This is a genomic window from Olivibacter sp. EAT-5 (assembly GCF_044784325.1).
Lineage (GTDB): Bacteria > Bacteroidota > Bacteroidia > Sphingobacteriales > Sphingobacteriaceae > Olivibacter > Olivibacter oleidegradans.
In genome coordinates this window covers 1,903,158-2,133,843 of the sequence record NZ_CP173028.1, presented here as the reverse complement: position 1 = coordinate 2,133,843, position 230,686 = coordinate 1,903,158, and the positions used below count along the sequence as shown (strand labels likewise).

Genomic DNA, 230,686 nt, shown 5'->3' with positions numbered 1-230,686 from the left:
CTTGGCAAGTTTCTATAGTTTGCCCGGGTAAACAAGCTGCGCCAATAATTCAACGAAAGGTTCTTGATGATCATTTAATATAGACATTCTCAAAAAAAAGCGGTTGAATAAATTCCAACCGCTTTTTAAAAGATAAGCTTTTTATTAAATGCCCAATAATAAACGAGCAGGGTCTTCCAACAATTCCTTCACCCGAACCAAGAAACTAACAGATTCCCGTCCGTCAACGATGCGGTGGTCATAAGACAGGGCGACATACATCATTGGGCGAATCACGACCTCACCATTAATGGCTACCGGACGTTCCACGATGTTATGCATTCCTAGGATGGCTGATTGAGGGGCATTGATAATCGGTGTAGACATCATGGATCCGAACACACCACCGTTGGTGATGGTAAAGGTACCACCGGTCATTTCATCAATAGTCAATTTGTTATCCCGCGCTTTCAAGGCCAAATCGCGAACTGCTTTTTCGATTTCGTCTAGGGTCATGGACTCTGCATTACGGATTACCGGTACCACTAAACCTTTCGGTGCAGAAACCGCGATAGAGATGTCCGCGAAATTGCTATATACAATCTCGTTATCCTCGATCCGTGCATTTACTGCAGGCCACTCCGCCAAGGCCGTCGTTACGGCTTTCGTGAAGAATGACATAAAGCCGAGGCCCACACCATATTTATCTTTGAATTTATCCTTATACTTTGCACGCAGATCCATGATCGGCTTCATGTCCACTTCGTTGAAAGTAGTCAGCATAGCCGTTTCATTTTTAACAGAAACTAAACGCTTGGCTATCGTCTTACGGAGTGAAGACATTTTCTCCCTACGTTCATCTCTCGAACCGGCAGCAGCTTTAGGTGCTGTTGTCGATGGTTCAGCCTTAGGAGCCGACGCTGTCGCTGACAGTTTTGGCTCAACGGCCTTTTTCTCCGCTTTTAAGGCATCTTCTTTTGTAATACGTCCGTCCTTCCCGGTTCCTTTAATGGTACTTGGGTCAATTCCTTTTTCCTTTAAAATCTTAGCAGCAGCGGGTGAAGGTGTTCCGGCAGCATAGTTTTGTTCCTTTTCTTCTTCCTCTTCTTTTGCTGTAGCCGGAGCTGACGCGCTGCTTGGGGCAGCAGCTGCAGCGCCCTTACCAGACGGAATAATCTTACATACTACTGCACCTATAGCAAGGGTATCACCCTCTTGTGCAACAATCTGTAAAGTCCCTGCTACCTCAGCAGGCAGTTCGAAAGTTGCTTTATCAGATTCCAGTTCCGCCAAATCTTCATCCATCTCTACGTAATCACCGTCCTTTTTCAGCCATTGCGACAAGGTCACTTCGGTGATCGACTCGCCCACAGTCGGCACTTTAATTTCAACAGGAGCTCCGGTTGAACCATTATCTTGAGTGGCCGGTTTTGCCTCCGGTGTAGCCGTTGGTGTAGTATTATTTTGTGTTGTGCTTGCGCCTTTACCATCTGCCTCTTCAATGGTGCAGACAACCGCACCGATCTCCAAGGTATCCCCTTCTTTAGCAATAATACGGAGTATCCCAGCCTTTTCAGCCGGTAATTCAAAGGTGGCTTTATCGGATTCTAATTCAGCCAAATTTTCATCCATTTCTACATAGTCGCCATCTTTTTTCAGCCATTGAGATAAGGTAACTTCCGTTATCGACTCGCCTACGGCTGGAACTTTTATTTCTATTGCCATAATCTTTTATGTTAGTCTACTTTTGCTGCTTCTTTAGTTGTCTTTTTTACTTGTTTTTTTGCTTCTGTTCCTGCGCTGTCGTCGGCGAAGGCGCGACTGATCAACGACAGTTGTTGTGCATTGTGTTGTTTCGAATAACCGGTAGCCGTACTGCTGCTCTCTTTACGCGAGATTACGTCCAGCTCCACGCTTGTTTTGCGATATTTACGGCAAATGTGTGGCCAAGCGCCCATGTTTTCCGGTTCTTCTTGCACCCAGTAGAACTTGGTTGCATTCTTATATTTCTGGCGGATAGCGCGTATTTTATCAGTAGGTGTCGGATAAAGCTGCTCCACTCGTATGATAGCAACATCCTTCCGTTTATCATCTTGCTGTTTTTGCAGCAAATCGAAATAAACCTTCCCTGTGCAGAAAAGCACACGTTTTACATCGGCTGTTTTTACGTAACTATCATCGATAATCTCCTGAAATTGACCTTCAGTAAAATCTTTCAGCTTACTCACCACCTTCGGATGTCTCAACAGACTCTTTGGTGTAAATACGATTAATGGCTTTCTGAAATCACGATGCAGTTGACGTCTAAGTAAGTGGAAAAAGTTTGCGGGCGTTGTGCAATTGGCTACTTGAATGTTATTTTCAGCGCAAGCTTCCAAGAAACGTTCGATACGTCCTGAAGAGTGTTCAGGGCCTTGTCCTTCATAACCATGAGGCAATAACATCACCAATCCGTTAGAACGCTTCCATTTTGTTTCAGCACTTACTAAGTATTGGTCAACGATGATCTGCGCTCCATTGAAAAAGTCGCCAAATTGAGCTTCCCAAATAGTGAGGCATTGGGGGTTTGCCAAAGCATAACCATACTCAAAGCCTAGCACACCATATTCAGAAAGTAAGGAGTTATAAATATCGAACTTAACATCGCCCTTGTTAATCGCTTTTAAAGGTATATACTCCTCTTCCGAATCTTCCAGCGTAATCACTGCATGACGGTGCGAGAAAGTACCGCGTTCAACATCCTGTCCGGAAATACGAACTCGAGATCCCTCTGCTAATAACGTTCCATAGGCCATTAGCTCTCCCATCGCCCAGTCGTACGAATCTTCTTCAATCATATTATAACGTGCTTCGAACAACTTTGCAGTTTTGCTGAAGAATTTTTTATCCTTTGGAAGCAGCGTAATTAATTTGGCGATTTCGATGAATTTCTTTTTATCAACCGCTGTATTGGCCGGCTTAAAGATATCTTCATACTTAGCAGGCTTTAATCCTTTCCAAGCGCCGGAAAACATTGGGTTGGACTCGCTCAGGTTTTCTGCCTCTTTCGATTCATCCAAGCGTTGTTGTAATAAGGCTTTGAAATCTTTCTCCATCTCCTTCGCCAAGTTAGCATCCACGCTGCCTTGTTCCATTAGCTTTTTATTATAGATTTCGCGGGGATTTGGATGTGAAGCAATCGCCTTATATAATTTCGGTTGGGTAAATTTAGGCTCATCTGCCTCATTATGTCCATAACGGCGGTAACATAACACGTCGATATAAACATCCGTATGGTAACGCTGGCGATATTCCACCGCCATATTGATTGCAAATATTAAGGCTTCCACATCATCACCGTTTACATGGAAGACAGGGGAAAGGGTCACCTTTGCTAAATCTGTACAATAAGTAGATGAGCGTGCATCTTTAAAATTGGTGGTAAAGCCGATTTGGTTATTGATTACCAGGTGAATGGTTCCTCCGGTAGAGTATCCATCTAATTTTGACATTTGCGCCACTTCGTATACAATACCTTGACCTGCAATTGCAGCATCACCATGAATTAAAATAGGGGCAATTTTCAATTTATCCCCATCGTATTTCATATCGATTTTAGAACGCACCAAGCCTTCTACCACTGGATTGACAGTTTCCAAATGGGAAGGATTTGGACATAAACTTAAATGGACGTCCTTGCCGGTATTTGTTTTGATATCCGTTGAGAAACCCAGGTGATATTTTACATCTCCTCCGAAATCGGGTTCATCACCCTGTGCAGCATAGGTTTTTCCTTCAAACTCAGAGAAAATATCTTTGTAGGTTTTTCCCATGATATTGGCCAGTACATTGAGTCGACCGCGGTGCGCCATACCAATCACGAATTCCTGAATACCAAGATCAGCACCTTTCTCAATGATAGAATCCAGCGCTGGAATGACCGTTTCAGCTCCTTCCAGCGAAAACCGTTTCTGCCCCAAAAATTTGGTACCTAAAAAGTTTTCAAAAACTACGGCTTCATTCAGTTTCTGAAGAATTCTTTTTTTCTTCTCAATAGGAAAATTTGGCTGGTTGCGTGTACTTTCCATATACTCTGTCAACCACTTCACTTTTTCAGGATGCCGAATATAGGTGAATTCAGCGCCGATCGATTGACAATAAGTTTCTTCGATAAGCTGACGAATGTCGCGTAATTTAGCCGGACCTAAGCCAACTTCTACCCCGGCATTAAAAACGGTGTCCATATCCGCTTCCGATAAGCCGAAGGTTTCCAGCTCCTTTCCCGGATAATACGGTCTCCGTTCACGAACGGGGTTAGTTTTTGTAAACAAGTGTCCACGGTCACGGTAACCGTGAATCATATTTAATACCCTTATTTCTTTCAGAGAATGCTCAGAAACGTCGCCGCCTTCCACCGGTTGCCCATGGCCTCCCGCCTGCTCTCCGAATTCAAATCCTTCAAAAAATTTCTGCCATCCAAAATCGACCGAATCGGGGTCTTCCTTATACGCTTTGTAGAGCGATTCTACGTAACTTGAGTCTGCGTTACTAAGATATGAAAGTCTGTCCATTTACTTTATAATACGATGTGCTGACAAAGTTATAAAATATCTGACGGAATGCACATTAAATCAAATTTAATTATAACGTCAGCACAAAAATTTGCTTGATAGTTACCGCACGGTGACGCACATTTTTTCTCAACAAGTTAAGCATGGAAATGTTTAGCTCGAATAAGACAATTGGGGGGTCCCCCAGCGTTTGACATATTCGCCTTGGGCGTCTAGTAAATTTTGCAACTTCTTGATATCGCGAATACCATTATCCTTGGTACTGCTGCCAACACCGGCAATATGTGCCCAATTGCCATAATTGGAGGCAGGGTTGTAATCAACCAGTTTGTCTTCAAAATAGGCAGCACCTAGCAGGTGGCTGATATTTAAGTTGCTTACGAGGTAATGTGCTACCAGCATCCGGGCAGTATGGGATATAAAACCTATTGTATTCAGCTGGTGCATGGCGGCATCGACGAAGGGATCGCCCGTCTCTCCTCGCTTCCACCGGTCGAATAAAGCGTCCCCCACCAGTTCATAAGCGGGTATTTCATTAGAGAAACCTTGCTGTAAAAAGAACTTGTTACCATGCTTTTTAAACATGAAGCGAAAGTAATCGCGCCACAACAAGCCGGTAATAATAGCTGCTGCTTGTTTTTTCGGCAGGCTCTTATCCTCATATTTTTTCACCGCATGATACACGGTATGCACCGACAAACATCCCATTGCTATCCAGGGCGACAAGACGGTTCCTTCTTCAGAACCAAAAGAGCCTGTCAATGATGCCGTATCAGCACCTGCCAATAAAGTCTCCAGACGCCTCAATCCCTCAGTTTCTCCGCCTTTAAAAGGCGATTGATCTGCTATTCCGATTAGATCAGCCGAAAAGCCGAGCGATGCCAAGGAAGGAATCTCGCTCGCTTCCAAATTATCGGGAACCTCAATTTTCACCGGCGTTTCTACCGAAGGTCGGATAGTTGTTTCCCGTTCTATTTTCTTTCTGAAGGTTGCAAAAGCATCGGGAATATCTTTAATTGGAAAGGGTAAATCTTCTTTATGATATAACGTGTGTCCTATAAAATGGCGTAGATTAAGTCGCTTCTTCCACAACGCTTCCTCTACAAGTGTCGAGATATGCGTTTCTTCCTTGGCAACCTCGCGATGGTGATATACTTCCTTTACCTGATATCGCTCTGCCAAGGTTGGCAGTATTTCCTCAGGATAACCGGAAACGACTAATAAGTCGGCACCCAATGAACGCAGGGAAAGTCGGAGGTCCTGTACACTTTCCAAGATAAATTTTGCACGAATAACACCGGTTTTATGCATTCCATTTTTTAAAGGAGTAAATTGACGGGGGTCAAAAACATATACCGGCACCACCCTGTCTGCCTTAGCAAGCGCCTGCCATAATATTTCATTATCACGCACGCGTAAGTCATTTCTAAACCAAACAAGGATTGTATCTTTATTCATTCTTAATATAGGAAACTTTTAATCTCAAATATACTGGTTTTTAAATTCATAAAACAAAAATAGCGGGATTCTCCGCAAGCTTTTACACCGCGTTAACAAACCTTGTTTAAACATGGTGTTTTTTAATGCTTTCCTTATGAAATACTTATTTCATTTTAAACTAAACAGAAAGAACGATATAATTGTAGTTATAAACGTGACATAGGCCTTGCGAAATGAATATACTAATTACCGGACTGAACAATTATTTGGGGAAGCGATTGGCGTGGCATCTTGCCGATGAAGGGTACCAAACATCTTGCTTGGTGCGGAATGAGAAGCATTTCTTGGAAACGACGGAAGAGCATCCGAATGTATCCGTTATACGTGGAGACTTAGTACGCGAACGCTATACACCGACGATTGCGGAACAGATAGATGTGGCCATTTACCTCAGTCAGGATTCTGCCGAATGGAGCGAGCAATACAAAAACCTCGAGCTTCTCTCGTTGATCAACTTTATTAAGCAAGCGAGAAAAAGCAATAGCCAACAACTTGTTTATATTACGCGTTTGCGTACACCTTTTATAAAAGAAGTGCAACAGATTTTGACGGATAGTTATATTTCTTATACCATTGTTAGGATCAGCAATATTATCGGAAAAGAGTCTATCTTGATGGAAATGATGAAAAAGGTGTCGTCGCGCTTCATTATCTTTGCCAATCAGCGTTTGGTAAAAATGCGTGCCCAACCGATTGCTCTGCAGGATTTGTTAACTTATCTAAGCTTTATCGTGCTTAATCCTGCCGCCTTTAATCAAAGCTTCGACATTGGTGGGCCCGACGTTCTGAGTTATAAAGAGATGCTGAAGGCTTACATGAAGCAGATACATATCAATAGGCCGATTGTTTCAGTACCAAGCTTTAATAACCGTCTGTCCGCTTTTTTTATCAGTCTCACAACAGGTGTAAGCGTATCCACAGCGCGCGCCTTCGGCGAGAATATTACGCAAGATTTATTGTGCGAAAACAATCACATCCGTGATTTGTTTCCTCATGAATGCCTGACATTTGAACAAGCGCTCAAAGCGGCGCTTGCTTAAAGTTTAATACCGTACACATGAAGAGAATATTAATCACCGGGGCCTCGGGTATGGTCGGTGAGCACCTAACAGCAGCACTTACGAAAAAGGGGTACATCGTTCACGCCCTCGTACGCAAGCCACAACGGGATAGCGAACAGGTAAAATACTTTACCTGGAATGTGGAGGAGGGTATAATAGACAAGACTTGTATAGAAGAGGTGGATGCGATTGTTCATCTCGCCGGTGAAAATATTGGAAAAAGACCGTGGAGTAAAAATGTACGAACGAAGATCCTAAAAAGCCGCACCGATAGTATCGGACTTATTTATAAATTATTATCAACCGGTAATCACCAGGTAAAGCAGGTGGTATCGGCTTCCGGAACGGGCTATTACGGCAATAAACGGGACGAATTATTGAGTGAAGACCGTGTTCCTGCGGACGACTTCCTGGGTCAGACTTGTTTTGCCTGGGAGATGGCCGTAGCAAAAGGTCGGTCGCTCGGGCTTCGTACGGTTTCTTTGCGGTGTGGTGTGGTGTTCGCCAAAGAAGGCGGTGCCTTATCCAAAATAGCTGCACCTATTAAACTTGGACTTGGGGCTACTTTAGGAAGCGGAAAACAATATATTCCTTGGATCCATATCCAGGATGCCGTTAATATGTATATCTACGCTTTGGAGCACCCGGGATTACAGGGAGTCTACAACATGGTAGCTCCGGAACCTGTCACCAACAAACAATTAAATCAACAGATTGCAAAGATTTTAGGTAAACCGCTGTGGCTGCCGCCTGTCCCTGCTTTCGTCCTGAAATCCATTATGGGTAAAATGAGTGAGTTACTATTGGATAGTGCAAAAGTATCGCCCGACAAAATACTTAACGCTGGCTTTCGGTTTACCTATCCCACCATAGAAACTGCTTTAAAACATATTTTTGAAAGAGAAAAGAGGGATGAGTAGGAAAGAGCGCCCCTGTATATTCTGGTTCAGACGAGATCTACGCCTACAGGATAATCATGCGCTGTATGAGGCGTTGCGTAGCGGATACAAAGTCCAACCCGTATTCATTTTTGACACTGCGATATTGTCGAAGTTGGAAGATCGCGATGATGCCCGAGTTTCATTTATCCATCGTGAGCTGAGAGCCATAAACAAACAGCTGGAACAACAAGGCTCCGGCATCGCCTTTTACCATGATGAGCCAAATAAAGCTTGGGAAGAAATTGTAAAAGAATTCGACCCCATAGCGGTATATTTTAATCATGATTATGAACCTTATGCGCGAAAGCGAGATAAAGAAATAAGTGATTTTCTTAGGCAATACCATATTGCCGTTTATACCTTTAAAGATCAGGTCATTTTTGAAAAGGAAGAAGTCCTGAAGAGTAATGGCGAACCTTATACCGTATTTACCCCTTATAGAAATTGTTGGCTCGCTCAATTAGGTGAATCCCATCTTAAAAATTATCCAAGTGAGCGTCACTTAGCGGCACTCCGATCTCATTGGCAAACGATTCCCACACTAAAAGAGCTAGGATTTGTTGCTACCAAACAAACTTTTCCGAGTAAAAGCTATAAGACGGTTATAGACGATTATCACCATACACGCGATATCCCTGCGGACGAAAAAGGCACAAGCCATTTGAGTGTACACCTCCGTTTTGGGACGGTCAGTATTCGTTCACTGATAAAGGATGCACGACAAGCGAGCGAAAAAACATGGCTAAATGAGCTGATCTGGCGCGAGTTCTATATGATGATTTTATGGCACTTTCCTGAAACAGTTAACAAGGCCTTTAAATCTGCTTACGACCGAATTCATTGGCGTAATAATGAAAGCGAATTTGACGCGTGGTGCCAAGGGAAAACCGGTTATCCGCTGGTAGATGCCGGTATGCGGCAATTGAATGAGACGGGCTTTATGCATAATCGAGTACGGATGGTGGTGGCTAGTTTTTTGTGTAAACATTTGCTGATCGACTGGCGATGGGGAGAAGCCTATTTTGCGCGAAAATTACAAGATTATGAACAAAGCAGTAATGTAGGAAACTGGCAGTGGGCTGCCGGATCAGGCAACGATGCGGCTCCTTATTTTAGGGTATTTAATCCGGAGATACAATTAAAAAAATTTGACCCCAAGCTCGTTTATGCAAAACGCTGGATTCCCGAATTGGATGACCCCTTTCGCTATCCTAGCCCCATTATAGAACATAAAAAAGCCCGCGAGCGGGCTTTGGAGGTGTATAAAAGTGCTTTGAAGGATTAGTCATCGTTCTCTGTCTTCCTCACAGAAATTTCGAAGTCCAACGCCGAAAATGGTGCTATCGAAGACGATCCGGAATATCCGTACGCTTGCGTTGAAGGTGTAAGAAAACGGACCGTTCCTCCCTGATTTATTTTGGGAAGAACTTCCTTCCAAGCATTAACTGTATTAGATATTAAGACTGTCGCAGAGTCTGCACTTTGAAATTCGGTACCGTTCATTAAATGCAATTTATATGAGCAAGTAATTGTCGAATCAACCGTAATTGGATTACCGTCACCCTGCTCAGTAATTTGATAATATATTCCAGTCTCGGTTTTTGTAAAATCGGCAGTATCTAGTCCTGCAGCCTGCATTCTCTTTCGTATGGACAAGTCCTCATAAGCCGGCATACTCGCACTATCAATGACCCGAATCACATAATCCATCGAAGCATTGGAAGGTATCCCCAAATCGGTGTTTCCATTTCGACCGTAAGGCAATAAGCGTGACGGGATAAGCACCCGGATTTGACCATCCGTCTTCTTCAACATGCTTCGGATAGCCATTTTTAAGCCTTCTTCTCGTTCAATTTGCTGCTGATAGGCAGGGCTCGTGGAAATCGCGGTGCCCTGCGGAGCGGCCCCCAAGAAATAGCCCAAATAATCAAAATAACGACTGGCGGAAGCAAAGGTATCGGTTACGCTATAAACACCATCCAATGAGCGCACGGTATAGACCAATGCGTACCGACCGGTATAGTCGATATCATTCCCCTTTCCCTCTTCCAATATTTGATAATACATACCGGTATTGCCAAGCGGTTGAACCGTTAAGTTGTTAGCCCGTATATAGGAATCAATACTGACCGCATCAAGTTCTTCGATGCTTTGGTACTCCTGTTTCTTACAGGCTGCGAAAAGGCTCATGCCCAATAAACTTAATAAGGATATTCTTTTGATAGAAAGGTTCATTTATACTTTATCTCTTGTCTCTAAATTATGTGAAAATCAATTCTTACGCATTGTTTTGGGTTTGTCGGCATCGGTGATATCCAAGACCTCCAGTTCATAGTCAAGTGGCGAATTTTCCTTAACAATACCATAGGGACGGTCTTGATAGGCATATACGGAAGGTGTGATGATTCTGATTTTAGCGCCGATACGTAAACCACCTTCCAATAATCCGCCAACACTTTTTGGATAAAAGGCAATTTTCCAAGCCAAAATCCGCCCGGTATCGGTTTCGGAAGTTAGCAACGGTTTATAAGGAATGGAATCCAAGCTTGTGTTTTCTTCAAAGATCGTGCTATCCAACATACGTGCTGTATATTTTACCTGGATCAGTTTATTTTTCAGCTGCTCTTTGTTTGTTGTCGAATCGATCGTCAGGTAATCGACAGCCGTAGTCCCCGAATCGCTCAAGACATACCAAATACCGGTCTCCTGATGAAGCTTGGCCGAATCGGACAAGCCATGTGCCGTAATATAAGAAGCGATCATAGGCGCTTCTCGCTCCAACACCAGCTGTTGATCATAGACATAGACCTCCTCCTTATCGCATGAAACTGCCATAAGCCCCATTATAATAAAGAAAATGAGGGTGTAGAGTCTGCCCATAAAATTCAATACAATGCTATTTGCAAAGTTATTGAATTAATTGGTTAAATGCATGTATTAACATTTTTTAACATTGATGCAAGCAATAAGCTTTAAGCCATAGGCGAGCGCCATTCAACACTCGCCTTTTTGAACTTTTACTTTTTATTTTTGAATTTTTACTTTTTACTTTTTAATGCACATTCGACATATCCAGTTTAGCTTTCGCATTTTTCAACATAAGGATAAAAGGCACACAGATTAAGAACATGATACCGATATATAAGAACACGTCCATGTAAGAAAGCACTGAGGCCTGGTTCATAAGCGACCCATCCATCGCTTTCAGCGCGGCAGCTTTAGCTTGGTTGGGTGCCATACCATGTTGCATAAAATTACTTACCATCCCTTGATATCGCTGTTGAAACAAGGGATTGTTCGGGTTGATATGCTCAATTAAATTATTACGATGTAGGGCATTTTGCCGGGTCATAAAGGTAGTAATCAAAGCGATACCGAAGGAACCACCTAACTGCCGCATCATCCCGGTGAAGGCTGCTCCTTGACCGATCTGCGCCCCTTTTAAGGTGGAAAGTGATAGGGTACTTACCGGAATGAATAGCATACTCATGGCTAAACCGCGCAGCATCAGCATCCAAAAGAAATTGCCCTCCCCTGTATCCGGCGTTATAATACGAAAACCCCAAAAACAGAACATAAAGAAGAGAAACATTCCCATAGCGGCCAGGTATTTTTGTTTCACCCCCCGCTGCAGGACCTGTCCGATGATCGGCATCATAAAGGCCGTGACCAATGAAGACGGCACCATCAAAAGACCCGCCTGATAAGCCGTCCAACCGAGGTTGTTTTGTGTATAAAGCGGAATAATGAATGTTGATCCGTACAAACCAAACCCCATAATAAAGGAAAGGATCGTGCCCACCCGTAAATTGGCATCTTTCAGTACGCGCAACTCGACAATCGGGTTTTTGACCGTGAGTTCGCGCCAGATAAATAAATAAACACAAGCCGCGCAAAGAATGGTAAAGGCCAAAATCATACTGTTATTGAACCAATCTTCTTCTTGTCCGCGTTCCAATACAAACTGCAACGATCCGACGGCCCCGGCCAGAAATACAATCCCCCACCAGTCAATTTCCCGCGCCGACCGCTTCTCGCCGTACTTAGGACTTTTAACGAACTTAAGTGTCAGCATGGTTGCAATTACACCAATTGGAATATTGATATAAAAGATGTAAGGCCAGCTATAATTTTCAACGATATACCCACCGAGCGGAGGTCCCAGCGTAGGTCCGACGATGACTCCCAAACCATACAAAGCCTGAGCCATGCTTCTCTTTTCAATCGGGTACACTTCCGTGATAATGGTTTGAGAGGTTACCAACAGGGCACCACCCCCTACCCCTTGTAGAAACCGGAATAAAATCAATTCCCACATGGCGGTTGAATTACCACACAGAAAAGAACATATGGTGAAAAGAATAACCGAGGCGGCGAAATAATTGCGCCGACCGAATTGTTGAGAAAGGAAACTCGTTAGCGGCACTACGATGACGTTACCAATGGCATAAGCCGTAATGACCCAACCAATCTCGCTCAGCGTAGCGCCCATATTACCGCGCATCTCATTGAGCGCAACATTGATGATGGTGGTATCCACAATCTCCAAGAGCGCACATAAAATAGCTGTTATGGTAATAATTGCCCGCCGCCAACCATATTCAACTAAAGAATTTTGTTCCATATATTATAAGGTTTTAGCTATTAGGCATTAGGAATTAGCAGTCTAAAGGCTAAACACTAACAGCTACTATCTAACATTACAAGCTTTTAGCTGTTAGACATTGGAAATTAGCAATCTAAAAGCTAAATACTAACAGCTACTCCCTAATTAAGATGCACATCTACCAATACGTTCATTCCGGTACGGATTTTTTGAATCAATTCAGGACTTTGTCCCTCGTTAAAATCGATCCTCACCGGAATGCGCTGTACTACTTTCACAAAGTTACCGGAAGCGTTGTCGGGCGGTAACAAAGATTGAGCGGCACCGGTTGCCGGGGAGAAAGAAGCAACCACGCCTTCTAAGGTAGAGTCAGGATAAGCATCCACTTTAATAGACACTTTTTGTCCCGTTTTCATTTTAGTGAGTTGTGTCTCTTTAAAGTTCGCGATTACCCATTTTTCGGTAGTTGGAACAATGTTGAAAAGCGATTGCCCGGCTCCTAAAAATTGTCCCGGTTGCAAGTTCACTTTACCTACCTGACCGTCAATTGAAGCCGTAATCACGGTATAAGAAACATTTAATTTAGCTGCTTCCACTTCTGCTTCCCGTTGCTTAATGGTTGCCTCCGCTACCGATGCCTGTCCGGCACTAACGGATTTCTGCGTACCAACTGCAGCGGCTTGTCTTGCGGCCGATTGTTTCTGTGTTTGTAAGACATCGAGCTGTCTTTGTGCCAACTGTTTGGTGGCTAAAGCCTCTTCATACTGTTGTTGCGTAATGCTATGATCCTTAATCAGATTCTCGTAACGCTTAAAATCATTTTCTGCCCGCCAAAGATTAACTTTTGCTGATTCAATCTGCGCTTCTACCGTGTTCACATTCACCTGAGAAGTACTGATATTGGCTTGGGCCACTTGAATACCCGCACCTGCTACATGGGCATTGCTCCGTGCGCTAGCCAATGAAGCCTCAGCCTGAGCTAAACTAACCTGATAATCCCGATCATCCAGGATCACCAAGGTATCTCCTTTATGCACCATTTGGTTATCGCTTACGCGGACCTCCTTGATATAACCGGATACGCGCGGAATAACCGGACTGATCGTCGACACGATCTGTGCATCATCTGTTTCTTCGTGTTTCTGAGCGTGTAAATATTTAATTACACCATATGTTCCTCCCACTAGGATGAGCAGAACGAAAACAATCGCAAAACCCTTATTTCCGGATTTTTTTTCCGGTTCTTTTGCCGTAGTTTGATTATTGGTTTCCATATTTTATTGCTAATACCTTTAAATCTCTTATTTGTTTATTCCCCTACGCTTACACCAGCGCTTTCATACAATTTATTATAAGCTACTACCGCATCGGCCTTTGCATATTCATAATCAATGCCTGCCTGTAAACGAGCCACATCGGCGTCCAACAAGTCGGTGGTAGTGGCTAGGCTGTTATCATATTTATTTTTAGTAATGCGATAATTCTCATTGGCCTGTTCCACGGCCTTTTCATATACTTGAATTTTTTTCAGGCTTTGCGTATAATCCTGATATGCTTTATGTATATCGATCCGTATCCCATCTTTCAATTGTTCCTGATTCCATGCCAATTGTTCCTCCTGCGCTTTAGCCTGTTTAACTTTTGCTCCTGCTTTGTAAAGCGAAGCTAAATTATAACTCAAACCTACCCCGGCATTTAGGGCGTTGGTAACGGTTAGTGCGTGTGGAACATTGATACCGACATATCCCGCCGAAACCGCAAAAGACGGGTAGTACGATCCTTTTGCTACTTTCACATTCGCATGTGCAGCATCTTGTCGGCTCGAGAGCGCCTTGAAATCGGCGCGATTGTCCAAAGCCAGGCTTTCCCAGTCGGCTAGCGACTTGACTTGAGGTTTAACAGAAAGACCGGTGGTGTCTAAAACCAACCTGGTGCTTTCATCTAACCCCAGCATTAAATCAAAATTAAAATTTGTTATCTTCTCATTGTTCTCGGCATTCAGCAGCGCCAATTCCAAATTGCTTTCCTGAAGTTGAACTTTTAAGAGGTCATTTCTAGCCACCAGACCGTTCGCCTCCATATTAGCGAAATCTTTTACGCGCTGCTTTGAAGTATTCAGGTTTTCTGTCACCAGTTTTACCGCTGCTTGTGCTTTATATAAATTATAATACGCAGCAATGGTATTTTGTATCACCTCTTGTTTGTTCCGTTCGACATCCAGTTCAGCTGCTTTTTCCAAATATTTAGCCGAAGCAATGCCATTAGTAATTTTACCACCGGCGAAAATCGGCAAGCTAGCGGTAGCCATCCCAAACATAGCTTGGCTAACATTCGGCATTTCGCTACCCGAACCTTCCCCTGATTCTTCCGATCCGGATCCCTGTAACTTAAAATCCACATTCGGTTTATTAACCCGCATGTATTGTCCGGAAATATCAATATCGGGCAGGCGGTTATCCTTCGCTTCTTGCAAAGAAGCTAAGGCCTGTTTAACCTTACTACCGCTCACTTTCAATTCTTTACTGTTTTCCAAGCTTAAATCAATCGCTTGTTGTAAAGTGAGCGTTCTTTGTTCCTGTGCTAACACCGTATTGCCTGCTATAACCAGCAAGCAACACCCTACTAAAAGTTTATTCACTTTATTTATTATATTATCCATTTTTGCTCTTATCTTTTAATTCCGGTTGGGTCAGGTAAGCAATGAACATTTGCTTGAGATGATTCCGCAGTATTTTGATTTTTTCCTGTTGAAAATTCTCGGCTTCCGAGCCTTCCAGCTTGGCATTTTGTGCTTCGTAGCGACAATTGGCTAGCATCTGATTCACACTTCCAATCAATACGGAGGATAAAAAGAACACGTTTACATCCTTACGAAAAACACCAAGCCGCTGTCCCGCCTTTACAGCTCGCTCCATGAGCTTCCGGTTTTTGGTTTTCATCTCAAAAATCATATCAAACAGCGGTCCTTCCTGTAAAATACTGGCTTCGCGGGTCATAAGTCGATTAAATCGTTGCCTACTGTAGAGCGTGTCAATAAATACATCGATTATCTGTTCGACTTTTTCAAAGGCTGTACTGTCCTTTTCATACAGAATACTCTCTAATTTGCCCGTAATAAACGTAAAGTGCTTTTTAAAAAGGGCTTCCAGCAATTTTTCTTTCGATCCGAAGTAGTAGGACACCATTGCTACATTGACTTCCGCGGCCTGTGCAATATCGCGGATGGAGGTCTTATCATATCCCTTCTCTGAAAATAAACGAAGGGCGGTGTCCATAATCAAAAGCTGCTTCTCACTGTATTCAGTCATCACTTAATGAATTAATGGGCGCAAAGTTAAACAAACGTTTAATTCAAACAAGCGTTTAACTCATTTGATAACATTAACGTAACACAGATTTGAAATAATTTTTTGAAAATCAACAACTTATGAATTGTCTTTTTTTTGTAAAACGATTTCTGTTGTTGAGTGACGGAATTAATGATGAATAACCGAACAAAGTGTGTTCATGAACACTTAAAAAACAGATAGTGAATAACTAGCTAATGGGATAATTATTCATTAGTGTTAACTTCAAAGGGTATTATTCATAGTCGATTACTTTTTTATTGGCATTCATGAGCTCATTGCACTCGGTTCATGAGCTTCCCTAGGGTCGGTTAGCCAATGTAAGCAGAAAACCATTGCCAATCGCTGCTAAATAAGCCTTCCTTTAATCACTAAAGTGCGCGCTAATTTGTCGTGGGCACACTGTTGCTTACGATCCATAAAGCCAATTAAATAACTCACGCCTAAAGTCAGCAAGCCTGTAATTTTGGCCATATTTCTCCAAAGCGCTCTTCCAAAGCCGATGGGATTGCCTTTCGTGTCGGTTACTTTAATTTGCAACAGCAATTTTCCAGGTGAAGCGTTTTTAGCGGAGCCCTCACCGATCACACATATAATGAATTTGAATAAAGGAACTGTCAATAGGCCGAAAAGGAGGTAAGTCCATTGCTCCTGTTTATGCTCGGCTTTGATCACAATCGCCAGGGCGAAACAACAGTAAATGAGAAAAGCGAAAAAATAGTCGATGGCCGCAGCTAGTAGCCTAACATCTAAGGTAGCATAGTATTGAGGCAGCGCCCGTTCGTATGCTATGCCCAATTTTGCACTGAGATCCGGAATTTCCCTCAGTTCTTTGTAATCATCCCAACCGTCTTCCTTGATAAAGTCTGTACCCACTAATCCCATCGTCCTTAGTTCCGATAAACTAAGTGGTCCAAATGGTTTGCCATTTTTTACTATGTAGTATGATGTCAAATTAAAAATTCAAAATTAAAAATTCAAAAAGCCTCGCTCCCGGAAGATGGCCCGCCTCCAGCAGGGATGACCTGTCTCCCGGAGGGATGATAAAAAACATCCTACCTTACACCAATCTCATCCAACAGCTCATACCTAAAATCTAAAACGTTATGCGCTAAACCGCTAACGCCTAAAACCTAATACCTTAATACCTTATGCCTAAGCCCTAAAGCTCATGCCCTAAACCCTGCACCTCCACTAATATCTTTTTACCGAAAATGAACTAAGCCCACCCTTTAAATCAATTAAATATTTATTTCCTGCCTGTTCAAAGCCTTCCGTTATATAAGACCCATCGTTCTGTTTAATAAATCCGGGAAATTCCTTAGAAGATAATCCGGACTTCACATCAATCCGGGCAGCGGCTTCCTTGGGAATTTCTATTTCTACGCTTGCTACACCTGACTCTGCGTCAATGATTGACTCGCCAATCGGCATACCCAGTTTTGTCTCAAAAGAAGCAGCGCCTCCTTTGAGCGTAAGGCGTTCAATTTTATATCGGCTTAAGTCGAAATCGACGGCTCCGGCTCCGACATCCACTCTGATAGTCCAAAGCGGGTTGGTATTCAAAGACATCTCAACCTCATTGTTCCCCTCACCATCGATATTCCAGTTCTTTTTCTTTACATCCTTCATTCTAAAGGTCAATTCAGCCACCGAGTCTTTGGTAGTCGTTTGAAGTACATGCCCCGAAAAAACACCACGCGAATGCGCGCTAAACAGTTCCGCGGCCTCCCCATCCATCTTGTATTCAACGGCACCACCTTTGATTTCGAGGTGGGCTTTTCGAATGCTTGGGCTATAGGGGCTCGAAAAATCCGCATTTTTCACCTCCCCGGCGATGTCGTTATCCTCCCGGTCTTTATTATCACCGTCGTCTTCATAGCTTATATGCCCTCCCCATATTCTACTCGGTTTTGATACCTGAAAGCCTATAAAAATCAAAACCGCAATAGTTGCAACCACTGAGATGGCATTGCCTACCCCATGTTTAGGTAACAGCAAGTTAACCCCTAGAATGATCAGAAACACCGGCCAAAAACGCCATAGGCTCGACCAATAAAAAGAGATAACTCCCGTGTTACTTAATAGCCACATGACGCCGATAAAAAGCAGCACCAATCCCCAATTTAATCTTTCTCTATTCATATTCAATATATCTTAACGGTCGACACCAAGGAGCACGACCTATTGCTCCGTTTTATACCACAGCGTTACAGTTTGTTTTATGTACGCAGCTACGAAGGTTGTTCCGATTCCCCCTCTTCCGGTTTTTCCTTATCCTTAGGTTGTGCTATCAGTGGATCTTCCGCTGCCTGACCTTTTCCGAGCTTGAAAGAGCTAAAGATGCTTATCAGTCCACCCACCACAAAAACAAGCGGCCAGTACTTAATAAGCTCTTCCCAGGTAATAAAGTCTAGTTGCAGCAACAAAAAGAAAGTACCAATAAGAAGCAACGCGACGCCTACCGACCTTCGTTCCCTCTGTTTTCGCCGTTCCAAGTGATGGAATACATCCTCTCCTCCTACCGTAAACGTCTTCTCCATGTGCGGCCGGCCGTAGGGTTCCTGAAACCCGGGAAAAACAAAAGGCTTACGAGGTACTACAATCCACATAATCACATAGGCGATCGGACCTATCAGGCCAATCCCCGCGGCACTAAAAAATATGCTGAGTACAAAAATCACCCGTATCCAGGCCTTATCAATACCCAGATATTCCCCCAGGCCAGCACAGACGCCACCAAGCATGCCTTCCTGTTCATTTCTCCTAAGTTCCTTTTCCATGGTTATAAGCTATATGCTGTAATTTTTAGCCATCGGAAATCAGCTTCACTTTAGGCTTGAGCCATAGACGATAAGCTTTAAGCTTGCCCATCATCACATTGGCTAATCATTGGCTCATCGCCACATCACCGCTTCCAACACCCAACTAAATCTCCAAATCGAGCGGCCTGATAACGATTTCATCCACATTAGCTCCTTTGCTCATCTTTAAGCAAGTCACTACGGCATCTGCAATATCCTCCGCTGCTACAAATTTCTCAGAAGGGATATCCACACCCTCCCAAGAAGAAGTATACGTAGAGCCCGGAATAATTTCTGTAACCTTAACCCCATATGTTCCAAGCTCTTGCCTCAATATAGCTGTTAGACCATGTACTGCATACTTTGTTACACTGTATGAAGCAGCTTTTACAAAAGGCGATTTACCGGCTACTGATCCGATATTGAAAACGTGTCCACTCTTTCTTTGACACATTTTCTTACCAAAATAAACAGCCAAATAATGCGTACACAGCACGTTAACCGCCAAGTGATCGGCCAAAGACTCGGGTGATTCCTCCAAAAAGCCCCCCGGTACAAAAAGTCCGACGTTATTCACTAAGACATCCAAGTGAGAAAAAAAAGCATCGGTTTGCAGGGCTAGTGCTTTCACTTGCTGCTGATCCTTACAATCTGCAACTTGATAATAAAAACGTTGATTCGGATACCGGGATTCAAGCGCTGATTGTAAGGTAAGTAAGTCATTTTCTGTTCTGGCAGACAGCAAAATATCAAAGCCTTCTTTTGCCAAAGCACAGGCAATGCTCTTTCCAATTCCTTTGGTGGCACCCGTAATGAGCGCACATTTTTTCATATCGTTATAAATTATTAATGTTGATTGTTCGCTTTAGGCTCTTTGCCCAACAAACAAATATATCAAATTGCTGTTTGTATTTCTGTTTAGCCAGCCGAATCGCTAAATTGCATATGAATGCAATTTTATATAAGTTTGGTGATAATATATTTTCTTGAGACACATATATGTTTTTTACGAGCTTCGGCAAATATCTTTTACTGTTAAAATCAGTTTTTAAAAAACCTGAAAAAGCGAGTATTTACTGGAAAGAGATTATGCATGAGATGAACAGTATCGGCGTAGGCTCTTTGGGCTTGATCGCCATTATTTCTACGTTCATAGGTGCGATTATGACCATGCAGATCGCTTTTCAATTAGTGTCTGATCTTATTCCAAACTCCATCATAGGCCAAATCAACCGCGACTCGAGTATATTGGAATTAAGTCCTACCATCTCTGCGCTCGTTTTGGCAGGAAAAGTAGGTTCGTCCATCTCTTCCCAAATCGGTTCTATGCGTGTTACCGAACAGATTGATGCCTTGGAAATCATGGGAATTAATGCTCCCGGCTACTTAATTTTACCAAAGATCTTAGCGGGCATTACCATGGTACCGGTTCTGGTTATCCTATCTATATTTTTGGCACTGAGTGGTGGCTTGATCGGTGGCGCCCTTTCCGGAGCTGTAACTCCAGCTGATTATATTATGGGTATTACAGGAGACTTCAACGGCTATACCGTGGCGGTAGCCTTGGTAAAGGCATTTGTATTCGGTTTTGTGATTACATCCGTAGCTGCTTATCATGGTTTCTATGTAAAAGGAGGCGCTTTGGAAGTTGGGCAAGCAAGTACGAAAAGTGTCGTCGTCAGCTGTATTATGATCTTGGCTACAGATTATGTAATTACAGCGTTAATGCTCTAAAAAGCGATTAGTTATTACCATTAGCCCTTAGCTAAACGAGCTAATATATAAAAGCTAACGGCTAAAAACCAAAAACAATGATTAACGTTCAGGACATATATAAATCCTTTGGTGACAATGATGTGCTTAGAGGCATATCTGCCAAATTTGAAGCCGGTAAAATCAGTTTAATCATCGGAGGCTCCGGCTCAGGAAAGAGCACCTTGCTCAAGTGCATGGTTGGTTTGCATGAGCCAAACAAAGGAAAAGTGCTTTATCAGGACCAGGACTTTACCCGGATGAATTTTGAAGAGCGTATTCCAATCCGAAAGGAAATTGGCATGCTTTTTCAAAACTCAGCCCTATTCGATTCGATGACAGTAGAGGAGAATATCACTTTTCCTTTACAGATGTTCAGTGACATGAGCAAAAAAGAGCGCATTGAACGCGCTAATTTCTGTTTAGAACGTGTAAATCTGGAAGGGCGGAATAAACTTTATCCTGCAGAACTTTCGGGCGGGATGAAAAAACGGGTTGGGATTGCCCGAGCCATTGCCATGACGCCCAAATACCTTTTTTGCGATGAGCCCAATTCCGGTCTGGATCCACGTACTTCCATTGTCATTGACGAACTAATCCAAGACATTACAGAAGAATACAACACAACAACCGTTGTTGTTACACATGATATGAACTCGGTAATGGGCATCGGTCAATATATATTATTTCTATATCAAGGAGAAAAGAAATGGGAAGGATCGAACAAAGAAATTGCCCATACCGACGTTGAGGAGCTAAACGATTTTGTTTTCGCCAGTCCATTCATGAAAATAGCCAAGGAGAAGTTTTAGTAAAGCTGTAGGCTATATGCATTAGGCCTTAGGAGCGTAAGATTCTAGGCTTATTGCTTTGTAGCTTAGAACTTATCGCTTCCACCTAGCCTATAGCATAAAGCTTAATGCCTCTTATAACCAATAACAAATCATTATCTTTGCCAAAAAATTAACGCTTTGACACAGACATCCAGCATACAGCTTTTGACTCCTCAATATTGGAAAGACTATGAATTGATTGATTCCGGAAATTTTGAAAAATTAGAACGCTTCGGTCAGCTTGTACTGATTCGTCCGGAACCGCAAGCAGTTTGGCCAAAAGCGTTGAATGAAGGAGAATGGAACAAACTTCACCATATCCGTTTCAAAGGCCGTTCGGCTACTACCGGAGACTGGCTCAAGAAGGATGCTAAAATAGCTGATAGATGGCATATCACCTATAAAAATCCTGACGTAGAAATTAAGTTCCGGCTGGGACTTACCTCCTTTAAACACGTAGGCATATTCCCCGAGCAAGCGGTTAATTGGGACTATATCTCATCGACTGTCAAATCCTTTAAAACGCCAAAGCCAAAAGTTTTAAACCTCTTTGCTTACACCGGCGGAGCTTCGTTGATCGCTCGGGCCGCAGGCGCCGATACGACTCATGTTGACTCCATTAAACAAGTGGTTACCTGGGCAAATGAAAACCAGGAACTCTCGGGTTTAGCAGATATACGCTGGGTTGTAGAAGACGCTTTAAAATTTGTTAAGCGCGAACTAAAAAGAGGGAATAAATATAATGGTATTATCCTTGATCCACCAGCTTACGGCCACGGCCCCAAAGGGGAGAAATGGAAATTAGAAGACCACATTACCGAAATGATGTTGGATGTGGTTAAGTTATTAGACCCCAAGGAACATTTTTTAATCCTCAACACATATTCCCTAGGTTTTTCCTCTGTAATCGTGGAAAATCTTATCAAAAGCGCTTTCCCTTCGGTCAAAAATTTAGAGACGGGCGAATTATTCCTTCAAGCCACTGCTGGAAGTAAATTACCTTTAGGCGTATTTGGAAAATTCAGAAGCTAACGTGAAATAGCACAACCTACAGTTGCTTACGATTAATACTTAAGTCGCGGCCCTTTTTTCAGTCCGGATAATATCCCTTTTATTATTGTCGTTACTTTTATTTTGGAAATCAGTAGGACTTTATTCGGACCTTGTTCGGATCTTATTTGGATAAAAGCAAATAAAATCCTAATTTTTTCCGAATTTTAACAAAATAGTTACTAGTTTAGTAATATAAATCGTATATCAACATTTCTAAAGTTGATATCGTATCTAGGAACCTTTAATGATAATCCGTCATGGGAAGAGTAACTAATGGAGCTAACGGCCCAATTTCAGGAAAAGTAGGAAGCGTTGTATTCTGCAAGTGGAAGGGAATCGACTATGTTCGTGGATTACCGCGTATCAACAAAAACCGAAAACCTACCAAATCACAAGCCAAGCAGCGCAGCAAGTTTAGCTTTATGCAAGAAAAGTTGAAGCCCATAGTTCCTCTTGTCCGTTTAGGTTTTATGAACTACGCGACTAATAGAACCGGTCACAATTCAGCCATGTCATATAACTTGAAGGAAGCTGTTTTAGAAACAACCGATGGTTATGAATTGGACTACGAAAAGTTCTGTTTTAGCAAAGGAATACTTCCACCACCCGAAGGTGTTCAGGTAGAGCAGAAGAATAAGAAGCTTTATATTAGTTGGAAAAATACATCCATAGACTCTAAACTGAACCGCAACCGAACCATGCTGCTCTTATATCCGGAAGACAGGTTAACTTTCGCAGAAGCAAAACAATTCGGGAATTGTAGGTTTGAACTGCATGACGAGATCGCACTACCTGCAGGACTTAAAATTGGCACGAAGCTTCACCTTTATTTGTCATTTTTTGCTACGGATGGTAGCAACAATAGTTCAGATAGCGTATACGCGGGCGTTATAGAAATTCAATAATTTTCCTACCTTTACTTTAAGCAGGTTCTTATTCCCTGTCGAATAACATTATTTGGCACGACGGTCCTCTTTTGTTGCTAAAACGGTAACAAGACACTCCTTTGTACGTCTTAATAATCATGGAACACAACGAAATCCCAAAAAAGAATAAATTCATTGTCTGGCTTAAACGGCTTGGTTTCTGGGGTTTTCTTTTCTTTTTACTGAAAGGAATTTTGTGGCTGATATTGGGCTACTGGGTGTTTAAGCAATAGTAAAGCCAGCTATTTTTTAATTTTTAGTTTTTTATGCTTACTATTGCTATGAACAAACCTAATGCATATCATGATTCATTCACACGAAGAGGAAAAAAGTCTAATTCTTCTTATCAAGGATGGGAATGAAGTTGCCTTTCGCCAAATTTATGATCGCTATCGAACAAAAATTGTCAGTTTTGCCTATCGGTTTCTAAAAAATGAAGAAGATGCAGAAGAAGTCATGCAAGAAACCTTCATTCGCTTTTGGCAAGCAAGGGATAGATTGGATCATAGCTTTACCGCAGCACCACTTTTATTTACTATTTCCCGTCGACTTGTATTAAATGAATTGCGAAAAATTGCCCAATCGGAGAAGGCTATTGCGGAGTTATTGGAAAAATCCGACAGACTAGATCATCTTTCGCAGGATATCATGGCTGCAAAAGAAATCGATGAAAAATCTAAAGAAGCGCTGAATCAACTTTCACCACAACAGAAAACAATTTTCTGCCTCAGTAGGTATGAAGGACTAAGCCATGATCAAATTGCCGAACGATTACAAATCTCTCCTCATACGGTTAACAATCATTTGGTAGAAGGCCTGAAAAAAATCCGAAAACATTTGTTACGATACGGCTTAATCCATTTTTTTCTCCTTTTCTATTTTTGATTTAAAAAATTTTCCCGGTAGCCTAGTTATCCTTTAGCTTTCCTGTGTATTGACTTATAAAGAGCTTTGACGAAGCTTCAAAAAGGTCACATATGGATCAAACACGCCTACGCGAATTATTGGAAAAACTAGCGAGTGATCGCATTACGGCAGAGGAGCTACATAGGTTAATGCAGGCTGTTCAGGACGACACCTATACAGAGGAGCTTGACCAGGCATTAAGGCGGTTTCAGGACTTACCGATCATCCCCCACTTGGATGACCAAGAACAATCCCTCAAAAGTTATCAGCGGATTATTTCCGATAAGCGATTTTTACAAGCTCGCAAACAAAAACGCCTCTATCTGACTTGGGTTGCGGCTTCACTGGCCTTGATATTAGTCGGTGCGCTACTTTATCAAAGGCTGTCTTCTCCACGGGAACATTTACGGAATGCATTTACCACTACCTGGACAGCCCCATTGGGCGAGCAACGACAAATTGAATTGCCTGACGGTACCTCCGTTTGGCTAAATGCAGGTAGCCGATTAGATATTCCGCGCAACTATAACGATAACGATAGGCGCGTGGTTTTAGCCGGAGAAGCTTATTTTGATGTTCAATCCAACAAACAAAAGCCATTCACTGTGGAAACAGGTTCTCTTATCACTAAAGTATTGGGAACCGCATTCAACATTAACAGCTTCGATGCATCGCATATCGCTGTAACAGTCCGGCAAGGGAAAATAGCCGTTCAGCATGAGGCTGAAACTGTATCCTTGTTAACTGCAAATCAACAGTTGATTTATAATGTCCATACCAATCATAAGCAAGTACATGATGTAAATGCCACCGCTATAATTGCTTGGATTCATCAGCGATTGCGCTTCGATAACATAAGCATGGCAGATGCAGGAAAGGCCTTGGAAAGATGGAGTAACAAGACCTTCATTTATCGTAATGACGCCATCCGCGGTTGTCATTTTACCGTGTCCTTCCATGAAGGAGAGAATTTGCGGGAAATGTTAAATGTCATTAGTGCACTGAACAACTTTAAATATGAAATAAAAAATGACACCGTGTACCTCGATGGTAATGGCTGTGAATAGCGTTCCGCTTAAACCCTAAAAAAAAATGATGAACAGACGAACATATCCTCCCTAAAAAGGCAGTCACATTGGCGGCAACCAATGTGACTACACATGCAAATAAGGGATTCTTGCGGCAATCCCTCAGTATTAAACCCAATCTTAACTAGAGATAAGCTTAATTATGCAAAATTATGAATTTTAAACCAACCTATCTCATTTTTATTATGAGAACAGCCAGTCTTATAGCCTTTTTGATACTTTTTTCTTTTGGCCTGTTGCTAGCTGAAAAAACCAAAGGCCAATCCATTTATAAGGACTACATTTCCTTTTCTCATCAAGGCTCGCTGGAAAGCGCCCTTTTAAAGATCGAGTCGCTCAGCAACTATCGTTTCGCCTATAAAGCCAAAGAGGTAAAAAACTACCAAACGATATCGATATCACCCGCCAAACGTTCAGTTGCCAATGTTCTGGATAGGTTATTAAAAGGCACCTCTTTATCATATCAATTGCAAGGCGATTATATCCTGCTGAAAGAGAAGAAGGAAGGTCTGCCAAAGTCCATTAGTGATCAGCAGGATTTTCCTGTTAGCGGAAAAGTGCTTGATGAGGCAAAACAGCCCTTAATTGGCGTATCCATTAAAGTAAAAGGCACCAATGTAGCCAGTCGTACCGACGATCAAGGCCACTTTATGGTCAACGCCACTCCTCAATCCATTCTGTCTATTAGCTACTTAGGCTACGAATCCCAAGAAGTGGCAGTTGGAAATGGGCAAGACTTACAGATTGTACTTAAATCAATAGAGGCCGCTTTGGACGAAGTGGTGGTAGTTGGCTATGGAACACAACGTAAACGCGATTTAACCGGTGCCGTTGGTCAAGTGAGCGGCACGGACCTCCGTAATATGCCAATTCGAAATGCGACAGAGGCCCTACAGGGTCAAACGGCAGGTGTACAAATCACTTCTACCGGCGGAAGCCCCGGCACACCTCCTGCTGTTCGAATTCGTGGAATAGGTACGGTAAACGATAACAATCCGCTCTATGTGGTAGATGGACTTCCTCAGAATGACATCGGTTGGTTAAATCCCAATGATATTGTGTCCATTGAAGTTTTAAAAGATGCGTCGGCTACCGCCATATACGGTTCAAGGGCAGCCAATGGGGTCGTTATGGTTACCACGGCGAAGGGGAACGCTGATGGTGACAAGCTAAACAGCCAAATATCACTGGATAGTTATATCGGCATCCAAAATCCGATAAAAACTTATGAGATGATGAACGCTTCGGAGTTTATGGACTACAAGAATCTAGCAAATATCAATGCAGGTTTAGATCCCTATTTTTCGGAACAAAACAAGGCAGAGGTGTTACAATTTCTGCGTGCCAACACAGGAAGTGAAGCGGGTACCAATTGGTGGCAAGCGATCAATAATAAGAATGCCTTAGTGCAAAATCATGATATCGCCATTTCCGGTGGTGTTAAAGATTTAGCCTATCGGACCAGCTTGAGTTATATGGATCAAGAAGGGATTATCAATGGATCGGACTATGATCGATTATCTTGGCGGACTAATTTCAACCATAATTTACGCAGCTGGCTAAAACTATCGGGGAATATTGGACTCATTAATGAAGGTAGAGGCAATGTGCTTGAAAACAGCCCAGGTTTCAATACCGCTTTTATCGCTTTCGTAGCCGATCCGATCTCACCCGTGTATCGGACTAATTTAGTAGACGTTCCCGACTTTTTACGATCGGGATTGTTCCTTGATCGCATTGATCAAAACAATCCATGGTCGTTTTACAGTCCCATTTTAATGACTAACAAGGAGAATCCAGTAGCCCAGACCGAGATCTACAAAAACAATCGATGGAAGGGAACGGCTATTAAGGGAGGTGGATCAATTGACATACAGCCCTTAAGCTGGTTAAAACTGAGAAGTAACTTTGGCGTGGATTTAGCCAGAGGGACCTCGGATTATTTTTCACCGAAATATTATTTAGATGGCGATCAATTCAATGTGGACGCCACGGTAAGTAAATCCAATTCAAAGACGGATTACTATGTGTGGGAGAACACAGCCACATTTGATAAAGAATTCGCCGATCACCACGTAACGTTCTTGGTGGGTACCTCGGCGGAACAATGGAAAAGCGAATCCTCCAGCGCCTCGAAACAAGGGTTAGTATCCAATGATCCCAGTCAGTGGATCATTGATGCCGGCACCATTAATCCGCAGGCATCCGGCACCAAATGGGAGATGGCACTTAATTCTTACTTCGGTCGGCTTTTCTACGCTTATAAGGACCGCTATATGCTTACGGCAAATTTCCGCTACGATGGTTCCTCCAACTTTGGCGAGGATAAAAAATGGGGAGCTTTTCCTTCACTTTCCGCTGGATGGAATTTTGCTGAAGAAGACTTTATTAAGCAATGGTCGTGGCTCAATTTAGGGAAGCTTCGGGTAAGTTGGGGAAAGATAGGTAACCAAAACATCAGTCGAGGTGCTTATCTAACCACCTTTTCGGGCAATATGGGCTATTATCTATTCGGTCCACGCAATCCACAGTTAATCGGTGGCAGTAATTACATCGGAAATGCGGGGATAAAATGGGAGCAGACTGAGCAGCTGGATATTGGCTTAGATTTAGCCTTCTTGAACAACAAGCTGAACCTAACAATAGATGCCTATCGCAAAACCACGGATGGGATGTTACTGAATGTTCCTTTGCCGGCTTACCTCGGCTTTCCGAATAGTCCCTGGTCCAACGCCGGTGGCGTCCGTAATAGCGGATTGGAATTCGATCTTTCGTACCGTAATAAAATCGGAGATTTTGGTTATTCCATTGCTGCCAATGCATCAACCTTTAAAAACAAGGTCTTGAGTTTAGGTGGGGGTGAGCCTATTACCGGTGGTGGTTGGATCAGCTACACAACTACCCTGACCGAAGAAGGCATGCCGATCGGTTATTTCTACGGCTTCAGGACAAATGGCATTTTCCAATCGCAACAAGAAGCCGATGATTATATTCAAGAAGGCGCCCGTCCAGGAGATTTGCGTTTTGTAGATGTCAACGGTGACGGGACCATCAACAATGCCGATCGCACGAATTTGGGTGATCCCTTTCCTGATCTGACCTACGGACTCCGTTTAGGAGCAGATTATAAGCACTTCGACTTTCAGCTGTTAATGCAAGGTACCTTAGGCAATAAAATCATGAACATTGCTAAGATCGACATGAAGTCGGGAGTAGGCTGGTACAATGCGCCGAAAGAGTTGTTAACCGAGGCCTGGTCACCAAGTAATCCAAGTCACACGCAGTTCGCGATCAACGCTTCCAATCAGAACAATTTGCAAATATCCGATTGGTTAGTGGAAAATGGGTCATACCTACGGATAAAGAGTGTGCAATTAGGGTATACGCTGCCGGATGCTTGGCTAGCAAAGGCCAAAATTCAACGTATTCGCGTGTGGACAGGAGCGTACAACCTCCTCACCTTCACTTCCTATTCAGGTCTCGACCCTGAGATTGGCAGCGGTTCCCCCTTAAGTATGGGAGTAGATCAAGGTTATTACCCACAGGCAAGATCATTTATGTTTGGTATCAATGCAAACTTTTAGACAATGAAAAGAACGATAACGTATATAGTCATAACGGCTTTCGGCCTTATCGCCAGCTGTAAGCGTGACTTTTTGGAAAGAGACCCTTACGGCGTACTGGACGAAACAGATTATTTTAAGACCGACGGTGCCGGCTTAAAGTTGGTGACGGGCTGTTACCAACCAATGCAAGACGGATGGGGTTACACCGTTAACAAAGTAGCGATTGGCGATGAAAGTGTCGATAATGCCGATGCGGGAGGTTCCGATCCCGGCGATCGGCCGCAAACAACGGAAGTAGGGCGCGGTCGACCTCTTTCTTCCAATCCCCTATTATTTGAAACGTGGAGTAATCGATATCGTGGTATTGGCAGATGTAATATCGCCCTTGATGCGCTGAAACGAGAAGGAAGTAACTTAGTGGAAAACGGAGCACCCCTTCCAAGTGAAGCACTTGCCCGTTATTTTGCCGAAATAAAGTTTTTGCGCGCTTGGTATTATTTCGATTTAATTACTGTATTCAAGGAAGTTCCCCTCTTAGTTGCTGTTGAAGACCCTTCTACACGAAAGGGGAAGGCCAGCATCGAAGAGCTCCGCAACCAGTTGTACATCGATTTAGACGAGGCTATTGCCGAGCCCAATTTTCCACGATCGTCCGAATTACCCGACAATGAAACCGGACGAGCCACCAAAGATGCAGCTTATACGCTTAAGGCACGAGCTGCACTTTTTTTTGCCGGATTAATGGAACAGGGCAAAATGGAGGGAGATGCATTAGGTGAATATCTCATCGCAAAAGAAATGGCGGGAGAGGTCGTTAACAACGGACAGCTCCAATTGCTACCCGATTTTCAGGACTTATTTAGAGGTGATTATCAAGTCGGCCCCTTCTCAAAGGAATGCATTTTCGGTGTGCTGCGAAAATTCGATCCAGCTTTTGGCTTAGCGGGCGACCCCTTTGCTATTATGAATGTAGGCAGAAATAATGTAGGCGGCTGGGGAGGAAATACCCCAACGCGCGATCTGGCAGCGGCATATGATCCGGCTGATCCACGCAAAATGTTTACCATTATCAGTCATAACGACATTTTCAAAACTTCCAGCGGAGGAGAGGAAATACACAACTATCGCGGTTATTTTAACGACTATAATTTGCAACAGAGTCGTAAAGCCTTTGTACCACAAGCCTATCGGCAACAAAACGACTTGCAACGTAGCAATTGGCAGCCGTATTGGATCCGCTATTCCGAGGTATTGCTTATCTATGCAGAAGCCATTATACGAACAGGTGGCAATCACGCAGAAGCATTGAACTACCTGAACGAAGTACGTCACCGTGCCTACGTAACGACCTCCAAAGTTGATGAACCCGCTATTTATCGCTTGTTTGCAACCGGTCTCAAAGCCATCGATGAGGCTACTTTTGCAAGCCGTTACGCCATAAAGACCTCTGATGATATCTTGCAAGCCATAAAGAAGGAGCGTCGATTCGAATTAGCCCTCGAGGGATTCCGACTATACGATCTAATACGTTGGGGTGAATACGCGAACACTATGAAAGCCTTCCACCAAAAATACGGCTTTGCCGATAAAGGACGTGATGCCAGTGAAAACAGCTGGCCTTTCCCTATACCTCAAATTGAAATTGATCGCTCCAATGGAGTATTAGTACAAAACAGCAATTACTAACATGGATTTAACACGAAGAAAATTTATAAAAGAAAGCACCGCCTTGGCGGGATTCACCATTGTTTCCAGTCATGTCTTGGGTAAAACTTTGGGATACGTGGCGCCTAGCGACAAGCTGAATATAGCCGGCATAGGTGTTGGCGGCATGGGTCGCCGCAATTTAGCTAACATGAACACTGAAAATATTGTCGCCCTTTGCGACGTAGACTGGAAATATGCACAAAAGACTTTTCAGGATTACCCGAAGGCAAAACAATATAAAGATTGGCGGAAACTATTTGATGAAATGGGAAATTCTATTGATGCCGTTATGGTAGCAACTCCCGACCACAATCATGCCGTCATTACTGCCCATGCTATTACTTTGGGAAAACACTGTTACACGCAAAAGCCGCTTAGCCATTCTGTATATGAATCGCGTCTCTTAACCAATCTAGCCTCTAAGTATAGAGTAGCCACACAGATGGGTAACCAAGGCAACTCTTTTGACTGGTGCCGACAGGTTGCCGAATGGATTCAATCCGATATTATCGGAGAAGTGGAAGAAGTACACTGTTGGACCAATCGCCCGATTTGGCCACAAGGATTGATGCAACCCGGCGATGCCATGCCTGTGCCAGATACCCTTTCCTGGGATCTTTTCTTAGGCCCCGCCAGCAAACGTCCGTACCACAGTGTTTATACGCCCTGGAACTGGAGAGGTTGGTGGGATTTCGGTACCGGCGCATTAGGCGATATGGCCTGCCATATTATGGATCCCATTTATTGGGCTTTAGATTTAAAGTACCCCATTAAAGTTAATGGCAGTTCAACGCTCAGTAATTTGTATTCACCACCTCATGCACAAATGGTGCAGTATACTTTTCCGGAGCGACCGAAAAAAAGAAAAGTAAAAATGCCGGAAGTAAAGGTTCATTGGTATGACGGGGGATTGATGCCCGAAAGACCGGTGGAACTCAGTCCCGGCATGATGTTAGGCGACGAGAATGGTGGTATTCTCTTCATTGGTAAAAAAGGAAAAATCATGACCGGATGTTATGGCATGAACCCAACCCTTTTACCAGTGAGCGAAATGGAACATTTTGAGCAGCCGACGCCTTGGATTCCGCGGATTAAAGGTGGAAATGGAGATATTTGGAGTACCAATGCCCACGAGCAGGAATGGATTCGCGCAGCCAAGGAATCTCCGGAAAATCGCACGGAGGCCAGTTCGCATTTTGGATTCTCCGGACCATTTAATGAGATGGTGGTGATGGGTGTATTAGCTGTTCGACTACAGGGCCTACACCGCGACCTGCTGTGGGATGGTGAAAATATGACCTTTACCAATATTGGAGATCAGGATAAAATCAACATCGTTTCGGTGGACGAGTTTAAAGTAGTTGATGGTGATCCCCGATTTGATCGTCGTTTTACGGAGTTCGGAGCTAAATCCATTGCAAACGAATGGATAAAGCATACTTACCATAACGGATTCCAATTGCCCGAAATGCCGATCGACTAATATGGTTTAATAAGTAATCGCCGGTGTCGTTGATCTGTTATGCGATCGACGGTACCGGTCTTAAATATAAGAGAATTCATCATGAAAAGATTAGAAAGGAACCTGATAACCGTATTTTTTACCGCCTGCTTAATTCTATACAATTTTCATTACGCGGCAGCACAATCCCCAGAGGTAAAGACCGATTGGAAACTTGCCGTCCAGTCGTATACCTTCCATAAGTTTACACTGATGGAAACCTTAGATAAAGTACAAACTTTGGGACTGCACTACCTTGAAGTTTACCCGGGGCATCCCTTGGGCGCAGGGTTTGGCGAATTAAACTTTTCGCCGAGTTTATCAAAAGAAAATCAAGAGAAATTAAATCAAGAGGCTGCAAAACGAGGTATAAGGATCATTGCCATGGGAGTGGTTGTAACGGAAGCTGCCGAATGGGAAGCTTATTTTTCCTTTGCCGCAGCCATGCATATGGAGTACATTAGTGCCGAACCGGCCTTGGCCGATTGGGACTTGGTCGAAAAGCTTGTCAAAAAGTATAATATAAAACTGGCTGTCCATAACCATCCCAAGCCTTCATTGTATTGGAGTCCTAACGATTTATTGAAGGTGATCGGTCACCGCGATGCGAGGATCGGCTCTTGCGCAGATGTGGGCCATTGGAGACGAGAAGGGCTGAATCCGCTGGAATGCCTTAGGAAGTTAAAGGGGCGTATACATGCACTCCATTTCAAAGACATCACCTCTGGTAAGCGTTCAGCGCACGAGGAAATGCCCGATACAATCTGGGGTACCGGCATACTCGATGTAAAAGCTATGTTAGCTGAACTAAAACAACAAAATTTCAAAGGAACCTTGGCCATCGAATATGAAAACAATTGGGAAAATTCGGTACCTGATATACAAAAAAATTTAACTTATTATTCCCAGGCTTTAAAGGAAATTAATCCATAAAGGCACAAGCTAAGCATCTGTAACAGGAAATAACTAAATTGCTGCAGGTATCATTATAAACAAAAAGAGCATGAATATATCGGGGAAGGCGAAAGCGCAGCACACGTATGATGTCATTGTAATCGGTTCGGGCATCAGCGGTGGTTGGGCGGCCAAAGAATTTTGTGAGAAAGGGTATAAAACGTTGGTATTAGAACGGGGTCGAATGGTCAAACACCTGGAAGATTATCCTACGGCGATGCAGGATCCTTGGCAATTCACACATCGAGGAGAGCTACCGGAAGCGGTGACGACTAACAATCCCATTGTGTCCCGTTGCTATGCTTTTGACGAAACAACACAACACTTTTTTGTAAAAGATCAGGAACACCCATATGTGCAGGAGAAGCCGTTCGACTGGATAAGGGGCTATCAAGTTGGCGGCAAGTCCCTACTTTGGGCACGACAAACGCAGCGTTGGAGTGATTATGAATTTGAAGCCCCGGCACGGGACGGTTTTGCGATAGACTGGCCCATTCGCTATAAAGACCTGGCACCATGGTACAGTTATGTAGAAAAGTTTGTTGGAATCAGCGGGACCAAAGATCAGATTCCGAACCTTCCCGATAGCGAAGTGCTTCCTGCTTTCGAGATGAATGCTCTAGAGAAGCACCTTAAAGAACGAATAGAAGCCTCTTATCCCGATCGCCATGTCATCATTGGTCGTTGTGCCCACCTCACGGCACCACAAAAAGTTCATGTAGCCCAAGGAAGAGGCCAATGTATGGCTCGGCACCTCTGCCATCGGGGATGCCCATTCGGTGCTTACTTTAGCAGTAATTCATCCACACTACCCTGGGCCGATGCTACAGGTAATCTGACCTTATTGACCAATCAAGTGGTGGAATCTATTCTGTACGATGAACAAAAGGGCAAAGCAATCGGTGTGCGTACTGTGGATAGCAAAACAAAACGTGTAGAGGAGTTTTATGCACGCGTTATTTTTGTTAACGCATCCGCTCTTAACACCAATCTTATCCTATTAAATTCGAAGTCAGCCCGCTTCCCCCAAGGGTTGGGCAATGACAACGGCTTACTTGGCCATTACATTGCCTTTCATAATTATCGTGGCAATATATTGGCCAGCTTTGATGGGCTTCGCGATCAATATTATTACGGACGACGCCCCACCAGCATTTTTATGCCTTCCTTTCGCAATGTATTCCGGCAGGAGACCGACTTTCTACGAGGTTATATGATCGCCTTCAGCGCTAGTAGAGCAGGATGGAGCCAACAGCTGGAAGGAATTGGAAGTGATTATAAAGATCAACTCACAGAGGCCGGTCCGTGGCAGGTTTTCATGATGATGCAAGGAGAAACCATCCCTCGATATGAAAATCATGTCCGCTTAAGTAACCATGAAAAAGATCCGTGGGGCATTCCGCAATTGATTACATCCGTTGACTATACGGATAATGACCTAAAACTTATGCACGATTTTCTGGAACAGGGCTCTGCTATGCTCGAGCAATCCGGTTGTAAGATCACAGCAAGGATTGACCGTAAAGATGCACCAGGCTTGGATATACATGAAATGGGCGGGGTACGCATGGGAAAGGACCCCAAAACATCGTTGTTGAATAAGTGGAATCAACTTCATCAATGTAAAAATGTATTTGTTACCGATGGTGCCTGTATGACCTCAACCGGTAATCAAAATCCATCCCTGACCTATATGGCACTTACAGCAAGGGCAGTAGATTATGCCGCTACGGCACTTCAAAAGAACGATGGAACCGTTTGACATCCATAAATTCCAAATATGAAAAGACGAGATTTTATAACAGGCATCACTATAGGCAGCACCTTTTTAGCCAATATCCCTTACCTATCAAATGCATCAGCTCATGCGCATGAAAAGCACAAACAGAAAGAGCTTAAGTCCGACATTGTCATCGTTGGCGGAGGCTTAGGCGGATGCGCGGCAGCTTTAGCCGCGCTGCGCCATGGATTGCGCGTTACACTGAGTGAAGAAACCGATTGGTTGGGAGGTCAGCTCAGTCAACAAGGCGTACCTCCCGACGAGCACCAATGGATTGAAACCCATGGTGCACCCGCCTCATACCGCGCTTTTCGTGATCGCATACGTACGTTTTATAAACGCAATTATCCATTAACGGCCGAAGCAAAACAGCGCACCCATTTAAATCCCGGAGATGGTTCCGTTTCACGCCTATGCCATGAGCCTAGAGTGGCTGTTGCCGTCCTATTGGAGATGTTAATGCCTTATTTAAGCTCCGGTAAATTAACCTTACTCACGGATTATCGAGTTATAAAAGCCGCTGTTCATCAAGATCAGGTCACCGCAGTACTTGTGAAACATCGGCATGAGGATCATGAACTTACTTTAAATGGTCATTATTTTATCGATGCTACCGAGCTCGGTGATCTGCTCCCATTAACCGGTACCGAATACGTTACAGGTACCGAATCCAAAAAGGAAACGAACGAGCTGCATGCCCCGGAAGTCGGCAAGCCTGAAAACCAACAGGCTTTTACTATGTGTTTGGCTATGGACTATCAACAAGGAGAAAACCACGTGATTGATAAGCCGGAACAATATGATTTTTGGCGTGATTTCATACCGAAGATGGTCCCCTCCTGGTCGGGTAAATTGTTGGATCTCTCCTATTCCAATCCGCGCACATTGCAGGCCACTACACTCGGCTTCAATCCAACCGGTGAAGCGACCAATAAAGCGTTAAACCTTTGGAATTATCGAAAAATCATCAACAGACACAATTTTTTACCCGGGACCTTTGGCGGTGACCTCAGTATAATGAATTGGCCACAGAACGATTATTTTTTGGGTAACTTGATCGATGTACCGCCCCCCGTATATGCAAAGCACCTGAAAGCAGCAAAGCATTTAAGTTTATCCCTATTTTACTGGTTACAGACGGCCGCTCCAAGGTCCGATGGTGGTGAAGGATGGCCCGGCCTTCGTTTACGGGGTGATGTATTAGGGACCGCTGACGGGTTAGCTAAGTACCCGTATATACGCGAATCGAGACGAATAAAAGCAACCTTTACCATTCTCGAAGAACATGTGGGAAAGGAAAACAGAGGTTTGGTTGCCGGACAATCCGCAGCTAGTAAAGCCGCTGATTTTTTTGACAGCGTGGGTATCGGGTACTATCATATCGATCTCCACCCGAGCAGTGGTGGCGATAATTATATCGATTTTAGTTCGCTCCCCTTTCAAATTCCTTTAGGTGCATTCCTTCCCATACGCATGAAAAACCTGCTCGCCGCCAATAAAAATATTGGAACCACTCATATTACAAACGGCTGTTATCGTTTGCATCCCGTGGAATGGAGTATCGGAGAAGCCGTTGGTTTGTTAAGTGCCTATGTTATTCGAAATAAATTAACACCCCATCAGGTTAGAAACGATCAGCAGCTATTGAACGATTTTCAGCGTTTCGTTCGAAAGGAAGGGATAGAAACCAATTGGCCGGGTTAAAGAAGTTATCAATGGAGTAACCATAATGCAAAAAATAAAGCGGATATCTCACGACAACCGCTTTACACTAACTAAACTAAACAACTATATAAACAATCTATATAGATACTTTATGAACAAAAAAACCTAACGTTTATAACCTTAACTCGGAATAAAAGAATCCGGCTTCTACAATGTGTTATGAAACCGGAAACTTTAACCAACCAAACCAAACATGAACCATGTAATTTTTCAAGCCTACAAACTTCTTTTATTTAGAACGATTATTGATAGTGCAAGTATAAAGTTTATTTAGAACAAGTACAAATAATAAAGTTATTTTCATGATATCCCCTTCATTATCAATATCATTCATTCTACTACATAGGTATGCGGTAATATTATTTTATTTTTGTATTACCTTACCGTTTCTATTCTAAACTTTATGATTAAAATAGGTTTTCGATCGCCTTTTAGGCTATTGCTTTTCATCCCTGCCTTGCTAGCACTTGCGGGTTATTCCTGCACTCAGGTTAATACGGTAAGCGACAAGCTGGCGCTCGCAGATACCTTACAAAGCCAAGCAAGCTTCGATGATACGACAGTGGATAGTATCAGTTACTACCAAAAGTTACTAGCACTTGCCAATGGCGATACGGCAAACCGATGGCCGGTGAGTCCACAGCCCTTGCCTTTAAAAGGCGCTTTGCTTCCCGAACATCGGATTATCGCTTACTATGGAAACCTATATTCTAAGCGCATGGGAATACTAGGTGAACTTCCACCGAAAGAAATGATCAGGCGGCTCAATGAGGAAGTTGTACGTTGGAACGATGCCGATAGCAGCACCAAAGCCATTGCCGCCCTGCATTATATCGCGGTAACCGCCCAAAGTGACGCCGGTAGAGATGGTAAACACCGTCTGCGCATGCCAGACAAACAAATAGATTCCGTTCTGAATATTGCTCGGCAACATGGTAACTTGCCTGTATTTTTAGATATACAAGTCGCCTTAAGTACTTTGCAGGAAGAGATTCCGAGGTTGGAAAAATACCTGCGACTGCCTCAGGTACATTTGGGAATCGATCCGGAATTTTCAATGAAGGATGGGAGCAAACCCGGTACCCGGATCGGCAGCTTCGATGCTAAGGATATCAATTATGCGGCCGATTTTTTAGCTCGTTTAGTAAAAGAAAGCCAATTACCTCCAAAATTACTCGTTGTACATCGTTTCACTGCCGGTATGGTGCGAGACTATAAGAACATTAAATTACGCCCCGAAGTGCAGGTTGTTATCGAGATGGATGGCTGGGGCCCTCCCGCCCTAAAGAAAGCAACTTATCGCCAATTTATCTACCGGGAGCCTGTGCAGTTTACCGGTTTTAAATTATTTTATAAAAACGATTTAAAACAGGCTCCAAAAAGAATGCTGACTCCAACTGAATTATTGCAGTTGAAGCCAGCACCAAGTTATATACAATATCAATAATACGTGCCTAATTGATCGATCACTTAGGCTTTTTCCAAGCTCTTAAGAAATTTTTGCAATTTGGGTTGTATTACAGCCGCGCAATAAGGATTATCAGGGTTATTATTAAAATAGTCGTGGTGATAGTCCTCTGCTTCATAAAAAGTTCTAGCCTCTACCACTTCGGTTACAATGGGATCGTCAAAAATCTTTTCTTCTGTCAGTTTGTTGATTAAGGTCTCGGCCTCAAACTTTTGTTCCGGGCTATGATAAAATACCGCTGAACGGTATTGCGTTCCTATATCGTTCCCCTGTCTGTTCAAGGTAGTGGGGTCATGGGTTTTAAAAAATATGCCCAATAGTTTCTTATAAGAGATCTTTTGCGGATCGTAGTCAATCTGTACTACTTCTGCATGCCCGGTTTCTCCTGTACAAACTTCCTTATAAGTGGGATTTTCTTTATGTCCTCCCATATAGCCGGGTAGCACGGAATTAACGCCGTCAAGCTGCTGAAAAATAACCTCTGTGCACCAGAAGCAGCCTCCTCCAAATGTCGCCTTCATAAACCTAAATTAAGAATCCAAAGTAAATACCATCCCACCGGGACGGTCGTAAGCTGCCAGCCGTAAGCTATCAGCTTTCATTATTGTTATCAATTTATAAAATTTTTCACACTTTAAGCCAGTTGGTATAACATATGACTTAAGGCTTGCATTTAAACCGCTTAGTCATCGATCTTATACTTTTGCTCTTAGTAACAGGCAATTTGCAGGAGATCATTAAAACAATGATTGTTGTCCACTATCATCCAAGTCGATATCATCCGGATTGGTAATTTCCAAGTCAATTTTTGGCTTTGGCTTCTCGGATGGCTCCGAAGGAGCTACCGTTTCGTCCTCTACCCTTTCCTCATCCGGGTCTGCTATTGCATCTTCCCTCTTTTTCTCTTCATCATGTCCGGTTACATACGCTTCTTCTCCAGACAACAACGTAACTTTTTTGACATCGTGTGAACTAAGCCTATTTCCCTGTGCCTTCATTCCTTTCACATCAACAATTTCATTCAAATGTTGTTCGATTGTTTCCGGAATTTGCGTCTTTCCTTTCAATACATCCAATTTAATGATTGGATCCTTTCCATTTGTAAGAAGTACCAATTTAGAACCAGCCTCCTCGTTGATAATGGAGGTTGTTTTACCGACGGGTGTATTTTCGAAAACGAATCGTTTTACGAGGTAGTTTCCGGTCTTGCCATCGATATGTATTGCAGTAAAAACTTGCTCCGGATTATATTTCTCAATTCGCAGCATTTTCGGATCGAAATGATTCGTAAGCTCAAAACTGCTTAAGCTATAGGTGCCATCGGGCATTACGATCAATATGCGATCATCCCCATCAAATTCGCCTAAATACTTCCCTCGGCCATCTACATTCAACCGATTCAGCACCTCATCGAACCAAATTTTTCGTCCGGCTAAGGTAGAGACACCCTTTGATTTCAGGATAATCTTCTTAATGGGATATTTGCTAACAATGTTGCCCTGCGAGGCCCTACCCTTAATCGCAATTTCGGCAAAGTCTAGATCAAACTGGAGTTTTCTCAGTTTGGAATGCGGTTTAAGCTGTACATTTACTATCTCAGCCTCCCCGTTCGGATTTGCAGTAAAATAAAGCACCTTTGATCCTTTACTTCCTTTGGTCAGATCGTATTCCTTATCTCTCGTAACACCTAGTATCGAAAAGCGTTTGACATAGGATATACCTGTTTTTGCGTCCCTATAGATCATGTTATAGACCGTACGCTCATCTCCCTTTTTGAAAACACCAACATGAATGATATCCTTCCCAACAAACACTTTATCCTGCACTTTGGTTACCAGGCAAGTACCGTTCTCTAGGAATGTGATAATATCATCGATATCCGAACAATCACCAACATATTCATCTTTCTTTAAACCTGTTCCAACAAAACCATCTGCTCGATTTACGTATAGCTTAACATTGGCTAAGGCCACTTGTGAAGCTTCGACTTTTTCGAATATGCGAATCTCTGTTCTCCGCTCACGACCTTTACCATATTTATCCTTCAATTTTTGGAACCAGGCGATTGCATAATCCGTTAGATGCTTAAGGTTGTATTTGACTTCCTTTATCTCATCCTCTAAAACTTTCATCTGCTCATCCGCCTTTTTCACGTCGAAGCGGGTGATGCTACTCATCGGTTTATCGATTAGTTTTTTATAATCCTCAGGAAGTATTTCGCGATAGAAGCGGTCAAAGAAGGGTGTGAACAAACGATTTAAGACGTCCACAACAATCTCAAAATTACCCGCGTTCTCATAATCAGGATGCTTATACATCCCTTCCTGAATAAAGATCTTTAGTAAGGAGCTGAAGAAAATCTTTTCCAGCAATTCATTTAGGCGAATCTCCAATTCCTGCTTGAGTAGACCTTTTGTATGTTTTGTATTTTCGATAAGCACATCATTAACGCTCATAAAATGTGGCTTATCATCACGAATGACACAGGTATTCGGTGATATAGAAACTTCGCAATCAGTAAAGGCATAAAGCGCATCAATTGTTACATCCGGAGAAATCCCGGGGGCTAAATGCACTACAATTTCCACTGTTGCGGCTGTATTATCTTCTATTTTTTTGATTTTGATTTTACCTTTATCGTTTGCAGCGATTACGCTATCGATCAAACCTCCGGTTGTAGTTCCATAAGGGATTTCAGTAATAGCTAGGGTCTTTTTGTCGCGCTCTTCAATGCGTGCTCTCACTTTTACCTTTCCACCGCGCATGCCTTCGTTATAGGCGGAGACGTCAGCCAATCCACCTGTCGGAAAATCCGGCACAAGGTTGGGGCGTCCGCCACGAAGAACTTCAATCGATCCATCCAGCAATTCTACAAAGTTATGAGGCATAATTTTCGTAGCCAAACCGACCGCAATACCTTCAGCACCTTGAGCTAATAATAAGGGGAATTTAACCGGTAAGGTAACCGGTTCACGATTTCTACCATCATAACTCAATTGCCACTCGGTGGTATCCGGGTTGAAAACAACGTCATTGGCAAATTTACTCAGACGTCCTTCTATATAACGAGGCGCTGCTGCAGAATCACCCGTTGTAGGATCCCCCCAGTTTCCCTGACAATCGATGAGCAGATTTTTCTGCCCGATCTGAACCATGGCATCACCAATTGAGGCATCGCCATGTGGATGGTATTTCATGGTATTACCGATCACATTGGCGGCCTTGTTAAAGCGGCCGTCATCCATTTCTTTTAATGAATGGAGAATACGACGTTGTACCGGCTTTAAACCGTCGTTGATATGCGGCACCGCCCGATCAAGTATGACATACGAAGCATAATCCAAAAACCAATTCTCGTACAAACCGGATATTGGAATCGTTTGGTTATGGCTTAAAGCCTCGTCGTTATTTCCTGAAAGTTCGTTATTGTCTGTTTCTTCGCTCATTTTTTTATAGCCTTTAGGTATTAGCTTTTAGCAATTTGCTTACTATTTCCGATGCCATTTTTTGTCATTGTGACGGTAATAACTCCTTAAAGCTATTCATGACATCATTAAGCGCCGTAAAAATACTAAACATTTTGGTATTTAAGAGAGGAATTATGGGTAGCAAGTTCAGCATTTCAAAAGGAACTTTTATTTAGTTACTTTTATTCGTTATCGTTTGTTTTAAAAGGCACTCATGCTACTTCGTGGTTTTTTCGCTAATTCATTCTTTTTAAAGGAGCTCAAGCTTTTTCAAGGTCCGTAAAAGGTAACCAAAACCGACCGTAGGAAGCTCATGAACACCTTTAAAATAAGCAATGTGTGAATAAACTCATCGCTTGGAACTTTGCTACAGACAGACGTAAAATCATATCCGTCCAAAACGTTAAATAATAATTAGGAAATATGGGAGCTCCGTTGGTCGGTTTACTTAAAAAATAGAACGATTATTTTATTCAACTTTTCTTGATAAAAGTTGAGCAAAATCAAGGCGTGTGTAGGCTACCTTGCATCTGATGGCAAAGCATTCATGCCGCGTATTGGAGCCGTTTCACTTCCTCAATCCGCTTGGGTAGTGCAACATGATCAGCGATGCAAATGCTTTGCTGCTCGTTGCTTCGGTATCCTCCAAGGCCATTTTACCCACGCGCAGGGCTATATTAGGGCTGAAGATAATAATACGTCCGGTTAAAAGTAAAAGCCCTACGTTCTAAAAAATGCCGCCTCCAAAATTTACAAATAGCACGAGGAGGCACGATCCGTTCCTGTAAATTTTAAAGCGGCGAGCTTTCTTTGCTTCTTTATTTCGCGGAGAAAGAAAGAAGTTAAAATAATCGTTCCTTTAATATAAACAATTTATCTATGTGTTAAATTGATCCCTGTTTTAGGTTAGAAAGCCGATAGTCATATTAAATTTATACCAACACCCATGGAAACTTTTGCTTTCCCAATAAAAATAGAGCCTCTTATAGCCGAAAACCTCCTCTTTTTTGTCCAGAAAATTTATTTTGGACAGGTGTGACGTAAAATAAAATTGACTAAAATAAACGTTTTTAATACAAACACCATCGTAGATGCTAAAAGCGAAACGCCTGTTTTAGTGAAAAAGCCAATAATCACATTCCTTTATTTGTATCCTATGCCCGAATGGGTTAAATTTAAATTTTATTTTACGACATGAAGAAAACTGTATACGCATTAGCGCTTATTATTCCCTCTTTATTCGCTTGTAACAGCGGAGAAAAAGGGGCTGGTACAACCGATTCAGCGGCTTTTAAACAAATCGATGAAGCAAGTCTTGCACAATATGTGAAGGATTTATCGAGCGATAGCCTCGAAGGTAGAAAGCCATTTACCAAGGGAGAAGAAAAGACCATCCAGTATATCAAACGGGCTTTTGAAGACATAGGCCTCGAACCGGGGAATAAGGATAGTTATTTCCAGGAAGTGCCTATGGTGGAAATTAAATCAAATCCGAAAGCCATTCTGTCCTTTACGGGATCTAAAGGGAAAGTAGATTTTAAATTGCTAGACGAAGTTGTTTTAGGTAGTCGAAGAGTTCAGCCTGCTATTGAAGTTAAAAGCTCGGATGTGGTATTCGCCGGATTCGGTATCGTTGCTCCGGAGTTCAACTGGAATGATTATGCAGGACTCGATGTAAAAGGAAAAACAGTTGTGGTCATGGTAAATGATCCCGGATTTTACAACAAGGACCTATTCAAAGGAGAAACGATGACTTATTACGGTCGTTGGACTTATAAATTCGAAGAAGCGGCCCGGCAAGGTGCGACAGGCGTGTTGATTATTCATAATACAGAAGCTGCAAGTTACGGGTGGAACGTGGTAAGAAGCGGCTGGAGTGGACCGCAGCTCAATCTACAAACCGAAGACAATGGCGCTTCGAGATGTGCTTTTGAAGGTTGGTTAACTGCCGATGCCACCAAAAGGCTATTTGAACTTGCCGGCGTGTCCATGGATGTTTTGGAGCAAGCTAAAAAGCCGGGGTTCAAGGCGGTAGACTTAAAGCTAACGACAGGCACCACCATTACGCAAGAAACGAAAAAGTCCATGTCCAATAACGTAGTAGCAAAATTAAAAGGAAGTAAACGTCCGGATGAATACATTATATACTCGGCACATTGGGATCACCTAGGCATCGGAGAGGCCATCGAAGGCGATTCTATTTATAACGGTGCGGTTGATAACGCCACCGGCGTAGCAGGTCTATTTGAGATTGCAAAAGCCTTTAAAGCTGCAAAGACAGCTCCTGAGCGTTCGGTACTTTTTATTGCTTTGACAGGCGAGGAAGAGGGATTATTGGGATCCGAGTTTTACGCAACCCATCCGATTTATCCATTGGCAAAGACAGTAGCCAACATTAATATGGATGCTTTAGCACCCATTGGCAGGACTAAAGATCTCATTGTAACCGGGCTCGGACAATCGGAAATGGACGACTATGCGGCAGTTGCAGCAAAAAAACAGGGAAGAACAATTAAACCGGATTCGAATCCATCTGCCGGACATTTCTTCCGTTCAGATCATTTCAATTTTGCAAAGGTTGGTATACCCGCATTATATCCAAGTACCGGCGATGATGTATTAGGAAAGGGCGAAGAATTTGGTTTAGCACAAAAAGAAGCATATAATGAAAAACGCTATCATCAACCTGCTGACGAATTCGATGACGCATGGAAGTTGGATGGTATGGTAGAAGATTTACGCTTATTCTTTGATGTGGGCTATACGCTGACTCAGGAAAGCAGCTTTCCAAAATGGAAAGAGGGCTCGGAATTCAAAGCGGCCGGTGAGAAACGCTAATTGCGTGTTGCCAGTTATGGGTTGAAAGCTTTTCGGAAACTTGTAACCCGTAACTGGCAACTAACTTATACTTAATATTCCGGCAATAGCGGTGCCGTTCCCATAATATCATCAATTTTCGCCAATAACTCAGGTGTTAATTTTGGAAGGATTTCCAAGGCCTTTAGATTTTCTTGAAGCTGGCTATCCTTTGTTGCACCAAGAATCGCGGTTGTCACATTTGAATTCGTAAGCGTCCAGGCAATGGAAAGAGTTGCCAAACTGGCCCCTAATTCATCGGCTACCTTTTTCAGGTTCTTCACAGCTCCGAGCTTTTGATCCGTATAGGACTTATCTTTCAGCCATTCATAGCCTTCCAGTGCCAAACGCGACCCCTCCGGAATGCCTTCATTGTACTTCCCGGTTAATAGCCCCGAAGCCAAGGGGCTCCAGATGGTAGTTCCCATGCCAAGATTACGGAAGATAGGCAAATAATCAACCTCTATTTTTTGTCGATGGAATAAGTTGTACTCAGGCTGCTCAACGGCCGGCGGTTCCAAGTTCAATTTGGCAGCAACGGCATAGGCCTCTACAATTTCCGCAGCGCTCCATTCACTGGTACCCCAATAGAGAACCTTCCCCTGCTGAATTAATGTGTTCATAGTACGAACCACTTCTTCCATCGGTGTATTTTTATCAGGACGATGGCAATAATAGAGATCAAGGTACTCAACCTGTAAACGTTGCAAGGCTTCGTGACAAGCTTCCACGATATGCTTGCGGCTTAATCCATACTGATTTGGCTTTTTATCGGGTCCTTTCCAGCCGAAGAAGACTTTACTGGAGACAACATAGGAAGAGCGCTCCCAGCTTTTTGCTTTTAACACCCTTCCCATCATTCTTTCTGATTCACCTCGTGAGTAAACTTCCGCATTATCAAAAAAATTAACCCCGGCGTCATAAGCGATACCCATTAGACGGTCACTTAAGGTATCATCCACTTGCCGCGCAAAGGTTACCCAAGAACCAAAGGACAGTGCACTTAACTGTAGCCCCGTACGGCCCATTCTTCTATATTCCATACTGTTATTGTTAACTGATTTCTGTAAAACTAATGAATGGCCGTAAAAGTTTTGAAAAAAACGGAAATGATGACAGGAAGCTGATTCGTTAGTAGAGAAATAGTTGAATGGGGAACTAAGCGTTTAAAAAAAATCACCCAGCCGAATAGTGACTGGGTGATCCATTTTCCGAGGTCTCTTTTCGTTAAAAATTAGTACCCTGGATTCTGTACTAGCTTTGCATTTCGATTCATTTCGTCGCGATGGATACTAATAAAGTACATTTTATCTAACCATTGGCGGTTTTCGATACCGGGATCGAGCTCCGAGGGCGTATACGTGTAATTATAATTTTCGGGGTCGTACTTATAAACACGCACCTGCTTACCATCTTTCAGCGTTCCAAATATGCGGATGATTCTGATTTTGTTTCCTAAAGTTGTAGGCGCAATCATCCATCTTCTCGCATCAAAGAAGCGATGTTCTTCGTAGGCTAACTCTACCCGTCTTTCATTTCTATAACGTTGCCGCAGTGCATCACCGGATTCGGTTACTGCCGGCATGCCTGCACGGAAACGAATTTTATTTAACCAGTTACGCGCCTCTCCATCTTCGCCCAATTCTATACAGGCTTCTACGTAGTTTAATACGGCTTCTGTGTACTTCAATACCGGCCAGGGGATAAATTGACGCGTGTTTTGGTCAACCACAGCCGGATCCGGATCGGTAAATTTGCGGAAGTAATAACCGGTATGCGTGCCGTTCCAATCTTCAATTGGACTGTTTCTGGTATCCAATCCATATTGCGTCACCACTTGTCCGGAAGCATTAGTTACCTGATACTGCCCTGTCTGTATCTGATTATTAGGATCGCGTCCTTTCACATCATCCGTACGTGGTTTCCAATCCGATCCATCGTGTAAAATGGTGGCATACATTCTGGGATCCCTATTTTGGTAAGGGGCGGCTTTATGTACGGGGTTATCCCAACTAAAGCGCGAGCCATCGATCATCTCGTAATCGTCTACCAAATTCTGTATTGGCGTATTTCCTGCCCAGTTATGATAACCATTCGGTCCATTATTTCTTCCGAGCCAGTTACCTGCCTCGTCTTTCAGGTCGACGAAAAAGCGTCCCAATAGTATTTCTCGTCCACCATCTCCCGCAACGGCCCTGCTACCACCCCCCAACGACAACACCATGTAGTTTTCCGTTCCTTCTTCCGGACTAACGGGACCCGTTAAGTCCATTTTATAGGCAAATGCCGACTGGTCCACTACGGCCTTTGCAGCATCTTTCGCTTTTTGCCAGCGCTCCATCCGATTTCCACTTACATAGCCCAAGTATTCCTTATTACTATAACCTGCTATGGTTGGGGATTTAGCGGAGGCCGTAGGTATATCATGTAAATCGCTCGCAGCATATACCAGTACTCGAGCCTTCAATGCCATCGCCGCCACATTGGTTGCCCTACCCGTGCTCGCTGTGAGCCCGTTCAATAAATTAATCGCCGTATCACAATCCGCTACGATGAAATTGACGCATTCCTCATACGTATTACGAGGAACGGTATAATCTGCTTCCCCTAATTCATAAGGACGATTAATGAGTGGCACTGCTCCATAAAAACGAAGCAATTGCTGATAATAATAGGCTCTTAAAAAGTGTGCTTCTCCCTTTAAACGCTCTACCAGGTTATTGGTATTTTCAAACTGTGGCGTCGCTAGATTTTTCAAGGCAATATTGGTTGCCCGGATGCGCATGTAGAGCGAATCCCATAGATACGTTCTCTTGATCATCCCTTGATCAGCGGGGTTTGAACGAGATTCTGTAATGGTATTTATTCCTCTTCCGGGATGGGTAAACATCGATTCGTCGGTCATGGACGACTGCATTTCTTCTTCAAAGCCCCCCTGCCCGATTCCATTATACATCTCAAGGATAAATGCTTCTGCCAGACCGGCATCACTCCATACCACTTGTTGAGGCACTTCGGTCATCGGCTCCGTGTTCAAAAAATCAGTTTTACAGGAGACTATTCCCAGTAAAAACAAGGCTATAACACCTAATATTCTATATGACTTCTTCATGATTTCTTTCATTAAAAGGTTACCGCCAATCCTGTATTAATAATGCGTGATTGCGGATAATACTGTCCCAATACGTTGGTTGATTCCGGATCATAAGCCTTCATTTTACTGAAGGTTAGCAAATTGAATCCACTTACGTATACCCTCAGGTTACTGATCCCTATTTTTTCGCCGATTGTGGTTGGCAGGGTATAGCCTAATTCCAGATTCTTCAAGCGGATATAGTTAGTGCTTTGCAACCAATAGGTATTGTTATAGGAATAGTATTGATCGCTCCGATCTGTAATGCGTGGATGTTCGCTGCTTGGGTTGTCAACCGTCCATCTGTTTTCGTAAAATTCCAATAAGTAGTTCCCGATGGCCCCCGATTCGTCCGAACCGACCCGGAGTTCACCACCCATAGCACCTTGGAATAAGATAGTCAGGTCGAAGTTTTTATATTGCATACCAATATTCAAACCACCCTGAAAAGTAGGCTGTCTATTCTTATCACGCCGAACACGGTCGTCCGGTGTAATTTTTCCATCTCCGTCAAAATCTTGATACTTCATGTCCCCCGGACGTAGGTTATTGGTAATCGCACTATAATCCAATGTATTAGCCGCAATATCAGCCTCATCGCGGAACACACCGTCATAAATATAATATAGTTGAGCATCTGTTACCCTTCCCGTTGTACGCTGCCATTCAGGTGCCCCCGGTGCTTCGTCCCAAAACTTGATTTTGTTTTTGGTATAACCTCCATTGACGTTAATGTTATACTTAAAATCTCCTGCTGCACCATTATAACCAATATTGAACTCCCATCCTTTGTTATCCACTTTTCCGATATTTTCAGCAGGTAGTGTCATACCGGTACTTTGCGGTATCGAAGCATTTCGCTGCCATAAAATATTCGAACGTTTATTCATAAATACATCAAACTCAAAATTGATCTTACCATCGAGGAGCTGACCGTCCAAACCTAAGTTATAATTATCAGCAACTTCCCATGTTACCATTGTGTTAGGAACACGCGATTCATATAATGATTTAACCAATAAACCATCAACGATATAGGTGCCGTATCCATAGGTTGAGTAATACTGGTATTCTTGCAATCTAGCGTCATCCTCTAAGTATTGCCCTTCTGCGTAGTTATTTTTGAAGTATATATTATCATTACCCATTCGACCCCATGAACCGCGGAGCTTTAAATAGTTGATGAAAGAAATATTCTCTTTCCAGAAATTCTCTTCTGAGATTCGCCAACCTGCGAGAACACCCGGGAAGAAGCCGAAACGACTGTTTTCCGGGAACATATAAGAGCCATCGTATCGCCATAGAAATTCAGCAATATATTTTTCTTTATAGTTATATCCAACCCTACCAAAATAATTCAGTCTTGCGCGTTTCCAGGCTCCGCCGTTGTTATTCTTTTCGCGCTCTCCTCCTGCGATCAGCTGATCAATAGCGGTTGAAATAAAATAGCGTCTGTAGGCATTGAAGTTTTCGTTATCGATCGTTTCGCGGTTCACCCCTGCCATTACATTAAAGGTATGATCACCGAAAGAGCGGTCGTAATTCAAAACACCTCCGAGAAGAATGTTTAATTGATCTTCGTTTGCCTGTGTCAAGCGAGGATCGGCAGGGCCACGTCTACCACGCACCAGTTGCGGTGTTACCCCATCGTCTTCATATGCTCCTTGCCAAGTATAAAGATTCCAGGGAGTCTCCCATTTCTTCGATTGCTTGATATATTTATCAATGGCCGCCGTACCTGTAAATTTCAACCCTTCAATCCAAGGGAAGGTAATATCGACCTGGCCATTTGTTTGAAAAAAGTACTGCTTATTATTGTCGTAACCGGTTTGGTCGGTTGTGATCACTACGGGATTCTCTCCGTTTTCTATATCAGGACCGGGTAAACCATTTGGCCAAAAGGCAGGCATGGTAGGATTACCACGCATCAACATCCTGAAAATAGTTCCGGCGGATTTAGTTGGGTAATTCCTGTTTTCCTGACGTCCCAATACACCGATTTTCGTTGTCACATACTTACTGATTGTTGCGTCGAGGTTGATCCGCAGATCATATTGCTTATAGCCGGTAGCTGAATTTTTGTAGTAACCATCTTGATTTTGATAACCGATGGACGTTAAATATTTAAAGTTATCAGAACCACCGGTCAACTGTACATTATGTCTTGCCTGAGGCGACCAATTTTTCAGCGTAGCATCGTACCAATCGGTATTGGGATGTCCCCATGGGTCGGACCCATCTTTGAATTTTTCGAAATCTGCCGGAAGAAATGGTGCGGTAAGAACCGATCCGTTGGAGCGCGTGTAGGAGCCTGTTTCTCTAAAGGCGCTGTTTGCTGCCTGCCATTCGTTCACAGGAAGTTTAAAAACCTCCAGTTCATTCCGCATTTCGGCATACTGCGCAGCGTCTGCCAATTCGGGGATCACCGTTGGTTGCGCAAAGCCTTGATTGTAGGTATAAGATAGAAGAGGTCGGCCGGACTTACCTCTTTTGGTTGTTACTAGTATGACCCCGTTAGCAGCACGAGCACCATAAATAGCTGCTGCAGCATCTTTCAACACCGAAATGTTATCTATATCTGCCGGATTCAGCCGTTCAATCCCCCCTTGTCTTGCCGGTATACCGTCAATAACAATGAGCGGGCTACTATTTCCCAAGGTATTTGTTCCCCGGATCTTAATGTTAGAACCATCACCTCCCGGCTCGCCGCTGCTTTGAGTTGCGATGACACCAGGCATTCTACCTGCCAATGAATTTGAGACATTGAGCGAAGGTGACTTGACCAATTCTTCACTTTTTACTGATACGACCGAACCGGTAACGGTTTCTTTCTTTTGTGTTCCATAACCCACCACCACGACCTCGTCGAGATTGGCAATATCGTCCTGAAGGGTGACGGTTATTGATTTGCGGTTATTTACGGGCTCTTCCAGTGTTTTATAGCCCACCATGGTAAAAACCAAGGTAGCATTAGCCGGCACCCCCTCTAAGCTAAATTTCCCGTCGACATCGGTAGTTGTTCCTTTTTGTGAGCCCTTTACCAATACACTTACACCGGGTATTCCCTCGTTGCCTGTCATGGAATTGACTTTTCCGGTGATTGTTGATTGTTGCTTAACGGCCGAGAGATTATCCTTAACTTCCCTCGCTAGCCAATTGGTTTTTGCCAAAGCTTCATAAGGTGCGTGAAATCCCGCTACCAAAAGAGCCCCGCATAATACACGCTTAAAATCACTTCGATTTAAGTTCATAATAGCTGGTTTGTTTATAATGTTAAAAGTCTATAATTGTACTAATCACAATTATTCCGCGCGACTAGTAGAATCATATGTTAGTTTATTGGTTTTTGTAAATTCTAATAAAGTTCTAATTCGGTTGCCGTAAACATAAACAATGATCCTATAGGATGCAAGAAAAAATTAGAAATTGTGTATAAGTTACAATAAGTAGTAAAGAAGTATTTTTACTTATGGAAAAAAGAGAAACGTCCTGTTCGAGGGATTGGAAAATATCTACAAAAAAAAGCGATTCGTGGATGAATCACTTTGCAGAAAGGAGGGCCTTTGGCTTACATAAGGCGCACCTTAACAATTAATTACTCAAAAACAACCGTTTTATTACCGGTTACAAAGACTCTGTCCTCGATAATCAACGACAGTGCTTTACTTAAAACCGCCTTTTCTATTTCTTTTCCTGCTTTGCGCATATCGTCAGCTGTATACGTATGGTTGACCGGTTTTACGTCTTGTGCAATAATCGGTCCTTCATCCAGATCGTCTGTTACAAAATGGGCCGTAGCACCGATAATTTTTACCCCGCGGGTATATGCTTGCTGATAGGGGTTCGCTCCAATGAAGGCCGGTAAGAAGGAATGATGAATGTTGATGATCTTTCCTTGATAATGCGCGATAAAAACAGGTGATAAAATGCGCATGAACTTGGCTAATACAACATAATCCGGACTGTAGCTATAAATTGTTTTATGCAGCTCCTTTTCAAATTCATCCTTTGTTTTCCCTTCATGGCTTACAAAGTGATAAGGTACATTAAAACGCTCGGTAAAAGACCGCAGGTGATCGTAATTTCCGATAACGCAACAGACATCGGCACCCAGTGTATTGAAAAAATAGCGCACCAGTGTATCGCCCAAGCAGTGCGGTTCTTTGGTGACCAGTATGGCAAGGCGCTTCTGTTTTGGCGGATTCACCTTTACAGAAGCACCTTTAGGTAGGATCATCAATAACTCCTGCATTAATTTTTCAGGGTCAACGGCCTTTCCCATGCAAACGATGCGCGAAAAAAAACGTTTGGTACTTTCGTCCACATACTCACGCATGGTAGTTATATTCAAACCATATTTTGCTACGACGTGTGCGATGGACGAAACTAAACCGACCGCATCGGTACAGTGAACAAGTATCAGGGTCTGTTCCATTTCGTTAAACCGCTGCCTTCAATTCATCGGCAAGCTTAGCGGCCGCAGCCTCTTCTTCTAAAACATCCTGCTCGATACGTAGGTTGTTCACGATATGTTTTTGCCGATCCGGCGTATTTTTACCCATATAGTATTCAAGCAATTGCTGAATTTTCTGATCTTTGGACAAGATCACAGGATCTAAGCGCATGTCTTTACCAATGAAAAGACCAAACTCATCGGGCGAAATCTCTCCCAATCCTTTAAATCGGGTAATTTCCGGCTTGCCACCTAATTTTATAATCGCCCGTTGACGCTCTTCATCACTATAGCAATAGATCGTTTCCTTTTTGTTTCTCACCCGGAATAAAGGGGTTTGCAAAATAGAAACATGTCCTGCCTTTACCAAATCAGGAAAAAATTGCAGGAAAAAGGTCATTAACAATAGGCGTATGTGCATTCCGTCAACATCTGCATCTGTTGCAATCACAATATTATTGTAGCGGAGACCGTCTATACCATCCTCAATATTCAGGGCATGTTGGAGTAAATTAAACTCTTCGTTCTCATACACCACCTTTTTCGTTAGCCCAAAGGCGTTCAAGGGCTTCCCCTTCAAACTAAATACCGCTTGTGTTTGTACGTCCCTGGATTTGGTAATAGAACCACTGGCAGAATCACCTTCGGTTATAAATAAGGTAGTTTCCTGATTACGCTCGTTTTTATCGTCATAGTGAATCTTACAGTCGCGTAACTTTCTATTATGCAGGGAGGCTTTTTTTGCCCGCTCGTTGGCCAATTTCTTGATGCCGGCTATGTCCTTACGTTCCCGTTCAGATTGTAGAATACGCTTCAATAAAGCGTCCGCCGTATCGGGATGTTTGTGCAAGTAATCGTCCAGCGATTTCTTTACAAAGTCGTTAATAAAGGTGCGCACGGTTGGTCCATCGGGGCCGATACTTTGCGATCCCAGTTTAGTTTTCGTTTGCGATTCAAAAACAGGTTCCTGCACTTTGATGGCAATGGCCCCAATTACGGAAGCCCTGATATCCGATGCATCAAATTCCTTTTTATAGAACTCACGTACGGTTTTCACGACAGCCTCTCTGAAGGCAGCCTGATGCGTACCCCCTTGCGTAGTATGCTGCCCATTTACGAAAGAGTAATACTCTTCTCCATATTGTTGCCCATGTGTCAACGCGATCTCAATATCCTCTCCCTTTAAGTGAATAATGGGATAGCGCATACCTTCCACATCAATATTACGCTCTAATAAGTCGCGCAAGCCATTTTCCGAAACAAATTTTTGTCCGTTGAAATTTACCGTCAATCCCGTGTTCAGGAACACGTAATTCCAAATCATATTTTCAACGAACTCGGGCCTATATTTATAGTTTCTAAAGATGCTATCGTCTGGAACAAAGGTGACCGCGGTGCCATTGCGCTGCGTGGTTTCTTTTTCCTCATCTTTCAAGAGTTCTCCTTTGCTGAATTCAGCAATACGCGTACGACCCGCTCGATACGATTGTACGACAAAGGATGAAGAGAGCGCGTTGACTGCTTTCGTACCGACTCCGTTTAGTCCCACCGATTTTTGAAAAGCTTTGCTATCATATTTTCCACCTGTATTGATCTTGGAGACAACATCAACCACACTTCCGATCGGAATACCACGACCGTAATCGCGTACGGAGACTTTTAACTCACTGACACTGATATCGATTGTTTTTCCCGCCCCCATTACAAATTCATCAATGGAGTTATCAACCACTTCTTTCAAAAGCACATAAATTCCATCATCGTATGCTGATCCATCGCCCAACTTACCGATATACATACCTGGCCGCAACCGGATATGTTCTTTCCAATCGAGCGAGCGTATACTATCTTCGTTGTAATTTGTCATATTTTAGTTATCAGTTATCCGCAACCAGCCATCAGCTGTATTACTTCATTACTTTATTGACTACTAAATATCAATCGACCATTGGCTAATAATTACATAGCTCATTGGCTAATTGTACCTATCTTCCAAAATCATCTTGCACCCGTACGATATCATCTTCATCCGAAGGATTATCGATATCTGTATGTTGCCATATTTCTGCCAACACACCCCATCCGTCTAAGCCTACCAAACGATGGCGCTCTCCTTTTTCAAGCTTGATGACATCACCGGGATGTTTTGTCTTCACTTCATTCTCCACGTCTGTATCACTTATTACCACACCAACGTCTCCTTTAACAACTTGCCATATCTCCGCACGGCGGTGATGGTATTGCCATGACAAACGTTTTTGTGGTGCTACAACTAATATTTTTGGACTTAATTTTCCTGATATTTTTAGGTCTTGCACATTCAGCCCGTTGAAGTATGTATCTGCAAACTGTTGCGCCTGGTTCTCGTCGATCACAAAAAAACCACCCCATGGACGTGTCTGATCCTGTTTATCGATGTGAAAACCCTGTTTTTTAAGTGTTTCTTCTATTTCGGCAAAAATTTCCTGTTTAGCTATGTCTGTCATGGTTCTTATTTTTTGCTAAGATAATGAGTTTTTTTGAATTCAAAGGTTATCTTCCCTACACCCCAGGTTAAGGTTTGCGTCTTAATTCGTTTTGCTCGTATTCGTATTTCAAAAATATTATGCTTGCATAATAAAAAATCAGTAAATTTGGAACAAACCCTAGCATTATGAATTTCGAATTAACTGAAGAACAATTGCTTATCAGAGACGCAGCACGCGATTTTGCTCAAACTGAACTAAAACCCGGTGTAATAGAACGTGATGAAAAACAACAATTTCCAGCAGACCAAGTCAAAAAACTTGGCGAATTAGGTTTTCTTGGGATGATGACCGATCCTGCCTATAATGGGGCAGGACTTGATACAGTCTCTTATGTGCTCGTTATGGAAGAATTGTCTAAAATTGATGCATCGACTTCCGTTGTCGTATCAGTAAACAATTCCCTGGTATGTTACGGCTTAGAGAAATTCGGATCAGAAGAGCAGAAAGAAAAATACCTAAAGCCACTGGCTGCGGGAACACAGATCGGTGCTTTTTGTCTCTCCGAGCCCGAAGCCGGCTCGGATGCCACTTCGCAAAAAACGATTGCGGAAGATAAGGGAGACTACTACCTACTTAACGGAACTAAAAATTGGATTACCAATGGGAGCAACGCTGCTGTGTATCTCGTAATCGCACAAACACACCCCAACCTTGGGCATCGCGGGATCAACGCTTTCATCGTAGAAAAAGATTCCCCTGGATTCACAATTGGGCCCAAGGAAAATAAGCTGGGAATACGGGGCTCAGACACCCATTCCTTACAATTTTCGGATGTCAAAGTACCAAAGGAAAACAGAATTGGAGCAGACGGTTTTGGCTTTAAATTCGCCATGAAAACGTTAGAAGGCGGCCGAATCGGCATAGCAGCGCAGGCATTAGGTATTGCCTCCGGTGCTTACGAGCTAGCGCTCAAATACGCAAAGGAAAGAACAACCTTTGGAAAACCCATTGCCGAGCATCAAGCCATTCAATTCAAGTTGGCAGACATGTATACGCAAATAGAAGCTGCACGTTTGTTGTGCCTGAAGGCCGCATGGCTGAAAGATCAGCATCAACCCTATGCGGAAGCTGCGGCGGTGGCTAAACTTTTTGCCTCTGATACGGCCATGCGCATAACCGTAGAAGCGGTACAGATTCATGGAGGCTATGGTTTTGTGAAGGAATATCATGTTGAGCGGCTCATGCGCGATGCCAAGATAACGCAAATCTATGAGGGCACCTCAGAAATCCAGCGTATGGTGATTGCTCGGTCTATATTAAAAGAGGGCTTTTAGTATCACTTCTAATAATAAGCGAAAGATTAGTATTTTAGCGGCATGGATATTGAACGATATCCGAATGCTTAATAATAATACGATGAATATTGCGCGTTTTCTTTTCCTTAGCTTGTTCACAGCCCTCGCTTTTACAAGTTGCACAGACAAAACAAACCAGCTTACCAACGGTGTGTGGAGAGGTGCTTTACAAACGGATAATTCGGTGGATATCCCCTTCAATTTCGAAATATATGATTCCTTGGGGGTTAAACAAATGGCCTTTTTGAACGGGAAAGAGCGTTTGAATATCAATGAGATAGAAGAAACCGCTGATTCCGTTTTTATAAAGACCCCACTTTATGAAAGTGAGATCAGGGCTGTAAAAACGGCAAATGGATTACAGGGAAAATGGATTAAGCATTTACCAAACAAAACGATTTCCATGCCCTTCATGGCTGAATCCAACCAATCGTTTCGCTTTGTGAAGGAAGAGAATTCAGGTGTCATTAATATGACGGGCAGATGGTCTGTTCAATTTTATAAAAATAATGGCACCGATACGACTTTTGCGGTAGGCGAATTTGAGCAATCCGGCAATCAAGTGAATGGATCGTTTCTTACAACAACTGGAGACTATCGTTTTCTAAGTGGTGTAGTGGATAACAAAACATTTATGGTATCCGCTTTCAGCGGCTCTAGCCCTGTATTATTCACGGGAGATCTAACTGATGGCAGTGATATTATTAAAGGCAAGATGTATGCCGGACCGAGCTCCGTGATGAATTGGTCGGCCAGACGTGACGAAGATGCGATGTTGCCCGATGCTTACAAGATTGCCGGGCTAAAACCCGGAAACGATCGCATAACGTTCAGCTTTCAGGATCTTGACGGCAATAAAGTCTCGTTAAGCGACGATCGTTTTAAAGATAAAGTGGTAGTGGTTCAGTTTTTGGGATCGTGGTGCCCCAATTGTATGGACGAGACCGCTTTTCTAGCACCGTTCTATGAAAAATATAAGAACAAAGGTTTGGAGATTATCGGCTTGGCCTATGAACGTTATAAAGAAATGGACAAGGCCAAAGCAGCTGTTTTGAACTTAAAAAATCGATTTAAAGTGAACTATCCGATCCTCTTAACCGGTTATACAAACGATAAAGGGCAAGTGGAAGAAAGTATACCGGCATTGGATAATTTTTCTGCCTTTCCTACCACCATCATCATCAAGAAGGACGGCACGGTTGATAAAATCCACACCGGCTTCAGCGGGCCAGCAACAGGAAAACACTATACCGAGTTCACTCAAGAGTTCGAAAAAGAAATCAATAAACTGTTAGCTGAATAAAGTCGTATATAATGTCAAGAAACTCCCTCTTCATTTCTATTACCTGTTTGCTCTTGAGTTGTTGGTCTTGCGCAACAACGAAACATGTCGATATTCCTCCGGTTAATATATACGCCAACGCACCGAACGCGGATGTTTACCACGCTTCTTATCCGCTTAAAATAAGTATAAAGCATACCGACTTAGACCTTCGTTTCGACTGGGAACGGGCGCGCGTATTCGGAAAGGCAACACTTACGCTACAAAGTTATTTTTACCCACAAGATTCGGTCATACTGGATGCCAACGGCTTCGAAGTAAAAGCGGTCATGCTGCTGCAAGATGCGGCGAGGAAAAAGTTACCTTTCACCTATGACGGAAAGAAGCTTGCCATTGCCTTGGATAGAAAATATAACCGTGATGAGCTCTTTAAAATATTTATTGAATATACCGCCAATCCCAATCAGTTGGAAGTAGGAAAAGATATTGCTTCGCCCGATGATCGAGGGTTATACTTCATCCAGCCCGATGAACTAGCAGGCATTCCAAGACAACTATGGTCTCAGGGCGAAACCGAATGCAATTCTAATTGGTTCCCGACGATTAACAACACCATGCTGAAAATGACGCAACAAATTGCGCTAACGGTTCCTGATTCGATGATTACCCTATCAAATGGCTTATTAAAGCAATCGAAAAGAAATAACGATGGTACGAGAACCGATATTTGGAAGCAGGAGCTGCCACACGCGCCGTACTTGGTCATGATTGCGGCAGGAAACTTTAAAATTGTCAAAGATCAATGGCGCGGAAAGGAGGTGAGCTATTACATGGAACCGAAATACGCGCCATATGCCTCCATGATTTTTGGAAAAACACCTGAAATGCTCGAATTCTATTCGAAAAAATTGGGCGTGGATTATCCCTGGGATAAATATGCTCAGATTGTCGTGCGGAACTTTGTAAGTGGGGCCATGGAGAATACATCGGCTTCGGTATTCTTTGATCGAATGAATATGACGCCGGCTGAATATAAGGATGAAACGTATGAAGATATTGTTGCTCACGAGTTATTCCATCACTGGTTCGGCGATTTAGTAACCGCTGAATCCTGGGCCAATTTACCACTCAACGAGTCGTTTGCCACCTATGGCGAATACTTATGGCTGGAACACAAGTATGGAAGAGAAGAGGCGGATATGCATGCATTGAATGACGAGCTAGCTTATTTTGCGAAGGACAAAAACAAAGAGCTCGACCTTATTCGATTTAACTATGCGGATCGGGAACAGATGTTTGATGAAGTGTCTTACCAAAAAGGAGGGCGTATTCTTCATATGTTAAGGGAAACCGTTGGCGATGACGCCTTTTTTGCGTCACTTCAACTTTATTTAAAAAAACATGCCTATCAGTCTGTTGAGGTCCATGATTTACGCCAAGCTTTTGAGCAAGTCACAGGACAAGATCTTAATTGGTTTTTTGATCAGTGGTTTTTGGCCGCCGGTCATCCGCTTTTGGAAATAAAAACGCACTATCAAGACAGCACAAAACAGGTGATTGTACAAATTGCTCAAAAGCAGGACTTAGCTAGTATGCCGCTCTATAAACTACCTATTGCGATTGACATCTATGTAGATGGTCATGTTGATCGTCAAACGGTTACACTAACTAAACAGGAGCAAACTTTTCACTTGCCGGCCACTAAAAGTCCACAATTAATTAATTTTGATGCAAAAAAGTGTATCCTTGGGAAGAAAGAGCAAAGTAAATCGCTTGACGAATGGGCTTATCAATACAAACACGCCCCCTTGTTTATGGATCGCTTTGAAGTATTGGAAAACCTGAATGATGTATTGGATAGTGCTAAAGCGAAGGAGATCGTTGTTGCGGCTTTAACCGATAGTGCCTGGATGATACGCTTGATGGCGCTTGGCGCGATTGAAAAATTCACAAAGGACGAGTTAAAGCAGATTTACCCTACCGTAAAAAAAATGGCAACAGCCGACGAACGTTCTTATGTTAGAGCCAGTGCTGTGATGCTGTTACGCACCCTCTTTCAAAACTATGATAATAAAGAGATATTTAAGATAGCATCTCAAGATGATGCACCAAGTGTACAGCAAGCACTTCATATGAAATAATCGAGAGCTAGGCGAGCGTGCCTGTTTTTGTCGCTTGCCGCAAGGCTGCCTGTGCAATGCGTATTTCATGAAATTCTACTTGCCGATCAAGCAGCTCGCGAATTTCGGTAATTGTTTTTTGAGGATATTGCTTCAACAAGGGTATGATAATTTCAAGTTTACGGGTAGACATGAGATCACTCGCCTGCAAATCGGTGCCGATGAAATTTGTTAAATGCGCTATAACGGTACCGGTTGTAAGTCCTCTCAGCGTAGCTATCTCATCAATTGTATGTCCGTTTTTAAAGAGTTTGAGACTAATCTGTTTCGTTTCACCAACGACCGACTTGTTCTTTTTGGGTTGTTGTTCATTTTTTACCTGAAGATGTTGTTGTTGGTGCTTGGCCACCTCATAGATCAAATCTTGTATATTTCTTCCTTCACGAATGGCTTGCGTAATAAACGTGCTTTGCCTGATTTGTTCTTGTTTCCGCCGGTAGGTCAACAATAAGTCTGCCAACTCTTTCTGATATTTTTTATTCTTCTTTTTAGCAGCCCATGCATCCATATGTTGTTGAAGGGGGGTGATAAGCTCCTCCTCTAAACTTTTGAGGAACCAAGCAGCGGCCTTTTGAGTACGTTCATGAATGAGTTCAATGTTTAAATCATCTAAATGCCGGAATTCCTTATTTAACCAGGCATTAAACTTCTCTGCAACTTCAAATTGCTGATTGCAAGTATAGCATATGGCGTCGATTTTCTTATATGCAAGGCTCTTATCGGGAATGTTCTTGGTTAGTACATCGTTTTTGAAGGTATTAGTTTCAAGCGCCAAAGTACCCCAGGAAAAAGCTTTGCTAAGATTATTCAAAAGATAGGATTTCTGCTCTTGCAGTAGCACTTCTGCAATCTCATCCTCCGATAAAACACGACTGGAAAAGGCCACGACATGTGGATCCGTATGGATACTTGCCGGCGAAATCTTTGATCGGAGGACCAATCCTTCCAATCCCGTTAACCGACTTAGCGCAACGTACACCTGCCCGGCGGCAAAGCTGCATCCGGCATCAATAACCGCCTTATCAAAGGTTAGGCCCTGACTTTTATGAATAGTGACGGCCCAAGCTAAACGAATAGGATATTGCTTGAAGGTTCCCAGTGTTTCTTCGCTGATTTTATCGCTTTGCTTATCGTAATTATAACGAAGGTTTTTCCATTCCTCTTGTTCGACCGTGAATAGTTCCTTCTCTCCGGGAAAACGAACTTTTATTTCTCCATGTCGAGCATCAATTTTGTCGACTACGCCAATTTTTCCGTTAAAGTAACGTCGGTCTTCTCCTTTGTCATTTTTTATAAACATAATTTGGGCACCTTCTTTAAGGTACAATCTACCCTCGGTAGGAAAAGAGTTCTCTGAAAAATCACCTTTGATGGCAGCTTCGAAGCAAACAGCGTGCCCCGGTAAGGACTCTAATTTACGTTGATTGATTTGCTCCGCAATATGGTTATGCGAACTCAAAGTAATGAAGGTTTCGCTCGGCGAAGGACTAAAGTCGGGCTTATAATGCGCATTCAACCTATCCAGCTCCTCTCCTGAACAGCAGTTGTTTCGAATATTATTGAGCAGAGAAATAAAACGTGCATCTTTTTGTCGATAAATCTTATTCAGTTCCAACAAAACCGGTGGAGCTTCCTGCATAACATGGGCATCAAAAAAGAAAGGACTTCTGTAATGCTGATATAGCAAGTTTTGCTCATGACTCTTAACCACAGGAGGCAATTGGTACAGATCACCAATGAATAACATCTGAACGCCACCGAAAGGACTTGCATTGCGTCTGGCCCATCTCAAGATTGTATCAATAGCGTCAAGTGTGTCAGCCCGCAACATAGATACTTCATCAATGATTAATAGATCGAGTTCCTGTAAAATGGCTCGTCGTTGTTTAGTGAGTTTTACTTTTCCGAAAAGGCGTTGTTTGTTGTAGATCAAATCGCTCGGATCGTTCCAATCAAGTGTATAATCAGCCAAATACATACCGAAAGGCAAGAAAAAAAGCGAATGGAGTGTGGTTCCGCCCGCATTAATAGCCGCTACACCCGTAGGAGCTACCACGGCAAGCTTCTTATACGTATGTTCTTTTATATACCGAAGGAAGGTGGTTTTTCCCGTCCCCGCTTTGCCGGTTAGAAACACCGGACGATTGGTGTGGTTGATAAAGGAAACCGCTTGCGCGAAGGTGGTATTATGGGCATCGAAATTCGACATGATTGGGTAAATGTTGATGAATGCGGCTCTTAAAATAAGGAAATTTTACCAACTTACCTAAAAGATGGGAATAATAAAGCAAACTCCGTATAGCTACCCAGTGCTGAGCGAACGGTAATTTGGATGCGATGTAAGTCGAATATCTGCTTACTCAAATGCAGCCCGATACCGTGTCCCGGTATGGCCTGATTCTTCGGACTGCGATAAAACAAGTTAAAGATCTGCGCTAATTCGCTCGGATCTATTCCTGTTCCCCTGTCTTTGATTATCAGCTGTAGATGCTGTTCATGCTCGCTTAATTGTACGAAAACAGGTTGATTGTCTGAAAACTTAAGTGCATTGTCGACCAAGTTGCCGATTGCGATCATTAGCAAGTCGCGATTACCCGACACTTCCAATAGGTGGGGCTTTTGTTCCACTTGATCCAAGTCGATGTGTATAAATGCCTCGGGATGGGTAATACTTGTTTTTTCCAGTAGATCCCATAATAATTCATCCACACGAAGGGGGGCAAATGGCACATCGGAAGAAGCTTCCAAGCCCGATAGAAGTAGTAAACCTTCCAAAATAGATTTAATATGAAGGGCATCGACATGTATTGAACCCATCTGTGTCCGGTACTCGTCCGGTGTCCGGGGACGCGATAAGGTGATCTCCAGGTTGCTAATAATCGCTGCCAAAGGTGTTTTCAATTCATGCGAAGCGTGTTTTAGAAAGCTGCGTTGGCTGTCTACCCCCTTTTCCAATCGTTCCAGAAAGCGATTAAACGCTTCGGTTAGTGCGGTAAGCTCGTCTTTCTCTTTTGTGCCTACAGCCAACCGGGCGTGTAAATTCTTCGCCGTAATAGAATTTACGTCCTGAATTAGCTGAGAAAAAGGGCGGAATGTTTGCTTCGCCAGTAAGTGCGTAAACAGGAAGCTTAGGCAAACACCCAATAATAAGGATATCAAGAGATAGCGTTTTAATTTATCGAGCTGAGCCAACCCCTCCTTATCCGTGTCGGAAGCAACAACAACATAATCCCCCTCATTGTCGCGATAAAAGATACCTGCAAATTGACGTTCATTATCAGTGAAATATAAAACTTTCTTTTGTCGTACATGACCGAGTACTTCATCTGATAGTTGATATTGAAGGGTATCGTACTCGAAGACCATGCGGTTGCTTTTATCGAAGAATCGAATAGATTCTCGGTGAATTTCACGATATCGCTGCTCAATCAGCTCATATTTTTGCGCATTTAGTTCATCCTTCTCCAAATGAAAAAAAGCCGCTGTGAAGGCCCTCGATTGTAATTGTTGAAAAAATGAATGCTTAACATGTTGCCTGAATAGTAGATAGGTCCCCGTAAACGTGATTCCTAAAATAAGCGTAACAATAAGCGTTGAGTTCCAAGCGAGTTTTAACCTCAGCGTCATTCTTCTTTTTGTTTAAGCATGTACCCCCTCCCCTTCACAGTATGGATGAGGGGCGCGGCAAAGCCCTTATCAATTTTATTTCGCAGATAATTAATATATACATCTACCACATTGGTATGCGTATTAAAATGGATATCCCATACCGCTTCTGCAATCTGCGTGCGGGAAACCACTCGTTCTCGATTGTTTAGCAGGAATAGTAAAAGCTTATATTCACGAGGTGAAAGCAGAATATTCTTCCCGGCACGTTTTGCTCCCTGTTCCGCAATATTGACTTCAAGATCTGCGTATTTTTGTACATCCAGAATACCTTTTTCAAAAGATTTTCGTCGTAATTGCGCGTTAATGCGTGCAAGTAGCTCTTCGAAATGAAAAGGCTTTCCGAGGTAATCATCCGCTCCTGCCTGGAGTCCTTTTACCTTTTCCTCCGGATTATCCAAAGCGCTCAAAATAATTAAAGGACTTGTAATTTTTCGTTCGCGAATAGCAGTGCATATCTGGAATCCGGATACGTCGGGAAGCATGATATCCAGTATAATCAGATCAAAGTAAATATCTTGCGTCACTGCCAGGGCTTCGTAGCCGCTCGAAACACATTTTACGGAGAAAAGCTGTTCCTCCAATCCCTTTCGAATAAAACTAGCCAAGCGCCTGTCATCTTCTATCAGCAATATTTTTACCATATGCTTCCTTTTGTATAATGCAAAGTAATCACATTGTGAACTTAAATCAAATTAGATTATTCTAATAATAAAGGCTTAGCGATTGCATCATTGAACAGCGAAAAAGTTAGTGGGACGATGAAAACTATTTCACTAGTTTATTATTATGGTCCGGAAAAACCAAAATCGGTTCGTGCTTTTTGGCTTCCTCCATAGGGAGTTGGCAATAAGAAATGATAATCACAATGTCGCCTACTTGAACTAAGCGCGCGGCAGCTCCATTCAAACATACAATACCGGAACCACGTTCGCCTTTTATAACATAGGTTTCAAAGCGTGCACCGTTGTTATTATTTACGATCTGCACCTTCTCGTTCGGAATAATATTAGCCGCCTCTATTAAATCTTCATCAATCGTAATGCTACCCACATAGTTGAGTTCTGCCTGAGTAACCTTTACGCGATGAATTTTCGATTTCAACACCTCGATAATCATGGCACAAAGATACGCATTTTGTTATTTAATCTATCACAGATGCGCTGCTATTCGGAAATATGATCTATAGATTACCATTAGAGGTGTAGGGTGGGAGGTGGGAGGTATAAGGTTTTAGGCATTAGGCTTCAGGAGTTAGAACGCCAAAGCTAACAGCTAACACCTAAGAGCTTATAAAAGCCTTATTTCAACACTATATTATCAATTAAACGGACACCATCCACCCAAGCGGCCAATATAACCACAAGCGGCCTTAGGTCCTGTTGTTTTCTATCAATTTCCGATAAGTCACTCGGATTACAGATTGCGAAGTATTCCAATTCAACACCTTCCACTTTATCCAGGAAACTTAGTGCTTCCTCCTTTGCCTGTAAGGGGCCTGTGCCCTTTTCAAACGCTTGTTTTATCATGAACAATGCTTTTGATAAAGAAAGTGCTTGTTTTCTACCATTGGATGAGAGTCGTACATTGCGGGAGCTTTTCGCCAATCCATCCGCATCCCTTACGGTATCCACCATTTGCAGGCGCAGCGGTAGATGAAGCTTATCCACCATATACTGAATCACCATACACTGCTGAAAATCTTTCTGTCCAAAAAAGGCGATCGAGGGCTTAACAATATCAAAGAGTTTGTACACCACCTGTGTAACGCCTTGATAATGTCCGGGTCTTTTTGCTCCCTCCCAGATTTTGTCGAGTCGACCCAGATCGAAGAACCAAGGTTCGTCATTCGGTGGATACATCTCTTCCACCGTAGGTAAAAACAGGACATCACAGTTCACCGATTGAAGGAGTGCCACATCCTTTTCGATAGGTCTCGGATACTTTTCCAAATCAGCCGGATCATTAAACTGTGTTGGATTAACAAATATACTACAAACGGTAATATCGGTTGCGCGCTTGGAATGCTCAATCAAAGTTAAATGACCTTCGTGTAAAGCCCCCATGGTAGGCACGAAACCTATTGTTTTATCCTTTGAACTGAACGCTGATAGATGGGCTTTCAGCGCAATTTTTGTAGTAAAGATTTCCAATTTTTTTGTTATTAAAACAAGGAGGTAAAGTTGAACATTTTAAACCTAACTACAAAGGTTTTTTTATAAATCGTTGATATATCATAAGATAATGCGTATATTTGCAGACCGATTTTCATTAGAGCAATTATTTTAATGACTAATAAACTATCAAAAATAGGTTTAGCTGGCTCATACCGGTATGATTCATTGTGTTTGATAGTCTCACATTTCAAAAATTCTAAAATATAATTTATTGGAGATGGCAAAAACGAAGATATTGTACATTACCCACGAGATGTCGCCTTTCCTCGAACTAAGCAAAATTTCTGAGATAACAAGAGAGTTACCCCAGGCCATGCAGGAAAAAGGGTTTGAAATACGGATTTTAATGCCTCGCTTTGGCAATATTAATGAGCGCAGGAACCGTTTACATGAAGTGATCAGGCTTTCGGGGATGAATATTGTAGTGGACAATAACGACAACCCCCTTATTATCAAAGTTGCATCCATCCCAGCTGCCCGTATGCAGGTTTACTTTTTGGATAACGAAGAGTATTTCCAACGTAAACATGTATTTACCGACAAAGAGGGTAAGTTCTTTAAGGATAACGACGAGCGTGCCATCTTTTTTTGTAAAGGGGCATTGGAGACTGTTAAAAAATTGGGATGGTCTCCCGATGTAGTGCATTGTCATGGCTGGATGACGGCTTTGATTCCTGCCTATGTGAAAACGGCCTATAAAGATGATCCAACCTTTAAAGACACAAAAATCATCTATTCGCTGTATGCAGATAAATTTGAGCATGCTTTGCACGAGCGTTTTGCAGATAAAGCACTTACGGGAAACATGCATGCAGAAGATTTATCAAGCTATGATTCATCAGACTATTATGGTTTGTACAATGGCGCACTTCACTATACCGATGCGGTTGTTTTATCCGAAGAAAACATCGATGAAAAACTGTTAAATATTGTTAAAAAGAGCGAAATTCCGATAACTGACTGCAGAAATGATGCAGAATTCGAAAATTATTCCAACCTTTACGAGCAATTTTCCAATGAAGAATTGGAAACTGTGGCTTAGCGAGGAAGGCTGAACTGCAGCAAGGCGGAAGAAATAAGCCCTTGTAACTTTATCTGTATCAGGCAAGCGTTATAATGGTTTTACACAGCTTTATAGAACATATTATTTTATAATGAAGTATTATACTCGAGACTTATTGACGCTGTTAATAAGTCTCTTTATTTTAAGTAGTTGCAAGAATCCGGCGGGAATCGGGTTAGATAACAATCCGGGAGATTCCTTTTATGGCACCCTAAATGACACGTTAACGCTCAAAACAGTTACACTCCGTGATGATAGTGCCCGATCAGTCATAAGGGTTGCCAATAACAACAGTAATATCCCGAGCATCAATATCAATCAGCTTCCATTTGGGTATTATAAAGATCCGGTTTTCGGTGAAACGCAAGCGAACATCGCCCTTGCCATTTTGCGGCCTGAAAGTGGCGATATACGTCTCCCCCAAAACGCTCAGATCGATTCGGCTGTGCTGGTTGTTCGATATGGAAACTCTTTTGTCGGTGATTCACAGTCATCCACCTACCTGCTTAAAGTAAGACAGTTGGATGAGGTGTATAGTCCCAACACGATCTATTATAGTACGAAAAATTGGAGTGTAAAGAGCGACGATATAGCAAGCACCCAACTGCGCCGGTTCAACCTCAAAGACAGTATCAATGTAATTGTGAGAGGAAGTAACGGCCAAGATAGTACGGTAAAACGCTATCCTGAACTGCGTGTACGGCTAAATAACAGCTTTATCGGCAGCCTTTTATCGCATACACTGGATTCAGCCACTGTAAACTCGGAGACCGGATTTTTGAATCATGCAAAAGGTCTTTACTTGACAATCGACAAGAATGCACAGCAAGGTATAGGTGGACTTGCGACTTTAAGTCCGACCAACCCGCAAAGTTCAGATTCGCCGAACTTCATGGAAGTCACCTATCGTGTTACGGATGCAGAGGGTGATACGGACACTTTAACCAAAGTCTTTCCAATCCCGGTTCCTACATCCAGCAGCAGCACCGGCGCTCCTTTTATGTATATGTCAGCCAGTATAAACAGGAGTTTCTCTCCGGTTATCCAAAGCCAACTGGCCAATACCGCTGTTAATCAGACTACTGTTTATGCACAAGCTATGGGTGGCTTGAGGACAAAAGTATCTTTTCCATACATTGACCAGTTAAAAGGAAAGAAAATTGCCGTTAACCGGGCAGAATTGGTCGTTTATGTGGATGACGACAATAGCAATACCGTAAGCACACCGGCACCTCGATTGACGCTATACCGAAAAGACGTTTCAGGCAATAATCAGCCCATTCCAGATGGTGATTCAAGGCCTGTACGTGATCTGCGCTCACAGTTTCAAGCTGCGGGACCATTTGCTTTAGGTGGTTTTTACGACGATAAAGCGAAACGTTATGTGTTTACTTTAACCTCTTATATCCAAGACGTCATTTTAGGCAAAGTGCAGAATTCGGATGTTTATATTGCGCCTGTATCGGAGATCATGACCAACACTATTCCTTTTTGGCCAGATATTACCGCACCTAGCAGTGTTGTTCTAAAAGGCTTTAACCCGGAAGATGCACAAGCTAAAAATGAACTCCGGACCAAATTAAATATTTATTATACCGAACTCGAGTAAAAATTTCATATAAAATGATAGGAAAAGCGACCTTTTGAGTCGCTTTTTTTACGTTTTGTAACAAAGGGATCAGCTGCGAGCTAAGTTTTTTAATATGCTCTTCGCCAAAAAATACACCTAGTCCGCCTACATCATAACCGCAAACATGGGGTAATGATAATAAGTGTGCCATGGTGCACAGTGGTAACTCTCCATAAGACCCAAAAAACGGGAACATCTTTACAGATCGTTCCCGCATTTTAAATATAAACAATAGAGCTATGTCTTTCTTTTCTAGAAGGTGAAGTTCCCTTGCCTATGGCGTCGCCTTTGAAGATTTTCGCAAACCGCTTTTCACTTTAGCTGATTTGAAACGAGGCATGCCATTGGTATGAATTTCCGGATTACCGACGAGCGTCATGGCACAGCGGAAGCCTACCGTTGCAGAGGACTCATCTTGTTGCATAAATCTTCTCGTTGCCGGATTTAACCAATATGCACGATCATTCCATGAACCGCCCTTATAAACACGCGATTTGTTGTTCACCAAGGTTGTCTTACCATATAAGGAGTCGCTGACTTCATCGTTATACCCTCTCATGTCTGCATTGTATGCACTTACACCGCTATCTTGCGCTGCGGTTTGATTCTGCAATTCTTCCCATGTCTGTTTCCTCGGTGCCTTGGCCATCTCCTTAATTGGTCGGCCATATTTGTCCTTTGCATAAATGCCTTTCTCCGGATCTTCTAATTTTTTGTCCACGTAGACATTGCCCCTGAAGGGGTTAAAATCTTCGAAATCTTCATAGGTCAGCTTACGATACACATCACCCACCCATTCATTCACATTACCGGCCATATTATATAAACCGAAATCGTTCGGCTGATAAGCTGTCACCGGTTTTGTAATATCACCTGCATCGTTTAAGTATCCGGCCGTTCCCATATTGTCACCCGCACCTAACTTAAAGTTAGCCATTATAAGGCCCTGCGTTTTTTTCTTACCTGAACGAACACCTAAACCATCCCAAGGGTAGATCCGATAACCTTCTACATTTCCGTAGATGGTATTGCCAATCAGCCCCAAGGCAGCATATTCCCATTCTGCCTCGGTTGGCAATCGATAGGGTTGTTTAAGAAAACCATCCTCCAACCGTACCGGCCTCCGGGCATCTTTTTCTGCGCCCGGGCGTAGGTCTTTCGGCATGTTTTTACCATCTATACCTTCACCTTTGTATTGTCCATTCAAATAAATGTCGGTATTAAAAGGCTGCGCCGTGCTCTCTCCCGCACTTTCGGCCTTACTTTTGTAATCCAATAAGATTCCTTTCGAGCGCAGAATTTCTTCGTTTACACGATCGGTCCGCCATACACAGTAATCGTTAGCCTGCTCCCAAGTAACGCCGACAACAGGATAGTCTTGATAAGCCGGGTGTCGGAGGTAATTATCCACATAGGGTTCGTTATAAGATAGAGGATTACGCCAAACCAGCGTATCAGGCAGCGCGTTATAATATAACTGTCGGTCGTTAGGAAAGTTTTGATTTAGCCAATAAAGATACTCAAGCCAATCGACATTAGCCACTTCCGTTTCATCCATATAAAAGGAAGCAACGGTTACTCTTCTACGCTTATTATCGTTCTCATAGCCCAGATCCTGATCTAGGCTTCCGCCCATCACGAAGGTGCCGCCCTCAATAATAACGAGTCCGGGACCGGGACCGGGCTTCACTTTTCGATTGACCTGAAAACCACCATTATGCGGGTCGTTGTATTTCATTCCCGTTTTTGATGATCGGTCACCCATTCCGCTCTTTTTGCTACAGCTCGAATACATGAGCCCAATACCACAAAGCGCAAGCACAATCAGCGTAAAATTTTTCTTCATAGTTTATGCGAATACACCACCATTCAAAATTAGCACATTAAAACAAAACGGCAACCGACCAACAAATGCTGAATACATGATATAGCCTTTCATCTCTTCCATCAAATAATTTTTTTTATAGCCGGTTTTTGATAAGTTTGGCAAAAAAGGTATCATAAAGCAAATTAAACCGCTTTTTTTTGACATGCTATAAGAAGATCTATCACGCCATAAGTTAGGCAAGGCGAACTCTTTTCAAAATAATGAACAAAATGAACAGACAAGTCTGCCTTATAAAACAAAAACACAAACATGAAAATAAAAGTAGGCTTCGGCTTCGACGTCCATCAATTAAAAGAAAATCATCCCTTTATTCTGGGAGGAGAAAAGATCGATCATCATGCAGGCGCTTTCGGACATTCGGATGCAGACGTGTTGGTACATGCGATTTGTGACGCCATATTGGGTGCAGCGAATTTGGAGGATATTGGTTATCATTTTCCGAACACAGATGCTAAATGGAAGGGCATCAGTAGTTTAATTCTATTGGAAGAGTGTATTAAATTATTAAAAAACAAAGGATGGGAACTTAGTAATATAGATGCCATGTTGTGTCTTGAGGCACCGAAGATAAAGCCTTACATTCCAGCTATGAAGGCACATATATCCAACGCTAGCGGCTTAGATGTAGAGGATATTTCCATCAAGGCCACAACCAATGAAACAATGGGATTTATCGGACGCAAAGAAGGGGTAGTGGCCTATGCCGTATGTTTGATCCAAAAACTATAAATCCTGACATCTATTTAAGAGGCACTATTTTGTTTGTTCCGGCATGTTGGAAAAATCCATACCGCATTTACAGTTGGAACCGCAGGTGCCTCCCTTTTTTGGTTTTAGATTGTTATACAACATGCGACCGAGGTAAAAAGCGGCCGCGGCAAACAATAATAAAACAACTATCGACTGTATATCCATAATACAAATATAACCAAAATACCTTTCACAATCAAGCAACTAGCTTGCTATACGAAGTAGGCAAAGACGAAAAAACCGTCAAAAATAAAAGCAATCCAAGCGCTTAATTTTTCAAATGGAATAATTACCTTTGCGCAAAATTTTCCCTTTAGTTCTTTGATACTCAAAGCGCAGATGAGAAATTGATGAATTGCATAAAGCAATTTATCCCCAAATTTGAGATATACATACTTGGATGCAACAAATTAGAAACATTGCGATTATTGCACACGTTGACCATGGAAAAACGACTCTGGTTGACAAAATTTTACATTACACTAAACTGTTTCGTGACAACGAACAAACAGGCGAGCTTATTCTGGACAATAACGACCTGGAACGTGAGCGAGGTATTACCATCGTTTCCAAAAACGTTTCGGTGCGTTATAAGGACGTCAAAATAAATATTATTGATACCCCGGGCCACGCAGACTTTGGAGGAGAAGTAGAGCGCGTGTTAAAAATGGCTGACGGGGTTATTCTCCTAGTAGACGCCTTTGAAGGGCCGATGCCTCAAACTCGTTTTGTAACGCAAAAAGCCCTTGGCTTAGGTCTAAAGCCTATTGTTGTCGTTAACAAAGTAGACAAAGAAAACTGTCGTCCTGAAGAGGTGTACGAGCAGGTCTTTGAACTTTTCTTTAACTTGGATGCCACAGAAGAACAATTGGATTTCCCTGTACTTTACGGATCCTCTAAAATGGGATGGATGTCTAAAGACTGGAAGCAACCGACAGAAGATTTCACGGATCTATTGGATGCAATTCTTGAACATATACCTCCTGCCCCGTACAACGAGGGTACTTTACAGATGCAAATCACGTCATTGGACTATTCATCCTTTGTAGGACGTATTGCTGTTGGTCGTGTAGCTAGAGGTACTATAAAAGAAAATCAACCGGTGTCTTTGGTAAAGCGTGATGGCAAAGTGATGAAATCCCGTGTCAAAGAGCTGTATACTTTTGAAGGCCTTGGAAAGGTGAAAGTACAGGAAGTCCCTTCGGGCGATATTTGTGCTGTAGTAGGAATTGAGGGTTTCGAAATTGGTGATACCATTGCCGATTTTGAAAATCCGGAGCAGTTGGAGGTTATACACATCGATGAGCCTACGATGAACATGTTGTTCACAATTAACAACTCACCGTTCTTCGGCAAAGAGGGCAAATTTGTAACATCCCGTCACTTGCATGACCGCTTACAAAAAGAAATGGAGAAAAATCTCGCATTAAAGGTGCTTCCTACCGACTCGGCAGATGCATTCTTAGTTTATGGAAGAGGTATTCTTCATTTATCTGTCTTGATCGAAACCATGCGCCGCGAGGGCTACGAATTACAGGTGGGCCAGCCACAAGTTATCTTAAAAGAGATTGACGGTGTAAAATGCGAACCTATTGAGACCTTAGTAGTAGATGTACCGGCTGAGGTATCAGGTAAAGTGATCGAATTGGTAACGCAGCGTAAAGGTGAGTTACTTGTGATGGAAACAAAAGGTGATATGCAACATCTAGAGTTTGAAATTCCCTCAAGAGGTATTATCGGCTTAAGAAACAATGTATTAACCGCTACTGCCGGTGAAGCGGTTATGGCGCATCGCATAAAAGACTACCAACCTTGGAAAGGCCCGATCCCGGGTCGTTTGGCAGGCGTACTTGTTTCGATGGAAAAAGGACAAACAACTGCTTACTCGATCGATAAATTACAGGATAGAGGTCACTTCTTTGTGGATCCCGGCGTAGACATTTATGAAGGTCAGATTGTAGGTGAGCACAGCCGGGACAATGATCTAGTTGTCAATATTGTAAAGGGGAAACAGTTAACCAACATGCGCGCATCGGGCAGTGACGATAACGTCCGTATTGCTCCGGCGATCAAATTTTCGTTGGAAGAAGCGATGGAATATATCCAAGCAGATGAATACATTGAAGTGACGCCTCAGAATATTCGTCTAAGAAAGATTTATCTGACTGAGAACGAGCGTAAGATAAACGCGAAGAAATTCCAGTAATCTTTATACTTTTAAAAAAACAGGGTGACTTTCGAGCCACCCTGTTTTTTTATGGAATAACCCGTATCGCTTTGTAAATTTTATTATTATTGCATTAAACAACGTGAATATGAATAGGCTCGATGTGCTTAACTTAATTATTAAACAAAGAAACGCCAAAACTTATCTGGAGATTGGTGTACAAACAGGTACCATTATCTCTAAGATACAATGCCCACGGAAGATAGGTGTTGACCCCGAGTTCTTATTCAGCTTTCCGCTCAAGATAAAACGCTTAGTAGGTATAACGAAGTTCGAAACGTACGAATATACCAGTGATTACTTTTTTGAGCACCATGCAAAGAAGGTTTTAAAGGATGGTATTGACGTAGCATTGGTAGATGGACTGCATACTTACGAGCAGTCAAAACGCGACGTGGAGAACTGCTTGAACTATCTTAACGAAGGTGGGATTATTGTTATGCACGACTGTAACCCATTAAATGAGGCTGCCGCCTACACCATTAAAGATCATTTTAATGAAGTCCGGGAAAAAGTCCGGAACTGGGACTTACCTGGCTGGCAGGGACAGTGGAACGGCGATGTTTGGAAAACGGTGGCTGATTTGATCGTTACACGTCCGGATCTTACCGTATTTACCTTAGACATGGATTATGGGCTTGGTGTAGTGGCAAAAGGAAGCCGAAACACGGACGTCCCTTTTACCATTGATGAGGTAAAACAGGGAGATTATGCCTTTTTTGAAAAAAACCGGAAGCAGCTTTTAAATTTAAAACATCCCAAATTTATTCGGGAGTTTATTAAGAGCGTTTAAGCTTAGCAAGAAGGTCAGCAACCATGTCATTAATATCGCTTGACAAGCGAAGGAAATAGACCGACCCGGCATATAACAGGGTGATGAAGCCCCCACGGATAAAGGTATCCAGATAAAGATTCTGCTGAACAGGAATCAGGGTACTGAGCCAGTAAATGAGCACGCCAAGTACGATCACTAACAAATTATGCACTGTAAACGGCTGGAGTTTAAACTTAAATAAAATAAATAGGTATCTCGAAAGATTGAAAATGAACATCGTAAGTGCAGTAGCCATTGCCGCACCGGTGATCCCAAACTTAGGTATGAAAAACAAGTTACTGCCAATTGTCACACCTACTAAAGCCAGGTAAAAAAAGGAGTCGTATCGATAGTACCGAGAGGTAGCTAATATAACAGCATTGACTCCTGTTAACGCATCGAATAAATTGGCCAGGCCAATAAAGAAAACGATGTAGACACCATCGGCATAATCAGGTGGAAGCACCTTCAGCGCATTATGTATATTCGCCCACACGAGGATAAAGAGAAATAGCGCCACAATAGATTGATTGATACAGCTTTTCCTGTACACGGTATGGATATTGGCCATGTCCTTTCTAATCCAGGACTCGGCTATTACGGTATATGCGATGCTATACAAACTTCGTGTTGGCAAAGCGATAATAATTCCGAAAGAGGCTGCGATGCTGTATATACCCGTGTCGGCCAAGCCAAAGTAACTATTCACCATATACCGATCAATGTTATCAACGAGAAGTGGCGAAGCGCCGGTTAATATGCCGAATAGGCATAAGTTGAAGAGATTTCGCTGAACATCTTTATTTAAAAAGTTGAAATTCGGCTTAAGTGAAAAGTTACCCTTTCGTACCAATCGGATCATCATCAACAACATGGGCATCAGGTTAGCTGATAACCATAACCACATGAACGACCGGAAATCGAGGATACGGAATATTAATAAAACGACGCATACCAAAATGAGCAGCTTTAGGGTGAATTCACGAATGAGGCGCCCCGCTGCGGCGTCATATAACAACCTTGAGTACAAATCAAAGATGTTAAAGTATAGGTTTGCAAAGGTGAGCGGAAGGAGGTACCAATAATAATCGCGAAACAAGTTATTATCTTGGGATTTTTGACTTATTATGACTTCCTTAAAAGCATAGGCTCCAATGACAAATAGAATAAAGCCGATCAACGAAATGGCACAGGCTAAAAACAAATAGCCATTATGCTTGTTCTTCTCATTCCGGAAATAGGGAAAATAGCGTGCCGTGGCATTGAAACCGAGAATAGCAAACTGGGCAAATATCAGCGAAAAGGACGTCAGGATATTAATTAAGCCTACTTGATCCGTATCTAGTACTTTCGTTAAAATAAACGTATTGGTCACAAAACCTATAAAAACACCTATATAAGAAAAGAAGGTGCCCTTCAAGGTTTGTTGTTTAATAATCCCCATTTTGAATTGCGATTTCTGTTTATCTATTGTAAACTTGCATAAAATAAGATGACAAAGATAGCATATAATGTTTGTGTGTTAACCGTAACCTATGGAAACCGATGGGCTTTTTTAAAACAAATATTAGAGCGCGTCTTGTCATTTGAACATGTTGTGGATATTATCGTGGTGGATAACGGTTCAGACTACGATCTTAAAAAGGAGCTTGATCAATTAAACAGCTCTATCATTACCCTCCTTCAGGAGACGGAGAATCTCGGCTCTGCGGGCGGCTATAAAGCAGGCTTAGGTTATTTTGTTTCACATTCCAATGCCGACTTTGTTTGGCTATTAGATGATGATAATTTACCGGAAAAGGGTGCCTTGGAAAAGTTAATAAACGCCTGGCCATCGATTCGACTGACTGAAGACAGGAAAGCTCTGTTCAGCCTGCGCACCGATCGTAAAAATCACGTTTTAATTGCACAAGGAGCTGATCCTTATCAATATTATCTGGTACCCGATAATTTCATGGGTTTTCATTTTTTTCGAATCTTTAGCAATCAATACCGGAAGCTCGCGGGGCAAAATCGCTACAATTCATCACCTCTACGACCAAGTAAGCTTCCCTACGTTCCATATGGCGGCCTCTTTTTACACCGCCGACTCGTGGAGTTTATTGGCTATCCCGACGAACGGCTATTTGTTTATGTGGATGATTCCGAATATACCAATCGGATTACGGAGATGGGTGGAGAGATCTGGCTCATTCCGGACAGTCGGATCAACGATGTAGACATTTCTCAGGGAATTACTTATAAACACCGTTTTTGGCGTTCGGCGATACTCGATCTCTGGAATTTCCGTACCTTTTACCAGGTACGAAATCGGCTTTATTTTTATTCGCGGCATGCTATAAAAAATAGATTTATCTTCGCCCTTAACAAGTGGCTATATATGACCGGGCATTATCTGATTAGCATAATCACCGGGAAACATAAAGCTTATAAAGAATTCAGAATAGCAGTTGCTGACGGTTTAGCCGGGCGACTCGGAAAAAAGGAAAAACCTACCAATTGATATCGCATGCAAAATCCAGCACCCATTGCTTTATTCGTGTATAATCGGCCTGAGCACACGCGACGGACCCTCAAATATCTCCAGGAAAATTTATTGGCAGAAGATAGTCGTTTATTCGTCTTTTCAGATGCCGCGAAGCATATTGAAGATGAGGAAAAGGTAAATCAGGTTCGCGCGCTGATTAATCAATCCAGCGGTTTTAAATCAATCAAATTAATAGTACGTCATCAAAATATGGGGCTGGCCAAGTCCATTATAGCCGGCGTTACACAACTTGTAAATGAATACGGTAAAGTTATTGTCTTTGAAGACGACCTGTTAAGCTCTCCGCATACACTTGGCTATTTCAATGAAGCGCTACAACGGTATGAGAAAGAACACCGGGTTATGCAAATTGCTGCCTATATGTTTCCTCTACGCGATAAGGACGCCTTATCTGAAACCTTTTTTCTACGTTCTATTAACAGCTGGGGCTGGGCAACCTGGAAGCGCGCCTGGGAGCAGTTTGAACCGGATATCGATCAATTATATTCGCAGTTTGATTTGGAAAAGATTTACCGTTTCACAGTGGACGGTACAATGAAAAATTATTGGAAACAGCTATTGGACTTTAAAAAAGGGAAAAACGATTCTTGGGCTATTCGGTGGCACGCATCCGTTTTCCTGAAAAATGGATTGGTTTTGTATCCGGCTAAATCGTTGATAGAAAATATCGGTCATGATGGCAGTGGCGTTCATTCTATTATAGAAGACACTTATCAGGTGCATCCATCCAGAAAGCCTGTTTCATCTTTTCCGACAATGGTGCAGGAAGACCCTACGGCATTAGCAATGGTCAAGCATTTTTATAAGAATAGAAAAGGAAGCTGGATAAAAAGAGGTCGAAAGTTTGTTACTAACCAATGGTTTAAGCTCAAAAACAGGTTTGTTAAATGAAGATTGCGGTTGTTATTCCCATATATAAAGAGCTGGCCGATCCGGATGAAAAGTATGCCTTTTGGCAATGCGTGGAAGTGCTTGGATCCTATCCGATTATATTAGCGGCCCCTCATTCGCTCAATACAACCTATTATGAAAACTTAGCCGATAAACCCGTGACTATTCAGCGATTTGATGATTCCTTTTTCAAAAGTGTTACCGGTTATAGTAAGCTACTCACGGGTAAGTATTTTTATGAAGCATTCCAAGCTTATGACTATATTCTAATTTATCAGTTAGATGCCTGGGTATTTCGTGACGAATTATCAGCTTGGGCAGAAAAAGGGTACGATTATGTCGGTGCTCCTTGGTTGGAACCTCCTCCCATTACTTCCGGAAAAAAACCGATTATTAACCTCTCGAAACGCTTGGTTAACAAGGTTGGAAACGGCGGACTTTCGCTACGAAAGATAAAAAGCCACATTAAATGGAGTTTTTGGGCTACCTGGATGTTTAGATTGCTTCCCAAGAATGAGGACATGATTTGGACGCTATTTGTTCCTTTTAAAAAGCCCAAGGCTCGGGAAGCACTTTCTTTTGCCTTCGAAAGAAAACCGCGTCAATCGTACGAGCTAACCGGTCACCATTTACCCTTTGGCTGCCATGCCTGGAACAAATATCAACCGGATTTTTGGCAGCAATTCATCAAAAAATATTAGGAATGTCTTTTTCAAATTCACCAGAGTTTTTTCCACTATTAACGGTAATTACCGTTGTGTATAATAATGTAAAGGATATCGAAAGAACACTCCTATCTGTATTGGGACAAGATTATCCAAATATCGAATATATTGTAGTTGATGGTGGCTCAACAGATGGAACCCTTGCTGTTATTGAAAAATATAAATCTGGCATTGCAAAAATTGTTAGCGAGCGTGACAAGGGCATCTATGATGCGATGAACAAAGGAATTCGCTTAGCTACAGGCGACTACCTCCTATTCATGAATTCAGGTGATGAAATCTATGCACCGAACACAGTGAGCAATATTTTTTCCTCAAAGGCTTTTGCAGACATTTACTACGGTGAAACGGAAATGATTGATCATGCAGGAAAAAGTTTAGGTAGACGAAGGCATAAAGTGCCGGAGCACTTTACCTGGAAAAGTTTTAAGTATGGCATGTCCATTAGTCATCAGGCCATTTACATGAAAAGATCAATTGTAGAGCCATATGATGAGCAGTATCAGCTAAGTGCCGATATTGATTGGATCTTAAAGGCGGCCAAGAAAGCTAAAAGCATTGTCAATACCCACCAATATGTTGCGAAATACTTGGTTGGCGGTCTTTCCAAAAAACGGCACCGGCAAAGCTTAATGGAGCGATTCAGGATTTTCACCAAGTACTATGGCTTATTCCCTAATATATGGCATCATTTGGTAATTGCGTGGAACTTATTGTTGTACTATATCCGATTTGGAAAAACGAATGACTAGAGGCAATGGAAAGGGGTAAGGTTTAAGGTGTTAGGCATATGAAATAAAAGGTCTTACTCATTAGACACTAACACCAAACTGCTAACAACTAACTCGCTACTCCTTGCTTCTTATCTTTCCAGATAGCGAATGCCAGTCCCAACACTAAGATAATAGACGCTATCAACGATATATTCTCTCCCATATAATAGGATTGCGGTTCGAACTTGAACTCCACTTTATGGTTACCGCCCGGAAGTTGAGCTGCACGTAAAACATAGTCTGCCCGCAGGATAGGAATCTCTTGTCCATCAACAAAAGCTTTCCATCCTTTATCGTACCAAATTTCAGAGAATACAGCCATTACATCATTCGGAGCGGTATATTCGTAAACCAAATGATCCGGACGATAATCCGTCAACGCAATGCTCGCATTGGTAGGACGTCCTAATCGCTTCTCGTCAATTTTTCCCTTAAACTCTTGATGAATAAAGGCTTCTTTCTTAGGATCAAAACTATCAATGGCGTTCATCTCTTCCTCGTTGCTTTTAACGAAAGTGACACGATCAACAAACCAAGCATTTCCTGCGGCTTTATCCCGTCGCTGGATACTTTGAGATGTTCCTTCCCGGTTATTGGTAATAACATAGCGTGTGTTTAGCATATCCAACACATCTTCATTGATGGATTTGGAAAACTGCCGTTCTAATAGCTCCTGATAACGCATCAGCTTGGCCGCATGGTACCCTCCTACGTTTTTATAAAAATAAGAAGGCGATGCATTGTTGAAGGGTTCAACAGTTAAATCCAGTACCCGGTATTCTTTATCTTTATCCATGAGGATTAAGTTATCCACCTCGCGCGGTTTAAAGAAAGATTGCTCTAAACGTTCCTTTTCTACAAAGCTATCCTTATTGAGATACCGGTTATCCACACCCCATAGATCGACTAAAATAAGAACGCCTACAGCAATAGTAGCCGCTTTTGCATTCAACTTATTTTTTGCCAATAACCAAACGACTCCCGCGGTCAATAAGACAAATAACAGGGATCGGAAGGCATCGCTTCGTGCCAAGCCTGCACGGTCCTGTACTAAAGCATTTCCCAGCGATTGGGCGAAACTATTGTTTTGCGTTTGCTGCGAAATGGATTGAATAAGTTGTTGATGATTCGGTGCCTGAAAGCTAAAAAATAAATCCGGCAGAACCCATATGATCAACGATATTCCGCCCACAATTGCCAAGGAATAGATTATTTTTTTGTCCAGCTTTTCAATCACTTTCCCATTTTTAATAATCTCGTCCACTGCGATAATTGCTAATATTGGGATGAGGAATGAGGCTACTACTAAAGTAGATTCAACCGCTCTAAATTTATTGTACAAAGGGAAGTAATCGAAAAATAAATCGGATACAAGGGTAAAATGTCGGCCCCATGAAAGCACAATACTGAGTAGCGTAGCCGATAAAATCCACCACTTAATCCGGCTTTGCACCACAAATAATCCTAAAACAAACAAAAATAGAACCGCAGCACCAAAGTACCAAGGTCCGGAAGTCATGGGTTTATCTCCCCAATACACAAGACCGGCAGTCTGATCAGCGCCAAAACCTTGGCTGCTTAGCAATTTCACGGTATTAGAATTCTCATCAAATTTACTTTGAGAGCCTCCTCCATAGGCACCCGGAATTAAAAAAGTAATACTTTCACCCACTCCCTGGCTCCACTGATAGGCATATTCTTTACTTACTCCCTGTTGTGCCGAGCCTTTTGTTTCGGAAGTGATATTGGATTTACCACGAATCGATTCCTTCGAATATTCATAGGTTGTCCACAACAAGCCGGCATTGATTGCTAAGGCTAACAAACTCGCCACCGCCATAAAACCGATGGATTTTAGGAAGGTTGCAGTCTTTTTTTCCTTTACCGCGTGATACAATTCGATGCCGACTAAGATCAGCAAAGCGATGAAAAGATAATAGGTTACCTGAATATGGTTAAAGCGTATCTCCAAGGCAAGTGATAAAGCCAAAATAGCGGCACCCAAAAGATTTTTACCCCGCAAGCACAGCAGAATACCTGCTACGACGGGAGCAAATAGTGCAATAGCATAGGCTTTATTGGCATGCCCCGCTTCTATATAGATAAAATTGTATGAAGTAAAAGCAAATGCAATAGCTCCAACGGCAGCTAGCCAAGGTCTGACCTTGAGCACATTTAACAAAAGATAGGCGCCCAGTAAATACAATAGCACTACATCCATCGGATAAGGAAGCGCTCCTTTTAGCCCCGCCATGATATGCGTTCCAATATTTTTTGGATAAGATACCCATATCTGGTAAGAAGGCATGCCGCCAAACATTGAATTCGTCCAAAGTGGGCCCTTACCATCCTTTTCCCTAAAGTCCATAATCTCTTTCTGCATCGCTTGTGCTTGCGTGACATCGCTTTGGAGAAGCACTTTTCCTTGCCAGGCAGGGGCAAAATAAATAAGACAGATAACGATAAAGATGCCTATGATGGCAAAATGAGTAGCATTTCGGTTGAACCAATTCTTCATTCTTTTGTATTCTTTGAGCTAAGGTTCAAACCTATTACAAAAAAATGATATTTCGAACTTTTAATGGCCTGAAATATCATTTTTTCTTAATTTGTCGTCTATGGCTTTGTACTGAAGAAATCAGATAAGTTCCGTTTCACGAAACATAGCCGAAACGGGCGAATAGATACTTTATTTGATTTCTTCAAAATCAACAAACTCACCTACCCTACCATTAGTTGTGGAAGGCTTGCTTTTCGTTGTCCTGGGAGGAACATAATCAATGCGCACTTTGCCGTCGGTATTCGGAACATTCTCACTTCTATAAGATCCCGCTTGTCTTTCGTATTGCTTTTGGGCCTCCTGTTGCATTTTACCAACGAACATTGCCATGAGGTATGGAAATAGAACCGTTACCAGCATACGGAGCACCCATAAAATTAAAATAGCAACTAATAATATTTTTAATAAACCCATTAATATCTACATTAAATTATAATCGTCTAGCGTCTATAAAGCGTGCTTAACATAAGCATCACGCCTTATTAACAAACTTACGCAAATATTAAGTAAATAGTATATCGATCAGTTTTTAAATCTGGTTATTGACAATAAATTTACGATTCTTTTGCCTTTAAAATAGCCCGGGTCAGATCGTTAGGATGTTGGGTTCCTACAACGTAGACTAAGCCGTCCCTGTCTGTTAACCACACCGCAGCTTTCCCACCGGCGTAAAAACGGATCTTACCTTTTTGATGAAGATTATAGACGGGACTATTAATAAGGTATGAACTATAGAGTCCATTTTCAACTTTAACAATACTATTGAGGTCTATTTTTACTAGTCTGGCCGTCCACAGCCCTTGTAGAATGACGCTCTTATTCTTCACCGTAATGCGATAATGCAACATATACATCATAATGATTGATACAATCAGTATAATGCATCCAACTAAGAGGAATAGTTGCTCGCTTCGCTCGCGCTCCGTACTCACATAATAAGCTGCAAAGCAAAAAAGCGCCATGACCAATCGTACGCTGACCCAACCACGGTCACGACCAAGATATTGATTCTCAACAAATAAAGGTTTGTCTTCTTCCATTTTTATATGCATTCTAAGATAGCAACTTTTTTTGTTTTGTCTGTAATTTTATATCGGTCATCCATACGATGGGGCACTACCCAAACGATGTCACCATTGCCATTTACAAGCAAGGGGATTTCCTTTTTATGGAAACGCGATATTTTTAACGATATAAAAAAGTCGCTCAACTTCTTCTTTCCCTTCATTCCTAAAGGTTTAAACCAATCTCCCTCTTGCCAAGACCGTACCAAAAGCGGAAAAAGCAATTTATCGGCGTCAACAGCCACTTTTCCAAATTCATTCATCTTCACGGGTTTTTCTACCAATTTTACCGTTAAGTGAAATCCTTGACATATCACCGCCTGATTAGGCTGTAAAAATTGATGCGGTAAATCAACGGGTTCTTTTTTTTGCAGTATTAAATTTTCACGATCGAGGAGCAATTTATAACTATCGGAAAAGAACTGCTTTCCGGTTCGATTATCATTCTGCCATATCGAAACAAGGTCATCAAGGACTTCCGGAAGAAATTGATAAGGTCTGAATAACTCATACAGCAGCGTGCGTAAAGGCTTAAGCTCTTGCAGCGCTTTTAACTCTATTTGATAGGTGTTGGAAGTTGTTTCAACAAATAACTTTTTCCTTAATTGTTCGCTGTAGTTCTTTAACAAGGTTTCCATCTCCTCAAATCGTCTACTATTTTCCTGAAAGGTTCTTTCCAGCGAGGGGTTAATCTCCTTTAAACGTGGAACAACTTCCAGTCGGATTTTATTCCTTAAATAATCGGTAGAAAAATTAGACTCATCTTCTCGGTAAACCAGATTTCTTTCTAAAACCGTCTGCGTCACTTCCTCGCGCGTTAGAAATAGGAGCGGCCTGATCAGTACCCCTCGTTTTGGGAGGATACCGTGCAAACCTGCAATCCCGGTACCACGGGTCAAATTAAGCAATACCGTTTCGACGGAGTCGTTCTGATGATGGGCCAACGCAATATACCGATAGTGCTGGTCTAACCTTATTTGCTCAAACCATTCATATCGCAGTGCCCGGGCCGCCATTTCGATCGAAATACCTTGCTTCCTCGCATAAGCAATGGTATCAAATCGCTTGACAAACAAGGGCACTTCCATTTCTGCTGCTAAATTGCTTACTAGCTCCTCATCCGCGTCAGCATGTTGCCCTCGCAATTGAAAATTACAATGAGCAATACCAAAGGGCAGCTTAGCTTTAGCAAATAAATGAACCATTAAAACTGAATCTCTTCCACCACTAACTGCCAGCAAGGTGCGCTGTTCTCGACTGATCAAGTCATGCTCTTCGCCAAATCTCAGAAAACGTTCTAAAAGCCCCATAAGCCAAAGGTAGACAAAAATGTTTATTGATAAACCAATGTGCCATTACGTTCGTTAGGATATCGCCCGATAGCGATCAGTCCATAGACGATTCCGACTCCGCAGCCTTCATTTAAATAATTAAGCACGAAAAGATACAAGTTTAGTAAGTTTGCAGCATGGAAGCTGAGCCTAAAAGTGTCGATGTATTAATAAAACAACTAAAAGAAGAGTTCGGTATTTCGGCCTCCATCGTCGATCAATCTGCCACCGTTTCCAATGTCATCGTTGAGTCGGGGGTTTTGTCCATCAAATTTTATAATAGTCTCCATTTTGATGTGAAACACAAAGAGGAACCTCTTCTCGCTACTCGTCAAATACATTTAGACGAAGATTTATTTTTAAGCAGAAACAACGTGGTTATGGCTCGAATCCGGGCCGCGCTGGGTTTAGCCAACAGAGTTTATGCGCGTAGCACTACCTTGGTTAGAATAAATAAAGAAGAAGCTTTGGTTTTTCAAAAAGAACATCATTTGCAGGTGCCTCTTCCCGGTAAATATCGCTATGGCCTTCTATATAGAGATACGTTAATGGCCATAGCGATATTTAGCAGCGGCCGTAAAATGCGCGACATGGCACCCGAGCACCGTTCATTTGAATTGTTGCGATTCTGTAATCGGTCCGGCCATCTGGTTGTAGGCGGCCTAAGCAAACTGCTTAAAGGCTTCGCGACAGCGTTTCATCCCAGCGACATCATGACTTATGTTGATCGGGATTGGTCGTCGGGAGAAATTTATGAAAAGCTAGGATTCCACTCAGAAGGATTATTACCTCCCCAACGCTTTATGGTTCAAGGCACGGATAAGATTCGTTATTATGAAGGATGTGCCGACTTAGGGATAAATCGGGATAATCCCGTCCATTGGGTAGAAAATCTGGGCAGTATAAAAATGCGTCAGGTGTTATAAGATCTTTTTTTTATTTTAGGCCAATACTTGTGGATATTTTCCAAAACGCCTTTTTTGACGAAGCCGACAATAAGAGCAAGGCCGAGACGAAGGCTCAAATTTAGCATTAAGGCCGAGCAATTAGACAAGGTTTTTGGAAGTGTTCGTATTAATGTCAACACCAATTTAATTAAATAATAGCAATGAAAAGAAAACTTCGTATGGGCATGGTAGGCGGTGGTATTGATGCATTTATCGGTTCAGTACACCGTATTGCCGCTCGAATGGACGGTTTAGTCGAATTAGTCTGCGGTGCTTTTAGTGTACATCCTGAAATCTCAAGAGAGTCCGGAGAGGCCTTGTTTGTTGATCCAAGTCGGGTCTACAGCACTTACCAAGAGATGATAGAAAAGGAAAGTCAGCTACCTGAAGACGTGCGAATGGATTTTGTAACAATAGTTACGCCCAATTTTGTCCATTTCGATCCGGCTCGCCTCGCCCTGGAAAATGGTTTTAATGTGGTTATCGAAAAACCCATGACTTTTACTTTGGAAGAAGCAAAACAATTACGAGACCTCGTGGAAAAGACGGGTTTGACATTGGCACTTACCCATACCTATAGTGGTTATCCGATGGTGAAGCAAGCAAGAGCCATGGTGAAAGAAAATAAACTTGGTAAAATCAGAAAAGTAATTGTGGAATACCCGCAAGGATGGCTAAGCCGTTTGAGCGAAAGGGAAGGAAATGCGCAAGCAGCATGGCGGACTGACCCCAAACGATCAGGCAAAAGTGGGGCTATGGGTGATATTGGCACACATGCCGCTCACTTAGCTGAGTACATTACCGGATTAAAAATTACGGACATCTGTGCAGACTTGAACACGTTGGTAGAAGGACGTTTATTAGATGATGATGGCAATGTGCTTATACGTTTCGACAACGGCGCTAATGGCGTACTAATCGCTTCACAAATTGCTGCGGGCGAGGAGAACGCCATTCGTATAAGAATTTATGGTGAAGAGGGCGGGCTAGAATGGATCCAGGAAGAACCAAATAGTTTATATGTGAATTTACTTGATCAACCGAAGCAGATTTACCGTACGGGCAATGCTTACTTAAGCAATGCTGCCAAACATAATACACGGATTCCTTCCGGACACCCCGAGGGGTTATTGGAAGCCTTTGGAAATATCTACCGCAACTTTGTATTAACCGTGTCTGCTAAGTTAAACGGCGAGACGCCTACTCCGGAAATGTTAGATTTTCCTACGGTAGAAGATGGCGTACGCGGCATGGCCTTTATCGATAATGTGGTGGCTAGTAATGCCAGCAATGAAAAATGGACCAAGTTCGTGGTTTAATATGCATTTTGGGTCCAACGGCTTCAGGGAAAACTGCCCTGGCCGTTGCCCTTGCTAAAGAAATAAACGGCGCCATCATCAGCGCGGATTCAAGACAGGTATTCAGGGGCATGGATATTGGAACCGGCAAAGATTTGGTGGAATATAAGGGTGTCGATTATTACTTAATTAATATCCGTGATGCCGGCGATTCGTATCACGTAGCCCACTTTCAAGACGACTTTCAAGAAGCTTGGTTTAATATACAAGCACAGGGCAAAACGCCCATTCTGTGCGGAGGAACGGGTTTGTATATACAATCAGTGTTACAGCAATATGCATTCACCTCCATTCCTCGGAATGATAATCTTCGAATGAATCTGTTGGAAAAGGATATCGAGGAGCTGGAAAAGTTCTTTTTATCTCTGCCACAGCCTATTGGATTTAAGGCCGATATCAGCACCAAAAAACGGCTGATTAGAGCCATTGAAATAGCCAGCTGGTTAAAGGTCAATCCGTATGAGCCAATTAATCGGCATCAGCATTTGGATGCGCGGGTTTTTGGAATCCAATTACCTCTGGATGATCGACGTGCTAAGATAACACAGCGGTTGGAACAACGACTGGCGGCAGGATTGATCGAAGAGGTGCAGGGGCTAATCGAAGCGGGCGTTCCGGCTGATAAGCTTAAATTTTATGGCTTGGAATATAAATATGTAACTGCTTTTCTATTAGGAGAAATAGACAGAAATCAGCTATTTACCAAGTTAAATACGGAAATCCATCGCTTTGCAAAGCGGCAAATGACTTATTTCAGAAAGATGGAGAAAGACGGCATCACTATTCATTGGCTTGATGGAAGAAATGCAATTGCAGAAAATGTAGAAAAAATAAAAGGCTGCCTTCCATAAAAAGCAGCCTCCTATTTACAATATTAATTGCCATTATTCGGCAAGGGTCATCTCATCCACCAAATGTTTCGCTCCTGCAAACTTATCCATGATAAACAAAACGTAGCGAATATCAACGGCAATTGTCCGTTGGAGTTGCTGATCAAAAATCACATCGCCTGCCATTGCTTCTATATTACCATCGAAAGCAATACCGATTAACTCCCCTTTTCCGTTGATGACCGGGGACCCCGAGTTTCCACCGGTTATATCGTTATTGGTGAGGAAATTTACAGGCATATACCCGGCACGATCAGCATATCTCCCAAAATCTTTCGTCTTATACAGGTCGATCAATCTTTGAGGGAGATCAAATTCTTCATCCTTTGGCTTGTATTTTGCAATCGTCCCTTTCAACGTTGTGTAGAAGTTCTCTTTCGCATCATTTCGAGGATCGGCAGGAAGCGCGGTTATTTTACCATACGTTAAGCGCAAAGTACTATTGGCATCGGGGTAATATATTTTTTTCGGGTTAGCTTTGCGCATTCCTTCCACCATCAACCTAAATGCCCGCTGGAAATTAGCCTCTTCTTTCTTTTGCTCTTCAGCGGTGTAGCGATACCGAGTCATTAAATCAGATGAAAGAAGAAAGAGTGGGTCTTGTTCGATCTGCTCCGCTTGCGGATTGGTTAAAAAAGTAAGCAGCTTCTCTTCTGAAGAAAATATACTCGATTCAAATGCCTGCTTAATATAATTATTAAAAGTGCCGCCGTTTGCCCGACTAAGAGAATCAACACGAGGAGCTAGGCCTCCTGCTTTAGCCTTGCTTGCATATAGATTCAACTCCGCAGCCAATACATCTTGTTCCAACGGCAGATACAGTTTCTCATATTGACTTGCGATCTCTGTTTTCAGGCTCGACTTAAGTTCCGCCTTTTTGGCATCGGTACCATCGGCATAAATTAACAGCGCCCTTCCCAAAACATAAGGCAGCGAGGCAAAGTTACTTGAACGTAACATACCCATCATGTAATTATCATGACGACTTTTTTCGTTAGTTAATTCATAATAGCGATTGATGGTCTCTATTACCTTCCCAAATCGGGGTTTATTGTCTTTTTTGTTTGCCCATTGGTTGAATTTTGATTCTTCCGCTCGCTTGGTGGCAGCGGTTTGATGCTTGCTAAGTGCATCAATCATTCCTTGCCTGTTTTTCCAATAATTTGCGACCTGTGCGTATTTTGAAGCATATTCAAGCTTTACCTGCTGATTTTGATCCATATGCTTCTTCATGTTATCCATACCAACTTTGGATGCTTCAACCCAAGCCGGATACGCAAAGTTCACATTTTGGTCAATTCCGGCAGCAGGCATCCACCGATTGGTGCGCCCGGGATAACCCAGTATCATCGCAAAGTCGTTCTCCTGAAAACCCTTCAAGCTGACGGGTAGGTGATACTTAGGTTTTAACGGAACATTATTTTCGTCGTATTCGGCCGGATTACCCTCTCTATCGGCATATACGCGAAATAACGAAAAATCGCCTGTGTGACGTGGCCACTCCCAATTATCGGTATCACCTCCAAACTTTCCTATGCTATTCGGCGGTGTGCCTACCAATCTAACATCATTATAATCTTGGTATACAAAGTAGTAGTATTCGTTGCCATTGTAAAACGATTTTACAGAGACTACATATTTTCCTCCTTCACTATTTTCCTGTTCAATACGTGCAATTTCTCGATTAATTACCTGCTCCCGTTCAAACTCGCTCATCTGGTCATTCACTTTACTCAGGATACGCTTTGACACGTCGTCCATCCGCACAAAGAAGCGGACGGAAAGCGATTTAGGTTTTAACTCTTCTTGCTTACTTCGAGCCCAAAAGCCATTCGTCAGATAGTCGTGCTCAGGCGTAGACAGTTCAGCAATAGCACCATATCCGCAGTGATGGTTAGTCAAGACTAAGCCGTCTTTCGAAACGATTTCAGCCGTACATCCTCCGCCGAATTGAACAATGGCATCTTTTAAACTTGAGTGGTTAATACTATAGATTTCTTCAGATGTCAGCTGTAATCCCATCTTTTGCATATCCCGGTGGTTCAATCGGTCAATATGCATGAGAAACCACATTCCTTCATCGGCTCTGACAACGGTGAATGGAAGTAAGAGCAAAAATAAGAACCAAATTTTCTTCGTTTTCATATGTTTTTATGTGTGTAATATTCTTTGCCGAGACAACTAATCGGTTAAATAATTGGATCTCGACAAGGTGTTAAGTAAGGCAACAAAGATGCATTTTATTTATCTGCTATGCAAATACCCCTACTTATTGGCTAATAAGGGTTTTCTCTTTGTTTTTTATGCTATCAGGCTGCTGCTTCTGTTCGGGGGCAGTCACAGCATCTTTTTCTTTATTGGGCGTATTGGGTGCCGGCGTTTTAACTCCTTCTTTTCGCTTTACGGTTGGCATTTGTTTTGTCATTTTCTTAGATTGCGTAGAATCGACTTGCAAACTGTCCTTTGCCGAACCTTCCGTGCTGTCTGCTACAGGTTCGGAGGCAATAGAAATGGGGTTAATAATCTCTTCTTTGCTTTTTGGTCTATCTTTTGGTTTCCAAATGAAACCAGGCAGTATCTCTTTATCTGGATCAAATGCAGCAACCGGCGTATAGCTAGTCTCGGTTTTACGGATATTGAGTATTTCGGAAACCTCGTTGTTATTAAATAGGATCTTTATTCGCGCACCGATACTTTTGGTCATGCCATTTATCTTATTATCTTCCTGTGTGTAGTAAATGCTTTCAGCATTTCCGTCAACGTACATCAGTGCTAGTTTGTTATCGGTAAAGAAGCCGGTAATCTTTCGCCCTTTTACCTGATTAAACTTAACCGAATCGAGTTGTGTACTAACGATAAAGGCATTGCTTTTTAAAAGCATATTATCTAGCTTTTGATTTTTCAGTTGCATATAAATGGTATCACCGGATAGCTGCGAACCCTGTGCCCAGATCATGGGGTTGCCATAACATCTGATAACAGAATCGGGATAACCGTAATAAGCCGAATCGGCACGTGCCTGTAGATCCGATTTGAAAATACGCATGTGATGGTAAGCCTTCACAATCCGGGTTCTAGCGGTGTCTAGGTTACTCGAATCTCTTGGCGACCGATCCAAAGCCGACGCTTTTGCCAATAATAAAGAGCTATCCGCCTGCCCTATCTTCGGAATGCTGCCGATGGAGTCGATTAATAAACTATCAGCCGCCAGCTCACTGCTGATCAATTCCCGCTGTGTTTTGGCAATCGAATCATCACGAAGCTTGGTACTCTTGGCAATCATCTTTTTAATACCTTCTTCGTTAAGCTCTTTTGCATGTACTTTTTTATAGGTACTATCTTCAGAAGCCAGCTTCATCAAAGAGTCCGCCGACAAATCAGGCTTCTTTATTCGTATCGTACTGTCTAATACGGATTCAGCGTTTAAACTATCACTCAAAAGAGCAGATTTTTTTACCCGGTTCAAACTATCTATGCCAACTAATTGGGTAGAATCGGTCGAGGTTGAATCCAGGGATGCATTCCCCAAACTATCGGTAGCTGCTTCGGTAAAATCCTCTTCTTCCTCCGCATCTAAATCGCCTCCATCCCGCCGCAAATTAAGTTCAATAGGTTTATAATCCCTCAAAAAAATGACGCGTGAATACAACGTATCAGCAGCCATATAAACCGAATCTGTACCGGATTTCGGTGAATTAACTAAGGAGTCGTTCCGTATGGAATCTCGCGAAGCTAACAGCAGATTATCCTGTCCCAAAGTATCAGTAGCTAGGCTGTCCTTCGAGCTCTTCTTGGCCGTTGAGTCGTTATTTACCACCATAATCATATAGGCCTTATCCGTCATGGTAATACTCTCGTCCTTTTTTAGATAAACACCTCGCTGGCCATATAAAATTCCTTGTTGTACCGTATCAATAAATACAACATTCTTGATCGCCCGTCCATAACCCTGCTTACCATCATAATAAAGGCTATCACCACGCAAAAATTTACTTCCTTCGGTGTACAGGTTATTTTTTCCAAAACGTGCCCGGTCGGTTTCAGTATGGTAGTCACCGTTTTCTGTATAGAGGTTACCACCGTTTTTGCCTTTTATATTGGTAGGGCCATAAAAGTAGGCCATTTTTGAAAGCGAATTGTAGCGTAGCGTATCCGTAAAAATATTGGACTCGGGTGTACGGACCACTACATCATGCCTAAAATAGGCATCCGAGCTGTTTTCGAAGTAGTAACCGATTTTACTATTGAGAGTATCCTTTTGGTTGACAATGCGTCCACCTCCGGTATAGGTCCCTATTTTCGAGTTGAGGTTATAGGTAAGGTGATTCGTTGTTAAGACAGCACCTTTTGTATCTACCATCCTCACATTATTTGTTAATATGGCAATTCGATCATCTTTTATATAGTGAAGCTTATCGGCGTATACCACCGTACCATTCGGCTGGGTAATAACGACGTTTCCAAAAGCATCAAAAAAGCGTTCCTCCGGATTATAGTCTGAACTATCTGCTGATAGCGTGCTACCTTCATGTAAAAAAACAGGTTTATAAAATCGATTGACCCCCCACTCCTTCCGCGCCTCATAATCCCGTGAACTGATTAACCTTACTTCCTTTTGCGCTTGCACAAAAAAAGGAAGTATACAGCATAACCAAGTTAACAGTATAGTACATTTCTTCACTTGGCAAAGGTACCTAAATAAATAGCTTGATGGAATGTTTTAAGAAATTTTAACAAAGACTTTCGATCGCGAATCGTCACGTGGATACGAGCGTAGCAAAGATTTCTCGTTTATAATTAAGAACACACTTTATCGATGTATTTCTACATATTGCATATAACCGTTAATTTGCCTAAGTTCGATCATTATCATAAAAGCAAACTTATGTATATACCAAAGCACTTCTCTTTCCTTCTTATTTTTCTTTTAATTGCCCTTAATGCCTGTGCGCAAAGCGTGCACCAAGAAGATATCCAGCAGGTATTAGCTCAAAAAAAACAAAGCTTATCCCAAACGATCGCGTTGAATAATCAGACAGGCTTAGTTCCTATTAAGGGACTAAGAGATTTAAAGATAGCCAGTATTGATCTGGGTTTTGAACAGTCAAACCAATTTAATACTATGTTATCTCGTTATGCTTCTGTTGACACTTATCTGGGAGATGCAAATCTGGCATCCTTGCAGCTATTAAGTGAGCAGATAAAATTTCATAACCTGCTTATTATTCAACTTGCAAAAGATGTAGCCGCCAGTCAAACGATACTCGACTTCATCAAAAATGAAATAGCGAGCAAGAAGGTAATCATCTGCGGTTTTGGTTCGCCGCAAAAATTGGCTTTGCTCGATGAACTTGATGTTCCGATTATTTGGTCGACCGATACCACTGTGATTGCCGCGCAAAACAGTGCCTCGGCTATTTTTGGCGGAATTGCCATTACCGGGAAATTGACGACGAACATTTCGCCCCGCTTCCCGGCAGGCAGCGGCTTTACCACCATTAAAACACGATTAGGTTACGATTTGCCTGAATCGGTTGGAATAAAGAGCGTAAACTTGACCGATCCAATAGGTAAGATTGTCAGGGAGGCCATTGCAGAACAAGCTACCCCCGGGGCCGTTGTGATGGTCATAAAAAACGGTACGGTTATTTTTGAAGAGGCCTACGGCTTCCACACTTATGAAAAACAGCGACCGACACTCACTTCTGATATTTTTGACATGGCTTCTATCAGCAAAATTACAGCTACCACGCCAGCTGTAATGCGCTTATACGAAGAAAAAAAAATCGACCTTAATCAAACGATCGGCCACTATCTTTTTCAGGCAAGACAGACCAATAAAAGTAATGTAAAATTACGCGATGTTATGCTCCATCAAGCAGGTTTTGTTCCCTTTATACCCTTTTATAAAAATCTTAAACCGGGAGATGTCAGCAGCGACTCCTCCGCTACACACAATGTAAAAATAGCTGATGGACGCTATTTATTGAGTGATTATTACCGAAAAGTTATGTGGCCCGAAATGCTTCAATCGAAGTTGGAAACACCCGGAAAATATGTTTATAGCGACATTAGTATGTATGTAATGAAGGAGGTAGTTGAACAGCAAGCCTCTGAGCCTATTGAAACCTATGTACAGGAACAATTCTATCAACCTTTGGGCATGTATAAAACCGGTTACAATCCGCGACGACGTTTTGCGAAAGAAGAAATCGTACCGACCGAACGGGATACGTATTTTAGGGACACACTTCTACAAGGCTATGTACATGACCAAGGTGCAGCCATGGCCAATGGGGTTGCCGGGCATGCCGGAATATTCAGTACGGCAAACGACTTAGCTATTTATGGACAAATGCTACTGAACAAAGGCACTTATGGAGGCGAGATTTACTTTGCCCCACGGATTGTTGAAGAATTTACCGGCAAACAATCAACCGTTAGCAGAAGAGGCCTGGGATTTGATCGGAAAGATCCTGACACAAGCAAAGCTTATCCTTCTGCATTGGCTTCAGCTGCGACCTACGGCCATACGGGTTACACAGGCACTTGCATTTGGATAGATCCGGAACATCAATTGACTTACATTTTTCTATCAAATCGTGTTCATCCGAGCGTAACAAACAAGTTGTATGAGCTAAATATTCGTTCCAGGATTCAGGATGTAATTTACGAAGCGATTGCTAAGGGGCTCGAATAATACTTGACATAGACTTAACAATTACTACAGAAAATAACGTTTAATTTGCAGCCACATTGAACGATGAATCATGCAATTGGGTGCATATTATTTAGTTACATCCATTGTTTATCGTCAGTTGTTATAAAACTTATTGTATTATCAAATGAAGATAGGTATTGTATGTTACCCAACATTTGGAGGTAGCGGTGTGGTGGCTACCGAATTGGGCAAGGGCTTGGCCGCTAATGGGCATCAGGTACATTTTATTACGTACAGTCAACCCGCGCGACTTGATTTCTTCTCTGCGAATTTATTTTACCACGAGGTAAGTATATCCAAATATCCGCTATTCGATTTCCCGCCGTATGAATTGGCTTTAGCCAGTAAACTGGTTGATGTAGTCCGCTTCGAAAAACTCGATCTATTACATGTACATTATGCGATACCGCACGCTTCTGCGGCTTTCATGGCCAAGCAGATACTGGAAACCTATGGGATTCGCATTCCGGTAGTTACGACGCTTCACGGAACCGACATTACCTTGGTGGGAAAAGATCCAAGTTATAATCCGGTAGTCACCTTTTCGATCAATCAGTCGGACGGTGTCACTGCGGTATCCACCAATTTGAAAGAAGACACCATCAAACATTTTGAAGTAGCCAAAGATATCCGGGTGATCCCTAATTTTATCGATTTGACGCGGTTTAGCTTAAAGCCCCGCGAGCATTTCAAAAAAGCCATCGCCCCCGGTGACGAGCGCATTTTAGTCCATACATCGAACTTTAGAAGAGTAAAGCGGACATCCGATGTGATCAAAGTCTTCCAAAAAATCCAGGAAAAGGTACGATGTAAGCTTTTAATGGTAGGTGACGGGCCCGATCGGGTAAATGCGGAACAGCTCTGCCGAGATTTAGGTGTTTGTAACGATGTGCGCTTTTTAGGGAAGCAGGACGCCATTGAAGAAATACTTTCGGTTGCGGATCTCTTTATGATGCCGTCCGAGTCAGAGAGTTTTGGTTTAGCAGCCTTGGAAGCAATGGCTTGCAGTGTGCCGGTTGTTTCGTCCAATGCAGGCGGTTTACCGGAACTGAATGTGGATGGTGTAACGGGCTTTCTGGATGACGTGGGTGATATTGATCGCATGGCAGCCCACGCGGTTTATATACTTGAAGATAACGACCGGCTGGCAACATTCAAAGCAGCTGCTTTAGCGCGCGCTAAGGAATTTGATTTAGGATTAATTTTACCGGTTTACGAGAATTATTACCAGGAAGTAATCGATCAAGTAAAAGCGAGTGTTATATAAACAAGTAAGGAGGTTCCACGAGGAACCTCCTTACTTGTTTTATGAGTTAACCACTATTCATCAAACAGCACACAAACCGGCGCCCCTATTTCTATACGGTTTCCTGTGTTTTTTAATCTACCTGTCTGCTCATCGCGTGCGAATACAATGACATCATCGGTGTATTGGTTTGCCACCAAAAGATGCTTTCCGTCGGGAGAAATAGCAAAATTTCGCGGCCCCTTACCTTCTACCGACTGATTTCCAACATAAGATAGTTTCCCATCCTCCTTGTTAATGGCATAAATCGCCATATCATTGGCTTCGCCCCGATTCGAGGCATATAAGAATTTACCATCCGGCGATATATGAATATCTGCTGCTCCAACATCTCCCTTATAAGAAGGCGGCAACATACTAATTTCCTGTATAGCTGTTAATTGCCCATCACTATAAGCATAAACCGTAACAGCAGCCTTCATTTCCTGAACAAGGTAAACATATCTTCCATCCTTAGCGAACGTAATATGTCGTGGACCACTGCCCGGAGACGCCTTCGCGACTTTTGCTTCTGTTGATAGCGGTGCGTTTTTATTCAATGCGTCATAACCATATACATTAATACGATCAGTACCGAGATCTTGTACCAATAGGAATCTTCCATCGGGCGACAAAGTTGCCGAATGAACGTGAGGCTTTTCTTGTCTACTTTTATTCGGCCCGCTTCCTTCATGCTTTATCAATTGGACTTTTTCCGTCAAACTGCCATCAGGTTGAACTCCAAAAACGGTAAGGCTTCCGCCGGAATAGTTGGATACCACCACATGGTTATCTTTTTGATCTACTATGACATGACAGGGGCTGTCGCCATGCGTTAGTTGTGTATTCAGTAAAACAAGTTTACCATCCGTAGGATGATATTTAAACGCACTAACCGCTCCTTCCCCGGTATTTAATTCGTTCACGGCATAGAGGTATTTCTTGTCGGCACTCAATGCCAAAAAGGACGGGTCAGACGACGCAACCTCATTTTTATACGTTAAGCTCCCGGAACTTGGATCAAAAGAGTACACATAAATCCCTTTGCTTTTGCCTGTATTGGTATAGGTTCCAATAAGAACATTAATCGTTTTTGTTTGAGCTTTTAATACCATGGGCAATAAAATCATGCAACCTAACAAGCGGCATATATTAACAGGTTTCATAAATGATGTTTTATAAAACCAAGTATACATAAAATATTAAGTACCATCAATTAATTTTCGCGATTCGTCCCGAAAAGGCTGCTCAAAATCATTTGAATAACGGCTGTTAAAATAGCGAAGAACATGGCCGAGAAAAAGCCACTGACCGAAAATCCACTCATGATGCTACTGACTAACATGACCATCAGAACAGTGATAATAAAAGATATTAAGCCCAAGGTTAAGATATTCAAGGGCAAGGTAAAAAAGCGTAGGATTGTACCTACCGTAGCATTGGTCAAAGCAATCAATATGCCGGCAAGCATGGCACTCCAAAAACCGGAAACTTCCGCTCCGGGAACAACGTAAGCCGCTCCCATAACGGCTAAACCGGTAATAATTAATTCAATGATAAATCTCATACATTTTTTCTTTAGCTATTACACAAACGAGTTTAGACCGAAAATGTTTAAAAAATCTATCCTGTATTTCGTTGTATCAAGAAAATCAACTATTTGAATTATTAAATAATTTGTCGTACATTTGCATATCTTGATGAAAGAGGGGACAGCATGGTCCCCTCTTTTTATTACAAGAAATTTGTAAATTCACTATGGGCATCGAGAAAAGGGTAACAGAATTAGTAGAAGAAAAGATTGCGGATCGTCCGGACTTATTTCTGGTAGACGTTAAAATGCACAGTAATGGCAAACTGATTATTCACATGGATGGAGATCAGGGAATAACTATTCAGGATTGCGCAGCCATCAGTAGACACGTTGGTTATCATTTAGAAGAGGAAAACGCGATAGAGAATGCGTATAATCTTGAAGTGTCATCACCGGGCATAGACACTCCATTAAAATTACTCCGTCAATATCAAAAAAATATTGGCCGGTCCATCACACTAAAAATGGCGGATGGTTCAAAACGAGAAGGCACCCTACTAGCGGCATCGGAAAAAGAGATGAAGTTAGCAGAAACAATCAAGGAAAAAGGCAAAAAAGCAATACAAGTGGAAACAGTGGTTCCACTGGATCAAATCATAGAAACAAAGGTTTTAATTTCATTTAAATAAAATGAGCAATATAAATTTAATAGACTCATTTCAGGAGTTTAAAGACTTCAAAAATATTGACCGCCCGACGGTGATAAGTGTGCTGGAAGAAGTATTCAGAAGCATGATACGTAAGCGTTTCGGCACAGATGAAAACTGCGATGTAATTGTTAATCCGGATAACGGTGACTTAGAAATTTGGCGCACAAGAACAGTTGTGGAGGATGAATTTTCCGAAGACGACGATTTGGAAATCGAACTTGCGGAAGCTCGCAAAGTAGATCCGGATTTAGAAATCGGTGATGATTTCATTGAAGAGATCACCTTGGAGAGCTTTGGAAGAAGAGCGATTCTTGCGGCAAGACAAACCTTGGTTTCGAAGGTACTGGAACTTGAAAAGGACGAAATCTTTAAGAAGTATAAAGACCGTGTAGGTGAGATCGTCACCGGCGAGGTATACCAAATATGGAAAAAAGAGACCTTGGTTTTGGACGACGAGGGGAACGAATTAATCTTACCTAAAACTGAGCAAATTCCGGCCGATTATTTCAAGAAAGGGGATACGATCCGTGCGGTAGTTTATAAGGTAGACATGATGAATACGACTCCTAAAATCATCATTTCACGTACCGCTCCTGAATTTTTACAACGATTATTTGAACTGGAGGTTCCCGAAATCTTCGATGGGTTGATCACCATTAAGAAAATCGTTCGCGAACCGGGTGAGCGGGCAAAAGTTGCCGTTGAATCATACGATGATCGTATCGATCCGGTAGGAGCCTGTGTAGGGATGAAAGGTTCTCGTATTCATGGAATTGTTCGTGAATTGCGCAATGAAAATATCGACGTGATCAATTTCACGAACAATATTTCCCTGTACATACAACGTGCGTTAAGTCCGGCAAGAATCAGTTCTATTAAATTAGATGATGAAGAGAAAAGAGCTGCTGTTTATTTGCAGTCTGATCAAGTGTCACTTGCTATTGGCCGTGGCGGGCATAATATTAAGTTGGCGGGTAAACTAACCGGGTATGAGATTGACGTGTATAGAGAGAGTGACGAGAATGATGAAGATGTGGATTTGGAAGAATTTGCAGATGAAATTGACGGTTGGATTCTCGATGAGTTCAAGCGTGTTGGATTAGATACGGCAAAATCGGTATTAGCCTTATCAATGGACGAGCTGGTGCGTCGTACTGATTTAGAAGAAAACACAATACAAGAAGTAGTGCAGGTCTTACGTTCGGAATTTGAATAATTCGGCGGAGCGCGCACAAACAAAAGAATGCTTTGTTTATTATTTTAGTAATAAACAACTAAAAAGTATACTTTTGTAATATCACGTAATAAATTAAGAGGTAAATAGATTAAATGACAGAAGGTAAAAGCATAAACTTACTGAAAGCTGCAAAAGAACTGAATATCGGAATTGGTACAGCGGTTGATTTTCTGGCAAAGAAAGGCTATGAAATTGAAGCTAAACCTAACACTAAGTTAGACCGAGACATGTATGAAGTTCTTCTGCGAGAGTTTCAAGGGGATAAGATCGTGAAAGAGGAAGCCAATCAGATTGTGATTGGAAAGATTCGTCGCGAGGAGGCTCCTATTGAAACAACTGCATCAAAAGCAACGCAGCCTGAGGTTGAAAATGATGAGATATTAATTAAAAATAATAGCGCTTTCTCTCCTTCTGTTGAGGATACCAAAGCGAATGCTTACAAACCTCAGCAAAAGGAACCTTCTACTACAGATGAGCAACAAGATAAGGCCAAAGAACCAAGTTCTGAGCCTACCATGGGTGTTAAGGTAGTTGGAAAAATCGATCTTTCTAGCCTTAATCAGCGGAGTAGGCCCGATAAAAAGCCTTATAACAGAGAAGAACCCAAGGCAGAACAAACCGGCGAAACACCGGCTCCGGCTGCGGAACAAAAACCGGAGCAACCGGTTGAAACTCCGAAAAGTGCATCTGTTACGGAAGAAAAACCTGCAGCTGTACAGGAGGAACCCAAAAAACAGGAACAAGCCCCAATAGAACAAAAGGAGCAACCAAAAGCCGAAGAAGTAAAGGCAAATGCACCGGGGCCGAAAGAACCGGAAAAGGAACCGGCTCCACAAAATGAGGTTATCAGAGCTCGGGCCGAGCATTTAAGCGGACCTAAAGTGATTGGTAAAATCGAGTTGCCCACTTCTCCTCAAAAACGCAAGGATCAGCCGATTGCTTCTTCTTCCGGTGCCGGTAGTTTATCTGACCACAAACGGAAACGTAAGCGTAATACGCTTGGAGGGAATCAGAATCGCAATCAAGGGGATAATACGCAACAACAACGGGGCGGCCAACCTGCCGGAGGTGGTCAAACGCAAAATCGTCCTCACCCGGGTCAGGGACAAAATCAAGGTCCAAACCAAGGGGGACAACGACCCGATCAGCGCGGTGGTAAAGGAAAGCATGATTTTAAGGGACGCGGACGTCACGTTGAGACGCCGAAGGAAGAACCTTCGGAAAAAGAAATACAAGATCAAATAAAAGCAACGCTTGCCCGTCTCAGTGGAGCGGGTAAATCCGGTAAATTTGCCCAACGAGCAAAATTACGACGTCAAAAACGGGATGATGTAGCTTTATCTGCTGAGGAAGCAGCTTTAGAAAGGGAGATGCAATCAAAGGTTCTTCGTGTGACGGAATTTGTTACTGCGAATGACCTGGCCAACATGATGGATGTTTCGGTAACGCAGGTTATCTCAACGTGTATGAGTTTGGGAATTTTTGCTTCGATTAATCAACGGCTTGATGCAGAAACTTTGACAATTGTGGCTGATGAATTTGGTTACGAAGTTGAATTTGTTAAACCGGAAGATGAGGAGACCCATTCCTTAGAAGAGGACGATAATCCCGATAACTTGGTGCAACGCGCACCTATTGTTACGGTAATGGGACACGTCGACCATGGTAAGACCTCACTACTGGATTATATCCGGAAAACGAATGTGATCGGAGGCGAAGCCGGAGGTATTACCCAACATATTGGAGCATACGCCGTTAAATTGGATGATGGAAGAAAAATAACTTTCTTGGATACACCTGGACACGAAGCGTTTACAGCGATGCGTGCTCGTGGTGCCAAAATAACTGATATAGCCATTATCGTAATTGCAGCAGATGATAGCGTGATGCCACAAACCAAAGAGGCCATCAATCACGCACAGGCTGCAGGTGTACCAATAGTATTCGCCTTTACAAAAATCGACAAACCTGGGGCAAACGCGGATAAAATCAGGGAGCAGCTTTCTACCATGAATATTTTAGTGGAAGATTGGGGAGGAAAGTATCAGGCCCAAGAGATTTCCGGTAAGACTGGTTTAAATGTTGATTTATTATTGGAAAAAGTGCTTCTGGAAGCAGAGATGCTTGATCTAAAAGCGGATCCGAAGAAACGTGCCGTGGGTTCGGTTGTAGAAGCCGCACTCGATAAAGGTAGAGGTATTGTAACCACCGTGTTGATTCAAGGAGGTACTTTACGTGTTGGGGATCCGATCTTAGCAGGGTCTCATAGTGGTAAAGTAAAAGCACTTACCAACGAGCGTGGCCAGAAAGTGACTGAAGCGGGGCCTTCTACTCCTATTCAAATATTGGGAATGAACGGAGCGCCAACGGCGGGGGACAAATTTTATGTGCTCGAAAGTGAAGCTGAAGCCAGGCAGATTGCAAATAAGCGTCTACAGTTACAACGTGAGCAAGGGCTCCGCACACAGAAACACATTACCTTGGATGAAATCGGTCGCCGTTTGGCTATTGGAAACTTCAAAGAGCTCAATGTAATTGTGAAAGGTGATGTGGATGGTTCTATCGAAGCTTTATCAGACTCTTTACTGAAGTTATCCACAGAAGAGATCCAAGTAAACATTATACATAAGTCTGTTGGACAGATCTCGGAATCTGATGTTCTATTAGCGTCTGCTTCTGATGCGATTATAATTGGTTTCCAGGTAAGACCTTCTCAAAATGCTCGTAAGTTAGCTGAACAAGAACAGATTGATATCCGCTTATATTCGATCATTTACGATGCGATTGAAGAACTAAAAGCCGCGATGGAAGGCATGTTAGCTCCTAAATTTGAAGAGAAGATTGTTGCCAACGTAGAGATTAGGGAGACCTTTAAAATCAGTAAGGTAGGTACGATCGCGGGATGTATGGTGCTGGATGGAAAAATAAACCGTAATCACGATATCCGGTTAATCCGCGACGGCGTGGTTGTTTATTCAGGCAAGTTAGCTTCCTTAAAACGCTACAAAGATGATGTTAAAGAAGTATCTCAAGGCTATGAGTGTGGATTGAGTATTCAAAACTTTAACGATATCAAAGTAGGCGATATTGTGGAGGCTTATGAACAAGTAGAAGTAAAGAGAAAATTATAAAGAAGCTCTTCTATAAATAAAAAGGGGTTTTTCGATTGGAAAACCCCTTTTTTATTTAGCCGACTTCTTCGGAAGACATCCTATCTGCATAAGAAAAAAGATCAAGGCTATCTATACTTCTTCAAACTGCTGCATATCAACCAAACGTTTGTACAAACCATTTCGAGCAATCAGCTCGTTATGGTTACCCTGTTCTACAATCGTACCGGATTCCAGAACAATAATAACGTCCGCGGACTGAATCGTGCTGAGTCGATGCGCAATCACCAAGGTGGTTCGGCTATGCATTAATTTATTTAAAGCATCTTGGACCAATTTTTCCGACTCCGTATCCAAGGCGGAAGTTGCCTCATCCAAAAGCAAGATAGGTGGATTGCGTAAAACAGCCCTTGCTATACAAATTCGTTGTCTCTGCCCACCTGATAATTTAACCCCTCGATCACCGATATTGGTATAATATCCATTTTCAGTAGCCTCTATAAAATCATGTGCATTCGCAATTTTCGCTGCCGCCATCACTTGGTCCAGCGTTGCATCCAGCACGCCAAATGCGATGTTGTTAAATACGGTATCATTGAATAAAATCGATTCTTGGTTCACTGTCCCCATTAAGGATCGCAACGAATTGCTTTGAACATCCTTAATGTTTATACCATCGAAAGTAATCTCGCCCGACTGAACATCCTGGAACCGGGGAACTAAATCCATAAGCGTGGATTTTCCGCCACCGGAAGGGCCAACCAGGGCAACTGTTTTTCCTTTTGGAATATCAAAGGTTATATTGTTTAGCACCTTTTTATCCTGGTACGAAAAGCTTACGTTTTTGAACGCGATACCCTCTTTAAAATCAGTAATAGCGATTGCATTGGATGCATCTTGTATGGCAGGTCGCTCATCGATTAACTCCAACACACGTTCGCCTGCTGCAATCCCCGAGTGAATATTACTAAAAGAGTCGGTAATCGCTTTCGCTGGTCGCATCACTTGGGAGAACATAGCAATATAGGCGATGAAAGAAGCTGCATCCAATTCCTCACTCCCCGTAAGCACCAGATTACCCCCATAAAGTACTAGCGCCGCTACCATTAAAATCCCCAGCAGCTCCGATACCGGCGATCCTAGCTGTTGCCGTCTGGCCATTCTCCTACCCAATTTGGAATAATACACATTTTCATCATGGAACCTTCCCTTTACATAGGATGTAGCGTTAAAAGCCTTAATAATTTTCACACCCGATAAAGCCTCATCCAGATAACTGATCATTCTACCATATACCTGCTGCGCCTCCGTTGCTTGCTCCTTCAATCGCCTAACAATTAAAGAGATGATGAACGCAGACACGGGAATAACCAAAATGGCAAAGAAAGTTAGCTTATAACTAATCGCAAATAGCCAAATGATGTAAAACAGCAATTGCAATGGCTCCTTAAAAACAACTTGCAGCGTAGCTGTCACGGAAAATTGCACAACTTGTACGTCAGAAGCAATTTTAGAAATGATATCTCCTTTTCGTTGATTATTAAAGTATCCGACGTGCAGATCCATTACGTTATCAAAAACCGTTTTTCGGAGATTCAGCAGCGTATGGATTCGAAGGTTCTCCATAATCCGTTGCGCGAAGTAGCGAAAGAGATTACTGACAAACACCGAAGCAACAATGACGATTAATACACGTTGCAAAGTTCCGTAAGGCCCGAATTGATGACTCAATTCCTGCGCGTAATAATTAAAATGATCAATTAAGTTATACCAGTTATCCGGTTTGCTCACAACCTCCACCCTTTCCCCTTCAATAAATAGCGTATTAAGTAAGGGGATAAGAAGGGCTAAATTCAGTGTTCCGAAGAAGACAGTAATAAGCGTACAGATAATATAGGGTATAGCGTATTTCTCAATGGGTTTTGCAAAAGACAGTAATCTTAGATAGGTTTTCATTCAATGTTTTTAAACCAAAAGTCCAAAGGTAAGAAAAAGCTTAAATACTCCGGTAATAGAACGTAAAAAGTTGATCAACATACATATAAAACATGCAGATATTTACGTTACTTCCGGAAACAAAAAAGTTCAGCAAGTTCTGACGTCAATAACGCAACTATTTTAGTAAATTAGGCCGCTTAAAACAGATGCGATGTTCATAGAGGTAGCTAAAAGATTACAGCATACAGAAGAATATTATTTCTCCAAAAAATTACGGGAAATCGACGAGCTTAATAAAGCAGGAGCGAGCGTTATTAATCTGGGAATCGGCAGTCCCGATTTACCGCCCCATCCAACGGTTATCGAAACATTAAACAAATATGCCGCGCTACCCAATACGCATGCTTATCAAAGTTATAAGGGAGCCCCTTCCTTACGCTCAGCTATTGCCTCTTGGTATAATAAGTACTATCAAGTAGAATTAAATCCGGACACTGAAGTATTGCCTCTTATTGGGTCGAAAGAGGGAATCATGCATATTTGCATGACTTACCTTCAAGAGGGAGATGAAGCCCTGATACCCAATCCAGGTTATCCGACCTATAGCTCTGCGGTTCGATTAACGGGTGCGAAGGGTGTATACTATGATTTGCAAGAAGCCAATGCCTGGCTTCCGGATTTAGAGGCACTGGCCAAACAAGATTTAAGTAAAGTGAAGCTGATGTGGGTTAATTATCCACATATGCCAACAGGGGCCAAGGCCGACAAGACCTTTTTTAAGGATTTGATCGCTTTCGCCAAAGCACATCGAATTCTCCTTTGTCATGATAATCCCTACAGTTTTATTTTGACGGAGGAACCAAGTAGTCTCCTGTCAATAGACGGGGCTAAGGATGTTGCTCTGGAATTAAATTCATTAAGTAAATCAAGTAATATGGCCGGATGGCGAATCGGAATGCTTGTAGGCCATCAAGATCGCATTAATGAGATTATGCGTTTTAAAAGCAACATGGATTCCGGTATGTTCTTGCCATTGCAAATGGCCGCGGCCGCGGCTTTAGAATTGGATGAGGATTGGTATACGTCACTTAATAAAATTTATCAGGGTCGGAGAGAAAAGGTCTATGAATTACTCCGAACGTTGAACTGCGATTTTGATGACACGCAGGTAGGTTTGTTTGTTTGGGCAAGCGTACCGGCATCTTATCAAGATGGCTACGCGTTAAGCGATGATGTATTGAAACAAGCGGCGGTATTTATAACTCCCGGTGGAATCTTTGGAAGTGCGGGTCAACATTATGTAAGAGTTAGCTTATGCACCACGGAAACAGTACTACAAGAAGCTATTGACAGAATCAAAGCAAAAATATAAACGATTTACAGATACAATGAAAATTGCCATTATTGGTGTAGGGTTAATTGGTGGATCAATTGCCATTACGCTCAAAGAGAAAAAATTTGCTTCGAAGGTTATTGGTATTGACAAAGATGAGCAAAATATAAAAAAGGCGCTAAGTTTGGGTCTGATCGACGAGGGAAAATCATTAGAAGAGGCCATAACCGAAGCAGATATATTCATTTTAGCGGTGCCCGTTGATGCGATTTGTAAGATACTGCCAAGTCTACTCGACCAACTATCTCCCAAACAAGTGGTAATGGATATGGGATCTACCAAAGAGAAGCTTTTATCGCTGGTTGAAAACCATGAAAAGCGTGGGCGACTTGTCGCTTGCCATCCCATGGCAGGGACAGAATACTCCGGTCCGGAGGCTGCTGTTCCCAACTTATTCAGTGGAAAGACCATGATTTATTGCGATGCTACCAATAGTGATGAAGACGCTTTTGATACCGCAGAAGCGGTGGTAGACCAGTTGGAAATGAAGACAGTTTTCATGAACGCCAAAGAACATGACGTACACACCGCTTATGTTTCGCACATTTCGCATATCACTTCTTTTGCTTTAGCGCTTACCGTCTTAGAGAAAGAGAAGTCGCAAGGAAGGATTTTCGAACTAGCTAGTTCGGGGTTTGAATCCACCGTACGTTTAGCCAAAAGTTCAGCGGATATGTGGGTACCCATATTCAGGCAAAATCGAAAAAACGTTATGGATGTTTTGGAGGAGCATATTCATCAATTGCAGAACATGCAACATCTATTGGAAACCGAAGATTACCAATCGTTCTATAAGCTGATTAAAAAATCGAACAAGATCAAGCGGATATTAAAGTAATGATGCAAAGCAACCGCTATACTGCATCAATTTCTATTCAGGAGATTAATTTCCATACAGGCATATAAAGCAGCGGTTTCCGTTCTAAGACGTGTGTTCCCCAAGCTTATTGCCTGGCAGCCTTTGCTTATAGCGAATTCAACTTCCGAAGGACTGAAATCACCCTCAGGCCCAATAAGAACACAATAACTGCCATGAGGCTTTATTTCAGCGGTTAGTGTCACTTTAGTTGCTTCCAGACAATGTGCTATAAAATGCTGCGTTGCCGGCAGTTCTTCAGCAAAATGACGAAAATCGATTGGTTCGTTAATTTTAGGGTGATAGGCGCTTAACGACTGTTTCACAGCAGCGGTCACCACCTTCGTCAAGCGTTCGATTTTAAGCTCTTTACGTTCAGAATGCTCACAAATGATCGGTGTAATCTCATCGATACCGATTTCCGTTGCCTTTTCTAAAAACCATTCCAAGCGGTCCAGGTTTTTAGTGGGCGCCACTGCAATATGTAAATAGTGGTTTCGTTTCCCATAATTCCGCTCAATAGTTAAAATGCGGACTTTGGTGCGTTTGGGGTGCGCATCGGCAATTTCGACTCGAAACAAGCTGCCGCGTCCATCAATTAATACAATGGGATCACCTATGCCAAGCCTTAATACACGTGCGCAATGTTTACTTTCATCCTCATTAAGCACATATTCAATGGCATTAGCCTCAATATCCGGTGTATAAAAAAGGTGCACTATTAATTAATATCAATCCTCTTCTTCCATGTTCTCGCTGTCGCGAGGTAGCGACTCCAGCTTTACATATTCGATGTTCTGCTGTGTCTTCTTTAAAATAGTGAAGATATAACCGTGGAATTCTTTTCGCTCTCCAACATCCGGGATTTTATCGAAAACGGTTATTACTAGGCCGGAAAGCGTATCGTAATCTGAGCTTTCAGGCAACTCATACGGTAAATATTCATTCACGTCATGTACGCTGGCAGCAGCTTCAACGATATACTCGGTATCCGAAGCCTTTTCAACAATCGGTTTTTCTTCATCATATTCATCCTGAATTTCACCAACCAATTCTTCCACAATATCTTCCAATGTAACCATACCCGCCGTACCGCCAAATTCATCAAGCACAATCGCTATTTGAATGCGTTTCAACTGAAATTCGCTCATCAAATCATTTATCTTCTTATTCTCCGCTATAAAATAAGGTTTTCTGATAATGGTTTTGAGCACGAATTCTTTATTATTTACCATTAAAGGTAAAATATCTTTGGCATGCACAATGCCGACAATCTTATCGATTGTTTCATCGTACACAGGAATTCTTGAGTAACCTTCACTGATAATGGTTTGCAGAAGCTCCTCCTTTGGGCTACTTAATTCAATACCGACGATCTTGGTTCTCGGTACCATGATGTTCTTTACAACCCGTTCATTAAAATCGAAGACGTTCTTAATCAACTCATGTTCAATCATATTCAAAGCACCGCTTTCCTTCCCTTGATCCAAGAGGTATTGTAGCTCTTCAGTAGAGTGATGCGCTTCATGCATATGAGCACCAAAGCCTAAAAGGCGTAAAATGAAATTGGCGAATCCATTTAAGATCCAGATGAACGGGCGAAATATGATATAGAAGAACCTTAAAGGCAAGGACAAGGCCATAGTTGTCCCCACAGGACGTTGAATTGCTATCGACTTCGGAGCCAATTCACCGAAGACAATGTGCAAAACTGTTATAATAGAGAATGCTAAAACGTGTCCAAGATTAGTAGCAATTTGCCCTGTCAACTCAACGTTAAACAAACCAAACACCTTGTTCACGATTTCGGTCATAACGGATTCGCCCACCCAACCGAGGCCAAGCGATGCCAATGTAATTCCAAGTTGGGTTGCCGCTAAATAACCATCTAAATGCTGAGTTATATGCTTAGCAACTTTTGCCACGCTATTACCGGATTTTGCTTTTACTTCAATTTGCGAAAGTCTCACCTTTACAATAGCAAATTCAGCAGCAACAAAAAACCCATTGAGCACTACCAGAAATAATGTGACAAAAATTTGGAAGCCCATGTACTATTTGTTAATGAACGTCTTCTGATAGAGCTCTAAGCTCTCCTGGATGCAAGTATACGCGAACGACTTACCCATCCATTTTTCAATGGTAACATTCTTTCCTTCCAGCGCCTTATAATCCTGAAAGAATCGAACGATTTCCTTCATCGTATGTGGAGGAAGCTCGGAAAGGTCATTAATATAGTTAACCGACATATCATTTTTTGCTACAGCAATAATCTTGTCGTCTTGTTCACCTCCGTCAACCATGTGCATGACTCCAATGACTTTAGCTTCGATAATAGACATAGGAACTACATCCACGGAGCAGATAACCAGAATATCAAGCGGGTCTTTATCATCACAATACGTTTGGGGTATAAAACCATAGTTTGCCGGGTACATTACCGATGAAAATAAAACACGATCCAACTTTAGCAGACCGCTTTCTTTATCAATTTCATATTTGGCTTTGGAACCTTTAGGTATTTCTATGATTGCGTTTACGGAAGAAGGGACGTCATCGCCCGGAGATACATTGTGCCACGGATGTGCGTTATTCATATAATTCTAAACTTAACTAATACTCTTTTTCTTCTTTTTTATCCTGGTTGACAGGATGCTTTTTAAAACTCTGTTTTATGATTGCGACAATAATAGGCGATGCTGTCAAGGCAACAAAGCCAATTACAATATATTCTATATAATCTATAATCTGCGGAAACTGTCTACCTAAATAAAACCCTGCTAAGGTTAATGTTAACACCCACAAAAAACTTCCTATTATATTATATAGAACGAATTTTTTAAAATCCAAACGCACGATACCCGCAAATATGGGAGCAAAGGTACGTATTATTGGCATAAATCTGCCCAAAATTAAAGCAGCTCCTCCATATTTGTTATAGAATTCCTCAGCCATTACGATATATTTCCGTTTAAAAAGCCACGAATCCTTACGCTTAAAAAGCATAGGTCCGGTACGCCATCCAAACCAATAGCCTACAAAATTCCCTAATATGCCAGCAAATATCATTCCTGAACACAAGGTAAAAATCGAAACATCTAATAAACCTGAAGCAACAAATAGGCCTGCCAGAAAAAGCAGGTAATCCCCTGGTAGAAAAAAGCCAAAAAAAAGCCCTGTTTCAGCAAAAACTACGAATACTATTAGGTAGAAGCCTCCCGACCGGATTAGGGTCTCAGCATCAAAGTATTGAAAAATAGATAAGCAGAATTCTTGCATATATAGCTACAAAGCTACCATTATAAATTCAAACATACGAAAAATTTACTAGCTCCGTACCTAATAGACATTATATTAAACTGCTTAAGCACTCTGGGTAAATGCCAATAAGCAAGGTTAATAGAGCAGCTATAAATAATACTACTTTATAGTTGTTGTCTGTTGTTATAAGAACGGCACTTCCATCCTTGAAATACATATTAATAATAACATGGAAATAATAGAAAATACCAATCGCTGCATTGATGGCTGCCAAGATGACAAGCGCAACATGTAAATTAGACAGCGCCTCGGAAAACATCAGAAATTTGCCAATGAACCCAGCCGTTAATGGGATGCCTGCTAAAGATAGCATGGCTATTGTAAGTATTAATGCAAGAAAAGGATTTGTTTTTCCCAAACCGTTAAAAGATTCGAAATATTCACCACCCTCGCTCCGTTTAACCAATATCAATACGGCGAAAGCGGTAACGGAGGCAATTGAATAAGCCGTCGCATATACCAACATGGCACCGTTGGCCTGATTATTCATGTTTAATATAGCGAACAACATATAACCGGCATGCGAAATACTCGAATAAGCAAGCATACGTTTAAAGCTTTGTTGCACGAGGGCACTGATATTCCCTATGAAAAGGGTTAGAACGATAATGATGAGTAGAATGGGAGCCCAAAAACTTTGCAACGGCTCAAAGCAGACGGAAAACAGGCGTAAAAAGCCACCGAATGCGGCCGTTTTCACCACGGTGCTCATAAAAGTGGTAATTAAAATCGGTGATCCATCATAGACATCCGGTGTCCAGAAATGAAAAGGCGCAGCCCCCACCTTAAAGGCCAAACCAACGATCAAAAATAATATACCGGCATAAAACAAAGGGGAAATAGTAGAACCATTACTTGTTACATAATCCCTTATTTTAGCTAAGTCGAAGGAAGCGCTAGCCCCGTAAACCAAGGCAATACCAAATAACAGGAAGCCGGTCGAAAACGCACCCATCAAAAAGTATTTGAGTGAAGCTTCGTTTGATGCTAGATCCTTTTTTCTTATACCTGCTAAAATATAGAGCGCTACAGACATAATTTCTATTCCAATAAACAACATGGAAAGATTGTGAAAAGCAACAACCAGTAAAGCGCCCGTAAGAGAAAAAATAAGAAGTGCATAATACTCTGCTATATTCGAGCTAATACTATCAAAATAACCTTTGGACAGCACAAATATCAACATCGTAATACCAATAAGGAGCATAGAAAATGCCAATGCAAATTTGTCGAATAGGACCATTCCACTGTAAAGCGGTGTAGCATCTACAGACCACAGTTTCCATTCAAAAAATAAAGCCGCCAACATCCCGAATAAGGAAACCGGTAACAAGGCCTTAGGCGCTTTAAATATTCCCAGATATAAAACGAGTATTGCTAATAATGACAATGTAATAATTGCGCTCATTTGTATTCTATTAATTTCTTTTCAGATATAGTTCTTTAATCTACTCCCTATTCTTTAGTGCACCGTCTTCACCTGTTCTATCAAATTTGTCACGGCGGCTTCGGAGAGGTGAAGCAATGGCCTTGGATACAATCCGATAGCGATTATCAAAACAACGAGAACCCCTAATAAAAGCAGATCCGTTCCGCTAATGTCTTTAAAGTAGGTCATTCTTTCATTTGTCTCGCCGAGCATTACACCCTGGTACATACGCAACATATAAACCGCTCCCAAAATAATAGTAAGTCCGGCAAATATCGCCCACCAGAGACCCGCTTGATAAAGCCCTATAAGCAATAAAAACTCACCGATAAATCCATTGGTTAAAGGTAGACCGATAGCCCCCAAAACAATAACAAGGAAAACAAGTGCGAGTGTTGGAGCGTTTTTTGCAAGCCCCCCCATGTCCTGTATCTCCCGCGTTTTCAATTGGCGAGCAATAATCTCTATTACAAAGAATAATCCAACAACGCTAATCCCGTGATTGATCATCTGTATCATGGCGCCTTGCAAGCTCTGAACGTTCCAAACAAAAACGCCTGCCGCAATCAGTCCGACGTGTGCGATGGAAGAATAGGCAATTAAACGTTTTACGTCTCTTTGCTTAAAGGCAATGATAGATGCATACACAATGCCGATCACTGCCAAACTGAGCACGAGGGCTCCGTACTGACTGAAACCGAGCGGCGCTATCGGTAACAACCATCTAATTAATCCGTAAACGCCCATTTTTAACATAATGCCTGACAATAACATCGTTCCTGCCGTGGGTGCTTCTACATAAGTGTCCGGTTGCCATGTATGAAAAGGAAACAAAGGCATTTTGATGGCAAAAGCGATGAAAAATGCCCAGAAAATATAGCGTTGTGTCTTTTCATCCAGCTTTAGCTCATAAAAGGAGCTTAATTCATAATTTGCTGTGGGGACCTGGGTATAGAGATAGATAATAGCAATGAGCATTAACAGACTCCCAGCAAAGGTATAAATGAAAAATTTCAGCGTAACACGCGCTCTATTCTCCCCTCCCCATAAACCACATATGAAGTAAATCGGAATCAACGCAATTTCCCAACCAACGTAAAAAAGAAAGGCATCTAAAGCGGTAAAAACCAGCAAAAGGCCTGTTTGCATAAACAAAACAAGCGCGTAGAACGCCCCCCTTTGTTGTTGTTGTTTAAATGTACTAAGAATAATTAAGGGTATGAGCCCGTTGGTAAGTAATACCAAAGGCATGCTGATGCCATCGATCCCTACATGAAAGTGTATGCCCAGTGCCGGGATCCAGGGAATATTCTGTTCAAATTGCATACTGGAGTCCGGCACGAAAGCGCCAAGTAAAGTACCGGTTATCCCGAGCGCTATAAGTGAACAGATGAGTGCTATTGGCTTAGCTAAGTTAGTGTTTTTTATGAAAGCTAACAGAACTGCTCCTATTATGGGTACAAGAAGAAGTAAAACTAAGTTATCCATGAATTTTCTTTACCTTATCAGATTAAATTATAAATAAACCGTAAGCCAATACGGCGATAATGCCGATCACCATATAAAAAATATAATAGCCCACATTACCTTGCTGTAGTAACCTCAATAAGGTTCCTGCTTGCGATGCGCCATTTCCGATGTAATTTACGAAACCGTCGATGAGCTTCCTGTCAACTGCATAAAAAAGACTAGACAATCCATTCAATGGTTTGGTAACAACACGATCATAAAACTCGTCAATATAAAACTTGTGATATGAAAGTCGTTCCAATACACTGCGATCCTCGTGATCGGCTGCAGGCAGAGCGGCTTTCTTTATGTACTTAGCGTAAGCATAGCCAGCCATTACGAGCGCCGCAAGGGCAGACAGCCCCATTAAGATATATTCTGTTGTATGTGACAGATGACCGCTTGTATTTTTTGACGTAGAGGCTGCAAAAACGGGCTGCAAAAAATTAGAAAGTCCCGTATGTCCACCCAAGGCTTCCGGTATGTTTAAAAAGCCTCCACCGAAAGAGAGTATGGCTAAAATAATGAGTGGTAAGGTCATGACTACCGGAGACTCGTGGAGATGTCTTTCCTGATCATAGGTACCTCGGAATTTACCATAGAAGGTAAGAAATAGCATTCTAAACATATAGAAGGCGGTGAACAAGGCTCCTACAAATCCTCCAACCCATAAAATTTTATTATGAGCGAAAGCATGTGCCAATATCTCGTCTTTGGAGAAAAAGCCCGCTAGCGGCGGGATACCCGCTATAGCAATTGTACCAATCAACATGGTTACAAAAGTTATCGGCAGTTTTTTCTTTAAACCGCCCATTGATCGCATATCCTGCTCATTGCTCATGGCATGTATTACCGATCCCGCTCCCAAGAACAACAAAGCTTTAAAGAAAGCATGGGTAATAACGTGAAAAAACGCTCCCGTGAAAGCTCCTACACCGAGTCCCAAAAACATATAGCCTAATTGTGAAACGGTTGAATAAGCTAGTACCTTTTTTATGTCGTTTTGGGTAGCTGCGATAAATGCCGCCAATAAAGCTGTTAGCAAACCAACAATTGCTATGATTTCCATGGTTGCCGGTGATAAAGTAAAGAGAATGTTCGATCTTGCAATCAGGTAAATTCCTGCTGTTACCATGGTTGCGGCATGTATTAGCGCAGAAACCGGAGTTGGGCCAGCCATCGCATCCGGCAACCAGGTAAATAAAGGTATTTGAGCAGACTTACCCGTTGCCGCTATGAAGAGTAGGAGTGAAATTAAAAACAAGGAGGAATCGCCTACCGGGAATCCGGCTGCTTTTGGTAAGATATCGTTAAATTCAAGCGAACCGAAGGTATAAAACAAGAGGAATATGGCAAGCAAAAAACCCAGATCTCCGATTCGATTCATAACGAAGGCTTTCTTAGCCGCACTTGCATAGTCAACGCGCTGGTACCAAAATCCGATTAATAAATACGAACATAAACCTACGCCCTCCCATCCAATAAACATAACGACGTAATTGGATCCCAAAACCAACAGCAGCATAAAAAAGATGAAAAGATTCAGATAGGCAAAAAATTTACCAAAACCTGCATCATGCTTCATATATCCTGTTGAATACAAATGAATCAAGAAGCCGATACCCGTAATGATGAGTAACATAATAGCACTTAGGGGGTCCACCAAAAAGGACAATGATATATGTAAGTTGCCTGCGCTTATCCAGTGGAAGATCGTTTGGGAAAAGGCGGCGTCTTCGCCTCCCTGCCGAGCGGTATAAACCGCACCAAAAACATTACAACTTAATAAAAAGGAGGCCAAAATAGTTCCGCAGCCAATAAGCGAGATAATTGGCTTCGACAGGCTATTTCTGCCTAATCCGTTTAATACGAACCCTATTAAAGGTAAAAGAACGATCCAAATTAATCCAGTCATACGATGTTTATGTTAGCTATACGTCTTGCGAGTAGCTTATTTTGTTCAAAATAGATTTAAATTTTAGATTGATTACAGCCCGGCTGTAAGTTTCAACTCTTACCACTTCAACTTATTGAGCGAATTGATATCAATCGATCGGGTATTTCGATATACCATCACAATGATGGCCAGTCCAACCGCAACTTCCGCCGCTGCAAGGGCCATGACAAAAAACACAAAGACCTGCCCCGAGGCATCGCCATGGTATGCCGAAAAAGCTGCCAGTAAAAGGTTTACCGCATTGAGCATCAGTTCTATGGACATCATAATGATAATCACATTTCTGCGAGTAAGTACACCGATTACGCCAATCGAAAACACGATACTACTCAATAATATGTAATGATTCAGCGGTATTCCTTGTAAATCTTTAACGATTGTCTCCATTATATACTTTTTTGTTCTTTCTTTGCCAGTAACACTGCGCCTACCATCGCTGTAAGCAATAGCAATGACGAAATTTCAAAGGGTAATAAAAATTCATTAAATAACACTTTACCGAGATTGCCGACAAGACCAATATCCGGGCTTTTAAGGATTAAAGGGTCGGAGACTTCAATCGCTCGTATAGAACCCGCAACGGTCACGAGCAAGCACATACCTGCAACAGCTCCCATTACCTTCACCAAAACCGATTTCATAGGCTCCGTATCCTTGTTCAGGTTTAAAAGCATCAATACAAACAGAAAGAGAACCATGATAGCTCCCATATAGACTATAAAGTTCACCACGGCCAAAAACTGCGCGTTCAACAAAATATAATGCACAGTGAAAGTGAAAAAAGTGATTACCAAATACAGTACGCTATGTACCGGATTTTTGGTAATGATCACCATCAATGAGAAAAATATTGAAAGAAAGGCTACAAAATAAAATAAGCTCACAATCTAAAGTTTATATGTTTTTCGTATTCGTTTTAGTTAAGCATCTACCTCAGGGAATGGATATCAAATCGTTCTTCGACAAGCTTGTCTTTTCCATAAATAAAATCCTTCCGCAAGTAATCCGCCGGTACGTGCGGACCATCCAGATAAATCGCCTCTTTTGGACAAGCCTCCTCGCACAAGCCACAAAAAATGCATCGGAGCATATTAATTTCGTATACCGCAGCATATTTCTCCTCACGATACAAGTGTTCCTCTCCTTTTTTTCGTTCAGCGGATATCATGGTAATTGCTTCAGCCGGACAAGAAAGTGCACATAGACCGCAGGCCGTACACCTTTCTCTTCCTTCTTCATCCCGCTTCAGCGAATGCATTCCACGATAATTTTTCGAGTAAGGGCGTTCTACTTCGGGATAAGAGACGGTGGCTTTTTTTCTAAAGAAATGCCTTATGGTAACACGCATCCCTTTTAGAATAGCCGGAAGATACATCCGCTCCCAGAAATTCATCGGTTTCTGCTCTAAAACTTTTTTTCTATTACTTAAGGGTTCCATTTTTTTTATTATTAAGCAAGGGCTTCGTTAAATACCTGGCATTCCTTACCAATAGGTATCCTTTATTAAGGTTATTACACCTGTTAATACAATGTTTGCGATTGCTAAAGGAATCAGAATTTTCCATCCCAGATTCATCAACTGATCATAACGGAAACGAGGTAAAGTCCACCGAATCCACATAAAAAAGAAGATGAAGGCAAATATTTTCAGAAAGAATACCAGTACGCCAATGATGGTGATCCAATTCTGCGAGAGCCCTAAATCATGCATAAAAGGAAAGTTATATCCGCCAAAGTAAAGGGCGGACATCACGGCCGATGAAACAAACATATTGATATATTCCGAGAACATATAAAGTCCCAGTTTCATCGATGAATATTCGGTGTGATACCCGCCAACTAATTCTGTTTCACATTCCGGCAGGTCAAATGGTACACGGTTACATTCGGCGAAAGCACAGGTAACAAAAATAATAAAACCCAGGGGTTGAACCCATATATTCCAGTTTACAAAACCGCTTTGCTGTGCCACAATTTCCTTTAAGGATAATGTTTGCGTGACCATTAAGAGCGCAATAATGGAAAGCCCCATCGCCACTTCATAACTGATGCTTTGTGAAGCCGCTCTAATCGCGCCCATTAAAGAGAATTTATTATTAGAAGCCCATCCACCAAGCATAATACCATAAACTCCCAAGGCAATCACACCGAAGATGTAAAGAATCCCAACGTTTACATCGGCTACCTGTAAATCTATTACTCGCTCTCCGATTTGCAGGGACTGGCCCCAGGGTATCACAGCGCTACTGATACAAGCCGTTATAATAGCGATAGTTGGTCCCGCTATAAAGAGTCCTTTGTGTGCACCGGCCGGAATTATCTCTTCCTTAAAAAAGAACTTCCCTCCATCCGCTAAAGGTTGCAAAATACCAAAGGGACCCGCACGATCCGGCCCCTTGCGGTCTTGCATAAAGCCGGCCACTTTTCTTTCGGCCAAGGTTGAATACATGGCAATAACGAGTGTTAATACAAACACGACTACGATCAGTATCAATTTCTCTATTATAAATGCAGCTTCCATCAACGTTTAATTTATCTGTTTATTAACCGTGTTATTATTGTTTATATAGCTTTATTAAAGCCGGACTGACCGTTCGAACTGATGTTTGTTAGCTTCTTGAAGCTTCGGATTCTCCTTAACTACCGGTAAGGGTTTCAGGGTCTCATAATGATTCGCCGAGATAACGGATGTATGGGCTACCTTTCGAGGACCTTCTATAACCCAATCAGTAGTATGTTTTTTATCGAAACGACATGTATTGCAAATAAAATCCTCAACTTCGCCGTATTCATCCTTTCGGGCTGTAACGCGTAGCACTTCTTCCCCTTTATACCACAGGGTAACTTTACCGGAACAGTCCGGGCAATCCCGGTGTGCATCTACCGGTTTGGTAAACCAGACCCTGTTTTTAAACCGGAAAGTTTTATCGGTCAAAGCCCCTACCGGGCAGACATCAATCACATTTCCTGAAAAATTGTTATCGATCGCCTTTTCGATATACGTTGATATTTCAGCGGCATCTCCCCTTCCCAAAATGCCATGTACTCTTTTGTCCGTTATTTGATCTGCAACAAAAACGCAACGATAACATAAAATACATCGCGTCATATGTAATTGGATCTTATCTCCAATATCTATTCGTTCAAAAGTTCTTCGCTCAAATTCATAACGGGTAGCTGCAGCACCGTGTTCAAAACCTAGATCCTGCAAGTGGCATTCGCCAGCCTGATCGCAGATAGGGCAGTCCAATGGATGATTAATCAACAACATTTCAACGACCCCTTTCCGTGCTTCCAAAACTTCATTGGAGGTAATGTTTTGAACCTCCATACCGTCCATCACCGTAGTGCGACAAGAAGCTACCAATTTAGGCATTGGCCTCGGATCCTTCTCTGAGCCTTTACTTACTTTTACCAGACAGGTTCTACATTTCCCGCCGCTTCCTTGTAATTTGGAATAATAACACATAGCGGGTGGTACAATTTCTCCCCCAATCTGCCGTGCGGCATTTAATATGGTTGTTCCAGGTGCTACTTCAACGGTAATACCATCAATGCTTACTTTTATTTTTTCGTTATCAGCCATATATTTAGTTATTAGCTGTTAGTTATTAGTTGTTAACCAGCCATTAGCCCCTCACCTTTTACCTTCACCCTTCCACCGTCAGGGGATCTGCATAATGTGCCAAGCCGAAATTTCTATGTTGTGCCTCTTCTCCATGAATGACGTGCCACTCAAATTCGTCTCTAAAATGACGAATAGCACTTGCAACGGGCCAAGCAGCTGCATCACCAAGCGGACAAATTGTATTCCCTTCTATTTTTTTCGAGACATCTACCAATAGGTCGATATCACTCATTTTGCCATGGCCATATTCGAGCCTGTGCAATACTTTCTCCATCCAACCTGTTCCCTCTCTACAAGGTGAGCACTGACCGCAGCTCTCGTGATGATAAAAGCGGGCAAAATTCCAGGTATTACGCACAATGCATTGATCTTCATCGAAGACGATAAAACCTCCCGATCCGAGCATTGTTCCGGTTGCGAAACCACCATCAGCCAACGATTCGTAAGTCATGAGCCGATTCTCTCCCTTTGCTGTTTTTAATATTAAATTAGCGGGAAGAATCGGGACAGAAGAACCTCCTGCTACAACTGCTTTTAAACGCTTTCCGTTGGTGATGCCTCCACAGTATTCATCAGAATAGATAAATTCTTCTACCGGTAGACCGAGTTCGATTTCATACACCCCCGGTTTATTAATATTGCCGGAGGCTGATATCAATTTAGTTCCGGTGCTTCGCTCGATACCTATTTTGGCGTATTCTTCTCCACCCATATTTAATATCGGGACTGTGGCGGCGATTGACTCGACATTATTGACAACCGTAGGACAGTTATACAAACCGGCCACTGCAGGGAATGGAGGTTTTATACGAGGGTTTCCTCGTTTTCCCTCAAGTGATTCCAAGAGCGCTGTTTCCTCACCACATATATAAGCTCCGCCACCCGGTTGCACATACAGTTCTAAATTATATCCGGTACCTAAAATGTTGGTACCTAAGAATCCTGCGGCTTTAGCCTCTTCAATAGCTCTTTCGAGAATACGGATTTGAGGCATCATCTCCCCTCTCACATAGATGTAAGAAGTGTTTGCTCCCAATGCATAGCTAGCAACGATCATTCCTTCAATTAGCGCATGGGGAATATGAGTCATTAAGTACCTATCTTTAAACGTGCCGGGCTCGGATTCGTCGGCATTGCATACCAAATAACGGGGCACTCCTTCCGGTTTGGCCAAGAAACTCCATTTCATTCCTGTGGGAAAGCCCGCTCCACCGCGCCCTCTCAGTCCCGACTTTTTCACTTCTTCCACCACTTCTTCCGGACTGAGGGTTTTCAAAGCCTTTTCAACCGCCCGATACCCACCCTTTTGGCGATAAACCTCAAATGTATTTATTCCAGGTACCTGAATATGCTCTAATAGTAATTTCCGCGCCATTGCATTTAGTCTTTAGCTATTCGTATGGTCATTCGTTGTTAGTTATTCGTTGTTGGTGTAATCGGTGATTAGCGCTTAGTTTCATACAAAACAGCTCAGTCATTCAACGCTTTTGTTCTATCCTCAAACACCTTTACCTCATTTTACTTACTTGTGCTTTAATTCTTCAATTAACTGATCAACACTTTCTTCCGTTAGGTTTTCGTAATAAGTATAAGTTGGTCCAATTTGTAGAACAGGTCCCATACCGCATGCTGCAACACACTCGATACCTCTCCAACTAAATAAGCCGTCAGGTGTTACTTCATTTTCCTTTACTCCTAATCGGTTTTCGATATGTTTCATAATCCGTTCGGCACCCACCAAACAGCAAGGTCCTGTACGACAAACCTCCAACACATATTTACCTTGAGGTTGTAAGAAAAACATGGTATAAAAGGTCGCCACTTCGTATACCTCTATCGGCTCTATCCGCAAATAGGCTGCAACTTTATCCATTGCGTCTACACTTAACCACCCGAACTCGGCTTGCACTAAATGTAGTATAGGTAGCAAAGCCGACTTTTGCCTACCTTCCGGGTATCTTTTTACGATCTCGTCAAACTTTGCAAGGAGGTCGTCCTTTATTTCCACAGGGCTGTTGTTTTTTACACTAAGCATCTAATTCTCCTGCTATAACGTTTAAACTACTCATATTAATAATAGCGTCCGAAAGCAACATACCACTGCTCATAGGCGCGTACATCTGATAATTAATGAAAGACGGCCGCCTAAAGTGCAGTCGGTAAGGGGATCGCCCTCCATCGCTGATCAGGTAAAAACCCAGTTCGCCATTTGCTCCTTCAACCGCATGATATACCTCAGTTTTTGGTGTATCAATTTCTCCCATCACAATTTTGAAGTGATAGATGAGCGCTTCCATATTATTATAGACCTGCTCTTTCGGAGGTAGATAGAATTCAGGTACATCGGCATGAAAGATACCTTTGGGTTCCTTTTCAATCTTATCCAATGCCTGTTCAATGATCCGTATACTTTGTCGCATTTCCTCATTCCGTACCATATAGCGGTCGTATACATCCCCATTTTCACCTACGGGGATGTCAAAATCGAACTCGTCGTAGGATGAGTATGGCTCGTTGGCACGTACGTCATAATCAATGCCTGTTGCCCTTAAGAGGGGGCCACTCCAGCTATAACTTAAGGCTGTTTCCGGATCCACAGCCGCTACACCTGACGTACGGTCAATAAATATTCTATTTCGGTTAAACAGTTCTTCGAATTCCGTTAAAACCGGTGGATATCTTTTTACAAATTGCCTGATTTTGGAAAAGGCTATTTCATTAAAATCGCGCTCGAAACCTCCAATTCGTCCAATATTAGTTGTCAATCGGGCACCACAAATCTCCTCAAATATTTCGTAGATAAATTCGCGCTCCTGCATCACGTACAGAAAGCCGGAGAACGCGCCGGTATCCACTCCTAATATCCCATTGCAAATGATGTGGTCGGCTATACGGGCAAGTTCCATGATGATAACCCGCATATACTGTACGCGCTTTGGAATCTCTATGCCCAACAACTTCTCTACCGTCATATGCCATCCCATATTGTTAATGGGAGAAGAGCAATAATTAAGACGATCGGTAAGCGGAGTAATTTGATAGTAGGGTCGATGTTCGGCTATTTTTTCGAAAGCCCGATGAATATAACCGATGGTAGAGACACCACTTACAATACGCTCTCCATCCACTTGCAACACGTTTTGAAAGACGCCGTGGGTTGCCGGGTGTGTAGGTCCAAGGTTCAAGGTAACCAAGTCGTCCTGTGGATCATTATCCTCAAACACGAGGTGGTTAGTGGTCATTTTCGGTCGCAGCTCGCTCATAATGAATTATCTACCAAAGAAAAAGTCTTTTTTATCTACTCTATTTGGGTCTTCCAACGGATATTCCTTCCGCATGGGAAAGACCTCCATTTCATCTACATTCAAGATTCTCCGTAAATCGGGATGTCCTTGAAATATCACGCCGAAGAAATCGTATGTTTCACGCTCCATCCAGTTCGCGCCGTTCCACAAAGATGTAGCAGAGGGTATTTCCGGCTTAGTACCATCCAAAAATACCTTAATTCGAATCCTGACATTGTGCACTAAGCTATGTACATGATATACAACAGCGATACTAAGCGCTTGCTCCGGGTAGTGAACCGCGGTAATATCTGTCAGGTAAATAAACTGTAAATCTTTATTGGTTTTCAAGAAGGCAAGTACCTCTAAAATTTTCTCTTTTGAGGTTGTTATGCTTAGTAAACCGAAAGGTTCTTCCACCCCGTTCACGTCACTTTCAAATGCCTGCTTTAAGTATCCTATAAGCGTTTCGTTATTTAGTTTAGTCATTTTTATGTATTCCGTAACTTTCCAAAAGCGCTTTATATTCTTCCGTCTCTCTTCGGCGAACCGATTCGTTCCTGACAATATCCTGTAGGCGCATAACGCCGTCCAAAATGGCTTCCGGCCTTGGCGGGCATCCAGGGACATACACATCCACAGGAATCACTTCATCAATACCTTGCAAAACGGAATAGGTATCAAATATTCCACCACTGGAAGCGCAGGCGCCAACGGCAATTACCCAGCGAGGTTCAGCCATTTGAATATAGACCTGTTTCAGTACCGGCCCCATTTTCTTTGCTATGGTTCCCATTACTAACAACATATCGGATTGGCGCGGAGAAAAGCTCGGCCGTTCTGCACCGAAACGAGCAAGGTCGTAAGTTGCACCCATTGTAGCCATGAATTCTATTCCACAGCAGGAAGTGGCAAAGGGTAAAGGCCATAGAGAGTTTGCGCGGGCAAGCCCAACAGCTTTATCGAGCGTAGTGGCGAAAAAACCTGACCCTGTTACTCCCGGAGGAGGGGGGGCTAATTTTATATCACTCATAATTCAAGGTATTAAATGCCAACTGGTCATGGCATATCATCATAAAATGCCACTGCTTTAAAAGCAGGTATGCTCAAATTTAATAATTTAATAGGTTAGATATGAAAAATACGGGTATTTAGAATGGTTCTAATGAATAGCCCGGTTTAGTCCCACTCTAGCGCCCGCTTCTTGATCACATAAATAAAGCCCAACAGTAGCAGCCCCATAAATATAAACATTTCAATAAGCCCTTCCATACCGAGGGATCGGAAATTAACCGCCCAAGGATACATAAAAATGACCTCGACATCGAAAATAACGAAGAGTATAGCTACCATGAAATATTTAATCGAGACGGGCTGACGGGCATTTCCAATCACCTCGATCCCCGACTCAAAGGAGCTTAGTTTATTTTCTGTTCGGAGTTTAGGCCCGATGAGGTGTGTACCGATAATGGTGGTAACGCCAAAACCGACGGCAACTAACATTTGCAGCAGGATGGGCAAGTAATCGACGGGAGTACTGTTTGTAGCGGCTTCCATAATCTAGTTTAGTTAGTGTCTGTTAATAATACAAACATAAATTTTACTTCTTACATTATCAACTTATCACCCAAGATTTTGCCATAAAAAAAGCGCCCGCTCGGATGAGTGGGCGCTTTTAAACAATAATTTAATAAGATTATTTTTGTTGAGCTGATGTACCGTTATTAGCAGCAGGCTTTAATTGCTCTAATGTTTGCGTAGCGTAAGCATTTCCAGGTTCAGCTTCTAAAGCTTTTTCCAAATTCTCACGAGCTTCTTGGTATTGCTCTTTGTTAACTAAATCTGCAGCAATTACATTATAAGCTTCAGCAATATACCGTCCCGACTTCTTCTGTGTTTCGGCATCCTTTGCTTGAATCACGCCTAGATACTCTTTATAAGCAGGTACAGCAAGCCCTTGAGGATTTTGTGGGTCTTCTTTTAGAGATAGGGCTTTTGCCTTATATAAGTATGCTTCAGGCATATCTTTAGCTACTTCATTTACTTTCGTAAAGGCGTTTACCGCATCATCTAAAATGCCCATACTTGGCTTCGGATCGTCATTCATATGCATAGCATAGTTGAAATACTGCGAAAATCCCCAGTAAAACAAATCGTAATTGTATGTTTTTGACTTTGGTGCTTGTGCTGCTGCTTTAAACAATGCTCCTGCCAAATCGAAACGCTTTGCATCAAAGGTCTCTTTCGCTTCCTCACTTACATCCTCAGCCAATTTCCAGGTTGTATCCATTTGAACGGCTTTGGTTAGATTTGCAATACCTTGTGTCAATAACGTAGTATCGGCAGCCTCCGTAGTATCGCTTGCAATCCTGATTTCAGATAAACCTAAGAAATAGTAATCTTGTGGGATAACACGATTTTCCTCTACTTTGGAAAGGAAGTCTGTCAATGCTTTCTGGCTGGAAGTATAATTGCCATTTTCGTAAGAAGCATAACCTAAATAACGCAGGATACGCGGATTAACCTGATCTAATTTAGCCATTTCGTTGGCTTGTTCCTCCAAGTTCTTATAGTCGCGCGCCTTGATCATAAAGTCAGCATAACGCATACGTGAATCTAAGGAGTAGTCAGTCAAATCCATGTACTGTTTGTAAGCTTTTAACGCTTCTTGTACGCGGCTGTCATAATCCTCTGATTTAGTAGCGAACTGTGCATAAGCATTATAAGTTTCCGCTAATTCTCTATAAGCAGGCGCATAATCTGGGTGCTCTTGAATAATTGTATTTAAATCCTGAATTGCTTCCGGAAACGCACGCGCTTGTTTAGAGATAACGGTCATCTGTACACGAGCCCGTGTAAAGGTATTATCCAAGTCGTAAGCATCACGATAGTTTGTATACGCATTACTAGCGTCACCCATGCCGAAATAAGCATCGCCCAAAGAAGAAGGGATCAACGCATCTTTTTGGTTCGCTTCTTTTGCCTTTTCTAAGTAAGGTAAGGCCTTTTTATAGTCTGGGTTTTCCAAGTTAGGATTCATATAAGCACGGCCTACGTATAAGTTTTCCAGGTAGTCCTTCTTTTTTGCCTTCTCGGTAGCCTCTGTAAATAACTTTTCTGCTTCTGCTGTATTTCCTTGTACAAGCGCTACAGCGCCCAAACCTACTTTATTCAAATTATCTTTAGGATCTGCTTCAAGCCCTTGTTGGAAAAAAGTTTTTGCTGAATCCGGATAATCGGTCACCAAATAAACGTCTCCTAAATAAAAGTAGTTTTCTGCATCTTTCGGCTTACTCTGAACCAAATTCTTTAAAATAGTCTTAGCCTTCGCATATTGCTCTGCATCGATTGCTACTTGTGCATCTTTCAGACTTTGTGCATAAGAAGCCCCCGAAGCTATGAAAGCAATCGCAAGACCTACACTTGCTGCTCTTCTTATCATTTTCATTGTTCTTTTGATTTATTTAAAGTCTAATATACTAATTTCTTACTATAATTTCACGAGGTGGGATACTATCGGGCAATAGGCCGGATTTTAAAATAAGTCTTTGTCCGCGCTCCCCATGCAGGAAAGACGAAAAGCCCATACCAACGGCTTCTTTCCCTTGCACATTAATGCTATACAAAGACCTCGTGAAAGGATACAAATTTAAAGCCAAATTCGATTGTGTAGGCTTATAATACCCATCGTCACCTGGCTTTCCCTTCTGATTTTTAACGCCAAGCACCTTGATGTTTTCTACATAGGACACAAGCGCCGACTGCGGCTGCATAATCCAATTGATTCCTAAAATACCTATACTCTGTGGATTTTCATTCACATATTTTAGTATTTCCCCATTGCCTTTAAGCGCATAGACGCCACGATCAGATAACTTATCCACACCAGCTAACTTTCTAAAGTAGGTAACAGTGCTTGAGTTTGCATTATCAAATACCACGGCCTTCACTTTCGCCACCGGCTTTCCCTTCATAATTTGAATGATTTCATCCACACTTATTGTGGAATCCGGGTTACTTTTATTGGTGATAACGGCAATGGCATCGGTAGCAAAACGTACGGTTCTAGGATATATTGTCTTCGATTTAAAAAATTCCGTCTCTTTCTCTGTTAATTCTCGGGTCGTTATCGCTAACTGAGCCGAATCTCTTAATAGGGCACTAAAGACCTCGTTCTCCGGTTTAGCCATCATCGTCAGTTCCGCATTCGTATAACTACTTTCAAACACGTCTATTTGATCTTCAATGATGGGTGCTACGGTTTCGTCCACCAACACCTTGGCGCGCCCCGTAAGAATGCCTTGAGTATCTTTGGTTGGTGCATTATTGCAGGCACCAAGGAATACCGTCCAAGTTGACGCACATACAATATAAACAATGACACGAATATTTTTCATGGTTAGGCAGTAATTAGTAACACGCTACATTAACACAGGTTCTTGGCATGAAATTTCCTTATCTTCTCCTTTCGATTGTCTGGTTTTGCCATAATCTTGCAAATCGCAAAAATGAATAGACAATCAGCAGCAGACCAAATAGAATCCGATAGGTTTTATCTAGGCTCAGCGGAAAATCTTTCCAGAAGATGATAATCAGTCCAAGCACGAAATAGAACCCGAACATGCAAAGTCCTAAAATGGACAGAAATCGCTTTGCGGGCGATTTCTGTCTACCATTACGTTTATCTGTACGTTCAAGCATGAATTACATTCCTTGAAGGTTCAATTTAATAGGCAGTGAGTAAGATACACGTACCGGACGTCCGTTTTGGATACCAGGCTTCCATTTCGGCGACGACTTTAACAATCGCATTGCCTCTTCTCCTGTACCATATTTAAGGTCACGCAACACCTTGATATCGGTTAAGGAACCATCTCTTTCCACCACGAAAGACACGTGGATAGACCCACTTACACCCTGCTCCTTCGCCATTTGCGGATATCTATAATTCGCACCAACCCATTTGTAGAAGGCCTGTAAACCTCCGGGGAAAGATGGCTGTACCTCTACCGCGTTAAAGTCCATGATTCCAGAACCTTCTTCTGTCACTTGTGCATCTTTCGGTCCTTCACCCACTGGCATATCGATACGGATATCTGCAGTAGGATCACCGGCGATTGTTTTTGGCCCAGGATCCGCCTTTTTCAATTCTTCGACTGTAGGCGGCTCTTCATCACGTACCTGTTCAGCCGGCACTACCTTTGGTGGAGGCATTCTGACCTGATCTACACGCGGTGGCGGTGGCTCAACCGGTGGCGGCGGCGGCGGTGCCTCTTCGTTTACTGGCGGTGGTTCAGAAAGAACCACTTCCGTTTCAATTATTTCTTCTGGGGCTTCTTCTTGTTCGCCCCGAATCGCCTTGATGATCATGGGTGATGTTACCAAACCCACAAACAATAGAACCCCAATCAGGAGCGCTCGCGAAGTGTACTTCGGCGATATGACTCGCAAGTCATAAGCCCCATACGCTTTATTGCGTCCTGCGAAGACTACATCAAGCCATTGCGGTTTAAATATATCTAATTTAGACATGCTGATTTCTTTTTAAGGGATTCCCCTTTGTTAATAAATTCCCTCACGTTTAAGCAATTCAATCTCTGGATTACTAATGTCACCAATCATATATTGTTTGGCGTTAACGATTTTCATCTCATCCAGGATATCTACTAAGTTACGGTAGTTTGAATTGTCGCTTGGTCTGATAATAACAATGAGCGGTTTTCCCGTTGCTGCCTGCACCTCTTTCATTTTTTTCAGCAGGACAGGTCTGATTCCACTTTTGCCGTAATCTACTATTGTTGGACCATCTAAGGGCTTTTCTAGTTGCCCCATATAGTATTCGATTTTATTGTTTGCGCCCAACAAGATGGTCATTGATCTATTATCAGCGACTTCCAGATTATCATCTTTGTTTTCCTTATCCTTATCTGGCATAGCCACATCCATTGCATGGGGCTTAGCCAAACTGGTAGTCAACATGAAGAAGGTAATCAGAAGGAAAGCCAAGTCAACCATGGCCGTCAAATCCACTCGAGGAGACTGTTTACCACCGGTATTTAATTCTGCCATCTCTTCTTAAATTTTTATGAATTATTTTTAGTTTCCGTAATCTTCTGTTCTAAGATTAGTAACCAAACTAAACTTATTGATTTTTTGCCCTTGAAGAATATCTATTACTTTTTTAATAGCCGGATATTGTTCTTTGGCATCTCCTTTGATTGCTACCCGCATTTCCGCATTATTAATTTCTTTTGTTGCGTAACGAGCAGCGATAATCCATTCATGTAACTCAGAAGGGCTATTCCCTACAGAATCCGTGGGGATACCTGGCTGAAGGCCAGCTCTGTTTCGCTCTGCGTTATCCATTGCAATAATCTGCTTTAGATTTTTGAAAGGAACGCCGAAACCTTCCATCAAAGAAAATCTTTCTTTTTCCTTTTGCGAGAAACCGACGCTATATTTTTCCGACATTCTTTCCAGCATACGCATTCTTATGTTCGGACCGGCAACACCGAAAAACACCTTACCATCTCCTCCTACGGTAATTGTACCCAAGTTTGCATCCGGAACCTTTATCTGTACCGTTGATGCGGGGGTATCCACCGGCAGCGGCTCTGGCTGACGAGCAGTCGCGGTAAGAATAAAGAACGTGAGCAGTAAGAATGACACGTCACACATCGCTGTCATATCAATGGTAGTGCTCGCTCTTTTTACTTTAATCTTTGGCATCTCTTTACGTTTATAAGTAAATAAAAAATTAGTTTCTAATATAGTGATGCAAATTCCACAGCGTTTCCATAAATACTATGGAATTTTTATCACTTTTTTTATTTATGCTTAGATGCGTAAGTCTGAACGATTGAGAAGCCGGCCTCATCAATAGAATAAGTCAATTTATCTATTTTAGAAGTAAATACGTTGTACATTACAATCGCGATAGTGGACGTAAAGATACCAGTAGCTGTATTGATAAGCGCCTCAGAGATACCGTTTGCTAACTGAGCCTGATCTGGAGCACCACCAGTTGCCAATGCCGCGAAGGCTTTGATCATCCCTGTTACTGTTCCTAATAGACCTGTCAATGTACCGATAGATACCAATGTAGCAATCACGGTTAAGTTCTTCTCCAACATAGGCATTTCTAAGGCAGTCGCTTCTTCGATCTCCTTTTGAATTGCCAACACAGAGTGCTCAGTATCTAAGGTAGCGTCTACAGAAGCCTCTTTATACTTATAAAGGCCCGATTTGATTACATTGGCTACAGAACCTTGTTGTTTATCACATTCTGCGATGGCAGCATCAATATTTCCTGCGGAAAGGAATCCTTGCACTTTTGAAACGAATGCATCTACATTTCCTTTTCCAGATGCTCTGCTAATTACAAAAAAGCGCTCAAATGAGAAGACGATAACCATTAAAAGCAAGCCTAGTAGGACCGGCACAACAAATCCTGCCTTGTAAACCATGCCAAAATAATTACCCGGTAGTGGGTGGCCGTTTTCTGGATCTCCGCCTTCGAAGTTGCCTGGATCACCCATTACGAATTTCCACACACATGCTCCGATGATAAAACAAATGATAATTGCCAAACTTGCAAATACGTTAGAACCTTTTGAGCTGCTCTCTTTTTTAGCTGGGGTTGGTTTTGGTGCGTTTGCCATTTTCTTGATTTTTTAGTTTTTAGTTTTTATGGATTAATTTTTAATTGTACAAAACATTTTGCCGTTTTTTCCAGTCGTCAAAAAGGCAAAAGCAAATTTATAATTTTAGATTTAAAAACAAATTTATGCAATATTAACTTTTAAATATCTCTCCTTCTAACGTGCAACAGCGGCATCAACGCCAAAAAAGAGCTCTATTGTGTCACTGCCCTCATTTTCGAAGACAATATTTTACAATAAAAACTATTTTTTTTTGTAATTGCAAATAAATGACATAAAAAAAACGTCGATTCCGGCATCTATTCGTTAATATTGTGCATTTGAATGTGTCATTATCACACCATCCCAAATCCTGTTAATTTATTCTCTTCCAACTGCCTAAACTAAGTGTAAAAAGAACACTATGCCCCCTCTTTTTTCTCGCCTTAACTCAAATGTAAAATTTAAATAGCGTTTAAGTGTTTTCAGATGCAATTGTAAACGTTGGCAGTAAGGTAATATTGTGCTTTTAGGCAAATTTATTTCCAAAAGCTTATTTGGTCTAGCCTCCTATCAATTTAACTTTATACCCTTCGGTGGTTAGGATCTCGACGATCTTTTTCCTAAAATCGCCTTGAATCATAATTTGTCCTTCTTTGGTGGCGCCCCCAACTCCACATCGCTGTTTTAATTGTTTCCCTAAAGCGGATAAATCTTCTTCCTTTCCCACAAAACCCGTAATAAGCGTTACCGCTTTTCCCGCCCGTTGTTTTTTATCCAGTTGAACACGCAATTGTTGCTTCGCCGCAGGCAAGGTGTCTGTTTCAAAAGATTCCTCTTCCCGATAGCTATAATTCTGATCAGTGGAATAGACAATACCGTCAAACTGTTGTTTTTTCTGCTTAGCCATTATAAAGGTATTTAAAGCCTTTTACTAACATACAACATTTAATGAAGAGGGCAAAACTTCTATTGACAATTTTTTGTCGAGCGTAAACGGTTCCCCATCTAAATGCACCGGCCCCCTTTGTGGGCGTTCAATGGTGATCTGTTTTCCTTTAATAATTTCCACGTAATCCGATTGATGGGCAGTTCGGCTAAACAAATGGTAGATCATTACGGGAAACTGAATTAATGGAAACTGCTTAATGATACAAACGTCAAGTAGGCCGTCGTCAACAGACGCACCGGGAGCAATGTAAGCATTATTTCCATATTGCGGGGAATTAGCTATACTGATCATAAATGCTTCCCGTTGTATTTCATTGCCATCTATACAAATCGTATATTCCTGGGGCTTATATCGACTGATTTCCTTAAGCACGATTTTTAAATAGCCTACGGGGCCACGGGTCATATTTTCCGCAAAGCGATCGCTGATAAGGGCATCAAAACCCATCCCTGCAACATTAAAAAAAGCTTTTCCGTTAACCAGACCGCTATCGATCGTAATGATATGGCCTTTATTGATTTTTGCGATGGCTTGCGATACATCAGAAGAAATTCCCAAATAACGCGCTAGACCATTTCCGGAGCCTTCGGGCACAATTGCTAAAGGCGTAGGGGTATTCAATAGTTCCTTCGCGATCTCGTTGATCGTACCATCTCCTCCCACTGCTACCACTAAATCTACTTGCTCCTGTATCGCTATTTTCGTTAACTCTGACGCATGTTGAGCCCTTTCCGTAATCTTAAAACTCGCTTCGAACAGATCGTCGTTGAGGTATTTTCTCGCTAGCCTTTCAAAGCCCTTCTTGCTCTTCCCTCCGGATATTGGATTGATTAGAAATTGGATTCGTTTTTTTGTCATTTAACAGTCGCGCCTATTCATTTACAAATGTACTAAACCCACTTGAATTTAATACCTACAGCAACGAAAGTATTATGGCACTCCTTTTTTAAGCCAGGGTTACGAATGCATCACACCTGTACGTATAATTGAGGTGTAAATACTCATCAATTATTACCCCGAAAAATACTTCTCTGCTCGTTCCTTTTATATTAGCAAAATGAATTGTACTTTTGCACGGTAAAATGTGGAATGATTTGCGTGCCAATCAAATGGCGGGATTGCAACCACAGTAAAAAAGTGCTAATGATTGCCTTTCAAATTGACACTTCATACTTATCAAGCATTTTACAAAATAGATAATATTAGGTAAAAATCTTTGAAACAATAATTTATGCCATACTTATTCACTTCAGAATCCGTTTCCGAAGGACATCCTGATAAAATAGCTGATCAAATTTCAGATGCACTTATTGATAATTTCCTTGCCTGGGATCCCGATGCGCGCGTAGCTATTGAAACATTAGTAACTACCGGACAAGTCGTCCTAGCGGGAGAAGTTAAATCGAACACCTATTTAGATGTTCAAAAGATCACCCGATCGGTTATTGAAAAAATTGGTTATACCAAATCAGCCTATATGTTCGAGGCCAATTCATGCGGAATTTTGTCTGCCATCCACGAGCAATCGGCTGATATCAACCAGGGCGTCGACCGTAAAGAAAGGCAAGATCAGGGAGCAGGCGATCAAGGCATTATGTTCGGCTACGCCAACAAAGAAACGGAGAACCTGATGCCATTGGCCTTGGATCTTTCGCACAAACTTCTTCTGGAGTTAGCCGCCCTTCGAAGGGAAAATAAAGACATCACCTATTTACGTCCGGACGCGAAAGCACAAGTGACCATTGCTTATAACGATGACCATACCCCATTGCGTATTGATACCATTGTCATCTCTACCCAACATGACGATTTTGATGAAGAGGGCGCCATGCTCGACAAGATTAAACATGATATCATCCATATTTTAATTCCTAGAGTGAAAGCGCAGCTCAAACCTGAGCTTCAGCAATTATTTGATGAACACATTACGTACCACATTAATCCCACGGGTAAATTTGTAATCGGCGGCCCGCATGGAGACACAGGATTAACCGGCAGGAAAATTATCGTAGACACTTATGGGGGTAAAGGTGGACACGGTGGTGGCGCATTTTCAGGTAAAGACCCCTCAAAAGTGGATCGTTCAGCAGCTTATGCTGCCCGACATATTGCGAAGAATCTGGTAGCTGCGGGCATTGCAGACGAGATACTCGTTCAGCTTTCATATGCTATCGGCGTAAAGCACCCAATGGGTATTTATGTAAATACCTATGGCAAAAGCAATGTGGCTTTAACCGATGGACAGATTGCAGAAAAAATAGCTGAGCTTTTTGATTTAACGCCTTATGGAATTGAAACCAGACTAAAATTGCGAAATCCTATTTATTCTGAGACCGCTGCTTACGGCCATATGGGACGCGAATCCGTTATTGTTAATAAAACCTTCGAAAACTCGATGGGTGAAGTAAAGACCGTGGAGGTAGAACTTTTTACTTGGGAAAAACTGGACTATATTGAACCGGTAAGGAAGGCTTTTGGCTTCTAAAGGATTTGAAATGTTGTTTGAGCCCGGCATACGCCGGGCTTTTTTTATTCAATAGCTTTATAAAAATATTTATTTTTGCTGGCATTGCAAAAGACCTGGTTGAAAATGCAATGGTAGAACCTTTAATACATGAAATATCATGTCTTATAGGTTACACAAAAACAGATTATTTACATATGAACAAATTTTTTGGATATATCCTGACACCATTCCATTACCTTTACTTCGGCCTTATTCTTGTGATCTTCCACCCTATTCAGTGGATCTGTCTCAAACTAGGCGGGTATGAAGCGCACAAAAGGTCTGTCGATATCCTTAATTGGTTTCTTACAAGCAGCTATTATCTTTTAGGAAATAGCGTACATTTTATCAATAATCAACAACTACCTGTTGCTCAACCCATCATTTTCATTGCAAATCATCAAAGCATGTATGATATCCCGCCGTTGATTTACTTCCTAAGAAAGCATCATGCCAAATTCGTGTCTAAAATTGAGCTGGCAAGCGGTATTCCAAGTATATCGTTCAATCTTAAATATGGTGGTGCAGCCAATATTGATCGAAGTGACCCAAAGCAGTCGATCGCGGAAATATTGAAGTTGGCGAAGAACATGAAAGATAAAAACTGGTCAACGGTTATTTTTCCGGAAGGGACACGATCCAAAACAGGCGTTATGAAACCCTTTGCGGTTGGCGGCATCGCTACCATTCTAAAAAAAGTACCTCATGCAATCATTGTACCCGTAGTCATTAACAACTCTTGGAAAATGGTTCAATATGGTTCTTTTCCGCTTCGTGCTTTCACAGCGATGAGCTGGGAAGTGCTTGCTCCTATCTCTTCGGAAGGACGCACAGCAGAAGACGTAGTAAAAGCGGCAGAAGAAGCGATTCGGGAGAAAGTGGTTCCCTAGTATAAAATACTCATCACCATTATCTCACCTTTCTTCCCTTCCAATAATACTTACCGGTATTACCGGCGATCCCAATGTAAACGATGTAAAAAAGATGCATAACGCTGAGTAAAGGCAAATTGATCAGCAGGGCACTTCGGGAAGCAAATTTTGTAATCGGCATTAAAAATAAAAGCTCTATCCCAATTTTAGCCAACAGAATGATGCCGAACCCTAAAAGCATGGGAGGAAAAAAAACGCCCAGTAAGGCATTCAGTAAAACCGCCAGATTGAATATCCAAATTGCTATTCCTAATAGCACGATGTTTTTATTCTTGTATTTAGTGCTTTTAGAGGCCCAGCGCTTCCGTTGCCGGATAAATTCCTTCAGGTTTTCTTTAGCTTCTGTATAGACAATAGCCTCCTCCGACTTACAAAACCCGATACCGAGGGGATACTTCTGCGCCACTTTATGCAGAAAAAGCTCATCATCTCCACTTGCTAAATCGTCAATTCCGTTAAATCCACCTAATTCATAAAATACGTCTCGCCGATAGGCGAGATTGGCACCATTGCATGTTGATGGCCTACGCAGGCCAATAGAAGCAGCACCCAAACCTATAAGGTATAAAAATTCTAAGGTCTGTAATTTCTCGAAGTAACTCTTCTCTTGGTGATAAACAACGGGAGAAGAAATTAACTTATAGTTCTTCTCTTCATACAGGCTCACAATGGTGCGTAACCAATTTGGGCCCATAACGCAATCGGCATCCGTTGCGACCATTAACTCACCCTTTGCACTAGCAATTCCCTCACTGATGGCTTTCTTTTTATACGAATTTAGTTTTTCATGCTCATTCAACTCAATCAATTTAACCCCCCGATCACTGTACGATGCAATAATTTCAGCTGTTCTATCCGTCGAATGATCATTTATAATAATCAATTCCATTAACTCACTCGGATAATGTTGCTTCAAGATGCACTCTATTGTTTTTGCAATATTACCTTCTTCATTGCGAGCTGCGATGAGCACGCTGACCGATGTTTTAAAAGTGTGCGTGTTCTTAGCTACATGATCCGGCAGCTGCTTCCACCCTCTTCGGAGCGTAAACACCATATATCCGTAATATAAACACAGTATCGTAGTGATCCCACTAATGATTTGAATTGCCAAAGAAATTAATTTTAAAAACAAATACCGAACCTATGATGGCCGGAATAATCAGATTAATAAACCAAATGGATGCCGCAGAGGCCATAACCGCCAACTCTTGCGTTGTTATAAAAGCAAAAAGATATCCCGCCGTTAAGCTTCTTACACCCACATCCAACAAATCTAATGAAGGCATTGCAGATTGAATAAAAAACAATAAAAAAACCATCAAAACCATTGGCCCTGTGGGTATCGAAGGGATAAGTATGTGCATTACCAACATATATTGAGACGTAAACACGGCATATCGGAATAACGACATGGAAAAAACATACCATAACTGTTTTGTATCATATCGTTCTAATAGGAAAAAGAAGCGTTGCACTTTAGTGAGCCATTTGATCCTCCGGATGAAACGATTAAGCCATTTGATTCTAAAGTATAAAAGCAACATGAGGAGAATAAAGCCTAGGGCCAACAAGCAGAGTGCGAGATATAACCAAAACGAAGGGTACTTGTAGTTGCCAATAAACCATACCAACGCAATGGCTCCCATCATGTTGGTAATGACTAACTGAGCGAAAGCTCCGACGGCCATAGCCAGTACACCGAACATGCGTTTACGAGGGTTTAAAAACAATACCCGTCCACCATATTCGCCTATCCTATTAGGTGTAAAAATAGCCCAGCTTAACCCGCAAAAAACCGATTCAAACGCTTTTACGAAGGAAATTTTTTGAATGGGACGACAAAGGTATTGCCATTTAATGCATTCTAAACACCAGTTTATAAGCATTAAAGTGAAAAGCGAAAAAATGGTTAAGCTTAGTAACTCTGTATCCAACCGTCCGATTAAGCGTTTAAACTCATATAGGTTTTTATTGTCACTTAATTTCCTATGTATGAACCATATCGTCAGTAAGAGTACGGTAATTTTAATACTTACACTTATTATTTTTTTTCCCCTCGTGCTCAATGGTGTTTTTTTTGCAATGTTAAGAAAACTTAAATAAATTATAACATAGCAAGGCCGAAAGAACATTCTTAACCCTGTTTATGCTAATAAAATCGTAATATTGTGACATGTTGCAAAGCGATTTAAAAGAGCGGGTTATCTTGGGGATCGATCCCGGAACCAAAGTGATGGGCTACGGTTTAATTCAGGAAAAGGGGAAACAACTGAGCTTAATAAGCTTAGGAATCATTAAACTGGATCATTTGGAAAATCAGGCGCTTAAGTTGCAACGTATATTTGAGAAGACCACCTCACTAATCGATCAGTACCATCCTGATTGCATGGCTTTAGAAGATCCATTTTATGGCAAAAACATCCAGGTCATTCTGAAGTTAGGGCGAGCTCAGGGAGTAGCCATGGCAGCCGCTTTAGCCAAAAAAATTGAAATAGCGGAATACGCGCCCAGGAAAATAAAGCAATCCGTAACAGGTAACGGCAGTGCATCGAAAGAACAAGTTGCCTCCATGTTAAAGAATTTATTAAACTTCAAGGAGAGCCCACAATTTCTTGATGCAACAGACGGGCTTGCAGTGGCGGTATGCCATGCATTTCAAGGACGCGGCACAAGCAGTGGTAAGAAGAGCTATACTGGCTGGGAATCTTTTATAAAAGAAAATTCCCATCGATTAAAATAAGAAAGACCGATCTATACCTCATTGCGGCACGAAAACACTACGAATTACTCGTTAATCTCGCCAGCTCTTGTCTGATACGTTCAGCATGTTCGCTAAGTTGCTCACTGCTAAGCTTCAGTTTTTCTTTCGAGAAGTTGATATCACCTACATGGTTGATAGGTACTAAATGGATATGCGCATGCGGCACTTCCAGTCCAATCACAGCAACGCCCACCTTTTCGCATGGAAAAGCTATTTTGATAGCTGATGCAACAATTTTGGCAAACATCCAGATGCCAATGTACTCATCATCTTCCATATCAAAGATATAATCCGTTTCTTTTTTGGGAATCACGAGTACATGTCCTTCCGCTAAGGGATTGATGTCTAAGAAAGCCAAGAAATCATTTGACTCAGCCACTTTATGCGCCGGAATTTCACCTGATACAATTTTTGAAAATAAAGAAGACATAATACAAGGAAGTAAAAATTAAAAATTAAAAAAGCATAAATCTAACAACTTAACCCACCGTTAGCGTCATGTAAGCGGTTATGGCAGCAACCGCACATAACCGCTATACAAGCTATCGTGAGATCTCCAATATTTCCAGTTCGATTTTCCCTGCAGGTACTTCTATTTCAGCTTTATCACCTACGGATTTACCTAACAGGCCTTGCGCTATCGGTGATTTTACCGATATTTTACCGGATTTAAGATCTGCCTCTGTTTCGGAAACCAATTGATAGGTCATGATCGCTCCATTCTTTGTGTTTTTTAATTTTACAATGGATAGAGCCAACACTTTGGTTACGTCTAATTTAGACTCATCGATCAATCTCGCATTTGCTAAAACCTCCTCCAACTTTGCGATCTTTGCTTCGTGAAGGCCTTGCGCCTCTTTGGCTGCGTCGTATTCCGCATTCTCGGACAAGTCACCCTTGTCCCTTGCTTCAGCAATAGCTCTTGCTATGGCGGCCCTTCCTTCCGTCTTCAGATACTGAAGTTCCTCCTTCAACTTTTCCAATCCTTCTTTGCTATAATATGTTACGTCTGCCATAAAAATAATACTTTAAGGTTCCATTATAAAAAACAAGCAAGACCACGCCTTATTACCAAGCGTGGTCTTGCTGAGTTAACAACGAAGTTAACTCCTTTTTCTTAAAAAAACAAATCCACTAATGTGTTTAACAGATATTAACAACTAGGTTCTATCTGCAACAAATTTATACCCCATTCCCCGTACTGTTTGTAAATGATACGGCTTATCGGGATTAATTTCAATCTTCTTCCGCAAGCGCACGATATGCATATCGAGGGTGCGGGTATTCACATTGGAACTGTATCCCCAAACCACTTGCATAAGTTCGTCTCTACTGATAACCCTATTCACATTCTGCAAGAAATAAAGTAGAATCCGATTTTCAAGAATAGTCAGCTCTATTTTTTTCCCATCTCTGATTAACGAATGCGTGTTTGGATGGTGTTCCGTGTTACCAAAGTATAAAGTGTCATTTGCGTTGTTAACAAAAAACTTCACTTTATTTTCGATCATTGCTACTAAAACATCCATATTGAAGGGTTTAGTTATATAATCCGAAACACCGAAGCTATATGCGTCTATCTTATCCACGTCCTGCGACTTGGCGGTCATCATAATAACCAGATTATTAAAACCTGCTTTGCGCAAATTTGCACAGACCTCTGACCCTTGCTTTCCGGGTAACATCCAGTCTAACAATACAATATCCGGCTTTTCAGTTAATATTAACGTCTCCGCATCCTTCCCATTCGAGGCCTGTATCACTTGGTAATGTTCCGATTCTAATCGATGAACAACCAAAAATCGAAGGTTTTCATCATCTTCTATTACAGCAATTTTAGTGTTTTTTTGCATAGTTTTACTTCTGTGCTGTTCGTCTAATTAATGTACATATGGCAGTGTTACTAGAAAAGTTGACCCTTTTCCCAAGGTGCTCTTTACTTGGATATCGCCGTCCATAAAATTCAACAATTCTTTACAAAATGCCAAACCTAAACCTACACTGCCTTGTTGGTTATACTGACTTTTTACTCTATAAAATTTTTTAAATATATTTATAAGTTCGCTCCTTGGAATTCCTATTCCCTTATCGACAAACTTAAACATTATTTGCTTTTTTTGCTTAAAAATAGTGATTTTTAACGATTTACTGCCTTCCTCGGAATACTTATAAGCGTTATCTATTAAATTTTGGAACACACTACCGAGTAAGACCTGGTCTGTATGCAAGGTTGACACATCTTTAAGCTCATATTGCAAATCAAAACCAGGGTATTTTAGTTGATACCGATTTACAATTTTTTCGCAAAAGTCTTTTAAATTAACCTTTTCATATTTCAATTTAATGGACTTATTCTCAATTTGTGTAAAAGATAATAAGGTATTCAATAGATTATTAAGCTTATCTGCCTCCTCATCCAGTATCTTACCGTATAGCTTTCTGGCGTCCTCTTTTAACTCTTTGGCACTTTGAATATTATTGCCCGCAATTTTAATAACACTTACAGGCGTTTTAAATTCATGGGTAAGGTTATTGACAAAATCATATTGCAGCTTAAACATCTTATTATTAAAACTAATATTTCGATAGATCAGGTACCCAATTACAAACAATACCAAGTAGCCTAAGGAAATCATTAGCGCTAGTGGCATAAACCGTCTATTAACCTCCTTTATCAAGAAATTTCTATTAGCGCTAAAGTATATTTTATACGAAGCAAGCGCACCGGGTAAGGGACTCTCCGTAGTCAGCAAGTCGGGATCGGTATCAAGCGTTGCATAGAACAGTGGTTTTATTTCGATCTTTTCATAAAGTTCCGGATGATTATTCACTAATTTTAGGTCCTGCGGATCTATATAATAGCTCAAGATATCCTGTTCATAAATCGAGTTATTATCAATCTCGCTTTCTACGAATTGCTTGTATGCTTTGATGTCCTCTTTCCGAGGAATATTCATGTACGTTATTTTCTCAGGAATAACAGCATAAAAGAACTTATTTATCTCATCGTTATTAACACTCCGTGAAGTATCAGCGATATCAATGAAGCTGGCAAGCCTTGCGGCCATACTATTAAAATCATCGGCAATACGAATATCGAATTTTTCACCGGAGTTAGCTCGATAAATTACCTGGCTCTTCGGACAATCTCTTCTAAATTGATACACGGCACGGGGCGTTATCCCTAATCCTGTAGGTGTGTGGCTTACATAAGCATCAAAGAATAAAATGCGCTTTACAAAAGCATACTTTTTTAACACGGAGTCTGCATAAATGAAGGCAGAATTGGAATCGAGATATCCCTGATAAAAGGATACTTCCGGTATTTTATTAAAAAAAAGGTCGTTATAAGACTCTATATTCTTATCTAAAACATCGATTTTTTTTCCGACAAATTCATTTTCAACAAGCTTCCGCGCATATTTCTTTGCAAAGCCCAAGGCTATAATAAATAATAGTGATGCCAGGACAGCAAATGTGATAATAAGCCGGTAATTTTTTCGATAATGGTTATGATTTGGCATATATGATACCGATAAACCGATTAATTAGCGCCCAAATTGTTGGCAAAAAACACTTCAAGTTGCTGATAAAACGCCAAGCGAGCCTGTTCATCTTTAAAGTAATGTCCCTCTTTCTCTTTCAAAAAATAAGTTATATTAATGTTTTTGCCCTTCAGGTCTCGTACCATTTGATTGGTCTCGTTTACATTGCCACGTTCGTCCTTACCGCCTTGTGCAATAAAAATAGGCCCCTTTATCTTATCCGTATGAAAGACAGGTGATACTGCGCGAAAATAGTCTGCCTGTTTTTCGGGATTACCAATGATTTCATAATACATCTGCAAATAAGGTTTATAATAAGGAGGAATTTCTTTTAAATAAGTAAACAAATTGGTTATTCCCGAATAGGATGCGGCACATTTATACAAATCGTTATGAAAACAGGCACCGTATAGCGCGCAAAATCCGCCGAAACTATATCCAAAAATGCCAATTCGTTTAGGATCCGCGACCTTCTTATCGATCAGATATCTTACGCCATCAGCAATATCTTCCTGTATCTTTCCGCCCCACTCACCGAAACCGGCTGACCAAAACTCTTTTCCGTAGCCCGTTGAGCCCCTATAGTTTGGTTGAAAAACAGCATATCCACGATTAGCAAGAAACTGAACTTCGCTGTTATATTCCCATACATTTCTTGCAGAAGGACCATTATGAGGTATAACAATAAGCGGTAAATTTTGCTTTTTTAGCTGATTGGGCAATGTTAAATATCCACTAATCGTCATACCATCTCGCGCGTCGTAACGAATAGAGTCCATCTTACATAATGCTGTTCCGTTCAAAGCGGGGTTAACATCGGCTAATTTCGTTAAATGATCGTCTTGGATGCTATATAGGTAAATTGCCCCCGGATCGTCATCAGCGTAAGTACGAATAATGAACCTCGTTTCAGCGTCGTTCTTATCGATCACCCGCATCCAGTATCCGTTTAGTCTTCGCGTTAGATCTTCATGAACCTCTTTAATCTTCTTATTAAAATAATGTCTTTCGGGTTTCCAAGTATCGTATTCCGCATAAGCAAGCCCTTTCGCAACGGTCGAAAAACGGATATTATCGATATCTACTTCCGGATGTACATAAATGGTCTTAATTTCTTCTCCTTTCTCCAAGTCGATGATGACCAAGGCTTGCTTATCTCTGTTGATATTCGACAAGGCATATATGTGATTTGCTTTCCCCTCAATAAATCGCAAAGGCTTCACCGTTGTTTTGAAATTATTCTCGAAGACATGCTTAAATTCGCTCGTCTCATTATCCCGATAAAGTAATGTCTCATTTACGCCGTCGCTCGCTACCGCCAAACGCACTTTTCCATCCAGATCTGCGAACCAATTACTGATATTACCCGGATTCTTTGCCACCATCTTTAAATGACAATTATGAAGATTTAACCGATATACGTCAAAAGCAGAAGAATCACGTTTATTTAGCGAAATCAACAACTCATCATTATTCACCTGCTGGCTTACCCACCGAAATCGCATTGGCTCGGGGGTAATGAGGTTACGGACGGACAACGAGGTTCTATTAACAGCATATATATTCAGATTATCATCCTTCGACCGCTCTTTCCAAAACACCAGTTCGTCGTCATCCGCCCAAAAATAGTTTGCTATATTCTTATCCGTTTCTGTTGTGATCCTTTTGGTGTCTGTGTTATTCCAAGTCGTTAGATAGATATTTTGAATCCCCTTGTATGACTGCAAAAAGGCAATATACTTTCCGCTGGGAGAAATCTGAAAGTTTCCTTTCGGCGATTTCATAAAAAAACTTTCCACCGGTATTTCTTCCCTTTTTGCGAAATTCGAGCAAGCGGAAAGGCTTAAAAGAAAAAATACGACGATGATAGGAGTAAAAATCCGCATGTATACCCACCTCTTTTTTGTACCCAATTTGTTGATTTCTTTCAGACATACAGCCAGGTTTGTATGCCCTTATATTTATGGTTAAGTTAGCAAAAGAAGCTTTTTTTTTCAAACCTCACTCGTAACATTTAAAGTACACTTCTTTTGGCTCCGGTATACCTGCCTTTAATATTCAATAAGCATTTATAATAAAACACCTTTTTCTCGGTCATCTTCTATTAATATTGCTCTTTTGCTTAATTCAAACCGATACAGAATCGATTAAGAAGACATGCGATTGCGCTGATTTAGCGTGGCAAGTACTATTAATGCCAGAGGATTGCTATCTTAGCCGAATGATTTTATTTAATATTACACATATTATTTCTGATCAAAAAGTTTTAGCGTACACCGAATGGCTTAAAACAGAATATATCCCCTTGGTGAAAGCTCATTCTTTATTTGAGGAAATAAGACTTTTAAAAATATTAGACTCTCCCAATGAGGGGCACTCGTTCAGCCTTCAATTGCTAGCAAATAATAGAGAGGGCATACTAAAGTTCAAAGAATCACTGTTTACTATTTTACAACAGAAGATGCAGGGAGATTTTTATGGACATCTCTTCTTATTTGATACCCTTATGGAGTACATCGATTAAGAACATAACAAAAACGATATAAGCTACACACTAATAAAATATGAATTTTGTAAAAACACCTATCGAAGGAGTCGTTATTATTGAACCAAAAATATGGGAAGATAACCGAGGACAATTTTTTGAAACTTATAACGAAGCATTATTTAGGGAAAATGGCATTGACGAAAAATTCGTCCAAGATAATCAGTCGGTTTCCTGTAAAGGCGCGCTTCGTGGTTTACATGCACAAGCAGGTCCTCATGCCCAGGGAAAACTTGTCCGAGTAATTAAGGGAAGTGTGATCGATGTCGCTGTGGATATTAGAAAAAACTCACCTACCTTTGGCCAAACCTTCCACATTGAACTTAGTGAGGCAAATGCCAAAATGCTATGGATACCTGTAGGCTTTTTACATGGTTTTGTTGCTCTGGAAGAGAACACTATTTTCTGTTACAAAGTAACCGGTAAATATGATAAGGCAAATGAAATCGGCGTTCGTTACAATGATCCTACCTTTAACATCCAATGGCCTTTACCACAAGAGGAGCTGATTTTATCAGACAAGGATCTTCAATTACCGTTGCTTGCCGATATCAATAATCCTTTTTAGTTCGTAGTTGAATAGTTGAGTGGTTAAGTTGTTAAATAGCACTCGACCATTCAACCACTCAACTATCCCGCTATTCAACTACCTACTATTTTATCAATTCATAAAGCTCATCCAGCTTTGGAGAAAGAACAATTTCTATTCTTCTGTTAGCACTCCTAGCCTCGGGTGTGTCTGCGGTATCTACAGGGGTAAACTCGCCCTTTCCCGTTGCTATTAGCCTCTTTGGATCGATTCCCTCTTCCTCTGTTAGATACCTGACAACCGAAGTTGACCTCAAAACGCTGAGATCCCAATTATCCTTTATTTGTCCCAAGCTTCTCACCTTCTGATTATCTGTATGACCTTCAACGGCCATATTGATTTCGGGCTGCGTATTCAAAACTTTGGCTAACTCGGCCAAAGCTTGTTTCCCACGCTGATCAATTATGATACTTCCCGAAGAAAAGAGTAATTTATCAGCAAGTAGGACATATACTTTACCCTCCCGCATATCAACGGTCAACCCGCTTTCCTTAAATCCCAACAGCGCACGTTGCAACTTATCTTTTAATTGATTACCTGCTTCCTCTCGTTTCCGCAGTACATCTTCTACCTCTTTTAGGCGTTCCTCGCGTTCAGCTAAATTTGCGGCCAGTTTTTTCGCCTCACTTGAGCTTGAGCTCAAATTCTCTTCCAATGAAGCAAGCCTTCTTCCCAATGATGCTGTGTCGGCCCTTAGCTTCGCCAGTTCATCTTCTAAGTTGTCATTTTTGATTTGAGCTGTCCGCCAACCTTGATTTAATGAATCCTGCACATTTAGCATAGCTTGATAGGCTTTCGGGGACATCACTTTGCAACTACTTATAAGTAAAGCAATAAATAGAAACAAGCAAAAAGCCTTATTAAAAAGTATCATAGCGTTTAAATAAAAGAAAAACTGATCTCAATCATCCAACTGATATTTTGGATTGTATTTAATCTTGGGCGTCAGAAAATACAGCAAAATCAGTCGCGAATATCGATAATTAAATGGGGCCAAAAGCAATACTGCTATAAACAACACAATCGAATAGAGCCAAGGAGACTCACTTCCGGTAATTAAGTAGGTTGTCAAGCCGATGGTGATTACTTCCAAAACTGCCATGGCATAACTTACATACATAGCAGCATAAAAGTAGCCGGGTTCAATTTCAAATTCCAAGCCGCAGTATGGACAAATATCATTAGTTCGTTGTTTACGAAAGCCATATGTACCACCAATGAACATTTTTCCCGTTCTGCATTGAGGGCATCGGGCTTCTATTAACGCACGTATCTTGCTCCTACCCGCCATGCCTCCATGAAAACTAGTTGAGATTGATCGGGTCGTGTTTGAAATTAACATCAACCTGCTTCCTTCGATATTTTTTATACCACATATATCCTACGGCGCCTACCGCCAAATAAGGCATAGCTAATAAAAACAATATCCCTTTGTTTAAGCCTTTGCCTTGACTGTTGCCATCTTTCACCGATTGCTCAGCATTTAAAGTACACATCGCGCATTGTGCATACACCGGTTTGACATAGCTGACAGCAGCAATTGTCAAAAAAAACAGCAATCCAGCTATTCTGAGAATCTTTTTCATTTGCTTATTTTTAAATGATAAAGCTAATCTGTTTAGTATAGCGCAACTTTTTATTGATCCTTATTATAGAAAACGAAATTACGCAATAAAAATTACTTACACGAAGCTAGTTTATCGACTAATTGTAGTAGGGAGCCATCATTAAGTACACGATTACGCCTGTAATGGTGACGTATAACCAAATAGGAAAACTCCAACGTACTAATTTACGATGCTTTTCAACTTGCATCTTCATCCCTCTGTAAAAACTGAACAGAACAAGGGGCAGTACAATGGCCGAGAGCACAATATGCGTTATCAATATAAAGAAATAAATGGGACGAATAATTCCTTGTCCCCCAAACTTTGCCTCATTACCGGTGGAGTGATAGATTATATAAAGCACCAGGAAAAGCGAAGAAAGTATAAAGGTAATGATATTCAGCCTTTTGTGCATTGTAATATTTCCTTTCCGAATATAAAAGAAAGAGATGATGAGCAAGACGGTGCAAGTTCCATTAATCATGGCATTCGCCTTAGGCAAATAGAAAACCCAATCCGGTATAACTTTCCAGGCGATCAGTCCACTTTGCAATAGTGCAACCACGACAAAAACAAAAACCGATACGCCCCAAACCAATCTAAAGATAGCCTTATCACTCATTATTGTCTTATGCTTATATTTCTAAATTCTTCCGTTAATAACAACTTAATTTCGTCAATCAGTTTATCAACATCCGTTTTAACCAAGGCGTCGTAGTACCCTCTTATTCTTCGTTTTGAATCCAATAGAACGATTGATGAACTATGCGTAACAGGGGTATGCGCTTTTGGGTCATAAACAACATCTAACAGCAAGCCATCTTTGGCCAACGTTATAACTTCTTCGTAGTTCGCCGGTGATAGCATATACCAATTTCTAAACTTACCCCACCCTTCCTTATATTGTTTCAAAACGGAGGGTGTGTCACTATAAGGATCAATGCTAACCGAATAAAGCTCAACCATGGCGTTTTTTTCGAAACGTTTGGCAATCTGTTGCATCACTTGGTTAATAGGCTTCGCTAGCTTCTCGTTCTTTGTAAAGAAGAAATTAATAACTGCCACACTGCTATCCGGTTTAAAGGTTACCGTAGAGCTATCGCTGTTTAACATGCTGAAAGGTTGCACGGCATGATAAAGTGTATCGGGAATCTGTTTACCGCGCTTGGTATGAAAAGTTCCCGTTAATTTCTTTTCGCCATAAAAGGGTAACGATTTATAACGATTCTCGCCCTTTTCCTGAAGTAGATAATAACAAAATCCCGGTAAAGCCAATATGGTTACCAGGATTGCAATCTTCTTTATTGAAAAGGACTTTGTTTGATCTTTCATTCTGCGTAATATACCACTCTAATCAATCTATCGAGAAAGACGCTACAAAGAAAATACTATCCGAATACATGATTCAAATGTATACTCAGATAGGATCCTTCCGTTAATAGCAGAATAATGAAATATATAATAAAGACAAACACAATGAGTGTCGACACTATAAATCCCATTTTCTCAAACTTTAAGTGCATAAAATAGGCCACAATATAATAAGCCTTCACTAGTGTAAGCACTATATAGATGAAATTAACTAAAGGTCCTTTTTCAAGAGGCCCATGATAAACTAATGCCAATGCAATGAAAAACTCTAGGCAGGTAATCGCTAATAAATAAAAGAAAACCTTCCAGATCAACTTTTTAGACATATCAGCATGATGCTCTTCATGTGTATGTTCCATATGTGAATTATGTTCGCTCATTTGTATATCGTAAGGAATGAAAAATTAAACCAAGTAAAAGAAAGTGAATACAAACACCCAAACCAAGTCAACGAAGTGCCAGTACAACCCTACTTTCTCGATCATCAAATAGGTTCCTCTTTTTTCAAATACATTTGCCATCGTCATAAAGAGAATGATGATATTGATGATTACACCGGTGGTTACGTGAAACCCATGGAAGCCTGTAATGGTAAAAAATAGATTAGCGAATTGTTGGGCTCCTAATTTATCAATACCTTCATAATGCGTAGGTATACTGCCCCACCAATATCCTTCGTGATGCAAATGCGACCATTCTAAAGCCTGACAGCCTAAAAACATCAAACCGCCGATAATGGTAGCAATCATCCATCCTACTACTTCTTTTTTAGCATTGCGATGTCCTGCTTCTACTGCTAACACCATGGTAACCGAGCTCATGATCAGTATAAAAGTCATGATCCCCACAAAGACCAACGGATAACCATGATCGGCAATTCCGGGAATGGATTGAAAAACATCATCCGGATTAGGCCAGGTTACCTGGGCAAAACGCTGTGCACCATAATAAATCAAAAAGGCGGAGAAAGTAAAGGCATCTGATACCAGGAAAAACCACATCATAATTTTGCCATACTCCATGGCAAAAGGAGATCTACCACCATTCCATGGTCCAGATTTCACTTGATCTAATTGCGATACAGTAGTACTCATTTAATTAGTTTTATTGATTCAAAAGTAAGAAAACATATATATATATCCATAGAATATCCAGAAAATGCCAGAAAATAGTGGCAAGTTCCATTCTAAAACGATTTTTAATTAAAGGGTTCCCATTATTAGCTTTAAAAAAAGCATTTAACAGTACAATGATACCAGCCAAGATATGCGCTTGATGCGCCCATACAAAGACGTAGATGAAAGACTGGGATGCATTATTATTAATGAACATCACGCCATTTCTAGCCAGCTCCATCCAGGCACTATATTGCAGGAAGAAAAACAAGCAGCCTAGCAGAATGGTCAGCCCTAACCATAAACGTTGTTTTACGACATTGCCGATTTTAGCCGATCCATAAGCTAAATGCATACAAAAACTGCTTAGCACAATACTGATCGTACTGTAAATAAAAGTATTAGGTAATAACGTTTTTAAGCCCTTATCTTCCCCTCCCGCCGAATAAACAATAAAACCACTGGACCAAGCGGCGAAGAGCATGAATGATACCACTAAAAAAACGTATAAAGAGAATTTCTTCGCCTTTAAAGACGTTAGATAATTATTATTATCCGTTTGTTGAACCATTATCATATCTTAATAAAATCAAACAACAACACTAATTGCATTAACGGTAATATGAAAAAAGATGTAAACATTACTTTCCTTGCCGAAGCCAAGTCCCTTTTCAAAAATAGCTGCAATGCAAAATAAGCAAATACTAACCCCGCCAAAAGCGACACAACTGCGAGCGTATATCCTGCAAAACCATACCAAGTAGGTAACAAAGAGACAGGTATGAGTAGTGCTGCAGATAAAAAGACCATAAAGGCACTTATCGTATCCTTCCTCGTGGTGGGTAGCAACCTAAATCCTGCTCGCTTATAATCTTCATCAAGTACCCAAGCGATACTCCAAAAATGGGGAAACTGCCAAACGAATTGAATTCCAAATAAAATTAGTGGTATCTCGTCAATGAACGGTTCCTTAAAAGCTGCAAAATACCCAATAAGCGGCGGCAAGGCTCCCGGAAATGCACCAACAAAAACGGCAATGGGCGACTTCTGCTTTAAGGGCGTATAAAAGAACGCATACATCAAAATTGAAAATACCGACAGTACTCCTGTAAGGAAATTTAATCGAACCAATAAAAGTGTGCCGACTAACCCCATCAACAAACTTAAAACCAGTGCTTGTCCCGACGTCATTCTGCCCGATGGTAAAGGTCTATCCGCTGTCCGCTTCATTAATTTGTCGAGATCGCGTTCAATAATCTCATTAAAACCATTAGCAGAACCCGTCACCAGTAATCCGCCTATCGTTAGAATAGCCCAATTTAACCAATTGATATCTCCTTGTGCCCTACTCCCGACAAGAAAAGCAATTGATGCAGAAAATACGACTGTAAAAGAAAGTCGAACTTTTATTAACTGCTTTAAATCACTTATAAAATCCTTCACTTTAATCAATTTACTGACCTATGTATTCGCTCGTCTTTCCCAGTAAGAGCATGAGGTAATATTGAGCTCCAAACAACAAGCTAGCCAACACCAAGTGTGTGGTTTGAGCATAAGCCGGAACTCCCAAATACGAAAGAATAAAGCCTGTGGCGAGCTGCAAAATAACGAGTAGAACGATCAGATTAACAATTCCGCTCTGTACACTTTTATGCGCGTATCTCGTTCGAACCAAAAAGAATAATAATAGGCACAGAACAAAGACTCCTATAGCTATATCACGATGGTAGTTAAAGTAGTTACTTAGCTTCGATACCCATTCAGCGCGATTGTCAGATGACGACGCAATGAAATCGATTTCCTCTCGCACCGTTGTCCCCAGTATTACCTGCACAACAATAAGCACCAAAACCACTAGAGCAAGCAATTTTGCTGATTTATTCCCTCTGTTGATCAACAGGCTACTGTCTCTTAACACTTTAGCTTGGAAATAGGTGTAAATACTAATTGCCAATATAACCAATGCCAACAACATATGCACGGTAATTACCCATGCCAATAAATTGGTGGAAACAACAATGGAACCAAGCCAAGCCTGTAGAAATACAACAAATAAATTGAGTACGCTGAAATAGAAAATACGCTTTTTACTTTTCAGGAACGCAGTGGAAAAAACAGCACACAATAAAAGGAAAAACCCTGTAACTGCACCAACTAACCTATTGATATACTCCGTCCATGTTTTAGCCGCATTAAACTCCTCATGTTGAAGAATGCTCTTATCATTTCTCAACTCCTCAGCTAACTCGGCGAATCCGAATAGATCCAATGTCTTTGCAAAGCGTTCGTTCTTTCTTGCCCGATTGTCAATGTACTTTTGCTCGTACCCTTCAGGTAACTGAGACTCGTTTGTTGGCGGTACGTACTGGTCAAAACACTTTGGCCAATCCGGACAGCCCATTCCCGAACCGGTACTTCTCACCACTCCACCGGCCAGGATAAGCAAAAAGAGCGCTAGAATAGTAATTTTATTTACTACTACAAATCTCCTCTCGCCAGGTAAATAGACACTCATTTAGCACAAAATGGGGCACCCGATTAGCTTATAAGCTTAGGCAGATACCCCAAGTTCTTTATTCAAAACTATTAATGATGTAATTCTCTTTCGACACCATGCTCCTTATCCCACTCGCGTTGAATTTGCTCAGCAACAGCATCCCCTTCAAAATCGTGTGGCAAGTTAGAACTCATCGTTTCTGAGAAAGGAACCGTTTGTGGAATAAAATCATCATCATGTCCCGGTTTACTATAATCGTAAGGCCAACGATAAACTGTTGGGATCTCGCCCGGCCAGTTTCCGTGTAAATGCTCTACCGGTGTTGTCCACTCCAGGGTATTAGATTTCCATGGGTTCTGTGTTGCCTTCTTACCAAACCAAATTGAATAGAAGAAGTTAAACAAGAATGCTACTTGTCCAAACCCAGCGATAATAGCCGCCCATGTTACAAAGACGTTGACCGTCAACCATTCTTGCATGAATGGGAAATTAGTGAACGAATAATAACGGCGGGGAACACCATCTATTCCCATAAAGTGCATCGGGAAAAATACCAAATATGCCCCAATAAACGTCATCCAGAAATGGAGATAACCCAATTTATCGTTCATCATTCGTCCAAACATCTTTGGATACCAATGGTAAACACCACAAAGCATTCCACAAATAGATGCAGAACCCATTACCAAGTGGAAATGCGCGACAACAAAATAGGTATCGTGTAAGTTAATATCTAAGGCGGAGTTACCCAAAAAGATACCAGTCAATCCACCTGATATAAAGAATGAAACCAAACCAATAGCAAATAACATCGCTGGTGTAAATTTGATATTTCCTCTCCATAAGGTCGCTAGGTAGTTAAACGTTTTTACCGCTGATGGTACCGCGATGATTAAGGTAGTAATCATAAATACACCACCTAAGAACGGATTCATTCCGGTAACGAACATATGGTGACCCCATACAATAAATGACAGTACGGTAATACCAATCAGTGAATATACCATCGCATGGTAACCAAATATCGGCTTACGTGAGTTAGTCGCAATTACTTCCGACGTTAAGCCTAAAGCAGGCATTAATACGATATATACCTCAGGGTGGCCTAAGAACCAGAAAAGGTGTTGGAATAAAATAGGACTACCACCCTCATTTGGTAAGATCTGTCCACCTATAATGATATCCGATAAATAGAAACTGGTACCCATACTTCTATCGAAGATCAATAAAACCACGGCTGAAACCAAAACAGGGAACGATAACAAACCAACAATGGCCGTCAAAAACACCGCCCAGATAGTCAAAGGCATTCTCCAAAGGCTCATTCCTTTCGTGCGCATATTCAATACGGTACTGATGTAGTTAATACCCCCCATTACCTGTGAAGCAATAAACAGCACCATACTTGCCAACCAAAGTGTCATCCCTGTTCCTGATCCCGGAATAGCCTGTGGCAAAGCCGATAAAGGAGGATAGATGGTCCATCCGGCACTTGCAGGTCCACTTTCAACAAAGAAGGAGGAAATCATCACTACGCAAGCCGAAAAGAAAAACCAATAGGATAACATATTCATAAACGGCGATGCCATATCCCGCGCTCCCAGCTGCAATGGAATCAGTAAGTTACTAAAAGTACCACTCAAACCAGCAGTTAACACGAAGAAGACCATGATCGTTCCGTGGATAGTGACCAAAGAAAGGAAAAAATCGGGCCTTATCCTACCGCCCTCTGCCCACTTGCCTAGGAAAACTTCCAATATGGGGAAATCCTTTTCAGGCCAGGCTAACTGAATTCTAAATAAGATGGATAAAAACATAGCAAAAAAAGCCATGATGATACCCGTAATTAAAAACTGCTTAGCAATCATCTTATGATCCTGACTAAAAATATATTTCGTCAGAAACGTTTCATGATGATGCCCGTGAGCATCATGGCCATGATCGCCTGCATGTGGAATTGCTATACTTGACATAAGCTCTTATCCTCTATATATTAATAATTTAACGCCAATTGTTTATTATCCTTCGCCTGCCCCTCTTGATTTGCTGTTTGCGAAGCTTTGAATTCTTTCTTCACGTCATCGCTGAAGAAATAAGTTTGCGATGCCAACCACTCTTTGTATTCCGCTTCGGATACGATACGTACCGTCTTCTGCATATTGTAGTGTCCTTGTCCACAGATCTTAGCACAAAGCATTACATAATCAAATTCAGGATTGTTCAACTTTTCGCGCATCTCCTCCGTTGTGAAACGTGGAGTCATTTGGAAATGCGTAGCCATACCCGGTACTGCGTTCATTTGAACTCTGAAATCCGGCATATAGAAACTATGTAGGATGTCTTTAGAGTTTATGGTAAATCTAACAGGTTTACCTACCGGCAATACTATTTCAGATCCCATTATATCATCCCAGGCATTTTTATCATTATAGTCGATCCCCAAGCCGTTCAAAGGGGTTGTCAACTTAATACTTCTTTTACCAATTTTATTATCTCTTCCACCATAACGAACCGTCCAAGCGAATTGCTCGCCCGTAATTTCCACTTGCAGCGCATTTTTAGCTACATCATCCGGTACATTCGTTATACTTCTCCAGGTAAAAAACCCGAACAATACAAGAATTGTCAATACAATGGCCGGAACAATGGTCCATATTTTTTCTATCAGGTTATTATGTGGATAGAAATAAGCTTTGCGCTTTCCACTGCTTTTATATATGAATGAGAATCCAAAGAGTAAGATATGCGTTAGCACAAAAACAATGGTTGTAATCACTGTAGTTGTGATAAACATACTATCAATTTTTGCTCCGTGCTCGGATGCCGCTTCGTGCCAAGCTAGGCTACCGTGGTGTACGTATGACCAATAAGCACCGTACAATCCCACAAAAAGGCTTATTAAGAAAAGAATGCCGTTGAACTTATTCCAGTTCACGCGTTTTCCTTTTCCTTGCATTTCGCGTGTTAATTCGTAAACGTGGATAATCTTACCAACAATACCAACCACTATACACACGAGGAAAAACAACAACACATAATAAAAGAAGTTTTTATATACCTGAGGGTCTATTGACTTTTCTTCTTCTTGTGCTGCTTGTGCAGCGTTGCTGGTTGCACTTGTCCCGGCGGGCGTCTTTGCAGCAACGGCATTACCGGTGGTATCCGCCGCATTTGTCCCGGCTGAATCCGCTTTAGCCTGCAACTCTGAACTTGAAACAGTAGCACTGGTATCGTTCTTGGCAGCAGTACTATCTCCTGACTGAGCAAAAGCTGGACTTTGCAATGATAGCATAACAGCCATTACCAAGCCGAAGATCGTTCTAAAATTGATGTACTTTCTATATCTCATTTCAATATTAACGGTTATTCGTATTTCAATTCGCTTTCTAATCGAAGAAACTAAATTTGATGATGAAGACTTTCTTCCAAAAATGGATGGTTCTTTGGGGCCAGCGGTTGCTTACTCAATTTACCTAAGGTTAAATAGGTAAATAAACCAACGAAACCTAATATCGAACCGATCTCACTTAGACCAAAACCTCTGTGGTTTTCAACCGTTCCGGGCATAATCATGATATAATAATCTAACCAATGTCCAGCTAACAGCAGGATACATACAAAAAGCATGATATTTTCTTTTCTTTTAGCATCACGATCCATCAAAATCAGAACAGGAGCTACAAAGTTAATGATTATTGACAACCAAAACCAAGGTTTGTACTCGGGTTCCCATCTTTTATAGAAATATACCGTTTCTTCCGGTATGTTTGCGTACCAAATCAACATAAATTGTGCAAACCATACGTATGTCCAAAAGATAGAGAAACCGAAGATCAGTTTACCCATGTCGTGTAAATGGTTTTCATTCACCCAAGCTAAGTATCCAGCGCGTTTCAACAAAATAATTATTAAGGTGATCGCACATAAACCACTTACCCACATTGCAGCGAAGTTATACCAACCGAACATCGTTGAGAACCAATGTGCCTCCAAAGACATCACGGTATCGAAAGACCATATAGGCGTTGTAAAACCAAATATCACAAGAAATATTGCAGAAAATTTGAAGCTCTTCTTATAAGAATTCAAACTTCCTTCCAAGTCCTCTCTATAAGAGAGTTTAGACAAGGCTGCACCTAAAATGCTGTAGCAGCCTAAAAATATAATCTGTCTGGCAAAAAAACCCGGTACATTTAGAAAAGCAGACTTTCCTGCTACTAAAGCATCGTAGTGAGGACTATTCGGATCCGTTATTCCATCGGCGTGCCAATGATGGTATAGATTATGTGTAAATAAGCCCGCAGCGGTGATTACGATCAAAATAATCGATGCGATCGGTAATACACTGGCAAATGCTTGCGGAATACGTAAAAGGCCTGTTGACCATCCGGCTTGGGATACAAACTGGATAGCTAAGAAACAAGCTCCTGCTGCACACACACAGGTAAAATAATATCCCATTAACAATAAATTGGCGAACATGCGGTGGCTACCGTCCACATAAAAGCCCGCAACAATCGCAATAACACCAATTATTATTGCTGCCAAGCTCCATGTTTTCGCCTTTCCAACGAATTCAAAGCGCTCGTCAAAATTATATGTAGTGTGACTATGAGTTCCCATTTGATATATAACTGTTTATAATACTATTTTTTTTGCAATTCATGAACATACATCACCACTTTCCATCGTTCTTCAGGTGATAATTGTGAAGCATGCGAGCCCATTAGATTTAATCCGTAGGTAATCGTATGGTAGATTTTACCATCGGTCAAGTCCTTCATTAATCCTCCACGGGAAGAGTTGCCCGTAGCATATGAAGGTGGCGGTGGAAACTTCTCCATGTTCACAATGGTTCCATCCCCATGCCCTTCAGGCCCATGGCAAGGCGAGCAAAAGGCCTGAAATAAATGAGCCCCTTCCTTTAGGTTCTTTTCGTTTCGTTCCAAAGGATTGTGCACATTTACACTTGCTGCTTCGTAGCCCTCTAACGTATTTGGATAATCAAAACGTTCAAAACCTACGGGAGTAGTTCCCTCCGGTGGAGTCTGAGCCGTTTGCCCATTGGCAAAATTCTTATTGGGTTGGTCTGGATTATATCCTATTGGATCGTACATGTTTCTTGAGAATTCCCATCCTGTACTCCGCGTTGTTTTATCTCCACAAGAAGATACTATCGCCGCGAAAGCTATTGCAAAACATGCGGTTCCAAACAGTCTAGTCTTATTCATAGCTAACATATTTCCTTTCATTGTACAGTACTTCTACCGCACCTGCGTCTTTTAATAAGCTGTCAATTTTTTCGTGATCGGTGTTCGATCTAGCATCAATTGCAATTACGAAGCGATCGTCCGTTGCGCGCAAATCCATTACTCGTGGAGCTCTTCCCGGAAAAAGATGGCTTCTGAAGTAAAATGCAGCCACCATACCCAACGCACAAAACAGGATAGTTAGCTCGAATGTTACGGGAACAAAATCGGGCATTGGCAACGTCGGTTTACCACCGATAATCATAGGCCAGTCTTTATGCAGTGTATAATATAGCAAACTGATACCAGAGATGGTTCCGGTAATACCACATATGAAAGCTACGATTGGCAAACGAGATGGCGGAACACCTAATTTTGCCTCAATACCGTGTATTGGCATGGGTGTATATACATCGTAAATAGAAACGTTACTCTTTTGCAACTTATCTATTCCATCCATCAAATCGTCCGGATGTTCAAAATGTCCTAAAATATATTTTGTGTCGCTCATCTTTTTATTTTGCTAATTCTTTAATTTCCTCTTCGCTGACACTATCATACTTGTCGAGCGATTCTTTATAGAATTCAACCTGCTCCGATTTCAAATGCCCTTCTTTGATCAATTTGAGTTTTTGCTGGTGACTAGCGGAATGCAATAATAATTTAACCTCTGCAATTGCTATACCTGGCAATACGCGAAGGAATAACAAGAATAAGGTAAAGAATAAACCAATCGATCCAACAAACACACCTACATCTGTCCAGGTTGGATAGAACATAGCCCAGCTTGAAGGAATATAGTCGCGGTGCAAAGAAGTAACGATAATTACGAAACGTTCAAACCACATACCGATATTCACTACGATCGATAACACCCATGAAATTGGAATACTAGTGCGTATTTTCTTAAACCAAAATAACTGGGGAGAGATAACGTTACAAGTCATCATCGACCAATATGCCCACCAATATGGCCCTGCAACACGATTGGCGAAAGCATACATTTCATATTCTGAACCTGAGTACCAAGCGATAAACAACTCGGTAAGATAAGCAACCCCTACAATAGACCCGGTAACCATGATGATCTTGTTCATTGACTCGATGTGGAACATGGTTATGTAGTTTTCGAAATTCAAAACTTTCCGGGTAATCAAGAGTAAGGTTTGAACCATGGCAAAACCCGAGAAAATCGCACCCGCCACAAAGTAAGGAGGGAAAATGGTTGTATGCCATCCCGGGATAACCGAGGTTGCAAAGTCCATTGATACGATGGTGTGCACTGAAAGTACCAGCGGTGTAGAAATACCGGCTAATATCAATGATACGATTTCAAAGCGTTGCCAAGTCTTCACATTACCCGTCCAGCCGAACGACAAGATCGAATATATTCTTCTTCTTAAGCCAGTAGCGCGGTCGCGAACCGTTGCAATATCCGGTAATAAACCTGTATACCAGAACACTAAGGATACTGTAAAATAGGTAGAGATCGCAAAAGCATCCCATACAAGGGGGGAGTTGAAGTTCACCCACAATGAACCGAATTGGTTCGGTAGCGGGAAAATCCAGTACGCCAACCAAGGACGCCCCATGTGAGCAACGACATAAGTTGCGGCACAGATTACGGCGAAGATTGTCATCGCCTCTGCTGAGCGGTTGATGGAGTTACGCCAATTTTGACGGAAAAGAAGCAATACCGCAGAAATCAACGTTCCTGCGTGACCGATACCCACCCACCATACGAAGTCGGTAATATCCCATGCCCAGCCTACCGTTTTGTTTAGGCCCCAAGCGCCGATACCCGTCCAAAATGTATAACTTACGCTAAAAACCCATAGTAGCGCACCCAAAGCAGCTACAGTGAAACCAATCCACCAAGCCGCATTTGGTTTATTCTCTACAGGTACGAGAATATCATTCGTTACCTTGGCATAAGTAATATTCTTACCGGTAACTAATGGTTCTCTAAGTATTGATTCGTTATGCGATGACATATTCTTATTTTTTCAGATCAATTAAACCGATTAAGCTTCAAAAGTATTTCTAACTTTAGTCATATAACCAATGTTAGGTTGTACGTTAATTTCTTCCAGTACATAATAAACACGCTCATTTCTCAACGCCTTTGATACCTCTGAATTAGGATCATTGATATCGCCGAAGATAATGGCATTAGCAGAACATGCTGCTGCGCAAGCCGTATTTATATCACCGTCTCTCAACTTACGTTTTTCCAATTTCGCTTTCAATTTTCCACCTTGGATGCGTTGTAAACACATGGTACATTTTTCCATCACACCACGTGATCTAGAGGTAACATCCGGGTTCAACACTAATTGAGTGAACTCATTGTTCAGGTAATTATCAAAGCGCGAATCATTCCAATAGTTGAACCAGTTAAAACGACGTACTTTATATGGACAGTTGTTCGCACAGTAACGTGTACCAAAACATCTGTTATAAGCCATATGGTTCAAGCCTTCTGAAGAGTGAACGGTAGCCAATACCGGACACACGGTTTCGCAAGGGGCATGATCGCAATGTTGGCACAGCATGGGTTGGAAAACAACCGATACATTATCCAGATTAGCATTTTCTCTGCTTAGTCTGTCTAATTCCTTTTCCTCTGTTACTTGTTCGCCATCATGCTCGAAGCTATAATAGCGGTCAATTCTTAACCAGTGCATTTCGCGGCGGCGACGTACTTCATCCCGTCCGACAACCGGCACATTGTTTTCCACATTACAAGCCACCACACAGGCACCACATCCCGTACAAGCATTCAGGTCGATCGCCATAACCCATTTATGCCCCGGCGACTCAAACTTATCCCACAAGTCGTAAGTCTTATGCTTTTCGCCATGATTACCGCTTCCGTGCGCAGGGTCCTTCACGTAATCTTTAAAAGTAGTTTCCCTGATTACATTGCGTCCTTCAATGGTATGGTGTGTTTGTGTTTGTGCTAATTCATAGGTTCTTGAAACCTTTTCTAACTTAGCGGTTGTATTAAATTGGAGTGTACCATTCACGAACTTAGCAAATGGATACGCATTTTGTCCAACCTCGTTCCCTGCTTTACCAGCCTTCGTTCTACCGTATCCAATAGCAATAGACACTGTACCTTGAGCTTGTCCCGGTTGCAACAGCACCGGCAGTTCCACTGAATAGCCGTTCTCTCCTGTAACCTTTACTACGCTATTCTCACCAAGCCCTAAGCTCTCTGCAAATTTAGGCGCAATGGCGACGTAGTTGTCCCAAGTCACCTTTGAAATAGGATCCGGTAACTCGTGCAAGTACGCGTTATTTCCCTGTTTACCATCTCTTATGGCCACACTTTGATATAATTGTACTTCCACATCTTTAGCCAAGGCTTTGCTAGCGCTCACTGCAGCCGCAGCAGCTGCGTTTACATCTCCTGCAAAGCTATAAGCTTGTGCGGGTTTGTCGCCTTTATATTCAAAGCCAGCTTGCAGCACATTTTCCCAGGTTTTACCGGTGCCGGCTAGTATATTCTTTTCCCAGTTTTCTTTTACAAAATCATGGTAAGCAAGCGCATTGTCTGACCATATAAGTAAGCTTTGCTCAGCTTGACGGGTATTAAATACCGGATTGATTGTAGGTTGAACGACTGTAAAGTACCCTTCTCTTGCGTTACTATCTCCCCAAGACTCTAAATAGTTATGATTAGGCGCTAAGATATCTACCAATTCCGCCGTTTCATCCTCACGATCAGCAAAAGATACTTTGAGCTTAACTTTGGCTAAAGCGCCTTTGACTTTTTCGCGGTCAAAATAATCGTATGCCGGATTCACATTTAAGAAAAAGGCTACGTCTACTTGACCAGCAGCAGCTTCATTCAAGAAAGTTGTAAAGTCAGAATCATTTCCTTTATACTGATAAGATACATTATCTAAATCGATCGTGCTTCCGTAATTGTTTAAGGCTGCATTGATGGCATTGGCAAGTGTTTGCAAAGCAACGTCATTACTTCCTGCTACCACCACCGATCTGCCTTTTGCATTCAGAAGTTCTTTTGATACAAGACCAACTACCTTTTGTGCCTTTTCATTAGCCGAAAGACCTCCTGCCAAAGAAGCTCCTGTAATTGCGTTATACAATGAGACAAGCACCGCAGCTTCCTCGGAAGGCTTAACCGCAACGCGCGCATCTGCATTTGCGCCAGTCATACTTAATCCACTTTCGAATTGAATATGACGCGACATTTTTTTGTTTTCAAGCGACTTATATCCGCGATTATCGGCATATTGTTGTGTATGCTCTTCTCCCGCTAACCAAGTTCCTAAGAAATCCGCACCCACACTCACGATCACATCCGCCTTATCAAAACGATAGTGAGGAATAGCGGCCTTACCGAAACTTGCTTGATTTGCTTTTATAATACCCGCATAGGACACGGCATCTACCTCAACCAGCTTAGCAGTTGGGTATTTGGCGATGAAACCTGCTATTGCAGCTAATGCTGAAGGGCTATTGATGGAAGATGAGATGATTCGTATTTGTTTACCGGCGCTGTTAGCTGCATTTAAGGCTGCTTTAACTTGTGCGTCAACCGACTCCCAATCCGCTTCATTACCTTTGATCTTCGGTCCTTTCAACTTGGACATATCATAAAGGTCTAAAACGGATGCCTGCGTTGCTGCATCGGTTCCCCGATTTACACCGATTGATTTAGGATTCGGTTCGATCAATATAGGTCTACCCTCTCTCGTTTTAACCAAGATACTCTGACCGTTGTAACTAGACGCGTAATAATTTGGAATACCCGGAGTCACTTCCTCCGGTTTTATTAAATAGGGTATAGATTTATGTACCGGGGTGCTTTGGCAAGCCGCTAGCGAAACTGCTCCCAATCCAAAACCTAACGCTTTCAAAAAGTCGCGACGAGGTGTTTTTGTACTTAAACCGGCCTCGTTTAATACGTTCTCTATAGGAAGGGATTCTGCGAACTCACCTTTGCTGTTTTTTACAAAAGCAGGTGTTTGTTCCAGTTCTTCTAAGCCTTTCCAATATTTCTTGTTGCTATCCATTTAAGCTATATATATTAAAGATGCGTATTCTCAATTTATTAATAATGACATTTACCACATTCAAGGCCACCAAGTGATGCAGCTGTAATCTTGTCGCCCTCTTTTAGTTTCTCATGAGCAGCGATCAGCTGATCGTAGTATGCATTGTCCTTGTGATTAACTTCTGTTTCACGGTGGCAATTCACACACCATTTCATGGTTAAAGGAGAGTATTGATAAACTTCTTCCATGGTCTCAATCGGTCCATGACAACGCTGACATTCGATTCCTGCAACTGAAACGTGTTGCGAGTGATTAAAGTAAGCGAAGTCGGGCAAGTTATGGATTCTAACCCATTGAATTGGACGTTGATTAGGTCCATACTTTTGACCATCCCAATCCAATGCATTGTAGATTTTTTGGATTTCAGGTGAAGTTTCTCCATTATACTTCTCACTGGCTGTAACGTATTTATGACAGTTCATACAAACGTTCGCAGAAGGAATGGAAGCATTTTTTGATTTAAATGCGCCCGAATGACAGTATTGGCATTCGATCTGATTAACGCCCGCATGCAATTGGTGAGAGAACTTAATCGGTTGAACCGGTTTATAACCTTGGTGAACACCGACATTCCACAATGTTTTCCAACCTGCCGAACCAAGGAAAGCTACCAAGCCAAGTACAAAGAAGAAAACCAATTTTTTATTCTTAGCTAACTTTTTAAGGGTCCCTAAGTAGTCTTTACCTTCTGTTTCTTCCTCTTCTTCCTCAATAAGCACCTTTTTGTTAAGAATGATTCGTTCCAAGGTTTTGATAACACGGTTCAGCACAACAATCACAATGAACGCGATTACAATTACCGCAATCAATCCGTACAGCATAAAATCACTCACGTCATCGCTCTTGGCAGCTGCAGCATCACCTCCCGCAGTTTTACCATCTCCACCGGCAGGAGCCTGTGAAGCATCGTCGATGTAGGCTAATATGTTTTTGATATTGTCATCGGACAAATCAGGGAAAGGAGTCATCACGACCTTGTTGTGCCCTTCAAAAAGCGCAACCGCTTGTTCGTCTCCCGCAGCAACTAAAGCCTGTGAATTTCTAATCCACTTAATCAACCATTCTTCCTCATGTCTTTTGCTTACATCTTTCAATGCAGGGCCAACCAGATCCTTATCGATGGCGTGACACGAGGTACATTTCTGTTTAAACAGAGACGCCCCTTCTTTAACGTCCTGCGCACGGGCAGACACAGCTGCCATACTTAGTACTGAAACTAAGATCAAGGACTTTACAACACTTCTAAAAAGTAACGAGATGTTTCTCATATTGAGAGCTTTATACTATTTTATATGAATGTAACCTAACAGATTCAAAGATGCACTGGGCATACCTCTTTAAAACCTGAGCACAAAAGTATAACTAATTAAGATATCAGTGACAATTTCGTGACTTTAATTATCAATTTATAATGATTCTAAATTGTTTTAAATCGCCTCTATTTAGTTTTCTAAGCCCTTTTTTAAAGGCCCGTCAAAAATCGTCCGAAAAAATACGGGAAGGGAATTTGAAATATTAAAAAAATATTATTACTCTATTTAAGAAAGCGGCTATAAGCTCCGGCCATAGTCGAAATTTAGGTTGCAGGATGACATCCTACGGGCTGAAAAACAAGAAAGGAGCTCAAGAGCTCCTTATAAAATATTACTGTTTTAATATCCAGGCAAAAATTAATGGTGCAACGATGGTGGCATCTGATTCAACAATGAATTTAGGTGTTTCTATCCCTAGCTTTCCCCACGTAATTTTTTCATTGGGTACCGCGCCTGAGTAAGAGCCATAAGATGTAGTTGAATCTGATATCTGACAGAAATAACTCCAGAACGGAATATTCTCTATTTCCATGTCTTGATAAAGCATGGGCACAACACAAATCGGAAAGTCGCCCGCTATACCTCCCCCAATCTGAAAAAAGCCAATGCCTTTACCATCACTATTTTTTACGTACCAATCTGCCAGGTAAGCCATGTATTCAATTCCGCTTTTCATGGTGGAAGCTTTCAACTCGCCTTTAATCACATAGGAAGCGAAGATATTTCCCATCGTGCTGTCTTCCCATCCAGGTACCACAATCGGAAGATTCTTTTCTGCGGCAGCCAACATCCACGAGTTCTTTGGATCGATTTCGTAATATTGTTCTAACACACCGCTTTTCAGCATTTTGTACATATACTCGTGCGGAAAATAACGTTCTCCCGCCTGTTCAGCATCCTTCCATATTTTGTGGATATGTTGCTGTAATCTCCTGAAAGCTTCTTCCTCCGGAATACAGGTGTCTGTTACGCGGTTATAGTGATTTTCTAATAGATCCCATTCGTCTTGTGGACTCAAATCTCGGTAATGAGGCACTCTTTTATAATGAGAGTGTGCTACCAAATTCATGATATCTTCTTCTAGATTAGCCCCGGTACAGCTAATTATGGAAACCTTATCTTGACGGATCATTTCGGCTAGGGAAATTCCCAGTTCGGCCGTACTCATTGCTCCTGCCAACGTAATCATCATTTTGCCCCCCGCATCCAAATGGGCTTCATAGCCTTTGGCAGCATCTACCAACGATGCGGCATTAAAATGCAGGTAATTTTTCTCTATAAATTGTGATATTGGACCTCTTTCAACACTCATGATATATGTGTTTTGTTTTAGTTGACAAAGATAGGATTTTTATGGAGATCAGCGATCGGATATCAACCAATAAAAACGGAAATAAAACAGCAAACGGATAGCTAATGGCTGATGGCTTTTGACTAACTTTGCACTATGAAGAAAGTTGCCATACTCTATGTCATAGTTATCCTGTTTCTTTTTTCTTACCATTCTGCCTTCGCCTGGGGGCTTACCGGTCATCGTGTGGTAGGTGCGCTTGCCGATCAACATTTAAGCAAGAGGGCAAGAAAAAATATTCAGGAAATTCTGGGTAATGAATCTTTAGCAATGGCTGCGAATTGGCCCGACTTTATAAAATCTGACCCAGCTTTCAATTATTTAGGCAGTTGGCATTATGTAAATTTCAAAAGCGGCCTGACTTACGAACAGTTAAGCCAACAACTACATAGCGACACGACCGCTAATGCTTACAACAAGCTCCTTATGTTGATTCAGCAGCTTAAAAATCGACATTCTTTAGATAAAGCCACTCAGGTATTGTACCTTCGTCTTATTATACATATTGTGGGCGACATCCATCAACCGATGCATACGGGCCGCTTTGAAGATCTAGGAGGTAATAAGATCAAACTCTATTGGTTCAATATCCCCACGAATCTCCATCGAATTTGGGATGAGCAATTGATAGATTTTCAGCAGCTAAGTTTTACGGAATATACCCAAGCGATTAATTTCAGCACAAAGGAACAGCGCGCTATGTGGCAGAACAGCTCATTGGAAAACTGGCTGTATGAATCTTACCAGATTAGTGAATCTTTGTATAAAGATGTCCAACCTGAAGAGAAGCTCAGCTATCGCTATAACTTCGATCATATCAACACGCTGAATCAACAACTACTAAAGGGTGGAATCCGACTGGCTAAAATACTTAACGATTTGTTTGGTTAGCGCTTAGGTGTTAAGTATTCGCATTTAGCTCTGCCGCCTATTTAGAAAAAACCCATATTTTTTCAGGTGTTACGCAGCTATCCAAAGGAATGTCATGTGCTTCACAATCAATAATCTTATCAACGGGATCAAATAGCGACAAACCAATTTTGCGAATATCCGGACGGCATTCGCTTAAAAAGCGATCATAATAGCCCTTGCCATAACCTACCCGGTTCCCCTCCATGTCGAAACTTAGCAAAGGTAAGAGCACAGCATCTATCAATCCTACCGCTACTTGGTTGGTCGATCCTTCGGGCTCTACGATGCCCCACTTGTTTTTCATTAATGCTTGTTCGCCCAACACGTAATGGGTCATTATGTTCTTCTGCAAATCGCTTTTTGGCACCACAATTTTTGTATTGGGATAATTCACCTTTATGTAGTCAATGAGGAGAAATGTATTAGGCTCTCTTTTTTCCAATATAGGCAGAAAGGTATGGAGGTACGCAATTCCGTCCATTGGCAAGGACTGAAAGTTTCTCAGCAAACTTGCATTGAGCTGATGGTACTGCGTATCCGACAATTGATCGCGCATAAACTTAAACCGCAATCTGCTAGCTTGTTTTGTATACATTCCGTCTGCTATATTAAAAGACAAATAAAAAACGGCCTTAGAGAAGAGCTCTCAAAGACCGCCTAATCAACCTAAACCTAAAAACTTAATCAAATTATTTCACCCGTTCGATATAATCCCCGGTTCTGGTATCAACCTTAACTTTATCACCCTGGTTGATGAACAAGGGAACACGAATTTCAACGCCCGTTTCCACGGTAGCGCTTTTCAGGGCGTTTGTAGAGGTATCGCCTTTCACAGCAGGTTCCGTATAAGTAATCTCAAGCTCTACCGTAGTAGGTGTTTGAGCCATAATCGGTTCCTCACTTTCAAAGGCCACCAATACATTCATACCCTCTTTCAAGAAACGTGCCGAATCACCAAAAAGCGATTTGGGGATATTATATTGCTCAAACGAGACATTATCCATTACAACAAAAAAGTCTCCTTCATCATAAAGGTATTGATAATCGTTCGTCTCAACACGCGCAATCTCAACCTCCTCATCGGTACGGAAGCGATACTCCACCAACTTACCCGTTCTAACGTTGCGCATCTTCGCTTGATAAAAAGCACGTAGGTTTCCCGGAGTTCTATGAATATACTCATCTACAGATACCAATTCGCCGTTAAAACGCAATATATTGCCCGTCTTGACATCAGAAGCTTTAGCCATATCTATAAGTTATTATGTAAAAACATTTTTTCGGTGGTGCAAAGGTAACCTTAAAATTTGGATTCCCAAAAATTTAGTCGCCTAGTAGTTTTTATACTGCTCAATATGAATTTGATGCTGACAAAAGCTATATTCATGTTCTTGATTGGAACAAATAATCAGCAATTTGTTCTTGGCGAATCGCTCAATCAGATTAAGATACCAAGCGATCCCCTGTGTATCCAAATTGGATGTGGGTTCATCTAAAAATAAGGTAGGGGTTTGCGAACAGCAAGCCAAGGCCAATTTCGTGCGCTGTCTCATTCCGGACGAAAAGTAGCGTAGTTCTTTGTCCGCAGCGCGTTCGAGATCCAATAATTCCAATAGCAATTGTGCATTCAGGCCTTCTTCCATTCGTTTAAAAGAAAAGTGAAAATCGATCAATTCACGTAGCGTAAACTCTTCGATCAGCTCTTGGTAGGGCGCCGCTAAAGCACTCGAGGAAAAAAACATATCCGCATCCACTTTCTGATCTTCATCGAGGTATCGAATGGTGCCTTCGGATGCTGTAAGACTACCGATCAACACCTGAAGTAAGGTTGATTTACCGGACCCGTTAGGGCCTAAAATCGCATAACTATTTCCATGCAAAAAATGGTAATTGACCGATTTAAAAATCCACTCTCGATTGAAGCGCCGACCGATATTTTCGAGTATGATATCCAAGTGCTAATCCTCCAGCAGTAAAACACCATAAGCAGCTTAATGCTGCTTAGGTTAAAATCTTACAGCGCAACCTTTCCTTGGCCAAAGCCTTTCATAATCCCGCGATTAGAGCTTCGTACAAAGTCCAGGATCTCGTCGCGAATCTCCGTTGGTTGGCATTCCGTTTCAATGATATCCAAGGCTTTCGTTAAATTGTTGTTTTTCACAAACATGGTACGATAGATATCTTGGATTTCGTTGATTTGCTCAGATGAAAAGCCCCTGCGCCTTAAGCCGACAGAATTAATCCCCACATAAGAAAGTGGCTCTCTCGCTGCTTTAACAAAGGGCGGAACATCTTTACGAACCAAAGAACCTCCTGCAACAAACGCATGAGACCCAATATGGCAAAACTGATGAACAGCAACCATGCCCGCCAACACCACATAATCGCCAACTGTAATATGCCCTGCTAACGTGCTGCTATTTGAAAAAATACAATTATTACCAACAAAACAATCGTGGGCGATATGACTATATGCTTGGATAAGGCAATTATTTCCAACTACCGTACGCCATCTATCTTTTGTCCCTCTGTTAATTGTTACACATTCGCGGATGGTGGTATTATCACCAATTTCAGCGGTAGTGTCTTCACCCGCAAATTTGAGATCCTGCGGGATGCCACTTATTACCGCCCCAGGGAAAATACGACAATTTTTCCCGATACGCGCGCCATCCATGATAACAACATTCGAGCCTATCCATGTTCCTTCGCCTATTTCTACGTTTTTATGAATAGTTACAAAAGGTTCGATCACTACATTTTCCGCGATTTTGGCTTGCGGATGTATATATGCCAATGGTTGGATCATCTTATTGCTCTTTAATTTCTTCTTTTATCTTAACTATCTGTGCCATCAATTCTGCTTCTACCACAATCTTTTCGCCAACCATGCCAACACCTTTCATTTGAGCGATACCTCTTCTTATCGGTTGCAATAAACTACAGTGAAAAATAATGGTATCTCCCGGTTTCACCTGTGCTTTAAACCGAGCGTTCTCAATTTTCAAAAATAAGGTGATATAATTCTCCGGGTCGGGTACGGTATTCAACACCAATATGCCTCCTGTTTGCGCCATGGCCTCAATTTGAAGAACTCCGGGGAATAGCGGCTCATTTGGAAAATGCCCCATGAAGATGTCTTCATTCATTGTCACATTCTTCAAACCCACCACATGAGTTTTTGTAAGTTCCAGAATCTTATCCACCATCAGCATCGGCTGCCTATGGGGTAAAATCTTCATAATCTGCGCCGTATCATAAACGGGGGTCATATTCGGATCGTAAACCCGCACATACTTCTTGTTCTTTTCCCTACTAATCTGCGCTTTGATCTTTTTGGCAAATGCCACATTGGCAGCATGCCCGGGACGTGCAGCCATGATATGTCCCTTCAACGGCCGCCCTACTAAGGCCAAATCGCCAATCATATCCAACAACTTATGCCGTGCCGGCTCATTCTGATGGCGAAGCTTAATATTATTCAGGATACCTTCCCTTGCCACATCGATATCTTCCCGATTAAAGAGTTTCGCTAAATGCTTCAGCTCATCTTTACTCACATCTTTATCGACTACTACAATCGCGTTATTTAAATCACCTCCTTTAATCAGATTATGTTCAAGCAACATTTCTAATTCATGCAAGAAACAAAACGTTCTGGACGAGGCAATTTCCTTTTTAAATTCGCTGATGCTAGTAATAGCAGAGTGTTGACTTCCCAATACGGGTGAATTGTAATCAATCATACAGGTAAATCGATACCCATCTAAAGGCATCGCAACCATCTCTACTTTTCTATCAGCTTCGGTATAATGTATATTATGAGGTATTTCGTAATATTCCCGATCTGCTTCCTGATCTTTATACCCTGCCTTCTCAATGGCTTCTACGTAAATTAAAGCACTCCCATCCATAATGGGAACTTCAGGGCCATCAATTTCTATCAGCACATTATCAATCTCCATTCCTACTAAGGATGCCAATAAGTGTTCTACCGTGCTTACGCTTGCGCCATTTTGTGTAATCGTGGTTCCTCTCGAAGTGTCTGAAACGTTATCCACGTCAGCATCGATGATGGGCTGACCTTCTAAATCTATTCGTTTAAATTTATATCCATGATTTACAGGTGCCGGCTTAAAAACTAATGTAGCATGTTTACCAGTGTGGAGGCCAACCCCTGAAATCGTAATTTCTGAATTAAGTGTTCTTTGTTTAACGTTCATCTCTTCCTAATAATTTAAGGCTAGCATACGCTGTCGCCGCTAGTACTCATTTATTCTTCGTCAAGTTTTTTAATTAGTTTTTCAATTTGATCCAAGCGGCGTTCCAAATCCGGTAATCGCTGCAATACTACTTGTGCTCGCATCTGATTCTGGAACTGACTTGCCGGTGTTCCCGCCCATTTCAACCCGGGGGTATCTATAGAACGGTTGATACCGGATTGCGCCTGCACTTGTGTACCATCAGCTATGGTGATATGTCCTACGGCACCTACTTGTCCTCCTAAAACTACATTCTTACCGATTTTTGTACTTCCTGAGATACCTGTTTGAGCAGCTATAACTGAATTTTCTCCAACCTCCACATTATGCGCCAACTGAATTAAATTATCCAGTTTTACACCTTTTCGAATGATTGTATGTCCCATCGTTGCACGATCGATTGTGGAATTAGAGCCGATTTCAACATCATCTTCTATAACAACGTTTCCGATTTGACTTATTTTACGATAGGTACCATCCTCTTGTGGAGCGAAGCCAAAACCATCGCTTCCTATAACAGTGCCTGAATGGATCACCACATTTTTTCCTAAAACACAATCGTGATATATTTTTACACCGGGGAATAAAATACTCCCCGCGCCTATCTTAACATTATCGCCAATGTACACCTGCGGATAAATGCTTACATTATCCTCTAGTACAACATTGTCTCCGATATAAGAAAAAGCCCCTACATATACATCCTCCCCTAGCTTAGCGGAGGGATGGATATAGGAAGGCGTTTCTACTCCCGTTTTATGAAAACGGAATTTATTATATTGCTCTAATAGCAAGGTAATTGCCGTATAGGCATTCTTCACTCGAATAAGCGTGGCACTTATCGGCTCCTCAACCGTTAAGTCATTATTGACAATAACAATGGATGCTTCTGTCGTGTAAAGGTAGTTTTCATATTTAGGGTTAGCTAAAAAAGTAAGCCCCCCTTGGCTAGCTTCTTCGATTTTTTCAACCCTCGATACCACAACATCTTCGTTTCCCTCTATAGAACCATCAATGATTTCGCTAATTTGTTTGGCAGTAAATTGCATCGCGCAAATTTATGTGTTAAATTTTTATGAACAAATTTTAAATTCCTTTGTATATCAATACTTTGCGAACTTCTGACAACTACCGCAATTCTTTTGGGTAAGCAATCATAAATTTCTTGACCTTTTTTGCCAGCACTTCCAAGTTCGATAAATCGGAGGCTGTCGTAATATCTTGGATGGTACCATCCTTCATCAAAATGTTAATATTTCCCTCACCGGCATCGTAAGCACTGTTTTCTACCGACTGCGTGAATACGAAATAATGCACTTCATCCTCCCCAACCTTGAACAGGTTCATAGCTGCACGACGTAATGCTTCTATTCGTTCCTTGGTAGGCATAAAATTACTTAATTCGACATGATAGAGCCTCCTTGTCATAAATTGCTCACACAACTTAGATAAGACAGTATCCTCATGCTTTACCCCCATTTTCACAGTTGCCAAAATGTCTGTATCATCCAGCATGGTAAAAAATTCGAGATGGGTGCGATCTTGTAAAAAATCCTCCTTTGTGACTCTGTTATCAATAAAATGTTTCAACGCCTCTGTTGCAAATACGTTGTTTCCTTTATCGGTAAGCTCCTTTGCACGCTGTAAGATTTTAATCAACATCTGTTCAGCACTTAATACCGTTTTATGCAGGTATACTTGCCAGTACATTAGTCTACGGGCAATTAAAAATTTCTCAACCGAATAAATTCCCTTTTGTTCAATCACCAAGCCGTTATTAGCAACGTTCAGCATTTTAATAATCCGATCAAAGCTGATCACCCCTTCGGAAACACCGGTAAAAAAGCTGTCTCTGTTGAGATAGTCCATTCGGTCCGTATCAAGCTGACTCGACACTAATTGATGCAAAAATCGCTTTGGATATTTGTCTTTAAAGATATCAATCGCCATAGACAAGCTACCATTGAATTTCCGGTTCATTTCATTCATTATTAACGACGAAATATGCTCATGTGATACTCCCTGTACCAGGGTGTGTTCCAACGAGTGCGAAAATGGTCCATGACCTATGTCATGTAGTAATATGGCTATAATGGCGGCCTCTTCTTCCTCCGCTGTTATATCGATATCTTTACCTTTCAGGGTCTCTAAAGCTAAGCCCATCAGATGCATAGCACCGAGTGCATGTTGAAAACGCGTATGCAGTGCCCCTGGGTAAACTAAATGTGTTAGGCTTACCTGTTTAATATACCGAAGGCGTTGAAAATAACGATGCTGTATCAGATCAAATATCAAATCTGATGGTATGGAAACAAAACCATAAACAGGATCATTAATAATTTTTTTCTTATTCAAAAGCCAAAAAATTTAAGCACAAAGGTGCTATTTTTTAATGAAATGTCCATGATGCAGCTTCTCTTTCTACATCGAAATCAAATCTAAATTGAATTTATTTACGTCGCTGTTAATTTTTGTTAAAAAAGCGGAAAGGCTCCAAACAATTACGTAAGTTCGTGATTCTATTATAAGGTATAAGGCGGAAAGGTATAAGCTATAAGGTAATTGACAAAAAGGTATTCGTCTTAATACCTACTACCTATGTCTGATACCAAAAAATAAAAACAACGCGATGCAAGAAACAAATATACTATGGGCAGATGATGAGATCGATTTATTAAAGCCTCACATTATGCTGCTCAATGAAAAGGGATATGGTGTAAAAACAGTCACCAATGGACATGATGCCGTTGAAGCTTTCAAAAATTCCTTTTATGATTTAGTATTCTTGGATGAAAATATGCCGGGACTTACAGGTCTGGAAACCTTAGGGATTTTAAAGGGCATTAATCCGACCGTCCCCATGGTAATGATCACGAAGAATGAAGAAGAGTTTCTGATGGAAGATGCAATAGGTTCGCAAATCGATGATTACCTGATTAAACCGGTAAATCCGAAACAAGTTCTATTGACCATCAAAAAGTTCACTGAGAATAAACGCTTAGTAAGCGAAAGAACATCGATGGCTTACCAACAGGAGTTTAGAACGCTTGGCATGACCCTGAATGATAATCTGGACTTTAATGAATGGGTTGATGTTTATAAAAAATTAGTTTATTGGGAGCTTTCACTCGAAAAATTGGAAGATGAAGGCATGCACGAAATCTTGACCATGCAAAAGGCGGAAGCCAATGCCCAGTTTTCGAAATTTGTTGAAAAGAATTACCTGCATTGGGTCAAAGACCCGGAGAGCGGGCCGGTTTCATCGCCTCAACTATTTAAGAAAAAAGTATTCCCGGTACTGGATAACAAGCCTACCTTTTTCTTTTTAATAGACAATTTACGATATGATCAATGGAAAGTGATACATGAAATCATCGGCAATTACTATCGTATGGATGCGGAGGAAACTTATTACAGTATTTTGCCTACGGCGACCCAATATGCCCGGAATGCTATTTTCAGCGGGATGATGCCGCTTGATATGGAGAAGAACTTTCCGCACATTTGGCAAAACGATGAAGACGAGGGGGGCAAAAATCTACACGAGGAAGAGTTTTTAGCGGCACAAATAAAAAATACGTTTCGGAAAGAATGCAAATTCAGCTACCATAAAATTCTTACACTGGAACAGGGAAGAGACATCGCGGACAATCTATCCAATTTGATGGGAAACGACCTTAATGTGCTGGTTTATAATTTCGTCGATATGCTGTCCCATGCCCGGACTGACATGGCCATGATCCGGGAGCTTGCCAGCGATGAAGCAGCCTATCGCTCGCTCACGCTGTCATGGTTCAAACATTCGCCACTTTTAGATACCCTAAAATGGCTCGCGCAAAAAAATGTACGTGTCATTCTTACGACTGACCATGGTACGATTCGCGTAAAACATGCAAGTAAGGTAATCGGCGATCGGAACACGAATAGTAATCTTCGTTACAAACAGGGTAAAAATCTAAACTTTATTGATAAGGATGTACTACACATCAAGAACCCACATGAAGCAAAATTGCCGAAACTTCACGTAAGTTCAAGTTTTATATTTGCCAAGGAAGATACCTATTTCGTTTATCCTAACAACTATAACCAGTTTGTCAATTACTTCAACGAAACTTTTCAACACGGTGGTATTTCTCTTGAAGAGATGATCATTCCGTATATTACGTATACACCGAAATGATGAAGGATCGTAATCGGTTTCACCGGTGAGTATTACGAAAAGACTTTAGAAAGCACGTTGCATATCCATGCCGGTTTCTCTAAGTTTGCTTCATGATTCTTACCGTTAACGACATAAGCGAACTACCTGATGTGGCAAAAAAAATACTCCTTTTTGTAGCCGATGATCGGGTAGTTTTGTTTTTCGCTCCAATGGGAGCAGGAAAAACCACACTTATTAAAGAGCTTTGCAAGCAACTACAGGTTACCGACCAAGCAGCCAGTCCAACTTTTTCAATCGTTAACGAGTACCATAGTCCTCAGGGAAACGTTTATCATTTTGATTTTTACCGGTTGAAAGAGGAACAGGAAGCTTTAGATCTGGGTTATGAGGAATACTTCTTCTCAGGAAACTATTGTTTTATTGAATGGCCTGAAAAAATCCCTAATCTCCTACCCGAAGAGGTAGTGAGTGTTACAATTGAGCTCGGAGAAAAAAATGAACGTAAAATTAGGATACAAAAAGGGATTCCATCTTCCCATTTGTCTGAACTTTATTAGCATGCTCTCATTTCTTCATTTATCCTGCTATTTATCTTTTTTTCTGTGTACCGATTAAAATGCTTTCGATCAAAATCGAGCAAGTTTTGCATCCGAATGGCAGACGCAATTATAAAACATGAACGAACTGTAGATACTTTTTCGTAAATTAACCCGATTTTTTGTGTAATTGAGCTCTGTATGACAGAATTATCTAACTTGGCGCGTCAAGCGATGATGCAGCCACAGGAGGCCATGCTAGAAACCGGCAAAAAGAAGAACAGTTTATTAATCGGAATCCCTAAGGAAGTGAGCTTTCAGGAGAACCGTATTGCGCTTACGCCTTTGTCTGTTGCTTTACTTGTAGAGAATGGTCATCAAATTATGTTAGAGTCCGGCGCAGGAAACGGTGCCAACTTTCTGGATCATCACTACAGCGAGCAGGGCGCTATCATTGTTCATGAAAAGGAACGCATTTACACCTGCGACATTATCGTCAAGATTGGGGCTCCCACCTTGGAAGAAATTGATTTAATGAAAACCGGCCAGGTCCTGTTTTCCAGCCAACAACCCTCTTTATTGGGCTTTGAGCATTTAAAAGCCATGATGAAGAAGAAGGTTACGGCGCTATCTTATGAGTATTTGCGGGACGAGGATAACCGGTTAACGGTTGTACGTGCAATGAGCGAAATTGTAGGCGCTACCTCTATTCTAATTGCCGGCGAATATTTAAGTAACGTGTTCCAAGGCAAGGGCCTGATGCTGGGGGGGATTACCGGCGTTCCTCCTACTGAAATAGTCATTATCGGTGCCGGAACGGTTGGAGAGTATGCGACCCGTGCCGCACTCGCCTTAGGTGCACAGGTAAAAGTCTTTGACAGTTCATTATATCGTCTTCGACGCTTACAAAACAATCTAGGGAATAAAGTATTCACCTCGGTTATTCAACCCATTGTACTCCAAAAAGCGGTCCTATCCTGTGACATCGTAATAGGTGCGATGCGCGCCACCAATGGCAGAAGTCCGTGTATTATTACCGAAGAAACCGTTTCTAAAATGAAACCCAACTCTGTGCTGGTCGATGTCAGTATTGACCAAGGCGGTTGTTTCGAGACCTCTCATATAACCAATCACGATTCCCCTGTTTTCAGAAAGTATGATGTTATTCATTACTGTGTTCCCAATATAGCATCTCGTGTTGCCAGAACAGCCACCTATGCGCTGACAAACATTTTCGCACCGATTTTGTTGGATATTGGGGAACAGGGGGGGCTATTGAAAGTTATCTGGAACAAACCGGGTATTCGAAATGCCATTTATCTTTACCAAGGACAGTTAACGAATAAAGATATAGCCAATAAATTTAATTTAACCCCGAAAGATCTCGAACTACTGATTGTATCCCATCGATGATCACTTTAAGTGTTAAATCAAGGCATATATGAAGGTTTTAAGAAAACAGTTTTATAAAGACGCTTTCACTCTACTTAAGGCAACGGTCATTGGCTTCGGTGACGACAAAGTATCGAAAATGAGTGCAGCATTATCTTACTATACCATATTTGCGTTGGCTCCTCTCCTGATCATTATATTGGCTGTTGTTAGCTTTGTTTTGGGTGATGATGCACAACAGGGAAGAATCTTTCAGCAAATAAACGAATATGTCGGGGCTGATGCCGCCGCACTTATACAATCACTTATAAAAGGCTTATCGGTCGGAAAAGGATCCATTATTGCAACCATTATTGGTGTGGGCACATTGATTTACGCATCGACAAAAGTTTTTGTAGAAATGCAGGATTCGCTCAACATGATCTTTAATGTGAAGCCCAAACCAAAAAGAGGTTGGGTAAAACTACTTGTTGATCGTGCACTGTCTTTTTCCATTGTGCTTATTTTGGGCTTTTTGTTAGTTGTTTCTTTACTCTTGAATGTTGTCATTTCTGTTATTAGCACTACGCTCATCAAGTATCTTCCCGATTTTCAGGTTTTTGGTTTAGACCTTTTCGACGAAACGACCAACATCGCCTTATATCTTGCCAATACCCTTATCACCTTTATTGTTTTATCCGTTCTTTTTGGCTGTATTTTTAAATTCCTTCCAGACGTAAAAATCAAGTGGAAAGACGTACGGTCGGGTGCTTTCTTCACCGCCATCTTATTTATGATCGGCAAGTGGGCGATAGGCTTGTATATGCAGCATGCGGCACCGGCATCCGGATATGGTGCCGCCGGTTCCATAGTAATTATCTTGCTTTGGATAAACTACACATCCTCCATTCTATTTTTCGGCGCTGAGTTTACGGAAAAAAATGCAGAGATGTTCGGAGACGGTATCAAACCCTCCTCCATTGCCGTTCGCATCAATCAGCAGGAGATAACAGGTAATAGTTTCAAGCATTGATTTAACCAATATCCATCACCTCCTTTTTCTTCTTATTTCTAAAACGCTTCGGTAGAATCTGTAGAATTTCACTTTTCAAAGCTTCAATGGCTCTTTTCTTTAGGTAGTTCTGTTGCGTGATTAAACTAATTTCGCGAACCGGTTCGGGCGATTTAAAATAACGCACCTGATCGAGCTCCTTTACAGAAAACTCAGCAATACTCAATTCAGGCATAATCGTTACGCCCGCATTCGTATCCACCATCCGTTTTAGGGTTTCTACACTGCCGGTGTTATATTCGAAGGAATCGTCCGGGTTCATCGTTTTCCTCCTATTGCAGATATTCAGTACCTGATTCCGCATACAGTGCCCTTCGTTCAGTAACCAAAGTTTTTCATTCAATATATCACTTGCAGTAACGGCTTTTTTCTTTGACAAACTGCTTTCTTTAGCTATATAAGCAACAAACGTTTCATAGAACAAGGGGTGTTCCTGCAAATTGGGCTCGTGGATCGGTGTCGACAAAATACCGCAATCTAATACCCCTGTTTTTAACTCCCTGACTATCTTTTCTGTTGTATACTCCCATACATGCAAATGCAATTTCGGATATTTCTCCATGAAATTGCCTAATACCTTTGGTAATAGATACGGGGCAACCGTCGGAATCACACCGATTTTTAATTCACCTTCCACCTCGCCTTTCTTATAAGCGACAATCTCTTTAATTTTCTGGCTCTCTAAAACCGCCACTCTCGCTTGTCGGATGATTTCTTCTCCGATTTCGGTAGGCACAATAGGCTGCCGGGTCCTATCAAAAATTCGAACACCTAAAGATTCTTCTAATTTTTGAATCTGCATACTCAATGTAGGCTGCGTTACAAAACACTTATCTGCAGCGGCCACAAAACTTCTATATGTATCAACAGCTATAATATATTCTAATTGAACAAGCGTCATAATATAAATTTTGATTATACAAACATAGCAAAATTCGATGTAAGATGTTCATACCGAAGCACTACCTTTGGTCGACAGAGGAATCATACTAAACAATTTTACACATGGAAGAGAAAAAGAAGTTAACAACCGCCTCGGGTATTCCCGTCACTAACAATGAAGACTCGATGACCGTTGGGCCACGCGGCCCTATATTATTGCAGGATTTTCACCTGCATGAAAAAATGGCCCATTTTAATCGCGAACGAATTCCCGAACGCGTGGTGCACGCTAAAGGTTCGGGTGCTTATGGCACATTTACCGTAACCCAGGACATCACCTCCTACACAAAAGCTAAAATTTTTAATGAGATAGGCAAAAAAACGCGTTTGTTTTTACGCTTTTCAACGGTTGGAGGGGAAAAAGGTTCAGCTGATACAGAAAGAGATCCACGCGGCTTTGCCGTTAAGTTCTATACGGAAGACGGCAATTGGGATCTCGTCGGCAATAATACACCGGTTTTCTTTGTAAAAGATCCAAAAAAATTCAGCGACTTTACCCATACACAGAAGCGTGATCCGCAAACCAATATGAAAAGCGCAACGATGTTGTGGGATTTCTGGTCGTTAAACCCGGAGAGTCTGCATCAGGTGCTTATACTGATGTCAGACCGGGGCACACCTGTAGGATATCGTCACATGCACGGTTTTAGCAGTCACACATTCTCTTTCATCAATAGCAATAATGAGCGTGTATGGACCAAGTTCCATTTCAAAACGGAACAGGGCATTAAAAATTTCACCAATGACGAAGCGATGCGCATGCGGGGAGAAGACCCTGATTTTGCACAGCGTGATTTATTTGAAGCGATTGAACGCGGCGATTTCCCTCGCTGGAAACTATATATACAGATAATGACGGAGGAACAGGCGAAGGCCTTTCGCTGGAATCCCTTTGACTTAACCAAAATTTGGCCTCAGAGAGAGTATCCTTTACAAGAAGTGGGCGTTTTAGAACTGAATGAAAATCCATCCAATTATTTTGCCGAAGTAGAACAGGCGGCCTTCGCACCGGCACATGTTATTGACGGTATTAGCTATTCGCCCGACAAGATGTTGCAGGGGCGGATTTTGTCTTATCCGGATGCCCATCGTTATCGATTAGGTGTAAATTATGAGCAAATTCCGGTAAACAGGTGCCCTTTTATGGTAGCCAATTATCAACGGGATGGCTATATGCGCGTAGACGGAAATGGAGGCTCCACGCCAAACTATTTCCCCAACAGCTTTGATAGCATCTATGAAGATGAAAGCTACAAACAGCCTGCATGGAATTTAGAAAGCGATATTGCCGATTGGTATAACCGCAACGCGCCGGGCGAGGATGATCACTATACGCAACCTGGAAATCTTTTCAGATTGATGACACCGGAAGCCAAACAAAACACCATTCATAATATCGTGACCTCAATGAAGGGTATCACCGGCTCCAAGAAGGAGCTCATTATTAACCGACAGCTGTGTCACTGGTTTAGAGCCGATGTGCAGCTCGGCATGGCCATTGCGCAGGGATTGGGGCTAAATATGGAATCACTCAGTCAACATATGCCACAGGCTCAATAAACAAAACCAACCATCCAGGGGAGAGGCAGGTTCTCTCTCCTGATTATGTAAACCTATATTTCAGGTACCATAAGGTTTTTAAACACCTTTATAGGATTCGTCTAAAAAGCAATGGTGACAGGAAGGTTGAGTGCATTTAAAAAGAACCTTTTTCTTAGTCAAATTTATCGTGTTCTTTTTGTCTTAACACAAAAAGAACCAAAAAAGTCAAGGCGTGTGTAGGCTACCTTGCAACCGATGGCAAAGCATCGCTGGCGCGTATTGGAGCCGTTTCACTTCCTCAATCCGCTTGGATATTGCCGTATGAACAGACATGCAAATGCTTTGCGGCTCGTTGCGTCGGTATCCTCCAAGGCCGATCTTCCAGCGCACAGGGCTATATTTAGGGCTGAAGAAATAATACGTCCGGTTAAAAGTAAAAGCCCTACGTTCTGCTAAAATATCACCTAGGAAATTTGCGGTTTGCACGTTGAGGCACTATCGTTGTAGCAAAGTTCCAAGTGATGAGTTTTTGGTTACTTTTTGCGGAAACCACGAAGTAGCATGAGTGCCTTTTAAAACAAACGATAACGAATAAAAGTGACAAAAATAATCGTTCTTTTAATTTAAACATCCTATTGAATACGAGTGTGGTAACCTCGGTAGAGAAGCAACTCATAACACACAAATCACAACTTATTTTTATCTTTGTATATGCTTAATGACAAAGAGATAAATTCCTTGATACATCTATTAGACGATCCGGATGAAGAGGTATTTCGGCACGTTGAGGAGAAGTTGTTAACACTAGGGACAGCGGTTATTGCTCCGTTGGAAGCTGCTTGGGAAAAATCATTTGATTCTTTTCTTCAGTCGAGGATAGAGAACCTAATTCATAAAATTCAGTTTGAACAGGTTTTTAATGAATTGGAACTTTGGTATATGGGCGGGGGGTTTGATTTATTGCAGGGCTTGATTATTGTCAATAAATATCAATATCCCGATCTGGAAGATCAAACCATCATCAATCAAGTAGAAGAAATTAAGCGCGATGCTTGGTTGGAAATGATGTATAACATGAGCGCTGTGGAGAAAGTACGTTTATTAAATAACGTATTTTACAATATGCATGGCTTCAAAGGTAATACCAAAAATTACCACGATCCGCAAAATTCATACATCGGTAAAGTGCTGGAAACGAGGAGAGGAAACCCGATTTTATTAGCAGCACTATATAGTATTGTAGCGCAGCGTTTGGATATCCCAATTTATGGTGTCAATTTGCCACGCCACTTTATATTGGCTTATATGGACGAACAAATTAAGGCCGACGAAGCAGGAGTTCTTTTTTATATCAATGCTTTTAATAGGGGCCAGATATTTGGAAGACATGATGTCTTATCGTTTTTAAAGCAACTTAATTTGCCTAATGATGAACAATTCTTTTTGCCGTGTGATAACTTGGCGATCGTCAGCCGTGTCTTGCGTAACCTATTAGCTTCCTATAATCAAGCAGGCAGCTTAGAAAAAGCCGCTGAAATACAACGTTTATTGAGTATTTTCGGGTAAAGGCAAGGAGCCGAATTCGCCGGCCCCTTGCTTGGTATTATCTCGCCATTAAGCTAACGGCTTCACTCCAATCACTTACACCTTTTCCATTACGGGCACGCACGCGTACGCGGCAAACAACACCGGGAATCAGCGGAGCGATAATGTTGTTACGAGACGAAGTAGTAGATAAGATGTCGCCCCATAATATGTTTCCATTATCGTCTACTTCGGTAGCATAGCAGTATTCGTACTCCCAGGCTTTTTTAACCGGGTTAAAATCGAAGCGAATTTGTCCGCTCTGTGCGGTATCGCTCAGACGAAGATGTTCCGGTATGGCGGGAGCAATCAACGAGGACCGAAGCGGCTTTACGGGAAAACCGGAACTTAAAATAACATGTAAGGCCCCGTCTGCAACAGCATCCACATAGAACGCCAATTGCCTGAGCCCTTTCTCGAGTGCCTGGCGACTCACATTTTTTTCACTGGTGTTCAAAGGACTACCCTTCCGGGTAGCCGCCAGTTTGAGCCGATAATCATCAAGGAGTAACTGTATATCTGTCAACGCCGGAACGGGCGTTTCGAAATTTGGATTGTCCGTCATGGCGGTAATGACGGTTGTTCCTAAAGTTGCCATGGCGTCGTCTGCGATATTACTAAATCCTATAGCGATGTATCTATTTTGCATATTTAAAAAATTAAAAATTAAAAAATAAAAAGTAAAAAGCTTGTCTCCCGAAGGGATGGCCTATTACTTAAAGCCTATCGCCTATTGCACATTTACGTTGGCTTGGACGGATGTTTTCTCTTTGTTATCATCTACTTATATTTGTATAAGTCCATCAACCGCTGATGAACAAAACAAAATTGAGTAGAATCAAAAAAAGCCATGTCCGAAAATGACGCATATGGCGTTTTTGTCGTTTTTTGACGCTTTTGTCCGATAAAAGAGGAGGAAAAGTACGTTTAAGGATGACCAAATCGAACGCTCTATTGACTAAATTTATTCCAAATCCATATAGATTTAATACAATCTTGATCGTTGTTAATATAAACTTAGAAAGGTCTGACAGAACGTTATAGAACTTTGTCACAACTGTGAACAACGTTAGAACAATTTTAACCAATTATGGGGTAATCTTGTTTGTGTTTAATTCAAACTTGATTAAGATTACGACAAACTTGGTCTAGTTTATAACAACATTGTTCATTGTTATTGCAAACGTAAACAAGTTTGCTATTTCTTTAGTTAAGTTTATAGCAGAGATGAGCAAGGTTAAAGCAAGCTTGATCAAAAGTGTCTCAACTTATCTTAAAATTACCTTCATATTGTTTGTATTTACTTCAAACGCTTCTACCTTCATAACAAACTAATACGTGTTAAGGATAGACTTAAACATGTTTATCTCGAACTTATTTGCGTTTGTCTTAAACTTAATTGTGTTTATCTCAGTCTTACTGACAGTTATTAAGACTTTCTAGACCTTAGGTGTGCCGCAAACAAAAAAGCCGCGGGCAATTGCCGCGGCTTACCAAGAAATCTTTTTACATCGGAGCAATCCCATTGCTCATCTATCCATTCAATTCCGGTTAATCTTCAGAAAGGCAGCTATTTTTGATACAGGCGTATCGAGGTATTCTGCAACATGATATACCGTAACGGGCTGCTGCTTTTCCAAAGCATACATGTCGCGGATCAACTGCATATGGCGTTGGCATGTACGCATGCTCTTGCCCAAGATCAGCTGTAGATCCGCGGTAAAAACAGATAATCGACGTAAATTTACTTCCATATCCTCCATTTTTGCTATCACAAATTTAGCAGCTACCATAAGCAAAAGCAAGCATAAGCGCAATAAAACAATGGTTTTATTGAATTTTTATCAAATTTAAAACGCCTGTCGTACAAGCATTTCAATTTTCATAATGGGTATTTACATCCTCGTTATGAAAATGTTAAGAGTTTTTGTAACAAATAGGGCATTAAAACATAGAAAAATAGATAAATCACACAGTTCGGGTCAAAGCCTTTTAAACTAGCCGCAATGTGTATAAATTTTATTATCTTTACACATAGTAAAAATTACAGAAATGAGAACTAATATAGAGCTAGACGAAAACCTCATTCAACAGGCGCTTCAAATAAGTAAACTAAGGACAAAGAAAGAAGTCGTTCATGAAGCATTAAAGCAATATATTGCCTCTCTGAAACGAAAAAGCATTATAGCGTTGAGAAAGAAGGGCACTTGGGAAGGAGATCTCGACCAGATGCGTAATCTATGAGGGATTCTTTGCTTTTTGATACGTCGGTATGGGTTGACTTCCTCAACAAAAATAACACACCCCAAGCTTTATTATTGCAAGAATATATAGAAACGGATCGTGAGGTGTTACTCACACCCACCATTGTTCAGGAAATCCTCCAAGGAATACGTGAGGATTCAACTTATACAGAAATAAAGGAAACCCTATCCTATTTTACTTTATTGGAATTGCCTCCACGACGAGCAGCCATTGGTGCAGCAGACCTATCTCGATCTCTACGCAAAAAAGGAGTGACCATACGTAAGAGCAACGATTGCCTAATTGCCTATTATGCTGTTTCCTTTTCAGTTCCCCTAGTTCATACCGATCGAGATTTTGATCAGATAAGTAAATACAGCAAATTGAAGATCTGGGAGCAAAAAAATTAAATGGCCAAAGTCGTACCCCTTCTTTAATTTCTTCACTTCCTCCGCTAAATCCAACACCGCCTTACTTAACTGGGCAATAGATTCGGTTTTAGCACGGTCTTCTTCGAGAAAACGTTCAAATAACTCCATAACTTTCTCTGGAAATTCGTTCTTAATCTTTGACTTGTAGTGTTGCGACGAGGAATCGTATAGGTGGTTATTATTGCTTGGATGTTGTATATTATCCTGTCTTCCTTAAAATTTTTGATAAACTCCGGCGTTACTCCCAAACCCTTCCACTAAAACGGCAAGATGCACACCTACAATATTCCTTGCCTGTTTAATCACAGCTGAGATCTAATACATGCACGTGGAGAACCTAGCTTTACCTTGCATCGAGGTATATAAACTCAGGTGTTAGCGATAGTCTGGTTACCGTGTTTTTATTTGGAGATACATTACCATTTGCATCGAAATTAAACCGCATAACAGTTTTGTTCGCTCTATCGGCCACATAAATATACTGTTTTCGAGTGGAATCATCAGAAACAGCGATATCAATTGGATCAGCTAAATTCGTGTTTGATCCTGTTATAATTCGGGATGGTGTAATTGAGCCACCTGACCTAATGGTTTGTTTGGCATTTTCAATTACATAGATTATGCCATCGGTGGCAGTCCCTGTAGTTGCGCCTAAATCAGTTAAAAATAGAATATCGGAATTGGGGGCATATGCTATGCCTCGCAAATCATTTGCTCCACTAATAGTCAGTCTATGATTAGGGGTTCCTGTGGATACGCTGTCTCCTGTGGAGATCCCAGCAAGATTAAAGGCCCATACTTCTCCAGCAGTTAAGGTGCTTAAAAGCAAAAGCGAATCGGTGTCCGTTTTTGTCCCTGTCATTGCAATACCCCACGGCCTTCGAGTTAAGCGAATGTTTTTTCGGGGATTTTGCTGACCGACTAGCCGGGAGGGATTGTTGTAGATATTAAGCGATGCATTAGCGGGTGTTGCCGGATCGTCATTTGTAATAAATAATTGGTCGGATAATTTATTATATCGAATCGACCTGAAGCTTCGGGCCCTTACTGAATCTACGAAGGAACGACTGGAGGTGCTAACGGCTCCTGTTTCACTTACTGTTAAATACCTAACGCTATAATCTAATCTACTCACTTGGAATACCTGCCTCAAATCTGGACTGAACGTTATGCCCATACCTTGATTGGGGGACGTATTGTACCCATTTCCTGTTGGAAAATAATCTGTGCTGTCTGCCGGATCGAACACAACAACATTTTGATAAACCTGCGTGTCCGAATTTGCGATATCCGAAAACGATATATATAACCTGGAAATTGGCGTTGGCGGATACAATGGCTCGTCATCTGCCCGCTTACAGGAAGTCCACAGGCAGAGGATAATCAGGCTTAGCGCGAATATACGGTTCATTTGCATCGAGTACATTTTTTCTTGGAAATCGAAAACAATGTCCTTCATCATTTCCGGCTTCGGTATTTTACTATATAACGGCAACAAGGCAGAAAATTGCACAGCTGCAAACAAAAATAGTATAGCAAACTTAGATAAACTTTCTTTTATAAAAAAGTTTATCCATCTATTCTTAAAACAGAGCATTTACCGCGGGATAGTGCTTATATTAAAGGAACCTTTTTGTTTTTCTTTTTTTCCGCAAAAAAGAAACAAAAAACTCCTCGCTTGGAACTTTGCTACAACGGTGGTGCATCAACATGCAAACCGCAAATTTCCTAGGCGATACTTTAGCAGAACGTTGGGCTTTTACTTTTAACCGGACGTATTATTTCTTCAGCCCTAAATATAGCCCTGTGCACTGGCAAAACGGCCTTGGAGGATACCGACGCAACGAGCCGCAAAGCATTTGCATGTCTGTTCATACGGCAATATCCAAGCGGATTGAGGAAGTGAAACGGCTCCAATACGCGCCAGCGATGCTTTGCCATCAGATGCAGGGTAGCCTACACAAGCCTTGATTTATTCACTCTTGTTTACTTTCAAAAGTGTTCATGAACTCATCACTTCGTTCTTCGGTTTTGGTCAGCTTTTTATCAAGAAAAAGCTGATTAAGAAAAAAGTTCCTTTTTTTTCAAAGAGAAAAGAACAAATATAAAAGCTTTATCTTTGCTGCCGTATATGGCAAACTACCGTTTCTTCATTGATTATCTAATACACAAATTCTCCGCTAAAACACGCCATGGTGTGCATTCGCCATTTGTTTATAAACTTGTTGATGAGGTTATATATGATTTTTCAACTAAACCTTACGAAGAAGAAATCGAAAGAAAGCGGCAAGCGCTAAAGAAGGACACACGAATTATCACGGTAACCGACTATGGTGCCGGTTCGATGATGAATAATGGAAAACAAAAGGCCGTAGGTTTGATTGCGAAGAATGCCTTGAAGCCAAAACGGGTTGCACAGCTTATTGCTCGATTAGCCAACCGCTTTGCACCGGTAACCATTATAGAATTAGGCACTTGCCTGGGAATCACCACTGCCTACCTAGCCAAGGCTAATCCTAATGCCTCCATCACAACAGTAGAGGGTTGCCCGGAGACTGCGGCTGTTGCCCGGCAAACCCTCGATGAGCTTGGTGCGTCGCAGGTCCAACTGAAAATAGGAAACTTTGATATAATCCTACCGCAGCTTATTCAAGAGCAGGAAAAAATTGACTTTCTCTTTTTAGATGGTAATCATCGGAAGGAGGCGACTTTAAATTATTTTTATCATTGCCTACCTAAAGTTCATGAACAGACTGTACTGATCTTTGACGACATTTATTGGAGTGATGGCATGAAAGAGGCTTGGCGGGAAATCAAAAACCACCCACAGGTAACCTTAACAATCGACCTATTTTTCATTGGCTTGGTTTTCTTCAAAAAAGGCCAGGAAAAAGAACATTTTAAGATTAGTTACTAGTAGGCCATCAGTTTTCGGAAATGAGTTATCAGCTTTATTTTTAGCTGATTACCGATTGCTGATAGCCGATCACTCTAAAACGCTTCGCCGAGCGATAAATAAAAGGCTGATTGCCTCGGCTCTCCGGGACGTTTTTCGCCTATACCGTAATCAATCCGGATGCTCGAATTATGTTCCAGATCAAAGAAGTAGCGCAAACCACCACCGAAAGAGGGCTTCAAAGATGAAAAGTCTATCTTTTTATTGTAGACCGTCCCAGCTCCCATAAAGGCCGTAAAACCAATACGTGGATGAACGCGATAGCGCAACTCTGCCTGCGAGGTCATCAATGTCTTGTCTCGATATCTACCTGGATAATACCCTCGCATGACTTCATCACTTCCTAGCTGCGGAAATAAATAGAATGGCACATTGCCGAAGTATTCATCGTAGGTGGCATGTAGGCCAAGCGTTAACTTCGGTGTTAACGGAAAGAAGGCACGTAAGTCGAAATCCAAGCGACTTCCCTCAAAGTTATTCCCTCCCCAGAAATCAGGCATATAATGATAGACTGCCCGCGCATAGTAGCCCTTGGTAGTGTAGATATTTGTGTTACGGCTATCATACAACTGCGAGATTCCAAAGGCCAGGTATTTTCCACCTTCTTTACCATACAGTGGTGTCCAGTCGTAAATACCACCGGGAGCCTCGTCATTATATTCATAGTTCTCGTAAATCAAGCCGAGACCCACATAATAATTTTTAACAATCTTCTTTTCCCCTTCCAACCTGAGCCTAAACAATCGTTGAACCAAGGAGTCTTTATCCGCTTTTCGAGTTTGATCACCAATTCCATAAAAATTGAATGGAAAATCCTTATACCTTATCTCTGAAATGATATGATAATCATTGCCTTTTGTCCATATATCGGATGTCAATTTAAGATTCGATTGCTTTTTTGTGGTTAACGACCCCTGCAATACAATGCTGGACGTTCGGATGAGCGTATCGCTTTTATCAATATAGAAGTTGTAAATACCGGAAAGTCCATACTCTAGGCCGGTTTCCGGTGCATATCCCAATAAAGGCAACACCACAAAACCAGCTGATCGCGTAGAATCTTTTTCTGACGAGATGAATTTCTGGACCAGTTTACTCTGCATCAATTTGCCGTTCATGAACCTTTGATAGAGTCCGGGCTTCTTCTCCTGTGCGATTATATTGAGAGACGAGAGGCAAAGAATAGCTGTTCCAAGCAGGAACCGTTGAGCTAACATTCTCATAAAAAAACGAGCAAAAAATCTAAAATGTTTAATATCAAAGAGGTTTGGGCACACAGGTAATGTGCTCAATTTTCCTCAGATTAACCGGTGTTTGATAGTATTGGCTTTCGAGGTAAAGCGAGTCGGCCGTATGTTTTACTAACTTAAACCGGGGCAAAAATTGACCGATACGATGGCAGCCCGATAATTTCTGACGCCAGTTACTTCGGGTAAATGTAGATTCTATCAATAAGCTATCATTTCTAACCAGATACACTCCCCTAGCGTATTCTTCCCACTGTCCATCGCCGTAACAAGAATCAACTACCGTTCTTACCTTGCTAAAGGTTTTTAAGGTAATATAGACCGAGTCACAAGTAAACTTAAGACGATATAAACTGTAGGTCAATAGCTGATCTTGGTGGGCTATGGAGTCTTGCACCCACACCCCTTGTAAATAGGGCTCACCCTCTCCCTGTATATTCGGATTAAACTTGCAGGCAGAACAAAGCAATAAGCACATACCTACAAGCGTAAGGTATGTGCTTTTAAATATTAAATAATGATTCCGAGTCCTCATTATCCTTTAGAACCCCTATTTCAAACCACCGATCATATCTTCGGGGCGCACCCATTGATCAAATTGCTCATTGGTAAGTAGCTCGAGTTCTAAGGCCGCTTCGCGCAGCGACTTATTCTCTTTATGGGCCTTCTTCGCAATTTTGGCAGCGTTCTCATAACCGATATGCGGATTCAGGGCCGTAACCAGCATGAGTGAATTTTCCACATGTTTTTTAATACCATCATAGTTCGGCTCAATGCCGATCGCACAGTGATCATTAAAGGAAACGCAAGCTTCACCAATTAATCTCGCCGACTGGAGGAAATTGGCAGCCATTAAAGGCTTAAAGACATTTAGCTCATAATGGCCATTAGCACCTCCTATGGTAATGGCTACGTCATTTCCCATTACCTGTGCAGCGACCATCGTTAGGGCCTCGCACTGGGTAGGGTTCACTTTACCTGGCATAATAGATGAGCCGGGCTCGTTCTCCGGAATAAAGATCTCTCCGATGCCCGAACGCGGCCCGGAAGCTAGCATACGGACGTCATTTGCAATCTTCATAAGGGATACCGCCAGTTGCTTTAATGCGCCGTGACTTTCAACAATGGCATCATGAGCAGCCAGCGCTTCAAATTTATTTTCAGCGGTACGGAAGGGTAATTGCGTAAATTCCGCAATGTATTTGGCAACATTGACATCATACCCTTTCGGTGTATTAATCCCGGTACCTACCGCTGTACCGCCCAATGCCAGCTCAGAAAGGTGCGAAAGTGTATTATTTAAAGCTTTTAATCCGTAATTTAGTTGGGCTACATAGCCTGAAAATTCTTGGCCCAGCGTTAAAGGTGTAGCATCCATTAAGTGGGTACGGCCAATTTTTACAACATCTTTAAATTTATCAGACTTCTCTTTCAGTGTATCCCTAAGTTTTTCAACGCCTGGAATAGTAGTTTCCACCAACATCTTATAAGCTGCGATATGCATCGCTGTCGGATAGGTATCATTCGACGATTGCGACTTGTTTACATCATCATTCGGATGGATAAAAGTTTTTCCTTCTCCCAATTTATTTCCCTGAATAACGTGTGAACGGTTGGCAATCACTTCATTCACGTTCATATTGGATTGTGTCCCGGAACCGGTTTGCCAAATTACCAAAGGAAATTCACCGTCGTGTTTTCCTTCAAGTATCTCATCACAAACCTGCGCTATTAAATCCCGCTTTTCTGCCGGTAACACGCCTGCATCTGTATTGGTAAAAGCTGCGGCTTTCTTTAAGTAAGCAAAAGCGCGGATGATTTCTTTAGGCATCGAACCTTCCGGACCAATTTTAAAATTCTCGTGGGATCTTTCAGTTTGGGCTCCCCAATACTTATCGGCAGGCACCTTCACCTCGCCCATTGTATCGCGTTCAATTCTATATGACATGTTTATACGTTATGATATTGTTATTCCATCATCAACATGGGCTTGTGGCCACGTTGATTTATCCTTACAAAGTTATAAAACTTATACACTTGACCATATTTGCGCGCTAATTGTTTTTATTTTTCCTATTTCTTATTACATTATGCATACAGGCTGTGTAAAAATTTCATTAAATTAGCAATTAACACAATATTTTATCAATTTCGCCATTCCTATGATGTTGTACTTTTAATAGCAAATTCATTACGTGTTGAGACGATTATTACTATTTTCACTCCTTTCCTTTATTATATTCGCCGCTTGCAATTCTGCTGAAGAAAAAAAGGCGCAGCAAGCCAAAGAACAAGCAATTACCGATAGTATCAAGCTCATATACCACCCTCGGGATGCAAATAAAGAGGTAGATGCTTTTATGCAGAAACTTCATAAGAAATCGGCGTTTAATGGCAATGTACTGATAGCAAAAAAAGGAAAGATTATTTACGAAAATGCATTTGGTTGGGCTGATTATCTGCGTAAGGACAGCTTGAAGATTCGTTCTCAGTTTGAATTGGCTTCGGTTTCTAAACCATTAACTGCTACCGGTATTTTACTATTGGTACAAGAGGGTAAATTAAAGCTCGACCAGCAAGTGAAGGAGTTTTTCCCCGACTTCCCCTATGAAGGCATTACCGTCCGGATGCTACTAACGCATCGATCGGGCTTGATCAATTATGTTTATTTTACGGATGACCTATGGCCCGACAAGAAAAAAGGGATGACCAACATGGACGTTATGAAGATTCTTGCTGAGCGTAAGCCGGCACCCTATGCCAAACCCGACACTCGGTTTCATTACAACAACTCCAACTTTATGATACTGGGGGCAATTATAGAAAAGGTAAGCGGTCAATCATTTACGGTATTTATGCAAGAGAATATCTTTAGACCCGCGGGAATGAAGAATACGCATGTTTACTCTAAAGCTGATTATGAAAAAATACCTACCGATGTTGTCGGCCATGACAAGGTTTGGCGGAGGTCTGTTGTTCAAAATTTTCACGACGGCCCCGTGGGCGATAAGGGAATTTATAGCACCGTGGAAGATTTATTTCTTTTTGATCGTGCTATGCGTGAAGGGCGATTAATCAATCAAAGTTGGCAAGACTCTGCTTACGCACCACATAACAAAAAGTCCATCAAAGGTGTGTTTAATTATGGCTTTGGTTGGCGTACCTTTGAGCAAGGAAAGGAGCATGTTGTATACCATACAGGTTGGTGGCATGGTTTTAAAAACTTATATGTTAGAGATTTGAAAAACGATGTTACCATTGTTTTGTTAAGTAATATGGCGAACGGAAGTCTTACACATTTAGACGATCTATTTAAAATATTGGATATGCCCGTTATTAGGCAAGGCGCTTATAACGGTAGTGGAGATTATGTTGGAGAATAGGGACTAGTTGAGTGGGGAAATGGTTGAGTAGTTGAGTAGGAACTTAACGACTCAACTACTTAACGTTTTAACAGACAACTAAATATAAAAGAATATGTTCGATAAATTGTTTCAGGCACAGCAAAAGGCCGAAGAAATTAAAAAACGCCTCGACACAATAAGTGTGTCAGGTGAAGTGGAGGGAGGAGCGATTAAAGTAATTGCAACCGCCAATAAAGAAATTAAATCGATTACAATAGACCCAACGTTCCACGAAGGTGCTGATTTGGAGGAAGTGGAAGAGTTATTAGTGGTGGCTATCAACAAAACTCTTCAGCAAGCTGAAAATGTAAGCCAGACCGAAATGCAAGCCGCAACCAAAGACATGTTGGGAGGCTTGGGTGGTATGTTTGGTCAATAGTTTGTCTTATGGGTGGTAAGTTATACGCTTTAAGAATTATGACTATCAACTCATAACGGGTAATGAGCAGTTTTACAAAAGGCAGGCTTTTTTACTTCCTGCCTACCGCAGGCAGGTTTACTTTTAACTTTTTACTTTTAACACATGAAAGCAACATTTTATGGACATGCCACGATTGCCTTGGAGCTAGCTGGCGCCAATGTATTGTTCGATCCTTTTATTACACCAAATGAACAAGCAAAACATATAGACATCAATACGCTGAAGCCTGACTATATTATGCTCAGCCACGCACATGAAGATCATGTAGCAGATGTAGCGGCCATTCAAAAAAACTCGGATGCCACTGTCGTTGCCATCGTAGAAACGGCTGCCTGGGTAGGTCGGCAAGGCATTAGCCAAGATAAGATTATTGCGTTCAATTTTGGCGGTACCCTAAAAACCTCTTTTGGTACAGCCAAAATGGTGTATGCACTACATACCAATGGCACGCCGGATCAGCAATATGGAGGCGTAGCCGCGGGATATCTCATCAAAAGTGGCGATAAAAAAATCTATTTTGCAGGCGATACGGCATTGACGCTGGAGATGAAGCTCTTAGCGGATGAGCAATTGGATTGGGCCATTTTACCCATCGGAGACCATTATACCATGGGCGTGGATGACGCCATTAAAGCCGCTGGTTTTGTTAATTGCAAGAATATTATCGGGATACACTATAACACCTTTCCTCCTATTAAAATCAATGAAGAAGAAGCCAAGCAAAAATTTGCTGCCGCCGGTTTAAACCTTCATTTGCTAGCAATCGGAGAATCGATAACCTTGTAAAAAAGATAAGGTGCACAAGCATCTCAAGTTGCGCATAGAATCAATCAATTAGCTAATTATTACATTAGCTAATTGACGTTATATTCCCTTTTCCCGCTGTATTTGTAAATTGTAAAAGCGGAGCCGTCCACTTTCCTCGTCCACCATTGCGTCTACAGTAATATTGAAAACATCATCGATATAGTCAGTCTCGCCGTAAGAAGGAATCCAATAACTGATATTCTGTAAGGCATTAGCCATGATTTTATCGCCGTCTTTCTCCGCTAAGCCCTTAACGATCTCCAGTTCGCGCAGACTTCCTGTTTTGTCAACACTCGCCTTTATTTCGAGCTTGGCAGGTCCGGTGAGTAACCCGCGAGAATCATAAATAGCGAAAGCGGCCTCTAGTTTCTTCATCATGAACATAGAAAAATCCTGGTTCTCATCTATGGTGCAATTCTTGCTGACCATTCCTTCCGCCTGAAGGAAGAACAAGGAGGGACCGATCTGTATCCGCGATCCGTTCTTATAGGGAACCCCGGTAATTTCATCATAACCTCCTTTAAACACGCCCTCTTCAAATCGCTCATAGCCTGCGTAGTCGCGTTCATTTTTAGGATATACCAGAAAAATATTCCAATTACCATCCGGCTTTCCCGATTTAATGTTCCCTTGATAGTCGGTAAAGGTGTAGCCATATTCGTTGTAACCCTCAGCCTTTACCGAAAACTCATATTTTCCATTTCCATCTTTCACGCGTTGACGTCTTTTGGTATCCCAATAATTTTGGACAAAAGCTCCCTCCTCTTTATAAAGAATTTCCAGCATCGGCAGGCCATCCGGATAATTATAGCGAGAGACCCCCTCGGCCTTACCATTTTTAAAGGTAGTTGTCCACTTTATCTGTCCATTGGCAAAATAGGCCGTGAAAACACCCTCTTTTTTGCCTTGGAAATAATTCCCTGTCAGGATCACTTTGCCATCGTTATTGTAATCGGTAAAAGGACCGTCGAAGCTTTTGATCGAAATATTATATTTACCCACTCGCTCGATGGATTTAAATTGGCAAAATTTATCGACCAGAAAATAATGTTCATCGAAATAGAACTGCGTCGTGCCGTCCGTCAACTGTTCAAAATAGATAGGTTTAATTTCCGTACTATCTGTTTGCGCCCTTAAGCGTGGCCCAATTAATAGACTGCTGATCAGCAGCAGCCCTATTTTAAAAATCGTTTTCTTTTGTTTGATTTTCATTCTAGTGTGCTTCAAGCCAATTTTGCCCTTCACCAATTTCCACCACAATGGGAACTTCTGTTTTTAAAGCTCCCTTCATACGCGCTTCTATAATTTCCTTAAACGCTGCAACCTCATTCCTTGGTACGTCAAACACCAATTCATCATGTACTTGCATTGTCATTTTTCCTTTAAGATTAGCTTGCTGAATATCTTGATGAATGTGAATCATCGCAATTTTAATCAAATCGGCGGCCGATCCCTGTATAGGGGCATTGATCGCATTTCGCTCTGCAAAACCTCGTACCGTAGCGTTAGCCGAATTAATGTCTCTCAGGTAACGTCGACGTTTTAACAGCGTTTCTACATAACCGTGCTCTTTAGCAAAGGCGATGGTATTATTCATATAATCACGGATGCCCGGATACTGAATAAAATATTGTTCAATCATATCCGCTGCTTCCCGACGCGGGATTCCTAAGCTTTGCGACAGACCAAATGCCGATTGCCCATAAATAATCCCGAAGTTCACCGCCTTTGCATTCCGTCTTTGATTACCGGTAACTTCCTCCAAACCTACGCCATACACCTTGGCCGCTGTCGCTGTGTGAATATCCAAGCCCTTTGCAAAAGCATCCAGCATATTGGCATCTTTACTGATCTCTGCAATTAAGCGAAGTTCAATCTGCGAATAGTCGGCCGAAAGGATAACATGCTCGTCATCACGTGCAATAAAAGCTTTCCGAACTTCTCTTCCCCGCTCTGTGCGAATCGGGATATTTTGAAGATTGGGGTTGTTTGAACTTAACCTTCCAGTTGCGGCCACCGCCTGGTTATAAGAGGTATGTACACGTCCGGTTTTCGTATTGATCAACTGGGGTAGCGCGTCAACATAAGTTGACCGCAGCTTTTGTAACTGCCTATATTCCAGTATATCCTGCACAATGTCACTCTTATTGGCAAGCGCCATGAGTACATCCTCTCCCGTTTGATATTGACCTGTCTTTGTCTTCTTTGCTTTTGGATCAAGCTGCAATTTATCAAATAAGACCTCTCCTAACTGTTTAGGGGAAGCAATATTAAAAGGCACACCTGCCTTCTCATAAATTCTTGCCTCCAGTATTTGGACTTCATTCTGTATCGCCAAGGAGAAGTCGGATAGTGCCTTCACATCGATCCGAACGCCTACCCTTTCCATATCTACCAATACCGGTACAAGTGGAAACTCCACTTCATGTGCCAGCTTATCAGCCTCAACCTTAATAAGCATGGGTTCAAAAATCTCTTTCAGCTGTAAAGTGATATCCGCATCCTCTGCGGCATAATCGCCAACCGTTTTAGGGTCTACATCGCGCATATTTAATTGCCCTTTGCCTTTTGGGCCGATTAACGTGGTAATGGACACCGGTGTATACCCCAAGTAATTTTCCGATAACACGTCCATTCCATGCCTAGTCTCGGGATCAATGAGATAATGAGCCAACATGGTATCAAAAAGCTCACCTGCAACCTTCACATCATACCAGCTCAAAACCAATATGTCGAACTTTAGATTTTGTCCGATTTTACCGATCGCAGGGTTTTCGAAAACAGGCTTAAATTGCTGAACCAATGCATGAGCCTCTTTTTGATCCGCTGATGCGGGTACATACCACGCTTGGCCTTTTTCTACCGAAAAGCTAAGTCCAACTAATTCGCAGCAATTAGCATCGGTACCGGTGGTTTCCGTATCGAAACAAAAAGACTTCTGGCTCGCTAAAAGTGCCAGCAATTCGTTCAGTTTTTCCTCGCTATCCACGAAGGTATAACTATGCTCCGTATTGCCGATATGGTTTCCCGGAGCAGGCGGTATTGTTGCTTCCGGTGCAGGCGTTGCGCTTTCTCCGGATGAGAAGAGATCCATTTGGCCACCGGCAGACACTTTATTGTCTACGACATTAAACTCTTCTCCAAACACTCGCTTACCCAATGTTCTGAATTCCAATTCCGCAAATAACGGCTCCAATAAATCTTTATTGGCCTCCCTTATCATCAAGGTTTCAGCCTCAAATTCGACAGGCACATCGAGGATAATCGTTGCCAGCTTTTTTGAAATAAGTCCTTGTTCAGCATAGGTTTCGATATTTTCTTTTAGCTTTCCTTTCAATTGATCGCTATTGGCAATTATTCCCTCAACCGATCCAAAATCCTGGATCAATTTTTTTGCTGTTTTCTCGCCAACTCCAGGGATGCCGGGTATATTATCAACCGCATCACCCCACAGACCTAAGATATCAATTACCTGCTCTACTCTTTCGATTTCCCACTTCTCTAACACTTCCTTTACGCCCAGTATTTCATGTCCGTTTCCCATACGGGCAGGCTTGTAAATTTTGATATGATCGCTTACAAGCTGTGCATAATCTTTGTCAGGCGTCATACAAAAGACTTCAAAACCCGCTTGCTCTGCTTTTTTTGCCAAAGTCCCAATAATATCATCGGCCTCAAAACCGTCCATGGTAATCACCGGAATATTGAAACCTTCAATTAATCGAAAAATATAGGGAATAGCCGCTGCCAAATCTTCGGGCATAGCCTCCCGATGGGCTTTATACGCCTCGAAAGAGGTATGACGCTCTGTTGGCGCTTCGGTATCAAACACGACCGCCATGTGCGATGGGTTTTCCTTTTTTAGTACTTCCAATAAAGTATTCGTAAAGCCCATAATAGCGGAAGTATTCAATCCTGTAGAGGTAAAGCGAGGACTTTTACTTAATGCGAAATGAGCCCGGTATATCAGAGCCATACCATCTAACAAAAAAAGTTTCATTGGAATATGTTTATTCGTTATCGTTCAATCTTGGACTTAGTAAGAAGACATTTTCTATCCCCTCCCATCGTTGGATACAAAGTTAACAGAATAGGCCGATTTTGAAATATCACTTGCTAATTCCATCAGGAATTTCGCTTTTAAAAAAGAAAGGTTTTTATTAGTTTATTTTTATAACTGTTCTTTATGCTTGATCATAAAGGCCCGAACGACTGAGGAGCTTTGCGCTGAGCTTCTATGCATACCTTTAAAACAAAAAAAGAGTAAGCTTAAAATCGCTTACTCTCTTGAGTATGTAGTGAATGTTTTAGGCTACATTGAACTTTGCTGCTTCGCCTCTTCCTTCATCTTTTCGTTAGCAACAATTACGATTTCTACGCGACGATTCTGCGCGCGTCCGGCTTCGGTACTATTATCAGCAATTGGCTCATTAAAGCTTTTTCCTTCTGTCTTTGCCCGGCTAGAGGATAATCCTTGTGCCACTGCATAATTTTTTACAGCGGCAGCCCTACGTTCCGATAGTCCCTGATTATACTCCGCTGTTCCTTTGTTGTCAGTGTGACCTATAATCAAAATGTCGGTATCAGGATTGTCGTTCAACGACTTAACCAAGTTCTTAATGTTAGTTTGGGCTTCCGGCTTTAAGGCTGTTTGGTCAAATCCGAATAAGATGCCTGAATCGAATTTGACAATGATACCTTCACCTGCTTGTACGACTTCCGCACCGTCTACTGTCCGCTCAATTTCTGCGGCCTGTTTGTCCATTTTCTTTCCAATCAACCCACCGGCCACTCCACCAAGAGCTCCACCGATGATGGCTCCCACAGCCGTATTACCTGCTTTTTTACCAATAAGCGCACCTAATCCTGCTCCACCTACGGCACCTATACCTGCACCTTTTTGGGTGTTATTCATGGATTTAACTGTATTACAGCTGGTGAATAACATACTTGATGTAGCCAGTGCCACACCAAAAATAGCTATGTTCTTTTTTATGCTCATTTTAATATTTTTTGATGACGTTAAAAGTTATACAAACCAAGTGCCAAAAAGTTTTTGATTTAAAACATTAACTTTAGGCCAAGTTAATTTCACACATATGAAACATACAAATATACTATCCATTCTATTTCTTTTTATAGGCATAGGCACTTTATTCGGGCAGCAGGCATACGAATGGAAGACCGCTACTAGCGACGGTTATACTTACCGTTACGTCACAAACGACCCCACGCAGTCTAGATTTTATACCTTAAAGAACGGTCTTACCGTAATTTTAAGCCCTTCTACGAAAGAACCACGAATTCAAACCTATATAGCGGTCAAAGCAGGAAGTAAAACGGACCCGGCAAGCCATACCGGTTTAGCGCACTATCTTGAGCATCTACTCTTTAAAGGTACGGACAAATTTGGAACCTTAACGTGGTCGAAAGAACAGCCTTTGCTAAACCAGATTGATAAATTATATGAGCAATATAATTCAACAACCGACTCAGCGAAACGAAAAGCGATTTATACCGAAATTGACCGGGTTTCAGGTGAAGCGGCAAAATTCGCTATCGCTAATGAATATGATAAGTTGATGGCCAACATGGGCTCGCAAGGGAGCAACGCTTTTACATCATTTGAACAGACCGTTTACATCGAAAACATCCCCTCTTCGTCCATCGATAAGTTTTTAGCCGTACAGGCGGAGCGATTTCGGAATCCGATTTTCAGAATTTTTCACACCGAATTGGAGGCTGTCTATGAAGAAAAGAACAGGGGCTTGGATAATGATGGCACTAAGGTATTCGAATCCATGTTTGAAAATCTATTTCCAAACAGCTATGGTAAGCAAACAACCATTGGGACGATCGAACATTTAAAGAATCCTTCTTTAATTGCAATCAGAGATTATTATCGAACATACTATGTCCCCAATAATATGGCCATCATTATGTCGGGAGATTTTAATCCAGATCTCGTGATAAAAAAAATCGATACTGGCTTTTCCTTTATGAAGGAGAAAGAAGTACCGGCCTACCACTTTGAACCTGAAAAGGAAATGGTAACACCAATTCTTAAGGAAGTGGTTGGGCCAACACCTGAAAGTGTGATGATTGGCTACCGCTTTCCGGGATCTCAGAGTAAGGACACCCAATTACTAGAGCTGATCGGAAGCATTCTTACCAATGGTAACGCCGGTCTGTTCGATCTCAATTTAGTTAAAAAACAACGCCTGCTTTCTGCCGCAGCCTTTCCTTATGTACTCAAAGATTATAGTACGCTACTCTTGCAAGGAAGGCCTATGAAAGGTCAATCATTGGATGAGGTAAAACAGCTGATGCTGGACGAGATTGAAAAGCTCAAAACAGGCATGTTCTCTGATGAGCTTTTAATTGGCATCCTTAATAACGCCAAAAAGTATACTATCGAGTCGAACGAAAGCTACAGATCCAGAGCAAGCAGCCTGATGGATGCCTTTACATCGGATATAGATTGGCGACGAATGGTCGCTTATAACAGTACACTGGCGACAATCACGAAGCAAGACATCATGCTTTTCGCAAAGAAATACTTAAATAATAATTATGTCGCCGTCTATAAGAAGAAGGGGGAGGATAAAAGTATAAAGAAAGTTGAGAAACCGGCAATTACACCGGTTGAAGTGAACAGAGATGCTCAATCTGCTTTTTTGAAGCAAGTGAATGAGATGCCGGAAACACCGGTCGCTCCTATGTGGATCGATTACGGCAAAGATATTAATCGAGACCGAATTAATGGGCTAACGCTCTTGTCGGTGGAAAATAAAACGAACGATATTTTCCGCTTGAGCTATCGATTAGAAATGGGTAGCTATCACAACAAATTACTGCCCATTGCCGCCGAATATTTACAATATATTGGTACATCGACAAAAAGCGCAGAGGATATCAGTAAGGCCTTTTATCAAATTGCATCATCCTTTGATGTTAACGTTTCTTCGGAAGTTAGCTCCATTAGCTTAGATGGTTTGCAGGAGAATTTCGGACAAGCGGTCGGGTTACTGGAGGATTTATTGAAAAATTGCCAGCCGGATGAACAAGCTTGGCAGCGTTTAAAATCGCGTCTGAAGAAAGCACGTGAGGATGCTAAACTGGATAAAAGTGCTATCTTAAAAGGCTTGGTGAGTTACGCCCAGTATGGTGCAAAAAATCCATTTAATTACGTGTTAACAGATGAAGAACTGGAAGCAGTTCAAGCCGGTGAATTAACGGATATTTTGCACGATCTGATAAACTACGAACATCAGGTTATCTACTATGGCCCTAAGAGTACGGCATCGCTAAGCAGTGAATTAAGCGCTTTGCATGTTACAGCCAGTCCCCTAAAGGCTTATCCAGCTCCGGTAAAGTTCGAAAAGACGACGCAGAATGAATCAAAAGTATATTTTGCACATTATGATATGGTACAAGCTGAAATCGATTGGTTCAGAAATTCTGATGTGTATGATCCGGATAAAACGGCGGTTATTCAACTTTTTAATAACTATTTTGGTGGCGGGATGAGCGGTATTGTTTTTCAAACGATTCGGGAATCTAAAGCACTTGCCTATTCTACCTATGCGGTTTACTCTTCTCCGAGTAAGAAGGATGATCGTTACAGTATTCTGGCTTACGTAGGCACACAGGCGGATAAACTGAAGGAGGCTATATCAGGAATGAACGAGCTGCTCCACGATTTGCCTGCCTCTGAAAAAGTCTTCAATACCAGCAAAGAAGGGTTACTCAGGTCGCTCGAAACCAGCCGTATTACAGAAGATGGCATTATTTATTCTTTCTTAAATGCGCAGCGATTAGGTGTCGATTATGATATGCGTAAGAAAGTATATAATGAAGTGAAAGATATGAATTTTTCGGACCTGCAGTATTTTCATCGTAGTGAGTTTAAGGGAAAGGCCTATTCATATTGCATCGTAGGAAGCAGAGAACGTGTGAAAAACACGGATCTCGCAGCATATGGGAAGGTGCAAGAGCTTGATCTGAAAACGCTTTTTGGCTACTAAATCTCTGAGAAGAGCTGTTTGAAAATGACAAATCAAACAGCTCTTGCAAACGAACTAGTATTCCTTTTTATTGAGTTGTTGTTCAGGAATGGGAATCTTCGGCAAGGTTTCTGCCTTTGGTCTACCATCGCGTTCAAATTTTTCCAGAGACGCCTTTAGATAATCCCGAATATCGTACTCATTCCAGTACCTACACTGCTCGTAACTCGGACGGTAGAGCGACATAAAATTCATGAGATCATCTCCCTGCAAACCGGTAATCTCGCCAACATTATATTTATTGAATTTTTTATCGACCTCAGTCTCTTTTATTTCATTCTGCGCATAATTGTTGAATCTTCTGGCATTCTTTGCTGACCGACTGAAAGTACCATACAAAGCGCTTAATGGATTAAAGAAGTAGGCCAATGCCTTAGGCTTGCGAGCCCCATAGGGTGTCTGCTTTTCGTAATCCTCCAATATATCCTGAAGCTCTTCTTTTCTGGTTTTGCCCGTAACCGTGACCGTTTCCAATTCAATGGTGGGATTTAAACTTACCACAATATTTTTGGGATCGGTAATACGATAATACTCTGATGAATAGGCATACTTAGTAACTATAAGCGTATCCCCAGCCTTAGCAGGAATGACAAAACCGCCCTCACTGTTTGAAATCGCTTTCTCCAAGGTCCTTCTATTAGTAATTGTAGCTTCCGCGACTCTCTTTGGGGTGCCTTTCTCCAGAACTATTCCTTCAAGTGTCTCCTGCGCGTGTACCAAGGAGCCCAAACTAAGTAAAAATAGTGTCAGAACGGTGTTATATATGCTTTTAAAGTGTTTTTTGCGCTCCATACTTCTCCTCGGTAAACATAACAAATCATTTGCATTAATAGTGCTAAAAAATGTTAAATTAGCTAGTGACTATCAGTTACCGACAGTTGTCCCGTCATTATGATCCCATTAGCTAATTACCTACGATGAACAACGATATCATTACCTGATGTTCGCAAATGTCAAGCATTTTATCTAAGTTTGCATATGATAAAATCAATGACCGGATTTGGTTTAGGGACCAAAGAAAGTGCCAAAGCGAAATATACGGTAGAAATTAAGTCGCTAAACTCAAAATATTTAGAACTTAATCTGAAGTTACCTAAAACTTTCTCTGAAAAAGAGCTATTCCTTCGTAACGAGTGTACTAAACTGATTGAACGGGGGAAGGTCAATATAACGGTCAACGTCGAATATGCCGATGCCGCAGCGAAGGCGGCCACCATTGATGGCGGTTTGTTGAAAAATTACTATCACCAACTAAAAGCCATTGCAACAGACCTTGGCGATCCTACGGAAAATATATTCGAATTAGCACTGAATTTGCCGGAGGTCATAAGCTACGCCGAAGAGGCTGCCGATGAAGAAGAATGGCAAGATTTGCTGGATACATTTTATTTAGCATTGGAGAAATTCCAACAATTTCGGTCGGATGAAGGAAAAGTTCTCAAAGATGATCTTTTTAAACGAAACCAAACCATTTTGGAGCTTCTATTAACCGTAGAAAGCCAAGAAGTAGCTCGGATTCCATTAATCAGAGAACGTATCAGTAATTATATGGAAGAGGCCGTAGGCGGAGAAAATGTTGATAAAAATCGTTTCGAACAAGAGTTGATTTATTATATTGATAAGTTAGATATAACAGAGGAAAAGGTCAGATTGCGAAGCCATTGCGAGTACTTTGGTAAGATCCTGACTGCACCGGATGCAAATGGAAAAAAATTAGGTTTTATCTCCCAGGAGATGGGACGTGAAATCAATACGCTTGGATCGAAGGCAAATAACGCGCAGATTCAGCAGACGGTTGTTCAAATGAAGGAAGAGCTGGAAAAAATTAAGGAACAATTACTAAATATTTTATAGAATAAACTTGTCATTACCGGATGGAAGGAAAGCTAATTATCTTCTCCGCACCCTCAGGCGCTGGAAAAACAACAATAGTAAAGTGGTTACTGGAAAAATTTAATGACAAGATTGCCTTTTCAATCTCTGCTAGCACAAGAGAGCCCCGTGATGGCGAAGTGAATGGAAAGGATTATTACTTCATCACTAAAGAAGAGTTCTTACACCGCATTGCAAAAAAGGAGTTTGTAGAATTCGAGGAGGTATATTCCGGCACTTTTTATGGTACACTACGTGCTGAAATAGAACGCATTTGGATGGAAGGAAAAGCGGTTATCTTCGATATTGATGTCATTGGAGGCTTGCATTTAAAGAAAAAATTCGGCGAAAATGCGCTTGCAATTTTTGTACAGCCGCCTTCATTGGATGTGTTGGTAGAAAGATTACGTGGAAGAGGAACGGATACAGAAGAGAAACTTAAGGAGCGCATTGAAAAGGCCGGGAAAGAATTGGCTTATGCAGAGAAGTTTGATGTTATCCTAAAAAATGACGATCTTGACAAAGCGTGCCAAGAGGCGTCTGAATTATTGCTTGATTTTTTGAAATAAGGCGATTAACGGAATGCAGAAAATAGGACTTTTTTTTGGTTCATTTAATCCTATTCATATTGGCCATTTAATTATTGCTAATTACATGGCCAATTATACCGACCTTTCGGAGGTGTGGCTGGTGGTTTCACCGCATAACCCACTAAAAAGGAAGGATAGCCTTCTGAATATGTATGATCGATTGGAAATGGTAAACTTGGCCATTGATAATACAGACCGCATACGAGCAAGTGATATTGAATTCCGTCTTACGCAACCTTCCTATACCATTGACACCTTAATCCACCTCAAGGAACGTTACCCTACCAAAGATTTCGTTTTGATTATGGGTTCCGACAACCTAGTTACATTGAAGAAGTGGAAAAACTACGAAATCATTTTACGTGATTTTTTCGTTTATGTATATCCAAGACCTGGTTATGACGCGGGCGAATGGGCGGAACATCCCCGAATTACTTTTACTGAAACGCCGTTAATGGAAATATCATCCACTTTTATTCGAAATGCCATAAAAGATCATAAAAGCGTAAAGTATTTTTTACCGGATAAAGTATTGGACTTTATTGATAAAAAAGGCGTTTATTTGTAGTTGGCATCGGCTATCAGCAGTCAGTTGCTACCTATTCGTTATCCCGGATCAATTATGAACTAATTCCCCAATTCTTCCAGCTCTGCTTTCTCGTCAATAGGTACATCGAGTATGAATGCATCGTAATCGGCAGCATCTTGATCTGAATAGGTGCCATAGGCATTTAAAAGAAATCCTTTTTTACCATCGTTCGTTTCTATAGCGTATAAAACAGACATATCGGCAGGATCACTTTCCCCTTCAAAACGGTAATTTCGAACAATGGTTAAGTCTTGTGGTTGGTAAACGGGCGATTTCAGGTTACCCAAATAAGCCCCTTCTTTTTTTATCGTGATTTCTTCGCCATATCCTTTAGCGGCTAATTTATTCATAACCTGTGAAAGTGGCGTCATAGATGCAGATGTACTCATAATTTCCTGATATGATATTTCAAACTAAGTATATAACAGTGATTGTTAATAAATAGTTTGCTTATCGCTTAAATGAATTATTTAGAGATTTCGCTTTTCATGTATGTTTGGTGTTAGTATTAGAAGAATATGACTATCGGCTTTTTGCCCTAAAACAGGGATCGATTTAACACATAGATGAATTGTTTATATTAAAGGAACGTTTTTTTTGTCACTTTTATTCGTTATCGTTTGTTTTAAAAGGCACTCATGCTACTTCGTGGTTTCCGCAAAAAGTAACCAAAAACTCATCACTTGGAACTTTGCTATAAAAGTAGTGCCTCAACGTGCAAACCGCAAATTTCCTAGGTGATATTTTAGCAGAACGTTGGGCTTTTACTTTTAACCGGACGTATTATTTCTTCAGCCCTAAATATTAGCCCTGTGCGCTGGAAGAATGGCCTTGGAGGATACCGACGTAACGAGCCGCAAAGCATTTGCATGTCTGTTCATACGGCAATATCCAAGCGGATTGAGGAAGTGAAACGGCTCCAATACGCGCCAGCGATGCTTTGCCATCGGTTGCAAGGTAGCCTACATGAGCCTTGATTTTGCTCAACTTTTATCAAGAAAAGTTGATTAAAATAATCGTTCTATTTTTAAGTAAAACCGACCAAGGGAGCTCCCAAAGCAATCCCACTTATCTTTAGGTATTATTCCCGATAGTCATTTAGAATTGGAAATTATTCATCATCTGCGTAACTTGCAGGCAAACGGAACAGACCTAACAGCAATTCATTCTATGCAAGATGGTAAATAGACTTTTCTTCTTGATTTTATGCTGTTCAATACCCTTTCAGGGAACGGCACAAAAAAGTAAAAAGCCCCCTAAGCCACAAGTACTGGTATACGGACATGGAGCCGATGCTTTTTCTGCAGCCATGCAGTCTGCACAATCCGGTGTTGAAACTTATTGGATAGTAGATTCAACCAATATAGGAGGGGCGCTAATACAAGGTGAAACGAAAAGCATTTTATCCAATCACCTACTCGATGTTGGGACCTGGGCATTTTTTTTAAAGGGAATTGCTAATGTTAAAGAAATCTCGGATTCTGCATTATTTGCTGCAAAAAAACATATAGCGCCTAGAATAGCACAAAACGTTTTTGAAAACAGCGCAGACACGATTAAGCGATTATCTTATAAAAAAAATCTTACGATTTCTGCTATAGAGAAATCGGGTAAAGGATGGCAGATCACACTAAGCAACAGGGAAAAAATAAAAGTAAGGGCCATAGTAGATGCTACCGATAAAGCTTCGCTATTAAGTTTATTAAAGGAAAAGGATATTAAAGATAAGGAATATTTTCCTTCTGAACTGGTTAAGCAAATCAACTATGATTCATCTTTATACAGAACGGGGATTGCTGTCGGACAAATAGGAAAACAGATTTTCAATATACCGCTAAGCAATCTGTTGCCCGACAGTTCACTAAGAAACTATTTCTCAACAAAACCGAATGAGAAGCTATTATCCCCCGATAATATAGAGCGGATACCGCTATTGATGTTGCGCGCACAAGCCTGCGGTGCTGCAGCAGCTTACTGTGCTTTTTTTAATACTACCTCTGACAAAATTAATGTCAGGACATTACAGGGCGAGCTTTTAGCCTTTAAGAGTTTTATGATGCCTTTTCAGGACATCCGTTTATCCGATGTACATCACCCGCAGATCCAACGAGTTGGAGCCACTGGTATCCTGCGGGGTGTCTATAAAAATAACGAAAACTCTTTTCAGTTTTCTCCCGACAGCCTGGTGTCTTCAAAAGAAGTCGAATTTCCCATCAAACAGTTATATACCAGAAGTCAGATATGGTTTAAAGACAAAGATATCCCGGTATTTAAGTTAAGTGACTTATTGGATTTAATAAAGTATGTTGCCAATAGGGGAGAGGAGTTAAATGCTGAAGTTGAGAAAGGTTGGATAAAACGCTTTAAATTTAAAGGTTCTTACGATCCGGAACGAAAACTAAGTCGTAGAGAATTTGCAGTTTTAGTTGACACGTATTTACAGCCCTTTCATGTTCGCGTTAATTTGAAAGGCGAATTACAATATTAGATTGAGGTTTGTTCAAGCATCTCAATAGATACTTAAACAAACCCAATCTGTATTCATTAAAATTTCCAGCGAACAAAAGCCTCAATGGCTTCATAATCCGCTAAACCTAGTTCATCGTATTTTCTCGCCGTTTCACTGGTTCTATCCTCGGCACGTACCCAGAACTCACGAGCATCATCTCCCGGAAACACAGGCAGATCTTTTTGTGATTGATGTTTAAAAATAGCGTGGCGTTTCCGAATCACTTCTTGTGGTGACAAGGGAACGGCCATTTCTATTTCATGAATCTCAAACTCGTGCCATGCCCCTCTATATAGCCACAACCAGCAATCTTTTGTCCACTCCTCCGTTTTACTTAATCGGGTCAACGCTTCCAAAATAATGTCGAAACAAACTTTATGCGTTCCATGCGGATCGGCAAAATCACCGGCTGCAAAAACCTGATGCGGTTTGATTTGCTGCAATAACTCCATCGTCTTTACGATATCGTCCTCATAAGATACAACCTTTGAAAATTTGCCCCTATCGTAAAAAGGTAAATCCTGAAAATGGATATTTTCGTCAGGCAGACCGGCAAATCGGGCACCCGCTATTGCTTCTCCTTTACGAATTAGCCCCTTAATGGTACGGATTTCTTCTGTATCAATTTGGTTCGGTTTTTTGGCTGCTATAAATCTTCGGGTTTCGTTATATAATGCTTCTAATTTTTCCGTCCCTAAATTCAGCGACTTTGTAAAGTCAGTAGCAAATTCTATATACCGTAAGACATCATCATCCCAAACAGCTGTGTTCCCGGAAGTCTGATAAGCAACGTGTACATTATGTCCCTGATCAGCCAAACGTATAAAAGTACCACCCATAGAAATTACGTCATCATCCGGGTGTGGTGAAAAGATAATCGCATTTTTCCTCGCAGGCACTGCACGTTCAGGACGCTGACTATCATCCGCGTTAGGTTTCCCTCCCGGCCAACCGGTAATCGTATGTTGAAGCTGATTAAAAATATCTATATTAATGTTATAAACCGGCCCTTTTTCCGTGGCCAATTGCGCCATGCCATGGTTGTTGTAATCTTCTTCGGTTAATTTGAGAATTGGCTTTTTAACCGTTTGGGCCAACCAAATTACTGCCTTTTTTATGGTTTTAGAGTTCCAAACACAGTCTTTGACCAACCAAGGCGTGTTGAAACGAGTCAATTCACTTGCGGCTCCCTCATCCAAAACGAATTCAACATTATCAGAAAGCTGAAGGAAGGTTGCGGGCACATCCGAAGACATTTCCCCCTCCACTGCCTTTTTAACAATTTCGGCCTTAACAGGACTCCAAGCCATCAAAATGATTTCGCGAGCCTTAAAAATGGTACCGATACCCATAGTAATAGCCTTCGTTGGCACGTTCTCCTTCCCCCCAAAATCGCGAGACGCATCTCGACGGGTAAGGTCGTCCAAAGTAACCAAACGGGTACCTGAATTCGGGGCCGAACCAGGCTCATTGAAACCTATGTGGCCGGTTCTACCGATTCCTAAAAGTTGAAAATCCAAACCACCCAGTTCACTGATCTTACGCTCATACTCCATACAATAGGTCGGTATGTCCGATAGATCGAGTGTTCCATCAGGGATGTTAATATTTTCCCGCTTAATATCGATATGATCAAATAAGTTTTTGTTCATAAAGGTAACATAACTCTGGGCAGAGTCGGGTTGCATGGGATAATATTCATCCAAATTAAAAGTAGTAACGTTTTGAAAGCTTAGTCCTTCTTCGCGGTGAAGTCGCACGAGCTCTGCATAAACTTGAACAGGAGTTGCACCTGTAGCGAGACCTAATACGGCCTGCTCACCTTTTTCTTGCTTTTCTTTAATTAGGGTTGCAATACGAGCAGCGACAGCTAATGAGGCTGCCTTTGAATTTTTGTAAACGGTTACGGGGAGTTTCTCGAAACGCGTTTCTTCCAATAGATTTAATCTAGCCATTTTTGAGGATAGTTTCATTTAAGGTGAGACGCAAAAATAACGAAATATTATATACCTCATAATAAATTGACTAGCTTTTTGGCAGATGTTCATCTTTTTGTGTAAAGCAATCGACTGCGTAAATTATAATTCGTTCACGAACTGTTTAATCGATGCTGAAGGGTCCGTTGTTTTCATGAAGTTTTCACCGATCAAGAACGCCTGAAAACCCGCCTTTTTCAATTGCTTAATAACAAGAGGATCGCTTATGCCGCTTTCCGAAACTTTAACAAAGGATTCCGGGATGCGGTTCACCAGCGCTAACGAATGATCAATTGATACTGTAAAATCTTTAAGGTTTCGGTTGTTTACGCCAATAGCATCTACCGTGTCGAATAAATTCGTTTCCAGCTCCTGCTGGTTATGTACTTCTAAAAGCACATTCAAACCTAAGTTTTTAGCATATTTGGCCAGCGATTCCACCTCTTCATTATTTAAAACAGCGGCTATTAACAATATGATATCGGCACCATATGCTTTTGCTTCGGCTATCTGATATTCGTCAATGATAAAATCTTTTCGTAACAAAGGTACATTCACCGTTTCCCGAGCTTTTATTAAATCTTGTAAACTGCCCTTAAAGAAATCACGATCTGTTAAAACTGAAATGGCGGAGGCACCTGCCTCTGCATATCCCCTGGTAACTTCTTCAACGGTAACCTGATCATTGATTACGCCTTTTGATGGAGAGGCTCTCTTATATTCTGCAATAATGCCGGTTCTCTGCGGATCAAGTACCGAGTCTCTGAGATTGTAACAAGTACGATCGAAAAGTGGCCGACGCATCAGGTCATCTATTGTTACTTGCTGTTTAGCAATTAATAGTTCTTCTCTTTTTCTGCTTATAATCTTATCCAGTATATTCATTGTATGCCGATTAATTATTCAACCAGTTGGCGATCATTTGTTTTCCGTGCTCACTTAAAACAGATTCAGGATGGAACTGTAAACCCTTTACATCATAATAGCGATGAGACAAGGCCATAATCACCCCCTCATCATCGACAGCGGTTATCTCAAGCTCTTCGGGAAATTGTTCCTGTGCTACGGCCCAAGAATGATAACGACCAATGTTAAAGCGTTCGGGCAAGCCTTTAAATAACGGTTCCGTTGATTTTAGAATCTTTAAGGGAGTTGCGGTACCATGCACAGGCCTTTTAAGATTAAATAGTTTCCCTCCATATACTTCAGCGATTGCTTGCTGTCCCAAACAGATACCGAGAATACTTTTAGATGCACCATAAGTACGAATAACGTCCATGAGGAGCCCGGCTTCTTCCGGAATCCCGGGCCCGGGCGAAAGCAAAATTTTATCATAAGCCGCCACCTCTTCGATGCGAAATTTGTCATTTCTAACCACTGTGCAATCCAAGCCACATTCTTGCAGCAGATGCACTAAATTAAAGGTAAAAGAATCGTAATTATCTACCACCAGTATCTTTGGTTCAGTAGCAAGTTTTTTCTGCGTCATTGTTGTTTTTATCAGCGTTTAGCCTTCAGCAATCTGCTGTCAGCTTATTTATTCATTTCTATCGGCTTTTAGCTATCAGCAATCAGCCTCAGCTACCTCGCCATTTCACTACTTAACTATTTCTTATCAACAGCCTAGAGCTCTTCGGCTAAAGTTAACGCTTTTCTGAGAGCGGCTATTTTATTATTAACTTCATTTAATTCGCCTTCTGCCGACGAGTCTGCTACCACACCACCCCCAGCTTGGTAGTGCAATCTATTATTCTTGCTCAAAAAAGTTCGGATCATGATCGCATGATTGAAATCTCCATTGAAACCCATAAAGCCGATGGCGCCACTATAAAATCCACGTTGTTGTTTCTCGTAGCGATCGATCAACTGCATGGCCATATGTTTGGGTGCACCGCTCAAGGTTCCGGCCGGAAAGGTATCGCCTACCACATCAAAAGGATTAGCCCCGTCCTGTAAGGTTCCACTCACTTTCGAAACGAGGTGAATGACATGCGAATAGAATTGCGCCTCCTTGAAGGATCTAACTTCCACATCGATGCAGTGCCTACTTAAGTCGTTCCGTGCTAAATCAACCAACATAACATGCTCTGCACTTTCCTTAGGGTCGTTCTTCAAAGCTTCCGCAACTCGAAGATCCTCTATAGTATTTCCCGTTCTTTTGAAAGTTCCTGCAATAGGATAAATGGACGCCTCATTCCCCTTAATTGTCAGTTGGGCTTCCGGCGAAGAGCCGAATAATTTAAAGTTACCATAGTCAAAATAAAATAAATACGGAGAAGGGTTCACGGAACGTAAGCTTCTGTAAACGTTAAACTCGTCTCCTAAAAACGGCCTACTAAAAGCTCGCGACGGAACAATCTGAAACACATCTCCTCGGAAGATATGCTCTTTCGTTTTTTCAACCAATGATTTGTATTCCTCATCCGTTTTATTGGAACGCTCCTCGCCATTAAGCTCAAATTTGTATTCAGGAAAATTTTTATTTTGAATCAAGTACTGGATTTTGCTCAAACCGTCTTCCTCAGGTTCACCCAAATAATGCTCAAACACATAGAGCTCATTACGGAAATGGTCGATGGCAATCACATAACGATAGACGTGATACTGCAGAAAAGGAATATTTCGTGCTTCATCAATAGGTGTCTTTAAAGTGATATCTTCGAAATGAGCAACGGTATCAAAGGTGAAATATCCAAATAACCCGTTCGTAATAAATTTGAAATCATCAAGGTTATCAGCCGCGAAAGACCGGCGAAAATTGGAAACTTCTTCTCTTAAATTAACGGCATCTGCCGGCTTGCTGCGTTTTTGGCCATCGGGAAAATACATATTTAACTGCTTTTCATTGAGGCTGATACCAGCTATTGGACTGCAACAAACATAACTCATGCTATTTTCGCGACTGTGGTAATCTGAACTTTCCAACAGTAGACTATTGGGAAAAACGTCCCGCAATCGTAAATATATACTCACCGGTGTGGTCGTGTCCGCTAATAACTTTTTAAATCTCGTCTTTAATTGATATGTCTCCATTCTTAAATTGTTAACATTGCTGTAATCATAAGCACAAAAAAACCCGACGTATATGCGTCGGGTTTATAAGTTTCGGCTTTGGTTGATCAATCTATGCCATTATATATGCTCCCGGCGCTGTTCTTTAACAGGCCACCACCAGTTGCGTATTGTAGTATCGATTGTCATGATAAAGCAAACCTACTATAAAATTTTAATATTTCAAATTTTTTTGACTAAAGTTAACATAAAAAGGCTCAAGCCTTTAGAATCCCCAGAAGGTTATAAAGCCTTTTCCAACAGCCATCATAATAGCGGCCAGTATAATAACCAAAGCAATCGTGTAAAATACAGCAATAGACTTGTGTTTAGCGGAGGCATCCATCGCCTTTTTTGATTTGGAATGCCCTACGGTTATTAATATAATGGCCAATACCATCATACTAATATGTTCCACTGTCCAATAACGCAGGTTCGCAGTTTTCATGACGTTGCTCATATCGTTAAACGTAACCATCGAGCTCATTGCATACAGTGCTAAACCTATCAATAACTGGATGTGGCCCGAAATTAAGGTAAATAAATTCAATTTACGGTTTCCTTCTGTGTAGGGTTTCTTTCCAGCCAATCCGCTTATCGCTGAAATAATCGCTAATATTAACAATAAAAGAACCACATAGCGCAGCCCCGAATGTAAATGTTTAAGTCCTGTATACATGTTGTCTAGTTTTTATCGTTAGCAAACTTAGCCAAACTTTCCTTTATATGAAAGTTTATCGGTTAGCTTAGCTGCCATAAAGAAGTAATTTATAGCGGCGAAATATTTTACTGCATTTCGCCACCACTTTGGAAATCTTCCGTATTTTCTTCTCTTCTACGCTTGCGTTCTTGATCGGGGTTACGTTTGCCAAAGCGATAAGAAAGTGTCAACATAGCACGCGGACCTTTCATGAAATTACGTTGGAATTCGCTGTAAAACTGCGCAGTTGTTCTTGTTCCTCCAAACCGGGCCTTGTTGAAGATATTTTGAACATTCAACATGATACTTCCCTTATCTTCCAAAACAGACCACTTGAGTCCGGCATCCGCAAAAAACATGCTGGTCGATGTCCCTTGTGCCATGACACGTGGAGCCATATAATTCCCTCTAAGTTGAGCGGTCAGGCCCTTAGCAATCCTGCCATTGGCCGTTAAGTTAGCATCCCAGTTAAAACCGCTGTTTGCGTCAACGCCGTATTCTTCACTCCCACTGAATGACTGGTAGTTTCCATTGAAGTTGGCCATAAAATCAAAATTTTGGTTCAGTGTGAACTGCGAAATAAGTTCAATCCCCGTTGCGCGATTTTGACTAATGTTACGGAAGGTTGAATAGGTAACATTAGTGCCTGACGCTGCCGAATCGACGATCATTTCCACTACATCGTTCGTAATGCGATGGTATACCGAAGAGGTTAGGTTCATTTTTCCCAGCTTTTTACTATACGCTAATTCCAGGGAGTGAATATCTTCCGGCTTAAGGTTTGGATTTCCTTGTCTATAATTTACGGGATCAGAGATATCCAAAAAAGGATTCACTTGCCATCCGCGAGGACGGTTAACTCGACGTGTGTAACTCAGTTGTAAGGATGAACCTTCTGAGAGTTCCTGTGTCAGGTAGATGCTTGGATAAACACGGAAATAATCCAGTCGCCCTTTAGTCGACCGGTCTTCAGGGGCTAAATTCGGATCATAAGAAAGGTACTCGGTATTTAAATAAGCCTGTTCAGCACGTAGACCAACCTGATAACCGAATTTGTCGCTTAGCTTGTTCTGGTAATTAGCATAAAGAGCATGGACAATATCATCCATATTGAAGTCATTTGTTAGGTTATAATCTCGTTCATATTGCCCCGTGGATGGAGAAAATGCGTCGGACAATTGCTGTTCATCGCTGTAACGTAAAGTTGTTCTGTATCCTGTCTCAAGCTTTTGTTCCTTGCTAAAGGGAAGCACATAATCGACTTGTATATTAACGTTTTCACCATCTTCATACGTATCATTAATCCGACCGGGATCAATTACAATGGAAGGATCCGTTGCCGTTTGCTCAAAAGTCTGGATGCCGTCCTCTTTACTTCTACCGTATGATACATTGGCAGTTAATTCTTCCCCTTCGCGTTTAAATTCCCGTTTGAAATCGAAATTGAACTCGTAACCTGTATCGTCCTCATTCTGGTTAGTGTAGCGTGGACTCGTACCGATGACGGAGCCTGTTGCATCGTAATAAGTATAAAATAGGTCCTCTCGCCGAATATTATCACGTAAATTAAGATTAGCCGATAATCCTAAGGTAGTTTTTTCTGTTGCAAAAAAATCAGCTCCTAAACGAACGGTGTGACTATTCCCCTTCCGTTGGTTATCGCTTATATTGTATACCCTACTTCCATCATTGTAAATATTATTATTAAAGCCGCTCCCTGGATTATTTCTTCGTCTGAAATCGTAGCCTCCAAAATAGTTAAATTTCGTATCGCGATAGTTTAGGTCGATCCCTGCATTGTAATTGTTAAAAGAACCACCTCCTGCACGAGCCATGCCGTTAAAGCCTGTACGGATGTTTTTTTTCAAAATAATATTGACAATGCCCCCTTGTCCTTCCGGGTCGTATTTAGCGGACGGATTTGTCATCACTTCGATTCGTTGTATAGAATTGGCAGGTAATGATTCCAATAGACTGTTAATATTGCTGCCGGCTAATGCCGATTGTTTTCCGTCGATTAAGATTTTAACATTTGTAGAACCTCTCAACCCCACATTTCCATCCATATCCACCGACAGGGAAGGTACATTAGCCAATAGTTCAGAAGCGCTTCCTCCTGCACTCACGATACTTTGTTCAGGATTAAAAATCTTTCGATCAATCCCCATTTGCATAGCAGGCGGTGTCCCTTCTATTACCACTTCCTTTAACATGGTACTTGCCGAAGGGCTTAGCTTTAGGTTCCCTAATGCCAGTGTTTGTGTACCGGTTACACGTAGAGATCGCTTTTCATAAGCATCATAGCCAACAAAGCTGGCGCGTAATAGGTAAGTCCCAGCCGGTATGCCGGAAAAAATAAACTTACCGTCATCATCGGTTTGCCCGCCTTTTATTACTTGGTTCGTCTGTTGGTTCATTAAGGTTACGCTAGCAAAGTCTATGGGTCGACTACTGACGGAATCGACAACAATGCCGCTTATCTTCGCAAGGTCTTGCGCCTGCAAAAGGAAAGGTCCTAGGCATAAGGTTAAGAATAATGTAATATTTCTTACCACTTGTAACTTCATTGTATGAATCTATTTAATTTTAGCTTTATCTGACGCCGTCAAAATTAACATTATCAATTAGTCTAGGACTCCTTTTTTGACAATAAGATTAACCCGTAACACCATTATTACAGTATCTTCGCGGCATGTCTTTAAACCATATACCGCAAGAAAGATTTAGCTACGATGCTTATATAGAACTGGTGAAACAGCTTGTAGAAAAAAGACAGACTACAGGTCCTGACCAATCCTCGTTTTTAGCCAATTTTACGGCATTAAATCTGGTAAGAATGCAGCGCATTGGTAAAATGATCACTCTGAAAAAGTCTTTGCTTACGAAGCTTTCACAATTGAAGCGACAATATGTTTTTACCGTCATTACAGAAGCTTGGTGTGGGGATGCTGCTCAGATATTACCGGTTATAGCCAAAATAGCGGAAGCCAATCCTAGCCAGATTGATTTATTTATCGTTTTGAGAGACAGCAATACAGATTATATGGACCAATATTTAACCAATGGGGCACGTGGGATTCCGAAATTGATTATCTATGACGTGGCCGAAAATAAAGAGATACTTAACTGGGGGCCACGGCCTAAAGAACTGCAGCTATACATCGAATCGCTAAAAGTTATGGGTTTAAGTAAAGAGGAATGGATTGAAAAAGTGATGTTATGGTATACGAAAGATAAAACGAAAACCACACAAGACGAGTTGGAAGAGGCGATCGGTACACTTCAATAACGAAGGAACTACTCAATGCTAACGGTTAAGCCCTCTTCTTTCAGAATTTTCCTATAAACATCCACTTCAGTGTATGTGCCCTCCAGTACCGCACATTTCCCTTCGTTATGCACCTTCCATGCAATTTTCTCAGCCTGACTTTCGCTATAGTCTAAATACTTCATTAGGCAGTGAATTACATGGTCGAATGTATTTATGTCATCGTTCCACAAGATTAACCGATGATACTCTTTAGTAACCGAGAGAATTTCTTCCAGTGTAAAGGTCTCTTCCTGTACTTGTGTTTCAGCCATCTTCATTGTTCAAAGCGCTATCTAAATTTCATTATTACTCACTGGAAATCCCCATTAAAAGCGAGGCAGTCGAGCTAATGAATACGTCAAATTAATATCCGGATAAGTTTAGCAAACTTAGATAAAGTTACTTTTTTTCACAAATGTTTATTTTTTTTGTGCTAGCTTCCCTTCGTTTTTTTTCCCTGCTGTATGAGCTGTTCCCACATCTCTTCCGGAATAGCTTCCATCGCACTAAACTGTCCGGCACCTTGCAACCATTCACCTCCATCTATCGTAACCACTTCACCGTTCACAAAGAGCGCGTAATCAGAGAGCAAAAAGGCTGCTAAATTGGCTAACTCCTGATGGTCGCCAACCCGTTTAAGCGGAACCCTAGTTCGAAAATCAAACTTTTCAGCAAGCGCTCCCGGCAATAAGCGCTCCCATGCTCCTTTAGTTGGGAAAGGACCAGGGGCAATGGCATTATGCCGAATACCATATTTTCCCCACTCTACTGCGAGCGATCGTGTTAAAGCCAGCACGCCTCCTTTTGCTGCTGCCGAAGGTGCAACATAAGCAGAGCCCGTAAACGCGTAAGTTGTGACTATATTTAAAACCGAAGCTTTTATTTTATTTTCTATCCAATATTTTCCAAAGGCAAGCGTCGCATTAACCGTCCCCTTTAAGACAATATCGATCACGGCTGAAAAGGCATTAGCGGATAACTTCTCTGTAGGCGATATAAAGTTCCCCGCTGCATTATTTACGAGCGCATCTATTTTACCAAAGCTTTCCACTCCCTTAACCAAAACGGTTTCTATATCCTCTGTTTTGCGAACGTCACAGGCAATCGCCAATACCTGGCCTTTTGTGCTATCCATGATTTCTTTTGCCGTATTATCCAACACTTCCTGCCTTCTACTCGCAATGATCAAATTGGCGCCAAGTGCCGAAAAGTAGGTACTCATGGCTTTCCCTAAACCGGTACCACCTCCTGTTACAACTATTGTTTTTCCTTTAAGCGCATCATCGCGTAGCGCGCCTTGTATTTTTTCCATAATTATGCAGACTTTTGTGGCTATTTAAAAACTTACCTTAGAAATTCTTTCATCTGAACATCACTTCTTTGTTAAATTACCAATGATTGTCTTGAGTATGCCTCTTGTGGAAGGTTCCCACCACTGTGCAAGCAATTTATCAACTACTTCTGTAGCATCTTGATTGAATCGATGAACAAGCTCCTTGCGTAATTCTCTCTTGCTTTGTTGCCAGGTATTCCAATTAAAATTCAAATACCTTTTCATTTGCTTATCGGCCTTCGTGTGTAGTTGATTTATTGGTACCAGCTCATCAATCAACCCTTCTTCTAAAGCGCGTTGCGGCTGTAACAATTCGCCCGTCAGCAAATACCGATAAGCTTTGGCCTTTCCTATCCAAAAGCTGTATAGCTCAAAAATGCTCTCGGGTACAATAATACCGACAGGCACCTCGTTTAGTCCGATAATAAAGTCACCTTCTGCCATTATTCGGTAGTCACAACAAAGAGCCAGCACACATCCGCCTGCCGGGCTATGCCCACCAATAGCAGCAACAGCCGGCTTGGGAAAGGAAACAAACGTTTTTACAAGATCTAGAAATTGATACCAAAAAGCTTTTATTTGCTTCTCATCATAATTGTACAAACTGATTAAATCCAATCCGGCACTAAAAAAGCCCTCCTTCCCATAAAGTATAATTCCGCCGATGCGTTCATCATTCCCTACGATCTCAAGCGTATCTTTTAATTCCGCAACCATTTCGGCATGTAATGCATTGGAACTTCCTCTGTTTAGCATGATATGAGCAATATGCTCTCTTATCTCCAATTTTAAATATTCCATGTTCTTTGGCTGTTAGTTATTTGTTATCCGTTATTGGTTATTCGGTGTGAGTAATTGTTGCAACTTTGATAGAAAGGTACTACTCAACTACTCAACCACTTCGCTATTCAACTACTTAACGATTCCACAAGATACACTTTTTCCGGTGATGATTGATAAAAGGAAAAAGCTTTCATAAAGCAGCTCAATAATTCATGAAAAAAAATAACTTTGCGGTATTGGTAGGAATATCCTCAAAATTTAAGAAATGAAATATCCATGATTGCCAAACATAAACTCAATGACCACGAAGTAGCATGAGTGTATAAAAAACAAACAGGTTACGAATAAAATAATCTGGATATTCCACCTGCCTACCGGTAGGCGGGTATGACCATTAAAGAACAAATGCGAAGCATTCATGAATACAATTGAATGCAAACACGAATGAATAATTATTTACATATGAATATTTTATTGATTGGTTCCGGGGGAAGGGAGAGTGCTTTTGCTTATAAGATTGCTCAAAGTCCATTAACCTCACAATTATTTATTGCTCCCGGGAATGCGGGCACCGACGCTTACGGAAAAAACGTAGATATCAAGGTTACTGATTTTGCTTCGTTAGGTACCTTTGCACTAGAGAACGATATCCACCTTGTAGTAGTTGGCCCGGAAGAGCCGTTAGTAAAGGGTATTCATGATTATTTTTTGCAAGATGCACAGTTGAGCAATATTCCTGTGATTGGACCGACGGCAGACGGAGCCCAATTAGAGGGGAGTAAAGACTTTTCTAAACAATTCATGCAACGCCATGCAATTCCAACAGCAGCCTCCCGTTCGTTTACAAAAGAAACCTTGGAAGAAGGTTTACAATACCTCGAGACCAGAAAATTACCCATCGTTTTAAAAGCAGATGGTTTAGCCGCCGGAAAGGGAGTGCTGATCTGCGCTGATTTGATAGAGGCAAAAACGGAACTTCGCGCCATGTTGGCCGATGCTAAATTCGGCGAAGCAAGCAACAAGGTTGTTGTTGAGGACTTTTTAAAAGGCATAGAATTATCTGTTTTTGTCTTGACAGACGGAAAAGACTATAAGGTTTTACCAGCAGCAAAAGACTATAAACGTATAGGAGAAGGCGATACAGGTTTAAACACCGGTGGGATGGGTTCCGTTTCACCTGTACCTTTTGCGGACGAAGCTTTTTTGCTTAAAGTCGAAAAGGACATCATTAAGCCCACCATCGAAGGCCTAAGAAAGGATAATATTCCCTATAAAGGCTTTATCTTTATAGGTTTAATGAATGACGACGGTAATCCTTATGTCGTAGAATACAATGTACGAATGGGGGATCCGGAAACGGAGAGCGTACTCATTCGTATCGAAAGTGATTTCGTCGATTTATTAATGGGAGTAGCCGAAGAAAATCTAGCGACAAAATCATTTAAAGTGTCAGAAAAAACCGCAGCTACTGTCATGTTGGTATCCGGCGGATACCCAGGGAAATATGAGAATGGCAAAATAATCAGCGGATTGGAAAATGTCAAAGAATCTTTGCTATTCCATGCCGGTACAACGCTTGTTAACGAAGAAGTCAAAACGGCCGGAGGCCGTGTTATTGCTGTAACTGCTCTTAAAGACAATCTGCTGGAAGCCCTACAGCAAGCCACAGCTGATGCTGGGCGGATTTACTTTGAGGGTAAAAATTTTAGGAGAGATATTGGCTTTGACCTTATAAACTACTAGCCTCCTCTTTAGTAGCATGCCTAAAACCGAAATGGCTTTAGGCACGCTTAACCTATCCCACACGCAATTTATCATCCTGTTCACTTTGTTCATTCTTAGCTCTGTCTTAGACAGTTAAGGCAGAATTAGCTATTATTGCAAAGAGAGTCACCGATAATTGACATTATCCGTCTCATTCATGGTTTTCTTATCGCTTTATAAGGAAAACCTACCTATAACCTAAAAAACTAAACGGATTATGAAAACGTTACTTTACAAATCTTGCTTCTTGTTTCTCCTTTTCCCTTTTCTGTTTTTAAGTTGTGAGAAACCGGCACCTCAGCTTCCAACCAAACCGCAGGAAGAGACCTTACACACTGTTCGTTTTAAGCTTAAGGGCTTTTCAACAAGTATTACACCACTTGCAAGCCCTCATTCCTTGAGTTTGTCGCGATTGTCTAGCCACGGAGCCCCTAGCTTAGTGTCTGCGATGCCATTAGAGCCGAGTCCTCAGGAACAATATGTATACTTTTGGTCTTTTAATGAGGAAAATTTATTACCGGATATAGCAATCAACACTTCATCAGCATCTATATCCTTTCAAGCAGCTGACACATCACCTGGTTTTACAGCTGGTTACGGATTGAGTCCTTATCCAGCTGGTAGAAGCTTAAGTTTAAAAGGCTTACAATCTTTGGTGATTACTATGCCGTTGACGGGCGTTTCTGAGATAAGCAAACTGGCCTTTGATGTAGGAAGCTCGGGAACCGGTCCGAAGAACTTTAGCCTGTATTTCTCAACAGACAATGGCAACTCCTACACGCTTTTATCAGCCGACAATCAGTTTGCCAACACGAAAGACAATGCTAGAAATAGTTATGAGTTTAATTTATCGGATCTGCGTACGATTATACAAGCGCAACGTTTAACGATCAAGATAGAGCCTTTTGAAGGCGAAAGGGGAGATGCGAACGATTTCGATCCAAATCGTGGTACTTTTAAACTCGATAACTTCCGCCTTTCCGGTATTTATAATCAAGACAGGCCGGAAGAGTCGACAGACAACATTAGCAAAATCCATTATTTTATCTTTAATGCGGACGACCATTTACTAGCATTGCAAGGCAGTACGACGTTCAATCCTTCGGACGAAGGAGTTGATTTATCCTTTAAATTATCTTCGGGAAGCTATTACGCCTTCATTACCTCCAATGTTTCAAAAGCGGAGTTATTATTGCCACAAGTCCTAACAACGGCCTCTGATCTATACCTTTCTAATCGTTTCAGCAACCACGATGCACATATCTTCGGGGCGCACATCCCCCATTTGGAGGTTAACAGCAATACACAAATCGACGTTAGCCTGAAACGGTATTTTAGTCAGGTGAAATTTGAATTTACGGACGAAGAAGACTTGGCTCATGTACGGAAAATTAGCATCCATAGCGAACATGCCCCACTTGTTTACACCCCATTTAGCACCTCTCCAAGTTCCGTAGAAGATGAAGCAACAAACATTGTATTTTATCCACTATTCAATAGCGATCATAAAAGCTTAAGTTTTAATCAATTCATTGGGGATGTAAGCAACCCTGTTGAATTAGGTTATATCGTAAATGTTTATGATGAGGACGATACATTATTGAGGACCTTTACAGTCAGCAGCTCCATAAAAAACAATGTACAGTTACTGTTTAAAGGTAAACTACTAGTGGATGCAGACAAACAGAATCAATTTCAGATTGAATGGAACCAAGCATGGGATGATAATCGAACGGAAACGTTTTGATTCCCATTGTACAAATTAACAGCGTGTACTAAAAGATTAAATCTTAAGGTACGCGCTGTTTGGAATAACAGCATTACTTATTTAAGATAATCCTTAAAGCAGTAAAAAAATCGCTGGTTTTTTATGCAGATCCACCTTTTTCTTTTTCCAGTTCTCAATGCTATCACTACTGATCCATTCATCCGGATCGGTAATATTGCACGCAATGCATAAACGGGTTTTAGGGGAGCATACCTTCAACACTTCTTCCAACAATTGATTATTTCGAAAAGGAGTTTCCATAAATAACTGGGTTTGCTTAGCTTTCTGAGCAACCTGTTCTAATTCTTTTATTTTCTTTGCACGGGCCGCTTTATCAATAGGCAAATATCCATGGAACGCAAAAGTTTGCCCATTGAATCCTGAAGCCATCAACGCCAATATCATCGAGTTAGGCCCCACAAGCGGTCTCACTTTAATACCCAGTTGATGGGCTCGGGCAACAATATCTGCGCCTGGATCCGCAATTCCCGGACAACCCGCCTCGCTCATTAAACCGACGTCCTTACCTTCCAGCAAGGCCTTAAAAAAGCGATCTTTATCGTATTCATCTCTTGCATGTTTCCCATAATCATGAAGGACCAATTGTTGCTGCGGCATTTTCAATCCTGCTTGCTTTAAAAATTTACGGGCCGTTTTTTCGTTTTCGACGATATACTCATCAATCGCATTGACGACCTCAGAAAAATAAGTGGTATAAGACGCCGATGCTGCCTGATCAGATAACGGTACCGGCAATAAATATAACGTTCCTTTAGACATGACACAAAGATGCAGTTTTTAATAGGGAAAATAACTAATTTAGCAATTTAAGCAAGTTCCACGGTGGAAGAACTAAATTTTTACGAGTGTGTTTATGCGTTGGTTAGACAGATTCCGGAAGGAAGGGTTACTTCTTATGGAGCTATCGCACGGGCACTTGGAAGGGACGGTGCTGCACGAATGGTAGGTTACGCAATGGGAAATGCCGGAAAAGCTGATCCACCGGTTCCCGCACACCGCGTACTAAACAGCAAAGGCCAGTTAAGTGCTAAAGCAGCTTTCGGTCATCCCACCTTGATGCAGCAGCTCTTAGAAAACGAAGGAATCACAGTAGAAAACGATCGAGTAGTTAACTTCAAGACCATTTACTGGGACCCACTGAACGAATTATAACAATAACAGAGACGTATATATGATAAAAAGATGCGGATGGTGCGGCAATGACCCGCTTTACATGGCTTACCATGATGAGGAATGGGGCAAAGCGGTAACCGATGATAAAACTTTATTTGAATTTTTGATTTTGGAGTCGGCACAGGCCGGTCTTAGCTGGATCACCATATTACGAAAAAGAGAAGGCTATCGACGGAATTTTGCCGATTTCGATGCTCAAAAGGTCGCTCAATTTACGGACGAAGATGTAGATCGTATCCTTCAAGACCCTGAAGTAATACGTAACAGAGGAAAAGTGAAAGCAGCCATATCCAACGCAATTATATTTCTAAGCATTCAGAAAGAATTCGGATCATTTTATAGCTATTTATATTCTTTTATGCCCAATCAGCAAATAATCAACAATAAAGTTGATAACTACAGGTCATTTATGACAACATCCGCTGAATCCGATGCCATTGCGAAAGACTTAAAAAAACGAGGAATGAAATTTTTTGGAAGTACTATTTGCTATGCCTATATGCAAGCAGTTGGCATGGTAAATGACCACGAGGTGGATTGTTCTTTTAAATAGTTATCATTAGGGCTTGTCTGTAAAATGACGCTTACTTTTCTTTTGGCCAAATTTTTTTCGATTATATTGTGCAGAGCCGTTACGTGGAATCGATAAGGTTTCCCAAGTATCGTCTTTGATCATTTTTGCTAAATAAACAATTTGACCTACGTGATAAGCGTAATGTGCCAGCTGTCTGTTTATTGCTTCCACGACGGTATGCCCCTCGTTCCTTATATATATAATAGAATCAAGGTCGGATGGGCGCAGATTATACATGGTATCGAGCAAACAGGTCCAACCTTTATTCCAAACAATCATCAACTCCTTTCTATCAATTGGTTGGTCTTCGAACTCCTCATCCCGCTTGCGCCAGGTCTTCTCACCATCAGTAGTTAGAAAATCTGTAAATCTCGACAACATATTTCCTGTTAAATGTTGCACGATAATAGTGATGCTATTACTTTCTTGATTATATTGCCAATGAAGACTTGTATCGTCCAATTGGGCAATCGCCTGTTCGCCCAACTTTTTATAGTACAGGAACTGCTTTATTACACTCTCCAAATATGTTTTACATCCTTCCAATGTATTCATACGCTTTCAAAGTCAATTTTAATGCCAATGATAATGTGCCCGAACCCGTTGAATTTTACCTTCGTCGTTTAGTTCCATATATTCGGCAGAGATGGAGTTATTAACACTCCGATATACTAAAACAACCGAATTTATACCGTGGAGCTCATGGTACAGTTCAAAGGCCAAATCCGGATACTTCTTCAAGCCTCTTTCAAAATAGTCCTTTAATTGTTGCTTACCTCGTACTTGTCCTTCTTCGCTTACTCCAAGCTGCTGAATGATTGGCGAACGAAAATCAATATCATCCGCATAGTGGGTCATGATTTCTTCTAAATCGTGATTATTCCAAGCCCTAATCCAGTCGCTTGTAAACCGGTTGAATTTTTCTGCTTTCATTTCTTGTAAAGGTTTGGTGTATATATTTCCATATGTCGTGTTATATCAGCGAGTGGTCCAAAACCATATTCGGCATAAAGCGAATGCGCATCCGCAGTAACCAACATCATCCGTCGCAAAGTTTTTACCCAGGGTAAACGCATAATATGATTAAGCATTATTTTTGAGACCCCTTGTTTCCTATAACTTTTTATTACAAAAACATCGGCCAAATAAGCGAATGTTGCCCTGTCCGTAATTAATCTGGCAAATGCAATTTGTTTATTATTGTCAAACACCCCGATACAATAAGAGTTATTTAAGGATTCCTCTACCAGTTCGAGCGGAATATCTTTAGCCCAATAACTTTCTTTTGATAAAAAGGTATGAATAAGTTTCATATCCATTTCGTCAACACCTATTTTTATTTGAAATGTATGCTGCATATCTAAAAAGGATTATAAAACTAACTCCATCATTACATCCGCCCTTTTATACTTGGGGTTATCCACGGACACGTTATAAAAACCATACTTTCTATAAATTGCTAAAGCAGACTGCAAGATGCTTTGGGAATACAACACCAGCTTTTTTACTCCCAATTCGCGCGCCTTTTCGATGGCATGTGCACACAGAGCCTTACCGATCCCAAGTCCATGATAAGATTCGTCAACAGCCATTTTAGTTAACTCCATAACCTCCTCACTAACTTTTTTTAGCGCTACCGTGCCCACAATTACACCATCATATGCTGCAAATAAAATTTCGCCCCCGTCTCGAAGAATAGCCTCTTCCGGATGCTCTAACACATATTTGTCAATAGGTTCAACGGTAAAATATTTATTTAACCACGCTTTGTTGAATTTCTCAAAAAAGGTTTGCTTATCCGGTTGGTAATAACTTATTAATATTTCCATGATTATTTTTTTCTTATACAAAGAAGAGAAAAAAAAGAAAAGAAGTACAGATACAATTTTTTTATATTTGAAGGATACAGTTTATATTATGAAAGAAGAAGCATTATATATTGTCATAGCTAAGGCAATTGAGCAGCAAATACGCAATAATGTATTAAAAATAGGAGATAAGTTACCCTCTATTCGTACGGTAAAAAGAGAATATGGCGTAAGCATGAATACAGCGACACGTGCTTTTTTCGAACTGGAAAGAAAAGCACTCATCGAATCACGCCCCCAATCGGGCTTCTATGTCTCCAGGCATTCGAGAAGCAGACTACCTGTTCCCACCACCAGTAATCCTTCTGTCTTATCGCATCAGGAACAAGCGGAAAACCTGATCGATAAGGTTTACCGGTCGTTAAACGACACCTCTATTACTCGGTTTTCCATAGGTGTTCCAGCCAATGAACTTTTACCAATAGCCAAGCTGAATAAAAGCTTATTACAAGCTACCCGTACGCTTGACGGAAGTGGCACTGCCTACGAAGAAATTCAAGGAAATTTTAAATTGCGTCGCAATATTGCGCGATGGTCTTTCACCTGGGGAGGTATGCTCACTGCGGATGATTTAGTTACTACTGCCGGTGCCATGAATGCACTGTCGTATTGTATGATGGCCCTTGCTAAAAAGGGCGATACCATTGCGGTGGAAAGTCCTGTTTACTTTGGTATATTGCAATTGGCGAAAAGCTTAGGGCTTGAAGTGCTGGAAATACCAACCCATCCCATAACCGGTATGGAACTCGATGCATTACGAAAGGTGTTACCTAGCATAAAACTTTGCTTAGTGGTAAGTAACTTCAACAATCCCCTTGGAAGTTGTATGCCCGAAGAGAATAAAAAGGCATTGGTAAACATGTTATCGGAACACGAAATACCGCTTATAGAAGATGATTTATATGGTGATGTTTACTTTGGAGAAAACCGACCTAAACCCTGCAAAGCCTTCGACAAAAAGGGCTTGGTTCTATGGTGTGGGTCAGTATCTAAAACCTTGGCTCCCGGCTATCGGGTAGGTTGGGTTGCGCCCGGGAAGTTTAAGGAGCAAGTTATCCGCCTTAAGCTACTACATGCCGTTTCATCCACCACACTCACCCAGGAAGTTATTGGCGATTTTTTAGAAAATGGACGATATGAGGCCCACCTTCGAAAAATGCGTCGTACATTGCAAGCAAACAGCCTACACTTTACGCGAGCTATTCACGACTACTTTCCAGAAGAAACACGGGTCAGCAGACCTCAGGGAGGATTTGTACTCTGGGTAGAACTGAATCCAAATTTAAATGTTCCGTTGCTATACGATCAGGCTATGCGTCAAAAAATAAGCATTGCACCCGGTCGTATGTTTACCCTTCAAAATCAATTTAACAATTGTATGCGTTTGAGCTACGGCTTACAATGGTCGGATGAACTTGAGAAGAAACTTGCAATGTTAGGCTCGATCGCTAAAAAAATGATCCGGTAAACAAGCCATCTCATCTATTTTTCCTTGTAAATGGGACAAAACGAACATGCATAAGATCTTGAACGACAAGCTTCCCTTTCTTTTTCTTTAAGAGCTTTAAGGTTTGCATGCCTTTGGTAGGTCCAATCGGTATGATCATTTTTCCGCCGTCTTTCAACTGCTCGACGAGTGGTTCCGGGATTTTTTCCGGCGCTGCAGTAACAATGATGGCGTCAAAAGGCGCGGCTGATCTTAAGCCTTGATAGCCATCACCAATGACAACTTCTATATTGTTATAATTCAGCTGATGCAATAACTTTTTGGTACGTTCACCCAGTTCCTTCACAATCTCAATCGTATAAACCTGCGCTACAATCTCTGCTAACACCGCTGCCTGATAACCCGATCCGGTTCCAATCTCAAGTACGCGATCGTCTTTACTTAAGTCAAGCATTTGTGTCATGCTTGCCACTATAAAGGGTTGGGAAATTGTTTGTCTAAAACCAATTGGAAGCGGACGATCTTCGTAAGCATAGGATTGGTAAGGAGAGGGTACAAACAAATGTCGTTCTACTTGCCTCATCGCTTGCAAGGTGGCATCGTGGTGTATTCCACGAGCTTCTAGCTGTTCAATAACCATTTTCTCGCGGAGCTGTTTATAATCCTGCGGTGCATTGGATTGAAGAAGCGTATAAGTACATAACAACACAAGTATCATCATTTTTCCTTTTATTAGCTCTCATAAAGGGGAACAAGATGCTCGTTAAAAAGTTTACCCTTTTATTAGATCAACTGCATCAAAAAGGCCCTCAAAACAACCGTTTCGAGGGCCTCAATCAATCCAAAAAATTCAGCTAGTTCCATCCACCACCCAATGCCCTGTAAATATTTACCATGGCATTCATCTGTTGCATTTTTGTTTCAACCAATTCAAATTTGGATTCCAAGGCATCACGCTGCGTCAATAACACTTCCATATAATCTGCCCTAGCTGATTTGAAAAGGCTATTGGAAATACCAATCGACTGCGAAAGGGCATCCACTTGTTTTGACTTTAAATCGTAACTTTTTTCCAGGTTGTTAATTTTCGCCAATTGATTAGCCACTTCAACATAAGCATTTAAAACAGTCCGCTCATAATTATAAACAGCCTGTATCTGCTTGGCATTGGCATTATAATACGCAGCCTTTATGGCATTCCTATTAATTAAAGGAGCTGTGATATCGCCCGCCAGGGAATAAAGCAAGGACTTTGGGGTCTTCACGAGATAAGTAGGATCAAAAGCTTGGTAACCGATGGCCGCTGAAATTCCTAAAGAAGGATAAAACCTGGCTTTTGCTACCTTAATATCCAGTTTCGCCGCTGCTAATTCCAATTCAGCCTGCTTGATATCCGGGCGATTTGCCAACAATTGCGCAGGTAAACCCGTATGTACAGCCTCGGGTATCAAATGCTCGAAATTATCACTAGTCCGTTGAATAGGCTGCGGATACCTTCCCAATAAAAAGTTAATTCGGTTCTCCGTTTCTGTAACACGTTGCTGAATAGCATACTGAAGGCTTTTGGTGTTCAACACCTCTGCCTCAAATCTGCGCACCGCCAGCTCCGTAACCTGTGCGGCCTCTTTCTGCATTTTTACTATTCTTAAGGCATTACTTTGAATTTCGATATTCTTTTTAACAATATCCAACTGGTTATCCAGTGCCAATAACTCATAATATGAGTTGGCGATTTCGGCAACCAGATTGGTAATAACGAAATTTTTCCCTTCTACGGTCGACAGATACCGGCTTACAGCCGCTTTCTTTGCATTATGCAGCTTCTTCCAAATATCTATTTCCCAAGTAGCGGAAAGTCCCAACATATAATCAGGGAGTGGCTCGGGATTTTCCTTTCCTTCTTTTATTTCTAAGTGATGTTCTAATGCCCCGATATTGGTATATCTAGCTACTTTATCAACACCAGCTGCCCCTTTAATCCCCACGAATGGGAGATACTCCCCCTTTCTCTCCCGAATCTCGTTCCTTGAAATTTCAATTTCCTGTAAGGTAATATTCAGTTCCTGATTATTTTTTAAAGCTGTATCAATCAACGCCGCTAAATAAGGATCAGTAAAGTACTCCTTCCAAGTCAATTTTGCCGTGTTAACGGTATCCTGCGAACCATTATAGCTCGCAGGAGTCTTTGTATTTGCTTCACGCTGAACTAATGCAGGTGTTTTACATCCTGTATACGTTATTAGTACCAAGCAGCCTATTATAACGTATACATATTTATATTTTTTAGACATCTTACTCATTTTCATCACCATTATCGAATTTATCTATTTGATGTACAAACTCATCGGATAATGAGTTTTCATCTTCACCCTTAATCAGTTTTCTTCCGCTAGCAAGGGAACCGAAAATATAGTATAGTCCAGGAACTATAATTACACCGAAGACAGTACCGAATACCATACCGCCCATCGCGGATGCACCAATGGTCCTGTTGCCAATCGCGCCGGCACCTGTTGCAATAATTAACGGAATTAATCCCGCAATGAAGGCAAACGATGTCATCAGGATAGGACGGAAACGGACCTTCGCCCCTTCAATAGCCGCTTCCAGTATGGAGGCTCCTTCTCGATGTTTGAGTACGGCAAACTCAACAATCAATACAGCGTTCTTACCAAGCAGTCCGACAAGCATGATAAGACCGATTTGAGCGTAGATATCATTTTGAAGTCCCATTAACTTAAGGAGTAAAAACGAACCGAACACCCCCACGGGCAAGGAGAATACCACCGCAAGTGGGATGATAAAGCTCTCATATTGTGCTGCAAGAACAAAGTACACAAACGCCAGTACGATTAGGAATATATAGAGCGACTCATTCCCTCTGTTAGCCTCGTCATAAGAAAGTCCTTCCCATGCAATATCATACCCGTTAGGAAGCGATTTTTTCGCTACTTCGCGAATAGCCTGAATAGCATCGGCAGTAGTATAACCAGCTGCCGGAAGTCCCCTGATGGCTGCCGAATTGTACATATTGTATCGGGTAATCTCGTTTGGCCCTTGCGACTTTTTAAGCTTCATAAATGCCGAATAAGGCACCATTTCACCGTGATCGTTTTTGACGAAAAGATTAAGTATATCAGATGGTAGTCTTCTGAATTTAGGATCCGATTGAACATATACTTTAAAGAAGCGGCCAAACTTGATGAAACCTTGCTCATAGGTACTACCAATCATAATATTCAGGTTGTCCATTGCTTTACCAATAGAGACACCTTTTTGCATGGCTAAATTGTTGTCAACTTCAAGCTCATATTGAGGATAATTTGCCGCAAAGAAGGTAAATAATCCGGCGAGCTCCTTACGTTTACGCAAATCTTCGAGGAACTGTTTGTTCACTTTATCAAATTCCTGGTAATCCGTGGTTGTATTTTTATCTAGCAACCGTAAGGAGAAACCGCCTGATGATCCGAATCCGGGAATAGCCGGCGGCTCAAAGAACTCGATGGTTGCCCCCAAGCCTTTGGATTTCTCTTCTAATTCTTTCATGATCTCGGTAACGGAGTGTTCCCTTTCATGCCATGGTTTAAGGTTAATCATACAGGTACCTGCATTAGAACCCCGACCTTCTGTCATAATTTCATAGCCGGCAAGGGAGGATACCGACTCTACCCCGTCTACATGTTCACAAATTCCCTGAAGCTTTCGCGATACCTCATTGGTCGTTTCCAGCGTAGATCCCGGAGGTGTTTGGATAATTCCGTAAATAGTACCCTGGTCTTCACTGGGGATAAAACCAGCAGGAAGTACCTGGTTTTCGAAGAAGATACCTGCACAGAACGCCGCTAAGACAGCAAATGTCAGTACTCTTCTGCTTACTATAGACTTTAATACGCCGACATATTTACCGGTAAGCTTATCAAAACCACGGTTAAAGCTATCAAGTGCTTTGGTAAATATATTCGGCTTTGCGTGGTGTGTGTGATGGTTTTTTAACAACATGGCACATAGTACCGGTGTGAGGGTAAGCGCTATAATGGCCGAAATCACAATCGAGCTCGCCATCGTAATAGAGAATTGCCGATAGAAGGTACCCACAGGGCCCGTCATGAAGGAGATAGGTAAGAACACCGATACCATTACTGCCGTAATCGCTATAATCGCACCACTAATTTCTCCCAGCACCCTTTTTACAGCCTGGTAGGGCGTCATGCTAGGAAACTCATCAAATTTGGCGTGGACCGCTTCCACCACCACAATGGCATCATCCACCACAATACCGATCGCTAATACAAGGGCAAACAAAGTTACCAGGTTAATAGATAATCCGAAAAATTGGATAACAAAGAATGCTCCTACAAGCGATACCGGCACCGCCAATATAGGAATAAGCGTAGATCTCCAGTCGCCCAGGAAAACAAACACAACGATTGCCACCAAGATAAAGGCGTCCCTTAACGTATGGACAACCTGTTCGATAGAGGCATCAAGGAACTGGGAAACGTCATAACTGATTTTATAATCCAATCCGGGAGGGAACGTTTCCTTCATCTCCGCAAGTTTGTCTTTTACAGCAGCGATTACATCACTCGCGTTACTACCATAGTTTTGGTTTAACAATATGGAAGCTGAAGGATGACCGTCAAGGTTGGAGTAAATATCGAAGAACTCACTTCCCAGCTCTACTTTACCTATATCTCCTAAACGAATACGCTCACCATCCGCATTGGCGCGAATAATGATATTTTCATACTCAGCGGGTTCACTATACCTGCCCTTATAGGTTAATACGTACTCTAACGACTGCGCTTTGATACCTGAGCTCTGTCCGATACGTCCCGGACGACCAACAATACTTTGTTCAGCCATCGCGTCCATCACTTCGTCTACCGATATATGGTAAGCTCGCATACGGTCGGGATTTAGCCAAACCCGCATAGCATAGGTTCTACTACCTAATATCTGCGATCTTGCCACCCCCTTAATCCGATTGATTTCAGGGATCATTTTTACGCTGGCATAGTTATACAGGAATTTTTCGTCCATGTTCTTACCCTTTGCGTACAGGTTGACATACATCAACATACTCGGCTGGATGGGGGAGACGACTACTCCTTCACGCTGAACCAGTTCGGGCAAGAGGGGCATCACCTGGTCGACCCTGGTTTTCACCCTGACTACCGCTTGGTCAGGATCGGTACCGGGTTCAAAAATAACCCTTAAGGTAGCTTCCCCCGCACTGGTTGCATCGGTGGCTATATAACGCATACCCTGAACACCGTTAATCGCGTTCTCTAAGTTAATCAGCGTCGACTGCACTAATACATCTGCGCTAGATCCCGGATAAGCTATAAAAACATTAACGGTTGTTGGCGCAATTTGGGGGAATTGTGATATGGGCAACTGTTTGATTGCCAAGGAACCTACAAATACAATCATAATAGATATTACAATCGCAAATACAGGCCTCTGTATGAATTTATTGAACATCTGATTTTTTTTAAGTTAATCCACTATTCTGCATATAACTCCAAATGCGATATAACATCTTTGGGGTCTTCCAGCTTGTATTCAATTTTCTCGTTTTCTTTAACTAGCCGAATACCTTCTAGGAGAACCTTATCATCTACAGACAAACCTGATTCAATAAGGAAGAGATGTGGCAACTCTGCAGCTATTTTAATCTCTCTTGATTGTATCTTATTATCTTTATCCAGTACATACACATATTTCTTTTCAAGCACCTCGAACGTAGCCTTTTGCGGAATAATCACTGCGTTTTTATAGGGAGTTTTCATTTGAATGTTACCCGTTTCGCCGTGTCTCAACAATCCTTTGGGATTAGGAAAGGTTGCCCTGAAAGCAATATTACCGGTTTCATTGTTAAAGTCGGCCTCAATGGTCTCCACCCTACCCGGATAGTCGAACAACCGGTTATTAGCCATTAGTAAATCAACCTTCGTTAAACTGTCCTTTTTAAGATTCGTTTTATAGTCTAAATACTCGGCTTCCGGTACATTGTAATATACCCACATCTTGCTATTATCAGAAAGCTCCGTTAGTAAGTCGCCTTCCTCTACTAAACTTCCCTGCCGTACATGGAACCGATCGATGATTCCATCAAATGGCGCCCGGATTTCGGTAAATTGCAAATGCACTTTTGTTAGCGCGAGTTCGGCCTTCGCTTTGTCAAACTTGGCCTTCGCCATTGCCAATTCATTCGGCGCTACGATGTTACTATCAGCTAAGCTTTTGGTATTTTTATATTCTATTTCGGCAAAGTTTGCCTCTGCTTGTGCTTTTTGCAGCTCAGCTTCGTACAGTTTAGGCATAATTTGAAACAACAACTGTCCTGCCTTCACAAACTGTCCCTCATCTACAAAAATCTTCTGTAAATAACCGCGCTCCTGCGCTCTTAACTCAATATGTTGTACGGAACGAATCTGGCATACATAATCTTTGATGATCGACGTATCCATCTTGACGGGCGTTGTTACCAAAAATTTGGTTTGCTCTTCTTTCTCTTCTTTTTTCGATTGGCAACCGGCATGGCACAACATCGCCCCCAGGCCCATGAGCATGAAAATTCTCTTCATAATAATTCGCTTATCGAAGCAATATGATTCTTAATATTTTTTGAAAATTGTACACAAGAACACCTCAGGTTTATTCTCACGTTTAAACCATTAGCATGTATTATTTATGGAATGTAGAAATAACGGAATAGCAAGGTTAGGCTTTTTCCGTTAGCAGAGAAAAATCAAATTCGAATAACCCGAAACAGGAGGTAGGTTCGGGACGAGGTATACGGAGCATGTTCTGAGGAAGCCAAACTTTGCTTCATCTGTCGCCAAAAATACCTCGCACTTAAGGCATAAAAAAAATCAGTAAAATAATTACTGATTTCTAAATATTTTCGGGAAGAAACCGAGTCATCTTCTTCCTCCTTGTCTGTAGCCCGTATTTTTTCGGTGACTTTTTCTTCGTTGAGCGGCGCTGGCTTAAAAACCAATTCATTCGCCTCACCTATCTGCTCATAAGCTCCCCGTTCAAAAATTTTTACCAATGAATAACGGATATGGTCTTGATGCGCGTAAGCGTGTAGGTGATTGTATCTGCTCAAGAAGAGCAAACACAGCGATAGAAAAAATCTAACGAGCCATTTCATGATCGGGGTCAAAAGTATGTAAAGTTGTCCATACGAACAACAGTGAATTGTTAAATCTTAGTTAAATGTAATAGCTCAATGACAGTCAAAAACTGATATCATAAAAAATAGTTGCCGAGAAGCCGTATCCAATCCATCCTTTAATTTATTCGATAAATTTTACATCAAACAACAATCTATCTATTTTTTCATTATTAACACAAAAAAGCTGTTTTATACACAAAAATAGCAAAACAGAAGATAAACACAAGAAATCAAATCAAAAATTACTGAAAAAAGCCGATGAATCGGTAAAAAATATAACAAACACGAAATATAGACACAAAAAAAGGCACAAAATCTCGTATTGCAGACATGAAAACAGCACAAAGAAAAGCTTAGCAAGCACAAATACACGCCGATAATTGGAATATTTTAAATTCTTTCGTTATTAAACTAACTTAGACGGCGGCATACCATACATTTTTTTAAAGGCGAAGGAAAAATGCGAAAGATCTTCGAATCCGATCTCCAAGTATACATCAGAAGGAGCACGCCCCTTCTCTTTAATTAGATAATGAGCCTCCTGCAATCGTCTTTGTTGTAACCACTTACTTGGAGAGGTATGAAAAATATGCTCAAAGTCACGCTTAAAGGTAGCCAAACTGCGACCGGTAAGGTAGGCGAAGCGTTTAAGCTGTACGTTAAAATGAAAGTTTTTATTCATGAAGGCC

At 41.6% G+C, this 230,686-nt stretch carries 199 protein-coding genes (1 of these 199 running past the window's edge); 69 read left to right on the top strand and 130 right to left on the bottom strand.

The annotated features are described in order from the left end of the window. Nucleotides 1-144: 144 nt before the first annotated feature. The 3 genes from odhB to ACH11B_RS08710 form a co-directional block, all read right to left on the bottom strand. Nucleotides 145-1,704 (bottom strand): 2-oxoglutarate dehydrogenase complex dihydrolipoyllysine-residue succinyltransferase, encoded by a 1,560-nt coding sequence (gene odhB, locus ACH11B_RS08720; RefSeq protein WP_377613262.1) that lies wholly within the window; start codon nucleotides 1,702-1,704, stop codon nucleotides 145-147. Between the two features lie 11 nt (nucleotides 1,705-1,715). Continuing rightward, a complete protein-coding gene (locus ACH11B_RS08715; RefSeq protein ID WP_013664970.1) occupies nucleotides 1,716-4,529 on the bottom strand; it encodes a 2-oxoglutarate dehydrogenase E1 component in 2,814 nt (937 codons plus the stop codon). Between the two features lie 153 nt (nucleotides 4,530-4,682). Next, a complete protein-coding gene (locus ACH11B_RS08710) occupies nucleotides 4,683-5,987 on the bottom strand; it encodes a DASH family cryptochrome (protein ID WP_130854421.1) in 1,305 nt (434 codons plus the stop codon). Between the two features lie 215 nt (nucleotides 5,988-6,202). On the opposite strand from ACH11B_RS08710, the gene ACH11B_RS08705 reads away from it, so the two are divergent. Genes ACH11B_RS08705 through ACH11B_RS08695 form a run of 3 tightly spaced genes read left to right on the top strand, consistent with a single transcriptional unit; the run spans nucleotide 6,203 to nucleotide 9,316 of the window. Then, nucleotides 6,203-7,069, top strand: coding sequence for a hypothetical protein (locus ACH11B_RS08705; RefSeq protein ID WP_130854422.1), 867 nt, complete (start codon nucleotides 6,203-6,205; stop codon nucleotides 7,067-7,069). Between the two features lie 17 nt (nucleotides 7,070-7,086). Beyond that, the gene (locus ACH11B_RS08700; protein WP_013664967.1) at nucleotides 7,087-8,010 is read left to right on the top strand and encodes a TIGR01777 family oxidoreductase; all 924 of its coding nucleotides are present in this window, start codon (nucleotides 7,087-7,089) and stop codon (nucleotides 8,008-8,010) included. Next, the gene (locus ACH11B_RS08695; protein ID WP_289554454.1) at nucleotides 8,003-9,316 is read left to right on the top strand and encodes a deoxyribodipyrimidine photo-lyase; all 1,314 of its coding nucleotides are present in this window, start codon (nucleotides 8,003-8,005) and stop codon (nucleotides 9,314-9,316) included. The genes ACH11B_RS08700 and ACH11B_RS08695 overlap by 8 nt, the downstream gene beginning before the upstream one ends. Here ACH11B_RS08695 and ACH11B_RS08690 read toward each other — a convergent pair. The 10 genes from ACH11B_RS08690 to ACH11B_RS08645 all read right to left on the bottom strand — a co-directional run bounded on the left by ACH11B_RS08690 (nucleotide 9,313) and on the right by ACH11B_RS08645 (nucleotide 19,620). Beyond that, entirely contained in the window at nucleotides 9,313-10,221 is a 909-nt protein-coding gene (locus ACH11B_RS08690; protein WP_168204531.1) for an FKBP-type peptidyl-prolyl cis-trans isomerase, read from the bottom strand. The genes ACH11B_RS08695 and ACH11B_RS08690 overlap by 4 nt on opposite strands. Nucleotides 10,222-10,302: 81 nt before the next feature. Further along, nucleotides 10,303-10,866 (bottom strand): FKBP-type peptidyl-prolyl cis-trans isomerase, encoded by a 564-nt coding sequence (locus ACH11B_RS08685; RefSeq protein WP_377613261.1) that lies wholly within the window; start codon nucleotides 10,864-10,866, stop codon nucleotides 10,303-10,305. Nucleotides 10,867-11,083: 217 nt separating this feature from the next. Then, nucleotides 11,084-12,655: a DHA2 family efflux MFS transporter permease subunit gene (locus ACH11B_RS08680; protein WP_149105172.1), complete on the bottom strand. Its 1,572-nt coding sequence runs from the start codon at nucleotides 12,653-12,655 to the stop codon at nucleotides 11,084-11,086. Between the two features lie 143 nt (nucleotides 12,656-12,798). After that, complete coding sequence (locus tag ACH11B_RS08675; RefSeq protein WP_130854426.1) at nucleotides 12,799-13,911, bottom strand: HlyD family secretion protein; 1,113 nt, start codon at nucleotides 13,909-13,911, stop codon at nucleotides 12,799-12,801. A gap of 35 nt (nucleotides 13,912-13,946) precedes the next feature. Further along, entirely contained in the window at nucleotides 13,947-15,296 is a 1,350-nt protein-coding gene (locus ACH11B_RS08670) for a TolC family protein (RefSeq protein ID WP_377613260.1), read from the bottom strand. Beyond that, nucleotides 15,289-15,945, bottom strand: coding sequence for a TetR/AcrR family transcriptional regulator (locus ACH11B_RS08665; protein ID WP_377613259.1), 657 nt, complete (start codon nucleotides 15,943-15,945; stop codon nucleotides 15,289-15,291). The genes ACH11B_RS08670 and ACH11B_RS08665 overlap by 8 nt, the downstream gene beginning before the upstream one ends. Nucleotides 15,946-16,332: 387 nt before the next feature. Beyond that, nucleotides 16,333-16,938: an RDD family protein gene (locus ACH11B_RS08660; protein WP_377613258.1), complete on the bottom strand. Its 606-nt coding sequence runs from the start codon at nucleotides 16,936-16,938 to the stop codon at nucleotides 16,333-16,335. 240 nt (nucleotides 16,939-17,178) lie between these two features. Beyond that, on the bottom strand, nucleotides 17,179-18,129 hold the full coding sequence (locus tag ACH11B_RS08655; protein ID WP_013664958.1) for a LiaF transmembrane domain-containing protein: 951 nt from the start codon (nucleotides 18,127-18,129) through the stop codon (nucleotides 17,179-17,181). Nucleotides 18,130-18,218: 89 nt separating this feature from the next. Continuing rightward, nucleotides 18,219-18,767 (bottom strand): PspC domain-containing protein, encoded by a 549-nt coding sequence (locus tag ACH11B_RS08650; RefSeq protein WP_377613257.1) that lies wholly within the window; start codon nucleotides 18,765-18,767, stop codon nucleotides 18,219-18,221. 145 nt (nucleotides 18,768-18,912) lie between these two features. Then, entirely contained in the window at nucleotides 18,913-19,620 is a 708-nt protein-coding gene (locus ACH11B_RS08645) for an SDR family oxidoreductase (protein WP_013664956.1), read from the bottom strand. Nucleotides 19,621-19,787: 167 nt separating this feature from the next. On the opposite strand from ACH11B_RS08645, the gene ACH11B_RS08640 reads away from it, so the two are divergent. The 13 genes from ACH11B_RS08640 (at nucleotide 19,788) to ACH11B_RS08580 (ending at nucleotide 38,026) form a co-directional block, all read left to right on the top strand. Further along, complete coding sequence (locus ACH11B_RS08640) at nucleotides 19,788-20,522, top strand: MlaE family ABC transporter permease (RefSeq protein ID WP_377613256.1); 735 nt, start codon at nucleotides 19,788-19,790, stop codon at nucleotides 20,520-20,522. A 77-nt stretch (nucleotides 20,523-20,599) separates the two neighbouring features. Beyond that, nucleotides 20,600-21,352, top strand: a complete 753-nt coding sequence (locus ACH11B_RS08635; protein WP_013664954.1) for an ABC transporter ATP-binding protein — start codon at nucleotides 20,600-20,602, stop codon at nucleotides 21,350-21,352. 159 nt (nucleotides 21,353-21,511) lie between these two features. Continuing rightward, the gene (locus ACH11B_RS08630; RefSeq protein ID WP_130854432.1) at nucleotides 21,512-22,405 is read left to right on the top strand and encodes a class I SAM-dependent methyltransferase; all 894 of its coding nucleotides are present in this window, start codon (nucleotides 21,512-21,514) and stop codon (nucleotides 22,403-22,405) included. Between the two features lie 278 nt (nucleotides 22,406-22,683). After that, nucleotides 22,684-23,331 (top strand): DUF6266 family protein, encoded by a 648-nt coding sequence (locus ACH11B_RS08625; protein ID WP_013664952.1) that lies wholly within the window; start codon nucleotides 22,684-22,686, stop codon nucleotides 23,329-23,331. Nucleotides 23,332-23,655: 324 nt separating this feature from the next. Continuing rightward, entirely contained in the window at nucleotides 23,656-24,237 is a 582-nt protein-coding gene (locus ACH11B_RS08620; protein ID WP_013664951.1) for an RNA polymerase sigma factor, read from the top strand. Nucleotides 24,238-24,329: 92 nt separating this feature from the next. Then, nucleotides 24,330-25,325, top strand: coding sequence for a FecR family protein (locus ACH11B_RS08615; RefSeq protein WP_377613255.1), 996 nt, complete (start codon nucleotides 24,330-24,332; stop codon nucleotides 25,323-25,325). Nucleotides 25,326-25,498: 173 nt separating this feature from the next. After that, nucleotides 25,499-28,930 (top strand): TonB-dependent receptor, encoded by a 3,432-nt coding sequence (locus ACH11B_RS08610; protein WP_377613254.1) that lies wholly within the window; start codon nucleotides 25,499-25,501, stop codon nucleotides 28,928-28,930. Nucleotides 28,931-28,933: 3 nt separating this feature from the next. Further along, nucleotides 28,934-30,598: a RagB/SusD family nutrient uptake outer membrane protein gene (locus ACH11B_RS08605; protein ID WP_377613253.1), complete on the top strand. Its 1,665-nt coding sequence runs from the start codon at nucleotides 28,934-28,936 to the stop codon at nucleotides 30,596-30,598. A gap of 1 nt (nucleotide 30,599) precedes the next feature. Next, the gene (locus tag ACH11B_RS08600; protein WP_130854438.1) at nucleotides 30,600-32,102 is read left to right on the top strand and encodes a Gfo/Idh/MocA family protein; all 1,503 of its coding nucleotides are present in this window, start codon (nucleotides 30,600-30,602) and stop codon (nucleotides 32,100-32,102) included. A gap of 81 nt (nucleotides 32,103-32,183) precedes the next feature. Beyond that, complete coding sequence (locus ACH11B_RS08595; RefSeq protein ID WP_130854439.1) at nucleotides 32,184-33,053, top strand: sugar phosphate isomerase/epimerase; 870 nt, start codon at nucleotides 32,184-32,186, stop codon at nucleotides 33,051-33,053. Between the two features lie 70 nt (nucleotides 33,054-33,123). Continuing rightward, nucleotides 33,124-34,836: a GMC oxidoreductase gene (locus tag ACH11B_RS08590; RefSeq protein WP_377613251.1), complete on the top strand. Its 1,713-nt coding sequence runs from the start codon at nucleotides 33,124-33,126 to the stop codon at nucleotides 34,834-34,836. Nucleotides 34,837-34,854: 18 nt separating this feature from the next. Then, nucleotides 34,855-36,558 carry an FAD-dependent oxidoreductase gene (locus ACH11B_RS08585; protein WP_377613250.1) on the top strand — a complete coding sequence of 568 codons (1,704 nt, stop codon included), beginning with the start codon at nucleotides 34,855-34,857 and terminating at the stop codon, nucleotides 36,556-36,558. Between the two features lie 424 nt (nucleotides 36,559-36,982). Next, nucleotides 36,983-38,026, top strand: coding sequence for a hypothetical protein (locus ACH11B_RS08580; RefSeq protein ID WP_377613249.1), 1,044 nt, complete (start codon nucleotides 36,983-36,985; stop codon nucleotides 38,024-38,026). Nucleotides 38,027-38,049: 23 nt separating this feature from the next. Here ACH11B_RS08580 and msrA read toward each other — a convergent pair whose 3' ends face one another. Then, the gene (msrA, locus tag ACH11B_RS08575) at nucleotides 38,050-38,568 is read right to left on the bottom strand and encodes a peptide-methionine (S)-S-oxide reductase MsrA (RefSeq protein ID WP_013664942.1); all 519 of its coding nucleotides are present in this window, start codon (nucleotides 38,566-38,568) and stop codon (nucleotides 38,050-38,052) included. 216 nt (nucleotides 38,569-38,784) lie between these two features. After that, on the bottom strand, nucleotides 38,785-41,493 hold the full coding sequence (locus ACH11B_RS08570; protein WP_130854444.1) for a DNA gyrase/topoisomerase IV subunit A: 2,709 nt from the start codon (nucleotides 41,491-41,493) through the stop codon (nucleotides 38,785-38,787). 514 nt (nucleotides 41,494-42,007) lie between these two features. On the opposite strand from ACH11B_RS08570, the gene ACH11B_RS08565 reads away from it, so the two are divergent. Both ACH11B_RS08565 and ACH11B_RS08560 read left to right on the top strand, forming a co-directional pair. Next, nucleotides 42,008-42,223 (top strand): hypothetical protein, encoded by a 216-nt coding sequence (locus ACH11B_RS08565; protein ID WP_377613248.1) that lies wholly within the window; start codon nucleotides 42,008-42,010, stop codon nucleotides 42,221-42,223. 485 nt (nucleotides 42,224-42,708) lie between these two features. Then, complete coding sequence (locus ACH11B_RS08560) at nucleotides 42,709-44,352, top strand: M28 family metallopeptidase (protein WP_377613247.1); 1,644 nt, start codon at nucleotides 42,709-42,711, stop codon at nucleotides 44,350-44,352. A 71-nt stretch (nucleotides 44,353-44,423) separates the two neighbouring features. Here ACH11B_RS08560 and ACH11B_RS08555 read toward each other — a convergent pair whose 3' ends face one another. The 6 genes from ACH11B_RS08555 to ACH11B_RS08530 form a co-directional block, all read right to left on the bottom strand. After that, nucleotides 44,424-45,413, bottom strand: coding sequence for an aldo/keto reductase (locus ACH11B_RS08555; RefSeq protein ID WP_130854447.1), 990 nt, complete (start codon nucleotides 45,411-45,413; stop codon nucleotides 44,424-44,426). Between the two features lie 191 nt (nucleotides 45,414-45,604). Further along, nucleotides 45,605-47,482 carry a RagB/SusD family nutrient uptake outer membrane protein gene (locus tag ACH11B_RS08550; RefSeq protein WP_013664937.1) on the bottom strand — a complete coding sequence of 626 codons (1,878 nt, stop codon included), beginning with the start codon at nucleotides 47,480-47,482 and terminating at the stop codon, nucleotides 45,605-45,607. A gap of 11 nt (nucleotides 47,483-47,493) precedes the next feature. Beyond that, nucleotides 47,494-50,754: a TonB-dependent receptor gene (locus ACH11B_RS08545; RefSeq protein WP_013664936.1), complete on the bottom strand. Its 3,261-nt coding sequence runs from the start codon at nucleotides 50,752-50,754 to the stop codon at nucleotides 47,494-47,496. A gap of 344 nt (nucleotides 50,755-51,098) precedes the next feature. Continuing rightward, entirely contained in the window at nucleotides 51,099-51,938 is an 840-nt protein-coding gene (gene purU / locus ACH11B_RS08540; protein WP_130854448.1) for a formyltetrahydrofolate deformylase, read from the bottom strand. Between the two features lie 4 nt (nucleotides 51,939-51,942). Then, a complete protein-coding gene (locus ACH11B_RS08535) occupies nucleotides 51,943-53,823 on the bottom strand; it encodes a DNA topoisomerase IV subunit B (protein ID WP_013664934.1) in 1,881 nt (626 codons plus the stop codon). A 118-nt stretch (nucleotides 53,824-53,941) separates the two neighbouring features. Beyond that, entirely contained in the window at nucleotides 53,942-54,442 is a 501-nt protein-coding gene (locus ACH11B_RS08530; RefSeq protein WP_013664933.1) for a phosphomannose isomerase, read from the bottom strand. A 167-nt stretch (nucleotides 54,443-54,609) separates the two neighbouring features. Between ACH11B_RS08530 and ACH11B_RS08525 the strand changes: the two genes are divergently transcribed. The 3 genes from ACH11B_RS08525 (at nucleotide 54,610) to ACH11B_RS08515 (ending at nucleotide 59,202) form a co-directional block, all read left to right on the top strand. Then, on the top strand, nucleotides 54,610-55,758 hold the full coding sequence (locus ACH11B_RS08525) for an acyl-CoA dehydrogenase (protein WP_130854449.1): 1,149 nt from the start codon (nucleotides 54,610-54,612) through the stop codon (nucleotides 55,756-55,758). A 64-nt stretch (nucleotides 55,759-55,822) separates the two neighbouring features. Continuing rightward, nucleotides 55,823-57,082 (top strand): peroxiredoxin, encoded by a 1,260-nt coding sequence (locus tag ACH11B_RS08520; RefSeq protein WP_242627103.1) that lies wholly within the window; start codon nucleotides 55,823-55,825, stop codon nucleotides 57,080-57,082. A gap of 11 nt (nucleotides 57,083-57,093) precedes the next feature. Then, nucleotides 57,094-59,202, top strand: a complete 2,109-nt coding sequence (locus tag ACH11B_RS08515) for a M1 family metallopeptidase (protein WP_130854450.1) — start codon at nucleotides 57,094-57,096, stop codon at nucleotides 59,200-59,202. A 7-nt stretch (nucleotides 59,203-59,209) separates the two neighbouring features. On the opposite strand, the gene ACH11B_RS08510 is transcribed toward ACH11B_RS08515, so the two are convergent. The 5 genes from ACH11B_RS08510 to panC all read right to left on the bottom strand — a co-directional run bounded on the left by ACH11B_RS08510 (nucleotide 59,210) and on the right by panC (nucleotide 65,060). Then, on the bottom strand, nucleotides 59,210-61,450 hold the full coding sequence (locus ACH11B_RS08510) for a helix-turn-helix domain-containing protein (RefSeq protein ID WP_377613246.1): 2,241 nt from the start codon (nucleotides 61,448-61,450) through the stop codon (nucleotides 59,210-59,212). A 53-nt stretch (nucleotides 61,451-61,503) separates the two neighbouring features. Then, on the bottom strand, nucleotides 61,504-62,868 hold the full coding sequence (locus ACH11B_RS08505) for a HAMP domain-containing sensor histidine kinase (protein ID WP_130854452.1): 1,365 nt from the start codon (nucleotides 62,866-62,868) through the stop codon (nucleotides 61,504-61,506). After that, nucleotides 62,865-63,551 carry a response regulator transcription factor gene (locus ACH11B_RS08500; protein ID WP_130854453.1) on the bottom strand — a complete coding sequence of 229 codons (687 nt, stop codon included), beginning with the start codon at nucleotides 63,549-63,551 and terminating at the stop codon, nucleotides 62,865-62,867. Before ACH11B_RS08500 ends, ACH11B_RS08505 begins: the two co-directional genes overlap by 4 nt. 124 nt (nucleotides 63,552-63,675) lie before the next feature. Next, complete coding sequence (panD, locus tag ACH11B_RS08495; RefSeq protein WP_013664926.1) at nucleotides 63,676-64,026, bottom strand: aspartate 1-decarboxylase; 351 nt, start codon at nucleotides 64,024-64,026, stop codon at nucleotides 63,676-63,678. A 182-nt stretch (nucleotides 64,027-64,208) separates the two neighbouring features. Next, nucleotides 64,209-65,060: a pantoate--beta-alanine ligase gene (gene panC, locus ACH11B_RS08490; RefSeq protein WP_130854454.1), complete on the bottom strand. Its 852-nt coding sequence runs from the start codon at nucleotides 65,058-65,060 to the stop codon at nucleotides 64,209-64,211. Between the two features lie 241 nt (nucleotides 65,061-65,301). On the opposite strand from panC, the gene ACH11B_RS08485 reads away from it, so the two are divergent. Together ACH11B_RS08485 and ACH11B_RS08480 are read left to right on the top strand one after the other, a co-directional pair. Beyond that, nucleotides 65,302-66,126, top strand: coding sequence for a glycogen/starch synthase (locus tag ACH11B_RS08485; RefSeq protein ID WP_013664924.1), 825 nt, complete (start codon nucleotides 65,302-65,304; stop codon nucleotides 66,124-66,126). Between the two features lie 112 nt (nucleotides 66,127-66,238). Then, nucleotides 66,239-67,756 (top strand): DUF4270 family protein, encoded by a 1,518-nt coding sequence (locus ACH11B_RS08480; RefSeq protein WP_130854455.1) that lies wholly within the window; start codon nucleotides 66,239-66,241, stop codon nucleotides 67,754-67,756. Between the two features lie 295 nt (nucleotides 67,757-68,051). Here the strand turns inward: ACH11B_RS08480 and ACH11B_RS08475 are convergent, their stop codons facing one another. Further along, a complete protein-coding gene (locus ACH11B_RS08475) occupies nucleotides 68,052-69,623 on the bottom strand; it encodes an SUMF1/EgtB/PvdO family nonheme iron enzyme (protein ID WP_013664922.1) in 1,572 nt (523 codons plus the stop codon). Nucleotides 69,624-69,914: 291 nt separating this feature from the next. On the opposite strand from ACH11B_RS08475, the gene ispF reads away from it, so the two are divergent. Further along, the gene (gene ispF / locus ACH11B_RS08470) at nucleotides 69,915-70,394 is read left to right on the top strand and encodes a 2-C-methyl-D-erythritol 2,4-cyclodiphosphate synthase (protein ID WP_013664920.1); all 480 of its coding nucleotides are present in this window, start codon (nucleotides 69,915-69,917) and stop codon (nucleotides 70,392-70,394) included. Nucleotides 70,395-70,418: 24 nt separating this feature from the next. On the opposite strand, the gene ACH11B_RS08465 is transcribed toward ispF, so the two are convergent. After that, entirely contained in the window at nucleotides 70,419-70,580 is a 162-nt protein-coding gene (locus tag ACH11B_RS08465; RefSeq protein WP_083812281.1) for a FeoB-associated Cys-rich membrane protein, read from the bottom strand. Nucleotides 70,581-70,815: 235 nt separating this feature from the next. Between ACH11B_RS08465 and typA the strand changes: the two genes are divergently transcribed. Both typA and ACH11B_RS08455 read left to right on the top strand, forming a co-directional pair. Further along, complete coding sequence (gene typA, locus ACH11B_RS08460; protein WP_130854456.1) at nucleotides 70,816-72,621, top strand: translational GTPase TypA; 1,806 nt, start codon at nucleotides 70,816-70,818, stop codon at nucleotides 72,619-72,621. A 109-nt stretch (nucleotides 72,622-72,730) separates the two neighbouring features. Next, entirely contained in the window at nucleotides 72,731-73,435 is a 705-nt protein-coding gene (locus ACH11B_RS08455; protein WP_013664918.1) for a class I SAM-dependent methyltransferase, read from the top strand. Here ACH11B_RS08455 and ACH11B_RS08450 read toward each other — a convergent pair. Next, nucleotides 73,422-74,900, bottom strand: coding sequence for a lipopolysaccharide biosynthesis protein (locus ACH11B_RS08450; protein WP_377613245.1), 1,479 nt, complete (start codon nucleotides 74,898-74,900; stop codon nucleotides 73,422-73,424). The two genes, ACH11B_RS08455 and ACH11B_RS08450, sit on opposite strands and share 14 nt — an antisense overlap. Before the next feature lie 48 nt (nucleotides 74,901-74,948). On the opposite strand from ACH11B_RS08450, the gene ACH11B_RS08445 reads away from it, so the two are divergent. The 4 genes from ACH11B_RS08445 to ACH11B_RS08430 are packed head-to-tail and all read left to right on the top strand — an operon-like array spanning nucleotide 74,949 to nucleotide 78,372. Then, on the top strand, nucleotides 74,949-75,959 hold the full coding sequence (locus tag ACH11B_RS08445) for a glycosyltransferase (protein ID WP_377613244.1): 1,011 nt from the start codon (nucleotides 74,949-74,951) through the stop codon (nucleotides 75,957-75,959). A gap of 6 nt (nucleotides 75,960-75,965) precedes the next feature. After that, on the top strand, nucleotides 75,966-76,895 hold the full coding sequence (locus ACH11B_RS08440) for a glycosyltransferase (protein WP_013664915.1): 930 nt from the start codon (nucleotides 75,966-75,968) through the stop codon (nucleotides 76,893-76,895). After that, nucleotides 76,892-77,596 carry a DUF5672 family protein gene (locus tag ACH11B_RS08435; RefSeq protein WP_013664914.1) on the top strand — a complete coding sequence of 235 codons (705 nt, stop codon included), beginning with the start codon at nucleotides 76,892-76,894 and terminating at the stop codon, nucleotides 77,594-77,596. The genes ACH11B_RS08440 and ACH11B_RS08435 overlap by 4 nt, the downstream gene beginning before the upstream one ends. 2 nt (nucleotides 77,597-77,598) lie before the next feature. Further along, nucleotides 77,599-78,372, top strand: coding sequence for a glycosyltransferase family 2 protein (locus ACH11B_RS08430; RefSeq protein ID WP_041387199.1), 774 nt, complete (start codon nucleotides 77,599-77,601; stop codon nucleotides 78,370-78,372). 88 nt (nucleotides 78,373-78,460) lie between these two features. Here ACH11B_RS08430 and ACH11B_RS08425 read toward each other — a convergent pair whose 3' ends face one another. From ACH11B_RS08425 to tilS, 4 genes are all read right to left on the bottom strand, one after another. Further along, on the bottom strand, nucleotides 78,461-80,911 hold the full coding sequence (locus ACH11B_RS08425; RefSeq protein WP_377613243.1) for a YfhO family protein: 2,451 nt from the start codon (nucleotides 80,909-80,911) through the stop codon (nucleotides 78,461-78,463). A 171-nt stretch (nucleotides 80,912-81,082) separates the two neighbouring features. Beyond that, nucleotides 81,083-81,367 (bottom strand): DUF4834 family protein, encoded by a 285-nt coding sequence (locus tag ACH11B_RS08420; RefSeq protein WP_013664911.1) that lies wholly within the window; start codon nucleotides 81,365-81,367, stop codon nucleotides 81,083-81,085. Nucleotides 81,368-81,507: 140 nt separating this feature from the next. Then, nucleotides 81,508-81,993, bottom strand: a complete 486-nt coding sequence (locus tag ACH11B_RS08415; protein ID WP_242627104.1) for a hypothetical protein — start codon at nucleotides 81,991-81,993, stop codon at nucleotides 81,508-81,510. 2 nt (nucleotides 81,994-81,995) lie between these two features. Beyond that, nucleotides 81,996-83,327 carry a tRNA lysidine(34) synthetase TilS gene (gene tilS, locus ACH11B_RS08410; protein ID WP_130854462.1) on the bottom strand — a complete coding sequence of 444 codons (1,332 nt, stop codon included), beginning with the start codon at nucleotides 83,325-83,327 and terminating at the stop codon, nucleotides 81,996-81,998. A 158-nt stretch (nucleotides 83,328-83,485) separates the two neighbouring features. Here tilS and ACH11B_RS08405 point away from each other — a divergent pair, with 158 nt between their 5' ends. From ACH11B_RS08405 to miaA, 3 genes are all read left to right on the top strand, one after another. Then, on the top strand, nucleotides 83,486-84,274 hold the full coding sequence (locus ACH11B_RS08405) for a hypothetical protein (RefSeq protein WP_013664908.1): 789 nt from the start codon (nucleotides 83,486-83,488) through the stop codon (nucleotides 84,272-84,274). A 182-nt stretch (nucleotides 84,275-84,456) separates the two neighbouring features. Further along, nucleotides 84,457-85,614 carry a Gfo/Idh/MocA family protein gene (locus ACH11B_RS08400; RefSeq protein WP_013664907.1) on the top strand — a complete coding sequence of 386 codons (1,158 nt, stop codon included), beginning with the start codon at nucleotides 84,457-84,459 and terminating at the stop codon, nucleotides 85,612-85,614. After that, nucleotides 85,593-86,504, top strand: coding sequence for a tRNA (adenosine(37)-N6)-dimethylallyltransferase MiaA (miaA, locus tag ACH11B_RS08395; RefSeq protein WP_013664906.1), 912 nt, complete (start codon nucleotides 85,593-85,595; stop codon nucleotides 86,502-86,504). The genes ACH11B_RS08400 and miaA overlap by 22 nt, the downstream gene beginning before the upstream one ends. Before the next feature lie 33 nt (nucleotides 86,505-86,537). Here miaA and ACH11B_RS08390 read toward each other — a convergent pair whose 3' ends face one another. Together ACH11B_RS08390 and ACH11B_RS08385 are read right to left on the bottom strand one after the other, a co-directional pair. Then, nucleotides 86,538-88,688 carry a S46 family peptidase gene (locus tag ACH11B_RS08390; protein WP_013664905.1) on the bottom strand — a complete coding sequence of 717 codons (2,151 nt, stop codon included), beginning with the start codon at nucleotides 88,686-88,688 and terminating at the stop codon, nucleotides 86,538-86,540. Nucleotides 88,689-88,812: 124 nt separating this feature from the next. Beyond that, nucleotides 88,813-91,170, bottom strand: a complete 2,358-nt coding sequence (locus ACH11B_RS08385; RefSeq protein ID WP_377613242.1) for an OstA-like protein — start codon at nucleotides 91,168-91,170, stop codon at nucleotides 88,813-88,815. A gap of 258 nt (nucleotides 91,171-91,428) precedes the next feature. Here ACH11B_RS08385 and ACH11B_RS08380 point away from each other — a divergent pair, with 258 nt between their 5' ends. Then, entirely contained in the window at nucleotides 91,429-93,243 is a 1,815-nt protein-coding gene (locus tag ACH11B_RS08380) for a serine hydrolase (RefSeq protein ID WP_013664903.1), read from the top strand. A gap of 145 nt (nucleotides 93,244-93,388) precedes the next feature. Continuing rightward, nucleotides 93,389-94,531: an N-acetyl-alpha-D-glucosaminyl L-malate synthase BshA gene (bshA, locus tag ACH11B_RS08375; protein WP_130854468.1), complete on the top strand. Its 1,143-nt coding sequence runs from the start codon at nucleotides 93,389-93,391 to the stop codon at nucleotides 94,529-94,531. 53 nt (nucleotides 94,532-94,584) lie between these two features. Here the strand turns inward: bshA and ACH11B_RS08370 are convergent, their stop codons facing one another. Next, the gene (locus ACH11B_RS08370; protein WP_013664901.1) at nucleotides 94,585-95,715 is read right to left on the bottom strand and encodes a lactonase family protein; all 1,131 of its coding nucleotides are present in this window, start codon (nucleotides 95,713-95,715) and stop codon (nucleotides 94,585-94,587) included. A gap of 50 nt (nucleotides 95,716-95,765) precedes the next feature. Next, complete coding sequence (locus ACH11B_RS08365; RefSeq protein WP_377613241.1) at nucleotides 95,766-96,116, bottom strand: phage holin family protein; 351 nt, start codon at nucleotides 96,114-96,116, stop codon at nucleotides 95,766-95,768. A 191-nt stretch (nucleotides 96,117-96,307) separates the two neighbouring features. Between ACH11B_RS08365 and rimP the strand changes: the two genes are divergently transcribed. From rimP to infB, 3 genes are all read left to right on the top strand, one after another. Further along, on the top strand, nucleotides 96,308-96,772 hold the full coding sequence (gene rimP, locus ACH11B_RS08360) for a ribosome assembly cofactor RimP (protein ID WP_130854469.1): 465 nt from the start codon (nucleotides 96,308-96,310) through the stop codon (nucleotides 96,770-96,772). A gap of 1 nt (nucleotide 96,773) precedes the next feature. Next, nucleotides 96,774-98,009: a transcription termination factor NusA gene (gene nusA, locus ACH11B_RS08355; RefSeq protein ID WP_013664898.1), complete on the top strand. Its 1,236-nt coding sequence runs from the start codon at nucleotides 96,774-96,776 to the stop codon at nucleotides 98,007-98,009. Between the two features lie 113 nt (nucleotides 98,010-98,122). After that, complete coding sequence (infB, locus tag ACH11B_RS08350; RefSeq protein WP_130854470.1) at nucleotides 98,123-101,161, top strand: translation initiation factor IF-2; 3,039 nt, start codon at nucleotides 98,123-98,125, stop codon at nucleotides 101,159-101,161. A 111-nt stretch (nucleotides 101,162-101,272) separates the two neighbouring features. On the opposite strand, the gene ACH11B_RS08345 is transcribed toward infB, so the two are convergent. Further along, nucleotides 101,273-103,096 (bottom strand): ABC transporter ATP-binding protein, encoded by a 1,824-nt coding sequence (locus tag ACH11B_RS08345; protein WP_377613240.1) that lies wholly within the window; start codon nucleotides 103,094-103,096, stop codon nucleotides 101,273-101,275. Between the two features lie 193 nt (nucleotides 103,097-103,289). Between ACH11B_RS08345 and ACH11B_RS08340 the strand changes: the two genes are divergently transcribed. After that, nucleotides 103,290-104,450: a pyridoxal phosphate-dependent aminotransferase gene (locus ACH11B_RS08340; protein ID WP_377613239.1), complete on the top strand. Its 1,161-nt coding sequence runs from the start codon at nucleotides 103,290-103,292 to the stop codon at nucleotides 104,448-104,450. A gap of 16 nt (nucleotides 104,451-104,466) precedes the next feature. Next, nucleotides 104,467-105,309 carry a prephenate dehydrogenase gene (locus ACH11B_RS08335; protein ID WP_013664894.1) on the top strand — a complete coding sequence of 281 codons (843 nt, stop codon included), beginning with the start codon at nucleotides 104,467-104,469 and terminating at the stop codon, nucleotides 105,307-105,309. A 26-nt stretch (nucleotides 105,310-105,335) separates the two neighbouring features. Here the strand turns inward: ACH11B_RS08335 and ACH11B_RS08330 are convergent, their stop codons facing one another. The 27 genes from ACH11B_RS08330 to ACH11B_RS08200 all read right to left on the bottom strand — a co-directional run bounded on the left by ACH11B_RS08330 (nucleotide 105,336) and on the right by ACH11B_RS08200 (nucleotide 129,905). After that, on the bottom strand, nucleotides 105,336-106,046 hold the full coding sequence (locus ACH11B_RS08330) for a 16S rRNA (uracil(1498)-N(3))-methyltransferase (protein ID WP_377613238.1): 711 nt from the start codon (nucleotides 106,044-106,046) through the stop codon (nucleotides 105,336-105,338). A gap of 12 nt (nucleotides 106,047-106,058) precedes the next feature. Then, nucleotides 106,059-107,378, bottom strand: coding sequence for a hemolysin family protein (locus ACH11B_RS08325; protein WP_013664892.1), 1,320 nt, complete (start codon nucleotides 107,376-107,378; stop codon nucleotides 106,059-106,061). 3 nt (nucleotides 107,379-107,381) lie between these two features. After that, the gene (locus tag ACH11B_RS08320) at nucleotides 107,382-107,924 is read right to left on the bottom strand and encodes an inorganic diphosphatase (RefSeq protein WP_013664891.1); all 543 of its coding nucleotides are present in this window, start codon (nucleotides 107,922-107,924) and stop codon (nucleotides 107,382-107,384) included. A gap of 16 nt (nucleotides 107,925-107,940) precedes the next feature. Beyond that, a complete protein-coding gene (locus ACH11B_RS08315; protein WP_013664890.1) occupies nucleotides 107,941-108,606 on the bottom strand; it encodes a DedA family protein in 666 nt (221 codons plus the stop codon). Nucleotides 108,607-108,676: 70 nt separating this feature from the next. Further along, the gene (locus ACH11B_RS08310; RefSeq protein WP_377613237.1) at nucleotides 108,677-110,056 is read right to left on the bottom strand and encodes an NADH-quinone oxidoreductase subunit N; all 1,380 of its coding nucleotides are present in this window, start codon (nucleotides 110,054-110,056) and stop codon (nucleotides 108,677-108,679) included. Between the two features lie 54 nt (nucleotides 110,057-110,110). Continuing rightward, nucleotides 110,111-111,565, bottom strand: a complete 1,455-nt coding sequence (locus tag ACH11B_RS08305) for a NuoM family protein (protein WP_377613236.1) — start codon at nucleotides 111,563-111,565, stop codon at nucleotides 110,111-110,113. Nucleotides 111,566-111,587: 22 nt separating this feature from the next. Beyond that, nucleotides 111,588-113,501 carry an NADH-quinone oxidoreductase subunit L gene (nuoL, locus tag ACH11B_RS08300; protein ID WP_377613235.1) on the bottom strand — a complete coding sequence of 638 codons (1,914 nt, stop codon included), beginning with the start codon at nucleotides 113,499-113,501 and terminating at the stop codon, nucleotides 111,588-111,590. A gap of 99 nt (nucleotides 113,502-113,600) precedes the next feature. Beyond that, nucleotides 113,601-113,930 carry an NADH-quinone oxidoreductase subunit NuoK gene (gene nuoK, locus ACH11B_RS08295; RefSeq protein WP_013664886.1) on the bottom strand — a complete coding sequence of 110 codons (330 nt, stop codon included), beginning with the start codon at nucleotides 113,928-113,930 and terminating at the stop codon, nucleotides 113,601-113,603. Next, nucleotides 113,930-114,427: an NADH-quinone oxidoreductase subunit J gene (locus ACH11B_RS08290; protein WP_013664885.1), complete on the bottom strand. Its 498-nt coding sequence runs from the start codon at nucleotides 114,425-114,427 to the stop codon at nucleotides 113,930-113,932. The genes nuoK and ACH11B_RS08290 overlap by 1 nt, the downstream gene beginning before the upstream one ends. A gap of 44 nt (nucleotides 114,428-114,471) precedes the next feature. After that, nucleotides 114,472-114,981, bottom strand: a complete 510-nt coding sequence (locus ACH11B_RS08285) for an NADH-quinone oxidoreductase subunit I (RefSeq protein ID WP_013664884.1) — start codon at nucleotides 114,979-114,981, stop codon at nucleotides 114,472-114,474. Nucleotides 114,982-115,026: 45 nt separating this feature from the next. Further along, nucleotides 115,027-116,064: an NADH-quinone oxidoreductase subunit NuoH gene (gene nuoH, locus ACH11B_RS08280; RefSeq protein ID WP_130854477.1), complete on the bottom strand. Its 1,038-nt coding sequence runs from the start codon at nucleotides 116,062-116,064 to the stop codon at nucleotides 115,027-115,029. A 54-nt stretch (nucleotides 116,065-116,118) separates the two neighbouring features. Beyond that, nucleotides 116,119-117,129, bottom strand: coding sequence for a 2Fe-2S iron-sulfur cluster-binding protein (locus tag ACH11B_RS08275; RefSeq protein ID WP_013664882.1), 1,011 nt, complete (start codon nucleotides 117,127-117,129; stop codon nucleotides 116,119-116,121). 64 nt (nucleotides 117,130-117,193) lie between these two features. Further along, complete coding sequence (gene nuoF, locus ACH11B_RS08270; protein ID WP_013664881.1) at nucleotides 117,194-118,546, bottom strand: NADH-quinone oxidoreductase subunit NuoF; 1,353 nt, start codon at nucleotides 118,544-118,546, stop codon at nucleotides 117,194-117,196. A gap of 147 nt (nucleotides 118,547-118,693) precedes the next feature. Continuing rightward, nucleotides 118,694-119,206, bottom strand: a complete 513-nt coding sequence (nuoE, locus tag ACH11B_RS08265; protein WP_013664880.1) for an NAD(P)H-dependent oxidoreductase subunit E — start codon at nucleotides 119,204-119,206, stop codon at nucleotides 118,694-118,696. Further along, nucleotides 119,199-120,413, bottom strand: coding sequence for an NADH-quinone oxidoreductase subunit D (locus ACH11B_RS08260; RefSeq protein WP_086017166.1), 1,215 nt, complete (start codon nucleotides 120,411-120,413; stop codon nucleotides 119,199-119,201). Before ACH11B_RS08260 ends, nuoE begins: the two co-directional genes overlap by 8 nt. Nucleotides 120,414-120,440: 27 nt before the next feature. Next, nucleotides 120,441-120,944: an NADH-quinone oxidoreductase subunit C gene (locus ACH11B_RS08255; RefSeq protein ID WP_013664878.1), complete on the bottom strand. Its 504-nt coding sequence runs from the start codon at nucleotides 120,942-120,944 to the stop codon at nucleotides 120,441-120,443. Continuing rightward, entirely contained in the window at nucleotides 120,937-121,488 is a 552-nt protein-coding gene (locus ACH11B_RS08250) for an NADH-quinone oxidoreductase subunit B (protein ID WP_013664877.1), read from the bottom strand. The genes ACH11B_RS08255 and ACH11B_RS08250 overlap by 8 nt, the downstream gene beginning before the upstream one ends. Before the next feature lie 146 nt (nucleotides 121,489-121,634). Continuing rightward, nucleotides 121,635-122,012 (bottom strand): NADH-quinone oxidoreductase subunit A, encoded by a 378-nt coding sequence (locus ACH11B_RS08245; RefSeq protein WP_134089519.1) that lies wholly within the window; start codon nucleotides 122,010-122,012, stop codon nucleotides 121,635-121,637. Between the two features lie 139 nt (nucleotides 122,013-122,151). Further along, nucleotides 122,152-123,897: a tetratricopeptide repeat protein gene (locus ACH11B_RS08240; RefSeq protein WP_404274013.1), complete on the bottom strand. Its 1,746-nt coding sequence runs from the start codon at nucleotides 123,895-123,897 to the stop codon at nucleotides 122,152-122,154. A 37-nt stretch (nucleotides 123,898-123,934) separates the two neighbouring features. Beyond that, on the bottom strand, nucleotides 123,935-124,852 hold the full coding sequence (locus ACH11B_RS08235; protein WP_377613233.1) for a PstS family phosphate ABC transporter substrate-binding protein: 918 nt from the start codon (nucleotides 124,850-124,852) through the stop codon (nucleotides 123,935-123,937). 58 nt (nucleotides 124,853-124,910) lie between these two features. After that, nucleotides 124,911-125,156, bottom strand: coding sequence for a hypothetical protein (locus ACH11B_RS08230; RefSeq protein WP_134089522.1), 246 nt, complete (start codon nucleotides 125,154-125,156; stop codon nucleotides 124,911-124,913). A gap of 3 nt (nucleotides 125,157-125,159) precedes the next feature. Next, on the bottom strand, nucleotides 125,160-125,987 hold the full coding sequence (locus ACH11B_RS08225) for an energy transducer TonB (RefSeq protein WP_134089523.1): 828 nt from the start codon (nucleotides 125,985-125,987) through the stop codon (nucleotides 125,160-125,162). Between the two features lie 30 nt (nucleotides 125,988-126,017). Continuing rightward, nucleotides 126,018-126,524: a biopolymer transporter ExbD gene (locus ACH11B_RS08220; protein ID WP_134089524.1), complete on the bottom strand. Its 507-nt coding sequence runs from the start codon at nucleotides 126,522-126,524 to the stop codon at nucleotides 126,018-126,020. A gap of 27 nt (nucleotides 126,525-126,551) precedes the next feature. Beyond that, on the bottom strand, nucleotides 126,552-127,184 hold the full coding sequence (locus ACH11B_RS08215) for an ExbD/TolR family protein (RefSeq protein ID WP_377613232.1): 633 nt from the start codon (nucleotides 127,182-127,184) through the stop codon (nucleotides 126,552-126,554). A 98-nt stretch (nucleotides 127,185-127,282) separates the two neighbouring features. Beyond that, complete coding sequence (locus tag ACH11B_RS08210; protein WP_134089526.1) at nucleotides 127,283-128,116, bottom strand: MotA/TolQ/ExbB proton channel family protein; 834 nt, start codon at nucleotides 128,114-128,116, stop codon at nucleotides 127,283-127,285. 541 nt (nucleotides 128,117-128,657) lie between these two features. After that, a complete protein-coding gene (locus ACH11B_RS08205; RefSeq protein ID WP_013664868.1) occupies nucleotides 128,658-129,005 on the bottom strand; it encodes a translation initiation factor in 348 nt (115 codons plus the stop codon). Between the two features lie 24 nt (nucleotides 129,006-129,029). After that, nucleotides 129,030-129,905 (bottom strand): diacylglycerol kinase family protein, encoded by an 876-nt coding sequence (locus ACH11B_RS08200; RefSeq protein ID WP_130854482.1) that lies wholly within the window; start codon nucleotides 129,903-129,905, stop codon nucleotides 129,030-129,032. 373 nt (nucleotides 129,906-130,278) lie between these two features. Here ACH11B_RS08200 and metK point away from each other — a divergent pair, with 373 nt between their 5' ends. Together metK and ACH11B_RS08190 are read left to right on the top strand one after the other, a co-directional pair. Further along, nucleotides 130,279-131,532, top strand: coding sequence for a methionine adenosyltransferase (gene metK / locus ACH11B_RS08195; protein WP_013664866.1), 1,254 nt, complete (start codon nucleotides 130,279-130,281; stop codon nucleotides 131,530-131,532). 176 nt (nucleotides 131,533-131,708) lie between these two features. Further along, nucleotides 131,709-132,443, top strand: coding sequence for a 1-acyl-sn-glycerol-3-phosphate acyltransferase (locus ACH11B_RS08190; RefSeq protein WP_041388039.1), 735 nt, complete (start codon nucleotides 131,709-131,711; stop codon nucleotides 132,441-132,443). A 19-nt stretch (nucleotides 132,444-132,462) separates the two neighbouring features. Here ACH11B_RS08190 and ACH11B_RS08185 read toward each other — a convergent pair whose 3' ends face one another. Both ACH11B_RS08185 and ACH11B_RS08180 read right to left on the bottom strand, forming a co-directional pair. Then, complete coding sequence (locus ACH11B_RS08185; protein WP_013664864.1) at nucleotides 132,463-133,542, bottom strand: glycosyltransferase; 1,080 nt, start codon at nucleotides 133,540-133,542, stop codon at nucleotides 132,463-132,465. A gap of 37 nt (nucleotides 133,543-133,579) precedes the next feature. Continuing rightward, nucleotides 133,580-134,554 carry a lysylphosphatidylglycerol synthase domain-containing protein gene (locus ACH11B_RS08180; RefSeq protein ID WP_242627106.1) on the bottom strand — a complete coding sequence of 325 codons (975 nt, stop codon included), beginning with the start codon at nucleotides 134,552-134,554 and terminating at the stop codon, nucleotides 133,580-133,582. 107 nt (nucleotides 134,555-134,661) lie between these two features. Here ACH11B_RS08180 and ruvC point away from each other — a divergent pair, with 107 nt between their 5' ends. Continuing rightward, the gene (gene ruvC / locus ACH11B_RS08175; protein ID WP_377613231.1) at nucleotides 134,662-135,228 is read left to right on the top strand and encodes a crossover junction endodeoxyribonuclease RuvC; all 567 of its coding nucleotides are present in this window, start codon (nucleotides 134,662-134,664) and stop codon (nucleotides 135,226-135,228) included. Nucleotides 135,229-135,265: 37 nt separating this feature from the next. On the opposite strand, the gene ACH11B_RS08170 is transcribed toward ruvC, so the two are convergent. The 5 genes from ACH11B_RS08170 to ACH11B_RS08150 all read right to left on the bottom strand — a co-directional run bounded on the left by ACH11B_RS08170 (nucleotide 135,266) and on the right by ACH11B_RS08150 (nucleotide 140,578). Then, nucleotides 135,266-135,679, bottom strand: a complete 414-nt coding sequence (locus tag ACH11B_RS08170; protein ID WP_013664861.1) for an HIT family protein — start codon at nucleotides 135,677-135,679, stop codon at nucleotides 135,266-135,268. 112 nt (nucleotides 135,680-135,791) lie between these two features. Beyond that, nucleotides 135,792-136,265 carry a transcription elongation factor GreA gene (greA, locus tag ACH11B_RS08165; protein ID WP_013664860.1) on the bottom strand — a complete coding sequence of 158 codons (474 nt, stop codon included), beginning with the start codon at nucleotides 136,263-136,265 and terminating at the stop codon, nucleotides 135,792-135,794. A gap of 144 nt (nucleotides 136,266-136,409) precedes the next feature. Next, complete coding sequence (locus ACH11B_RS08160; protein WP_013664859.1) at nucleotides 136,410-137,102, bottom strand: response regulator transcription factor; 693 nt, start codon at nucleotides 137,100-137,102, stop codon at nucleotides 136,410-136,412. A gap of 27 nt (nucleotides 137,103-137,129) precedes the next feature. Beyond that, entirely contained in the window at nucleotides 137,130-138,773 is a 1,644-nt protein-coding gene (locus tag ACH11B_RS08155) for a sensor histidine kinase (protein ID WP_377613230.1), read from the bottom strand. 20 nt (nucleotides 138,774-138,793) lie between these two features. Further along, nucleotides 138,794-140,578, bottom strand: coding sequence for a S9 family peptidase (locus ACH11B_RS08150; protein ID WP_404274012.1), 1,785 nt, complete (start codon nucleotides 140,576-140,578; stop codon nucleotides 138,794-138,796). A 410-nt stretch (nucleotides 140,579-140,988) separates the two neighbouring features. Here ACH11B_RS08150 and ACH11B_RS08145 point away from each other — a divergent pair, with 410 nt between their 5' ends. Both ACH11B_RS08145 and rfbC read left to right on the top strand, forming a co-directional pair. After that, complete coding sequence (locus ACH11B_RS08145) at nucleotides 140,989-141,318, top strand: DUF4286 family protein (protein WP_377613228.1); 330 nt, start codon at nucleotides 140,989-140,991, stop codon at nucleotides 141,316-141,318. A 40-nt stretch (nucleotides 141,319-141,358) separates the two neighbouring features. After that, nucleotides 141,359-141,907, top strand: a complete 549-nt coding sequence (gene rfbC, locus ACH11B_RS08140) for a dTDP-4-dehydrorhamnose 3,5-epimerase (RefSeq protein ID WP_013664855.1) — start codon at nucleotides 141,359-141,361, stop codon at nucleotides 141,905-141,907. 85 nt (nucleotides 141,908-141,992) lie between these two features. Here rfbC and ACH11B_RS08135 read toward each other — a convergent pair whose 3' ends face one another. The 19 genes from ACH11B_RS08135 to ACH11B_RS08045 form a co-directional block, all read right to left on the bottom strand. After that, nucleotides 141,993-142,802, bottom strand: coding sequence for an OmpA family protein (locus ACH11B_RS08135; protein WP_013664854.1), 810 nt, complete (start codon nucleotides 142,800-142,802; stop codon nucleotides 141,993-141,995). A gap of 27 nt (nucleotides 142,803-142,829) precedes the next feature. After that, nucleotides 142,830-143,270, bottom strand: coding sequence for a DUF983 domain-containing protein (locus ACH11B_RS08130; protein WP_013664853.1), 441 nt, complete (start codon nucleotides 143,268-143,270; stop codon nucleotides 142,830-142,832). Continuing rightward, a complete protein-coding gene (locus ACH11B_RS08125) occupies nucleotides 143,233-143,514 on the bottom strand; it encodes a hypothetical protein (RefSeq protein ID WP_013664852.1) in 282 nt (93 codons plus the stop codon). Before ACH11B_RS08125 ends, ACH11B_RS08130 begins: the two co-directional genes overlap by 38 nt. A 118-nt stretch (nucleotides 143,515-143,632) precedes the next feature. After that, nucleotides 143,633-144,157: a DUF420 domain-containing protein gene (locus ACH11B_RS08120; RefSeq protein ID WP_013664851.1), complete on the bottom strand. Its 525-nt coding sequence runs from the start codon at nucleotides 144,155-144,157 to the stop codon at nucleotides 143,633-143,635. Next, a complete protein-coding gene (locus tag ACH11B_RS08115) occupies nucleotides 144,157-144,867 on the bottom strand; it encodes an SCO family protein (protein WP_013664850.1) in 711 nt (236 codons plus the stop codon). The genes ACH11B_RS08120 and ACH11B_RS08115 overlap by 1 nt, the downstream gene beginning before the upstream one ends. A gap of 56 nt (nucleotides 144,868-144,923) precedes the next feature. Next, a complete protein-coding gene (locus tag ACH11B_RS08110) occupies nucleotides 144,924-145,265 on the bottom strand; it encodes a cytochrome C oxidase subunit IV family protein (RefSeq protein ID WP_013664849.1) in 342 nt (113 codons plus the stop codon). A 45-nt stretch (nucleotides 145,266-145,310) separates the two neighbouring features. Continuing rightward, complete coding sequence (locus ACH11B_RS08105; RefSeq protein WP_013664848.1) at nucleotides 145,311-146,000, bottom strand: cytochrome c oxidase subunit 3; 690 nt, start codon at nucleotides 145,998-146,000, stop codon at nucleotides 145,311-145,313. A 10-nt stretch (nucleotides 146,001-146,010) separates the two neighbouring features. Continuing rightward, nucleotides 146,011-146,598, bottom strand: a complete 588-nt coding sequence (locus ACH11B_RS08100; RefSeq protein WP_041387191.1) for a cytochrome c oxidase subunit 3 — start codon at nucleotides 146,596-146,598, stop codon at nucleotides 146,011-146,013. Continuing rightward, nucleotides 146,595-147,464, bottom strand: a complete 870-nt coding sequence (gene cyoE, locus ACH11B_RS08095) for a heme o synthase (RefSeq protein ID WP_377613227.1) — start codon at nucleotides 147,462-147,464, stop codon at nucleotides 146,595-146,597. The genes ACH11B_RS08100 and cyoE overlap by 4 nt, the downstream gene beginning before the upstream one ends. 10 nt (nucleotides 147,465-147,474) lie before the next feature. Next, nucleotides 147,475-148,536, bottom strand: coding sequence for a COX15/CtaA family protein (locus tag ACH11B_RS08090; protein WP_013664845.1), 1,062 nt, complete (start codon nucleotides 148,534-148,536; stop codon nucleotides 147,475-147,477). Between the two features lie 71 nt (nucleotides 148,537-148,607). Beyond that, the gene (locus tag ACH11B_RS08085; protein ID WP_013664844.1) at nucleotides 148,608-150,491 is read right to left on the bottom strand and encodes a cbb3-type cytochrome c oxidase subunit I; all 1,884 of its coding nucleotides are present in this window, start codon (nucleotides 150,489-150,491) and stop codon (nucleotides 148,608-148,610) included. Between the two features lie 20 nt (nucleotides 150,492-150,511). After that, entirely contained in the window at nucleotides 150,512-151,867 is a 1,356-nt protein-coding gene (locus ACH11B_RS08080; protein WP_013664843.1) for a cytochrome c oxidase subunit II, read from the bottom strand. Nucleotides 151,868-151,917: 50 nt separating this feature from the next. Continuing rightward, nucleotides 151,918-153,141 (bottom strand): hypothetical protein, encoded by a 1,224-nt coding sequence (locus ACH11B_RS08075; protein ID WP_013664842.1) that lies wholly within the window; start codon nucleotides 153,139-153,141, stop codon nucleotides 151,918-151,920. A gap of 23 nt (nucleotides 153,142-153,164) precedes the next feature. Continuing rightward, a complete protein-coding gene (locus ACH11B_RS08070) occupies nucleotides 153,165-153,770 on the bottom strand; it encodes a cytochrome c (protein ID WP_013664841.1) in 606 nt (201 codons plus the stop codon). Continuing rightward, entirely contained in the window at nucleotides 153,742-154,278 is a 537-nt protein-coding gene (locus ACH11B_RS08065; RefSeq protein WP_013664840.1) for a DUF3341 domain-containing protein, read from the bottom strand. Before ACH11B_RS08065 ends, ACH11B_RS08070 begins: the two co-directional genes overlap by 29 nt. 4 nt (nucleotides 154,279-154,282) lie before the next feature. Continuing rightward, complete coding sequence (gene nrfD / locus ACH11B_RS08060; RefSeq protein WP_013664839.1) at nucleotides 154,283-155,761, bottom strand: NrfD/PsrC family molybdoenzyme membrane anchor subunit; 1,479 nt, start codon at nucleotides 155,759-155,761, stop codon at nucleotides 154,283-154,285. A 30-nt stretch (nucleotides 155,762-155,791) separates the two neighbouring features. After that, the gene (locus ACH11B_RS08055; RefSeq protein ID WP_013664838.1) at nucleotides 155,792-158,815 is read right to left on the bottom strand and encodes a TAT-variant-translocated molybdopterin oxidoreductase; all 3,024 of its coding nucleotides are present in this window, start codon (nucleotides 158,813-158,815) and stop codon (nucleotides 155,792-155,794) included. 38 nt (nucleotides 158,816-158,853) lie between these two features. Further along, the gene (locus ACH11B_RS08050) at nucleotides 158,854-160,125 is read right to left on the bottom strand and encodes a cytochrome c3 family protein (RefSeq protein ID WP_013664837.1); all 1,272 of its coding nucleotides are present in this window, start codon (nucleotides 160,123-160,125) and stop codon (nucleotides 158,854-158,856) included. A 376-nt stretch (nucleotides 160,126-160,501) separates the two neighbouring features. Beyond that, on the bottom strand, nucleotides 160,502-161,482 hold the full coding sequence (locus tag ACH11B_RS08045) for a deoxyhypusine synthase family protein (RefSeq protein ID WP_377613226.1): 981 nt from the start codon (nucleotides 161,480-161,482) through the stop codon (nucleotides 160,502-160,504). Nucleotides 161,483-161,617: 135 nt separating this feature from the next. Between ACH11B_RS08045 and ACH11B_RS08040 the strand changes: the two genes are divergently transcribed. Further along, nucleotides 161,618-162,412, top strand: coding sequence for a S1/P1 nuclease (locus tag ACH11B_RS08040; RefSeq protein WP_013664835.1), 795 nt, complete (start codon nucleotides 161,618-161,620; stop codon nucleotides 162,410-162,412). A gap of 37 nt (nucleotides 162,413-162,449) precedes the next feature. Here ACH11B_RS08040 and ACH11B_RS08035 read toward each other — a convergent pair whose 3' ends face one another. The 7 genes from ACH11B_RS08035 to ACH11B_RS08005 all read right to left on the bottom strand — a co-directional run bounded on the left by ACH11B_RS08035 (nucleotide 162,450) and on the right by ACH11B_RS08005 (nucleotide 169,050). Beyond that, complete coding sequence (locus ACH11B_RS08035; RefSeq protein ID WP_013664834.1) at nucleotides 162,450-163,028, bottom strand: 5-formyltetrahydrofolate cyclo-ligase; 579 nt, start codon at nucleotides 163,026-163,028, stop codon at nucleotides 162,450-162,452. A 94-nt stretch (nucleotides 163,029-163,122) separates the two neighbouring features. After that, nucleotides 163,123-163,683 (bottom strand): elongation factor P, encoded by a 561-nt coding sequence (gene efp / locus ACH11B_RS08030; RefSeq protein ID WP_013664833.1) that lies wholly within the window; start codon nucleotides 163,681-163,683, stop codon nucleotides 163,123-163,125. An 81-nt stretch (nucleotides 163,684-163,764) separates the two neighbouring features. Then, nucleotides 163,765-164,388: an ATP-binding cassette domain-containing protein gene (locus tag ACH11B_RS08025; RefSeq protein ID WP_377613225.1), complete on the bottom strand. Its 624-nt coding sequence runs from the start codon at nucleotides 164,386-164,388 to the stop codon at nucleotides 163,765-163,767. Between the two features lie 59 nt (nucleotides 164,389-164,447). Continuing rightward, nucleotides 164,448-165,242, bottom strand: a complete 795-nt coding sequence (gene lpxA / locus ACH11B_RS08020) for an acyl-ACP--UDP-N-acetylglucosamine O-acyltransferase (protein ID WP_130854496.1) — start codon at nucleotides 165,240-165,242, stop codon at nucleotides 164,448-164,450. Nucleotide 165,243: 1 nt separating this feature from the next. Beyond that, entirely contained in the window at nucleotides 165,244-166,656 is a 1,413-nt protein-coding gene (locus ACH11B_RS08015) for a bifunctional UDP-3-O-[3-hydroxymyristoyl] N-acetylglucosamine deacetylase/3-hydroxyacyl-ACP dehydratase (protein WP_013664830.1), read from the bottom strand. Between the two features lie 50 nt (nucleotides 166,657-166,706). Continuing rightward, nucleotides 166,707-167,744, bottom strand: a complete 1,038-nt coding sequence (gene lpxD, locus ACH11B_RS08010; RefSeq protein ID WP_013664829.1) for a UDP-3-O-(3-hydroxymyristoyl)glucosamine N-acyltransferase — start codon at nucleotides 167,742-167,744, stop codon at nucleotides 166,707-166,709. A 79-nt stretch (nucleotides 167,745-167,823) separates the two neighbouring features. After that, a complete protein-coding gene (locus tag ACH11B_RS08005) occupies nucleotides 167,824-169,050 on the bottom strand; it encodes an HD domain-containing protein (RefSeq protein WP_013664828.1) in 1,227 nt (408 codons plus the stop codon). Nucleotides 169,051-169,324: 274 nt separating this feature from the next. On the opposite strand from ACH11B_RS08005, the gene ACH11B_RS08000 reads away from it, so the two are divergent. The 4 genes from ACH11B_RS08000 (at nucleotide 169,325) to ACH11B_RS07985 (ending at nucleotide 173,797) form a co-directional block, all read left to right on the top strand. After that, the gene (locus tag ACH11B_RS08000; protein WP_013664827.1) at nucleotides 169,325-170,875 is read left to right on the top strand and encodes a PglZ domain-containing protein; all 1,551 of its coding nucleotides are present in this window, start codon (nucleotides 169,325-169,327) and stop codon (nucleotides 170,873-170,875) included. A gap of 92 nt (nucleotides 170,876-170,967) precedes the next feature. Next, a complete protein-coding gene (gene tsaE / locus ACH11B_RS07995) occupies nucleotides 170,968-171,414 on the top strand; it encodes a tRNA (adenosine(37)-N6)-threonylcarbamoyltransferase complex ATPase subunit type 1 TsaE (RefSeq protein WP_013664826.1) in 447 nt (148 codons plus the stop codon). Nucleotides 171,415-171,594: 180 nt separating this feature from the next. Beyond that, the gene (locus ACH11B_RS07990; protein ID WP_013664825.1) at nucleotides 171,595-172,806 is read left to right on the top strand and encodes an alanine dehydrogenase; all 1,212 of its coding nucleotides are present in this window, start codon (nucleotides 171,595-171,597) and stop codon (nucleotides 172,804-172,806) included. A 28-nt stretch (nucleotides 172,807-172,834) separates the two neighbouring features. After that, nucleotides 172,835-173,797 (top strand): YihY/virulence factor BrkB family protein, encoded by a 963-nt coding sequence (locus ACH11B_RS07985; RefSeq protein WP_013664824.1) that lies wholly within the window; start codon nucleotides 172,835-172,837, stop codon nucleotides 173,795-173,797. 1 nt (nucleotide 173,798) lies between these two features. Here the strand turns inward: ACH11B_RS07985 and ACH11B_RS07980 are convergent, their stop codons facing one another. After that, a complete protein-coding gene (locus tag ACH11B_RS07980; protein ID WP_013664823.1) occupies nucleotides 173,799-174,737 on the bottom strand; it encodes a hydrogen peroxide-inducible genes activator in 939 nt (312 codons plus the stop codon). Between the two features lie 104 nt (nucleotides 174,738-174,841). Between ACH11B_RS07980 and ACH11B_RS07975 the strand changes: the two genes are divergently transcribed. Together ACH11B_RS07975 and ACH11B_RS07970 are read left to right on the top strand one after the other, a co-directional pair. Then, the gene (locus ACH11B_RS07975) at nucleotides 174,842-176,338 is read left to right on the top strand and encodes a catalase (protein ID WP_377613224.1); all 1,497 of its coding nucleotides are present in this window, start codon (nucleotides 174,842-174,844) and stop codon (nucleotides 176,336-176,338) included. Nucleotides 176,339-177,031: 693 nt separating this feature from the next. Further along, nucleotides 177,032-177,886, top strand: a complete 855-nt coding sequence (locus ACH11B_RS07970; protein WP_013664821.1) for a transglutaminase-like domain-containing protein — start codon at nucleotides 177,032-177,034, stop codon at nucleotides 177,884-177,886. A 37-nt stretch (nucleotides 177,887-177,923) separates the two neighbouring features. On the opposite strand, the gene ACH11B_RS07965 is transcribed toward ACH11B_RS07970, so the two are convergent. Beyond that, nucleotides 177,924-178,553 (bottom strand): hypothetical protein, encoded by a 630-nt coding sequence (locus ACH11B_RS07965; protein WP_377613223.1) that lies wholly within the window; start codon nucleotides 178,551-178,553, stop codon nucleotides 177,924-177,926. 892 nt (nucleotides 178,554-179,445) lie between these two features. Continuing rightward, nucleotides 179,446-179,658, bottom strand: a complete 213-nt coding sequence (locus tag ACH11B_RS07960; RefSeq protein WP_130854502.1) for a hypothetical protein — start codon at nucleotides 179,656-179,658, stop codon at nucleotides 179,446-179,448. 298 nt (nucleotides 179,659-179,956) lie between these two features. Between ACH11B_RS07960 and ACH11B_RS07955 the strand changes: the two genes are divergently transcribed. Next, nucleotides 179,957-180,148 carry a type II toxin-antitoxin system VapB family antitoxin gene (locus ACH11B_RS07955; RefSeq protein WP_377613222.1) on the top strand — a complete coding sequence of 64 codons (192 nt, stop codon included), beginning with the start codon at nucleotides 179,957-179,959 and terminating at the stop codon, nucleotides 180,146-180,148. Next, nucleotides 180,145-180,558, top strand: a complete 414-nt coding sequence (locus ACH11B_RS07950) for a PIN domain nuclease (protein ID WP_377613221.1) — start codon at nucleotides 180,145-180,147, stop codon at nucleotides 180,556-180,558. Before ACH11B_RS07955 ends, ACH11B_RS07950 begins: the two co-directional genes overlap by 4 nt. Nucleotides 180,559-180,922: 364 nt before the next feature. On the opposite strand, the gene ACH11B_RS07945 is transcribed toward ACH11B_RS07950, so the two are convergent. Further along, nucleotides 180,923-182,041, bottom strand: a complete 1,119-nt coding sequence (locus ACH11B_RS07945; RefSeq protein WP_377613220.1) for a hypothetical protein — start codon at nucleotides 182,039-182,041, stop codon at nucleotides 180,923-180,925. Nucleotides 182,042-182,710: 669 nt separating this feature from the next. Here ACH11B_RS07945 and ACH11B_RS07940 point away from each other — a divergent pair. After that, the gene (locus tag ACH11B_RS07940) at nucleotides 182,711-183,496 is read left to right on the top strand and encodes an O-methyltransferase (RefSeq protein ID WP_377613219.1); all 786 of its coding nucleotides are present in this window, start codon (nucleotides 182,711-182,713) and stop codon (nucleotides 183,494-183,496) included. Between the two features lie 74 nt (nucleotides 183,497-183,570). Here the strand turns inward: ACH11B_RS07940 and ACH11B_RS07935 are convergent, their stop codons facing one another. The 3 genes from ACH11B_RS07935 to fumC form a co-directional block, all read right to left on the bottom strand. Continuing rightward, a complete protein-coding gene (locus tag ACH11B_RS07935) occupies nucleotides 183,571-184,758 on the bottom strand; it encodes a BamA/TamA family outer membrane protein (RefSeq protein ID WP_013664814.1) in 1,188 nt (395 codons plus the stop codon). Between the two features lie 34 nt (nucleotides 184,759-184,792). Beyond that, nucleotides 184,793-185,260: a fumarate hydratase gene (locus tag ACH11B_RS07930; protein WP_149105161.1), complete on the bottom strand. Its 468-nt coding sequence runs from the start codon at nucleotides 185,258-185,260 to the stop codon at nucleotides 184,793-184,795. 72 nt (nucleotides 185,261-185,332) lie between these two features. Beyond that, nucleotides 185,333-186,730, bottom strand: a complete 1,398-nt coding sequence (gene fumC, locus ACH11B_RS07925; RefSeq protein ID WP_013664812.1) for a class II fumarate hydratase — start codon at nucleotides 186,728-186,730, stop codon at nucleotides 185,333-185,335. A 247-nt stretch (nucleotides 186,731-186,977) separates the two neighbouring features. Between fumC and ACH11B_RS07920 the strand changes: the two genes are divergently transcribed. From ACH11B_RS07920 to ACH11B_RS07910, 3 genes are all read left to right on the top strand, one after another. Further along, on the top strand, nucleotides 186,978-188,165 hold the full coding sequence (locus ACH11B_RS07920) for a serine hydrolase (protein WP_013664811.1): 1,188 nt from the start codon (nucleotides 186,978-186,980) through the stop codon (nucleotides 188,163-188,165). Between the two features lie 94 nt (nucleotides 188,166-188,259). Next, entirely contained in the window at nucleotides 188,260-188,565 is a 306-nt protein-coding gene (locus ACH11B_RS07915; protein ID WP_377613218.1) for a YbaB/EbfC family nucleoid-associated protein, read from the top strand. 144 nt (nucleotides 188,566-188,709) lie between these two features. Continuing rightward, on the top strand, nucleotides 188,710-189,393 hold the full coding sequence (locus ACH11B_RS07910; protein ID WP_377613217.1) for a metal-dependent hydrolase: 684 nt from the start codon (nucleotides 188,710-188,712) through the stop codon (nucleotides 189,391-189,393). A 78-nt stretch (nucleotides 189,394-189,471) separates the two neighbouring features. Here ACH11B_RS07910 and ACH11B_RS07905 read toward each other — a convergent pair whose 3' ends face one another. From ACH11B_RS07905 to ACH11B_RS07895, 3 genes are all read right to left on the bottom strand, one after another. Further along, nucleotides 189,472-190,626 (bottom strand): toxin-antitoxin system YwqK family antitoxin, encoded by a 1,155-nt coding sequence (locus tag ACH11B_RS07905; protein ID WP_377613216.1) that lies wholly within the window; start codon nucleotides 190,624-190,626, stop codon nucleotides 189,472-189,474. A gap of 1 nt (nucleotide 190,627) precedes the next feature. Next, nucleotides 190,628-193,414 carry a DNA polymerase I gene (gene polA, locus ACH11B_RS07900; RefSeq protein ID WP_377613215.1) on the bottom strand — a complete coding sequence of 929 codons (2,787 nt, stop codon included), beginning with the start codon at nucleotides 193,412-193,414 and terminating at the stop codon, nucleotides 190,628-190,630. Nucleotides 193,415-193,726: 312 nt separating this feature from the next. Further along, nucleotides 193,727-194,416, bottom strand: a complete 690-nt coding sequence (locus ACH11B_RS07895) for an OmpA family protein (protein ID WP_013664806.1) — start codon at nucleotides 194,414-194,416, stop codon at nucleotides 193,727-193,729. A 97-nt stretch (nucleotides 194,417-194,513) separates the two neighbouring features. Between ACH11B_RS07895 and ACH11B_RS07890 the strand changes: the two genes are divergently transcribed. Next, complete coding sequence (locus ACH11B_RS07890) at nucleotides 194,514-197,441, top strand: insulinase family protein (protein ID WP_377613214.1); 2,928 nt, start codon at nucleotides 194,514-194,516, stop codon at nucleotides 197,439-197,441. A gap of 54 nt (nucleotides 197,442-197,495) precedes the next feature. Here the strand turns inward: ACH11B_RS07890 and ACH11B_RS07885 are convergent, their stop codons facing one another. After that, nucleotides 197,496-198,272, bottom strand: coding sequence for a hypothetical protein (locus ACH11B_RS07885; RefSeq protein WP_013664804.1), 777 nt, complete (start codon nucleotides 198,270-198,272; stop codon nucleotides 197,496-197,498). 186 nt (nucleotides 198,273-198,458) lie between these two features. On the opposite strand from ACH11B_RS07885, the gene ACH11B_RS07880 reads away from it, so the two are divergent. From ACH11B_RS07880 to nadD, 3 genes are read left to right on the top strand one after another with little or no spacing between them, the layout of a single operon-like run. Then, nucleotides 198,459-199,334 carry a YicC/YloC family endoribonuclease gene (locus tag ACH11B_RS07880; RefSeq protein WP_377613213.1) on the top strand — a complete coding sequence of 292 codons (876 nt, stop codon included), beginning with the start codon at nucleotides 198,459-198,461 and terminating at the stop codon, nucleotides 199,332-199,334. 20 nt (nucleotides 199,335-199,354) lie between these two features. Then, nucleotides 199,355-199,921: a guanylate kinase gene (gmk, locus tag ACH11B_RS07875; RefSeq protein ID WP_013664802.1), complete on the top strand. Its 567-nt coding sequence runs from the start codon at nucleotides 199,355-199,357 to the stop codon at nucleotides 199,919-199,921. Nucleotides 199,922-199,934: 13 nt separating this feature from the next. After that, entirely contained in the window at nucleotides 199,935-200,510 is a 576-nt protein-coding gene (gene nadD / locus ACH11B_RS07870; RefSeq protein WP_013664801.1) for a nicotinate (nicotinamide) nucleotide adenylyltransferase, read from the top strand. 59 nt (nucleotides 200,511-200,569) lie between these two features. On the opposite strand, the gene ACH11B_RS07865 is transcribed toward nadD, so the two are convergent. Next, entirely contained in the window at nucleotides 200,570-200,920 is a 351-nt protein-coding gene (locus ACH11B_RS07865; RefSeq protein WP_013664800.1) for a hypothetical protein, read from the bottom strand. A 788-nt stretch (nucleotides 200,921-201,708) separates the two neighbouring features. Between ACH11B_RS07865 and ACH11B_RS07860 the strand changes: the two genes are divergently transcribed. After that, entirely contained in the window at nucleotides 201,709-203,019 is a 1,311-nt protein-coding gene (locus tag ACH11B_RS07860; RefSeq protein ID WP_377613212.1) for an FAD-dependent oxidoreductase, read from the top strand. A 56-nt stretch (nucleotides 203,020-203,075) separates the two neighbouring features. Here ACH11B_RS07860 and nagB read toward each other — a convergent pair whose 3' ends face one another. From nagB to ACH11B_RS07830, 6 genes are all read right to left on the bottom strand, one after another. Beyond that, the gene (nagB, locus tag ACH11B_RS07855; RefSeq protein WP_013664798.1) at nucleotides 203,076-204,995 is read right to left on the bottom strand and encodes a glucosamine-6-phosphate deaminase; all 1,920 of its coding nucleotides are present in this window, start codon (nucleotides 204,993-204,995) and stop codon (nucleotides 203,076-203,078) included. Between the two features lie 123 nt (nucleotides 204,996-205,118). Then, nucleotides 205,119-205,901 carry an indole-3-glycerol phosphate synthase TrpC gene (trpC, locus tag ACH11B_RS07850; protein WP_130854518.1) on the bottom strand — a complete coding sequence of 261 codons (783 nt, stop codon included), beginning with the start codon at nucleotides 205,899-205,901 and terminating at the stop codon, nucleotides 205,119-205,121. Between the two features lie 10 nt (nucleotides 205,902-205,911). Then, entirely contained in the window at nucleotides 205,912-206,505 is a 594-nt protein-coding gene (locus ACH11B_RS07845) for an aminodeoxychorismate/anthranilate synthase component II (protein WP_013664796.1), read from the bottom strand. Between the two features lie 134 nt (nucleotides 206,506-206,639). Then, nucleotides 206,640-208,049 carry an anthranilate synthase component I family protein gene (locus tag ACH11B_RS07840; RefSeq protein ID WP_130854519.1) on the bottom strand — a complete coding sequence of 470 codons (1,410 nt, stop codon included), beginning with the start codon at nucleotides 208,047-208,049 and terminating at the stop codon, nucleotides 206,640-206,642. Nucleotides 208,050-208,293: 244 nt separating this feature from the next. Continuing rightward, a complete protein-coding gene (locus ACH11B_RS07835; RefSeq protein WP_130854520.1) occupies nucleotides 208,294-208,746 on the bottom strand; it encodes a cytochrome B in 453 nt (150 codons plus the stop codon). A gap of 107 nt (nucleotides 208,747-208,853) precedes the next feature. Continuing rightward, nucleotides 208,854-211,334, bottom strand: coding sequence for an outer membrane beta-barrel family protein (locus tag ACH11B_RS07830; protein WP_013664793.1), 2,481 nt, complete (start codon nucleotides 211,332-211,334; stop codon nucleotides 208,854-208,856). A gap of 125 nt (nucleotides 211,335-211,459) precedes the next feature. Here ACH11B_RS07830 and ACH11B_RS07825 point away from each other — a divergent pair, with 125 nt between their 5' ends. After that, nucleotides 211,460-212,056 carry a thioredoxin family protein gene (locus ACH11B_RS07825; protein ID WP_130854521.1) on the top strand — a complete coding sequence of 199 codons (597 nt, stop codon included), beginning with the start codon at nucleotides 211,460-211,462 and terminating at the stop codon, nucleotides 212,054-212,056. A gap of 8 nt (nucleotides 212,057-212,064) precedes the next feature. Here ACH11B_RS07825 and ACH11B_RS07820 read toward each other — a convergent pair whose 3' ends face one another. From ACH11B_RS07820 to ACH11B_RS07810, 3 genes are all read right to left on the bottom strand, one after another. After that, entirely contained in the window at nucleotides 212,065-212,355 is a 291-nt protein-coding gene (locus ACH11B_RS07820) for an ATP-dependent Clp protease adaptor ClpS (protein ID WP_013664791.1), read from the bottom strand. Between the two features lie 155 nt (nucleotides 212,356-212,510). After that, complete coding sequence (locus ACH11B_RS07815) at nucleotides 212,511-213,389, bottom strand: SDR family oxidoreductase (protein WP_013664790.1); 879 nt, start codon at nucleotides 213,387-213,389, stop codon at nucleotides 212,511-212,513. A gap of 60 nt (nucleotides 213,390-213,449) precedes the next feature. Continuing rightward, on the bottom strand, nucleotides 213,450-214,211 hold the full coding sequence (locus ACH11B_RS07810; RefSeq protein ID WP_013664789.1) for an enoyl-CoA hydratase/isomerase family protein: 762 nt from the start codon (nucleotides 214,209-214,211) through the stop codon (nucleotides 213,450-213,452). A 444-nt stretch (nucleotides 214,212-214,655) separates the two neighbouring features. On the opposite strand from ACH11B_RS07810, the gene purD reads away from it, so the two are divergent. Both purD and ACH11B_RS07800 read left to right on the top strand, forming a co-directional pair. After that, nucleotides 214,656-215,936 (top strand): phosphoribosylamine--glycine ligase, encoded by a 1,281-nt coding sequence (purD, locus tag ACH11B_RS07805; protein WP_377613361.1) that lies wholly within the window; start codon nucleotides 214,656-214,658, stop codon nucleotides 215,934-215,936. Between the two features lie 238 nt (nucleotides 215,937-216,174). Next, complete coding sequence (locus tag ACH11B_RS07800) at nucleotides 216,175-217,704, top strand: hypothetical protein (protein ID WP_377613211.1); 1,530 nt, start codon at nucleotides 216,175-216,177, stop codon at nucleotides 217,702-217,704. A gap of 93 nt (nucleotides 217,705-217,797) precedes the next feature. Here ACH11B_RS07800 and ACH11B_RS07795 read toward each other — a convergent pair whose 3' ends face one another. Then, entirely contained in the window at nucleotides 217,798-218,505 is a 708-nt protein-coding gene (locus tag ACH11B_RS07795; RefSeq protein WP_130854525.1) for an SAM-dependent methyltransferase, read from the bottom strand. 63 nt (nucleotides 218,506-218,568) lie between these two features. Here ACH11B_RS07795 and ACH11B_RS07790 point away from each other — a divergent pair, with 63 nt between their 5' ends. Together ACH11B_RS07790 and ACH11B_RS07785 are read left to right on the top strand one after the other, a co-directional pair. Next, nucleotides 218,569-218,898 (top strand): MGMT family protein, encoded by a 330-nt coding sequence (locus ACH11B_RS07790; RefSeq protein ID WP_013664785.1) that lies wholly within the window; start codon nucleotides 218,569-218,571, stop codon nucleotides 218,896-218,898. A 19-nt stretch (nucleotides 218,899-218,917) separates the two neighbouring features. Then, complete coding sequence (locus ACH11B_RS07785) at nucleotides 218,918-219,472, top strand: DNA-3-methyladenine glycosylase I (protein WP_013664784.1); 555 nt, start codon at nucleotides 218,918-218,920, stop codon at nucleotides 219,470-219,472. 6 nt (nucleotides 219,473-219,478) lie between these two features. On the opposite strand, the gene ACH11B_RS07780 is transcribed toward ACH11B_RS07785, so the two are convergent. Genes ACH11B_RS07780 through ACH11B_RS07765 form a run of 4 tightly spaced genes read right to left on the bottom strand, consistent with a single transcriptional unit; the run spans nucleotide 219,479 to nucleotide 221,322 of the window. Further along, nucleotides 219,479-220,048 carry a DUF1572 family protein gene (locus ACH11B_RS07780; RefSeq protein WP_013664783.1) on the bottom strand — a complete coding sequence of 190 codons (570 nt, stop codon included), beginning with the start codon at nucleotides 220,046-220,048 and terminating at the stop codon, nucleotides 219,479-219,481. A gap of 18 nt (nucleotides 220,049-220,066) precedes the next feature. After that, nucleotides 220,067-220,426 carry a nuclear transport factor 2 family protein gene (locus tag ACH11B_RS07775; protein ID WP_130854526.1) on the bottom strand — a complete coding sequence of 120 codons (360 nt, stop codon included), beginning with the start codon at nucleotides 220,424-220,426 and terminating at the stop codon, nucleotides 220,067-220,069. Next, nucleotides 220,423-220,851, bottom strand: coding sequence for a GNAT family N-acetyltransferase (locus ACH11B_RS07770; protein ID WP_013664781.1), 429 nt, complete (start codon nucleotides 220,849-220,851; stop codon nucleotides 220,423-220,425). The genes ACH11B_RS07775 and ACH11B_RS07770 overlap by 4 nt, the downstream gene beginning before the upstream one ends. A 12-nt stretch (nucleotides 220,852-220,863) precedes the next feature. Next, nucleotides 220,864-221,322, bottom strand: a complete 459-nt coding sequence (locus ACH11B_RS07765) for a GNAT family N-acetyltransferase (protein ID WP_377613210.1) — start codon at nucleotides 221,320-221,322, stop codon at nucleotides 220,864-220,866. Nucleotides 221,323-221,410: 88 nt separating this feature from the next. On the opposite strand from ACH11B_RS07765, the gene ACH11B_RS07760 reads away from it, so the two are divergent. After that, nucleotides 221,411-222,829, top strand: a complete 1,419-nt coding sequence (locus ACH11B_RS07760; RefSeq protein WP_013664779.1) for a PLP-dependent aminotransferase family protein — start codon at nucleotides 221,411-221,413, stop codon at nucleotides 222,827-222,829. Nucleotides 222,830-222,839: 10 nt separating this feature from the next. Here ACH11B_RS07760 and ACH11B_RS07755 read toward each other — a convergent pair whose 3' ends face one another. The 6 genes from ACH11B_RS07755 to ACH11B_RS07730 all read right to left on the bottom strand — a co-directional run. Next, on the bottom strand, nucleotides 222,840-223,529 hold the full coding sequence (locus tag ACH11B_RS07755; protein ID WP_377613209.1) for a protein-L-isoaspartate(D-aspartate) O-methyltransferase: 690 nt from the start codon (nucleotides 223,527-223,529) through the stop codon (nucleotides 222,840-222,842). 133 nt (nucleotides 223,530-223,662) lie between these two features. Further along, entirely contained in the window at nucleotides 223,663-225,099 is a 1,437-nt protein-coding gene (locus tag ACH11B_RS07750) for a TolC family protein (RefSeq protein ID WP_377613208.1), read from the bottom strand. Between the two features lies 1 nt (nucleotide 225,100). After that, nucleotides 225,101-228,295, bottom strand: a complete 3,195-nt coding sequence (locus ACH11B_RS07745) for an efflux RND transporter permease subunit (RefSeq protein WP_377613207.1) — start codon at nucleotides 228,293-228,295, stop codon at nucleotides 225,101-225,103. A 23-nt stretch (nucleotides 228,296-228,318) separates the two neighbouring features. Beyond that, nucleotides 228,319-229,401 (bottom strand): efflux RND transporter periplasmic adaptor subunit, encoded by a 1,083-nt coding sequence (locus ACH11B_RS07740; protein WP_013664775.1) that lies wholly within the window; start codon nucleotides 229,399-229,401, stop codon nucleotides 228,319-228,321. A gap of 164 nt (nucleotides 229,402-229,565) precedes the next feature. After that, complete coding sequence (locus ACH11B_RS07735; protein ID WP_377613206.1) at nucleotides 229,566-229,973, bottom strand: hypothetical protein; 408 nt, start codon at nucleotides 229,971-229,973, stop codon at nucleotides 229,566-229,568. A gap of 430 nt (nucleotides 229,974-230,403) precedes the next feature. Then, nucleotides 230,404-230,686, bottom strand: partial view of a helix-turn-helix domain-containing protein gene (locus ACH11B_RS07730; protein ID WP_377613205.1) — the 3' end only. Its footprint extends 530 nt past the window's final position; only the last 283 of its 813 coding nucleotides appear in the window; its start codon lies off the right edge, out of view; the stop codon is at nucleotides 230,404-230,406.

Coding starts and splice junctions, on each gene's coding strand:
- ACH11B_RS08090 (WP_013664845.1), bottom strand. CDS start 148,536: ATGAGTGTCTATTTACCTGGCGAGAGGAGATTTGTAGTAGTAAATAAA.
- ACH11B_RS08405 (WP_013664908.1), top strand. CDS start 83,486: ATGGAAGCTGAGCCTAAAAGTGTCGATGTATTAATAAAACAACTAAAA.
- purU (WP_130854448.1), bottom strand. CDS start 51,938: ATGGAACAGACCCTGATACTTGTTCACTGTACCGATGCGGTCGGTTTA.
- tilS (WP_130854462.1), bottom strand. CDS start 83,327: ATGGGGCTTTTAGAACGTTTTCTGAGATTTGGCGAAGAGCATGACTTG.
- ACH11B_RS08605 (WP_377613253.1), top strand. CDS start 28,934: ATGAAAAGAACGATAACGTATATAGTCATAACGGCTTTCGGCCTTATC.
- ACH11B_RS07915 (WP_377613218.1), top strand. CDS start 188,260: ATGTTCGATAAATTGTTTCAGGCACAGCAAAAGGCCGAAGAAATTAAA.
- ACH11B_RS08580 (WP_377613249.1), top strand. CDS start 36,983: ATGATTAAAATAGGTTTTCGATCGCCTTTTAGGCTATTGCTTTTCATC.
- ACH11B_RS08135 (WP_013664854.1), bottom strand. CDS start 142,802: ATGATACTTTTTAATAAGGCTTTTTGCTTGTTTCTATTTATTGCTTTA.
- metK (WP_013664866.1), top strand. CDS start 130,279: ATGCCATACTTATTCACTTCAGAATCCGTTTCCGAAGGACATCCTGAT.
- lpxD (WP_013664829.1), bottom strand. CDS start 167,744: ATGCAATTTACTGCCAAACAAATTAGCGAAATCATTGATGGTTCTATA.
- ACH11B_RS08390 (WP_013664905.1), bottom strand. CDS start 88,688: ATGAAAACGAAGAAAATTTGGTTCTTATTTTTGCTCTTACTTCCATTC.
- ACH11B_RS07735 (WP_377613206.1), bottom strand. CDS start 229,973: ATGAAATGGCTCGTTAGATTTTTTCTATCGCTGTGTTTGCTCTTCTTG.
- ACH11B_RS08420 (WP_013664911.1), bottom strand. CDS start 81,367: ATGGGTTTATTAAAAATATTATTAGTTGCTATTTTAATTTTATGGGTG.
- ACH11B_RS08275 (WP_013664882.1), bottom strand. CDS start 117,129: ATGGCTGATAACGAAAAAATAAAAGTAAGCATTGATGGTATTACCGTT.
- ACH11B_RS08310 (WP_377613237.1), bottom strand. CDS start 110,056: ATGAGCGCAATTATTACATTGTCATTATTAGCAATACTCGTTTTATAT.
- ACH11B_RS07965 (WP_377613223.1), bottom strand. CDS start 178,553: ATGCAAAATAGATACATCGCTATAGGATTTAGTAATATCGCAGACGAC.
- ACH11B_RS08230 (WP_134089522.1), bottom strand. CDS start 125,156: ATGCTTGAACGTACAGATAAACGTAATGGTAGACAGAAATCGCCCGCA.
- infB (WP_130854470.1), top strand. CDS start 98,123: ATGACAGAAGGTAAAAGCATAAACTTACTGAAAGCTGCAAAAGAACTG.
- gmk (WP_013664802.1), top strand. CDS start 199,355: ATGGAAGGAAAGCTAATTATCTTCTCCGCACCCTCAGGCGCTGGAAAA.
- ACH11B_RS07905 (WP_377613216.1), bottom strand. CDS start 190,626: ATGAAAATCAAACAAAAGAAAACGATTTTTAAAATAGGGCTGCTGCTG.
- typA (WP_130854456.1), top strand. CDS start 70,816: ATGCAACAAATTAGAAACATTGCGATTATTGCACACGTTGACCATGGA.
- ACH11B_RS07970 (WP_013664821.1), top strand. CDS start 177,032: ATGCTTAATGACAAAGAGATAAATTCCTTGATACATCTATTAGACGAT.
- nadD (WP_013664801.1), top strand. CDS start 199,935: ATGCAGAAAATAGGACTTTTTTTTGGTTCATTTAATCCTATTCATATT.
- ACH11B_RS08465 (WP_083812281.1), bottom strand. CDS start 70,580: ATGGATATACAGTCGATAGTTGTTTTATTATTGTTTGCCGCGGCCGCT.
- ACH11B_RS07750 (WP_377613208.1), bottom strand. CDS start 225,099: ATGTCTAAAAAATATAAATATGTATACGTTATAATAGGCTGCTTGGTA.
- ACH11B_RS08100 (WP_041387191.1), bottom strand. CDS start 146,598: ATGATAATGGTTCAACAAACGGATAATAATAATTATCTAACGTCTTTA.
- ACH11B_RS07835 (WP_130854520.1), bottom strand. CDS start 208,746: ATGTATACAGGACTTAAACATTTACATTCGGGGCTGCGCTATGTGGTT.
- ACH11B_RS08600 (WP_130854438.1), top strand. CDS start 30,600: ATGGATTTAACACGAAGAAAATTTATAAAAGAAAGCACCGCCTTGGCG.
- ACH11B_RS08225 (WP_134089523.1), bottom strand. CDS start 125,987: ATGTCTAAATTAGATATATTTAAACCGCAATGGCTTGATGTAGTCTTC.
- ACH11B_RS08640 (WP_377613256.1), top strand. CDS start 19,788: ATGTTTTTTACGAGCTTCGGCAAATATCTTTTACTGTTAAAATCAGTT.
- ACH11B_RS08635 (WP_013664954.1), top strand. CDS start 20,600: ATGATTAACGTTCAGGACATATATAAATCCTTTGGTGACAATGATGTG.
- ACH11B_RS07890 (WP_377613214.1), top strand. CDS start 194,514: ATGAAACATACAAATATACTATCCATTCTATTTCTTTTTATAGGCATA.
- ACH11B_RS08110 (WP_013664849.1), bottom strand. CDS start 145,265: ATGGAACATACACATGAAGAGCATCATGCTGATATGTCTAAAAAGTTG.
- ACH11B_RS08320 (WP_013664891.1), bottom strand. CDS start 107,924: ATGAATAACGCACATCCGTGGCACAATGTATCTCCGGGCGATGACGTC.
- ACH11B_RS08365 (WP_377613241.1), bottom strand. CDS start 96,116: ATGAGATTTATCATTGAATTAATTATTACCGGTTTAGCCGTTATGGGA.
- ACH11B_RS08065 (WP_013664840.1), bottom strand. CDS start 154,278: ATGAGCGACACAAAATATATTTTAGGACATTTTGAACATCCGGACGAT.
- msrA (WP_013664942.1), bottom strand. CDS start 38,568: ATGAAGGCGACATTTGGAGGAGGCTGCTTCTGGTGCACAGAGGTTATT.
- ACH11B_RS08455 (WP_013664918.1), top strand. CDS start 72,731: ATGAATAGGCTCGATGTGCTTAACTTAATTATTAAACAAAGAAACGCC.
- panD (WP_013664926.1), bottom strand. CDS start 64,026: ATGATTATCGAGGTGTTGAAATCGAAAATTCATCGCGTAAAGGTTACT.
- odhB (WP_377613262.1), bottom strand. CDS start 1,704: ATGGCAATAGAAATAAAAGTTCCAGCCGTAGGCGAGTCGATAACGGAA.
- ACH11B_RS08170 (WP_013664861.1), bottom strand. CDS start 135,679: ATGTCTTCTTTATTTTCAAAAATTGTATCAGGTGAAATTCCGGCGCAT.
- ACH11B_RS08610 (WP_377613254.1), top strand. CDS start 25,499: ATGAATTTTAAACCAACCTATCTCATTTTTATTATGAGAACAGCCAGT.
- ACH11B_RS07930 (WP_149105161.1), bottom strand. CDS start 185,260: ATGTGCTTATTGCTTTGTTCTGCCTGCAAGTTTAATCCGAATATACAG.
- ACH11B_RS08675 (WP_130854426.1), bottom strand. CDS start 13,911: ATGGAAACCAATAATCAAACTACGGCAAAAGAACCGGAAAAAAAATCC.
- efp (WP_013664833.1), bottom strand. CDS start 163,683: ATGGCTAAAGCTTCTGATGTCAAGACGGGCAATATATTGCGTTTTAAC.
- ACH11B_RS07910 (WP_377613217.1), top strand. CDS start 188,710: ATGAAAGCAACATTTTATGGACATGCCACGATTGCCTTGGAGCTAGCT.
- ACH11B_RS07825 (WP_130854521.1), top strand. CDS start 211,460: ATGTCTTTAAACCATATACCGCAAGAAAGATTTAGCTACGATGCTTAT.
- ACH11B_RS08645 (WP_013664956.1), bottom strand. CDS start 19,620: ATGAAAAAATGTGCGCTCATTACGGGTGCCACCAAAGGAATTGGAAAG.
- ACH11B_RS07845 (WP_013664796.1), bottom strand. CDS start 206,505: ATGACGCAGAAAAAACTTGCTACTGAACCAAAGATACTGGTGGTAGAT.
- ACH11B_RS08260 (WP_086017166.1), bottom strand. CDS start 120,413: ATGACCACTAACCACCTCGTGTTTGAGGATAATGATCCACAGGACGAC.
- ACH11B_RS07740 (WP_013664775.1), bottom strand. CDS start 229,401: ATGAAGAGAATTTTCATGCTCATGGGCCTGGGGGCGATGTTGTGCCAT.
- ACH11B_RS08070 (WP_013664841.1), bottom strand. CDS start 153,770: ATGAAAGGAAATATGTTAGCTATGAATAAGACTAGACTGTTTGGAACC.
- ACH11B_RS07945 (WP_377613220.1), bottom strand. CDS start 182,041: ATGATGAAGGACATTGTTTTCGATTTCCAAGAAAAAATGTACTCGATG.
- ACH11B_RS08620 (WP_013664951.1), top strand. CDS start 23,656: ATGATTCATTCACACGAAGAGGAAAAAAGTCTAATTCTTCTTATCAAG.
- ACH11B_RS08250 (WP_013664877.1), bottom strand. CDS start 121,488: ATGAGTGATATAAAATTAGCCCCCCCTCCTCCGGGAGTAACAGGGTCA.
- ACH11B_RS08325 (WP_013664892.1), bottom strand. CDS start 107,378: ATGGGCTTCCAAATTTTTGTCACATTATTTCTGGTAGTGCTCAATGGG.
- ACH11B_RS08520 (WP_242627103.1), top strand. CDS start 55,823: ATGCTTAATAATAATACGATGAATATTGCGCGTTTTCTTTTCCTTAGC.
- ACH11B_RS08185 (WP_013664864.1), bottom strand. CDS start 133,542: ATGGTGTTTACGCTCCGAAGAGGGTGGAAGCAGCTGCCGGATCATGTA.
- ACH11B_RS08055 (WP_013664838.1), bottom strand. CDS start 158,815: ATGGATAGCAACAAGAAATATTGGAAAGGCTTAGAAGAACTGGAACAA.
- ACH11B_RS08085 (WP_013664844.1), bottom strand. CDS start 150,491: ATGTCAAGTATAGCAATTCCACATGCAGGCGATCATGGCCATGATGCT.
- ACH11B_RS08125 (WP_013664852.1), bottom strand. CDS start 143,514: ATGAAAAAGATTCTCAGAATAGCTGGATTGCTGTTTTTTTTGACAATT.
- ACH11B_RS07960 (WP_130854502.1), bottom strand. CDS start 179,658: ATGGAAGTAAATTTACGTCGATTATCTGTTTTTACCGCGGATCTACAG.
- ACH11B_RS07810 (WP_013664789.1), bottom strand. CDS start 214,211: ATGGAATATTTAAAATTGGAGATAAGAGAGCATATTGCTCATATCATG.
- ACH11B_RS07785 (WP_013664784.1), top strand. CDS start 218,918: ATGATAAAAAGATGCGGATGGTGCGGCAATGACCCGCTTTACATGGCT.
- ACH11B_RS08665 (WP_377613259.1), bottom strand. CDS start 15,945: ATGACTGAATACAGTGAGAAGCAGCTTTTGATTATGGACACCGCCCTT.
- bshA (WP_130854468.1), top strand. CDS start 93,389: ATGAAGATAGGTATTGTATGTTACCCAACATTTGGAGGTAGCGGTGTG.
- ACH11B_RS08000 (WP_013664827.1), top strand. CDS start 169,325: ATGCAAGAAACAAATATACTATGGGCAGATGATGAGATCGATTTATTA.
- rfbC (WP_013664855.1), top strand. CDS start 141,359: ATGAATTTTGTAAAAACACCTATCGAAGGAGTCGTTATTATTGAACCA.
- ACH11B_RS08205 (WP_013664868.1), bottom strand. CDS start 129,005: ATGGCTAAGCAGAAAAAACAACAGTTTGACGGTATTGTCTATTCCACT.
- ACH11B_RS08145 (WP_377613228.1), top strand. CDS start 140,989: ATGCCAGAGGATTGCTATCTTAGCCGAATGATTTTATTTAATATTACA.
- ACH11B_RS08715 (WP_013664970.1), bottom strand. CDS start 4,529: ATGGACAGACTTTCATATCTTAGTAACGCAGACTCAAGTTACGTAGAA.
- ACH11B_RS08160 (WP_013664859.1), bottom strand. CDS start 137,102: ATGCAAAAAAACACTAAAATTGCTGTAATAGAAGATGATGAAAACCTT.
- nuoF (WP_013664881.1), bottom strand. CDS start 118,546: ATGGCGCGGAAATTACTATTAGAGCATATTCAGGTACCTGGAATAAAT.
- ACH11B_RS07755 (WP_377613209.1), bottom strand. CDS start 223,529: ATGATGATACTTGTGTTGTTATGTACTTATACGCTTCTTCAATCCAAT.
- ACH11B_RS08615 (WP_377613255.1), top strand. CDS start 24,330: ATGGATCAAACACGCCTACGCGAATTATTGGAAAAACTAGCGAGTGAT.
- nuoK (WP_013664886.1), bottom strand. CDS start 113,930: ATGGAGACAATCGTTAAAGATTTACAAGGAATACCGCTGAATCATTAC.
- lpxA (WP_130854496.1), bottom strand. CDS start 165,242: ATGATCCAACCATTGGCATATATACATCCGCAAGCCAAAATCGCGGAA.
- ACH11B_RS07840 (WP_130854519.1), bottom strand. CDS start 208,049: ATGGAGACATATCAATTAAAGACGAGATTTAAAAAGTTATTAGCGGAC.
- ACH11B_RS07780 (WP_013664783.1), bottom strand. CDS start 220,048: ATGAATACATTGGAAGGATGTAAAACATATTTGGAGAGTGTAATAAAG.
- ACH11B_RS08115 (WP_013664850.1), bottom strand. CDS start 144,867: ATGAAAGATCAAACAAAGTCCTTTTCAATAAAGAAGATTGCAATCCTG.
- ACH11B_RS08595 (WP_130854439.1), top strand. CDS start 32,184: ATGAAAAGATTAGAAAGGAACCTGATAACCGTATTTTTTACCGCCTGC.
- ACH11B_RS07865 (WP_013664800.1), bottom strand. CDS start 200,920: ATGAGTACATCTGCATCTATGACGCCACTTTCACAGGTTATGAATAAA.
- ACH11B_RS08345 (WP_377613240.1), bottom strand. CDS start 103,096: ATGAAAACCTATCTAAGATTACTGTCTTTTGCAAAACCCATTGAGAAA.
- ACH11B_RS08150 (WP_404274012.1), bottom strand. CDS start 140,578: ATGAAATCGCCGAAAGGAAACTTTCAGATTTCTCCCAGCGGAAAGTAT.
- ACH11B_RS08130 (WP_013664853.1), bottom strand. CDS start 143,270: ATGTTAATTTCAAACACGACCCGATCAATCTCAACTAGTTTTCATGGA.
- ACH11B_RS08530 (WP_013664933.1), bottom strand. CDS start 54,442: ATGACAGACATAGCTAAACAGGAAATTTTTGCCGAAATAGAAGAAACA.
- ACH11B_RS08670 (WP_377613260.1), bottom strand. CDS start 15,296: ATGGATAATATAATAAATAAAGTGAATAAACTTTTAGTAGGGTGTTGC.
- ACH11B_RS08585 (WP_377613250.1), top strand. CDS start 34,855: ATGAAAAGACGAGATTTTATAACAGGCATCACTATAGGCAGCACCTTT.
- ACH11B_RS08080 (WP_013664843.1), bottom strand. CDS start 151,867: ATGAGATATAGAAAGTACATCAATTTTAGAACGATCTTCGGCTTGGTA.
- ACH11B_RS08315 (WP_013664890.1), bottom strand. CDS start 108,606: ATGCAAGAATTCTGCTTATCTATTTTTCAATACTTTGATGCTGAGACC.
- ACH11B_RS07950 (WP_377613221.1), top strand. CDS start 180,145: ATGAGGGATTCTTTGCTTTTTGATACGTCGGTATGGGTTGACTTCCTC.
- ACH11B_RS08590 (WP_377613251.1), top strand. CDS start 33,124: ATGAATATATCGGGGAAGGCGAAAGCGCAGCACACGTATGATGTCATT.
- ACH11B_RS07745 (WP_377613207.1), bottom strand. CDS start 228,295: ATGTTCAATAAATTCATACAGAGGCCTGTATTTGCGATTGTAATATCT.
- ACH11B_RS07955 (WP_377613222.1), top strand. CDS start 179,957: ATGAGAACTAATATAGAGCTAGACGAAAACCTCATTCAACAGGCGCTT.
- ACH11B_RS07815 (WP_013664790.1), bottom strand. CDS start 213,389: ATGGAAAAAATACAAGGCGCGCTACGCGATGATGCGCTTAAAGGAAAA.
- ACH11B_RS08570 (WP_130854444.1), bottom strand. CDS start 41,493: ATGAGCGAAGAAACAGACAATAACGAACTTTCAGGAAATAACGACGAG.
- ACH11B_RS07820 (WP_013664791.1), bottom strand. CDS start 212,355: ATGAAGATGGCTGAAACACAAGTACAGGAAGAGACCTTTACACTGGAA.
- ACH11B_RS08535 (WP_013664934.1), bottom strand. CDS start 53,823: ATGACAAATTACAACGAAGATAGTATACGCTCGCTCGATTGGAAAGAA.
- ACH11B_RS07885 (WP_013664804.1), bottom strand. CDS start 198,272: ATGGAGCGCAAAAAACACTTTAAAAGCATATATAACACCGTTCTGACA.
- ACH11B_RS08550 (WP_013664937.1), bottom strand. CDS start 47,482: ATGAAGAAGTCATATAGAATATTAGGTGTTATAGCCTTGTTTTTACTG.
- nuoE (WP_013664880.1), bottom strand. CDS start 119,206: ATGCTTAGTGTAAAAAACAACAGCCCTGTGGAAATAAAGGACGACCTC.
- ACH11B_RS08215 (WP_377613232.1), bottom strand. CDS start 127,184: ATGCCAAAGATTAAAGTAAAAAGAGCGAGCACTACCATTGATATGACA.
- ACH11B_RS08450 (WP_377613245.1), bottom strand. CDS start 74,900: ATGGGGATTATTAAACAACAAACCTTGAAGGGCACCTTCTTTTCTTAT.
- ACH11B_RS08695 (WP_289554454.1), top strand. CDS start 8,003: ATGAGTAGGAAAGAGCGCCCCTGTATATTCTGGTTCAGACGAGATCTA.
- ACH11B_RS07895 (WP_013664806.1), bottom strand. CDS start 194,416: ATGAGCATAAAAAAGAACATAGCTATTTTTGGTGTGGCACTGGCTACA.
- ACH11B_RS08500 (WP_130854453.1), bottom strand. CDS start 63,551: ATGGTAAAAATATTGCTGATAGAAGATGACAGGCGCTTGGCTAGTTTT.
- ACH11B_RS08245 (WP_134089519.1), bottom strand. CDS start 122,012: ATGGAAGCCGCTACAAACAGTACTCCCGTCGATTACTTGCCCATCCTG.
- ispF (WP_013664920.1), top strand. CDS start 69,915: ATGAAAATAAAAGTAGGCTTCGGCTTCGACGTCCATCAATTAAAAGAA.
- ACH11B_RS08475 (WP_013664922.1), bottom strand. CDS start 69,623: ATGAAGAAAAATTTTACGCTGATTGTGCTTGCGCTTTGTGGTATTGGG.
- ACH11B_RS08445 (WP_377613244.1), top strand. CDS start 74,949: ATGACAAAGATAGCATATAATGTTTGTGTGTTAACCGTAACCTATGGA.
- ACH11B_RS08075 (WP_013664842.1), bottom strand. CDS start 153,141: ATGGGAACTCATAGTCACACTACATATAATTTTGACGAGCGCTTTGAA.
- ACH11B_RS08680 (WP_149105172.1), bottom strand. CDS start 12,655: ATGGAACAAAATTCTTTAGTTGAATATGGTTGGCGGCGGGCAATTATT.
- ACH11B_RS08305 (WP_377613236.1), bottom strand. CDS start 111,565: ATGGATAACTTAGTTTTACTTCTTCTTGTACCCATAATAGGAGCAGTT.
- ACH11B_RS07775 (WP_130854526.1), bottom strand. CDS start 220,426: ATGAAAGCAGAAAAATTCAACCGGTTTACAAGCGACTGGATTAGGGCT.
- ACH11B_RS08155 (WP_377613230.1), bottom strand. CDS start 138,773: ATGCCAAATCATAACCATTATCGAAAAAATTACCGGCTTATTATCACA.
- ACH11B_RS07860 (WP_377613212.1), top strand. CDS start 201,709: ATGGTAAATAGACTTTTCTTCTTGATTTTATGCTGTTCAATACCCTTT.
- ACH11B_RS07800 (WP_377613211.1), top strand. CDS start 216,175: ATGAAAACGTTACTTTACAAATCTTGCTTCTTGTTTCTCCTTTTCCCT.
- nusA (WP_013664898.1), top strand. CDS start 96,774: ATGAGCAATATAAATTTAATAGACTCATTTCAGGAGTTTAAAGACTTC.
- ACH11B_RS08555 (WP_130854447.1), bottom strand. CDS start 45,413: ATGGAATATAGAAGAATGGGCCGTACGGGGCTACAGTTAAGTGCACTG.
- ACH11B_RS07765 (WP_377613210.1), bottom strand. CDS start 221,322: ATGGAAATATTAATAAGTTATTACCAACCGGATAAGCAAACCTTTTTT.
- ACH11B_RS08240 (WP_404274013.1), bottom strand. CDS start 123,897: ATGATAAGAAGAGCAGCAAGTGTAGGTCTTGCGATTGCTTTCATAGCT.
- miaA (WP_013664906.1), top strand. CDS start 85,593: ATGGACCAAGTTCGTGGTTTAATATGCATTTTGGGTCCAACGGCTTCA.
- ACH11B_RS08120 (WP_013664851.1), bottom strand. CDS start 144,157: ATGAGTGATAAGGCTATCTTTAGATTGGTTTGGGGCGTATCGGTTTTT.
- ACH11B_RS08700 (WP_013664967.1), top strand. CDS start 7,087: ATGAAGAGAATATTAATCACCGGGGCCTCGGGTATGGTCGGTGAGCAC.
- ACH11B_RS08220 (WP_134089524.1), bottom strand. CDS start 126,524: ATGGCAGAATTAAATACCGGTGGTAAACAGTCTCCTCGAGTGGATTTG.
- ACH11B_RS08380 (WP_013664903.1), top strand. CDS start 91,429: ATGTATATACCAAAGCACTTCTCTTTCCTTCTTATTTTTCTTTTAATT.
- ACH11B_RS07880 (WP_377613213.1), top strand. CDS start 198,459: ATGATAAAATCAATGACCGGATTTGGTTTAGGGACCAAAGAAAGTGCC.
- ACH11B_RS08480 (WP_130854455.1), top strand. CDS start 66,239: ATGAAGTATTATACTCGAGACTTATTGACGCTGTTAATAAGTCTCTTT.
- ACH11B_RS08050 (WP_013664837.1), bottom strand. CDS start 160,125: ATGAGAAACATCTCGTTACTTTTTAGAAGTGTTGTAAAGTCCTTGATC.
- ACH11B_RS07935 (WP_013664814.1), bottom strand. CDS start 184,758: ATGAGAATGTTAGCTCAACGGTTCCTGCTTGGAACAGCTATTCTTTGC.
- ACH11B_RS07985 (WP_013664824.1), top strand. CDS start 172,835: ATGAAGGTTTTAAGAAAACAGTTTTATAAAGACGCTTTCACTCTACTT.
- ACH11B_RS07980 (WP_013664823.1), bottom strand. CDS start 174,737: ATGACGCTTGTTCAATTAGAATATATTATAGCTGTTGATACATATAGA.
- ACH11B_RS08040 (WP_013664835.1), top strand. CDS start 161,618: ATGAAGAAAGTTGCCATACTCTATGTCATAGTTATCCTGTTTCTTTTT.
- ACH11B_RS08655 (WP_013664958.1), bottom strand. CDS start 18,129: ATGAATAGAGAAAGATTAAATTGGGGATTGGTGCTGCTTTTTATCGGC.
- ACH11B_RS07975 (WP_377613224.1), top strand. CDS start 174,842: ATGGAAGAGAAAAAGAAGTTAACAACCGCCTCGGGTATTCCCGTCACT.
- ACH11B_RS07940 (WP_377613219.1), top strand. CDS start 182,711: ATGGCAAACTACCGTTTCTTCATTGATTATCTAATACACAAATTCTCC.
- ACH11B_RS08710 (WP_130854421.1), bottom strand. CDS start 5,987: ATGAATAAAGATACAATCCTTGTTTGGTTTAGAAATGACTTACGCGTG.
- ACH11B_RS08525 (WP_130854449.1), top strand. CDS start 54,610: ATGAATTTCGAATTAACTGAAGAACAATTGCTTATCAGAGACGCAGCA.
- trpC (WP_130854518.1), bottom strand. CDS start 205,901: ATGAATATACTGGATAAGATTATAAGCAGAAAAAGAGAAGAACTATTA.
- ACH11B_RS08235 (WP_377613233.1), bottom strand. CDS start 124,852: ATGAAAAATATTCGTGTCATTGTTTATATTGTATGTGCGTCAACTTGG.
- nuoL (WP_377613235.1), bottom strand. CDS start 113,501: ATGACTGGATTAATTTGGATCGTTCTTTTACCTTTAATAGGGTTCGTA.
- ACH11B_RS07990 (WP_013664825.1), top strand. CDS start 171,595: ATGACAGAATTATCTAACTTGGCGCGTCAAGCGATGATGCAGCCACAG.
- ACH11B_RS07760 (WP_013664779.1), top strand. CDS start 221,411: ATGAAAGAAGAAGCATTATATATTGTCATAGCTAAGGCAATTGAGCAG.
- ACH11B_RS08285 (WP_013664884.1), bottom strand. CDS start 114,981: ATGGAACCCTTAAGTAATAGAAAAAAAGTTTTAGAGCAGAAACCGATG.
- ACH11B_RS08335 (WP_013664894.1), top strand. CDS start 104,467: ATGAAAATTGCCATTATTGGTGTAGGGTTAATTGGTGGATCAATTGCC.
- ACH11B_RS08685 (WP_377613261.1), bottom strand. CDS start 10,866: ATGGCAGTTTCATGCGATAAGGAGGAGGTCTATGTCTATGATCAACAG.
- purD (WP_377613361.1), top strand. CDS start 214,656: ATGAATATTTTATTGATTGGTTCCGGGGGAAGGGAGAGTGCTTTTGCT.
- polA (WP_377613215.1), bottom strand. CDS start 193,414: ATGAAACTTTTTTTGTTAGATGGTATGGCTCTGATATACCGGGCTCAT.
- ACH11B_RS08505 (WP_130854452.1), bottom strand. CDS start 62,868: ATGACGCTGAGGTTAAAACTCGCTTGGAACTCAACGCTTATTGTTACG.
- ACH11B_RS08190 (WP_041388039.1), top strand. CDS start 131,709: ATGAACAAATTTTTTGGATATATCCTGACACCATTCCATTACCTTTAC.
- ACH11B_RS08515 (WP_130854450.1), top strand. CDS start 57,094: ATGTCAAGAAACTCCCTCTTCATTTCTATTACCTGTTTGCTCTTGAGT.
- ACH11B_RS08370 (WP_013664901.1), bottom strand. CDS start 95,715: ATGAAACCTGTTAATATATGCCGCTTGTTAGGTTGCATGATTTTATTG.
- nuoH (WP_130854477.1), bottom strand. CDS start 116,064: ATGGAAGCTGCATTTATAATAGAGAAATTGATACTGATCGTAGTCGTG.
- ACH11B_RS08105 (WP_013664848.1), bottom strand. CDS start 146,000: ATGAGTACTACTGTATCGCAATTAGATCAAGTGAAATCTGGACCATGG.
- ACH11B_RS08340 (WP_377613239.1), top strand. CDS start 103,290: ATGTTCATAGAGGTAGCTAAAAGATTACAGCATACAGAAGAATATTAT.
- ACH11B_RS08440 (WP_013664915.1), top strand. CDS start 75,966: ATGCAAAATCCAGCACCCATTGCTTTATTCGTGTATAATCGGCCTGAG.
- ACH11B_RS08545 (WP_013664936.1), bottom strand. CDS start 50,754: ATGAACTTAAATCGAAGTGATTTTAAGCGTGTATTATGCGGGGCTCTT.
- ACH11B_RS08690 (WP_168204531.1), bottom strand. CDS start 10,221: ATGAGCCTTTTCGCAGCCTGTAAGAAACAGGAGTACCAAAGCATCGAA.
- ACH11B_RS07770 (WP_013664781.1), bottom strand. CDS start 220,851: ATGCAGCATACATTTCAAATAAAAATAGGTGTTGACGAAATGGATATG.
- ACH11B_RS08650 (WP_377613257.1), bottom strand. CDS start 18,767: ATGGAAAAGGAACTTAGGAGAAATGAACAGGAAGGCATGCTTGGTGGC.
- ACH11B_RS08560 (WP_377613247.1), top strand. CDS start 42,709: ATGAAGAAAACTGTATACGCATTAGCGCTTATTATTCCCTCTTTATTC.
- ACH11B_RS08625 (WP_013664952.1), top strand. CDS start 22,684: ATGGGAAGAGTAACTAATGGAGCTAACGGCCCAATTTCAGGAAAAGTA.
- ACH11B_RS08015 (WP_013664830.1), bottom strand. CDS start 166,656: ATGAACGTTAAACAAAGAACACTTAATTCAGAAATTACGATTTCAGGG.
- ACH11B_RS08255 (WP_013664878.1), bottom strand. CDS start 120,944: ATGACTAAACTAAATAACGAAACGCTTATAGGATACTTAAAGCAGGCA.
- ACH11B_RS08430 (WP_041387199.1), top strand. CDS start 77,599: ATGTCTTTTTCAAATTCACCAGAGTTTTTTCCACTATTAACGGTAATT.
- ACH11B_RS07795 (WP_130854525.1), bottom strand. CDS start 218,505: ATGTCTAAAGGAACGTTATATTTATTGCCGGTACCGTTATCTGATCAG.
- nagB (WP_013664798.1), bottom strand. CDS start 204,995: ATGGCTAGATTAAATCTATTGGAAGAAACGCGTTTCGAGAAACTCCCC.
- ruvC (WP_377613231.1), top strand. CDS start 134,662: ATGTTGCAAAGCGATTTAAAAGAGCGGGTTATCTTGGGGATCGATCCC.
- ACH11B_RS07830 (WP_013664793.1), bottom strand. CDS start 211,334: ATGAAGTTACAAGTGGTAAGAAATATTACATTATTCTTAACCTTATGC.
- ACH11B_RS08045 (WP_377613226.1), bottom strand. CDS start 161,482: ATGAGTGTTGAAAGAGGTCCAATATCACAATTTATAGAGAAAAATTAC.
- ACH11B_RS08435 (WP_013664914.1), top strand. CDS start 76,892: ATGAAGATTGCGGTTGTTATTCCCATATATAAAGAGCTGGCCGATCCG.
- ACH11B_RS08200 (WP_130854482.1), bottom strand. CDS start 129,905: ATGACAAAAAAACGAATCCAATTTCTAATCAATCCAATATCCGGAGGG.
- ACH11B_RS08485 (WP_013664924.1), top strand. CDS start 65,302: ATGGCAAAAACGAAGATATTGTACATTACCCACGAGATGTCGCCTTTC.
- ACH11B_RS08425 (WP_377613243.1), bottom strand. CDS start 80,911: ATGAAGAATTGGTTCAACCGAAATGCTACTCATTTTGCCATCATAGGC.
- nrfD (WP_013664839.1), bottom strand. CDS start 155,761: ATGTCATCGCATAACGAATCAATACTTAGAGAACCATTAGTTACCGGT.
- tsaE (WP_013664826.1), top strand. CDS start 170,968: ATGATTCTTACCGTTAACGACATAAGCGAACTACCTGATGTGGCAAAA.
- ACH11B_RS08510 (WP_377613246.1), bottom strand. CDS start 61,450: ATGTCGAATTTCGATGCCCATAATACCACCTTCGCGCAAGCGGTTTCC.
- ACH11B_RS08705 (WP_130854422.1), top strand. CDS start 6,203: ATGAATATACTAATTACCGGACTGAACAATTATTTGGGGAAGCGATTG.
- greA (WP_013664860.1), bottom strand. CDS start 136,265: ATGGCAGACGTAACATATTATAGCAAAGAAGGATTGGAAAAGTTGAAG.
- ACH11B_RS08210 (WP_134089526.1), bottom strand. CDS start 128,116: ATGGCAAACGCACCAAAACCAACCCCAGCTAAAAAAGAGAGCAGCTCA.
- ACH11B_RS08415 (WP_242627104.1), bottom strand. CDS start 81,993: ATGGAAGAAGACAAACCTTTATTTGTTGAGAATCAATATCTTGGTCGT.
- ACH11B_RS08400 (WP_013664907.1), top strand. CDS start 84,457: ATGAAAAGAAAACTTCGTATGGGCATGGTAGGCGGTGGTATTGATGCA.
- ACH11B_RS08035 (WP_013664834.1), bottom strand. CDS start 163,028: ATGTATACAAAACAAGCTAGCAGATTGCGGTTTAAGTTTATGCGCGAT.
- rimP (WP_130854469.1), top strand. CDS start 96,308: ATGGGCATCGAGAAAAGGGTAACAGAATTAGTAGAAGAAAAGATTGCG.
- fumC (WP_013664812.1), bottom strand. CDS start 186,730: ATGTCATATAGAATTGAACGCGATACAATGGGCGAGGTGAAGGTGCCT.